This window comes from Mangrovibacillus sp. Mu-81 (genome assembly GCF_036867415.1).
Classification (GTDB): Bacteria; Bacillota; Bacilli; order Bacillales; family Bacillaceae_B; genus Rossellomorea.
Window position 1 is genome coordinate 403,700 of sequence record NZ_JBAJHU010000002.1, and the last position, 230,686, is coordinate 634,385.

Sequence of the window (230,686 nt, forward strand, 5' to 3'; positions counted from 1 at the left end):
CGTTCATTGCCCCTGGCAGCATCATTAACAGAATCACGATACTTAAGAAAACTTTCTTCATTAAGCCCTGCCTCCCTCTACTCATATATTGTCTTGTCCATTTCACCCTTTATCATACGAAAGTGAAGGCAGGAAACCAATATTATATTCAGAAAATTTAGCTAATTAATCACCCTGTCGTTCAGCAACCCTTTCCTATCGGGTTTTCGTGTACATTGTCGTAAATAAGTCTTTAAATCCACACCACCTACTCTAAGAGCCATCACTAGATAAAGACCTTCAGATATTCCTGTCCTTTTTTAAAGATCAGATGCCATACACCCACATTTTCAGTAGTAAATCCCCTTATCCGCACGATTTAACGACAGCACATACCACGTTTCCCTATGATGCTGCTGAAGATTTGAAGACCCTGAGGATACACACCTTCTTTACTATTCCACAATACCTTCCATCCCCAAGGAGCTTGCAGCAATAAGCTCAAATAAGGACCAATTTGCGCCTTTGCGGGATAGGGGTGTTGTCCCACTGATCGGAATGACTAAATTCCCCTTTAGTTCTGTTCCGCAAAATGTGCAAAAGCGTCATCGGCTTATGGCGTCACAATGTTAAACCTCGCATAAAAAATGGTTCGTTAAACAATTGTTTAATAATGTAACTCCTTTCCCCGTTGGGATCTGAAGATTAAAACAAACGTTTGTTTAAAAAGCTATAGAAGATACCAAAAGCAAAAATCACTGAATGAGCCGCCCTGCCTGCTCATATGTTACTCCTGCTAAATCTTGATTCCAGAAATCGGATACAACTACAGAGGAATGTTCATCCCCTAAATCATCTACATAAATGTTAGCCTGCAATTTCATCTTCAATAAATCACTTACTATTATCAAGCTGGTTAAATAGGGCGGTTGGAGCTATTTAGAATATTTTTTATTCTTATATACAAAAGAAAGCGAGGGAACCTTCCCCTCACTTCACATCATTACTCATATTTCAACGCCACATTTTTCAATTGCGTATAATTCCGAAGAGCCTCTAACCCTTTCTCACGGCCAAATCCGCTTTTTTTATAGCCTCCGAAAGGTTGAGCTATGCCTCCTCCTGCACCGTAATGGTTAATAAATACTTGGCCGCATTGCAACCTGTTTGCTACACGATGCGCTTTCCCAGCATTTTCAGTCCAAACGCCTGCAACAAGTCCATACTGTGTTCCATTCGCCATTTCAATCGCTTCCTCTTCTGTATCGAATGTACTAACCGTTAGAACCGGACCGAAAATCTCTTCTTGAGCCAGGTAATGATCAGGTGGAACACCATCGAAGATAGTGGGCTTAAGATAGTAACCAGCTTCACAGTTATCTATTAATATCCGCTCCCCGCCTGTTAAAACAGTAATTCCATCTTTTCTTGCCAAATCTATGAAGCTGTTAATTCTTTCAAATTGCTTCTTTGATAGAACAGGACCTAGATCATGGTTATCTATCCCTGGACCTATTGAGAGATTCTCCATCATCGTTGCTAATTTTCGCACAAAAGTTTCCTGGATTGATTTTTCTATTATTAAACGTGAGCCGGCTGAGCACGTCTGACCAGCATTTTGTACAATTGAACGAAGTACCAGTTCGAGGGCATTTTCTTCATTGCAATCTGCGAACACAATATTTGGTGACTTCCCTCCAAGTTCAAGTGTTACGGGAACGATATTTCTTGAGGCGCTCTCCATCACTTTTTTCCCCGTCTCTACTGATCCAGTGAAGGTAATGTGATTGATATCAGGGTGTTCAGAAAGAGCAGCGCCGGCTTCATGGCCATAACCCGTGACTACATTCACAACCCCCTTTGGAAGTCCAAACGGTTCTATTAATTCGACCAATTTCAACATTGATAACGGGGTATCTTCAGCAGGCTTTAATACTGTTGTATTTCCCGTCGCAATAGAGATTGCTATGCTTCTGGCACCTATTTGCAGGGGATAATTCCATGGGATTATATGCCCTACCACCCCGATTGGCTCTCGGACAGTATAATCGATGATACCCGGTTCGACCGGTATAGTCTCTCCCATAATCTTATCTGCTATTCCTGCATAGTATTCAAAATAACGGGCAGCAATCTCAACATCAGCTTTGGACTGGATGAATGGTTTACCTACATCCAAGGTCTCCAATTTGGCTAATTCTTCTTGATTTTCACGAATGATTTCTGCGGTTTTGTAAAGGAATTTCGCTCTGTAATAGGGAGTCATTCTCTTCCATTCAACCGAGGTGAATGCTTTTTTAGCTGCCTTTACAGCAATGTCTATTTCTTCTGCTCCTCCCCGTGGCACAAATCCAAGGAGAGATCCATCAGCTGGATTTAGAATTTCAATGACCCTGTTCTCACCGGTGACCGTCCATTCACCGTTAATATAACATCCCAGGTCTTTAACTTCTGCTGCCCTCACTGTCTAAATCCCCCTTCCGCCATCTACATTTAACACAGAGCCTGTTACAATAGCCGCTTCTTTCGAACACAAGTATACAAGGGAACTCGCAATATCGATGGGCTTTATTAATCTGCCTAATGGTACACTTTTTTTGAAAATACTTTCTTTTGTACTTTCAATATCTGCATCCCTGGAAGAGAACTGAGACAACATATTTGTATCAGCCGGCCCAGGGTTGACCACATTCACCCGAATACCGTGCTCTGCCAATTCAATGGCGAGAGCCTGTGAAAATGAGACACCTGCTCCTTTCGAGGCAATATACGCATTCAAACCCGGCCTTGGCCGTACCATGGAAATGGATGCGATATTTACGATAACGCCTTCTCCCTGGTTCTTCATGTATGGAACCACCTCACGGCATGTGAGGAACAGGGAAGTGGCATTTACACTGATTATTTTCTCCCAATCTTTCAGACTCACTTCTTCAATCGGCGTGGCTGATTGTGCTATACCCGCCATATTGATGAGACCGTCTATACGACCAAAGGTTTGATTCGCCTTTGTAAATACCTTTACGACGTCCTGTTCATTTGTTAAATCCGCTGCAATTGGTACAAGACGTTCGCTTTCTTCTAATTGATCTATATTCAAATCAACCGCTGCGACATAAGCACCTTCCTCTAAAAACCGTTTGCAGGTTTCTTTTCCCATGCCTCCTGTGGCACCAGTTATGACGAATACTTCATCTTGTAATCTCATAGTTTATCAACCTTCTCTCTCAGAAGTTTCTGGTGTATTGCATCGCAAATCGCTGTACCCATTTCACTGGTAGTCGAGGTACCCCCAAGATCAGGGGTGCGGACTTCTCTGCTCAAAAGCACTTGTTCAATGGACTCTACTATCAATGCCCCGAGGTCCTCTCTGCCCAAGTATTCAAGCATCAGAGCAGCTGACCAGATTTGAGCAATCGGATTTGCGATTCCCTTACCAGCAATATCAGGTGCAGATCCGTGGACAGGTTCAAACATAGAAGGAAAATCACCCTCAGGATTAATGTTGGCCGAAGGTGACAGCCCCAGGCCGCCTACAACCGCTGAACCTAGATCACTCAGAATATCCCCAAACAAATTAGAAGCCACTACCACATCGAACTCTGCAGGTTTTGAAACAAAATACGCGGCAAGAGCATCAATATAATAGCTTTCTAATGATATAGATGAATAATTTCCACTTACCTCGTCTACTACCTCATCCCAAAGTTTCATCGAATGGATGATGGCATTTGATTTAGTGGCACTCGTTACTTTCCTTTTCCCGTGTTTTTCGGCATACTCGAATGCGTAATTCGCACATTTAGCTGTTCCCAATCTCGTTATGATTGTATTTTGAACCGCGATTTCTTCTTCTGCGCCGTGATACAACCTGCCGCCGCTATTTGAATATTCACCTTCTGCATTTTCACGGATAATCACAAAATCGATATCATGACCGTTTTTCAATGGAGAGGAAACGCCCTTAAGCAGCTTTACAGGGCGGAAGTTGATGTATTGCTGAAGTTGTTTACGGATCGGCATGATCAACTGCCAAATGGTCACTTCATCCGAAACACGGTGATCCCCAATCGCCCCAAATAGAATTGCATCATATTCCTTCAGTTTTTCAAGCCCATTTGGCGGCATGATATGTCCATGTTCTAAATAATACTCACTGCTCCAGTCAAACGTTTCAAACTCAATATTTAATGAAGAATCCAACTTTTTTAGAAGTTCTAATACTTTTATTGCCTCATTGACTACCTCCGGACCGATCCCATCACCAGGCAGAACAGCAATTTGATAACCAGAATTCATTTATGATAGCCCTCCAAACGTATTTGATCTTTACCTCAATATAAGGAGCTTTCATAATGATACATGCCTATACCCTTGCACCATTGTTTGAATAGCCATTTTCAATAACCTTGATCAACTGTGTAATCATCTTGTTGCAAGGTGTTGGAATAGAAAGCATTTCACCATATTTTACAATTGCTCCGTTTATCACATCTATCTCAGTCTTTCTTTTATTTAATACATCTGTAAGCATCGAAGATTTGTTTTCCCCGATTTTAGTCAGCCCCAATTCAATGCATTCTTTTACCGGATCATCATATAAAAGGGTAATCCCTTGCGCTTTAGCGACACTCAAGGCTTCCTCCACTAAGTCTCCTACTATTTCCTGCCCATCCTTACTGAGTACAACATCACCATTTTTCAACCTGGTCACGGCTGTTAGGCCATTGTAGGCAACGTTTAGTAGTAATTTACTCCAGATGATAGATTGTACGTCATCCACTACATAGGTTTGTAACCCGCTCTGAGTAAACATATCAGCAACCTTTTCAAGCTTTAAAGATTTTGTTTGTTTGTCAGAATACCCAATGAAGGTATCTCCCCAGGCACGGTGGGCAATAACCCCATCCTCTACTACCCCCGCACCTGAATGGGTACCACCCGCCGCTATCTCATGATTGGGAAGCAGTTTTTGCAAAACCTCCAAGTTCCCTACACCGTTTTGCAGTGTCAGTACTACGGTATTTTTGGTTATTGTATGCAATACCTTTTCCATTACCTGCTCGGTTACAAATGTTTTCACTAATATGATGATAAGATCATATTCATCGTCAAGCTGTTCAGGTTCGGTTATGACAGGTAGTTTCATCTTAGAAATAGTCCCATCTCTTTCGATGATCCGCAGGCCGTTCTCCCTAATCTGGTTGATATGATTATTTGTTCTATTAAAAAGAGTAATATCGGAGTTTGATTGCTTTAACTTACCTGCAAAAAGAGAACCCATCGCCCCTGAACCTATTACCAACGTTTTCAAACGCTATCACCTGCCCTTTTCAGCTATTGTTCACTCTATTCAATCATTAATTCAGGCAGCCACGTAACTACTTCAGGAAACATCATAAGTATAAGAATGACAAAGAGTTGAAGTGCGATAAATGGCACAACTCCCTTGTAAATATGAGAGGTTTTCACCTCCGGCGGCGCCACTCCCTTTAAATAGAAGATGGACAGTGCAAATGGAGGACTTAAAAAACCTGTTTGCATGACCACCATAACAACTAAGGCAAACCATAGCGGGTCATATCCCAACCCTGCAGCAATCGGAGAAATAATTGGAACTGCTATCATGATTACCGCAATTTCGTCAAGGAACATGCCCATTAAGAAAATAATGGCGAGAATAGCCAAGATGATACCCCAATCTGGAAATGGCAGGCTTACCAGTAAATTTTCAACTACTTTGTTCCCTCCCAATCTAGTAAACACAATCGTGAAGAATCCGGCGCATATTAAGATCAGGAATGTCATAGCCGATACTGTCGCAGTCCGATATACTGATTCTTTTAAATCTTTAAATGTTAGCTTCTTATAAGCAGCTGCAAGCAATAGAGAAGCTAATGCTCCGATCCCGGCTGCTTCTGTCGGGGAAGCAATGCCGAAGAAAATGGTACCAAGTACGGCTAGCATTAATAACCCAACCGGCAACACAGATGTAGAGATAAGATAAATCTTTTTCGATAACGGAACATTCACTTCTGATTTTGGAAGGGGCGGTCCATCCTCAGGCTTTATGTAACAATGGATGATAATATAGATGGAATATACCAAAGATAGCAGCAACCCTGGAATAACCGCTCCCATGAATAGTTTTCCTACAGAAATCCCGGCTACAGGGCCATATATCAGAATAATGACGCTCGGAGGAATAAGTACCCCCAGTGTGCCCCCTGCCGTGATAGAACCTGTTGCAAGCGGGATACTATATTTATGTTTTAACATGGCGGGCAGTGCCAGGAGGCCCATCGTCACTACAGATGCATTGATCACCCCTGTTGCAGCTGCAAAAATAGTGGATGTGATGACTGTGGTAACAGCCAATCCGCCGGGCAGTCTCCCCAGAATCACATGCATGGCATCGAATAACCGTGTGGCTAAACCGGATTTTTCAATGACTACACCCATAAACACAAACAACGGAACTGCAACCAATAAATACTCACTAAAGGTTCCATACACTTTGAACATGGAGAAATTAATCGCTTCCGGACCAATGAATATCAACCCGAAGATTGTTGCAATACCACCTAGAACAAATGCCACCGGATATCCCAAGATCAGGAAACAAACCATACATACAACCATTAACATCGTTATGAAATAGGGATTTGAGAGCAGCAGACTCATATGGCATCCTCCCCCTTAACCAACCGAATAATATCATTCAAGAAATCCAATATCCCTTGTACGACCAGGAGTATGACTCCAGCTAGTATCCATGCTTTAAATGGCCAAATTAAAGGAAGCCAGCTGCCATATGAACTTCTTTCACCCGTTTCAAATGAATGAAGTACATTTGGCATCATTACTTTAATCAATAAAAACCACATCGGGAAAAAGAATACTAAGGTAAAAATAATTGAAAGAATCAACTGGGTTTTCTTTGAAAACTTATTATAAAATATGTCGATATTAACATGACTTTTTATTTGAAGGGTGTAGGCCATAGCCATCATGATCAGAAAGCTGGAAAGAAAATAAGACACTTCATAACTCCATCCGTTTGAGTGATTAAAGACGTATCGAGAGACTACTTCATAGGTGATGACCAAGATTAAGACGATTACGGCCCAAGCGGAAATTTTGGCAACTTTCTCATTGAAAGATTCAATTCCCCCACAAATTTTTTTGAAATATTCCATTGAGCTAACCCCTTTATTAAAAAGTAAGAGAGCAGGATTCTGGTATCCCCGCCGCTCTTACCCATCTTTTTTATTACTCTGTCTCTGGCATCATTAAATCTCTGAATTCAGTGTATCGTTCTCTGTATTCCTTAATAGAATCCCACGTTTCTTTATACGTTCCGCCCAATTCCTCTGATTGACTGTCTAAGTATTTAATCGTTTCTTGCTGCAGTTTCTGTTGAGTTTCTTCATCCACTTTTACTGGTTTCGCTCCTTTTTCTAAGAAGTAGTCATTCGCTTCCATACTCTCATGTTGATCTCGTGTATAGCTCCATAAAGTGGTTGCTTTTGCAGTTGTTAAGACAATTTCTTTCAAATCTTCCGGTAACTCGTTCCAGGAATCTTTGTTTATTCCTAAATAATACATTGTCGTCGGCTGGTGCATCCCCGGTCCAGTATAATACTCAGCAACCTCATCAAATCCTAAATCCTTGTCAATGTTAGGAGTAGCAAATTCCGCTGCATCAATGACCCCTCTTTCCAGACCCGAGTATACTTCTCCGGCCGGAGTGGATGTAACCGAAACTCCACTATTCTTAAGAATTTCTCCCCACCAGCCAGCCGTTCGGTATTTCACACCTTGCCAGTCTTCGAGATTGGACATTTCTTTATTGGACCATGCAAGTGTTTCAGGACCGGTAAATCCTAAAGGGACCACTTGGATGTTTAAATCTGCTTCATCATACATTTTCTGCCAAAGTTCCAATCCTCCACCTTCATATACCCAGCCGAGCCTTAGACTTTCATCCATTAACATCGGGATCGAAGTGAAGAAAGGAGCTGCCGGCATTTTCCCAAGCCACATATTTGTTGCAGCATGATAAGCATCGATAGTTTTCATATTAGCTGCATCCATTACTTCTCCTCCACCCATTAATTCACCAGCGGCATTCACTTCAATTTCGAGTCTTCCTCCTGAAGCTTTCTTTACATCTTCAGCCCACTTTTGGGGAATTTCCTGCAAAAACATGGACTCTGGCCATGCTGTAGCCAGCTGCCATTTCACTTTCTTTGCTTTCGCACCCGATTCCCCATCCAAAGACGATACATCAACTTGCTGACATGCAGCCAAACCAAGAACTAACATTACCGAAATAAGCAAAACTGAAATTCGTTTGATCATTGATATTCCCTCCGTTTTTTGAATTTCCAAGGAAAAACATCTAAATCAATCTTGGATCCATTAAACAAATCTAGTTTAAAGAATAGAGCAATGGTATTTCTAACTGATTAAAGCGCTTACAAAAGGTTATAATAAAATAAAATAATCATTTCTGATTCTAAGTAAGCTGGTTGATAGAGTTGTAGAAATATGTATCGTCTGGTTTACATAGAATCTCCTTCGGCTAACTTAGCTGAAAATACCTTTTCAGGGAGTTCGAGATGCGAATACATGCCCCCGGAAGCATCCGCTCCGTTACCATCAATAATATGATGGTAAATCATTTCATGTTCTATAAAGACTTTTTCGATCACTCCTGGAATCCGGAAAAATTTAGAAACCTCTTTACGGTAACTATCAATGAGAAGCATAATGATTTTCTGAAGTACAGGATTGTTTGAAGCTCTTGCAATCGCAATGTGAAATTCCAAATCCCACTGACCAAACGTCTCGATGTCATCAAAACTTACTTTCATACCGTCGATGGTTCTTTTTAACTCTGATACATCCTCAGGTGTTTTGCGTTTTGCTGCTAAAAAACTAGTTTCTCTTTCAATAATTTGTCTGGCTTCCACAATCGAGCGGAGATTATTAATATCATGAAAAATCAGTGATGAAAACTCAGATGAGATATCACTCCTGCCTTCTACCTTATTAAGGTACGTCCCTTTCCCTTGACGAAAACTTATAATTCCAATCGCCGACAATTTCGTAAGTGCTTCCCTTAAAGCGATCAAACTAACTTGATAATAATTTGACATCTCTTTTTGAGAGGGCAGCTTCTCACCATACGTATATTTCCCCTCTTTGACATCCTTCATAAAATCATGAACGATATGATCAACCAAAGATTTACGTTTCACTTTCATATTGTTTTTCACCCCCTTTTTAACTCTTATGTTAACTTAACATATGAAGACTTCATGGTTATTATTACATATTCGTTACTAGTTTTCAAACTATTCTTAATTATTTGTTTTCTTGGCGGAATTGTTATATAGCAAATAATTATATTAATCTAATCTTTTGAATAAGTGCTAACGTGCTCTTCTTTGACTAATAATCTAGTTGATTAGAAAATAGACCTATTAATACATGCATTTATCAATAAACACGGTAGAGTAGAGAAAAGCAGCCCTATTCTTGTAAACTGAAAACGAATATTATTTCGATATAAGTTATAAAAGTTATCCTAAGCCATAAAAACAGGAAGTCCCCATTAGTAGGAGCTTCCCGCTTTATACCCTGTAACCCATTAACCCTTTCCAACTGTGCCTGTACTCTTGAATGACTGCCCCGCCCCTCAACTTATACAATGTAATTACTTAATCTATAATTTCCTAAATGAATGCCATTATGGCAAATATACTATTAGAAATTCATTGACTACAATTTTGGGTGTACCGCCATGAAAGCATATATCAAAGTGGAAGTCGGGAATCGAATTATTTGTGGAGGATATCGGCATCGTGAGCCTGTTGTCTTTATTCCGGAGTTCACCTTTACGACTGAAGTCTTTTCCGAGCAGATCAAACATTTTTTTAAAAACCCACCGGACGATTGTGATCGATCCAAGAAGTTACGGCTGATCCAACATTACGGTTCATGGGAATGATTATTTGCGAGATGAGGTCCCTGTGCCACAACCCTTTATGTTTAAGGATCAAGTTCACAGGTACACTGTCCCGACTTCTCAAAATCAAAGTTTTAAAGAATCGTATATTCACATGGGTAATTTTTCTTATATAAAGTATAATGATCTCATATACTTGTAATCTAATTGTGGTTTTTTACTAGGAATGTTACGCGAAGTTTAATGATTCAGTGTGGCGTTTTCTTGGGACATATAACAGCAGCGTTTTCATTTTCATTTGGTTTTTTCTTTTACTTTTTGCAAGGTTTTGAGGGTTTTTACGGTCCCGAGAATACAAGAATCGTCATATCTCTGTTTTTTAATTGGCGTTATCAATTTATATAGAGAGTTTCGGGATCTAACCAAGGACAAATCTGATAATTAATTCTTTCAGGTGAAGTGTATTGGGACAGTCTCTCTAAATCTAATCATACTTATTTCCTTAGTTAAAGCCTTTCGGAAAGGAGGCATCCAGCCCTTATGAAGAACAAGATAAATGAAAAGGCATTCATTTCTTTCGTTTTAGGTGTTGTTTCATTATTCCTTATTCAAATTGGACTCCTAGTAGGAATTATAGGAGTGGTGATCGCAAAACGGAGTTTAAACGAAATCAGATCACGCCATGAAAGTGGCAGAAGTTTCGCCATAGCAGGGTTGATTATCAACATACTGGGGATTGTTATCCAGTCTATTCTACTAATAGCTGGTTTAATTGGATATACAGCATTATTCTTTTAGGGACACGGACCGTGTCCCTTAAAACTGGTTTATGAAACATTCTAGGTAAATAGACTAAAACACCCTTCGGAAACAAATCCCTACTCTCCCTCTCTCATCTAATCTCATATATCAGATCTGCCCCACCTTTGCCATTTGTCATTTATCTGGGATAACAAATACAAAAGCGCCTGTCGTGCGCGACTTGAATAAACGGAACCTGTTGATTTCAATTCAATAAACTCTCCTCCGATTTATATCAGTTAAACGATTGTTTAACCTTCTAACCGTCTTCCCCATTAGCAATAAAGGGTTTAAACCAAACGTTTGTTTATACGTCAAGTTGAAAAGATCTATTGAAAAATACAATGGAAGACTTCAGGGCCAAAATGAGGGAGTCAGTTACCCCGGCCCGGTTCCAAATGATTTACACTTCCTGTCTCCTTCTTCCAGTTGAATAATATCAACTCCTTTACGAAACACTATTCGAAAAGGAGTTGATAAAATGAATAAGTTACTGACAGTATCAATATTTATGTTGTCTTTGTGCGTATCTTCCACCCCTGTCCATGCTGAAAAACAGCATAAACACGATACAAAAGGAATGGAACAAGTTATCGACCATTATATATTGGACCAGTTTAGTGATGAATTAAAGCAAGCGGTAACAGACTTTTATAAAAAAGATTCAATCAGAATTCAATATAATTGGTGGGATGGAAATTACGATGTTGTTGAATTAGAGCAATCGGAAAAAGGGAAACAACTAAGTCATCCTTATGTAATTAGATTTACCGTTCAGACATATGACGGAAACAAAACAGGTCAATTAGGAACGGATACTGTTACATTTGGAGTATCCCCTATTCAGTTTAACAAAGAATTTGACGAGAAAAATGTAGCTGCTGCCAAAGTTGCTTTATTAGATTACTCTCACCGTGAACCTTCGAATTAAATTAATTCATACACGCTGGAAGGGACAAGGGGACAGGTTTGGTGTACCCAAATATGATCTTCCTATCTTTATTTGCGGGACAATGGACCTGTCCCCCCGCTTCTTTCCTTACCATCTGTCAATTCAAACACCGTAAACACATACCCATACTGCATCTTCTCCGCCCGGATCCATCCACACCTCTCCAGCCGCTTAATTGAACGCTGTATCCGCGACTTGGAATATTCATCTTTTTTCTTCCCGTTATAGAACCAGAGACGGTCTTTCAGCTCGCTGATCGATTGTATGTACTGCCCTTTTTCCAGATAAAAGCCGCCTTCGTATCCTGCCTCTTCCCGCGCATGGAAAAGGACCCATAGATAAATCCGCAAATCCTCTGTGTGATAAAAAATAGATCCCTGAATCAATTCCGGGTTATAAAGTACTGATTGGTTCATTGCTATCTCCTCCTTTACCTTCTATATACAACCATCCGGTTCAAAAGGATACCATCAACAAAATATTTTTCATTCAATCCTGTTTCAGAACATTTTACCTTCAGAATCTGTGTTAAATCCCCATCGATGCAGCGACCATTCACCCCTGCATCACAACTTGGGAAACACGCTCCCTGTACTCTTCCAACTCCGCCATCAGCTTCGCCTTCTCCACTTCAAATTCCTCATCCTGCTCCTGCACAGCAGCTTCTTCGGAAGTCTCCTGAGTGAACCATTCAGGCAACTTCTCCGTCCGGATCGGCTTCGTTTTCTGTCCAGTCCTCTTCTTACCCTTTGAACCTTTCTTACTCATAATCTCCAACTCTTTCGCCTCTGCATCATCCCGAACATCTTTCAGCTCCCACTTCATAAGGATCGCCTCCACGTAACTCCAATACTGCTTCCCCTGCTCGGCAGCCTTCTTCATCGCTTCCACAACAAGGCAGCTGGAAAGCTTCTCACACCAGCCCTGGATTTTCTCCTCAAGATAAGATCCCATCCTGCCGAATCCATTTTCTTTGAAAAATGTCACCGCACATTCACGCGCGCTTTGTTGTTGTTGATTGCTTTTAATTTCTGAAGAACTCTCTGAAGATCTCTCTGTATACGTCTCCCGCTCCACCGGAGGAGACCCCTCTACCTCCTGGGACAGGTCCTCCTTTGCATCGCAAGCGGTGGTCCGTTCCAACGTATCATCACGGCAAATGGAAACCAGCTCACTCACATGGCATCTTTCCCCTATCACCCTACGAACATTCTCCGCCACCGGCTGCACGTACATCACATTACTCAACACGATGCTCGACGTCGTGATCGTCCTGAACTCCCTGATCAGCAGGTGATGATCCACCAGGAAATCGATCCCTTCCTTCACCTGTCTCTTCGTAAACCCATATGTATCGGCAAACGCCTGGTAACTCTTCTGCAGCATATCCCCCTTGAATTTCGTCCTGGTCCCCACAACATTACCGCTCTCATCCCTGACAAATGTCGGACGGTACCAATACAAAATATCCGCCAGCAGCGTAATCGCTACAAAGTTCGCCTTCCCGCTCGAAAACGTTATATTCTTATACCACAAGTGAGGAACCAGATTCCCCTCGATCTTCATGTCCCCAACTTGATCGACTACGTTACAACTTGATTTCATAAAAAAATTCCACCTCTCCTATATCTATTCACTTACTAGATATTAAGAAATGCGGAAAAAGGATACCCTTGGATGAAATTTTTTTGTTAAACGTTCGTTTAATTGTCTGAATGGCTTCATGATCGGCTTTTGCGGGTTTAATCAAACGTTTGTTTAAAAAATAGTTTGGTCTTCTCTTGCCATGAGCCTCATCAGCCCATATTACTAAGTTGGTTAACCTTCTCCCATCCACAACGAAAAATCGCTGAAACAAATAAAAAAACCATTATTTTGAAACAATCATAAACCAAGGAACGTATAATCAACTACTAACAAAACAATAAGGGGCTGAAGCCATGAAGAAATGGCGAAAGAGAATGAAGGAAAAGAGACAAAGAAAACGCGATCGCGGAGAACATTATTCTACAGTGGATGGTCTTCTTGAACTGCTGTTCTGGGTACCGGAAATACTCTTTTTCCCTTTCAGGATGGTTTTTTGGCTGTTTAGGGGCATAGGTAAATTACTCGGAGATGTGTGGGATTTCATTCATTAAAACGCTGTCTCTTGTTCAATCTCTAATTTCCGATATGAAATAACATTATAGGGAATATAATATAGAAATTTACAGTCCAAGGAGGACCGCCATGAAAACATATATCGAAGTAGAACCGGGAATCGAATTATTCGTCCAGGATACCGGCAGCGGTGAGCCCATTGTCTTTATTCCTGGGTTCACCTTTACAACTGAAGTCTTTTCCGAGCAGGTCAAACACTTTTCAAAAACTCACCGTACGATTGTGATCGATCCCAGAAGTCACGGCCGATCGACCATGACGGTTCATGGGAATGACTATGTAACACACGGGATGGATCTGCAAAAAGTATTAAAGGAATTAAAAGTAGAGAATGCAACGCTTGCCGGCTGGTCATTCGGCTGCTTAACAGTTTGGGAATATATCCGCCAATTCGGTACTGATGGTATCAAATCCCTTGTTTTTATTGATATGCCGCCAAAATCCTTATCCGTGCAGCAAGACAAGGATTGGGTGGAAGGTCCTCTTGATGACATGGCTGCAGCCTACACGAACTACTTTCGGAATCCAAAAGGACAACGGGATTTCATTTCCGCTTACGCCACCGGGGTCATGGTGCAACGGGAACTGAAGGAAGAAGAATTAGACTGGATTGTCGAGCAATCACTAAAGACACCTTACTATATTGCCGCCAATCTGTTTTCTTCCGGCCTTTTCTCGGATTATCGTGACGAGGCGGCAAAAAGCAGTGAATCCGTCCCGACTCTATATTTCGTTGCGGAGCACTGGGCAGAAGCAGCTAAATTCTACCTCAGCACACTGGTTCCTAAAGCGTCGGTGGAAGTTTTGGGAGGACATCTTATGTTTTGGGAGCATGGTGAGAAGTTTAATGAGGTTGTTGAGGGATTTTTAGAACGGTACTGATAAAAAAGCATTTTCTCTACTCAATCTGCCTCAAACTAAAGCAATGAGAAGACTGCCTTTTTGGAGTTGAAGGCAGTCTTTCCTTTGACTGGATTATGTGGTTTTTTACTCTTAGGGTGGCGCAATTTCCACTTCCACTTTTATGTAGAAAGTCAATCGTAACCGTCCCTGTTTAACCTTTCCTTGCTCATATAGTAGAGCAATCAACCGAAAAAAGGGTGAATCATATGAAGAAAGTGATTTCTTTGACGTATTTATTCGGGGTAGTGTTTCTTTTGGCAAGTGCACTTTATTTTTTCGCTTCTAATTGGCAGGTGTTTTCCCGGCTGGAGAAAGTGGCTTTGGCGGGTTGTTTGATTGTGTTGTTCTATGGGGCAGCTTTTCTGTTGGACCGTGTATTGAAGGGGGTCCATTTCCTTTCAAACTGGATGCTGGTCAGCGGGGTGATCTCGTTTGGCTTATCGGTTGCTCTCCTCGGGCAGCTTTACAATTCCCACGCGGACAGTTATTTATTGTTTCTTGTCTGGTCGATTCCCGCCCTCCTCTTCAGCTTGTACACGAGGTACAGCGGTTTTTACGCATTGACCCATATCCTCATCCATTTGACGATTTACTTCTACTTATTCCCTTCGTCTTCAATCGGGGACTGGACCCTACTCCATACATGGATCGCTTTCGGAGTCGGAATCATGAACACACTCTTGTTTTTGGTCATAAAAAAAGGCTGGATCGCTTCAAAGCCTTTGCTTTATCTGAGTCTAGTCTCTGCCAACCTTCTCTTTATAATCACAGCATTCCATGACGGATATTCCGTTTTCTTCTCTCTCTTTTATATCTTCATTCTGGGGGTTGGGGTGTACCGGTACCTTCATAAAGAAACATCTATCTTCATCATCCTTTCGATTTTTGGAACGGCCTTTATCATTAGTAAAATGTTCGAGTTGATGGCACGGTTTGTGTCCAGTCTTTTCTTTGTCGGTCTCTTATTAGCCGCAATCCTGTTATTGGCGGGAAGTGTTTTCCTTGTGAACTATTTACGGAAGCATCCCTCCTCCCGTCATTGGACGAAGACGATCTTCGTTGCCAGCGTCACGACCATCGCCTCTGTTTTCATCGTGGCATCCGTTTTCGGTCTGCTTTCGTTGTTCATGGTGGACGCCTCAATGATCACTCTATTTATATTGGCGACCGTATTTCTCGTCATTCCGAGCACGGTAACCAGCTGGCCGACTCCTGTAAAATATTCACTTACGATGACCGGCATCCTCTTCGGGATGATGGCAAGTACCTTTGATGACTTTTCGTTTGCGATGTTCTTCGTTCTGGCCTTTGTGTTTTATCTTGAAAAACGGGCCGCTGCGAAGGTTGTATTCTACCTTCTTTTTCAATTGAACATGGGGATCTTCCTTGGGCAAACGCTGGAATTAGGCGCCCATCCCCTCCTGGCGGTGATGATGCTCTTAAATAGTGCCGTGTACCTTGCTATTAATAAAAGGCACGTCATCCAGTATGGAGCGTTTCTCATTGGGTTCCTTTCCTTTTTCTCGTTAACGGTCATCGATCTTTCGTTGCAGCTTCATATGATCTATACCGCTCTGTTCTTTCTTGCTACAACGTTCTGCATATATTTCTTCAGAAAGCGGGATCGCACCTTCTATTGGGTTACATCCTTTGTCTTCTGGTTCATGCTCATCATTCAGCTGTATTACGATCTTGCCTGGAAGCTCGTCCATAAATCCCTGCTCTTAGCCGTATTAGGAGTACTCTTCATGATGGCGGCTGCATACCTGGACAGAAATGCCGGCCCCGATCAGAAGTCTCGCTCGATGATTGCCGGTAAAAGGTTTGGGATCCTCCTCATCATCTGCCTCCAAGGGGGTTGGATCGGGTATAGTGTCTATTCAAACGAAACCCTTTTACAAAACGGGGAAACAATCCAATTGGAGCTTCAGCCTGTCGATCCGAGATCCCTCCTCCAGGGCGACTATGTGCAATTGAATTACACCATTTCCCAGCTCGAAGGCACCTCCATCGATGACAACGGGCCCATCACCATCGTGCTGTGGAAAAATGCACAAAGTATCCACGAATATACAGGTGTTTATAGCTTCAGCGGGGAATGGAATGCCCCTTACGAAAAGAAACCCGGTGATGTCCTCCTGAACGGGAAGGTCACAAGCTCATGGGACCAAACCGCCCAGGTCACCTACGGAAGCAAACACTTCTTCATCCCCGAAGGAACAGGACTCGATGTGGAAGGAAAAGTGAAGACGGCCGTGGTCAAAGTGAGTGAAGGGGGGAATGGGATTTTGGTGCGATTGCGGGAGTAGGTGGTGCGGGACTAGGGGACAGGTCCCTTGTCCCAGAAAACCCCAAAAAAGAAAACCAAGGGGAACAGAGGCTTTATAAACGTAGTTCCTGTCACCTTGGTTCCCTGCTTTCTTGTCTTATAGAGATATCATTCATTTCCTTTACTTCTTTAATACTACTAGTTCCTTGATTGTTTATGAAGATAGTAATATTATTTGGGGGGATGCATTTTAGAAGGGATAACACAGTATCTTCTTTATACTATATTTGATCTGCCATACACTAAATCAACACAAAAGACTGCCTCATTCTTACGAAGGCAGTCTTTTCTTTTACAGTCTATTCAGGTACGAGGCATAAATTTTCGATCCGACTTTTTAATTTTGAAACGTACGTTGTGCCTAAAGCTCGTCACCATTTGATTCAATTACCTTTTTAAACCAATAAAAGCTGCTTTTTCTGTATCTCTTTATATTTTTCAAATCTTTTTCTCCCCGATCCACAAAAATAAGGCCATAACGCTTGGACATTTCACCTTTTGAGCTAAGTATATCTGTGGATCCCCAGGTGAGGTATCCCATCACTTCTACACCTTCCTGGATTGCGATCTTCATTTGTTCAATATGCTGTTTCAGGTAATCAATTCGATAGTGATCCTGAACCACCAAATTTTCATTCAACTCTTCTTTCACACCGATCCCGTTCTCGGTAATAAAGATTGGAAATTTATATCGTGCATACATATCTTTGAGGACAATTCTTAAACCGATTGGATCAATGGCCGCTCCCCACTCGCTTAGTGTTAAATGTGGATTTCCTGTCATGCCAGCCGTAATCCCTGGTTCTTCGGTATGCTGAACAATTCTACTTTGATAATAACTAATAGATAAGTAGTCCACTGTATATTCCTTTAACAGTACCTGATCGTCCCTTTCGAATGCTGGGAGAATATTTTTCGATTCTAAGTCAGTGGTCACATAGGCAGGGTATTCTCCGCCTGTAAGAACATCAAGGTAAAAATCGTTTAATAATTCCTTCGCTTTATAATTCGCAAGGATATCTTCTGGCTTTGAAGTGGCAGGGTATGTCAGCAGGCAGGAAATCATTCCTCCCATTTTACCATCCGGAATAATCTCTCGCATGGCTTTTGTTGCCTTCGCATGCGCGACTAGAACATTGTGGCATACTTGATATTTTAATGCCTCTGAGAGGTTCGGATCCGAAACACCCCAATATTCAGGATTTAGCAAAACTAAATTAATCTCATTGAACGTTAGCCAATATTTCACTTTATCCTTATAACGTGTAAAGACCGTTTTGGCATATGTTTCGAATAAATCGACAACTTTTCTGGAAGAAAAGCCATTATATTTTTTGGCCAAGGCTAATGGTAAGTCAAAGTGATACAGCGTAATAACAGGTTCAATTCCATTTTCAATCAATTCATCTAAGAGGTCGTCATAAAATTGTAAGCCTTCTTCATTTACTTCTCCTTCACCATCGGGAAAAATTCGTGCCCAGGAGATACTTGTCCGATAGGCATTGTAGCCCATCTCCTTAAATAAAGAGATATCTTCTTTATATCGATGGTAGAAATCAATGGCCGTTTTCCAGTCTGAATAATTTTCCGGGACAGATCTGGCATCTACAATGGACAATCCTTTCCCATACTGCTCTGAAGCACCTTCTGTTTGGAAGGAAGTGACTGCTCCTCCCCACATAAAGTTTTTCGGTATAACGTTCAACTTCTCCATGAATAATGCAACTCCCTCTCCTCTTTACAATTTAAGAATAGTCTTCTGTGCTTTACTCCAAGGCAGATACATTCAATTGCATCTCATTTATTAATCCATATACTGCGCCTAGAAGATTGGCATTTTGTCGAAATTTGCATACCGCAATAGTGGGTTTTATCGTTGCATTGGGAATGGACTCCAAAATATTGTCAAGTTTTTCATAGATTCGATCAATTAAATCTTCCCTTACACTGATACCACCACTTATTAAAGTAATCTCCGGATCATAGATATACTGTATATTATAGATTCCAAGGGCTAAGAGGTGGAAAAATTGATCAATCCCCTCTATACAATCCCGGTCTCCCAATTCTGCTAAGCGAAAGATTTCTTCACCGGAAAGCGAATCTGCATCAATCCGCTTACGTCTTGCTACATTTTTCACCATAGAAACGGTTGATTCCATTCTTACCCATCCATTAGGATCCATTTCCTTATTTGGATTAAGTAACATCAAGCCAAATTCACCACCATGTAAATTGGCTCCTTTATGTAAGTTTCCTTTTTTAATGATGGCCCCTCCAATTCCTGTTCCAATTGCAATAATCACAACATCCTCTTTACCCTTTGCTGCCCCTGCCCAGACTTCGGCTAATCCCGAACAGTTGGCGTCATTTTCCAGATATACGGGCAGATGGGTTTCACTTGCAATTAAATGCTTGATATTCGGACCATGGATATAAGAAATGGCACTTGCCCCATATATAATACCTTCACTTGAGACTGCACCAGGCGAACTGATGGCAATTCCTTTTACTTCCCTATGCAAGTCAGCATATCGATGGATGAACTGTAATAATTCATCCAAGGTCTTCGGTGTTTTTACTTTGTTTTGTTCTAAAATGCTACTATCTGATCCAATTACTCCATACTTTACGAAAGTACCACCAATATCAATAGAAATGTATGTATCCATTTCATCGCCTCATTCTTTGACTTATGCTTACTGAATATAACTAATATGACAATAGACCTGTTTTCTTTGCCCTTGACACCCTCCTTATTGAAACTGAGGGAGATTTTCCTTGTGTGCCGCAAGCATTTCATCCAGGATTTGTTTGGCTAATGTGTCCGACGGAACAAGTGGATTGATTGTCATAGCCAAGAGGGCTGTGTGGTACTCCCCTGTTACTGCTGCATCGATTGTGGTTCTTTCAAATGATTTGATTTGCTGAACAAGACCTCGTACAGGAACCGGTAAATCCCCAATGGTAAGAGGTTTGGGTCCATCTTTTGTGATGACACAACTGACCTCTATGACTGAATCATCCGGGATACTTGCGATGGATCCCTTGTTAAGTGTATTCACAGTCTGAATATCACCTTTGTCATTATAAATTGAATCAATCAGGTTACACGCCACATCACTATAGTACGCGCCGCCACGTTCTTCTAATTGTTTTGGCTTTTCGTGCAAGTTTTCATCCTGATAGAGTTCAAAAAGCTCCTCTTCCAACTTTTGAACCACCATGGCACGAATCCCTTTTTCTTCATAGTCTTGTAGTTCTGACTCTAACATTTCCTTTTGTTTATAATAATACCGGTGATATGGACAGGGAAGAACCTTCAACGCTTTCAAAAAATCCGGTTCAAAGGTTAGATTCTTAATATTTTTCATATTGATTTCTCTTTCATTCATAGCCAATTTGTTGATTGCACTTTCGGTGATGTCCTCACCATCAAGGTAAATTGTTAAGCCAAATACCATATGATTTAATCCAGCGAAATCAATGCGGATTCGTTCCGGCTCTACCTTCAGTGCCTCTGCAACTCCTCTTTCCATCCCGATTGGAACATTGCAGACCCCAATAACTTTTTCCCAATTCGAATATCTGCAAATGGCTTCCACAATCATCCCTGCAGGGTTGGTAAAGTTAATAAGCCACGCATTTGGACATAGTTCTTCCATCTCATTCACAATCTCTAATATAACAGGGATAGTACGGAGTGCTTTAAACAGTCCTCCTGGTCCGTTCGTTTCCTGCCCAATCACACCATATCGCAGTGGAATTTCTTCATCTTTTGCTCTTGCTTTTAATTGTCCAACCCGAAATTGTGTGGTCACAAAATCCGCATCCTTAAGGGCGGCTTGGCGGTCCAAGGTTAAGTGAATTTCCATTGGGATATTCGCCTTTTTGATCATCCTTTTCGCAAGATTTCCTACGATATGTAATTTTGTTGCCCCTTCATCGATATCAACAAGCCACAATTCTTTAATTGGAAGAGATTCATAGCGTTTGATAAACCCTTCGATCAGTTCTGGTGTGTAACTTGATCCCCCGCCAATCGTGACAACCTTCAATCCCTTCTTGGTCATGAGATGCTCCTTTCAGCCAGCTTTGCTTGCAGCCTCTTGTTTTCCTCGGAATTTCCTATTTTCACGATGAAATATGCGGCAATACTTATCCCGAAAAAGAAGGTAATTCCAGGTATAAAGGCAATGGCAAGTAATTCTAAAACTAGAATAAAAAAATAACCTGCATTATTTTTTGGTAAAACCCAGACGAATGAAAATGCCCTTTTGACTTGTGAGACAATTGGTTGATTCGTTTCTAAGTACTGAAAAAAGTGAATCATACTTAAAAAAAGCAACCCAATCATACCCATTACTAAATATTTGAGATAGATCGATTGAAAGATCAATAGATTGGTGCTTATTAGAAGGAACATGAAATGCCATATGAGTGCCGCTCCGCTCAATTTTATGAAGGAACAGGTAAAAGCATTTCGGAATTCACGAAATGCTTCTCCAGATGATAAGTCTTTTTCCTTTAAGACCGTAATTAGAGCATGCGTGGCAGGGAAAATTCCAAATACACCTAATCCAAGTAAAGTAAATAACATCCACAGCACTTGCAAGTAGGCAAACCAATATATTTTCTGCAGAACATAAACGTATTTTGAAAGGATAACATTCATCTGCCACACCGCCTTTTACTATTACTCATTATCCTTTAACCGCTCCTGCTACCATGCCTTTCATAATCTGTTCTTGGAAAAGAACATACATGATGATGGTTGGAATGACAGCGATTGTCATCGCAGCCATCGTAAGCGCGTAATCTGTACTAAATCCATCGGAGAACACTGCTAAGCTTAATGGCAATGTCTTTAATGCACTATCATTGATAAATACCAACGCAAAGACAAACTCATTCCAATATCGTAAAAATGCCAGGATCGCAACTGTTGATAATGCCGGCACACTTAATGGAAGCATGATCTTGAAGAATATCCCCCAGTATCCACTTCCATCTATAACCGCCGCTTCTTCTAACTCCTTCGGTACTGCACTCATATAGGCAACAGTCAAAAAGATGGCGATTGGGAGTTCAAATGCAGTATAAGGTAATATAAGGGCCCAATAACTATCTAAGAGGCCAACTGAATTCATCAACGTAAATAAAGGAACCAACGTACTATGAACCGGTATCAACATACCCAGTAAAAACAAAACGACTAAAAATCCTTTTAACTTAAACGTAAATCGTGATAATACATAAGCCGTTAATGCTCCAAGGAAAACTGTCAATGCAGTTGCACTAACTGAAACAATCGAGGAATTAATCATCGCCTGTCCGAGGTTGGCTACTTCCCATGCCCTGGTAAAGTTTTCCCACGCAACGCTTGTTGGGAAAGAGTAAGGAGATGCAAAGATTTCTTCATTCGTTTTAAAAGCACTCGTAATCAACCAGTATAACGGGTATATCATTAATAAAGAAAAGAGCGTTAGAAACAAAACTTTGATTGTTTTAAATAATCCTGCTTTTAATGAGAAATCTAAAGAGGATTTCTTTTTATAAGTTTGAGTTTGAGTGATCACCTTACCGGCACCTCCCTAATCTTTTTTCCTCATTAATATTTGGCTAATCCCGATTAGAATCAAGCTTAATATAATGATTAAAGTGGATATTGCAGAACCGAAACCGTATCGATACACCATGAAGGTATTATTGTACATATAGGTTGCCAGAATTTCAGTTGACTGGGCCGGTCCGCCACCTGTCATGACAAATACTTGGTCAAAAGCTTTTAAACTCCCAGAAATACATAAGATGATGACAACCTTAATGGTTCCCCACATATTCGGTAAAATAATGTAGAATAATTTTCTCCATCCGGTAGCACCATCAAGTAACGCAGCCTCTTCAATTTCTGCAGGCATGTTTTGAATAGCAGCGATAAAGATGATCAAATAGGGGCCAATATAGTTCCATATTATCGGTACAGAAACTGCATACATATTCACAGATGGGTCAGCAAGCCATGCTCTCGTCCATTCTTCAAGTCCTACTGCGGTTAATAAATTATTCACAATCCCGAATTCCTGATCAAAAATATAACCCCAGATAAGACCTACTACAACTGTAGAGATAACCATTGGTAAAAAGACAGCCGAGCGAACAAAGCGCTGGAATAAGCTGCTCTTCCTCAGTATTAAAGCAAGTCCGAGGGCGATTGGAACTTGTCCTAACACAGATGCTGCTACAATAATAAGGTTATTTTTAAAAGCCCTCCAAAATACAGGATCTTGAATGACTTCTATATAATTCTGAAATCCAATATAGGTTGCTTCACCCAATCCAGACCAACTAAAAAAGCCATAATAGGAAGACCAGAAAATGGGTACGATGACGAAAAAGCTGTAAAGCAAAAGAGCAGGAAGTAACGTCATTACTAACAACCCTCTTAACTTTAGTCCTGATTGCATACAATCCCCTCCTCTCATTGGCTTTTTTATTTAAGCTCCATTGACTGCAGCCAGGGCACTTTCGCTCAGTGCCCTTCGCTCCAATCAACTTCGTTTGTAACTTTACGATCAATCTTTATTTGCTGCTTGTGCGTTTTGTATATTTTCCGCTACTTTTTCTACATCCCCACCAAGCATAATTTCTTGTAATCCATTATTGACTGCTTCAGCCGCTGCAGACGTTAAGTGCAAATCATATACAGGGGCGAACTCAGCACCTTTTACAAGGTTAAATGCTTCATAAAATAATGGATCTGCCGTATTTTGATCAAGTTCAACATCATACATAACCATTGAATTACTTTCTGCAATAGCCTTTTGTGCTTCTCCGTTACTTAATGTGTAAATTAACTCTAACGCGGCTTCTTTGGCAGCACCTTCTGTTTTACTGCTTAATAGGTATCCTCCACCTGGACCACCCGTAATTGTATTTCCTGCACCTTTACCGCCTTCAATTGCCGGTACTGTTGTGATCCCGATGTTTGCTAATACATCTTCTGATCCCGAAGCAGCTAAACTGCTAATTGTCCAAGAACCATTAATCATCATGGCAGCTTTTCCTTGGGCAAAATACTGTTCAGCTTGAGTATTGTCCATGCTGTTTGCGCCATCAGAATACGCTTCATGATCCACAAGTTCTTTAAATTTATCTAATGCATCAATGAATACTGGATCTGTAAATGATGCGCCATCTTGGTTAACTGCATTCATGAACCATTCTGTACCTGTTACCCGGTCCGCAATCGCACCAAATGTTGTAGATTGTGCTACCCAAGGAGCCTTATTCCCCATTGCAAGAGGTGTAATATCTTTTTCCTTAAAGAAGTCGATGGTTTCAATAAACTCGTCCCAAGTTGCCGGTACCTCCAAGTTATGTTCTTCGAATAGTGACTTGTTATAATATAGGAAAGAGGTTGAAGACATCGCAACTGGTGCTGAGTATAATTCTCCGTCATAGTTGTATGGATCTAATGCACCTTTTAAGAAGGAGTCTTTCCATTCAGGATTTTCTTCGAATAATTGAGTAATAGGTTGAATTAAATCACTTTTATGGAATTCATCTGTAAAACTGCCAGCATACGTCAAAAAGACATCAGGAAGCTCATCCGCAGCAGCAACCGTACTTACTCGTTGACGATATCCATCAACTGGAATGGCTTGTGCATCGATTTCAATATCCGGATGGTCCTTTTCAAATTGAGTAATCATATCTCTTACTTTTCTTGCACGTAAATCATCCCCGGCAAAGTTATGCCAGACTGATATTTTTGTTTTTCCAGAGTCTTTCCCAGAAGCACCTTCTTTATCTCCGGTTCCACTGCATCCAGCTAAAGCGAGAAGAAGGACTAATACCATTACGAAGAACTTTTTCAAATTGACCACTCCTTTATTATTTATATATCTAGCTTATAATAGCGCTTTCATTTTGGTAAGGTGGGCATTCCACAGATAAAGGGAGACAAATCGAAGAATATTAAAAAAATTCAGATTTTAAAAACCGAATCTATAAAAAGATTCGGCTTATCATTATTCGGGCTTTCAGAACTACTCTTTTTCTACGAACGTGAAGGTAGTCCACGGATTAATGTAATTTAATAGAAATAGATTTTCAGGGACTATTTTTGCCACAATATTTTTCCGGTCATCCTCTGGCATTTCTTTCAACACGATTTGGAGTTCCGCCTTGTATTTCCCGAATGTATCATTGCCAATTGCCACATCCCCCACTAGTTGTTTGTTCGCTCCGAGGGGAATAATTGGATGGTTTGCGTATATTTTTCTTACCTCGGTGGATCGGACTAGGTATTCCGTGATATCCCCTCTACGAACATGTTCCTCATTAAAGATGATTTGTTTTTCATAAGTGGATATTCCATCTTCCAACTCGATTTCAAGCTCTAATACATATCGGTTTAATTTACCCAGTTTGATAATTTCCTCATCACTTGCATAAGCATTTCCAATAATGACATCCTCAATCAGGCCGGTTGCCCAGAGGTGTTTTGCTTGAATGTGAATCGGCAGGTTACGATGTTCTTCCAATGTGGATAGACCATCGTTAATACTCCATGGACCCAGATTTCCGTTTGAAGATGAAACAAAGGCAGCTGTTCGGATTCCAAGTTTCTTAAATCGTTTCGAACAACTCACAAAGTAATCATATGCTAATCCTGTGTATCTTTGCGGGTAAAAATTATGACACCCGATGATCGTATGTCGGTTTGGCTGATGTGAAAAGATATTATTTACATAATCAATATCATTACTCATGTTCAATTCAATTTTTAAATCGTATGGATTATACGATAATTTGGCTTCTGTCTTCCCATCAAAGGCAACATCTAATCGCACTCCATCTGCCCCTAATTCAGCAAAGAAACTAAGATCATCATAACTAATTCCGAGGGAGTCAAATATGGATGGTGCTACATCCAGAATGACTTCCATATTTAGTTCCTTTGCATAAGAAATAATATCCTTAAATTTCTTTGCAATTTCATCCTTTGATTTTTCTGCTGAAAGCAAACAGGTAAAGACACGGGAAAATCCATTCTCTTTCGCTACTGTTAAATACCTTTTATCTTCTTCCGGAATGGATTTTTCAGGATAAATCGATACACCCAGTTTTCGCATAATACTACATCTCCCTTGTGTAATATATATTGATTTCCGTTCCAAATTGAGTAATCTTCCTTTAATTCACATCGCAAGCAGGAAATAAGCCTCCGCCTTTCACTACATTCAACTATGGAAAACGAACAGAACCTAATCAATTAATATGTGAATGCTTGTCCCGATACTGAGAAGGTGTCATGTCATAATAGCGTTTAAAAATCTTCGTAAAATATTTGCTGTCCGTATATCCTACTAAATGTGCTATTTCTTTTACACTTACCGAGGTGTATGTCAGGTAGTCTACAGCTTTTTTAATACGTAAATCTGTTAAAAGTTCAACATAGGATTTCCCCATTTTCCTCCTAATGACTTCGCTCAGATAATTGGGGTGGACTGGAATTTTATCTGCAACTTCTTTTAATGTGATCGGCTCACCAAGACACTTTTCCATATATAAAATCGATTCTTCAACATAATTCGTATTTTTTTGATAACTCCGTTTAAAATTCCTTAAGATCACCACAAAGAGAGAAAACAACTCTTCCTTCGGATGTTCAAACCACGTCTGGATAGGTGGCATTGATTCATAATTCTCTTGGCTTTTCTTCTGTCCAAACTGATTAATAAATCGAATACTTTCAATATATAAATGCTGCACATAGAATTGAATCGACTTTGGTGTGGCATCCGGGTGGTGAAATAACCATTCAACAAATGCAGAGATCCATCTTTTCAAGTTTTCTTCGTTTCCTTGTTTAATACATTCCATGAGCTCATTTTTATGTGTTGTCATGTAATCCTTATAGGAGATGCCTTTGCGATCGACAATATCTTTCTCCATCACTCTTGAACGATCTGACAATATCCATTGATATGGAATGAAAGAAGTCACTTGTTTATACAAATTGGGCAAATCGTCTAGTGAGCTTACAATCGAACCCATTATGATTGGCTTTTGATAGATTTCTTTTATTCTTCTTGAGGCAATCTGTAAAAGATAATCATCTTTTAAATATTTCTCGCGCTTCACAATAATCAATAGATGATTATGATAACCGAACCACTTCCCATTGATATAACTATTCCATAATTCCTCACGGGCTTGAATATGACCAGGGTTATCAGATGCATCAATAAGCATAAGTTGATATGGCGGTTTTTCAAAAACAGGATTGGCTCCAATTAGTATTTCATAGTCAAACTTTCGGGACTCATCTTGTATGGCTTCCCTTAGGAAATTGTTTACGGTCCGCTCTACCTCTGAAACTTTCAACAGGTCATATTCTTTCACTTTTTCTAATCTCTTCTTTGCTCTTTCTACTGCTGATATAATCTCATCGGGAGAGCTGGTTTTTAATAAATAATCACAAACATTCTGACGGATTGCTTCCTGAGTATATTCAAAATCATCATAACCAGTAAGCAATATTGACTCAATTTGGTAATTGTTTTCAGCAATGTAAGAGACCAGTTCCAGACCAGTCATCCCTTTCATTCGGATATCTGATATAAGGATATCCGGACATTCGATTTCCAGTTGTTTGATTACTTCCTCGGCAGACGACACCGGTTTTAATAAGGTATATCCTAATTCACTCCATGGGATGACCTTTGATATCCCTTCTCGAATGATAATCTCATCATCAGCTATTAAAACTTTCATTCCATCATCTTCCCTTTATTGGAACAGAAAACCTGACTACTGTTCCTTTGTTGATTTCGCTGTCGATCGTCAATCCCGAGTTTTTCCCGAAATGTAAAATGAGTCGTAAGTTTACATTTCGAAGTCCATAATTCTTCCCTATGACCATTTCATTCACTGGATCCTTCTTAAATTGTTCGTTCAGTTCTTTTAATTTCTCGTCTGGAATCCCAATTCCATTATCTTTTATTTCAAAAAGCATATAGCCGTCTTGTTCTTTTGCAGTGACATGAATCATTCCATAATAATTCTCAACCTTGAAAAAGCCATGATTAATACTGTTTTCGATTAATGGTTGAAGGACAAGTTTGAGCATTGAATGTTGTTTGATTTCATCTGGGATTGATAATTCCAACTGAAAACTATTTGGATAGCGAATCTTTAATATCTCCAAATAGTAAATTAAATTCCCTACTTCTTGTTCAACCGTGCAATATTCATTCCCTTTGTTCAGACTAAATCGTAAAAAGTTGCTTAAGTGAGAAACAACTTTAGATATATCATAAGCTTTCGTGCTTAAGGCAATCCAATGGACACTAGCCAACGTATTATATAAAAAGTGCGGATTGATTTGTGATTGTAATGCTTGCATATCCAATGTTCGTTTAAGGGATTCTTTCTTTTTCAACTCATCCAATAATTCAGCTATGCGATAGTTTAATCCATTATACGTTCGAATCAATTCACCAATTTCATTATCCGTGTAGGAATCGACTGTTTTAATCGTATCTCCGGGATTTGATTTTTGAATGGATTCCTTCAATGACGTTAAAGGTTTTAACACTTTCGAGATAAAAAAGATAACAAGACTCGTACTAAGCAGAGCTGCCAAAATAACAGAATAAATCGTTAACCAAAGAAAATAACTGTTTTGAGAACTGTATTCCTTAAATGGAATGATTTCTACCAATTCCCAATCCACAGATGGAATGTCCCTAGTGAAAACAGTTGCTTTTTCGTTCGTAGATTGATAGATGAAGCTTTCATCCTGGTTCCTGTCCTTGATATATTGGTTCAATCTTGAGATATCTAAATCAACACTCTTATTATGTGTGTTCTCGGCAAGAACTTTTCCGTCATTCATAAGCAAAACGGACCCATTCCATTCAAGATCAATGGAATTCACATATTCTGTGATCACCTTTTGATTGAGACTAATCGCTAAATATCCAATCAACTCATAATTATTCGTGCTGCGAATTGGTCTAGTTAACGTAATCATCTCTTTTTTGCCATCTAGAGTCCTGTTTTTTTCTTTCACTGACCACCATTTCCCTTTTGGCATCTTCTCGACGTCTATTTCGATATCTTCCGTTGTAAGGGTAGTGGCAATATTTGAATTTCCATTTATGGGCATAATTAAAATATTTTCAATATAACGTTTAGAAAATGCAAGATTTGATAGAAACCCGTAAATATCTCGCTGTTGAGTATAAAGGTTTCCTTTTTGACTTAAATAGTCTTGCACGGATTGATTTCCAATTAAAAATCCCGACATAGTTTCAACATCACTGACGATAAACTCGATTGCAGCATGGAGCTGATCGATGGAGCTTTTTCCTGATATATTGGCTCGTTCTTTTGAAACCTGGATTGTCGTAAAGTAAGAAAACAGGCCCAAAAGGCATATTGGGATTAAGACAACAATTAAGATAAGAACAGTCAACTGATTCTTTAAAGAACGACGAAACCATTTCTTCATTGCACTCAAATCCCTATCTTGATATTAATGAGACAAATATTCATTACTTTTCCTTGTCCCGCCTTCTACATCTATCGAAATATTCTATACTATTTACCTATATTAAAAGTTATATCTCTCAATCATTTTATCACAATTATTTTTTGTATAATCGCAATTTTCACTCATTTCCTTTGTTATTGAGTGTAATCATTATATGTCACAATATAATGATGCTTTTCGGTATGATAGAACCCTTCGCTATATTCCACTATTTTCCCATCTTCATTTTGCGACCGACGGATTCTTTTTAATACCGCTGTTCCTTTTTCAAGTTTTAAGGTTTCATGAATGTGAGAGGGTGCAAGGGCTACTGTAAATTCATCCCGAAAGGATACAAGTCGAATATTCTGCTCCTCCAAATAGCGGTACAAAGAATTAATCTGTATATCATTCAAATCTTCTTCATTTTCGTTTAGTAAAAGATAGTGATTAAAGTAAATATACGGTTCATCGTCCAAAAGAAAGACCCTCTCAATTTTCAAGCAATGATCCACAAATTGAGAATGCATAGTAGGGTCCGGAATCACTTCAACCTTCTTAATGCTTAATACTTTCTTCGTAATCCGGTGGCCTTCTTCTACTAATATCTCTGTAAAGTGCTTTCCCTTTGAAAGCTTTGCAGCCGAAACATTTGCAATGACTTTCGTTCCTTTCCCACTTTTCTTTTCAAGATAGCCTTCTTGAACAAGTTCTTTAATTGCATTTCTTACCGTAATCTTACTCACATTGAACTCTTGTTCTAATTGAGGTTCGGAGGGAATGTTTGTATGAAGTGCAAATTCACCATTTAATATCCGATCTTTCAAGACTTCTTTAATTTGTAAATACATTGGACCTTTATTTCGTTTCACATTCAATCCCAATCTCCTGCCTTACCTTTTGATATCTTCAATCGTTCCTGCCATCGCCGACAGGATTTCAGTTTCAGTTGACATTGGGGTATCGCCAACAATCGTACACGCAAGCATGCCTGCTGCTGCTGCAAACTCTACTGTCTTAACTTCAGGAAAACCCACTAATTCTCCATGCAAAATCCCACTGGTGTAAGCATCCCCGGCACCAATTCGATCATATACAGAAAATGTTTTATTTCTTGAAAATAAAAATGTGTCGTTTTTATAGATATACCCTCTAAGTGAATGGGTATTATTGCTGTTAACTGCCCGATGCGTTCCTGCAATGGTTTGAATGTCAAAGGATTTTGCCACCTTTGGAATGAGTTCTCTCAATTGTTCCTCTTTTGATGTTTTGTCTGTCTTCATTCCTAAAACAAACATTGCGTCTTTTTCATTCATCATCACAATGTCTGCTAAAGAAAGCATTTCTTCATAATGAGGTTTTGCTTGAGCATAGCCCCCATTCCATAAAGAGGGGCGATAATTACAATCAAAACAGACAACGCCACCCTTTTCTTTTACTCTTTTCGCAAGAACTTTCATTTTCTCACGGACTTGGTCTGTCATGGCAAGTGTAATCCCGCAAAAGTGAATGATATCAGCATGTTCAGCGATCAAATCCATATCATAATCAGTATCCTCTGCCGTATTAAAGCTGCTTTCCAAGCGATTTGTATAGGTCACACGGCTTGCACGCTGTCCAAAGCCATTTTCTAAGAAATACATCCCGATGTATTGCCCGCCTTTGGAAATAAATTCTCTTCCGATTCCTAATCGTTGTAAGAAACTAACCGCCGCATCGCCTAGAGGATTATCTGGTAATTTTGTGACAAGATATCCTTCATGGCCGAGCTTTGTCATGGCAGAAGCGACGTTTACTCCCGTGCCTGAGAACGAGTATTTTAATGTGTTCGCTTGTGTTAGCAATTCGTAACCGGGAACCATCAAACGAATCATCACTTCTCCAAACGCTATCACTTTTTTAGGCATATCGGCTAACCAAATCTTTTGTAATCGATAGTAATGTTCTTACATCTTCAACATTTGTTTCACCCGTATCTTTATGAATAATAGACGAATAGACATGAGGAATAATTTTAGGTACACGTGCTTTCAATGCAATTTCCAATATTTTTGAAAAATTATCCAAATCAATGCCGCCGGTTGGTTCTAAGGCAAATCCTTCTTCACCACATGCTTTTGCGACTGCACGAAATTCATCTTCATGTTTTAACCCTTTCATCGGGAAGTATTTCAATGCATTTCCTCCCATATCACGTACGAGTGCAATAGCAGATTTAATTGGAACAATCGCGCTTTCTGCTTCCTCACTAAATGAGCCAGTCGAGATATTAACATAACCGACTTGACCAGTTGGAGAAACAAGAGAGTTAATCCAGCTGCTTTTCTCCCCTACATTTGCCCGTGTCGCACCGACACTTGGGAAAACCTGATTAATGTGACTACCCTGATAGAATTTTGCAATTTCAGCCACAATCGCAGCCTGTCTATTATCTCCTCCACCTAAACCTATTGAAACAGCATCATCAATGGCTCTTCCATATTCCTTCATCGAACGTACAGCTTCTTCAACTGTTGGATAATCCTTTGAAAGCACACCTACTAATACATACCCTTCAGCAGCCTCGAACACTTTCTTAGCATTTTCAATGCCATTCGCCAACACATTCAGTGCCACTCGATCTTGATAAAAATGTTGCTCGATATTCATGATTCGTTTCCTCCCAAAATAGCTTTTAATCTTTCTTCAATTATATAAATTTCTTCATTCTGCAGTGGACGCGGGTCAATATCAAAGAATCCTTGACGAATTCCGTAGTCCCTTGTGTAAATCGCGATTTCTCCAGTTCTTAACTTGTCATTGACTTCCTTCGCGGTAGTCTTGGCAACCGTCGGGTCAATCTGAATCCGAGCTCTGAAAATAGCCCGTCCAGCCTCATCTTGGACAACTCTTACAGTTACACCTTCAATTGAATTGAGTGATTGAAGAACTTCAAGTCTTGCCTTTTCCTTCCTGCTATTATCCTTTTTGAGAAAATATTCATCTAATGCCTGTAATAGGCCAAAGGTCGTTTCTTTCCCCACCTTCATACTTCTGCCGATACCATGCATTTGTACTTTTATCCAGTCGATATATTTTTGCTTCCCAGCCACGATACCTGAGGTTGGGCCTTCAATGGCTTTAGATCCACTGTAAATCGCTAAATCTGAAATTTGCACATATTTTTTCAAATCTTCTTCAGCAGCCGCATCCACGATTAAAGGAACATGATTCGCTTGAGCAACTTCCCAAGCTTCTTTAACCGAAATCATATTTTTTTGAACGGCATGATGAGACTTGACGTAAAGAATTGCAGCTGTGTTCTCATTGATTGCATCCTCAATATGCTCTGCTGTCCCTTCATTTACATAGCCAACCTCTAGAAGTTTTCCTCCACCAAGATACACCATTGTTTCGATTGGGGCACCGTATTGGACATTATGGCCTTTTAGCATGATGATTTCGTTTTTTGGTATTCCTTCTTGGTGAAGTCTTTCACTTTTCCGGCGATTACCTTCCGTGATAATGGCCGCGACGGATAAGGCAATTCCACTTGAAGCAGAATTCGCGACAATTGCTGCTTCAGAATCTAGTAGACCGGCAATATGAGAGCCTGATTTATCTACCAAATCGAATATTTCAACATAATTTTGTCCACCAATTTTCATAGCTTCCATTACCGTATCCGTTGGAGAGGAAACACCTAAAACACTCATTCTTCCACTTGCATTAATCACTCTTTTTAATCCATATTTAGCATTCAATGTATTCTCCATCTATAACCACTCCTTTTACCACAATATTTTTGTCACAAATTCGTTCTACCCCTTCAGAATCTCTCAATACAATCGCTTGATCTTCCACAGAAAATAACGTAAGGCTCGCCATATCTCCTGCTGCAATCCTTCCAAGCTCCGGCTTTTGTAACCATTTTGCAGCATTCACGGTAACTGCATCAATCACCTCCGTAAGAGAGTAACCTAAGTACAAAAACTTTGTTAAGAGGTTTGCCATGCTATAGACCGGGCCATTCAACCTGTTTTTCCGATAAATATCTGTGCTGATGGTGTCAAATTTTATTCCATGTTCTTTTGCTCGCTCTGCAGCTAAAAAGGAAAAACTTGCATTACCATGTCCAACATCTAAATGAACGCCTCGTTCGATTGCTTCCAGGAAAGCAGGAAGAGGTTTACCAGAATCATCAAATAAATTATTCCTTTTACCATGCAAGTAATGAGTAATAATGTCATGTTCCCTAAGTAAATCAAGGACTTCATTAATATCTGGCGGCCCAGAACCAATGTGAACCATAAGCGGCAGATTGGTATCCGTTGAAAATTCACGTGCCATTTTTAAAGGTTCTATACCATTTGAACCAACTACGCTTCTGCTGATTCTAGCTTTAAGCCCAACGATAAAATCGCGATTCTCCTCAATGGATTTATGTAATTTGTCTTCATTTAGCCAAGAGAGATTTGATAATTCATCAATCCGCTCTAATCCGATATGAGAGATATTGAGGAAGACAAGCACTTTGGTTTTTGCTTTTTTCAAGTTGCGAACCAAGTCTTGTATTCTATCAGCTCCCGTACTTCCCGCATCAATAATGGTAGTGACACCTGATTTATAACCAATCTCGTCTATATCATCTCCGTAAGGATCAAATTCCGGAAAGGCGTGTACATGCATGTCAATCCATCCGCTGGAAACATACACTTGATGGTGAAAATCTATTATTCTTTCTCCGACTCCTGTACCAGGCGGAGCAATGTCTGCAATTTTCTTGTTGGATACTACAATATCTGCAGCTTTTCCATCTGTCGTTTTTACATTCCGCAATACGAATGTAGATGCCATGCCTACCAACCCTTTCTATTATTTTTAAAATGTAAGCGTTTTTGTTTACAAAAATAGATTAACATTAATATTTTGATAATTCAATATAACGTTATAATGTTTAATTTTATAAAAATATGTCTTGGTGGGGGTTTAAGCATAAAAAGCGCAGGGAGGTATCTCCCTCTTCCAATATTTAATTAAATCTAAAGTAGAAAGGTTTGAGAGGAAGATCTCAACTGTAGGGATGAGGTGGCGGAAATTATGAAACATGTTTGGATGAATGTAGAATAACGAAGTTAAGGCTCTCTTAAGATTGGTTTAAAGGGATATTGAAGGTTAATGAGGATATATTGCTGTCATTAGAGATAACATAGTTTTTACAATCTTTCAATGTAAAAGGAAGCAAGAGAACCGCCGACCCCTTGCTCCTTTACTTCCTAATCAACAACGAATGATAATAACACCCAGCAAGTTCCCTAACTTCACCTTCATCTTCTTCCCGCAATTTCACTAAAAAGCATGTCGAAGGACCACCTGACACAAACATGTCGAGGGGACATTGCACATTCTTTTCTGTCAATGAAGCATTACCCGTTAATACCCTAAGCTCTTCCAGAATACCCTTTGAACCAACAGGAATTAAATCCCGAATGACTGGATGCCTGCAGCATGTGGTGAACAGGCTTAAAGGTGCAGCCATTTCCATATTATCCAGAACCTGATTCCCTGTTAACGGGGCACCTATTACAGCATACGAATACCCATGTTCAAGTGCCTTCTCATTTTTAACAACCGGCCTTTTGCCAAGAACGGTGATTCCGAGGGCGGACTGTTTTAAAGGAAAGTTGGATTCTGTGCTGCCTGTGATCAAAACTTCTTCTAATTCAGCTTCTTTTAGAGCGGTCTCTGCTCCTTTTTTATACGCTTCCCAAACGTTATCTCCCGAAAAATTGTGGATGATGACTGAAAAAGGCTTTGCTTTGACTGCCAAAACTTCCATTACCGCTACCCGGGTTGAGTAATAGGCGGTGATTCGATCATCCACTTTGACTGCATCCTCTTCCTTTGTCCCGATCCCGCCGCTGTTATCCGTTGCGACGATGATTTCTTCATTTGAAGATGAAGGAATGATGCTGACGTCTCTCATGATGGCCTCCTGACCTTTTCTTGAAAATAACGGTTTAAAGGGGGATAAGCGAAATGAGCAATTGTCAGGTTCAGGAAAGCCCCGATGCATAGGGAAGGAAGAATTGAAAAATAAAACGCTTTGCTAATAATAAAAATAAACGGAAGCGGAGCAATAAAAGCATTGATGATAAAGAACGAACCTGCCGCAATCACTGGAGATTTTTTGAACACCACACCAAACAACCAGACTGCTCCTCCCATTTCGGCTGCAATCAACACATGGAGCGGTCCCAGCGGAAAACCTGCTAAAGTTGAGGAGATCAAGTGCCCGGACATGGCTGTGACAGCTCCAAACCCGCCGCCTATAATAGAAGCTGCAAGCAGTGCGGCAAGTGAATCCAAGGCAACGCTTCCAACAACGGCAGGGATTTTAATCATGCCTCCTGCAGCACTAAGTGAAACAAAGAGTGCGAGTAATGTAAGCTTATTCGTTCTTTTCATGGGGATTCACCTTTTTTCGAGCTGAAGAAAAGACGTTTGCACTTCTTTCATATTCAACATCCTGCAATCCCATTCTGTGATTGATCGCCCTTGCCAGAGCAAAAAAATAGTCAGATAAGCGGTTTATGTACTGCAAAGTCACTTCAGGAATTTCTGCATTTGATTTGATAAGACTGACGATTTGCCGTTCAGCCCTTCGGCTGATAGTACGGGCAATGTGGATCGTTGCCGCTGGTCCTGCCCCTCCTGGAAGGATAAATTTCTCTAGCGGCGGGGTTTCCCCAATATACTGATCAATCCTCTCCTCGAGATAATCAATCGTTTCGCTTTTAAGCTTCATCGGAATCTTATCCGTCGCATTCGCCAGATCCCCGCCACAGTCAAAGAGTTCATGCTGAATTTTCTCCAGGTCATCGAGAAGGTCCTGGAACATACCTTTGTCCAATTCAGACACAGCTTTCCCTACGAATGAATTTAACTCATCGATCGTGCCATATGCCTCTACCCTTACATCATCCTTATCGACACGACCTCCTATGATATTGGTCCTGCCTTTATCGCCTTTCCGGCTGTATATTTTCATAGATTCCTTCTCCTTTTGGTAAAATTCTTATCGTTCACGAAGGCATCCTTCGCTCATTTTAGCCTCTGCGGCAAACCAAACCAGATTTCATAGACATGATCGGAAAGCTTGACTAGATCCTGATATACCCATCCTGTAAGATCCCGCCACTTTCTTTCAGCAGGATCAACAGGTACTATTCCCCGCCCAATATCAGATCCAATCCATATCACGTTTCGGGACGCTGATGTTTCTTCCCAATTCATCCACTTTTCAAACAGTGATTGAAATTCGCTTCTGATCATTTCAATTTCTTTCTCTTTCCTGACTTCATTAAGAATAAGATATTCGAAGCCTTCCAGTACAACTGTATTCTGAAACGAATCAGGCTGAGGGAGAGTAAGTTCTTCAGATCCTTTCAGCCACGCAAGCTTTTGCTTATTGGTCTTCCTCACCCATTCAGATTTCCCGTTGAAGGCACCGCCCGTAACGAACTGCATGTTTTTCCACTCCTCCATTCATCGGCTGTCCAACTCAATTCATACCCTCCGCCAAATGGGATCTGCCATTCCCAAAAACTTCTTTCTTCTGCCGTCAATTTTGTCAATAAATGTCTAATAACGCCGCCATGAGTGACAATCGCTATCCTCTTAGTTTGGCAGTCACAAGGTAGATGACTGCCGGAATTTTTGACACATTTCGGGCCGTGCCTATCACGAATGACTATATCCTTTACCTGCAGCCAGCCCATTCTAAGTCTTTCATGGAAACCGCCGAGGCTTTCGCCGCCCGGTATTTGAATGCTTGAGTCATTAAGCCATTCCCGGTAACCTCCATTCGATTTTAGTTCCTCGTATGTTTTCGTTTCCCATTCTCCAAAATGGAGTTCCCTGAATAAATTAGATTCCAGATGAGGAACATCTTGAAACAGTGCTTCTGCGGTTTGTTTACACCGTGCTAGATCACTGGTGATGACCAATTCATATGAAGAATACAGAGGAGCTTGCTGAACCAATTCGTTGCGGCTTGCCTCCGGTAAAATGGCATCATGCCAGCCAATATACTTTTTAGCGCGATTCTCTTCCGTCAGGCCATGCCGGTATAAGCCGACAACCACACGATCATCCATAATAGTGTCTCAGCTCCTTCCACTGATGCCCCAAGTGTATCTCCGGTGATGCCTCCAAACCACTTGATTGTCTGGCGTCTGATCCACAGGTTCAGCAATACTGCAGCCAACGTGAACAGCAAGAACAAATCGGCTATATTCGGCAATAACCAAAGGAAAATGACAGCAATCAGAACATAAGGAATCGAATAAGTCAGCAGGTACACGGGACTTGTGTGCTGTTTAAAGTAATGCGCCATCCCTTCTTCCTTGGCCGTTTTTCCTGTTACCATCAGGATTCCCATGATCATTCTGCTGAAAAAAGGAATGACCCCGATCATGGATGCCAGAACTAAAGAATCTAACATCATACTTTCATAGATAAATAGGAAGCGCGCAGACAACAGAACGATGACGGATATAACAGCAAATGCTCCAGCCCGCGGATCTTTCATGATCTCCAGACGTTTCTCTTTATCCTGATAGGAAAAATAAGCGTCAGAGGTATCCATCCAGCCGTCAAGGTGTATACCTCCTGTAAGGATAATCGGCAACACCCAAACGATAAAGGCAAGTGCCAGAGAGGAAAGGTTCGTCCACTCATTCAAGCAATAAAGGAGGCTGCCCATGATACCGCCCATAATCAACCCGAGTACCGGAAACATCATGACGGTCCTTTTTATCACGTTTCGATCCATTTTTATTGAAATCGGAATTGGCAGACTTGAGAAAAATTGAAGGCTGACCAGCAATCCCAATACATAACCTTTGACATTCATTCTGCCGGTAGTCCCCTTCCTTTTTTCAACACTGGAATGCCGTTCTTAACTGAATAGGCTTCAGTTGCAATTTCAACGAGTTTTTGGTGAGCCATTCCCAGAGTTTTCGTAAAACTTTTCACAAAGTCATCAGCAGCAACCGGTTCGCAAAAAACATCGTTGCTGACAAGGATGAGCTTGCCGGCATTCTTGGATAGTTTCTTAACATCCTCAACGATCTTTTCTGTCAACTTTTGTTCATTGATCGATTCTGCTAAAAACATTTCATTAGTCAGCAAAGTCGTCACACAATCAAGCAATACGATATCTTTGGAGAAGAAGTTTTCAGACAAAGAACCAATATTCACCGGGCATTCCCAAGTCATCCAACTATGCTCCGATTTTTCTCTGTCCGCCTGATGCCTTCTTATCCTTTGACTCATCTCATCATCCAACGCCCTGCTGCAGGCAATATAATGCAGGGTTGCTTCAGGCACGGCAGATTGATAAAATTCTGCCCTGCTTTCGGCGAAAGAACTCTTTCCGCTGCGCACTCCTCCACATATAAAAATAATTTCTGCCGTCATTTGGTTATCCCTCCATCGCTAGGTACATTTTCAGCGTAAATTCGCCACGAACATCATCGCTCCGACTGAAGCACCTTAGGAACCCCCAAAAATATAAGGGTCAGCCAAAGGATTCCTCGATAAACATTGAAAAGCGGCTCCCGCAATTGCGAGAGACGCTCCAACAAGAAATGCCACCAGTGCCCGGACCAGCTTGATACGATTCACGATAATGATCTACATTTGACCTTCAGAATGCAGGACAGGGTAACGGAAAATCTTTGCACCGGGGATCGAAAGAATATGAGATACCGGGAATGAAATCGTGCCCATCTAAATACCTGTCAGCAGTGAAAATATGAAGCTCCATACGAAACTATTCCTTGAATACATCCGGATAGACCGCTTTTGCAAGCTCCTCTACTCCTTGTACCAGCCTCGGGCCGGTTCTCGTTACTAAATCCGAGTGAACATCATATACTTGTTCATTTTTGATGGCAGGTACACCCTCCCATCCCTCTCTGCTTAACACTAAGTCTTTCGCATTTTCTGTGTAATACCCATAAGTGGTGAGGATGACATCGGGATTCAGGGCGATGATGGCCTCTTCATTCATCTTCACCCAGCCTTCTTGTTCTGCAGCTGCATTATCTGCATTAATCAACGTAAGCATTTCATCCATGAAGGTATTACTTCCAGAAGTGAAAATCTCTGGTGAAGGAGACACTTCTACAAAAACGCTCTTTTTCTCTTCTTCTGGAACTTGGGCTGCTTTATCTTTCACCGCCTGAAGATCATCTTTCATTTTCCCGATGGTTTCTTCGGCCTGTTCATCAGCACCTGTGGCCTTGCCGATCATTTCAATAGTAGAGTAAACTTCTTCGAAACTTTTAGCGTCTTCTATGACCAAAACAGTGATACCAGCGTCTCTTATCTGCTGGAGAGCATCAGTTGCCGATCCCATTACCGAACCATGGGCAAGCACCAGATCAGGTGATAAGGAAAGGATTTTTTCTACATTGAACTCCATACCGCCGATCTTTTCTTTTTCAGCCGCTTCAGGAGGATAGTTATCAAATTCTGATACACCTACAATTTTATCACCCAGCCCTAATTCGAAAGCAATTTCGGTATTACTCGGGATAAGAGATACAATCTTTTCCGGTTCTTCTTCAATCGTTACCTCATTATCCAACGCATCCTTGATTGTTACAGGAAAAGCTGCTGATTCCTGGTTTTCAGCTTGCTCCTTATCTGCTGAATCAGCTCCAGCGTTTTCATTATCTGTGTTTCCGTTACTTCCGCAACCGGCAATGACGCCGATAGAAAGCAGCGATGCAAGCAATAACAAGTTAATCTTTTTCACTTTATGTTCTCCCCTTTTTCATCTTAAACTAAAAAAACATCTCTTCCTGAAGAAAGAGATGACGTGTAAAAGGCATATTTTGATTCAAATTCAAAATTGATGCGATTTACACCTTCCCTATCCTCGTAGGCTTTTGGTGCACGGTAACAGGCAGGTCTCCTGGCTTATGGTCATTGCCCGCTGTTCCTTCCCATACAAATGTACAGTGGTATTAACAGCCGGCTCCCAAATTACAGTGGCGGGACCGCGTTGGAATTTCACCAACTTCCCTATTATGACTTCAGTTCGACTAAAGTCACCTGTTTACGACAATATGTATTAAATTTTCCGCTAGCTAGATTATACACAAGAAAGGTTGTAAGGGGAATCATTTTGCAGAATATTATTTTAATAGAATGGGACTGGGACAAGGGGACAGGTCCCTTGTCCCAAACGAACGAACCAACCTACCTTTATTTATGGGACGGGGGACCTGTCCCCCTGTCCTTCGAAGCAGGGGGACGGTTTAACCGCCCCTCTGCTTCCCATTGCAACCCACAATTATATACAATATAATTCATCATATATAATCTCACGAATCTAAAACGATAAGGACGGTCGGTTAAAATGGCGAATCCAAAAAAAGTGAACACGCTTGTTTCCCTCAAAGATGAGGTGAAAGAGAAACTTAGAGAGGATATTATTATGCTTAAGCTGGAGCCTGGCGACCGCATTGTAGAGACAGAAGTGGCAAAAAGGCTCGGGATTAGTCAAGTGCCGGTAAGAGAAGCACTTAGAGGCTTGGAGGAAGAAGGGCTCATTAATACGATCAAGTATCGGGGTGCCTTTGTCTCTGATATAAACCAGGTTGAAATGTATCATATGTTTTCATTAAGAGCAAAAATTGAAACAGATGCTATTGAAGCGATTCTTCCGCATCTAACCAAAAAAAACTTCGGTGAATTATATGATATCGTGGACAAAATGAAAAACGGCGAGAACGATTATGCTGTTCAGTCGCGGTTGGATATGGAATTTCATCGTACAATCATTGAATGGGCAAATGTAGATGTATATTTAAGAATTTGGGGAATGTTAACGAATCATATTCGAAGATACATCACGTTATTGAATCCAAAGGTTCGAATCCTTCCAGAGGAAGTACATCAATATCATCAAGCCCTTGTGGAAACGCTGGAAGAAAGAGATGTAGAGAAAGCTAAAAACGTTTTTAAAGAACATATTATGAAAATGGTTGAAAAATAGACTTAAACAAAGACCCCTATCTATAGCTTTATTTAAAGATAGGGGTCTTGACGTGTCGTTTTAAATTATATATAATCACAAATATTATATATAATATTAAATCTGAATTTTCACAATTGGTTGTTGAGTCGTTAGCAAAGGGGGAAAATAAAGGATTTTTTATGAAGCCTTTTGTTAGCGGTTACATTTTTAAGAATTTCACTTCAGTATCTGCAGTATTCTCATGCTGTTTCATACAGTTACATTAAAAAAGGGGGAATAAGGATGAATAAGAAGTTCAATGTTTTTAGCTTGCTCATTGCAGCTGTCTTAATGATTGGGTTAGCAGGTTGTGGAAAAAGTGCCGGTGGATCCGGTGACTCCGATACGATTACGTTAAAGCTGGGTCACAATCAACCGATATCTTCACCATTCCATGCAGGGGCGGAAAAATTTGCGGAATTAGTATCAGAAAAATCGGATGGGAAAGTGAAAGTCGATGTCTATCATGACAGTCAACTGGGGGATGAAGGAGAACTCGCTGCAGGTACGAAGATGGGAACAGTGGATATCTCTCTTGTGGCCACTGGAAGTGTGACACAATATTATCCCCGTTATTCCATGTTTGATCTGCCTTTTCTCTTTAGGGACTACGATCATGTAGATAAAGTATTACAAGGTAAAGTTGGGGAGCAGCTTGCAAGTGAAGCGGAAGAACAAGGCGGCTTTAAAGTGATGAGCTACTGGGAGTCAGGGTTCAGGCACTTTTTAAACAGTAAACGTCCTTTGGAATCACCGGAAGATCTGGAAGGATTGAAAATCAGAACACCTGAATGGCCGGTATTAACTTCTGCCACAGAGACGCTTGGGGCAAGTGCAGTACCTATGCCATTTTCCGAGCTTTACATGGCCGCACAGCATGGGGTTGTGGATGGGCAGGAAGGACCTATATTTGCCATAAAAAGTTCGAAGATGTATGAAGTACAAGATTACATGGTCTTAGATGGTCATACGTATACAGCCATGCTGCTTATTATGAACCCTGATAAATTTAATAGTCTTCCGAAGGATGTCCAGGAGGCACTGACGGAGGCATCGAAAGAAGCCGGCGATTATGAGAGAGAGCTGATTCGTGACAATGAAAAGAAAGATATTCAATACCTTAAAGAGGAAGGTGATTTAACAATAGAAGAAAACCCGGATAAAGAAGCATGGAGAGAAGCCGTTGAACCTGTATATGACAAGTACAGCGATGAATTCGGCAAGGATCTTATTCAGCAGATCATGGATACAAAGTAGATTGAAACGGGGGGCTTCCAAGCCTCCCTTTCATGGATGATCAAGGCAAATGAATGGAGGTTGGGACGTGTGAGAACATTAAAACTCATAAGCAATGGGATAGAAAAACTGGTGATGTACACCGTTCTATTCCTAGTGGCCGTTTTGGTTTCACTTGTCTTCACTCAGGTTGTCCTCCGCTATGTTTTTTCGAGCGGGATGGTCTGGGTAGAAGAGCTTAATCGATACATTTTTGTTTGGTTAATGTTTTTAGGGATCACAATGGGAATCTATAAGCAAAAACATATTGCGATTACGGCAGTGGCCGACAGAATGAAAGGTTTAACGAAAGGCATTAAGCTTCTTGTACATATCATTACAGGATCATTTTTTGCCGTGTTATGTTGGCAGGGAATTAAATTTGTAGAGGTGAATATGTCTGGCACGGCTGCTGTACTGCCTATTAATCTGGGAATCATTTATTCTATTATACCTGTGTCAGGTTTCATTGCGCTGATCTTTGTTGTCGTATTACTTGCGACATCCAAGGAGGAGAAACGATGATTACATTACTGTTCATTGCATTTTTTGCACTGTTGATTTTGGGTGTTCCGGTGGGGATCTCTTTAGGGGTGGCCTCGATTATCACTATTTTATGGGAAGGGATAGTCCCGCTGGTATTGATTCCACAAAAAATGTTCGTTTCCATGAATAGCTTTACATTATTGGCCATCCCCTTCTTCATGCTTACCGGTGTGATCATGGATAAAAGCGGTTTAACGCAAAGACTTGTTAACTTTGCAGATTCCATTATCGGGTGGACGAAAGGCGGCATGAGTTATGTGAGTGTCACTTCCGGCATGATGATGGGAGGAATTTCCGGATCCGCTCCTGCTGATACAGCTGCACTCAGCAGCGTGATGACGCCAAGTATGGTTAAACTGGGCTATCCTGCACGATTTGCTGCCGCCTTGCAAGCAGCATCAGGATCGATTGGAATTATTATTCCTCCGAGTATTCCGATGGTCGTGTTAGGCGGGATTGCAAGTATTTCTGTCGGGAAGTTGTTTTTAGGAGGGATTATCCCCGGTATACTCATTGGTGTTCTGTTTATGGTTGCGGCCAGGATCATTTGCAGCAAAAAAAATTATGGTGTAACGAAGTCCAATTCGTTTTCATTCAACTATTTCATAGACAGTTTCAAAAAGGCGATACTTCCTTTATTCGCTCCGGTTATTATTGTCGGGGGGATTTTAACTGGCGTCTTTACACCTACAGAATCCAGTGTCATTGCTGTTGTCTATACCTTAATCCTTGGATTGTTCATTTATAGAAGCATTAAATTACGTGACTTGACATCGATTTTCATGGAAGCAATCATCAGTTCAGCAAATGTGCTGCTGATCATAGCGGCTTCCTCTTTGTTCAGCTGGATCCTTGTGAGTCACAACTTCCCACAGATCTTGAGTGGTCTCATCACAAGCGTATCTGACAGCCCGTTCTTTATTATACTCGTCATTAACTTAATCTTTATCATTGGCGGCATGTTCATTGAAGGGCTTGCCCTGCTGATCATGTTTGTTCCAATCCTATTGCCCATTGCTTTGAGTACAGGAATGGATCCCGTTGTATTTGGTGTCATGATCGTTATTAATATTGCAATTGGAACACTGACTCCTCCAGTAGGTGTCTGCCTGTTTGTTGCATGCTCCTCATCCGGCGTTAAGATTGAACATGCTATGAAGAGTGCCGTTCCATTTGTTCTTTTGCTTTGTTTTGCACTCGTTTTAATCGTGCTGTTTCCATCACTCGTTACCTTTATTCCGAATCTAATCGAATGAATACTATAAAAGGCTGTTTTCATAAACTTTGAGTGCTGATTGATTTCCACTCCAGGTGCTCGCTTTCCGCGGGGCGTGAGTTGAGCCTCCTCGGGCTTTGCCCTGTGGGGTCTCAACTTTCCCGCTATTCCCGCAGGAGTCGAGCACCTTCCGTTCCAATCAACTATTAAGTGTGAGTTATAGACTAGAATAAATCTTATACATGTATAGAAAACAGCTTTTTTCAAGTGTTCAGAGTTGAGTGCTTTTGTCACTAATGTCTCTATAGATGGTGAGGGGAACTGCGAAGGCTCCTGTGGTAAACAGCCGTACGCTAGTTGGTAGCGAGTAGTTCCCCTCACCATTTAGCACGACAGAACTTTGCAATTCGTGTAGTTAACACAACAAACTTTGCGTATAGGGCTATATAAAAAGTAAAAAAACTGCAGAAGGAGAGATACATATGGTGAAAAATTTATTTGATCTAACTGGAAAGACAGCTGCCATTACGGGGGCTACTCGCGGAATCGGTCGGTCAATGGCAGTCGCCTTGGCAGAAGCCGGGGCTGATATTGCCCTGCTACAGAGAAAACCGGAACTGACTGATGTGAAGGAACAAATTGAACAGCTTGGCAGAAAATGCTCCATTATTTCATGTGATCTTGAAAAGGAAGAAGAAGTGAAGGCTGCCATACCCAGTGTGATTTCCGCATTTGGAAAGATTGATATATTAGTAAACAATGCAGGCATTCAACGCCGGTCGCCTTCCGTTGATTTCCCTGAATCCGATTGGGATGATGTTCTTGCGATTAATTTAAAAGTAGTCTGGTTATTATGTCAGGAGGCAGGACGTCACATGGTTGCGAAAGGACAAGGCAAAATCATCAACACCGCTTCCCTCCTTTCTTACCAGGGAGGATTGACCGTTCCCGCCTATGCTGCAGCAAAAGGCGGTGTGGCACAACTAACGAAAGCCTTGTCCAACGAATGGGCAAAAGAAGGTGTCAATGTAAACGCAATCGTCCCAGGCTATATTGCAACAGACATGAATACCGCCCTAATCGACGACCCACTCAGAAGTAAACAAATTCTTGATCGAATCCCGGCAGATCGATGGGGAGAACCCGATGATTTCAAGGGAACCGTCGTCTATTTGGCTTCGGAAGCTTCCAATTATGTACATGGTCATTTAGCAGCTGTTGATGGGGGATGGCTTGGAAGATGAATTTGGGACAAGGGGTCAGGCCCCTTGTCCCAAAACAATCGTCCGATTTTAATAATATGTGGGACGAGGAACCTGTCCCCCTGTCCCCCTGTCCCTATTAAATCCCCTAAGTCATTTTCCGATGACAATCCACAAGCCGTTCATACATACCTGTAGTCAAATCTCTCAAAACCGGAAAATAAGGTCGGATTTTACCGTGATGTTCTATGTCCACATCCCCAATGGTAATACCTTCTCCTTCGTATGGAGCTTTACATATAAGTGGAGTGCCCGGCAGTTTGGTTTGTTTCTCCCCTGCTCCGACAATGCATCCACCGCCCCAATACTCTGTTTCTCCTTCTATTCCTACCAGATTGGTATAGACGAAGTTTACTGTATTTTCCATTGCTCTTACTTTGACAATAGGTTCGAAGATGTCTTTTTCGAATGATGGGGAACCTGAAATTCCAACGATTATGTCTGCTCCTTTTAGCGTGAGGAGGCGGGAAAGTTCAGGAAAGAAGATATCGTAACAGATCAGAACACCTATTTTCCCGATTTTTGTATTGAATACAGGGAGATCCTCACCTGCTTTGAAATATCTTCTATCCGGAAAGGCTCCGGGACCTGTTAAGTCCGTGGCATGTCCGGGAAGTGCGTTTTTTCTCCATTTACCTACATAGCCCTCCGGACCAACCATGGCGGCTGCGTTGTACAGAACATGATTAATGCCTTGTTCAGGCATCCCCCAAATAATATAAATATCAAGCTCAGCCGCTAGTTTTTCAAAAAAGCGAGTAGAATCGCCTGGAATCGTTTCTGCTACGTCAAAAAATCGATCTCCACAATTGTAGCCGGTTAATGCAAGTTCGGGGAAAACTGCTAACTTAGCCCCATTTTCTGCAGCTTCTATTGTAAATTGTTTCATTTTTTCTCTGTTTGAGTTTATATCTCCCGTTAATGGAGTGATTTGTCCAATAGCTATTTTAACCATTCAAACAATCTCCTTATTTAGTATTTTATAACTCTTCGAATATCTCCAGAAATCATCATTTAACTAATTGAATCAGCCGGGCAACATTATAGGAAGCTTCATAGAGTAATTGCTTCGCGTTCTCCATCGAATGTTCCAGGCTCATCGGTCTGTTTGCGATCGAATGGCAGCTAGTGAAATACGGATATAGCTGTTGATAATTGGTACCTAAAGCACCTGAAATAAGAATCGACTTCACACCATATTCTTTCGCAATATTCGCAACATGAACGGGGACTTTTCCATAAGCAGTTTGAAAGTCACTTTTCCCTTCCCCGGTGATGACCCAATCTGCTTGTTTGATATATTCATCAAGTTTCATCGCTTCTGCAACGATTGTCGCACCTGATTGAATTTCAGCGTTTAATGCCAATAATCCAAAGCCCAATCCGCCGGCGGCTCCCGACCCGGGAACGTTCCTGATTTTCTTTCCTGTCTCATTTTCTATAAGATCAGCAAAGTGACTTAAACCTTGATCAATCTCCGCTAGTCTATTTTCAGGCACTCCTTTTTGTGGACCAAAAACGTGAGTCGCACCATCCTTACCACATAGTTGATTCTTTACATCACTTGCAATAATGATTTCAGATTGGTAAACCTCTGGAATGATACCGTTAAGATCGACATTAGATATCTTATTTAAATACCCGCCTCCAAGCGGCACCGGGTTCCCATTGTTGTCGAAGAATTTACCACCCAAAGCCTGCAGCATACCTTGTCCGCCATCGTTTGTTGCACTCCCCCCGAGCCCGATAATGATCTTCCGATACCCGTCACTTAACGCATGTTTCATTAGTTCGCCGACGCCATAAGTTGATGCCGTCATAGGTTCTCGTTGAGAAATGACCTGTAATCCAGCAGCCTTTGCCATTTCAATGATGACAGTTTGGTTATCGCCCAATACCCCATAACCACTCATGATCATCTTGCCGAATGGATCTTCCGCTTCGACTTCTACAATCTTTCCATTCGTAGCATAGACAAGGGCTTCCACTGTTCCCTCTCCACCATCCGCCATCGGTAAGATATCAATTTGAGCTGCTGGAATATAAGCTGCTATTCCGTCGCTGATGCTCCTGCCTGCTTCCGGTCCAGATAGACACTCTTTAAACGAATCCGGCGCTACAACTATTCTCATAATCAATCTCCCATTTATTATTTAATTTTCTCCAATCTAGCCATTACTTCCGAAAAGCTCGACATATTACATAATTCGGCAACGAGCTTCTTATCTTGGACGATTTTCCATAGACGGGTGAAAAGAGGACTGAACTCTTCTTTATCCTTTTCATTCAATGCAAGTAATAATACAAATTGAACAGAATGTTCCCCCCACTTCACCGGCTTCTCCAATATTCCAATCGCAATACAGGAATCCAGTGCGTTCTGATTGATTGGATGGGGAATTGCGACTAAGTTTCCAATCGAAGTTGGAGATATCTTCTCACGCTCAATAACCGATTCAACATAATCTGCAGTAACAAATCCTTTGGCATATAATAAATTTGCTAAATTTGTAATGATTTCAGCGGGATCATCGTATTTCAGTTTCGGGAAAAATAAATCCTCGGTAAATAAGTTCTGTAATTTCTCACGGGATTTTTCTTTACTGTCATTTAAATAAGTACTTGTTATATACTCATTCACTTTATCGACATCTTGTTGATTCATTAATGGGTTGATTGTAAGAACAGGGATTGAATTTTCTTCTACTGGGACCGTACTTAAAATCAAGTCAATTTCTTCGTTCTCCATATTTTTTAATGAGTACGAAGGATACGTCCCGACGATTGTCAATCCAGGAAACTTACTTTCAATACTGGCAGCTAATAGTTTCGCAGTACCCATTCCCGATGCACAAACCACGGCCACTTTTCTGATTTCGCGTTTTTTTCTAGTCTTACTTCTTTCGAGCGCAGCCTCTAAGTGAACAGCTATATAACCGATTTCATCTTCATTTATAGGAATATCGTTTTTAGTTTGAATAACTTCAGAGGCAGCTATGGCCAGTTCAAAGGAAAAGGGATAGCTTTTCTTTATTTCTTGCAGCATGGGATTATGAAGATTCATTTTATATCTTAAGCGGTTCATTGCAGATCTTAAATGCAGCCCCAACCCGTAAATGAGCTCTTTGTCATCCTTTAATTCCAGTCGATATTCCCGTTCAATTTCAGCTAAAATATCGGTTACCAATTGATAATTTTCCATACCAATCATTTCAATGAAATCTTCCCTGGAAAATCCACTGTCATGAAAACGTTTGGCACCAAGTAAGTGAATCGTGATATAGGCAATCTCTTCTTTTGGAATTTCTATAAAAAAAGCTTCTTCTAAAGAAGTTACGATATGCGATGCAACATAGTACTCTTTTTGATCTTTTATATGATCCATTTCTAAAGGGTCAAGCTGAATTCTTCTTCCCTTCTTAATCCGTTGAATTCCGATTGCAATGTGCATGATCAAATTATTCAGCGGCAATTCTGCAATGTCGAAAGACAAATGCCTAATATGCTGCCTCGTAATAGCTTTGATCAAGTCAGTATCAATCCCCTTTACGAGGGAGTGATTATTCCGGCTGGTACGTTGTGATTGTTCGTTCTTGAATTCGGCCATACAGGCTGATAAGCAAAAGCGTATATTCATCTCATTTCCAAGCAGCTTAATCCCGTAATTAGGCTTCTTAAACAAAGAAACATCAAATTTACTCAATGTTTTTTCAACCTGTTTCAAATCGTTATCCACTGTCGACTTGCTAACAAACAACTCATTTGCCAAACGTTCAATCGTGATGAAGTCGTCAGCCATTATGATTTTTTTCAAGATAAACAGCATTCTTTCTTCAGGTAAAATCGGAAGATCATTGCTGGAATCTTCGTGCAGTTGGAATACTTCCTGAATCAACTCCTTGATTTCACCATCTGGCTGAGGGTTAAGAAAATAACCGACCCCTCTTTGAGCCTCTATCTTCACCCCGATTTTTTTTAATTCTTGATTAAGAAGAAGCATATCATTTCTTATCGTACGTGAAGTAACTCCCAGAAATTTAGATAAATAATCGCTGGTTATCGGCTCGTTGTTTTCAAGTAATTCAGTTATGATATCCTTCACACGGTTATTTAAGAAAGCCATTGAGATACCTCCTTTCCTGAATGACATTAGTTACACTGCTGATCATCTAATTAATTTGAAATTCAGAATTTCATTACTCGTAATGTTCTTGATTTCTATCATACCTTTACTACTACTCATTCTTTCATTCGCATTCGCCATCGGTTTTTCATTTAAATCGACTAGTTCAATGTCATTGAAAAACTGTGTGTCGAAAGATGCCTTAACAGAATGCATTTCCTGATTGGTCGTATTATAGATTCTCACAATGACACCATCATCTTCTTCACATTTTTTCACTGCACTAATGGCCATGTTTGCTTCATATAGTTTGAAGAAGCTGTTATGGTCACTGTGAACGGAAGCATCCGAATGACTGTTCACTTGGACAGCGAGTGCAGGTGTGGTGTATTCATCAGATTTCATGGCAACATGGGCATCCATTTCGTTTCCTTGATGCGGAATGATGGAGTACTCCATTTCATGCTTCCCTAATAAACTGCTGTCTGGTGTGTCCACATGCAGACCCGATCTTCTTCCTGGTCTGTTGACTAAATCCTGTTTCCCCATATAATCCGTACCACAAAGCAAAGATAAAGCAATGACAGGTTCTTCACTGTTAAGGATTTCATATTGCGGAAGTCCTTTATTCAGAATAGCAAGCCCTCTATTATCATTTGAGACATCTACAAATTTCTGTTGAGGATAGATTGGGAAATACTTTTCTTCCCAGTTATCTTTTTCCCAATACTCGACCTGAGACAAGTAATTTTCCCGGCGGATCGTACCAAACTGCTGATCAGCCACGTGAGTCTTGGACTTTATTCCAGTATTGAAAAGGGCACGAATTCTATGATTCTTAACCGTATTATGAATCACCGTCCTAATATCAATGCGATCTTCATGGCGGTTCACCTTTACAAACGTTTCAATCGTCATTATGTCCTGTTCTTCCGAACGTCTATTAACATCGGTATCCACTGGTACATCAAGAGTATGGACAATCTTTACTTCTGCAAAAAGAGGGCCGTTGTGAACGACTGAAATGTCAGGTGTAGAACTTTTCGTCGTAATAATTACATCTTCCCTCGGTGGAGAGAAATCATACTCATCCCCGGCATTTCCACCTTCCTCTAATACATTCAAGTTATCGTATACCGTATTTGTGGAGTAATCCTTAACCGTTAAGGAACCATTGTTTTCAATCTTAGCTTCAAAATATTCATTTATGAACACACCTTCATGGAAAACCAGTTCAGATTGTTCAGGGGTGTTCGTTTCATTCTCTTTTATATAGAAAGTTTTGTATCCGAGCCCTTCTATTTCTGCAAGAAACATTATTTTTGTGGTCCAGACAAACTGATCTTCATTTTTGACACCAATCTCAATCCTCTTGTCATTCAAGTTTTCTTGCTTTGTTTCCATTACTTGATAAGGGATTATGTTCCCCTCAGTATCAGTGATGATAAAATGGTCACTCTTGAACTGGATGGTTGCTTCGACATTATTCTTCCTCGTATGGCCCAATGTATTAAACACGATTAAAGGAATACCCTTATCATAATTGAACTTTACTTGATCGATTAATTCCGTCAACGCTTCACTTTGGACAGTCTCAGCGATTTGTTTCGAGAATTCATAACGCATTTCCATTTCTCTATGAGTCTCATCTTTACACACGTTGCAGATTGAATCATGAGCATGGTTTTGAAGCGTGTATTTCCATCCCTGATTAATGATTTTGTTATCGTAAGAGTTACCAAGAAGCATAGACATTGAATTAATTGGTTCCAAGTACTTTTCATATAAATTTTGGACTTCAAAGTTTACCTTTTTCAGATCAAGTCTCGTTGATGCAATGCTGACATGCACCCTCATGTTCTTTCCTTTTCTAAATTCACCGCTTAAGGACTCCAGTTTATCCGCTTCATCTTTAACGTTATTAAAATAATCCATTAGCTTGCTTAATTCAAAGGAATAGTCAGTCCCTTGATTGGAATAATGGCGATTTAACTTATCGACAATTTCCGGCAGCTCTTTAATTGCATTTCGCTGATCGAAACCGCACATTAATAACATGTTTTGCGAGGTTGTCATTTTTTCTAAATTCGTTACATTTTCTTCAATTACCTTTACATTCTCTTCAAGGTTACTGGAGAGCATCCTCGCATTTCCATATCCTAATGGCAGATGGGTGGTGAGCACCTTAGAACCGTCAGGCCCTTTCCAATAGAAATCGGTTTTCTCCGTTTCTTCCTCTGTAATGCCGCGCCAAAACAAAGCATTTCTAATTCCAAATCCATTCAGCACTTGTGGAATCTGTGCAGCTTGCCCAAATGAATCAGGAAGATAGCCTATTTGCATTGCAGTTCCATATTCACTTGAGATTTGCTGTCCAATCAATAAGTTTCTTATCAAGGATTCTCCGCTTGGAATAAACTCATCCGGCTGGATATACCAGGGACCAATCAGCAGGCGGCCGTCTTGAACCAGTTTGGAAATGGCTTCTCTTTTATCTGGTTTAACCTCCAGATAATCCTCCAGCACAATTGTCTGCCCGTCTAGCATGAAAGAAGAATAAGTTGGAGTGGATTGTAATAATTCAATTAATTCATCCATAAAACGCACAAGCCTAACCCGGTATTGCTGATAGGTTTGGTGCCACTCCCTGTCCCAGTGTGTATGTGAAATAACATGAAATTTCATTTGATTGCCTCCATTGCTTTATATAAATGGTTTGTATATTGAAGAAGAGGGAACTATTAATTAGATCCCTCCCAGTTGATGATATGATGTGTTCGTTTTACACTTCTTCTGTTATGGAAAGCTCTTCCTCAACTTTCTTCTTTAACAAAGCAGCTGTTAAGGCTGTTACAATTATACCGACAGCAAATGCAATAACGAACATGATTGGTTTAACGAAAAATGGTACAACAAACACTCCGCCACTTGGAATTGGAGCTTCTGCGCCTAATCCCAAAGCTAATGCGCCACCCACGGCTGAACCAATTACGATCGAAGGAATAACGCGAAGTGGATCACTTACTGCAAATGGGATTGCTCCCTCTGTAATACCCGTTGCTCCCATAAACGTTGTAGGCAGAGCACTTTGGCGTTCAGCTAACGTAAATTTCTTAGGTGCAATTCTTGTTGCAAGTGCTAATCCGATTGGCGGCGTCATAATTCCAATCCAGCAAGCAGCCATAGGATAGTAAATTTCTTGGTTAAGCATACCTACACAGAATGCAAAGGCCACTTTATTGACGGGACCTCCCATATCAAAGGCCATCATAGCTCCGATAATAAGGCCCAATAACAGCATGTTGCTCCCGCTCAGGGATTTCAACCAATCTTCTAAACCACTTGATAGAGCAGCGATAGGCTGTCCGATGATGTACATCAGTAAAGCCACCGCACCCGCACCCAGCAATGGTATTACAATAATCGGTTTCAATTGAACCAAATATCTGTGCATCGGCAAACTCTTAAGGGCGTTTACAATGTACCCCGCAAGAAAACCTGCCACAATTCCTCCTAAAAACCCTGCACCGATCTCGTTGGCAATGAGGCCCCCTACCATCCCGGGAGCAATACCCGGACGGTCAGATATGGAGTATGCCATATAAGCCGCCATTACAGGAACCATCAACGAGAAAATAAGGACCCCGGTTTCTACAGCCTTCTTAGCAAATCCAGACTCTTGTTCTCCTCCGCCCATTAATAAGCCAATCGTGAGGATCAAACCTCCTGCCACCACAAAAGGCAGCATATATGAAACACCTGTCATAAGATGCGTTTTTGCTTCTTCTATGACCTTCTTCATAACCTTCACCCCTTATCCTTAGGAAATAACTACTTATTAGCCAGCTCGATTGCCTGCTCAATTAATCCTTTGGCATTCTTCACTGCCTCGGATACTGAAACTTTAATCTTTGGAATGTCATTGAAGCGCTCAGATTTGGCAATAGCCGTATCCACAGCAAGGATAAGTACATCTGCTTCAGCTACTTCTTTGTCTTTAATTTTATTTTCAATCCCCATTGCTCCCTGCTTTTCTACCTTAATCTTCACCCCTGATTTTTTTGCAGAAGCTTCCAAAGCTGCTGCTGCCATATGAGTATGTGCTACACCTGCAGGACAAGCCGTAATCGCGATAATGTTCATATTTTATCTCTCCCTTATTAGATTAGTTACTTTTTTCGGTCATACTATCAGTTAATAACCTTAAAACATCTTCTTTTGCCGTGACACTCATCAAACCATCTCTAAAATCTTCATCCATCAGATTCCCGGATAACCTGGAAAGCAGCTGCAAATGTGTGGATCCACCCTCAGCGTCCGGTACAGCAAGCATGATCACAAATGAAACATCTGCATCATCCATGGCTTTCCAATCGACTCCATTTGTCAATTTACCTATGGCTATACTGGCATTATTGACCGTGCTGCTTTTGCAATGCGGAATCGCTATACCATTACCAAACCCGGTCGTGAATTGTTGTTCTCTTTCTAATACACCTTGTGTGAATGCCGACTTCGAATCAATCCGACCCTGCTCTTCAAGCAAGGAAGCCATCTGTTCAATAACTCCCAGTTGATCTGAAGCATCCAGTTCAAGGTCAATTAATCCTTCGTTTATCATCTTGGTCAATTCCAAAGTTTCACCCTCTATCTCCTCGTAGTATAACTTGATGACCCGGATTTCCTATTGCTTTAAAACACCGGGCAAGAATGTCTATTTACACTTTTCATTATAAGATTCCCACTATTAAATTAAAATTTAACAAATTTCCTAAACTCAAAGGAAACGTTTACAGACATAGATGAGTATTTTGGATTTAAGAAACGAGTGGATGATTCTCTTTTTATTCTTGGTGAGGCTGGACCAGCCATCTCGCTTCCCCGCAAGTGTTTACTCTAGCATTCCAACCAACAGCTGAAACCGGTTAGAAACACAATAAGCTTTTATTTGTAGACGTAAGTAAACCACCAGACAACAGAGAAGGAAAAGTGAAAGAATGTTTTATTTGCGGGGTGTGATAAATAGTAGTAAAACAGTAGTCAATCAGCGTGTAGAGCCTTTATGGAGGGGTGGCGGTAAAGATACAATGGGGAAGAAAATATCGGATGTGTTAAAAGGACGAGTTTAAAGGGAAGGCTTCATGATGAAACTCGCTACTTTTTCTATAAATTTACTTGATAGGTTTCGGTGCCCAATGCATATTCTAATTTAATGGACCATATATAATTTAATATCATACTGTAGGTCAGAATGGGCAAACAACAGTTATAGTTCATTTATGGGACGTTTTAATATACGGGATTTTAGTGGAGGGGGATTCCTATAGTGAATATTCTCGTTACTGGGGGATTGGGCTATATCGGCTCTCATACATGCCTCGCATTATTGGAGGAAGGTCATTCTGTTATAGTGGCCGACAATTTAATCAATAGCAAACTAAAAACATTAGATAATATTAAAAAAATAGCCAATAAAAGTTTAGATTTCCATCAGGTAGATGTATCTAATGAAAAAAGCCTGGAGACCATTTTTTCAAGTTTTCCTATTGATGGAATCATACATTTCGCAGGCTTGAAAGCAGTTGGAGAGTCAGTTGAATATCCTTTGAATTATTACTACAACAATTTAGTTAGTACAATAGTGGTTGCAAGAATGTGTGAGAGATACGATGTGAAAAAGTTAATCTTCAGCTCATCAGCTACCGTATATGGAGATAACGAGGCTCCCTTCTTTGAGACAATGAGCTCTTTGAAGACTACGAATCCATATGGGGAGTCTAAAGCAATGTGCGAAAGAATTTTAATTGACTTTGCTAGATCAAACCCATCATTTTCAGTAGGAATACTTCGTTATTTCAATCCGATTGGGGCACATGAAAGTGCATTAATTGGAGACTCACCAAACGGTATTCCCAATAACCTTATGCCTTACCTTACTCAAGTGGCTAAAGGAAAGTTGAAGAGACTCCGTATATTCGGGGACGATTATCCTACGATAGACGGAACAGGGGTTAGAGATTATATTCATGTTATGGATCTCGCTGCAGGACACGTCTCCGCCCTGTATAATCTTAAAGAAGGAATTCACATATACAACCTAGGGTCAGGAAAGGGAACTAGCGTATTAGAATTAATACAAGCTTTCGAAAAAGCTACAAAGATAAATATCCCTTACGAAATCGTTAATCGACGACCTGGTGATATTGCCTCATGTTGGGCAAACACTAATAAAGCCAATAAGGAATTAAAGTGGATTCCTAAGCGTGATTTACTAACAATGTGCAGAGATTCTTGGCGTTTCGAAAGGAACCATTGAATGCTCTTCATCAATGCTAGGCGATTCATTGCTTTATTTAACATAAATAGGAAATAAAATTGAGCGTATATCAGACGAAAAGTAAATATCTAATGGCAGAAAAAACAACAGTAATTTTTTGTCAAAGCGTATTTAAAATATTTCTCTGACAAGCTTAATCCATCCAAAAAAAGAGATCCATAAAGGAATACTTAGCAGGGTTCCCCAATACATTCCAACTATAAAATTTCCTTCTTTTTTCATTAGAAACACCCCTAACGAGTAGATTGAACAAGACCAAATAGGTACTATGATTACTATAATCAAAAATGTTAAAAAAAGTTGTCAAATAAAAGTGAAGGTTTGCAAGAGGTTTTATCAAATTATATCGAATCTACAAACATTTTATATACTTTCCCGGTATTCGTTTTTTTAAAACTAGACTGTCTTGCTAATAAAGTCCTGGAAATCAATTTTGTAGACTGGAAATATTACTAGTGAGTAGAGTAACAGCAATAAGAAGGGATCTGATGCTTCAAAACGAGGGCTTTGTTATAAAAAAAAGAATGCCGCTGCATGATGGCAGCAGCATTCTCTTACATTAATCCAAGAACTTCATAATTTCTTTCACAACAAAATCCGTTGCTTCTTCCAGAGTGTATTTACTAGTATCAATTTCGACCTCTGGATTCTTTGGTGCTTCATAAGGACTGGAAACACCTGTGAAATTAGGGATTTCTCCCGCTCTAGCTTTCTTGTATAAGCCTTTCACATCACGTTTTTCACATTCTTCAAGCGGAGTGCTGACATAGATTTCAACATACTCTTTTCCTATGACTTCTCGCGCGCTGTTACGATCGCTTTCATATGGAGAGATAAATGATGCTATTGTAATCAGCCCTGCATCATTCATTAATTTTGCCACTTCGGAAATGCGACGGATATTTTCGACCCGATCGCTTTCTTTGAAGCCCAGGTTCTTATTTAGACCATGACGAACGTTGTCACCGTCTAACAACATGGTGTGGTGCCCAAGAGACACCAAACGTTTTTCCACAGCATTTGCAAGTGTAGACTTGCCTGAACCAGAAAGACCTGTAAACCAGAGTGTTAACGGTTTTTGTCCCTTTTGCTGGGCTCTGATTTCACGAGTGATGTCCGTTTCCTGCCATACCACATTTGTTGATCTACGAAGAGAATGTTCGACTACGCCGCATGCTGATGTCATATTCGAAACACGATCGATTAATATCATTCCGCCAAGTGCTTCGTTATTTTCAAATTTATCAAATACCATATTCTCAGATAACGAGATATCACATTCAGCTAGCTCATTCTTAAAGATTTGATCTGCCGGGATTTGCTTACCGGTATTAATGTCAATCTTGTGTTTGATTGACATCACCGTCCCAGGAAGGATTTTTGTTCCTACTTTTACTAAGTAGTTTCTTCCAGGAACCAGCTTCGTATCATCCATCCATAGAATGGTTGCAGTAAACATGTCCGTTACTTGAATATTTTCTGCAGTTGTCAGGACACAGCCACGTGAAACGTCCACTTCCCGGTCTAATTGTATCGTTACAGGTTGTCCAACCGAAGCTGAATCCATTTCCTTATCTGTCACTAAGATGCTTTTTACTTTTGCCTTTTCATTACTTGGCAAAGTTATCAGTTCTTCTCCAACTGCAATGTTCCCTGCCTCAATTTGTCCTTGAAAGCCTCGGAACGTGTGATTAGGCCGGCTTACGCGTTGAACTGGCATAACAAAGTTAATTTGTTGATTGTCTTTTCGAGCATCAACACCCTCTAAATACGGTAACAATGGCAATCCGTCGTACCATAACGTGTTTTCTGATTTCTTCGTTATGTTATCTCCTTCTGTTGCAGAGACTGGAATCACTTGAACACTTTCAAGATTGAATCCATAGGTTAATTGCATAAATTCTTCTTTAATTTCATCAAAGCGCTTTTGATCAAAATCAATAAGATCCATCTTATTAACTGCTAATACTAAGTGTTTAATACCCATTAATGAACAAATCCGGGCATGTCTCTTGGTCTGGGTGATTACACCTTTTGTCGCATCAACTAAGATGATCGCCAAATCAGCAAATGAGGCACCGACCGCCATGTTACGTGTATATTCTTCATGTCCCGGAGTATCCGCTACAATGAAAGAGCGATTATCAGTTGTAAAGTAACGGTATGCAACATCAATCGTTATACCTTGCTCTCTTTCTGCCATTAAACCATCTAAAAGAAGAGAATAATCTATCTCTCCCCCGCGACTGCCAACTTTACTATCAAGTTCTAACGCTTTTTCTTGATCGGCAAACAGTAATTTTGCATCGTAAAGCATATGTCCAATCAATGTCGACTTTCCATCATCGACACTTCCGCAGGTAATAAATTTCAATAAACTCTTCATTTTAGAAATACCCCTCTCGCTTACGTCTTTCCATACTTCCGGCAGCTTCTTGGTCAATCACACGGCTTGTACGCTCTGACGAAACAGCTCCAAGCGTTTCATCGATGATTTCGTCTAACGTATCCGCCTCAGACTCGACTCCACCAGTAAGAGGGTAGCAACCTAATGTACGGAAACGAACTTTCTTCATTACGATTTCTTCATTAGGTTCTAATTGCATGCGATCGTCATCTACCATTACGATATTTCCATCGCGATAAACCACAGGTCTTTCCTTGGCAAAATATAATGGAACAATGTCGATATTTTCTCTTTTGATATATTGCCAAATGTCTTTTTCGGTCCAGTTTGAGAGTGGGAATACACGCATGCTTTCCCCTTTATTGATTCTCGTATTATAAAGCTTCCACATTTCAGGTTTTTGGTTTTTCGGATCCCAGGCATGGTTTTTATTACGGAAAGAGAAAATTCGCTCTTTCGCACGAGATTTTTCCTCGTCACGACGCCCGCCACCAAAGGCAGCTGTGAAACCATACTTATCTAATCCTTTTTTTAATGTTTGAGTTTTCATTATATCTGTGTACGCAGAACCATGGTCAAATGGGTTTATTCCTTGCTCCACAGCTTCTTCATTTATTTCTTCTATCATTTCTATCCCAAGTTCTTTTGCTTTTCGATCCCGAAATTCTATCATTTCTTTAAACTTCCATGTTGTATTCACATGCATAAAAGGAAAAGGCGGCTTCTCCGGATAAAATGCTTTCATAGCCAAATGCAACATAACAGAGCTGTCTTTCCCAATGGAATAAAGCATAACCGGGTTTTCACACTCTGCGGCTACTTCACGAATAATATATATTGCTTCAGCCTCGAGTTGGTCGAGGTGTGTTTGTTCATTCATTTATCGTTACCTCCTTTAAATGTTCGAATAAATTATATCATACTAGAGAAAGTATAAGTAATTCCTATAACAGGTAACTGCCTTCAGCCATTACTCTTCCAACTATTTATGTGTTTGACTTCTCGTTGCCTTAATAAGACTACCCCAAATATATTAGCATAATTTTGATAGGCATTAACACTTGTATGCTTCCCCATGTATTTCTTGATAATTCAGCGCCAAAGCATTGACTTGCTGTAACCTGCAATTTTTGTAATGTATATTAAGTCGGATTTCAAATTAAGTTAATTTTTGATTTGAATACTTGTTGTTAATGACGCTCTTTAATGTCCTGAAACTGACGGCTCATTTTGTCCTGAACTTGACGGGTTTATTGCCAATTAACGATACAGAAGGGAGGCTTGTAAGGCCTCCCCAGAACTTCTATAAATCTACCTCATAGGTTTCATTTTGCTTCAAATAAAAACGGACTTCATGACTGCCGGTGATGATATACCAATCTCTGCCGAGCTCAAGCCGGCATGACAATACCTTGCCATAACCGAGGTTCAGCTCGAACCATTCGCCACACCTCAGTTTGTAACCTTTTTGATCTCCCCAATTAACAATCCAACAATCAAGTGTCTCATCAAAGTACATACTCTTCCAACGGCTTTTCTTCATGCAAGTTCTCCTTCAATCACCTTCTTGACCATACGATCATCAATGATTCTTGAGCCGTTTTGAGCTGCGAACAGAAGACAATGTGTCGCCAGTTTATTGATCAGTCGTGATGCACCACTGGAATAGCTGAAAATCTCATCAAGGGCTAGACCACTAAAGATATCTCGTTCAACACCGGCATAGCTCAAATGCTTATTCATATATTGCTCTGTTTCTGCTCTGTCAAGATGATCAAGCTTAAACTGGATATCAATGCGCTGACGGATTGCTGCGAAGGACTGAAGCTGGAGGCGATCCCAAAGTTCAGTCTGTCCCACCATAATTAATGCCATGGGGCTTTGCGCATCCATACGAAAGTTTAAAAGGAAACGTACTTCCTCTAACATTTCACGATCAAGCAGATGGGCTTCATCGACCACAACCACAGGCGTTATCTTGTGAATGCCTTTCATTAATTCGATTTCACGATGTAATTGGCGCTTGGCATCACCTCTGTAGAACTTTGCTTCGAGGCCCAACTGTTCTAACATTCCTTTATAGAAGTGACGTGGTGTCAGCTTAGAATCTGATAAATAGATCAGCTTAAAATGCGATGGATCCAGTTGATCTGTAAATCTGCGAATAGCTGTCGTTTTTCCAAGCCCACACTCACCAGTCATGATAGCGAAAAGCTGACGTTCTGCGGCATAGTTCAGTCGCCCAATAATCTCTTCGAGCTGAGTAGATTCATAGAGTTCAGTCGTTGGTATACTACGGGAAAATGGCGTATGGCTCATCTCAAAGAAGGACTCAAACATGACTCGATCCCCCTTTGCTGATATGACGGAAACTCACGGCTGGGACAGAAGGTGTAATGGCTGCTGCCTTTCTTGCCTGGTTAGGTTTCTTAGCTCCCTGAAGAAGTCTTGAAGAACCGGCAGGTTCCTTTATCATCTTCTCTGGCAGAGATGGTCTCTTTCCTGTTCTCTCTGAAATCACCATTCTTTTTGCTTTCCAACTATCAAACCCTGGATAATCTACGGTTAATTCAGTAGTGTCTTGAGGGTCATAGGTAATTTCAACTTTACAACCAACGAAATTGATACCAACTTCATATTTTTCATCCTGAAAACTGATGCAGCCGGCTTTATCGACTTTCCTTGTTTCTGAATGCAGGAATGCGTGAGCGAGCTCTTCAGCAGAAACGTGACGAATGGGCGTCCCTTCACTGCGATAAGCTTCTAATGGGGTGATGTTTTTCTCTAAAGCTGAATGAGGCTTATGAAGATAACGCTCATCAAGCCATACACCTAACCATTGATTTAACGCTTCAATTGTTTGAGGGTTTTCTAGTTTCACCTCGTTTAAAAACTCTTCGAATGTGCGATTAAAACGTTCTACTTTACCTGTCGATTCAGGCGAGTAAGGACGGGCATATAGAAGCCGTGTACCTAACTTGGAACAGGTTCTGGCCATCCATTTTGTCCGGTACTGCTTACCGTTATCGAAGTAAACACTTTTAGGAACCCCATGCTTTCTGACAGCTTCACGAAAAGCTTCTTCAACACAACGTGCATCAAGCATAGGATAGAAAGCCACATGAAGAGGAAATCGAGTCGCATCGTCTAAAAAAGCTACCATATATACCTGTTTTTTCGTACCGTTCGGTCCAATCGGTAAATAAGGTCCGTATTTAATATCAGAATGCCATAAGGCATTCCGACAACGCTTCTGAAAACGTCGGACAGCTCCAGATGTTTCATGATACATCTTCATTTGTCGTGCACTATAACCACGCTTTGCGAGACGCTCCTGCAGTGTTGATCGTTTCAATACACCTTTTTCTACAAGACCATCCCACTCCAGGATTTGAATAATGGAGGCAATACTTCGACTTGGCACTTCACGTCTCAGTAAAATAGCCTGTTCAAGCACTTGATCCTCTAGCTCTTCTGGAACTGAACGATAAGGTTTTTGTTTTAAGCCCTCAAAGCCTTTTTCCTTAAACTGTGAGATATAGCGTCGTATGGTACGGTCTGAAAGTCCATGCCGAAGACAGATCTGCTTGATGAGTCTTCCTCGCTCCTGCTTATCCAATTCTTCATCTAATAACGGCGCAATCATTTGAAAGCGATTCGTTGCCATTTCTTCTGCTTTTGTTCTCCCCATTGTTAACACTCCTTTTTTCTTGATAATTGAAGTGTAAATCATGGATAAACGGACAAAAACGCAGAACGGGTATGTATCCAAAAATGATGATTTGCAACTGGATGGACAATTTTCCCCAGCCATCCACTTGCTGTGCCGAACCATTGTCCAATTCGTTTATGTACAGGCAACAGACGACTGGACAGGTCAACCGTTGGGGTCTCATTCTGCTCAAATTGAATCAGTAAGGATTGAAGAATAAACAACCAGTAATCAATCAAAGTAGAAAACCATTTCCTCCACCCGTAAATCGTAGATTCATCAGCTGCCACCGTCAGGTGGGCTGTTTGGAAAATGGTTTCCTCAATGACATCTGCAGCGTATCGTTTATATGGGATCATTAAGTCAGGAAGCTCGTGATGAATCTTGTTGCACTGCTGGCAACGCAGCCTCCTGATAATAAACGTTCTGGCCATGCCTCTTTCATCTTTTAACTTTCTCTCCCTTGAACCAATGACCTTGAAGTCCTGATGATTACAACAGGGACAAGGAACCTTTTCTGCACACTTAATAAAAAACGCCTTTATCGGCGGATTCCACTATGATATAATCATTTACAACAATCATATTGTTTGAGGGACGTCTTCCGTCGCGCCACTGGTAATGGCCGGCATCATGGAAGGCGTCTTTTCCTTTCTTTAGGGTTATTAAGGACATTATATCCGTCAACCCCTGGGCAAACAATACCGTCAACAAATGGACGTTCTTAAACAGCATTAACAACTTGTGAAGGAAAATTGAAGGAAAGATTCGAATGTATTACGTTGTTTCACACAACACAAATAAGCCAAGGGCTTTCCCCTGGCTTATTGAGAAAAAAACTATTAATAACCTGATGGATTATCTCGGTGCCAATTCCAAGCATCTTTAATAATTTTCTCCAATGAATGGAACTTCGGCTGCCACCCCAGTACACTTTGTGCCTTCTCGGAAGAAGCAATTAGAACAGCAGGATCTCCAGCTCTTCTATCTTTGACTTCAGCAGGAATAAGATGCTCAGTAATCTTTCTTGAAACTTCAATAACTTCCCTTACAGAATATCCGCTGCCATTGCCGAGGTTGAAGACGTTACTTGTATTCTCTTTCCTTAGATACTCTAAAGCTAAATAATGTGCTGATGCTAAATCAATAACGTGGATATAATCCCTTACACAAGTACCATCTTCTGTTGGATAGTCTTCACCAAACACATAGATTTTTTCTCTTTTTCCGAGTGGCACTTCAAGAATAAGCGGGATTAGGTGGGTTTCGGGATCATGGTTTTCTCCAATATTCCCACTTTCATGTGCTCCTGCGGCATTGAAGTATCTCAATGAAACAAATTTAGTACCATAGGCTTGATCGAACCACTTCATCATTTTTTCCATGGCCAGTTTTGTTTCTCCATATGTATTAGACGGGTTCGTTTCATCTTCTTCTGTAATAGGTATTTGTTTAGGTTCTCCATATACAGCAGCTGTGGATGAAAACACGATTTTATCTACACTATTTTCTTTCATAACGTCCAGAAGGCACATCATCCCATATACATTGTTATGATAATATTCATATGGTTTTTCCATGCTTTCCCCAACTAAAGAATTAGCTGCAAAGTGTATGACAGCTTCAATATTATGGCACTTAAAAACTTTATCCAGTTCATTTTTATCTCTTAAATCAATGTTATAGAAATAATCTACAGTGACGGATTCTTTGAAGCCACTTTGTAAATTATCGACGATGATAACATCTTCATTTTGATCTAAAAAATATCTAACTGTATGGGAACCAATATATCCCGCTCCACCTGTTATTAAAATTGACATTTCATCCACCTCATCTAGTTACCTGCTTGCCAAAAACCAGCCATTCAACAAATTTTCACGATTATAATAGAATCTCTCGTTATCTTCATGTCTGGATACACTTCCACCTGCCGCTTCCACAATTGCTTGTCCAGCTCCCGTATCCCATTCCATTGTAGGAGCATATCTTGGATAAAAATCCGCTTTCCCTTCGGCGACTAGACAGAACTTCAGAGAGCTTCCTGAAGAAACCACTTCTACTTCTCCATGTTTAGCCTCTAACTCTTTTATAAAGACCTGAGTATCTTCAGACATGTGAGATCTACTGGCAACAGCCCGGATCACATCATTGTCCTTCAACTCTGGCAGACGTACACTTTTCTGAAGTAACTCTTCTTCATTTGAAATCTCAGCCTTAGATGCATTTCCTAATTTATATGCACCTTCACCCACTACACCAAAATAAAAAACGTCCAGGGCAGGTGCATAAATAATTCCTATAGAAGGATACTTGTCATCAATCAAAGCAATGTTCACTGTAAACTCGCCATTTTTCTTGATAAACTCTTTTGTTCCATCTAAAGGGTCTACTAACCAGAATTGGGTCCACTCTTTACGCTCATTATAAAGAATTTCTCTTCCTTCTTCACTTAAAACCGGTATACGTGGGTCAATCCCCTTCAACCCACTCATAATTACATTATGAGCCCGCTTGTCTGCTTGTGTTAAAGGTGAATTGTCCCCTTTTATCTCCACATTAAAATCTTGTGCGTAAACATCCATGATTTCTTTTCCTGCATCAAGTGAAACATTGAATAGGTCATACAAGTCAAACTTCATTTTAATCCGACCGCCTTCATTTTTATTTATTATTTAATCGAGCACCGTTTCGATTCCTATAAACCTTTAAAACCAAACCACCTTAACAATAAATACCGTTGCGATCATGACTAAAAGACTTAAAGGAGTCCCAACCTTTACATAATCTTTGAATTTATAACCACCTGGCCCATACACAATTAAATTGGTTTGATAGCCGATTGGGGTTATAAAGCTGGCAGATGCTGCGATTGTAATAATTACAGCAAACCCCATATACGGCACTCCCAGAGATCCAGCCATTTCAATTCCTATAGGTAGCATCAATACAGCCGCTGCACTATTTGTAATCAATTCAGTAAAGATATTGGTTAAAATATAGATTAATAATAGAATCACAAATATCCCCAATGGTTCTCCCAGTGTAAGTAGACCCTCTGCCATCCAGGAAGCAAGCCCGCTCTTTGTCATCGCAGCCCCGACCCCAAAGGCACTGGCAATCAATAAAAGGACATTGAATTGCACATATTTTTTCGCTTCTTCCGGGGTAATAATCTTGGTGATAATCAATAGAAAGACAGCTAACGTCATCGCTTTAAACATACTTAACCAACCAACCGTAACGAAAAGAATCATTGCTCCAAGTACCCCGACAGAGAACCATCCCTTTTTCCTGTTTTCATTAAGATTAGTAGGGGTACCCAATGAAGAGACTACGTAAAAATCTGTTGATTGCTGGTACTTCCTGATGAAATCAGATCCAGCCAATAACAACAGGATGTCACCCGGCTTTAAGACGATGTCACCGACTTTACTTTTAATTCGTTCATTATTTCTGTGAACGGCAAGCACACCGGCATCGAACCTCGAACGGAATTGTGATTCCTTAATTGATTTTGAGATTAAAGAGGACTGATGGGAAACCACTGCTTCAACTAATTGAACCTGCCCATTTCTCAAGTCTTCCAACTCAAGATCTGAACCTGTTTCAAGTACTAACCCTTTTTTATTTTGCAAATCCGCAATGGTAGTAATCATTCCGGTAAAGATAAGACGATCCCCATGTTGGATAATCGTTGTGGATCGTACCGGAGAGATCCTTTCCTTGCCACGAATAATTTCAATCAAATAAAGACCTTTTAATTCTCTTAAACCTGCCTTCTTGACTGATTGATCTAGAAAGGGAAAGTCGTTCTGTACCGTCATTTCTGCAATATATTCCCTCGTATCAGCCGTCACTTGTTCACGAAAACCCAAGTGATTAGGCAGAAGTTTATATCCAACAGTAAATAAATAGATAAGACCGATTATTGTAATAGGTATCCCCACAATGGCTAACTGAAATAAAGAAAACCCTTCTAAGTCATAGTCTAATAACATTCCGTGAACAACTAAATTAGTAGAAGTACCCATCAGAGTGATGGTTCCACCTAAAATAGTCACATAGGATAAAGGAATCAAAAACTTTGACGGAGCGATCCCTCTCTCTTCACACCACTTTTTAATGATCGGAGTAAACGTTACAACTATGGGTGTATTGTTTAAAAAGGCTGAAAAAAGTGAAGTAGGCAAGAAGAATCGTAACATTGAACCTTTTACACTTTTGCTTCTGCTCAACCAATCCCTCATGATCTGATCAATGATCCCATGCTTCTGGACCGCTCCTGCCACAATGAATAACAACGCAATGGTAAGCATTCCTTGATTGGAAAACCCTTTTAATGCTTCTTCCGGCGTTAACAATCCTGAAAGCAAAAAGACCACCAACACAGAAAATACAACCATATCAGGGCGTGCAAGCTCTAATAGTAAGGCAGTTAACATGACTAGAATCATAAGTAGGACGAATATCATTTCATATGACATGAGGGCCCTTCCTTTCAAATCGGGTAAAATTTAATAATCAAAAAGCTACCACTATTAGAAGTAGCAGCTTTTCTTCATTAATCCAAGTAATTCATCATTTGTTTTATAACATAATCAGTTGCATCTTCCAACAAGTACTTGCTGGTATCGATTTCAATTTCCGAATTTCCAGGTGCCTCATATAGACTTGAGATACCTGTAAAGTTAGGGATTTCTCCAGCTCTAGCTTTCATATACAGGCCTTTTACATCACGGGCTTCACAAACTTCAAGAGGCGTACTTACATAGATTTCTATGTATCCTTCTCCAATGATTTCTCTTGCATTTTTTCGGTCACTCTCATATGGAGCAATAAATGAAGTTAGTGTAATCAAGCCGGCATCGTTCATTAGCTTGGCCACTTCAGAAATACGACGGATGTTTTCAACACGATCGCTTTCTTTAAAGCCCAGATTCTTATTCAAACCATGGCGTACATTGTCGCCGTCCAGTAACATTGTGTGATGACCGAGAGATACCAAACGTTTTTCAACAGCATTAGCCAGTGTTGATTTCCCTGATCCTGAAAGTCCTGTAAACCACAATGTCAGAGGCTTTTGACCTTTTTGCTGTGATCTGATTTCACGGGTTATATCGGTGTCCTGCCATACCACATTTGTAGACCTGCGAAGAGCATGCTCCACAACACCACCTGCAGAGGTCATGTTTGTCACACGATTAATTAAGATCAAACCGCCTAACGCTTCATTGTTTTCAAATGTATCGAATACCATATTTTCTGATAGAGCAATATCACATTCTACCAATTCGTTTTTAAAGATTTGGTCAGCAGGAATATGCTCTCCGGTATTAATGTCGATTTTATGTTTGATTGACATCACGGTCCCAGGGAGAACTTTTGTCCCTACTTTTACAAGATAGTTCCTACCCGGTACAAGCTTCGTATCATCCATCCAAAGAATAGTAGCTGTAAACATATCCGTCACTTGAATATTCTCTGCAGTAGTCAGGACACATCCTCTTGAAACGTCCACTTCACGATCCAGTTGAACGGTAACAGGCTGACCAACTGATGCTGATCCAGCTTCTTTGTCTGTCACTAAAATGCTCTTCACTTTTGCTTTCTCATTGCTAGGCAGCGTTATAACTTCTTCGCCAACCGCAATGTTCCCAGCTTCAACTTGGCCCTGGAAACCGCGGAACGTATGGTTAGGACGACTAACACGCTGTACAGGCAAAATAAAATTTACTTGTTGATTGTCTTTACGAACATCAACATTTTCTAAATATGGGAGAAGAGGAAGACCATCATACCATAGAGTATTTTCAGACTTTTTGGTGATGTTATCCCCTTCTGTAGCAGAAACCGGAATGACCTGAACACTCTCAAGATTAAAGCCATAAGTCAATTGTTTGAATTCTTCTTTAATCTCTTCAAATCGTTTTTGATCAAAGCCGATTAAATCCATTTTATTCACTGCTAAGACTAGGTGTTTAATCCCCATTAATGAGCAAATTCGCGCATGACGTTTCGTTTGAGTGATTACTCCTTTTGTAGCATCAACCAATATAATTGCAAGGTCTGCAAATGATGCTCCCACTGCCATATTACGTGTATATTCTTCATGTCCTGGAGTATCGGCTACGATAAATGAACGATTATCAGTTGTGAAATAACGATAAGCAACATCGATGGTAATCCCTTGTTCTCTTTCTGCCATAAGTCCATCCAGTAGAAGAGAATAATCGATTTCTCCTCCTCTGCTTCCTACTTTACTATCAAGCTCCAAAGCTTTTTCCTGATCAGCAAATAATAACTTCGCATCATAAAGCATATGTCCTATCAGTGTTGATTTACCGTCGTCAACACTTCCACAGGTGATAAATTTCAATAAGCTCTTCATTCTAGAAATACCCCTCTCTCTTACGTCTTTCCATGCTGCCGGCAGCTTCCTGGTCAATCACTCGGCTCGTACGTTCAGATGATACCGCTCCAAGTGTTTCTTCGATGATCTCGTCTAACGTATTCGCTTCTGAGTCCACACCGCCAGTAAGAGGGTAGCAACCTAATGTACGGAATCGAACTTTCTTTGTAATAATTTCCTCATTAGGCTTTAATTTCAATCGATCATCATCCACCATCACAATATTTCCATCACGGTAGACAACTTGTCTGTTTTCTGCAAAGTATAATGGGACAATATCGATATTTTCTCTTTTAATATATTGCCAAATATCCTTTTCCGTCCAGTTCGATAGAGGAAACACACGCATGCTTTCGCCTTTATTAATTCTCGTATTGTACAACTTCCACATTTCCGGCTTCTGGTTTTTCGGATCCCAAGCATGATTCATATTACGGAAAGAGAAAATACGTTCTTTCGCACGAGATTTCTCTTCGTCACGCCTTCCACCACCGAAGGCAGCTGTAAATCCATACTTATCCAAGCCTTGCTTCAAGGCTTGGGTCTTCATGATGTCAGTGTAAGCTGAACCATGATCTAATGGATTAATCCCTTGTTCCACACCTTCTTGGTTTGTGTGGACAATCATTTCTATGCCAAGTTCTTTAGCCTTGTGATTACGAAATTCAATCATCTCTTTAAACTTCCAAGTCGTGTCTATATGCATGAAAGGAAACGGCGGCTTCTCCGGATAGAATGCCTTCATTGCCAGATGAAGCATAACTGAGCTATCCTTTCCTATGGAGTAAAGCATCACTGGATTTTCACATTCTGCTGCTACTTCTCGTATTATATAAATTGCCTCTGCCTCGAGCTGGTCGAGGTGAGTTAATTCTTTCATTTAAATTCCTCCATTTAAGATTTATCCATTTTTTATTTTCCACAAAATTAACTTGACTAATTCATTACAAACTCCATTAGTGTGAAGAATTAAAAATACTTATATACTTTTACGTAAATCTTTTTTCTTAATAGAAAATAACCTATAATGTTCGTAAAGATCACAGAAATAGTGCTGGCAATAGCTGCTCCTGTAATCCCAAAGACAGGAATTAAAGTGAAATTCAAGATGATATTCATTAAGCATGCTATTAGATTTGTATACATTTGCGATTTTGTAGACCCTGTCATAGCTAACATTAACCATACGCTTCCCACAGCAGCATTAATAAATTGTCCTAGAGATCTTATCAATAAAGCTAAATCACCTTTTATAAACACTTCACCAAATAAAGACAAAATAAATTGATTAAAAACCAATATAACTACGAAAATCAAGAAAGACAATAAAGCTAGCAATCGAGTTGACTTTATATATACTTTTTTTAATGTTTTAATGTTATCTGTATAATAAAGTTTTGATATCTTAGGACCGAATACTGAGTTATATATATAGAGGATTATCGAAGTAAACGTTGCAACTTGGGTTGCGATTTGATAAACACCCACATCTGTTTTACCAATCATATTTCCAATCATTATTATATCAATCCTGTCCATGATTACACCCAGCATTGTAGCAAAAGTCAGTGGGACAGAATACTTAAAAAACTTCGAATTAAAGTTTATCTTTGAAAACATCTTTTTGTTTGTTATTAAATAAATTAGCAGTGACATGATAATAGAAATATAAAAAGCAATAACAACATTGATAGTATCGGACTTATTTGCCAGGTAAAACAATAGAATAATCACAATTCTTGATATAATGGCAATGAATCCATTAACTAAGTAATACTCCTTGAATCGACCTGAAACACTATATATAGCAAAGAAAATTTGTTCTGCAGACAATAACCATATTAGCGGAAGCATGGTTTTGACAATTGAGTCTGAAATGACGAAACTGGCAATAAAAATAATAAATAAAGAAACTATAAAGTTCACAAAAAAACTTACACTCACAAATTGATACTTATTTCTGGGAAAGTAATATAATATTCCTTGGTCAAGACCTAATTTCCCAAAAATCATTAGAATTGATATTATTGAAAAGCCATATGAAAACTCACCTAAAACGGTTGCCCCAAATAGTTTTGATATTATAAATGAAAAAGCTAATGTTAGAATTGCAAAGGAACCTTTACCAATAAAAGCTTCTATAAATTTCTTAAAAATTTTTTTTAATTCTAAATTTGAATCCATTTTTCTTTTTCATCCCTGCTATCTCTAATTACTTTTTCCATTTGTTTATATAAGTTTCGATTTCTTGTTTTGTATAAAAATGACTCATATATTTAGTATTATACAACTCATTAATGTAATCTTCTGATGGATGAAAATTTTCCATGAACTGTTTGTATAGAGGAGCATACCATTTTTCCTTAGCTTGATTAGATTTCTTAATTTCTAGATCTTTCAAACACAAGAAATCCTGAATTTCACTCTTTAGATCATTTAATTTCTCCATCTTTAAAATTAATATGGATACATTCCCTTTTGTAATAACACCATAACCTTTTTCCTTATTAAAGTCATGTTCATAAACATTAATACCAAAATTTTTACTTATTTCTTCCTCCATCCAATTTACTCCATAATAATGATTAAACTTCTTAAAATAAAAATCATGTAAGATAGTATGATTCACTTTATCCTCATGTCTATTATCATTTAAAATTGAAACATCAAATATTGGAATATGGATATCTTGAAAATACATTGAAATATTTCTGGAAATCGGTTCTCTTACCAATGTAATTATTTTTATTTTTTTCCTTTTTATAATAAACTTTTTTATAAGTGCTCCTATTTTATAAATTATTATAAATTTCAATGGAGCATAAAATTTTATAGACTTAAAATTTTTAAACATTTTAAATACTATTGGAGCTCTAAGGCTATGTGTATGTTCAGTATAATACTTATTATTATTTTCAAGTGATTTTTCTAGGCTGGTAGAGCCTACTTTACCCATTTGATAAATTAGTAACACTTCTTTTTGAAAGATATAATTAATCAATTTTTTGAATTTTTTTGTATTCACTTACTCACCTACTCTTCATCAAACTACTTCGCAAAAACACTTTCAAAATTCTTCTTATATACTTAACTACTGAAAAAAATATCGATAAACAAAAAATAACGGAACCCATAAACCCTTTATTAAACTTCTTCCAAATAGAAAACAATGTAATTAACTCATTTTTTTCTATTTGATATAAATTTGCGCTTAATCCACTCTCTCCATAGCTTTCTTTAAAAGAAGCAGCATGAAAGTCTACCAATTGAATCATTTTTTTATTATTAAAAAGGATTTCAAGCCATAACAAAAAATCTTCTGAATACCTTTTATTATTATCGAAAAAATACTCCTTATCATTTTTCATCATAACCACAGAAGTACCTGAAGGATTTTTGAATAAAGCTTTATATTTATTTACTTGATTAAGACGACTAGTGTTAAATTCAGAAGTACTGTATTTTTGTATATTACTAACATTATTATTCAACTTAATTTGATGACCAACTATTACGTGTGTATCGGGTATTTGTTCAAAGATTTTTGTTTGTATCTCTACCTTTCTTGTATGCCAAATATCATCAGAATCTAGAAACGCAATATATTTAGAAGTAGCTTTTTTAATTCCAACATTCCTACTATAAGAAGCTCCTTCATTAGTTGGATTTTTGAATATTACTAATTTTATATTTAATTTATGACATTTTTCCTTATAGGCATTCGCAACTAATAGAGTATTATCCGAACTATTGTCATCAATTATGAGAATCTCTCTTACTAACCAACTTTGATTTAAAACTGAATCCAATGCTCTCCCAATAGTTTTCTGACTATTATAGCAAGGTATTATTACAGATGTGGAAGAAAACTTTATCATATATTGGCATCCTTTACTAAATCTTATATTATAAGTCCCATGTTGAAAAAGGTACTATTCCATTGGTATTTTGAACTATTCTTAAGATATAATAGCTGAACCAAAATAACATTATGCTAATTGCAATAATATACCCAATAAATACTTCTCTTTTTGTTTTTACAAAATGTTTTAAAACATGAAATATAAACATGTCATAAAAGAAAATAATAGAAGGATAAAAGTACACTTGAAATCTATCAACAGCTTCGATTCCTGCAGCTGAATATAGCAATAAATAAATAAAATAATAATTTTCTATAATATTTGTCCCTTGGAGTTGCTTTCTATGTTTTATTATCATCCATAAAATGAAGAAACTGAATTGAATAACTACGGGCATGTATTCTATGATCCCTTTTTCTTTAGAACTTTCAAAAAAGAATTCTAGGTTGTTTGAGTATTTATTTACATAAAAATCAAAATTCATTAACAATGTAGAAATTCTTTCCTTTAGTATTGGTGTGAAATAACCAATACTCGTGAAAATAAACCCAAACCATATATAATTTATTCGAAGGTTTATTTTGTTAATAAATACAAAAAAAACACCAAGGTATGCACTAATATGAAATTGAGCTGCTACAAAAACAAAAAGTAAAAAATAGATATAACTTTTAACTTTATTGGAACGTAAAATCATTATCCCCAACCAAAGGAAACCCATAGCTAAAGCTTGCCTAATACCATTGAAACTAAAGTAATATAAATAAGAAATTACGAACAAAGTAGTAAAGGTTACCTTATCATAGGAATAGTTTTTTTGAATTAAATAAAATATAAAAAGAAACAGGAAGGATGTAATTAACGTAAAAATTCTAAATTCTTCAAAATGATGAGCTACTGAGTAAATCCAGATAACAAATGTATCGAAATTCTCATTAAATAATTTGTTATAAAAAAAGTTGTAATATAATGTATAATCTGTTCCTACCTCTACTCCCCTAGTCACTGCAATAATCAATAGAATGCAATAAAGACACCTTAAAAAAAATTCATTCAAAGTAGTCAAATAGTATTTTTTTGAATTGAACCTTCCAATATAGGGAATGTTAAATATCCAATAAAAAAATATAATTGTGCCTATAAATAAATATATGAACATATTTTACTCCTAATAATTGTCCTCTATATAAAATCTTACCCTAATACTGTGGTGTTCTCTTCATACAACCTTATATATTGGTTTAATCCTTTCTCTTTGTCAAAATGTTCTACAAGGTACTCAAAAGAGCTTTCTCCATCTAATTTTGCCTGCTTCTTATTTTCTTCATAAAAGTTTATTTTCTCAATAAAATCATTTTCCTTGGAACAAATAAAGCCGTTCTTTCCTTCGTTAACCAAATCTACATTACCAACAGTTTTTGATAAAACCAAAGGTTTTTTTAAATACATTGCTTCTAGAACAGATATTGGTAAACCTTCCCACAAAGATGTTTGGACATATACGTCTAAAGATGCTACTTTCTTTAGCACCTCTTTCCTATTTAACCACCCTGTAACCAATACATTATTAGCACTTAACACACCTTTCATTTCCCCATCACCTATCCAAATAAAGTTAACATTAGGCATGGACATTGCAATTTTATTAAATAAAGCTGGGTTTTTTTGAAAGGCTACCCTACCTACAGTTCCGACTGTAAAACTCTTTTCGTTATAATATCTGTCATTGTCTAATTGTTCTTCTGATTTCATCTTTACAATATTTATCCCATTATTTATCGAAATAACTCTTGGGGAAATTCTCTTAACTTCCTCCTTTTCTGACTCAGACACTGCGATAATTAATCCACCAAGTTTAGCCAATATTTTTTCAGATATAAAAAATAGCCACCTCAGAATTATTCCAATGTCTTTGCGTAGAAAAGAGAGTCCATGAGGATTATAGTATAATTGACCCTTATAATTTAACAATCTACTCGCAATTCTTCCTACTAGTCCTGCTTTGGAAGAATGTAAATGTATTATTTCCGGATGCTCTTCCACTATAATTTTTTTTAATTTATTTGTAGCAGATAGAGCTTTTTTTAATCCCATATCCATCTTTATAAATTTTATGTTTTCTTTAAAATCATCTCTAAAATCGCTTGGAGTTTCACTTCTCTCTGAGTAAACTACTATGATATCATGATTATCTGAAAGTTCATTACATAGATCTACCAAAAAACTATAAACCCCTGCTCCAAAAGATTCTGTTACATGAAGTATCTTCATTAATATACCCTTTCTAATAAGACGTTTTATTATTTAATAAGCACCCTTTTTTAATATTACAATTAATATTGTAAAAAAGATTATTTTCAAATCCATTAATAAGGATTGATTATATACATAATAAAGTTCTAAATCCACTCTTTCTGGATAACCCACATTACTTCTACCACTGACCTGCCAAAATCCTGTAATTCCCGGTTTAACTGCTAAGAACTGGTTTACTTTGTCTTCATATTCCTCTAATTCTACTGTAACGACCGGCCTTGGTCCAACTAAGCTCATTTCCCCTTTTAATACATTTAGTAATTGAGGAATTTCATCGAGACTTGTCTTTCTTAAGAACCTTCCCAAATTAGTAATTCGTGGATCTTCATTAGGCTCTAACTTATAGTTGTTTTCTAAATATTTTTGATACAATTGCCTATTACTCTTTAACTTTTCTTCTGCGTTAAGGACCATGGACCGGAATTTATAAATTTTAAATTCCTCACCGTTTTTTCCCACCCTGCTTTGTTTGAATATTACAGGACCTTTTGATTCTCCTGCTATATATAATATAGATATAAGTACGAATAATGGCAGTACCATTATTAAGCCAACAACTGCCCCAATAATATCTATAGTTCTTTTGAGAAACGAATATATAAAGGATTTATCTTCTTGACTAACGAAATATTCACTGCTTGTTTGATAACTTTCTATTTGAGGTTGGTTCAAGTTTTGTTCCCCCTAACCCTTTACATATTCTTTTTCAAGTAATTTTTTCATGTACTCTAGAACCTCAAATTTGATTTCCTCATGCTGCAGAGCAAAATCAATGGTTGATTTAACAAAACCAAATTTTTCTCCTACATCATGTCTGTCACCTTCAAAGTTGTAAGCATATACCTTCTGAGCTTCATTTAATCGCTGAATAGCGTCTGTTAATTGAATTTCTCCGCCGGCACCTGTTTCTTGATTTTCAAGATATTGAAAGATTTCTGGCGTTAGGATGTAACGTCCCATAATAGCAAGGTTAGATGGTGCTGTCCCTTGCTTAGGTTTTTCAACAAATTGATTAACCTGATAAAGGCGGCCTTGATTCATGAACGGGTCGATTATCCCGTATCTATGTGTTTGTTCATCAGTAACTTTTTGCACTCCAATAACAGATGACTGCGTCTCTTCGTGCTGATTAATTAACTGACGTAAACACGGTGTAACACTTTGAACAATATCGTCACCTAGTAATACTGCAAATGGTTCGTTACCAATAAAATTGCGGGCACACCATACAGCATGACCTAACCCTTTTGGCTCTTTTTGTCTTATATAATGAATGTTAGCCAAATTACTTGAGTATTGAACTTTTTCTAGTAACTCTGATTTTCCTTTTTCAAGAAGGTTTCTTTCTAGCTCAGGTGCGTGGTCAAAGTGGTCTTCAATCGCTCTTTTTCCCTTACCAGTAACGATGATAATATCCTCGATTCCAGAAGCAATTGCTTCTTCTACTATGTATTGAATCGTTGGCTTATCTACAATTGGCAACATTTCTTTCGGCATCGCTTTTGTAGCAGGCAGAAAACGGGTTCCCAGTCCCGCTGCAGGAATAATGGCTTTTCTTACTTTTTTCATCTATTAAGTCCCCCTTAGGTTTATTTTTGAAGGTTGTGTAACGACATAATAAATACCTAATGAAAAAACACAATTTCCAAATGTTTTTTCATTAGGTATTTAATTAGAATAATATCCAATCTTTACATAAAGCGTTTTCATTGTTTTTCTTTACTTAGTTCTTTTAAAATAGTAAATGTGGGCATTTAACCCTTCCTCACATCCCACCACTGACGACTAGCGTCTAAGGCAAATCTTTGTCTTCACCCACGGCGTGACCGAGTGCCTCCATTGATAATGGAAAGGAGACATTCCCAAAATATCTACTGTTGTCTTGTTTGCTTCATACATATTTCACCAACGACAATAGTACCTTAGGACCCTATTGAAAATTTAATAAACTAGAAGATTCCGAGGAATTTTTTCTTTTTAATCTGTTCTGGAATCTCTTTATAGATCGTTTTATTTCCAACGAGCAATTCAGCATTCTCTGTAAAGTAATAGACACTGTCTATTCCGTACTTTTTTTCTATGTAATTCATTGCTTCTTCCATCTTGAAAGAACGGTTGTTGATGTTATGAGCATCAGATGCGATGAAGTGTGTTAGGTTCGCTTCTATGATTTGCTGCGAGAACTTTTGAATGTTTTTCCCGAAGTAGCCTACTAGGCTGGAGGCCGTTAATTGGGTGGCAGCTCCATTTTTGACGAGTCTGTAAAGTTTCTCTGGTCGTTCAATTAGTTCTGCGTTTCGTTCTGGGTGAACGATGACAGGAATCAGCCCTTCGACTTGTATGTCATATAGTAAGCGCTCTGCATATCTAGGAACGGAATTCGAAGGAAATTCAATAAACAAGTATTGAGAATCCTGGTTTAATGTTAGAATCTCACCTTTTTGATAATCTTCAAGAATTTCGCCGTAGATTCGGCATTCTTGTCCAGGCAGGACTTCCAGACTGATATTTTCCATCTTAAGAGCCTCATTTACATGATCGACAAGTAGAAGGATGTCCGACTTTGTATTCTGGTATTTTCCATTCATATGATGAGGAGTCGCGATAATAGTATGGATACCTTCTGATACGGCTTTTCTGGCCATGTCAATGCTGTCTTGGACTGTTCTTGCCCCATCGTCGATCCCCGGCAGGATGTGGCTGTGGATATCGATCATTCGGACTCCTCCTCGATTAGGTCTTTCGACTTATTTCTACGATACATTACATTTTACCTTAAAGGGTATAAATGTAAAGAGGGGAAATTTGTCGAATTAATGGTATTATTTACCACCGTAGTAATAATAATAGTTTGTATCCTTCATCTCACGATTATTAAGGACTACCCCAAGCAGCTTCGCTTTTGCTGAGTCCAGCAATTCCTTCGATTTTACGGCTTTATCAACCTCTGTAGTACCTGAACTGATGACCAGGATTGTTCCGTTACATTGGTTTGCCAGTATTTGGGCGTCTGTGACAGCAAGAACTGGAGGAGTATCAAATATCACCATACTGTACTCCTTGTATGCTTCCTCAAAGAAATGGCTCATTGCCCTGGAGCTGAGTAGTTCTGCTGGATTAGGCGGAATCGGACCGCAAGTTAATAAGTCCAGATTCTCGACATCCGAGGTATGCGTCACTTCTGCCAATGCTTTTTGGCGTGTGAGTACACTCGTTAAGCCGTATGTATTCGTTAAGCCAAATGTATAATGTGCTGTGGGTTTCCGCATGTCTGCATCTATCAGGAGAACCTTTCTGCCTTCTTGGGCGAATACCACTGCAAGGTTTGCAGCCGTGGTTGATTTGCCCTCTCCCGGTCCAGCCGATGTGATCATTAACGAACTCATTTCTTGATCAATAGATGAAAAATTAATATTTGTTCGAATTGTTTTGTATTGTTCTGAGATCGGAGACTTAGGGTCTGTTTTGGTAATCAGCTTTCGCTTCGTATTCATCATCTGTTTCTTCATTTTTTTATTAAGAGCCAATTGTCTCACCTCTCGTTCTGGTTTTACGTTCCACGCGACTCTTCTTCGTTTCTTGTTGATCTTTTATACGCGTGATGGAGCCAAGTACTGGCAATCCTAATAGTTTCTCGACATCTTGTTCCGTCTTAACCGTGTTGTCCAGGTATTCCAATAAGAAGGCAATTCCTACTCCAGTCATTAAGCCTACTACCATTGCAATGGCGATATTCAGAAGGGGCTTGGGTTTGATTGGTGATTGTTCTTTCCCCACTTCTGCTTTAGCAAGAATGCTAACATTGTCTACATTCATGATGTTGGTGATCTCATTTTTAAATACTTCTGCTGTTTTATTCGCAATCTCAGCTGCTTTGTTTGGATCCGTGTCTTGAACAGCCAGATTTATGACCTGTGAGTCTTTTTCACTTGCCACGGTCAATTTTTCATTCAACTCTCCGGTAGTCATATTGAGATTCAAATCATCTATGACCTTTTCTAAAATTGCCGGACTTTTCATAATGACGTTATAAGTGTTGATTAATTGAAGATTCGTCTGAATTTCACCAATATTATATGCTGGCTGATCAGACTTCGATTGGTTTACCAATAATTGAGTGGATGACTGATAAATAGGTGTTAAAAGAAAAAAGCTGACTCCACCACTTACAACGATGGCCGTTAGGGTAATGAACATGATTAATTGGATTCGTTTCTTCAACGTTTCCATTAATTCTCTCAAACTAATTGTTTCTTCCATGTTTTCCTCCTGTAATATGAAAATTAGTAAAATAATATCATATATTGTTGTATTTTCTCTCATTTATTGTCATAATTTTAATGAAAATGTAATATTTCCATTCTTATCTATTAAACTACAAATATTGTTAATTTAAAAGGCATTATTTGAAATGGTAATTATTTCTTTCATAATACTGATAATAGGAGGATAAAAGATGAAAAACTTTCTACTTGTACTGTTAACGATAGTATCTGTCATTTTCTTAATCCTTGGTAATATTTATTGGAATGAGAAAGCAAACCTGACATTGAATACTTCACCTGATAATTCCGAAGAAGCAACAAATAGTGACTCTAAAGAGGAAGTAACTCAGCATTCAGATAATCACGATTATAGCTCAGCCATTTCTAACTGGCCGGAAGAAGCGCAGGATCGTTTCATGAAAGCAGTAAATAATCAAACACCTTACAAGATTGCCGTTGTTGGTTCCCAGGCTCTTGGATCTGACGTTTTTGGTTGGAGTGTTCAAGTAAAACAGTCTATTGAAGAAAATTTCAATTCTGATGTAGTGGTCCAGATTATCGAATATGAGGGTACTTCCACAGATTTCTTAGATAGTATTGAAAAAGAGGAAGTAGTGGACATGCAGCCTGACCTTGTATTATTTGAGCCGTTCTCGTTAAATGACAATTCGAATATCATTAGCCCAGAGCAAAACCATCTTAATATTGATGATTTCTATGACCAATTAAAAAAAGCGAACCAAGATGTAGAGCTTCTTTTACAGCCTACTCACCCTCTTGATGATGCCACTATTTATCCTAGACAGGTGGAAGAGCTGAGGTCTTATGCTGAAGAAAAAGGTTTCACCTATTTAAACCACTGGACAGCATGGCCTGAAGACGAGACGCTGAGAGAATATTTATCAGAAACGCAAGATACGCCTAATGAATTGGGACATCAAATCTGGGCAGAATACATCACGGATTACTTCATTTCCGACTAGCCTTTTCTACTGGTTGGTCTTTTCTATTTATTAGTAAAAACTATCTAGGCAATAGCCGGATAATCTGATATGTTAGTGGATAGGTTATGAAAAGGTGAGGGAAAAAATGAGAATTGATCAAAACAGAAAGAAAAAGAAGCGTAAGTGGTTAAAAGCACTTGGAATCGTTATGATACTCTTTATCCTCGCAGGCGGTGCATATGCTTACAGCATTTATCATTCATTAAACAATGCCGTAGAAACGATGCATACCCCTATCGATCGGGATAAATCTTCTAAGCGGGCGAAAGAAGTAGAATTCAGTGACCAAGTTCCTTTCTCTGTTCTATTACTTGGTGTTGATGAACGAAAAAATGATAAGGGACGTTCTGATTCCATGATCGTTCTGACTGTGAACCCGGAGGTAAAGTCAGTGAAAATGATCAGTATTCCACGTGACACTTTAACAGAAATAGTAGGGCATGGAACAAAGGATAAAATTAATCATGCCTATGCCTTCGGCGGCGTGGAAATGGCAATGAATACGGTGGAAGAATTGCTGGATATACCAATCGATTATTATGTACAAATCAATATGGAAGGTTTTTCAGACATCGTAAACGCTGTTGGAGGAGTGACTGTAAATAATGATTTATCATTCAACTATCAAGGCTACTCTTTTCCTGAGGGAGAACTTCAGCTAAGCGGCAAGGAAGCACTTGCCTTCTCACGAATGAGATACGAAGATCCTCGTGGCGACTTCGGCCGTCAGTTGCGCCAGCGTGAAGTAATACAGGCCGTTATTAATGAAGGAGCAAGTGTATCGAGCTTATGGAAGTTTGATGATATCTTTGATGCTTTAGGAAGCAATGTAAAGACCAACCTGAAATTCGAAGAAATGGTTGATATCCAGAAGCACTATAAGGCAGCCTCTAAAGATATTGAACAGATTCAAATTGAGAATGGATCTGGTACCAAGATTGACGGGATTTATTATTATATTATTCCTGATGAGGAACTTACTTCCATCCAGGATACGCTAAAAGAACATTTGGAATTGGATTAACATTTAAAAAAACTTCAAGTTTTTAATATGCCTATCCATAAGCAGGAAGATTAATAAATATATTAATCTTCCTGCTTCTTATTTATACCCAGAAAAAGCTTTAGAGGAACATTTTTCCAATGAATAAAGTTGCATCTTTATATAACCTGCAGTATTCAGCACTCTAGGAATGGTAACTCAAATACACTATGGATTAATCCAGATAAAAGCGTGGCGAAATATAATTGAAATGTTCCATAAAATAATACTTCTTAAGAAAATTCTAAAGCTCCAGATAAGTACATTCATTTTTTTATCATGATAGATATCAAAAACGAGTAAACGGTCAACATGTATAAAAATAAACCTACTTAAAATCTTTTTCACCTGGATTCTTTATTCTGCTTCTGGAGGAACGCTTCCTCCGCCTTTGGTGACAACACCCCGGTCGCTTCCCCAATCGTCCCGTCCTGCAGTTTCCAGACCGCATTATGCTGGGCATCGGCATCCGTGAAGCCCCCTTTTTTCCAGCTCATCAGAATTCCCTTATAAAGTTCTTCATGCTCGTACTTGTTGACTTCAAGCTGCCCCAATAAGAAATCGATCCGTTCATCCGTGATCTTAAAGAATGACCACTTCTCCTCAGCCTGTACTTTCTGATGGCTCATCGCATGGATGTACTGCTGGACAAGATTTTCACTGAGCGGGGTTTTCACCTTTTCTTCAAAAGGATTGGATGTGCCGGATTGATTGCCTGCTTCTTCTTCATTGCCGTCATTTCCAGTCTCTTCATTGATTCCCGCTTCCGAAGCGGTCTCGCTTGAACTCACCCCTTCAGAAGAATCATTAAGACTTCCCAACACTATATAAACGCCCAGCCCTGTCAAGAGCAGGACACTTCCCAGAATTCCGAAAACGAGTTTCTTGCTCATCCTCATCTCTCCCCTATTCTATCTATAACTATTCAATTCGTGATTTATCGGGCGAATCCTCTTTGTTTCTTGCAAACAGTTACTATATTACCATATTTTTCACCATTATCGGATTCTCTTGCTGAATGAATCTGAAACACTAAAAAACACCCGATTGCCGAAAGAAAGTATTGAAATCAATGGAAAATCATAGTTAAATAGACTATGTGTAATTTTACCTATTTAAGAATATTTTTACTATCATTATACATATGTTTTAAATCAATTGATAAAGCACTAAGTAAAATTACTCAACTCAACGTAAAGGAGATTAAAACATTGTCTACTAATCTACAATCCAAATTGGGGGAAGGCCTGTCCAAGTTCCAGGGCGGCATCGAACAGGGCAAGCTTAAACTGCAAACCGTACAGGAAATCAATAAGATCAAGAAAGAAATGCATGAGGCCTCTGTTAAAAAATCGAAAATCCTTCTTGAAGCCGGTCAGAAAGCGTACAAGAAAATAAGAAACCATGAATTGCAGGATGAGGAACTGGTCGAATTAACTTCAAAGTTAACCGAACTGGATCACGCCATCTATGAAGGAGCGAAAAAAATATCGGAGTTGAAAAGCAATCCCGATCAGAATGTGACCATCTGTGCCTCCTGCGAAACGCCAAACGAATCGGATGCTAAATTCTGCGGCGGCTGCGGTGCGAAAGTCGAAAAAGCTGCGGAGCCTGTAGCAGGAGCAGTCGATGCCTGCACAAGCTGCAATGAACCGTTAACACCCGATGCACACTATTGCCACTGCTGTGGAACGAAGGCTGCCCGCTAGAGGGAATAAAAGGAGGAAAAGAAACAGTGTATTGTAAACATTGCGGAACAAGGAACAGGGAAGATGCACTCTATTGTGTAAATGATGGAGAAGCATTGACCCTGCAGAATGAGCACGTCCTGCACCATGAAAACTCGAGATACTGCAGCCACTGCAGTCATGAAAATCAAGCAAATGCACTGTATTGTGTCGATTGTGGTCAAACGATGAGTAAATTAAAAGAAACACGCGAAGTCGAACCTAATCGGGTAAGTATGCAAAACAAGGCGGACAATAGCAATTCTGAAGGTATCATTACGATATTATCCAATCTGAACTCCCTGAAACAGCTGGCCATCTGGAACGTTATCTCGCTTGCCGGCCTCTTACTGCTTTCATTCATCATCAGTTCCTCCATCAACGGAGTACTGAAAGATATCATGCGCGGGGAACTCGGATCACTTGTTGATGGCATGAAGCTCATGTCGTTCACTGATGTGTTCATGATCAGCCACATGACCGGTGTCGATTATCACGCGAGTGCCGCCATATTCGAAGGCGTTCTTTCGACAACCAGCGGCTTGTACCTGCTGCTGCTCATACCGGCTGTTGTTTTCATCACGACAGGATTTCTGATGAACAGGAATCAAGCTCATAAACCGATGATCGAAAAATTGAAATGGAACCTCTCATTCTCCCTTGTTTACGGGCTGGTTACAGGCATCATCAGCTTGTTTGCCGGAGTATCTGTGGAAATCAACGATCCGACCGGATTCATCGGGACGATTACGGTCGGTTCCGAATACCCTTTTATTGAAAGTATGTTCAATGCCGCCATTATCAGCTTTATCTTTACAAGTATCGGAACGATATTCACATTGGATAGGGAACTGCGCTCATCCAACGAACGATACGGACTTTCGATTTCAAAGGCCATCCTTCATTCCATGATTGGACTTGCCGTGATGATGGCAGCAGGATACTTCATCCTGTCTTCACACGATGAATTGACTACAGAAGAAACGGCAAGTGATGTCCTCGTCGGAAGTCAAATGGGAGGGTACCTGTGGAATATCGCCCAATTCCAGGCTTTGACGTTTGAGTTGACGGCAGATGGCGAAAGCGTCAACGCCAGTTATTCATTAATCGGCGGACCGGAAGCTTCAGAAGATGAAGAGGAATTTGCCGAGCTTTTCGAAGAGATCAATTGGATCTGGATTCTTGTCCTCATCCCTGCCGCCCTTCATGTATGGGCCGGTAATCTGCTGAGAAAGGCCACTCAGGGAAATATCCTTAATGAACTCGCCGTGTATGCGGTCGCGTTCGGCATTATCAACGCCGTCATCGTATCGATTTCGAAACTGGCCATCGACACGAATTTCGAAGGAGCATTCAGTGCCTCATTCGGATTCTCTACACTCGGTACCCTGGTCATCAGCTCCATCCTTGCATTTGGCGTTTCATACCTTGGTGTGATGGTGACGAATCGCCAGGAAACCCAGCAATCATCACGCGCAGCGTAAATGATTGGCTGCTCTCCCCAAGAGGGCAGCCTCCCCTTTACCTGATATGAACATAGAGGAGAAATGAACGTGAAATTTTGTACATCCTGCGGTCAAAAAATTGATAAAAACAGCCCGTTCTGTAACGGATGCGGCGCCAAGATCGAAAAAAAGGGAACGGTTCAGGCGAAATCATCTTCACCCCTGCCTTCATTTGCTTCCCTTTCCAAAAAGACAAAGATCATCATCGGATCTGTTTTACTCGTGCTGATTCTGTGCATTTCGCTCTATAAAATTGGTGAAGCCTATACCGATAAAGCGAATCTCCTCGAAAACTTCGAGAAACAGCTGGAAAAAGGGAATACGGAAGAACTGGTCCGCTTACTTGATTCAAAGAAAGATTCCCAAAAGATCACGAAGAAAAACGTTCAGGCCATGGTTGACTTTCTAAAAGAGAACCCCGGCAGCGAAGAAACACTCCTCGCACAATTGAAGGAAAATGTGAAAGCGGACGGGGTATTGACTGTGGAGGCAAGTGCGGCCAACGACTATCCCGACCAGCTCGTCACTCTTGAAAAAAGAGGGAAGAAATTCCTCATCTATGATAATTATGACCTGGTCCTGCAGCCCTTCCCGATGAACATCTACACCAATTATCATGATCTGCGCTTTTATGTCGACGGCAAAGAAATCAAGCCTGCAGCTGCCGAAGGCGATATGATTACCATCGGATCGTTCATACCAGGTGAATACAACGTAAAAGCTGTCCTGAAATCCGATTTCGTTGAGCTGGAAAAAGAGGCGGACGTCAATCATATAGGTCCGACTGATACCGACCTGCTGTTCGAAATTGATTATGTCCAGGTTCACACCAACGTCGAGGGTGCTTCCGTATTCATCAACGACAAGGACACCGGACTGAAAGTGAACAAAGACAAAACCATTGAAATCGGCCCGCTCCTCACCGATGGTTCCATGACAGTCCAATTAAAAAAGGAATTACCGATCGGAAAGATTCAGTCTGAAGCTGTCCCGATTGACTCAAATAGGCTGACTGCCGGTTTAAACTTATCGGATAAAGACAAAGAGCACGTAAAAGAAGGATTGAAACGTCATTTCATCAACCTGTCCAAGGCACTTGCTTTTCAGGATGCAAAATTCCTAAAGGAAGAGTCCAATGACGTATCGGACTTCGTCGCATCTTCGTTCGAAGAGATGACCGGCGAAGACTGGAAGACACTCGGATATATTACTGCAATCGCAGTCGATACGGATTCTCTGCACCTTGAGGAGCTGGAAGGGACATGGTACGTCACCGTCCCTGTACGCACTGAATGGATGGAGGATTCCGTCTACTCCGGCGACCCGGTATCACTATCCGAAGAAAGCACCGAAAACAATTTTTCTCTGACTTACAAAAATGATAAATGGAGTGTCGAATCCTGGGGATCGATATGGACCTTCGAGGATGAACAGGCAGAAGAAATCAAGATCGATGCCGCCGCACTCAAGAAACAGCTGGAATCATCGCCGGCTTTCACGAGCATTGCTGAAGAACAGTCAGCAGACGAAGTCGAATCCTTCGTGGAATCATACATTTTCGATTCCGTGCAGGCCATAAACGACCGCGACTTCTCCATCGTATCCGGGGATATCGACCCTGATTCCGATTATTCAACAACCGTAGCCGACTACATTGACTACCTCGAGGGGAAAGGAATCACCGAAGAACTCGTCAATATAGACATTGAGAAGATCGAACTGCTCGACGACGGCTCGTACCACGTTTATACCTTTGAAGAATACAACATCTTCTATAAGGACGATACGGGAAAATATAAATCATTTGATGGTAAATACAAAGTAACGTCCAAAAGCAGCGGACTGAAGATGTATGATTTGGTTTCGACTGAGGAAGTGGATAGTGAGGATTTATAATGGATTAGATTGAGAAGAAGAGTGAATCTTGAACTACCGTATGACAAATTGTGAAACATTTTTCTTACTCTTCAATTAAAACAAGCCGTAGGAATGCACCGGGCATTCCTACGGCTTATTCAAATAGATCAAACCTCTCTCTTTACAAAGCTGCCAATGGAAATCGTAATGAAAAGAAGTAAATAAAAGCTTAGTACAATCACTGAAAAAGGGAATGTCATTTCATTTAAGAAAACCGAACCGTTAAAATACATATTGAGGTCCGTATTTGCAAACAGAGTATATTTAATCTCTTCAAAGAATGGCGCGATCATCCTTGTGACATTTTCACTGGTAAAGTATAAGAAGAGTGACACGGCCATGGCAATGGCTGTATTTCTAAAGATGGTGGAAAGTGTCAGTCCAATCATAGCAACCACAAACAAACTGACAGCGGACAAGAAGAAGTGTCTGATTATGACCAATGGAAAGCTTTCTTCACCAACACTTCCCTGTTGAACGGAAAGAAAAGTATGCTCTCCCCCTATGCCAAAGAAAATGGAACCCAAAAGGAGACTGACCAGCAATTGAAGACTGACTGTAAAGAAAGTAAACGTAAATAGGGTAAGGATCTTCGAGGTAATAAATGTCGACTTTCGAATCGGTTTAACCATAAGCGTCTGTATGGTTTTCCATTGATGTTCAGATGATACCAGGCGGGAGGCAATGGTTAAGACGAGAAGGCCTGCGAATGAAAGTATGATTTTGCTGAAGTATACGAAGCTCCATATATTGTCGCCAGTCATCGGCTTTACATTTTCTGATAATCGATACTCGTTTATCAACATTTCTTTTTGAGCAGAAGTACTCATTAAACTTCCTTTTGGGTACTTTTCAAGGTTTTCCTGGAGGATTACGTTTCTACCGGCCAGCTGCTCTTTCCAATTATCAGATACAGACTCTCCATCAAGGGACTTCATGTATATGACACAACCAATATTTAACGTTAGAATGGCCAATGCAACCATTAAGATAATTTTTTGACTTTTAAGCTTTTTCCATTCACCGATTAACAATCTTCCCACTATCTTTCCCCTCCCGCCATAAAGGTTTTATAATATTCATTCGTGACTCCTTCCTCCACTTCCGATATTGAAGTGATGATCAACTGGTTTGAAATAAGAAATGACACTACTTGAGTATAGAACGATCTCGGGAAGACAACTTCGATTCCCTTCCCATCTTTACGCAGCTTTACATCTTTCACTTCATGGTGGCCAGCCAGCAGATTTCTTGCTTTTTCAGGTTGATCAAGGTGAATCGTTAATGTAATGGTTTCATTTACTTGAATTGTCTTTATTTCGTTAATCGATTTAATCTTGCCTTCTGAAAGAATGGCATATCGGTGGCACACCTCTTCTATTTCCTTAAGGTTATGACTCGAAATTAATATGGTCATCCCATGTTCTTTATTTAATTGTTTAATTAAACTCCTGAATTCATAACTGGCAAGAGGATCAAGTGTACTCGTAGGTTCATCCAATATAAGAAACTCCGGATCATGAAGGAGGGCATTTGCAATCCCGAGACGCTGCTTCATTCCTAACGAGTACTTCTTAAAGGCTTTGTCCTTCTCCTCTTTCAATCCAACTAAATCCAAAACGCTGTTTATTTTATCTTGATCACAGTCTGAATGCATAAGAGAGAAGTATCGCAAATTCTCCCATCCGCTGAAAAAGTCATAAAAGGATGGAGTTTCAATGATTGCACCTATCTTTGTCAGATTGACCATACGATGTGATACCATTGAATTACCAAGTACATGTATATCCCCTGACGTGCATGAAGTCAGTCCCACGATCATCTTCATGAGGGTTGTTTTACCCGCTCCGTTTGGACCCACTAAACCAAACACTTCCCCTTTAGATAAAGTGAAGGTTATATCATCTAAAATAATGGCCTTTTTTATTTTTTTCGTCACATGTTGAACATCCACTGTCGGCTGGCTCATATCCTCACCTCTTAAATCCTTTTATTTAATATGAATAAGAATGATCCCAAGAAGAAGTTGGCTAATAGGAAGATCGTAATAATGCCGCTTCTGAACTCTTCAAAGTTTAATTCAGCGATGCGATTGAAGATGAACAGGATCAGTACACCTGCCAGTGCAAAGAAATAAGTGTATTGATAAGAGGTACTCGTAATCTTCTGTCCTCTTTCATCTTTTTCTTTCGTCGTAAAGATAATGGCATATATAGAAGGGATTAACGATAGAAACACCAGAATTGTTAGATACTGTTCAGCCAGTTGCTGTAAAATGTTTGACACTTCGCTCATTTCTCTACATCTCCTTCAGTAAATTCAAATATGTCCTGAATGCCTACACCAAATAGATTAGCTAATTTAAAGCATAAAATAATTGAAGGATTATATTTGTTAGCCTCTATTGAAATAATCGTCTGACGGCTAACGCCCACTTTTTCAGCTACCTCTTTCTGGGACCACTTTCTTTGAGCACGATAAACATGCAACTGATTGCTCAGCTTGCCGCTCGTTTTTACCATTTGTATCCTCACCTCTCATTTACAGGGTAAAGTATACACGACAAAAAGTAAAGTATTTTTTACATTAAGTAAAAAATACTTTACGAAGATGCGAATTTAATTATTTTTAGGCTTATCCAAAATAAGGACAGAAGGAATGGAACTTGAGTCCGCGAGCCTTAATAGCCCATACCCGATACTCGCTATCCCATTCAGCAGACCAACGGAATTGATATCGGCCTGTATTTGTTCTTGGGCAAACATTTCTTCAATGATTTGCTTCTTCAGCATATGTAGTTCAATGTCCGAAGAATCCACAACCTTCTCTTCCACAGCCATAAGTATGTCAATCAAACCCAAGTCACCGTGACAGAAAGAATAATTCTTACCCGTTCTTGATTTCAGAGCAGTTTTGTATGCAGCTCGAATATCCCTCAGCAATCCTTCATATTGAATTCCATTCTCCTTCAGCATGCACCTCGACAGCAAGATTCCAGGTGCCCCGTGACACCATGCGATAACGTATTTATTAAGATGTGCACTGAACCAGTTATCATGTTCCTCGCTGAAGAATGTATTTTCAAATTCAATTCCTTCCAATATTAGTTTCTCAAGTTCCAAGGAAGGCCTATACTTATATAATCTGGACAAAGCTGCTGTGATACCGGCGTTTCCATGAGAAAAACCAATATATGGTTCTTTTTTACGGTCATTATGTGGAATCCATGCGATTCCCTTGCTTTGGTGTACAGAATTTTGACTCAAATGCTCTTTAATTGCTTCCGCCTGATCGAGCATCCACTCTTCCCGGTATGTTTCGTACAGATTCATTAAGACTAGTAACGCTCCAGAACTTCCCCCTATGAGGTCATAAAGAACGTCATTTCGAATGAATTTCTCAAAATAGCGTGCGTTCATTCTTGCTTCCGAGAGAAGCTGATCATCCTGGAACACATCCCCAAGGTGATGAAGACTGTAAACGATTCCGCTCAGCCCTAAATATGCCCCGAGATTGACATTATCTGGCTCGACTAATTCCGGAAGCAGCTTTATGATCGGTTTAATGGCTGCGTAAGCCGCTTCTTTGTAACGCTCCTTCCCCGTTACTTTCCACAGATAAGCAAAGTAGAGGGCGATACCCGGATTACCGTCATATAATCCAGGACCCGTAATGGAATATACCCACGTGTTCTCGTTTCCTCCTTTTGTAACCATACTTGTCCAGCAAAGTTCTTTACCGCTTTCATCCTCGTGTTTAATCGCATTGGTCAATAATATCTCTGCAATTTCCTCTGATTTTTTCACGAGTTCATCCTGCCCATCGGGTTTTTCAACGGTATTTTTAAAACGCAGAAGCTTAATATCGGTATCACTGTATACTGCGGATATAGTAGCAGAAATGATACTAAGCTGATGCTGCAGATCTTCATGGCTTAAACGTTCTATTTTTTCAAGACTTAAGGAAAGTCCATCTTGATAATAAAATTCGGATATTTCTTTAAGACCTGAGGACCAAATACTTTTCCCTTCCGGTGTGGAAGAGAAGTACGGTATGTCACCAATCAGCATATCCGCAATTTCATGGTCCACCGCCCGTTCGATTGATTCCTCTTCCTTCACACGTAAACGGTTTAATAAGATCTCTCTATCTATCTGATTTCTCATAAAATCAGGGTGATAGCTTAAGGTAAGAAGTCTTCCATATTTCATTGTATCCCTGAAGATCTTGCGTATTTCCTTTCCTCTGAAGGCTAGGATTTTCTCCTTCAATTCGTCTCGATTGTTTACAAAGAGAGAATAAACCATGGAGAATCCATCAGTGATCTGTTCCAGGTATTGACCGATATTCAGGCTTTCCCCTTGTACCTGGGGATTGTTTAATCCTGGAGACAATTTACCGTTTTGTTTCTCTATCCTCACTTCATCTGTATATTGTCCTGAGATGACATCCATCAGAAATGGGAGTTCCTGTTCAGACTGAGTATCGCCGATTCCGCTCACATCGAAACTGCCTTCCCCTTTAATCATCCGATTCGGAATAAGTCCGGTAGACAATACGGAATCTTTAATCAAGCGCAAGGATTTATTAACAACTTCACTCTTGGTCGGCGAGTGATTCGGAGAAACCGTGTGGTGGAAGAGAGATTCTAAATCGATCAAAACAGGTTGTTTTCCGTGAGAAATAATATTTTCATAGTGAAAATCTGTGGCATTCATCACATGAAGAATAGCCAGCAATTGACCTATTTGATGATAGAAGGCGGAAATTTCCTCTTTATCACTGCATTCTTTGTAAGTAACAAATTCAGACCATCCATACAGATCCCTGCTTAGAACATCTATTATTTTTAACTTATTATCAGAAGGGTTCAATTGATTGACCCATGTAAGGAATTTCTGAAATTCTGTATCAACCGATAGGTCTCTGGGCTTATACACTAGTCGCTCTCCATCCTCGAACTCTATGATGGTAACCGTCCTGCCCATTTTATGGGAATCACCGCTACCCAGATGAAGGTGTTTTATGGAGGATGAGGAATCAATCATCAATTTTTTACTAATATCACGTTTATCCTGTTCTAAATTCGTGAATAACTCTACTAAGAAGTGTTTGAAATGGATAATCTTCGTCGAAATCAACCGGAATAATACAGGGTATTCTTCATAAAGGGATTGCTGGTAGTCTTTATTCCCATCAAGAATTTGATAGAATGACTGATATCTTTCCTCAGTGGATTCCCCTTTCAGCTTACCCATTAACCTCAATGAGTTGATTTCCAGGATAAGCGTTTTATGACTTACAGCATAAAGCATATCCAAAAAGTGTTTGATGATATCGTTTTTGCAAGTGTATGTAAGTTGGTTCTCCCATTTCTTCAATCGATTATGGAATATGTCATAATAGAATTCATTCAGGAAAGGCTGGAAGAAAGAATAAAAGGGGACAGAAGACAAATCTGTATTCTCGAACTCTTCATCTAATTCCAGGGACGTCCGATCAGGGTCGCGTTGTTGACAAAGATGAAGAAACCATTCATGATTAATGGTAAAGTCCGGTTCTTGCCCTAACTCGAAGTGAGACTCAAGCGTTTTCGTATCAATATGATAATGACGTTTTAACATTTGATCGACATATGTATGATTTTCACCTTCCAGTACATCACTCCAGAATTGTTTTGCCGGACCGAGGTCTACTTTATGTTCATTCGTATGTGGTACGTTCAATCGTTCATTGATGGATAAAGACCGATATAGATGAGCAGTAGTCATAATTTCACCTCTTTAGGATTAAAATAAGAGGGAGCAGTTAATTGATAACCACCCCCCTTATTCATTCATTAATTACATTGTTTTTGACATTCAACAGTCAGTGTACACATATGTCCAGGGTTTCCAAGGAAGTAACTTGCTGCCGCGCAAGTTAGAGTCGTGAGGATCGTTTCAGCCCAACGATCTTCAGTACCACCTTGAATTTGAAGAAGTTCTTCTTCTTTAAGCTCCATGATCGGATTTTCGATTGGAAGCTTCGTTTGGTTACCCTGCATATTTCTATAATACGGGTTCTTCCACGCTTTTAATTCGTTGCTCATGTTTTTCACCTCCTTTCAAGTCCAGGCTTTCATTGGTTTCAAACAATGATTGATAATACGGATCGCTGGCCATTAATTCCTCATGGCTGCCTTGTGCTGCTATTTGACCGTCATGCAGGACAACAATTTTATCAGCATTTTGTATTGTTGACAGTCGGTGGGCAATGACTATCCGTGTGCATTTCATGCTTGTCAATACTTCATCGATTTTCTTCTCATTGATGCTGTCCAGGGAATTGGTAGCTTCATCCAATACCAAAATCCTCGGTGAAGGTGCAAGCGCCCTTGCAATCGCAATCCGCTGCTTTTGTCCGCCTGAGAAATTCTGTCCCTGTTCTGAGATGACCGTTTCATATTTCATCGGAATCGCCATGATTTCATCGTGAATTTGAGCGATCATGGCAGCCCGGACAATATCTTCTTCTCTGAGATGCTCATTCTGTGACTTGATATTTTCGAAAATTGATTGATTGAATAGAAATGGCTCTTGATTCACAATCCCCATTTGATTACGTGTATGCGACTTATCCAGCCCGGCCAAAGACACCCCGTCATAGAGTATTTCCCCCTCAGTCGGCACATGAAGTCCGACCAACAGATTCGCAAGCGTACTCTTTCCGGATCCAGATGCCCCTATAATGGCAATCTTCTCACCTGCCTGAATATCTAGGTTGATGTTCTTGATTACGGGATCAGCATACTTTGTATAAGAAAAGCACACATCCTTGAAGGTAATGTTCCCTTCCAGTTCTTTCTTCTCGTATGAAATGCTTTCATCATATTCAGCGGGCGTGTCCACCACATCACGAATCCTTCTTAAATACACCTTCAATTGATAGAATGTCTCCACTTGGAAAATCAGGGAGTTGGATGTACTGATGAAGAAGGTGGCAATTGATTGGAATGCTACCAATTCGCCAAGTGATAAACTTCCGCTCATCACTTGAGGAGCCCCTATCCATATCACCGCCAGCGGCATGAAATAAGTCAGTCCCCCGCTAAAGGAATTGATAAATCCGAAGACCCTTTCCTTCTTGATGAATGATCCGGCGAAGTCTGAATAGAGATTGAGCCATTTCTTTGAGACAACCTTTTCTGCTCCGGCAATCTTTATATTCAGCACACCCATGATGGATTCCGTTTGATAGGAGTAAAGTTTTGTATCCTTCGTCAGTTCATCTCTGTTCATTTCGTGCATCAAGGGTCTGAAAGCAAAGATAAACAGATAAAGAATGACCGTAAACCCAATGAGATAACTGGCTAAATAAATGGATTCATAAATCATATAGCCCAGGATGACGATCAAAAGCACAAAGTCCAGTAAGCTCTTCATGATTTGATTCGACAGGATTTGCCTAATCGATCGTAAATTTGAAAATCGGTATAATAAATCTCCTGACTGGCGAACCTGAAAGAAACTATACGGAATCTTCAAGATATGGCTGAAATACTCCCATGACATCTCATAATCCAAATACTTGAACATCCTGATCGATACTTCATTCCGCAATAAATTAAATATGAAATATGATCCGAAGGTGATTAATATTCCTTGCAGAAACAAACTCAGCAGTCCGGCTTGATTATCCAGCAGCATATTATCGATGATCCGCTGCGTAAACATCGGGGTGATCAGGACGAATAACTGCAGAATCACATTGAACAGAAGCATCATGCCGAGAATTTTCGGGCGTCCAGCCAGCATTTTGAGGTATGGCTTCCACAGGCTTTTCTCCTTTTGAGGAACAAAATCCTCACCTGGAGTAAGAGATAATATATATCCTGAATAATGCTGTAAGAACTCATCCTTCATCATTTTCTTACGGCCGTGTGCAGGGTCCAAAAGGATATATCCTTTTTTAGTAATCTTCTCTAAGACAACGAAGTGTTTGGCATCCCAATACAGAATCACGGGCAATTCAGCTAATGGCAGCTGGTCCGGTGCCAATTTAAAACATTTCGCTTCGAATCCCAGATCCTGCGACACCTTGTACAAATCATAAAGGGTGTTCCCATCCCGTCCGTTTCCTACTCTGTCCCTGAGGTCAAACAGCGGAATATGTTTATCGTAATATCCTGATACCATTGCAACACAAGCTAGACCGCATTCAGTTTGACTCATTTGTTCTATAAAAGGAATTTTCTTTTTCACAATGTATTCATCCTAACTCCCGGCAATTCCAACGCAAGAACAGATGGTATATGGTCAGGGTCATGAAGCCTTAACAGGGAGTAACCGACACCTGAAACTCCTAACATCAAACCGATTATCCCTCGATCCTTTAACCCCTGAATCTTTGATTGGGTAATTTCATTTTGCAGGTATTCATCGGCAATGCCCTTAATTCTTTCAATCGTCAGCTGCTCAGGATACTTTTTCGCAAGGTCTATCAATATATCAAGATTCCCGAACAAGCCATGACAGAGACCGATCCGGTCCAGACCAATGTGATTGTTGACGAAATTTTCAATTATTTCCGGCTGAAGCACGTTCGTTAAAGCACGTTCACCTTCCAAAGACGATCTTGCAAGGAGGACCCCCGGAGCGCCATGGCACCAATAATAAGATTTCGTCTTCTCAGTGACATTCTTTCTTAAGTCCAGCCAATTCAATTTCTCATGGTCAAAATGTTCATCTTCATATATAAGAAGTCTATCTGCCATATCCATCATATCCTGATCACGAGTGATGGATCCAAGCTTCTCCAGTGCCATAATCAAACCTGAAGTTCCGTGGGCAAGTCCTAATAGCAGATTCTCTACTTCGGTGGTCTCTAAGATTTCCATTAAATCATTTCCATAATTCTTCGCAATCGTTAAAGCCTTTTCCACTTCAAATTGCTCGTATAGATTAACGGCAAAGGTTATGACCCCTGCATGTCCATCGAGAAAGTCAATTTGTGTCTCACTTTGGACAGTACCTGTTCCGTCTTTCTTGTCACTTTCTTCCTTCTTTAAATCCTCAAGCATTAGAAGGTAGTCATACCCCATCACTTCAAATTTCTTATCTTTTAATAATGAAGAAAGGGAGTACAAGCTGTAAGCAAATGAGCCAATACCGTTAAATACTGAATTGGTCATAACCCCGCTGACGTCCTTCATCGTTTCATGGAGGTATTGAACAGTATTGTATATGGCAGTCTTGTAATTTTCCTTAGGTATATATTGATATAGCTGACCCAGGAACAGTGTCATCCCCAGCATGCCATTATAAAGGGAGAAATCCAGTGCCTTAAATTGGAACTGATTATTGACATTTTCCACTCCTACCCAAGACACATACTTATTTTCAAGATCTTTGACTGCCTGATCCATTAAGAAATCCCCGATGTTTTCTGCCATGGACAGAAAGGATATGGTCTCTTCTTTAATAAAGACAGGTGTTTTCACTGATGCCATTGCTTCAACCTCATTTACGTCTGATTCAGAAACAGCATTTGCATGAATCGACAATTTCATGAGCTGTAATTGTTCTTTAAGGTTCTCTTCACTCAGCAGGTTGATTTGAGCCTCCACCATTTCCAGGCTGGTCTGATCAAATACATCCTGAATCTCCCTTCCTTTACTATCAAAGAGGTTTCTGGAATCGACTGAGTAACTGAAATAGGGGACATCATTATTCAGCAGGTCTTCAATTTCACTTTCCACAATGCCTGAGTACCGTTCTTCCGACTTCACGATATTCCATAGCATCTCAAGCAGCTCTTCCCGATCCAAACCATTTTCCAAGTAGGTTGGATGGTGAGAAGCAATTAAAAACCTGGAATACATAAAAGTCGGACGAAGAACGATCCGGCAGCGTGATTCCCCAAACAAATCAACCACTTTATCGAATAATTCTTTCTTTCTATTCATCAAAACCCGGTATACTTCCTCAAAGCCCTGTGTCAAGTCCTCAACGAACTCTACTGGTCTGATAATCTTATTATCAAGTTGAACCAAATGGCCTTCATGTGAAGTTACGAAGCTTCTATTTTCATATTTATAGTCCCCATTCTCGTCTTCAACCATTACCCACCCTTTCATATTCTGAGAAGTTTGTTCAGGTCTTCCGGCAAGGGCACTTGGATCAAAGTCGATCTTCGAATTGAATACATGGCCAGTAGGCAGGACCCCTGAACTCAGAACCGTTTTCAATAATTCTTTACGGGGATATTTTAATATCTTATCGCTGTATAAGGAATTGGAGAATAGCGTTTCTAAATCGATGACGTACGGCACAGGTCCACTTGCAATGATATTCTCATAGTGCATGTCATTGGTTCTAAGCAGATGAAAAACAGCAATAAGAGCGCCCATTCTGAAATAATATTGATGTACTTCGTCTTTGTTCAAGCAAGCTTTCGGTTCGATGAACTGCTGCCAGCCGTATTTGTCATAAGAAATACTTGTTCCATTTGTGAGTCTGTAAGACAAACCCTCTTGATTAATCCAATCTAATAATCTATTAAATGCATTATCTATTGAAAGAGACCGAGGTTTATAAACCAACTTCTCTCCATCTTCAAACATCAGTACTGCAACTGTTTGCCCATTATTGTGTGAATCACCGAGCCCGAAACTCGCTGCCTTCAAGATTACTTCCTTATGAAAGAAAGAAGTGGAAATCTCCTGGTAGTCTTTATCATATCGGGTAATCAGATTCTTTACGTTTTCAATGGTACTGACAGTAACTTCTGTTAAGATCCTTGCCATTACAGGATACGTTTCTAAAATCTTATGTATAAATTGTATGTCTGTCAGATATACTTCTTTATAGTATTGAAAATCAAATGTATGGTATTCTTTAGATAGTTGTTCTTTCAGATTGTGGAATTCCAGTACAACGGTTTTATCGCTGACTTGTTTCAATTCATGAAACAAGTATTTTTCACAACTATTAATGAAGCTGTTTAAATCGATATGGCTGACTTTATACCCTGAAAAATGTTCTTGTACTCCCTTTACGAAATAGCTGGTAAAGGGAAGGATGAATAGTCCGGTATCTGCATTGTTCACATTATCTTTCAGTGTAGCAGAATCATTTTGATACAGGATATCCTGCAGGGTTTCCAGCCAGTCTGCTTTTTTGGTAGAAGGGGAATTCTTATTTTCCAACAGTGATAAAAACTGGTCATGAGAAATGCCTTTGTTCTCAAGTCTTTTCTGAAGAGCCACTAATTGTAATCCGGATTTTTTCAGCCATTCCACAGCCAGTCGGTTCGATCTTCCCAAATCTTCACCGGCTGGCACGGGAATTCTTTCATGTAAGTATGTAGCTTTCTTCCAGTTTTCAATCTTCAAATCTGTTGTAATCATAACAATTCCCCTTCATTAATTATTTAGCAGCGTGAAGAACAAGAAGTTGTAGGACATGACTCATAAGAACGATCCACTGTGTAAATGGTAATTGCCACTGTCGCTCCAAAAGTAGCACATGCCCAAGTAGTGCGCTGCTCTACATCTGTCGCTCCGGAAAGCTCCATCAATTCTTTTTCATCAACCATTCCGATTTTCTCTAAAGAATTTTTCATTTTGTTCACCTCCTTTCAAAAGTAGAGGGGTAATGATTTCTCGATTCAATTTCCATATTTTTACTTAAATTCAATATTTTTATATTTATAGTTTTTTCTTACAATTTCTTATCTGTTAATGTTATTATACATTTGTAATCCGGATAATTAAATAGAAAAGAGGAGTGTTGAGGTTGGGAAAGTTATGGCGTATTTCGGTGATTTTTACTCTACTATTCTGTCTTGTTGGGCAACAAGATTCTGTATTGGCAAAGGAATCAAGTAATTACTATACGATATTGCTGAAAGATGAGGATAAGTTTACTACATTCATAGAGGATGCCGGCGAATTGGGCCTCGAAATCGTATATGAAGTAAAAGAAATTGGAATGGTTCAGGTTAAAGCTTCTTCTGATAAGCTGCCCTTGCTCAAGGATCATGCAAATGTTGAAGAAGCGAACTTATCCGTCCGGGCAGTAAGAGAAGACACTCTTCCCAAAGCAAGCAGTCTTGCTCTTCCTTCTCTATGGGACTTCCAATGGGATATGCAAGAAGTAACTGAAAACGGGGAAAGTTATAACGTATTCAGCGGCAGTAAGGATGTAACAGTGGGAATCATCGATTCTGGTATCACCTCTACTCATCCCGATTTAAAAAATAATATAGTTCCGGGTTCAAAGAATTTAGTTCCCCCTAATGGATTCAGAGGAGAAGAACCCAATGAAACAGGGGAATTGACAGCCATTCAGGATTTCACCGGACACGGCACGCATGTTGCATCCCAAATTGCAGCAAATGGTTTCATAAAAGGTGTTGCACCGGAAATCGGTATAAAATCTTACAGGGTGTTCGGAAGCAGTTCAGCAGATTCTATATGGGTGGTTAAAGCCATAGTCGAAGCTGCAAATGATGATGTTGATGTCATAAACCTAAGCTTGGGCAGTTACTTAATTAAAGGAAAAACGATTTCGGACGGAGAAAGCTCCAAAGAAGAATTAGCGGAAATCAAAGCTTACCAGAAAGCCATTAAATATGCTCAGCGCAAAGGTTCTGTTGTGGTAGCGGCAGCCGGTAACGATTCCCTGGACGTAAGGGATAAAAAACAAATGGATGAATTTATCAGTGAGAAGCTTGCCGAAGATGGGATCACTTTCAAAGGAAAGGTATTCGATGTGCCGGCCGCTCTCCCTGGTGTGGTAACTGTTACTTCTTCTGGTCCAACACGGGAACTCTCAGTATTCTCAAATTACGGGAAGAAATTCTCGGATATCGCTGCACCAGGCGGGGATTATCGATATTTGCTTGCCTACGGAGGGGAACGATGGGTATCTGAAGGATGGCTTCAGAAAGAACAAATCATCGGTGCAGCTCCAAATGGAGCGTATTTCTTCTCTTCCGGTACTTCCATTTCCGCACCAAAGGTCTCCGGCACCCTAGCTTTGATCATCGATAAGTATAACTATAAAGATAAGCCAAATAGGGCTGCACGTCACCTTTATAAATATGGTGTTGACGAAGACACAAAGAATAATAGAGAAGAGTTCGGCCACGGTATTCTCAATGTCTTGAACGCGGTGTCTCACTAAACAAAAGAAATGCGCCCCTTTTTTTAGGGGCGCGTTTCTTTTTATCCTATTAAGCTATCTTTTATTTTATCGAATATCGGAGCAACTTTACCGTGACCCCATGGATCTGGAAGTTCATCGATAGCAAGCATTTGCTGTTCATTACTTAGCGAAGCTGACTTCTCATTTTCAATTTTCTCACTATTCACTCCATTAAATATCAGTATCATTGCTGCGACCAGTAAAGTTGAAAGTAATTTTTTCATTGTTTTCCTCCATTAGTTATGTGAATTTTTGATTGATTTATAGATTCCTGATAATAATAGCAGGCATTTTTATACTTTCGATCTTGAAAATAATAATCTGCCAGTAGTTTATAATAACAAGCTAAATCTTTCTTCTGCCGTTTCTCTTTTAAAATCGGCAGAGCTTCTTCCAGCATAAATACTTCGAAACGTTCATCAAGAGGATTCACTAAAAAGTCATACAATTTTAAATTCATTTCAAGTATTGAATCCAGCAGATTAACGCGAGCGGATAGTTCTCTCCCCTTGTGGATCCATTGGGCAGCCTCTACTACCATTCCTTCCTGGTAGTACAGTTTGATCAACCCCAACACAGTGATCATTTTCTTGTTGGTAGACAATTCTTCTTTCATTTCAAAACTCATTAGATACTGCTCGATGGCTTTACGTATATCCCCCCTTTCAAAATGTAAACTGCCCAGATTATGATGACAGTTTGCCAGTAATGCTCTATCGGAAGTAGCCTCTGCAATGATGAACGCTTTTTTATAGCTTTCAATTGCATTATCAAGTTCTCCCATCCCTTTATATGCCACGCCGATTGTGATATGACACTGCGCACACCTAAGCAATTCATAAATATTTTGATAATGAGAAAGTGCTTTTTCTGCATAATAGATTCCTAGATGGTATTTCCATAGCTGAACAGAAGTCAAAGATAAAAGATAGTAGAGATCATTCTTTTCGTTATGGTATAAGAAAATCTTGCTATCCAAGTATTTTTCGGCATTTCGATAGTGCTCGAAGGCAGATTCATATATATGTGAAGCATAATAATAGTCTCCTACGAATTTATGCCAATAATATTTTTCCAATGGTATATAGTCAGAATAATATTGAGTTAACCGACTTATATGATCTTCTGCTTCTTCCATTTGTTGAGTAATCACATAGAAACGGACAAGGTGAATTTCATAAAGTTTAATTAAACCTGAGTTATTTACCTTACTGAATTTATCTTGGATATCAGAATAAGCATGAACCGCTTCATTCTTCTTTCCCTTTAACAGGAGTTCGAACCAGCTGTTCATTGTTTGAAATAGATCCTCTTGCTCGCTTTCTTCGTAAGGAATTTCCAGTTTCTCACATAAAAGCTCGATGATTTCCTTAGCAGGGATTGCTTGATTATTTTCAATTTTAGATAAGTAGGATTTTGAAATGATGCCCTCCGCTAAATCATCTTGAGTCATTCCTTTGTTTAATCGATGAAATTTAATCCGATTTCCTATTTCCAAATTCCCCACCCCTCCTCATTATAGCCTCTCATGGTATGAATAACCTATTATAAATTACACATTTGGATAAGTATTCAACTCGCCATAATTATCTGGATATTTTTCTAAATTATAACTATTTTTCATGAAACATTTCCAGATTATCTTCTATATTTTAGAAATATTTTGTATTATAATGTAAATAATTAAATGTATTTGTAAAAAAATGGTGAAATAAAATAACTTTAATCCGACTATTTTCCTTTGTTTTTTTTCTGATAGTTTTTGTTTATTTAGGAGAGAAAATAAATAAAAACACCCCCTATTAGGAGGTGCAGGATGAATAGCTGATCAATCATAATGTCCTTTTGAATGTTTCAGTAAGAAATCCATTAGTTTTATTGGATTATCTTTTACACTTTTATTAGAATCAATCACATGCCCCTGCTTCTTCATTACTTCTGTTTTAGACATAATCTCCCTACCTTTCAATTCAATGAATGTGTGAGATTTCCTTTATCAGGAATTAACACTTAACTCTATTTATTCTTTATTATCCAGTTTTCTCCTTTAAATTGTTTTAGTGCTATTACAGTCCCTAGACTCTCAAAAAAAATGAAGGTTGGGATATATACAGATCATATAGTTCTAAAGACGAACAAAATCACGATACCTTTTTTTGACACCGCTCTTGATTTCCTTGCAAGATTTCGCTTTCCGAGGTCAGACGGCGAGCCTCCTCAGACTAAATTAACAGCTGGGACTAGCTAATAACTACTACTTGCTTTACAAAATATCAAAAAAATCCGAACTAATTCGAATTCTAGTTAAAGAATATGAATATAGTTCGGATTTTCTAAGACTAAAACACTTTAGTCCCAGTCTCTCTGTTCCATTACACATCAATTTAAATTAAAACGTTCTATACCCCGCAAATCTAGGAGACCAATAAGAATTGCTCAGTTTCGTCACAACCACACCGCTGTCCGATGCGTGAATGAATTCCCCATTGCCGACATAGATGCCCATATGGCTGATGCCTGCCTTATATGTGTTTTTAAAGAAAACAAGATCTCCTGGCTTCGGGTTTGAGATAGCAGTTGAACGGCTGTAGTAGCCCTCTGTGTTCGTACGTGCAATGCTCATTCCTGCCTGATTGAATACATAATAGATGAACCCGCTGCAGTCAAAGCCGCTTGGAGATGTTCCGCCCCATGCATATGGCGAACCGATGTATTTCTTGGCGATATCCACAACATTGGACGATGGCGCATCTGACTGTGAAGAACCAATCTTCAGTTTCTGTCCGACATAAATCGTGTTGGACGTCAGCCCATTCCAGGACTTGATCTGGGAAACCGATGTATTGTATTTCACAGCGATATGGGACAGGGTGTCACCCGACTGGACCGTGTATGTTCCGGTTGTAGGTGCCGGCTCAGGCTGAGAAGTCGATGATGGTGCAGATACCTTCAGCACTTGTCCAGGATGGATGACATCACTCGTAAGGTTATTCCACTTTTTCAGTTCAGCTACATATACATCAAATTCCTGACCGATCTTTGATAGATAATCTCCGGATCGAACGGTATATGTTTTAGCAGAAGATGTTGTCGGGGCGGATACTTCCAGTACTTGATTTACGTAGATCATATCCGACGAAAGGTCGTTCCAATTTTTCAGGTTCGAAACGGTTGTATCATATTTATAGGCAATCACAGACAGTGAATCACCGGATTTCACGCGATAAGAAGCGGCTTCAGCAGATGTAACGGCAAGTGACGAGACTAGAGCAGCAGTTGTTACGGCAATAATCGTTTTCTTCAAAAGTAAATTCTCCTTCTTCATGTAAAATTTTCATGCTTTACCATTATGGAAGAAGGAGATTGATAGGTTAATAGTACTTTTAGGGTATTCTGGGGAAAATACCCTGGAAACCGCATGATTACAGTGTTTAGTAATTTATGGTTCTATTTCCATGTTGGGTTGGAGATTGAACGTAATTGTGGAATTATGCCCATTTGGGTAGTTTGAGTGGTGCCTGGCTCATTTGCACGAGTTTGAGCCTGGCTCGATTGACCCGGTTTGAGCCTGGCTCAATTTGTTTAAGTGTACCTGGTACAATGACCCTGATAATGTACCGGGTACACAACTGCAGATCTGTGCCAGGAACAATTCCCCCAATTTGTGTGCCTGGCACAGAAATAAAAATGAAAACGCTACCCATTTTTATTGACAACTTGTATATACATGAATAGAATAATAGTATATCTTGTATATACAACAAGACCCCTTAATGATGTAAGCGTTTATCTATTCCTTGGATTGTGTGAAAGATTACCTATTATTTACACGTGATCCAGCTGTTGATTGGAGTGCATGACGCAGACTCCTGCGGAAGAAGTGGCCAATGTGAGACTCCACAGGAGCGCAGCGACGAGAGGCTCACGGGTCACCCGCGGAAAGCGAAGTCTTGCACGGGAATCAACAGCGGTGTTCATAGTAGATCTGATATTTATCCAAAAAAGCTTGAAATAGCATATTTAGAGACGTTTTCCACAAACTATTTAAGGGAATTCCATTAATAGAAATGAAAGCGGGTACATGATTGCTTTCGACCATTAACGGGGCGGATTGGCATAGTCCAAACGATCCCCGAGAAATCAGGGAGGGAATTTCATGAGCGTGAATAAAGAATCAGTTCGCGAAATCATTGAAGCGCTTGGCGGCAAGGAGAATATCCAGACGGGCACGCACTGTGTGACGCGACTACGCTTAGTGCTGAAGGACGAAAAGAAAGTAGACAAGGAACGTTTGGAAGAGATTGATATCGTTAAAGGATCATTCTCCTCCAACGGGCAGTTCCAAGTTGTTATTGGACAAGGCCTTGTGAATAAAGCGTATCAAATTTTAGCGGAAGAAACCGGTATCGAGCAGGCATCGAAGCAGGATGTCAAAGATGCTGCGACGCAGAACCTGAACCCTCTGCAGCGTGCGATCAAGACATTGGCAGACATCTTCATCCCGATCCTGCCGGCGATCGTAACGGCCGGTTTATTGATGGGTCTGAATAATATCCTGACTGGACCCGGTATCTTCTATGATGAACAATCTGTGATCGATGTTCATCCACAATGGGCAGATTTAGCAAGCATCATCAACCTGATTGCCAACACGGCCTTCGTGTTCCTGCCCGGATTGATTGGTTGGTCGGCGGTTAAGCGTTTCGGCGGAAGTCCATTACTCGGTATCGTTTTAGGTCTTATGCTTGTACATCCGGACTTGTTGAACGCTTGGTCTTACGGCAGCGCCGAAAAGGTTCCGACTTGGAATCTGTTCGGACTGGAAGTAGACAAGATCGGGTATCAGGGACAGGTATTGCCAATCCTCTTCGCATCTTACTTGTTAGCGAAGATTGAAATGTTCCTAGATAAACGGGTCCATGACTCGATTAAATTGCTGGTCGTTGCACCGGTTGCGTTATTGATCACTGGCTTCGCATCGTTCATCCTGATCGGACCTGTTACCTTCTTCATCGGTAACTTATTGACTGACGGCGTCGTGTGGGTATTCGACTCTGTATCTTGGTTAGGCGGATTACTATACGGCGGACTATACGCAGTCATGGTTATCACGGGTATGCACCATACGTTCCTGGCAGTCGACCTGCAACTTGTCGGAAGCGAAGGCGGCACATTCTTATGGCCGATCCTGGCTCTGTCCAACATTGCTCAAGGTTCAGCCGCTCTTGCAATGATGTTCGTCGCGAAGAAAGAAAATGAAAAGCTGCGCGGTTTGGCAGGAACTTCTGCGATTTCAGCCTATCTCGGCATCACGGAACCGGCGATGTTCGGGGTTAACCTCCGCTACCGCTACCCGTTCATCAGTGCCTTGATCGGTTCTGCAATCGGCGGGGTGCTGCTCGCGATGACTGGAACCAAAGCATTCTCCATCGGTGTCGGAGGACTGCCGGGATTCTTATCCATCATCCCGGAATACTGGATTCCATTCTTCATCGGAATGGCAATCGCAATTGTCGTACCATTCGTATTGACAATGGTTTGGTCTAAGTTCAGCAAGAATAAACCGGTATAATGAAAGTTGGCCATCCAGGAGCTTAAACAGATCGATGGATCGGCATTTAGATAGAGAATAAAGATAATAGTAGACGAACTTGTATATACAAGTTAAAATGAGGGGGCGATAGTGGTCAACGGCACATTCCAATTCGGAAGTGTGTTGTTGGTCCCGCTCTCTTTTTATTTGAAAGATGCTTTAGTGCGTTAATAAAGCTAGGGGCGGACTTATATAAGCTTGGATAGAAAACGAACTGTTCAGATGTCCTTTCCTAACAATTTTTATAACTACTATTTACTAAAATGGCTATGTTATAGCTGGTTTCAGCTTTTGATTGGAGCGTAAGACGAAGACTCCTGCGGGAAACGTGGCCAAGGTGAGACCTGTCCAGCTCCAGGGCTTAGAGGCACATTTCATAAGTCAAATCGCTCAAGAAGGCAAAGAACGCCTTCGTGCTCGATTCGCCTTATGCCACCCGCCTCTGAACAAAGCCCTTCCGCTTTTCTAACCCACAGGAGCGCAGTGACGAGGAGGCTCACAGGTCACCCGCGGAAAGCGAAGTCTTACGCGGAAATCAAAAGCGCATCCAAAAGTACAAACTAATTAAAGGATGGTGTTTAGCAACATGAAGCAACCATGGTGGAAAAACTCAGTTGTCTATCAAATCTACCCGAAAAGCTTTAACGATACGACCGGAAACGGCGTTGGTGACATCAAAGGGATAACAGAAAAACTCGATTACCTGAAAAAGCTTGGCATCGACGTAGTATGGCTGACCCCAATCTACAAATCGCCTCAGCGCGATAACGGATACGACATCAGCGACTACTTCAACATCCATGAAGAATACGGCACGATGGAAGATTTCGATGAACTCCTCTCGGAAGCCCATGAACGCGGCATCAAAATCATCATGGACATCGTCATCAATCATACCTCCACTGAAAGTCAGTGGTTCATTGAATCGCGAAAATCAAAAGACAATGAATACCGAGATTTTTATATCTGGAAAGACGGCAAACCTGACGGATCGGAGCCGACGAACTGGCAGTCTAAATTCGGCGGCAATGCATGGCAGTACGATGAAGGAACCGGTCAGTACTACCTTCATCTCTTTGACGTCACACAGGCTGACCTTAACTGGGAAAACGACGAAGTCCGCAAAAAGCTGTACGATATGATGCATTTCTGGCTGAAGAAAGGCGTAGACGGCTTCCGCCTCGACGTCATCAACCTGGTTTCGAAAGACCAGGACTTCCCCGATGACGACGGTTCGGTCGCTCCCGGAGACGGACGCAAATTTTACACAGACGGGCCGAAAGTCCATGAGTACATGCAGGAAATGAATAAAGAAGTCTTCTCTCAATACGACATCATGACAGTCGGAGAAATGTCTTCAACGACAATCGACAATTGCATCAAATATTCGAACCCTGAACGCGGCGAGCTCAGCATGACGTTCAATTTCCATCACCTGAAAGTGGACTATCCAAACGGAGAAAAATGGTCGGTTGCAGACTTTGATTTTCTTACATTGAAGGATATCTTATCGACCTGGCAGCGTGAAATGCACAAAGGCGGCGGCTGGAATGCGCTCTTCTGGTGCAACCATGATCAGCCGCGAATCGTTTCCCGATACGGTAACGACGGCGAGTATCGTACCGAATCAGCGAAAATGCTCGCAACAACGATCCACATGATGCAGGGCACGCCTTACATCTATCAGGGCGAAGAAATCGGGATGACCAACCCGAAGTTCACCAGTATCGATGAATATCGGGATGTCGAATCCATCAACATCTTCAATATTTTAAAAGAAGAGGGCAAATCGGAGGAAGAAATTCTTGAGATCCTGCGTCACAAATCCCGGGACAATTCAAGAACGCCTGTCCAGTGGAGTGCTGAGGAAAACAGCGGATTCACTTCTGGTACGCCTTGGATCCCGGTTGCGAAAAACTATAAGGAAATCAACGTGGATCAAGCGCTGGCCGACGAGAACTCTGTCTTCTATCATTATCTGAAGCTGAACAGCCTCCGCAAGGAATACTCCACCATCGTTCACGGTGACTATCAATTGATCCTTGAAGATCATCCTGAGATTTTCGCCTACCTTCGTAATGGCGATGGTGAGAAACTGCTTGTTGTTAATAATTTCTATGGAAAAGACAGCGAGTTCGCACTGCCGGCAGAAGTGGAAGTTGAAGGCTGGTCAAGTGAGGTTCTGATATCGAATTATGATGACACAGCGAATCATTATCGGAACTTTACACTGCGTCCGTATGAGTCAGTTGTGTTCCGGTTGACTAAATAATAGTTGGATGGTACCCGCATTTTGCGGGTGCTTTTTTTATGGATTGGATTCGATCAGGATAAGCTTTTGACTAATTAACCTTTGAGTTTGTTCTGTGATTTTCCGACAAATGGATCATATAATTTGAGGACGGATCATAAATCTCAGGAATGGCTCATAAATTTTCACAATGGATCGCATACCTGCAGAATGGACCATAATATGTGAAAATGGACCGTAAATTGTGTAAACGGATCATAACACCCCTTTTGCTTATCACTTAACCATATAATCCTGTATTGAAGTGTACTCAAAATTATAATCTCAACTGGCGTCTCCCCCACTTAAATCAAATTCCAACTATCCTGAATGCTGTATCCCCATTATCAGCCCCAACGATTGAATCATTTTCCCAATAAAACATTCTATACAAAAAACTGTAAAGAAAATTATAGGAAATCTGACACATTTCCCGAGAAATATGTCATAATATAGACACAGATTCAAGAGGAGGGATGATATGCAATCCACAACCTTGCGTAACATACTTTATGAAATGGAAAAAAAGCGTTCAGAGCTCCAATCCTTCGCTCTTGTCAATGGGTTCACCCATCCTGTGACTATCAGGCTGAGTCAGGAACTTGATGAATTATTCAACCTATATGCTGAACAAAAAAATAATATACATAAAAAATAGACTGCGGGCGAGATACCGCAGTCTATTTTTATTATTCCTAATTCTCCTGATCTTCTTCACTTGCCAGGAAGAAGATAGCGGCAACCTTCCAGCCTTCATCTTTCTTATGGAACACGGTCACTTGCTTTCCTGAACGTGTCACTTCCTTGCCGCCGTTTGGATCCTTTGTGGTGGCAGTGATTTCGGCATATACATCCGCTTTCTTCCCTGCATAGTTAATGATCTTCATATTTTCCACCGTACGCTGTGAATCCACGGAGTCAAAGATCTGCTTCACATAACGCTTTTCATCTTCGTATTTGAAGTTAACCGGTGTGGTTGAAATGACTTCCATATAAGAGTCGAAATCCTCTTTGTTAAACGCATCGATATATTGATTAAAGGCTTCTGTAATAGCTGTCTTTTCCTCGGCAGGAATATCTTCTGCTTCTTTCAATGCAGCAGCATCTTCCACAACCTGTGTCATCTGAGTAAGTGAAGCGGCTTCATCAGTTGCCGGATCGTTCTTCGGATCCTCGCTCTCCTGAACCTCTTCTGTATCCTTCTTCTCTTCCTTTGCTTCCTCTTCTCCTCCGCAGGCAGCCAGTAACAATGTACTCATCCCGATACCGAGCATGATTTTCTTCCAATGTTGTGTCGACAATATCCTTCACCCTTTTCTTAAATTTGCACTATCTCCATTCTATTGAAAATATTCACAACACTCAAGTTCAATCTCATATTCCGGTGATATTATGGTAAAATAATTGATGGTGATACAAATGACGAAAAGCAATAAATATAAACAAATCTTTGAAGATCTGTCTAACAAAATACAAGACGGCACTTACAAAACCAATACGATTCTGCCGTCAGAGAATGAACTTGCAGTGATGTACAAGACCTCCCGTGAAACTATCAGGAAAGCGCTTACCCTCCTGGCTCAAAAAGGACTGATCCAAAAGCTCCGCGGAAAAGGTTCCCTGGTCCTTGACGTGTCGCGGATGGATTTCCCGATTTCCGGTCTCGTAAGTTTTAAAGAACTTCAGTCATCCATGGGCCGTGACGACATTGAAACGACGGTGCATGAATTCGGGCTAGTCAATGCGGATAAAACCCTCTGCTCCATTTTCGACACGGTTGGCAGCACCGAAATATGGAATGTCGTCCGCTCCCGGCAGATCCAAGGTGAAAGGATCATATTGGATACCTCATATTTCCTTAAATCGGAGGTTCCGCTGCTGACGAAAGAAACCTGCGAGAACTCGATCTATGAGTATTTGGAGAACGACTTGAAGCTTCCAATCGATTTTGCCAAAAAGGAAATCGTCGTTGAGCCGTCTACCGAGGAAGACCGCCGTTATCTCGATTTGGATGATTACGATCATGTCGTGGTCGTGAAGAATTATGTCCATTTGAAAGATGCCACGCTGTTTGAGTATACAGAGTCCCGGCACAGGCTGGATAAGTTCCGGTTTGTGGACTTTGCGCGGCGGAAGCATTGAGTGAAACCACTTTCCGTGATGGGAAGTGGTTTTTCATTGTTGATGCCCGTTGGGGGTGCCAAGCGCATAAATGGTGGTTTTTGTTTGGCATACTTTTATCGGTTTGTACCTGGTACAATAATGGTGTTTTGTACCAGGTACAATTTGAGGTTTCTGTACCTGGTACAGAAAACATGAATAGTGCCAGGCACAATCTTGCTCATCTGTGCCTGACACCAGAACAGCCCGCCACAACAAAAAAACCGGACCCCTGCAGGCCCAGCTCTAATAATTACTACTAAATTTACTCTTTACGACTCCGTTTTTTCATTCCCTTCATCTTTATCAAGGGTTGGGGAATCTTTAACGGAGGCATCCTCTACTGACTTTTCCTTTTCAGGAGACTCTTCATCAGAGATCGGCTCATCTTTTACCTTTTCTTGATCAGAATTTTCCTCTCCATCCACAGATTCTTTACCTTCTGATAGCTCATCCCCTTCTTTTGTCTCATCTGCTGGCTGCTGTTCTTCCCCTGCCGCTTCAGGCTCAGTCGGTTTCTCATTAGGCTGTTCAGGTTCGGTTCCCTCTGGATCATTGCTTTCTTGATTGCTCTTTTCTATCTTATCCGGCTTCACTTCCTGTTTTTCTTCTGGTTTTGTTCCCATGGTTTCTTTTAATTTCACCCGGTCTACAGGAACCGGATATGTTTCATCGACGTATTGGTTGAATGCCTGGATTCTGTATGTCAATGCTGCCGCGTCGCAAGTGTCTGCCGCGATGTCCGGTTTCACGGTCAAGATTTGTCCGGGTTTCAGCTTTTTGCCGCCTGCCTCTTCGTAGCCGCTCCCGGTAGAGAAGGAGACAGTGACGACCGTATTCATTTCTGAAATGTTTTTCACTTTCAGGGTGTGTGTAATGCTGCATTGTTGCTCGTAACGGACTTCTGATGATTGGATAGTCAACAGATCCTCTGTCGTGGCATTTCTGATGGTGCCGGATGCATTCGTTTCCGAGGTAAGCCAGGCATACGTTCCCGGTACAGACGTCATGGCGAAGGAAATAAGATAGATGATGGAAATGATCAGGAAGGTGGCGAAAACAGCATGAAGCTTACTTTTATCCTCGTTCTGTTGTTCATATTCGTTGTGGATCACCCTCATTTCGTTCCCCTTTCTAACGTGCAGGCAGCCTTAAGAAAGACTGCCTGTACCATTTCATGTTTATTTCTTATTTTCGAACTTCGCACCCTGGTCCGTTTGCTTCGCTTGAACGTTCAAGTTGCCGCTGTATACTGCTCCTTGATATTCGTTCCCTGCATTTTGATCAAGCTTCACATCAAATACGATGTCGATGTATTGATCTGATTTCAGCTTGAAGAACTTATCATTCCCGATTTTATATGTCTTGCTTGAACCTTCTGATGATTTGGCCATTGCAGCCATCGCCTGTGCCTCTTCGAGTGTCGCTTCTCCCGTGATCACTTCGACGCCTTCAGGTAATGACGGCGCTGCTGATTTGGCGAGGCTCATGGAAGGATTATGATTTCCGTTGAAGAAACCTCTTTCCCATTGCTGCCTGAAATTTTTCAATACGTCCCCACTAGGTTTTTCTTTATATTTGTATGCCAGGTAATAGATCTTGTAAGGATCTGCGGATGCTTTATCAACTGACCCGGTATATGTCACTTTAAGCTGCTGGTCCATGCTCCCCGTATTATCAAGAGTAACGAAATTTCCTAGAACATATTGTGAAGGTGCAAACGATTCCCCGCTGAATAATTCCGTTGAAATCGCTTCTCCGTTATTGACTGATAAGGTGCCGTTATCAATTGTACCCACCGCCTGCGTACTGGATGTGAACCATGAATATGTACCATACCCTGCGCTTACGACTAAAGCCCCCGCCAATGATGTTGCCAATAATGCTTTTTTTACGTTTTTCATATTCTATTTTCCTCCTCAAAATGGGTATCTATTTATTATTTCTGTCTTCTTTAATGGACTTTTGCAGTCTTCTCTTTATCATTTAAATGCTTGGATATGCGCTGATAGACTTCTATCAGGATATAGAGCAGGAACGGCAGCAGGACAAATATCGAGAAACCAAGTTTACTGGAAATGAGTTTCGCTATGTAACCGGCATTTGGCAGGATGAAGGCGACTTTTCCTATTACATTGGCAGGCTGCGCCTTTTCTTTGTCCTCAACATTATTATTGTCACCCTTGGTTATGAAACCTTGCTGAGTTACCTGTGCTACCCGGTGAGTGACGACTCTTTTATCAGCAGTTTGAAAGGTGAGTATATCCCCTTTCTTGATATTTCCGATTTTTGTTTCCTTCACTAAAATCATATCCCCTGCGCTGATTTCAGGTTTCATACTGTTTGTCAGCACCGTCATCGGTTTGTACCCGAAAAAGGCCGGGACCTTCATTGGATCCTTTTTCGCTTGAAATGTTGAAAATAGTAAAAACACAATACAACATAGTACAAATACCGTCAGGAGATACATCGTACCTTTTGCTAGTTTTTTACCCATCAACTCCCCTCCTCTATTCAATTTCATTGCCTGTATTCACAAATCTACTAGACTTATACGAAAGTGTCAACTTTATTGAGAACAAAAATGTTCGCTAAAAAGTGACAAGCTTCATCGCTTTCTTTGAATAATAAAAAATCGTAACTAAGCCAACAGTGTCGCGGAAATGAATGAGTTAAAAGTTGTTAGAAACGAACAAACCTGCCTCTTTGTTACACGTATTTTTGTCGTTATTTGATGAGCGACTCTTCTACCAAAGTGCATTTTAATAGAATAATATGAAAATGTACCAAAATAACAAGTAGGGGGTTGTGTATGAGCAAATTACTTAAGACAGGTCTCACATCTGTCGTGATGGCAGGAACACTGTTTGCCGGTTTTCCTGTTTCGGCGGCTGTTCAGATCGAAAGCGATGTAAAGGTGAAAGAACAGAGTCATGATTCACATTTTCAAGGAACATTGGATTTAGCTCTTATCAATGATGAAAGATTACTGGCTTCATTAATCAAGCAGGGGAAGATTTCTTCCAAGGCATCTGAAGCTTCCAAACAAAAAGCACTCGATAAGTACATTGAATTAAAAGGAAAGAAAGTTGAGGCTGCCGGAGCTAAAAAAGACCCGATTGCAGGGAAGGTAAAAGCGGCTGAAGCCGAGAAACATGAGAAATTCGAAAAGGCGACTAAAGCCGGAAGCAAAGGAAAGCTGCAGGGGAGTACGAAACATCCTAAACCAGTCGAAGAATCTGCTTCCCCCGGTGTCGTGAAAAAAGGGAAACTCCTGACTCTGATGGTTGAGTACTCAAATTTCGAACATAATAACATCCAGCCCCATGAAACAGATAACTACTATCCTGACTACAACACTGAACACTTCGAAGATATGATTTTCGGGGAAAATGGCGTAGAGGGACCGAATGGGGAAAATTTCGTTTCTCAGAAACAATTCTATGAAGAACAATCAGGCGGGACTTATACCATTGAAGGACAGGCTTATGGATGGCTCAAAGTCCCGGGAACGGCAAAATATTATGGAGCTGACAGGGCTGACGGAGGACATGATAATGTAGCACCGGGCGGTTCAAAACGATTGGTCGCCGATACTTATGCTGCAGCATTGGCAGCAGGAATCCCTCTTGAAGACTATGATTTAGAGGATCCTCATGATTTAGATTTAGACGGCAACTACTGGGAGCCGGATGGATTGGTTGATCACCTGCAAATCATCCATTCCGGGATGGGACAGGAAGCAGGCGGCGGATCATTATTTGATGATGCGATCTGGTCTCACCGCTCGGCTGCATACGTGGATGCCGACGGCCTTGGTGAGGGGAAAATTGGATTCTATGACTATACAATGATGCCGGAAGACGGGGCTACTGGAGTCTTCGCCCATGAATATGGTCATGACCTTGGCCTGCCGGATGAATACGATACGATTTATTCAGGTGCAGGAGATGCGGTTGAATACTGGTCGATCATGTCCGCAGGTTCCTGGGCAGGCAAGATCCCTGGAACTGAGCCGACAGGTTTCTCTCCATGGGCTAAGATGTACCTGCAATCAACACTCGGTGGAAAGTGGACAGATCCTCTCGTTGTTGATGTAGAAGATTTGAATAAGAAAGGGACGAACTTCTTGCTGGATCAGGCCAATTCGCCTAACGGTCAGAACAACCAGGCCATCCAGGTGAACCTGCCAAAGAAGAAGACCCCGATCAATACTCCAGCCTCGGGAAGCTACGAGTACTGGGGAGGACAAGCGGATGAAATCGATCACAATATGGTGATGGATCTTGATTTAACAGGTAAATCCACAGCCAACCTGACATTTGATGCCTGGTATGATATTGAAGAACAATGGGACTTCGGATTCGTTCAAGTATCGACGGACAACGGACAAAATTGGACGTCTTTAGGTAACGAAAATACGAGAAGCGATGCAGTGCCCGAAGCGTATCCTACCATTCTGGACTCTATGCCTGGTTTCTCTGGTACATCCGATGGCTGGGAAGCCCAATCATTCGATTTAAATGAGTATACTGGAGAAACGATCAAATTAAGACTGCGTTATGCCACAGACTGGGGCACATCCCATGTTGGATTCTTCGCAGATAACATCAAAGTTACTGCAGACGGTGCCACTCTGATCCAGGACGGAGCCGAGTCGGAAACATCATCTTTCGCCCTCAATGGATTCGAACGTTTTGACGGAAATAAATTGATGGACCATTACTATATACTTGAATGGCGCAACCATCAAGGTGTGGATGAAGGTCTTGCCCATATCGCACGCGGCAGCTCGCTGATGAAATATGACGGCGGTCTCGTCGTTTGGTACGTGGATGATTCCTTCACTGATAACTGGACCGGCATCCACCCTGGGGACGGTTTCCTCGGAGTTGTCGACGCACATGATGATACTGAATTGCTCTGGAGTGACGGTGCTCCTGCATCCAGCCGCTACCACGTAGCCGATGCCGCCTTTAACTTCATGCCTACTTCAGGGATGAATCTTGTTTATCCGGATATGTCGCTGACCCTCGCTAGCCAGCGCGGAATACCGTTATTCAATGACCGTAAGGATTATAATAACGAATTCCTTCCTGATGCAGGACGCAATCTCACAAAATACGGCTTGAAAGTCCTTGTCACCGACCAGGCAAAAGATAAATCAGTCGGGTCGGTCAGATTGTCAAAATAGAATGTAAATGTTTTTATTGCCTTGCACGCAAGATGGAGATTGCCATCTGTGTGTGAGGTTTTTTTGTCTGTTCTTATCTTGACCGAAAGGCCTGGTTGAGCCTGGCCCAAATCAACCCGATTGTGCCTGGCTCAAATCAACCCGTTTGTACCTGGAACAAAAAAACGATCTGTTCCGGCACCCCTACTTCACGCAAAAAAACAGCCCTTTCCAAAAAAGGGCTGCTTTTCTAACAACAAATCACAAATCCTGTATTCTCTTTATCGTACTTCAACCCAGCCATTCTTGATCGCTGTGACAACGGCCTGTGTACGGTCATTCACATTCATTTTCTGAAGAATGTTACTTACGTGGTTCTTAACGGTCTTTTCACTGATGTACAGTGCTTCACCGATGCCGCGGTTGCTCTTGCCGTCTGCAAGCATCTGAAGGACTTCGCATTCACGGCGGGTCAATAGATGTAACGGGCGGCGAACTTCGGACTGCTGGAATCCACCTGTGTTCTGTGCATTGGCCAAGCGCTTGTATTCAGCAACCAGGTTATGCGTTACTTTCGGATGAACGTAAGATCCGCCATCGGCAACCACTTTGACTGCATCGATCAGTGCTTCTGAATCCATTTCTTTCAGCAGGTATCCAAGAGCACCTGTCTTCAATGCGTGGTTCACGTAGTTTTCGTCATCATGGATGGACAGGATAATGACCTTTGTTTGAGGATACTTGTTCATCAATTCGCGAGTGGCTTCCACTCCGTTTGTTTCCGGCATGTTGATATCCATCAGTACGACATCTGGTTCATGGCTTTCAATCAGGTTGACGGCTTCTGAACCGTCGTCTCCTTCTGCTACTACGTTGAAAGAAGGTTCAAATTCAAGAATGCGTTTTACCCCTTCTCTGAATAACTGGTGATCGTCAATGATAACAATATTTGTTGCCATGTCATTCGCCTCCCTAATCCTTCGAAAAAATTTACTTGTTGAGCGGAACCTGTACGATTACTACGGTTCCTGCCCCAATTTTTGAGTCAATCGTGATGTCTCCTTCGAGAAGGTCGACACGTTCTTTCATCCCCATGATGCCAAAGGATCCTGTTTTCTGCAGTTCTTTATCGAATCCCTTGCCGTTGTCTTTGACGACAACTGTTATTTTGTCTTTCTTTACTTCCACTTTTACTTGGATATGTGTCGATTCAGCATGCTTCAGTGCATTCTGTACACATTCCTGAACCAAACGGAACAAGGCGACTTCATATTTCGATGGAAGCCTGATATCCAGGCCGATGTTCATAAATTGAATACTGGTTCCTTGGTTATACTCTTCGATCGTGCTCAGGTATTTTTTGAGGGTCGGAATCAGCCCGAGGTCATCGAGCGCCATCGGTCTCAGATCGTAGATGATGCGGCGGACCTCATAAAGAGCGGACCGGACCATCTTCTTCAAATCGCGGATCTCCTTGATTGCTTCTTCTGATCCTCTTTCCCTATACACCCGATCGATTAAATCAGATCGCATCAGGACGTTGGCCATCATCTGAGCCGGGCCGTCATGGATCTCACGGGATAGACGTTTCCGTTCATCCTCCTGAGCCTCAATGATCTGGAGTCCGAAATCCTGCCGCTGCTTCGCATCCTCAAGTGCTTCGTTCACCTGTCTCAAATCACTGTTGAGGTAATTAAGCACAACCGAAATTTGCGTACATAGATGCTCGGCGCGGTCAATCGTGTCGCCCAAGGACTGCAGGCGCCTTTGCAGCTCATCCCGGCGGTCCCTCAGCTGCTTTTCAAGCTGTCTGTTGATTGAAATTTTCACTTGCAGGTCATGGGCCACCTCATACGCTTCTCTTACTTGAGTCTCTGAGTAAGTTTGGAAATGCTTACTCACTTCAGAAAGCCTGATTCTGGCGTGCCTTGAATTACGGGTCAGTTCATCCCCTTCATCAATGACCTTGATCACCATTTCTTTTACTTCTGCTAATTCTTTTGTCATTTCTTCAAAATCATTTCGGCATTGCTCACCGATATGAAAGATTTCATCCTTGCTCTGGTCGACCGTATCCACCATTTTCTCAAGAATGACATCCAACAACTTGGTGTTAATTTTTTTTAGTGACACGGTACACCCCTCTTTTGGTTCCACATTCGTCTTATACCAAGAAGATTTCCATAAAGTATTATCCTGCAAAAATAATGAATCGGCTATTTTATTCTTGAACCCGAACACTGATCCGTGTCCAACTACCTATTACATCATTTATAAAATATACCTATTACAATTTCAATGCAAAATCACAAATCTCCTTTATTCATCTAGGCATATTTCGCTGCAACACTTCCATACAAGGGTTTTCACGGTCTCTCCATTGAATTCGCAAGCCTGGTCAAATAAAGAAGACCATTCACCTACGAACAGTAAATAGGAACATAAGAAGTATTACTTTCAGCGTCAATTATACCATGTCAGTTATTGTCGGAGATTAAAGTTTCGTTACATTGTATTACCATTATTTCATGTAGAACCATATATTCCCTTGCCGAATATCTGGGAATCTGTGCAATTTAGCACTATGTCCTTTATAGTAGAAAGAAGGTGAAAACTATGACCATTACCCTTTTTACATAAATCTCAAACACCACTATCGGGAGGAGAATGAAATTTGCTACATCACTATAATACTGTCAAAGGCTACGGAGAAAATGAAATCACTATCGAACGTTCACGATTCATCGCTTATGTGAATCGCGCTGAAACCGAAGAAGAGGCGCAGGCGTTCATTGCCGATATCAAGAAAAAACACGGAGACGCGAATCATAACTGTTCTGCTTATATGATCGGGGAACATAATCTGATTCAGAAAGCGAACGATGACGGGGAACCAAGCGGTACGGCAGGAGTACCGATGCTTGAAGTGTTAAAGAAGCGCAATCTCAAAGATACAGTAGTCGTCGTTACCCGGTATTTCGGCGGGATCAAGCTTGGAGCAGGCGGTCTGATCCGAGCTTATGGGAAAGCTGTATCAGAAGGACTGAACGCCACAGGGATCGTCGAAAGAAAGCTGATGCGTATCTTCAAGACGAAAATCGACTATACGTGGCTGGGGAAAGTCGAGAACGAAGTGAGGTCTTCACAGTATCAGTTGAAGGAAATCCGTTACCTTGATGCGGTGGAGGTTAAGGTATATGTAGAGGAAGGCACGAAAGAAATATTTGTAGACTGGATGACTGAACTGACAAACGGGCAGGCTAACATGTCAGAAGGAGAAGTAGAGTATTTCGAAACAATTTTCTATTAATATAGGTTATAGAATTTAATGCTATAATATATAAGTACAGATATTGTTTTTATGAATGCATCACGGGTATATGATTATTACAAAGTTCTAACATTATATCACTCTGTAACTTAATTTTCATAAAGCTTTTATTTAATTAATTGTGATATTCGCTTATAATATTTTAATGGATAAACTTTAAAGGATGATTTTAATGGAAGAGTATAACAATTCAAAGCTTCGGTATAAACGAACACTCCGAAAAAAAAGAAGGCGGAGAGTATTTTTTACGGTAATAATGTTTTTTTTAATATTAACCATTTCTGCTTTCAGTGTAATGGCTTATAAATCAATTTCTGCTTTAGATAGTACCTATCAGGAAATTTCCAGAGGGGATAAATCCAAGCTCAGGGATGAAAAAGTAGAAATTACAAACGACCCTTTTTCAATTTTAATCCTAGGAGTAGAAGATTATTCTGACAAAAATGATAAGGGTAGATCTGATACGCTTATGGTTGCCACACTAGATCCGAAAGACCAGTCAATGAAATTAGTCAGTATTCCTAGGGATACATTGGTTAGCATACCTGAATATGGTGAAGATAAAATTAATCATTCATATGCTTATGGAGGAAAAGAATTAGTCATTGAAACTGTTGAAGATTATCTAGATCTTCCTATAGACTATTATGTCACAGTGAATTTTGATGGATTTAAAGAGATTATTGATGAAGTAGGCGGAGTAGATGTGAATGTGCCTTTTGATTTCTCAGATATAAACAATAAGAGAGAAGAATTCCATTTCTATGAAGGTATGCAAAAACTTAATGGGGAAGAAGCCCTTGTTTATGCAAGAATGCGTAAACAAGATCCCCGTGGTGATTTCGGTAGAAATGAGCGTCAACGCCAAATCGTTACAGGATTACTTGATAAAGTATTATCACCTAATACATTTTTAAAAGTAGATGATATTGCAAATGTTGTTGGGGATAATATCCAAACAAACATGAAGGTAAAAGAAGGGTTGGGCCTTCTGCAAAAATTCAGTGGTTTTTCTACTTCTTCGATTCAACAAATTGAATTTACAGGAGAAGATCAATATTATGATAATGTATATTACTTTAAACCATCTGAGGAATCATTAAATGAAATAACCTCAGAATTACAAAGCCACCTAGATTATTCTAAAAACGAAACAAATTAGTTAAAAGCCCTGCGCATTGCGCAGGGCTTTTATTATATTATATTGAATCTTTCGCTAACACAGTATTAACAATCGTTTTAAACAGTATCCTAAGGTCTAATAAAAAGCTATTATTTTTAACATAGTATAGGTCGTATTCAATTTTTTCACCATGTGGAATCTCACTTCTGCCATTTACTTGAGCCCACCCTGTAATACCAGGTTTAGCAAATAGGCGCTGGAATTGATGCTCACTATAGCAGGCAGTAATTTCAACTATTTCAGGACGGGGGCCAACCATACTCATCTCCCCTTTTAATACGTTAAAAAATTGGGGAAGTTCATCAAGGCTGTATTTACGAATAATTCTACCTATATTTGTAACAGATGGATGAAACTCTTTTGTAGATTTAAATACAAAATCATCCGGAACTCCGTTTTCCCAGTCATAAGGAGACTTGCCAGGAGAGTGATTATTTGTCACTTTCATTGATCTGAATTTGTATATATAAAATGTTTCTCCATTTACACCAGATCTTTTTTGTTTAAAAAATATTGGTTTTCCATCTTCTAGAAGTATCCTAATGGACACGTATAAAAATACGGGTGAAAAAATAATAATCCCAATCAGACTAAGAATAATATCCATTATTCGCTTAATTATCAGATAAAATTCGTTGTTGGAGGATAGATAATTGCCTTTTATCTGCTGAGTTGTATTCTCCTTCATCTTTTAAACCTCCCAGTCCATTTGCTACCCCTATTACTTGGGTAGGTGAGCTAATGTTATCAAGTATTATATCTCCGTGACTGCCGATTATTCCTCCAGCTACACAATTTACCCCGTCTATTTTCTTTTCGCCAACAACATTCTGGAAGAAATCATTGTCAAAGGCATTAAGAAATGATTCTACAAAAGGTAACCCTATTCGAGTATCCAGACGTATGATTGATAAATCTTTATGATTTTTTAGTTCGATCAATTCTTCAGAGAGATTATTAATTCCACCGTCTACCACCAAAGCATCTGGAGTCAGGTACTTGAAATAATTACTGTTTAAGACACGTTCAGCACTTACAAACGATACTAATGCATCAAATTGATTTTCATCAGATTTATTATGAGTAAATGCTTTTACTGTATTATGAGAAAATTTAGGTAAAAGAATATTAATTAGATTCGCTAACTGTGATGCCTTTTGCTGGTTCCTTCCGGAAATAGTTACACTAGCGTTCCTCTCTGATAGCCTTAATGCCAGCTTTCCGGCAAGATTTCCCGTTCCAAATATGAGAATGTTTTTATTAATTAGGTCATAATTAAAATGTTTATTTAATAACACATCTGCGGCTTCTAATGTCATATCGTTAGGTTTATAGGGAATTATCCTTGAATGTCGGATGACTTTCTTTGCCGAAGCGAAGATATTCACATCTTGCTTCCCTTCAATGTCTGCAAGTATAACCGGAACTTTTCCATCTACCAATCCAAGAATATGATTACAGGTATATTGATCCGTAATAAGTATACTTGAAGCAACCATATTATTTATTGTTCTATTGGGCAGAATGCTGAATTTTTTTGACTTTCTCGCAGTTGATCCAACCAATAAATATTCTGGTTTGTTGTTAAGGATTATTTCCATTAATGCACTAGTATCTAACATTTGCTCACCACTTTATCTAACAAATTCAATTATTATCTTGGTCTTTTTCTAACTCTTTGTTCAGCTTAATTGCCAGTGTTGACCAAGAGTGGGTTTGATCGACTACCACATTGGCTTTTTCTCCTATTTGTACTGCTTTTTCAGGATTTTTATATAGCCACAAAAGTTTAGAAACAATGTCATTCTCATTTTCAGATACATATCCAATATCCTGTTTACTAATAATTGTATCTTTTAAATCTGACAGCATTACTATTGGAAGTTTTGCGGCCATGTAATCATACATTTTATTTAGACTAATCCCCCACTTGTATACTTCTGCATTTTTCATTGAGATAATGCCGACATCTGCATACTTTAGTATATCAGGTATCAATTCTTTTTGAACGGCATCCATAAAGTGAATATTCCCTACATTTTCATTATTAGCTCTTTTAATCAACTTTTGTTTATCCGGGCCGTCACCGACTAATACAAATTGTATTTTATCTGTATTAGTCTGAACTTGTTTGGCAATGTTCAATAGCGCATCAAGATTGTTAGCCAAGCTGTGAGCGCCAGTATACATGACGATAAATTTGTTTTCTGCTAATTCATCAAGTTTGGTTTGAAGATCCAAAGGAAGTTTCCCCATTCCTTTTTCACTGTATCTATTCATATCTACACCATTCGGTAAATATAACACTTTATTCTCATTTACACCTCTAGATTTAACATATTGTGGAGCTTTATCAAATAAAACTAGAATTTTGTCAGCTTTTCTATAAAGGAATAATTCTAATTTAGATAATACCTTTACAATAGGATTATTTGGTGAAACTTTCCCTAAATCAATTAATGATTGCGGCCATAAGTCTCTTTCTTCAAAATAAAACAGCGCTTCGGTTTTTTGGGCTAAACGATATGCCGAAAGAGCAGCAAGCGGATGCATTAAAGACCCAATAACTACATCCGGTTTTTCTTTAAAACTTAAAGCAATTTTATTAACTCTTTTCGAATAAGCAAGTATATTTAATACACGCTTGTGATCGTTTTTATGATAAGAAGGGGTTTTAATCCAAACAAATTCAACCCCTTCATATGATTGCACCTGGAATTGTTCTCCTGTAGAATACTGCTTTTCTTCTACTCGTTTTTGATGATTGAATGAAGCAGCAAATATTGTCACTTCATGGCCTAATTTCACTAATTCTTTTCCTAAATCAAAGTGTCTTGTAATGCCGGAAGAATTAGGGCCAACTGCATAATGATTATAGATCCAAATTTTCAATACAAAAACCTCTTCATCATTGATTTCTTAGAAGTTGATCACTTGGTACTTCACGTAGTCTTCTTGCAGGAGAGCCAACAACTATTTCTTCCTTATTGACATCCTTAGTTACTGTACTTCCTGCAGCCACAGCCCCATCCTCTTCTATTACTTTGCCTGGTAAGATTGTGGAATTTGCTCCAATTCTTCCGCCGTCTTTTATTGTCACACCTTTAAATTTGTCATACCTTTCTTTACTTCTAGCCATAAAATTATCATTGGTTGTGACTACACACGGGGCGATGAAAACATAATTTCCTATTTCTGAGTACGCTGTAATGTAACAGTTTGTTTCCAACTTACAGTTAGAGCCTACGGTACAGTCGTTCTCAACAGCTGCCCCTCTTCCAACAATCGTACGGGCTCCAATTGTAACCCTTTCTCTAACAGTTGCTAAGTCAGCAATAAAAACTTCATCACTAATAACTGCATTCGCATACACTATTGAAGAAGTTCCTATAGTAACCCCTTTTCCAATTATCGTGGGTGGTAATTCTTTCGAGTCAGGTAGTATTGAAGCTTTCGCCCTTGTCGGTTGTTTCCCAATGACTACATTATCCTGAATGATACAGTAATCCCCAACTTCTACTCCATTATATATAACAACATTGTTTCCTATAGTGACATTTTCCCCTAATTTAACATTATCACCAATGACTACATTATTGCCTTTATTTAAAGTTTGCATATAACGACTACCTTTCCCTTTATAATTGTTTAATTGGATTTAGCAATAAACCGTTATTTACTTCATCCAATTCTGAATACTTATTATTTGCAATATCTAAAAGAACTTCTCTTAGTTTCGGTTTGTCTTCTAATAAGTCACTGATAAGGAGTAAAATTTCTTGCGCATTTATATTAGTTGACTTTCCAATGTATATCTTTTCAAATACTTGTTTAGGATGTATTTCATCATGATTTAAGATTTCTTCATATAATTTTTCCCCTGGTCTCATTCCTGTGAAATTTATCTTAATTTCATCTTTAGTAAATCCAGATAATCTGATTAAATTTGTAGCAAGATCAACTATTTTTACTGGTTCACCCATATCCAGCACAAATATTTCGCCACCTCTCGCCAGGGCACTTGCTTGGATAACCAGTCTTGATGCTTCTGGAATCGTCATAAAGTATCTAGTCATATCAGGGTGAGTTATAGTAAGTGGGCCGCCATTCGCGATTTGTTTTTTAAACAGGGGTACCACACTACCTCTACTTCCCAATACATTACCAAAACGAACCGCCACAAATCTTGTGGTACTAAATTTAGCCAAGTCTTGAATAATAATTTCGGCTACTCTTTTTGAAGCACCCATTACGCTTGTCGGGTTAACCGCTTTATCAGTAGACACCATTACAAATGTGCCTACACCAGCAGCGTCTGAAGCTTCAGCTACATTTTTAGTACCGTAAATATTATTCTTAACAGCTTCTTCCGGGTTTCTTTCCATTAATGGAACATGCTTATGTGCAGCAGCATGATAAACGATGGACGGCTTGTACTTCTGCATGATTTCATACATCTTCTCACGGTCTTGGATGTCTGCAATTTCTGTCAGTAGTTCGATACTATCTTGATATTTTGACCTTAATTCCATTTCAATTGTATAAATACTGTTTTCCCCATGTCCTAAAAGAATTACCGTTCTAGGATTAAACTTACATATTTGTCTGCATAATTCTGATCCGATCGAACCGCCAGCTCCGGTAATGAGAACAACTTTATTATCAACTTTGTCTACAATTCCTTCTACATCTAACTCTACAGGTTCTCTACCAAGTAAATCTTCAATTGAAACATCTCTGATTTCATTTATTGAGACTTTTCCGGCTGCAAGATCCCCAATCATTGGAAGAATCTGCACATCATTGCAAACCTTCTTAGCTTCAGTGATAATGCTGTTCAATCTTGCTTTAGTCAAGGAAGGTATAGCAATAACAATATGGTCAATATTATAATTTTTAGCGACTACCTTCAAGTCCTCTACAGAACCGGCTACCGGTAAGTTCCCTATTTTTAAATGTTGGACCTTTGTATTGTCATCGAGAAATGCCACAGGCTGCAAATCTGTACTTGGGTGATCCCTTAATTGACCTAGCAGCATTCTTCCAGTAGAGCCTGCACCAATTATTAGTGTCCTCTTTAGTTTAACCGGCTTTTTTTCTTTTGATTTAATTGTAAATGCTACCGATTGAGTGAAGCGAACCCAGAAACGAACCCCGCCTAACAATAAAATGTGGAGCATATACGTTAATGATAGCCCTCGAAAATAAATATTATCAAAGGCGAATTTTTGCACTATTGCTGTTACAACTATGGAAGAGGTAACGACCATAAAGAGTCCTACAAGCTCATCCATACTTGCATATCTCCAAACTTTTCTATACAATCCGAACACGTAAGAAAATAGATGATGAGTAACTAGTAAGGTAATTGAGGTGATAATAATCATATCATCTACAATATATGCTGAAAAAGGGTTTAAAAAAAAGTGGGACATATATATCGAAAACAATACTATTATTGAATCAATGAAAAACAAGGAAACCATTCTTGTTTTATAATTCATTTATAATCCTCCTTGATAAAACACTTTAAAATTCCAATTTGTATTATATCACAATCCGTCAATTCATGTTGTAGTTAAAATAACTTATTATTGATTACTATTAACTCAAAAAGAACTATTGAAACTGGTTTTTTATTACATTTTTAGAATTTTCCGAAGAATATTAAAAAAGCTAATACCATAAGATAATCTTACGATATTAGCCGAAAAGTTTTTATAGTGTTTTATACAATGGAATCTCAAATCTTAATGTATAGGATTCCAATAAGCCGTACAACTTACTAATACTGAAGGTTTGCTTATAAGCCCATCCAATATCTGTCGCGTATTGATGAGTACCTGGCACGTCAGGATTCCATCTCATTTTATATAGTGTATTTTGCTGGTAGCTTCGCACATCTTCATCCGGGTTGATATAACTTTCCGAAATGAATTTTGCGCCACCTATAATCGCGGATTCAACCGAGAACCACCCTTCTTTATATGCAGTTTCTGCACCGCATCTTAACGCACAATTATCGAATGCCCCTATTCCATACATGTTATACACTACTTTAGGTTCTACTTTTTCTCCGTTTACTTCAGTAACTAGTACACCTTTTGCCAAATCAGATGTGCCGTTTCCAGTTTCCAGTAAAGCGTGAGAAATTAAGTACAGTTCATTTACACCGAAGATTTCTCCTGCATCAATAAAACTCTTACCTGTGTTTTTTAGAATACCTTTGTTATAAAGTATTTTAGAATTTATTTCTTGCGCTTCCACATCTGCGCCTTTAGATAAGTCGAGGAATTGATAATAGGCAGAACTAGTCTTATCAAAGTTATTTGGATCTAAATAATACAGGGTATCAGTTGGACTGGCGTTTACCCAATATTTATTATAAGTAATTTCATACCAAACTTCGTTTTTGTTATTAATTACCTTATCTAGAATATAGACCTTTTGACCTTTTTCTAATTCTCCAATTATCCAGCAATCATCTCCGCACGTTGTACTTGGACCGCCTCTTACTCTCCAGCCGCTTTCTTTGACTATGCCATACGTAGGATTGTTGGGATTGTCTAATTGCAATGCATCCCAACGCACATACGCAGGGTAATCATTATCCGTTTGTGGAGAAGTATTCATTTGAATGTCCAGCATTTCATCAAGAGTGTAATTGTAATTATTATTATTATACACATATCTTTTTGTTGGTATCTTTTCAACATATTGGTTTTTTATGAAGCCTTCTCTGCTTCCTATGTCTACTTTAATCCAATCGCCGATATCACCAATCACTTTATACTCTTTCCCTTTCAGTAAGGTAGCAAAGGAAACGGATGTTCCTGAGGAAACATCATATACAGCAATGTTAACTGTAGGTTTGACTATACCTGTATAATCAATGACTCCTTCTAAAGCATTACCTATTTTAGGGTTTTGAATTGGTTCTGTCTGAGGAGTGCTGACATAGGCAATTATGTTGCTGAAGTTTATTTTGTGAAAATATTTATTACTGGTATTCAGCATAGGGAATGATTCGCCTTTGTCAAGGTACCCAATGATTTCTTTTGCACTTTCTGACGAATATACTGGCTTTTTCTCAACAGTTTTAAAGTGATCTACGTTATCAAATAATAATGCTGCATAAGCATCTGATATATATCCAATTCTCCCAGCTAAATCAACCCGGAACCATGAACCTATATCACTTATCATTGGATATTCATTTCCCTTATAAATACTGCCAAACTGAACTAATTTACCAGATGTATTATCATAGACTGCTATATTTTCAGTTGGTGTAAAGTTCTTGCCTGAGTTAGTATAGCCAGTGTTTGCATTTTTAATGGTATACCCTGGAGCAGGCTTTGTATAATTCTTTTGAACATACCCTACTTCATTACCAAATTTAATCTGATGCCAGCCGCCTGTGTCACCAATTCTATGATATTCCTGTGAACTATCTACCGCTCCAACTCTTTCCAACCTGTCATTTCTCTTAACATATACAGCAGTTCGAGTTGTAGGTTCAAAATAATTGATATTGGTATTAAATTCAGCAGTAATATCTTTTTCTCTTACATAACCTATCCTGTTGAGGAAATCAATTCTATACCAATCTCCAATATCGTACACCATTGGAAAGCTGATATTGTCATAGATAGATCCAAACTGTTCTAATTTCCCAGATGATTTATCGTAAACTGCTATATTGGTATTAGGTTTGAACTTAGTAATCTTTTCCCAATTAGGATTACTTTTGTTCTGGATCGTACTTCCATCGGAGGGGATCGTATATTGTTTATTTATATATCCGATATAATTTCCAAATTCAACCTTATACCACCCACCCATGTCAGATAAGTGTTTGAATTCCTGTCCTGCATCAACAGCTCCGGATTTTACCAGCTTTGAATCAACTTTAATGTATAAAGCTGTTCTGCTTGCTACCTTAAAATAATCAGAATTACTTATACTAATTTGTTTTGAAGTATCAGCTGTTTGTGTGGATGCTGTAGTTGTCTTCAAGGAAGTCTGTGGTGTAATAGAAGATTCCACCGTATCTGAAACTGTTGTTTCTTTTGAAGTTAAATCTGTACTTTGTGTCGTATCTATTTCGGTTTCTGTCTCTTTAGAAACAGCTACTTTCCCTTCTTCTCCCAAGAAGTTTAAAATATAAAAATCGTTTTCTTTCGAAGCTTCTATAGAAACTGAAGTTTCAATACTACCAATTACTTCTTCATTTCTATCATGGATAATCGTTCCTTTTTCTAAAACTATCGTCTCAATATTATCAGTTAAAGCTATAGGCGATTCTTTTATTGTCTCTTCTGGTACATTTCCAGATACATCAGCCATATTAATATAATATAATTTATTACCTATCATGACTTCGTACCAATCATCTTTTACAGCATGAAATTTATACGTATTATCTCTGTATAAGTAGGCAATAACTTCTGCATTATTTTGTGGTGTTGCGTAAATTGGAGTTTGCTTGGTAGTAAGAAAATATTCATCTTTGATAGTCACTTCAAGGATTTTTTCTTCTTCTACACTTTCTGTCCCTGAACCGTCTCCCACTTCCGATTCATCTACAGGCTCGTCCGGATTGGGGCTATTGGTTGGCTTAACCTTTTTCACTTGAATATATACTTCCTTACCATTCATGTCCATGTAATATTTAATGAACTCCCCGTCCTCTTCTGAACGATGAGAAGCTAATAAACTATTACTTTCAATTGAGCCTATTACAATTCCATTTTCATAAAGTGCAGTAGTTTCATTTACTTGATAATCTACTAAATTACTTGAAATGAGCGAACTACTCTCCACATTATCAACCACGTTGATTAGTTGAATGGCCTCTCTATCTACCTGGTATTGTTCATTGCCTATAGAAATATAGACTTTATCTTCATCTTCTTCCGGTACGTAAACCAGTAAAGTAACTCCACTATGTAAATTACCGAAAAGTTTTCCCGCGGCATCCTTGATTGTAGTCTCTTGAACTGTTTTAGCCTCCCATATTTCTTGAGAAGAATTCAAGGCTAAGGCATTATTAGAGAAATTAAAGAAAATAAAACCAAAGAATAGTGTGAAAATGACTAGGTGAAATATTTTTTTTAGAAACATATTGTACTTTTTCCTCTCCCTTCCAAAATCATTATACAATCTACCCACCCAATAATGAACAGTTTTCTGTAAAAATGAAACAATGAAATTTTTTCCAATAAAATAAGACTGCTATTTAGTAGTATAGCAGTCTTATCTCCCTAACGTTTATTTCGATTTTTATATGCCTCTTGAGCTAACAGTAATCCAACAGCTTTATTTTCTCTCCATATAGTTGGATAATTCCTTAATGGAACTGGCCTTGGACCTACATAAGGGGATACCTCAGGTGTAAACGCCGGCCTTTTGAATTGATCGATGAACCAGTCATCATACGCTCCAATTGGTTCAGGTGACGGAGCAAGTAATCTATAACCCGTTTCATTACTTAACAAATTCGCAATATATTTATTCTTTTCCATTAATTCAGGATCATTTAGCCTATAACTCCAATAAATCATCGCTCCAGACGAGTGATAAGCGACAGCTGTTTTAAAGTCTTTTTTCATTGTGAAATTATAAAGAGCTTTACTTTCCGGTTCACTTAAAGGGCTTGGTCCCTTGTAATCTTGAGGAGAAGGTTTGGTAGCCCCTCTTTTAATTGACCAGCCTGTAGGATACTGACGATTTAGGTCTACCCCTCTTACATTCGCTTTCCAGGAAGAGAAATCTCTGCTCCCTCCATTAAGCTTTAGAACATATTCTGGATTTTTTGCACTGCCCGCCCCTAATTGATTTAATGTAACACCATCAGGATTAACCATAGGCACAAACCACAGTGATGTTGAATTCAATACATTTCTGACATTATACCCGTCAAACGTTTGATCTTTCATATAATGCATTGCATATTGGTCAATCATTTCCATCAATATGTTGGTTGTTATATGTTCTCTAGCGTGATGAGAACCATTTATCATTATTTCTGTCTTGCCTGTCCCTAGCTTCAACGCATATATATTACGTTTATCAACCGAATTCCCAATTACTTCTTTTCGTAAAATATCTGAATATTGCAGCACAAGGTTGTTAATATCTTTCTGCATTTCTTTATAAGTATATACTTGGTTTGGATTCACCAAATCTTTGATTATTCTATCTGAGTATTCTTCCTTTATATAACCAATCCTGCCCAAGAAATCTACTTTTAGCCAGCTACCTATATCCCCTACTATCGGGAAATTCTCCCCGTTATAAATTGATCCAAACTGGACAAGTTTTCCAGAAGTGTTATCATATACGGCTATATTTTTATTAACCTTTACGTTTATTATCCCTTTGGACGTATAAGGACTTTTATTTTTATAAGCTGGGGATAACGCAGGTTCAGTAAAATCTTCATTTATATAAGCAACAGTATTCCCGAAATCTACTTGATGCCAATCACCATAATCCTGAATTCTTGAATAAACCTGATTTTCATCTACCGCTCCAGCTCTTATTAACTTGCCATCCTGTTTGATATACAGTGCAGTTCTGGTTGTTGGTTGAAAATATTTAATATCATCTGTGAATACTTTCTTAACATCTGATTCTCTTATATATCCTATTCTTCCTAATACATCTACTCTCAGCCAAGCTCCAATGTCGCTAATAATCGGATACTTAATTCCTGCGTATAAACTACCAAATTGAATTAGTTTACCAGAGGTATTATCATACACTGCAATATTTTTATCAGGAGTAACGTTTAACACAGAATTTTTCAAGTTGCTATTAAGATTTTTTACTGAGCCTGCATTAAAAATAGCTTGTGTGTATTTCTCTTTAACATAACCAAAATCATCACCGAATCTCACTTGATGCCAATCACCGTAATCAACTACTCTAGGGTAGATTTCTCCCGTCTCAACAGCTCCAGCTCTTTCTAAGCTTCCATTTACTTTTATATAAATAGCTGTGCGTTCAACTGGACTAAAAAATTTAGTCTGTTCATTCAATATTTGTTTTACGTCAGATTCCCTTATGTACCCTACTCTTCCTGATAAATCGATTCTAAACCAATCACCTATATCAGATATAATAGAATACTCAATACCTTCATATATCGAAGCATATTGTTTTAATTTCCCACTACTATTATCGTAAACAGCTATGTTTTTATTCGGAATTACTCTATTAATTGAATCTGAGTAATTTTTATTCAGATTATTTATCTCTGATGAATCAAGTATAGGTATGGTATATTTTTCTTTTACAAAGCCTGTTATACCGCCAAACTTAATCTGATGCCAATCCCCATAGTCACTTATTCGAGGGTATACTTCTCCTTCTTCTACAGCACCTGCCCTAACTAATTTTCCATTTTCTTTAATATAAATGGCTGTCCTGGTTGTTGGTTTGAAGAAGTTAATATGTGATGGAAAAGACACTTCTACATCCGACTTTTCAACGTAGCCCATTCTTCCTGCAAAATTTATTAATAGCCATCCATTAGTTTCTGAGTCTATCATATATTTTGTGTTTTCTAAAATTCTTCCTAATACTTCAGAAGAGGTGCTTGCCTCACCATATACTCTAATATTTTGTGGTGTAGAAAAAGTTCTTTTCTGTCCATTATATGAATCATTAATCTTAGACTTTTCTACCTCTTCAAATGTAGCAGGAACAGTATAACTCTTATTAATATAAGCGGTGGTGCTTCCAAATCTTACTTCGTGCCAATCCCCATAATCAGATAATCTCTTAAAGATTTTTCCTTTTTCTAATGATCCTTTGTTTAATAGTTTCCCATCTACTTTTATGTAAACAGCTGTTCTTGTCGATACTTTAAATAAGTTATTTGAGAAATCATACGCTTTCTGAGTTTTACTGATCTCTGCATCCTGACTTGCATCCGAGCCAGTGTCTGGTACATTTTCCTCTTGGATAGTATCATTCTTTACACCTTCACCAGCGGTTTCATCCACTTCTTCACTGTTGCTATCTACTAAAATCTCACTATTTCCTGTTGATTCTTCAGGGGAATGGTCACCTAAAGGGTTGGTATTATTAGCAGGTTCATCTAAATCAGTGGAAGTCGTTTGTTCTCCAGGGGTATCATTGTTATCCCCAGCAGCATCTGTTTCTTTAGAGATCGTTTCTTGTTGTTCATCAATAGTATTCCTATTAATACTATCTTTTTCTAAATAAAATCTCTTATTACCGATAATTGTGGAATAAGTTGTTTCATTTATACTTTTTAGATAGTATGCGTTCTTGTATATAACCCCTGATAGTTTAGAAGTTTCCTTGTCAGAATAAATATTCAACGATCCATCTTTCGGCAGAAAGATAATTGATTCCCCTATTTCTTCCGAAGTTCCAAGAATGTCGTTGTTTTCTTCTCGTTCTAGATTTTCAATAGAAATAAAAGCTGTTGAATGATTAAATTGGATTTCTGCTCTTTGGTCATTTATGTTTTTCACTTCTACAACAGTACCAGTATACAATTGACCCAATTCTTCTCCGTTTAGATTCTCTATGATTGAATCTGTAACTAAGCGATAGTTTTTGTTACTACTAACGTTTTCTTGCGAGTAAGCACTGGTAGAATAAAGAAGTATAAACAATAATGCCATAAACATTGTTGTGACTTTTCTCATTTAAGTTTAAATCTTTCCTTTCTATTTTTGTGATTTCTTATATGTCAATATTCCTCGTGACTTCTATATTATAACAAATTTTTACAAATTCCGGACAAAAAAATGGCAAGTAAAGAAATTAATACCTCTTTACTTGCCATAAGCTAAATTTCATTTAAATAATCAACCATAGTTCTAACCATTTTCTTCCCTGCTTGGCCATCTCCATACAAATTATCTATATAATTTTCAGGAGAGAAAGTTTTAATCACTTTCTTTAAATCCGTCTTAATGGGATCAACCAATACATTCCATCCCGCTTCGACAGTCTCTACCCATTCTGTTTCATTTCTTAATGTTATGCAAGGCACTTGCATGAAGTAAGCTTCTTTCTGAACTCCACCTGAATCAGTTACTATATAATTCGCATTTTTCTCAAGATAAAGCATCTCCAAATATGACAATGGGTCTAATAATAAAATGTTTTGGGCTTCTTCAACTTCCCTCAGCAGCCCGATGTCTGTCAACTTCTTTTTAGTTCTTGGGTGTAATGGCAGAAGAACTTTTTGCTCAATAGACATTAGCGCTTTAAAAATTGCAGCCAGCCTCTCATTGTCGTCAGTGTTCTCAGCCCTATGAATAGTAGATAATATAAATTCTTTCGGCTTAAGTCCATGTTCTTCTAAGTTAAAACTATCTTTTGATAGTTTTCCATTGAATAGAACTGCATCATACATAATATCCCCTACATTGTACACTCCACGAGTGATTCCTTCTTTACGCAAATTTCCCACAGAAAGGGTAGTCGGGGAGAAGAGCAAACTAGATAAGTGATCTGTTAATACTCTATTGATCTCTTCGGGCATTAAACGATTAAAGCTTCTTAATCCTGCTTCGACGTGAAAAATAGGTATATGAAGTTTTGAGGCCGCTAAAGCACCCGCCGTCGTGGAGTTTGTGTCTCCATACACTAAAACACCATCCGGTTTTTCTTTCATTAACACTTCTTCAATAAGGGCTAACATTTCACCGGTCTGCTTACCATGACTTCCAGATCCAACTTCCAGGTTATAATCTGGAAGTGGAATCTTCAGCTCTTCAAAGAAAACCGAAGACATATTGTGGTCATAGTGCTGCCCTGTATTTATTAGAATTTCATTAAATTGATTTCTTAATTCTCTTGAAACTGCGGCTGCCTTAACAAACTGAGGTCGAGTTCCAATAACTGTGACAATTTTTTTCACCATTTATCAACCTTTAGCATAAAATTCTTTTATTTTATTTACTACATATTCTTGTTGTTCTCTCTTTAATTCAGGGAACATTGGTAAAGATAAAGCTTCTTTACAAGCTTCTTCCGTAACAGGTAAATCCCCTTCTTTATATCCCAGTTCACCAAAGACTGGTTGAAGGTGTAATGGCATTGGGTAATAAATCATTGTAGCAATTCCGTTTTCCTTAAGAAACTCCTGTAGTTCATCTCTTTTATTCACTCTAAGTGTATATTGATGGAAAACATGGTAACTATTCTCAGCAATATACGGTGTTTTCACTTCATCTACTGTCTTAAGTAGTTCAGAGTAATAATTAGCATTTTCTCTTCTCATTTCTGTCCATTCGCTTAAGTATTTCACTTTAATGTTTAAGACAGCCGCATGTAATTCATCCAATCGACTGTTATATCCTAATACATGATGGTAGTATTTCGGTTTACTTCCATGAACTCTCAGGACTTTTAATTTTTCTGCGATTCCTTCATCATTCGTGACTACCATTCCGCCGTCACCATAAGCACCTAGGTTTTTAGTAGGAAAGAAGCTATATGTAGCTGTCGTACCAAATTGCCCTACACCTATATTATTAAGTTTTGATCCGATAGCTTGAGCAGCATCTTCCACTACAGCCAAGTTTTTCTCTTTTGCAATGGCACTGATTTCTTCCATATCTGCCATTTGACCGTATAAATGGACTGGAATAATTGCTTTTGTTTTTTCGGTAATAGCTTTTCTGATCGAATCCGGATCAATATTGAACGTTTTAGGGTCAATATCCGCAAAAACCGGAACAGCACCAATTCGAGCTACTGCCCCTCCTGTTGCGAAGAAAGTGAATGCCGGTACAATAACCTCATCTCCAGGTTCTACACCACAAGCCAATAAAGATAGATGTAACGCATCACTACCATTTGCCACTCCTACACCAAAACCAATATCACTCATATTTGAAACCGTTTCTTCAAGTTGTTTTACATTGCTTCCTAAGATGAAATGTGCATTACTCATTACATCTTCCATAGATGCGTTTACTTCTTCCTTAATACTTTGATATTGTTCAGTTAAATCTAACATAGGTACTTTCATGTGACATCCTCTTTTCTAATAATATTTATCTCAATTTATTGTTTTAGTTTCAAAGAATATAATAACTTCTTGTTATTTAATGTTCAACTTAGTGAGCTCCTAGCTGATTCTTATAAGTTCTCGTAAGCTTGAAATAATATTTGCTCTTCAATATTCCAATTATATTTGGTTTCAATTGCTTTTCTGGCATTTCTTCCAAATTCTTCAGAAACATTTGGATTGATCAAAATTTCATCCATTGCAGCAGCAATCTCTTGTGGCTTTAAAGGGTCTACACAGATACCACAGTCATTGGTTTCTATTATTTCCCTCCACAAGGGGAAATTTGAGGCAATTACCGGAATACCAGCTGACATATATTCAAACATCTTATTCGGTTGAGCATTAATATGATTTGGTTCTGGGTGATATAAAACTAACCCGGCATAACTGCTTGCTAATAAGTTGCTTACTTCCTGTCTGTTCATAAATCCATTATATTGTATTTTACTCCAACCTTTTAAACATTTCATATTCTCCAATACACTTTGTTTGGAGAATTTCCCAGCTAGAGTTAGTTTGCCTGCAGATGAAACTTCGATTGCTTCAACCATTTGTTGAATACCTCTAATTTCATTTATCCCACCAACAAATGAGAAGGTATCTTTGGCGATTTTGTTATTTGATGGGGAATGTAACTCATTTAAAAGTGGATAATTATTGACATTGTATACACGTGCATGGACAGTATCAAAACGCTTCTTTATATGCGATGTAGCTGTTATCAAAGTATCAAATCTTTTTGCACAGTAATCTTCAAAGACCTCAAATGCTTTAGATACCAATGACCTTATATAATTTGGGATCCACTTTTTAGATAATATTTGCCTAGGTACATCTTCATGTATGTCGTATATCACTTTTTTTCCTTTCCGTTTAAGGAGCAATCCAAATAATAACATTTCCGGATCGTGTAAGTGATATACATCAGCATCGATCTCTAGAGCTTTTTTATAAACTAGTGGTGGTACCTTTAATAAACGTTCGAATCGAGAGCTTGGTATGAAGTCTAACCCGACTAACTGCACACCCTCGATATTAGCAAATGGAGCATTAGGCGCTATCAATGTGGCATCATATTTCTTTGCTAAGGAGGTGCATTCCTTCAGAAATATCCTTGTGTCATTATGTTGATGTGACGAGCTAATGTGACATACTTTCATAGTAGTAGTATTCCCCTTATATTGAAAAACTTGATTATCTTTTTAGTGAAATAACTCTCAACGTGACAAAAGCAAATAAGATGATTGCAAAAGTAGAGATTGCTGCGATAATAGCACTATTTTTAGAAGATGGATATACTTCAGTAATGGTTACATCTCCTAATACACTGGCTTTTTCCCAAAGTGCTACATCCTGTTTCAAGTCAAATAAGAACTTTTCAACCTCGTATTGATCTTCCGCGGCTGCCGTATCTTTCATTTCTAATCTTTCAATTGTTTCATAATTGATTTTCAGTAGATCTTCTGAAATAACATTACTTTCCTTTACATACTCACTTACTAATGAATTCAGTGTGTTACTAAGCTCATTTTTGTTTTCATGAGTTAATGTAAGAAGAACATATTCATTTTTGGGTTGGAATGATAATTCTGAAGTTAATTTCTCCTCTTCAATTTTAACTCCACTCTTCTGTAAAAATTCCGGATTAAGAATTCTATTTTTAAAGTACGCTGTTGAAGAGTATTGATCGTCATTAAAATTCCCCAGATTTACCTTGATTGTTCCTTTGTAAGTAATTGGTTTGCTTTCTTCTTGAAAAAATGCAAAGGTTGCCACAATAATCGGCAGTACTATTAGAGTGATTAAGAAAATAATAGTGCTCTTCTTTGAAATCTTCATCATTTCACACCTTGCTTCTTTTAGTTAAATGGTTATAAACTTTCATAAGTTTTCGTTCTTGCAATTCCCAATTGTAATCACGCGAAATTTTTTTCGAATTACTAGAAAGCTCAGCAAGATCAGAAGAAGATATTCTTTTAAGTCCTTCAACAATATCTTCCTCTTTAAAGCTTTCAACTACAATTCCCGCATTATATTTCGTAACTATCTTTTTCATTTCAGGAAGGTTACTCACTAGCAATGGCACCCCGGCCATTGCATACTCAAACATCTTATTTGGTAGACAGTAATAATAATTCAAACAGCTATCTTCAATAAGAGATATTCCTATATCAGCTGAACTCGTATATTCCATGATTTGATTGGGGGGCACTGCATCCAAATAATATATACCCTGATTTTCTAACATTTCATGTTTTACTTTCTCTACCATTGCACCCATACCCATAAACACTATTACTAAATCCTCAGGTGCTATTTTCTTATAGGCACTAATTAATATATCAATACCTCTTCCTTCCGAAATAGCTCCTTGATACAGGGCAATTTTACTACTTTCAGATATATTAAATATCTCTCTAAACTTATTTGTCTTCTCTACTTCCTTTAAGTTTGGAGTATTTAAAACTAAAACTGGCTGTGGAATACTATATATACGACTATACTCTTTAGCTATACCCTCACTAACAGTAATTACACTATCTACTTTTTTTATTAAAGATTTCTCTGTAATAAACGTCAAATATTTTCTAATTTTTTTCCCTTTTAATTTCTGGGTTTCAATTTGGTATTCATGCGCATCATAAACGATTTTTATATTTTTTTTAGGATATACCTTTTTTAAAAGGACCGCTACAGGTAATGGTGAAATGTCATTACAATGAACAATATCTATGTCTTTATACCTTTTAATGATCTGGTAAACCAATTCAAAATATTTTATCACTTGAAAAGGTAACGACTTTGGTAATTTTCTCGAAGCTAGTTTTACCCTGTGAACGGAAATATTTGTTGAATATTCTTCGTACTCTTCTAATCCACTTTCATGGAGAGCTACAACTTTTACGTTATAACCTGACTTCTCCAATGTAAAACACTCTTTAAGAACACGCGAGTCATTTTTGAAATTATTAAATACAAGCATCAAAACTGTCTTATTCATGTTTTAATTCCTTTTCAAAAAAGTTTCTTACTTTAAAATCCATATTAAATATGATTGTCCTAATTGATTGCCTATTTAGAGTAAGGATATACCCTGCCCCAAATAACATCGTAATTAGAACCAAATCTATATCAAGAAAGATTGTACTAAAACTAGTAAATACCAGGTCTTTAAAATATAAAATTATCCAAGTTGAATAAGCAATTGTTAAAGCATTGAGTTCAAGTTTCGACAATACAATATGGCAGAGATATAATATCATTCCTAAAGCCAATGAAGAGATTATTACGCCCCCTAATCCAAAGTTAGCATACATTTCTCCCCAATACACAGTAGGCGCTGATGCTACAACCCCGGTATTTTCAACCGTGGGGTTCATATACTTTGCTACTTCCCTCGTAATACTTACTGGCTCCCAAGGGAATATACCCATTGGATTTGGGAATGACTGTCCCAACATGAATTCTCTTTTTTCCGGGAATAACTCAAGGTAAAAATAAGCTGGTGAAATTTGTCCGGTAAATGCTCTGCTTAAAAAAGCTTGTACCACATCTCCTATTGGTCTATTGCTTAGTCCCATTATATATTTATACATTAATATTAATGTTACGAAAACAAAGCTAAATATTCCCAATATATATTTTAAATTCAGTGTTTTTCTTGTCATAATCAAATATACAATGATCATGCCTATGATATACCATATTAAAGGACCCTTTTGTGTAGTCATTATAGAAGTAAAAAGTCTTACACTAAAAGTAGCAGCAAAAAATAGTATATTATATAACGACCTGTTTTTATAAACCATTACAAATGCATAGTAACTGATTAATGTTAATACCTCGGCATACACTAATCTATACCAATGAAGTTTACCATCAAACCCGTTTGTAGCGAGACTTCTATATTTGGCGACATCACTCGCACTTGCCCCTAATAATTCCTCTATAATCGGTATTCGTGGTATTTTAGATAAGTAAACAGCAAGAACCAGAATAACACCGATAAAAAGAATTCCCATAAAAATTTTCAAACGAAGATTTTCTTTAGTGTCTGGAGTTACCTCTTCATCTTCTACTTTAAAAAACTGTATCTTTGATAATAAAAAAATAATGAAAACAATTATAAGCAATCCTAAACTTGATAGTATCCATAAATAAAATATTTTCTCTTGATTATTGATACCTATGGTATATCGATAATCATTCCAAAAAAAGAACAACGGGAGGATCCCAATATACGCAAAGCATAAATAAGCCCATAAAAAAATACTTGGGATTGATGGCTTAAGAAGTTTTATATTGCTTTTGTACAATAAAAATAAGCAGAAAGAAGGGATTATTAAAAATCCAATGACAAAGACTAACGAATACATACTTACCCCCCGTTACTTCGAGTATTCTTAGATTTACTTAAGATTACTTTATAGATTCTAGTGAAATTCAAAACTTGGTTATGGAAGATCGAATTGTGAAAAAGAACTGTAAAATCCATATTATATTTTTGGGAAACTGAAATTAAACTTTCTATTTTTTCAATCGACAGATTTGTATCAATATCAGGCTGGTAAGAAGGAAGGTGATTTGCGTCCATAAATATTAATGGTCGTTCTTTTAAATTAAGCTTTTTCCTATTAATTACGTCAAAAAGTGTATACTCGTCTCCTGTTCCACACCGAAAACCTTCTTTTTCAGCATAATTCAAAGTCGAGTCTACTTTCATCTCATTTTTTTCCAAAATTGCCCAAGTGTTTTTCACAGAAAACCTTAGATAATGCTGTCTTCCTTCGTCTATCGATAAACTTGTAGAATCTTTCAGTCTTTTCAGTTCTAAAGACCATGTTTCCAAATCATTGAAAGTATTATAACTTGGGTGAAAACCAACAATATGTTTTCTTTTAACAATTTCATGTATGATTTTTTTAAATTTTTCAGTTCTTATATTATAATTAGTATCAAAATTTGTATTACCACCAGACATAAAGTAAAAATGAGATTTCTCGCCAATATCCTCTGCCAATCCCATAATCCATGAAAAATTATTATAGGGATCTTTTTTTACTTTTAGCTTCGTCAAAAAGTAATCGAGTAGATTAACTACTCCATTTTGATACTGCTTTTTTTTCAATATTAATGATAAAGAAGACACAATAGCTTTTTTGGGAGAACCCCATTTTTCAATGTGATCAATATCATGAGTTAGGTACAGCTTATAAGATTTATCTTTTCTCCCAATTGCTGGATTTAAACTTTTTAACACGTTAAATAAAAATTCTACATATTCATTAACTACAGGTCTGTGAAGGAAATTGTTTTTATATGAAACACTATTAGCAGCCTTTACTCTTCCATGTTTATCTAAATCTTCATCAAATATTTCTTCCCACCTGGTTAACATAAAAAATATGGAGGAAAAAACATCCACATGACACACTATTTTTTGTTCATTTTCTTTAATTACTTTAGGTTCACCGTAAAGTACAGGTAAATCATCCTCCGGAATATATTGCAAATGGGCAAAATTCACTTGTGGTAAATATTTTTCATTAATATAATTATCATTTTCATTAAGTTTCGTAAAGAAACCATCTTTAATAACTAGCGTTTTATTCCCATCTAGTGTTATTTTATAGTCGACTTCTTTGGAAATCTCAACTTCATAGGGAATGCCTAAAAAATCATTAAATACTACATCTACTGCATACTTTCTTTCAGGAATGAAATTATTGGGTATTGATATCTTTAACATATGTTCACCTTCTAAGGTTACAGATAAAGATGCGATAAGTTAAAATCGCATCTTTTTCTAATCTGCCAATTATTTATAGCTTGTAGTATTTGCCAGTAACTTCGTTAAGGTGTTTACTAAGGGCATTCCGTGTGTCAAAGATCACAGGTGCTTTTTTAGCGATAAGACTGTAATCAAAATCGGAATGATCTGTAGTCAATACAACAATATCTGCTTCTTCTAATAAATCTTGAGAAAGGCTATATGTCTCCACAACACTATTTGAGTGTTTAAAAGTAGTTACATAAGGATCAGAAACTTTCCAATCAGCACCTGCTTTATCAAGTTCTTTCATTATTTCAAGAACAGGAGATTCTCTGACATCATCAATGTCTTTTTTATATGCAACTCCTAATAATAATACTTTCGAGCCATTAAGAGACTTTTTCTCTGTATTCAAAATCTTCATCATGCGTTCAACTACAAACTCAGGCATGGTGTTGTTAATTTCCCCGGCCAATTCAATTAGACGAGTATGATAATTAAATTCTCTTGCTTTCCACGTTAAATAAAATGGATCGATTGGAATGCAATGACCGCCTAAGCCTGGACCAGGGTAGAAAGCCATAAATCCATAAGGCTTAGTCTTAGCTGCATCAATCACTTCCCATACATCTATCCCCATCTTATTGCATAAGATGGCCATTTCATTTGCAAGAGCAATATTAATATGTCTGAACGTGTTTTCGTATATTTTTTCCATTTCAGCTATAGCTGGACTACTTACTTCATGTACATCACCTTCTAGTACTTTTCTATAAAGTGCAGCTGCTATTTCAGTACATTCTTCTGTAATACCACCCACTACTTTGGGTGTGTTTTTTGTATTGAACTGCTTGTTTCCTGGATCTACTCTTTCAGGAGAATAAGCAACAAAGAATTCCTTACCGCATGATAAACCTGACTTCTCTAATAAAGGCTTAACTATTTCTTCTGTAGTACCTGGGTATGTTGTACTCTCTAAAACAACTAACATCCCCTCATGGAGATATTTGGAAATTTCAGCAGTTGATTTTTCCACATACGATGTATCAGGCTGCATATATGAATCTAATGGTGTAGGGACACAAATAGCAACTGCGTCCACTTCTGAAATTTTCGCATAATCTGTAGTGGCAGTCAGTTGTCCCTTTTTCACCATTTCTGTTAATTCTTCATCGATTATATCGCCAATATAGTTTTCACCATTATTGACTTGATTAACTCTTTCCTTTTGAACGTCAAACCCTATAACTTTATATCCTGATTTCGCTTTTTCTACTGCCAGAGGGAGGCCTACATACCCTAACCCTACAACAGCGATTACTGCTTCTTTATCGTTTATTTTATTATATAATTCATTAAAGATTGGACTATTTTTTTCCATGTTTACACCTCTATGTTAGCCTAACAGGCTTATTTAATTCCGCAGAATTGTATAAAGATATTACTAATTCTAATGCTTTTTTACCATCTTCTCCGGTGACAACAGGAGCTCTATCGTTTTGAACTGCCTCAATCATATCCTCAATAATACACTGGTGACCAGGTTTTCCGATAGGATCTTGTTCAATTTCACCAATTAGTTGTTTTACATCGTCTTCAGAGTAACCCTCTACATTTAAGTGCTGGATTAAACTGGCAGTAGTACCGCCAATTTTTATTGTTCCAGATTCCCCAAATATACTTAGTGTTTCTTCCAAATTCTTAGGGTAAACAGTTGTCGCAGCTTCTACCACTCCTAAGGAGCCATCTTTAAATTTCACTACGCCCGTAGAAACATCCTCCGCTTCAATATTTCTAAATCTTGTAGCTGCCATACTAAATACTTCTTCAGCATCACCCATCATCCATAACAAGAGATCCAGGTTATGAATCGCTTGATTCATTAATACACCACCGTCTAGAGACTTAGTTCCTCTCCAAGGTGCCTGATCATAGTATGCTTGATTTCGATTCCATCTCACTGTAGCGTTCCCGTGGCTTAACTTACCAAAGAAACCATTGTTAATTAAATGCTTTAGTTTGACCATAGCAGGTCTAAATCGATTAGGGTGAACTACAGATAATTTGACATTATTTTGTTTACAAGCATCAATCATTTTATCTGTATCCTCAATTGTTAATGCAATAGGCTTTTCAACTATTATATGTTTTTTTGCCTCTGCAATCTTTATTGTCAAGTTTGCGTGAAAACCGCTTGGTGTACAAATATTTACGACGTCTATATCATTATTCAGTAAAAGATCATCTAAATTTATATAAGGAACTGCTTTGTATTTATCAATAAAATCAGTCATTTTGGACTCGTCTGTATCACACACAGCTACTAAATTTGCTCCTGCAGCGTTTAAAATTGCTTCTGCATGTTTATGTGCTATATGTCCACAACCTACAATAGCAAAATTCATATTTGATGCTCCCTTGTTTTGTTTTTTACCATTTAAATGCTAACCTTGTCGACACAATTTGTCAATAAAACTTAAGAGTACAAATTTGTTACTTTTTCAATACACTCTGTAACGATTCTTTCATTTTTAAAACTTTAGAGTTTTTTTTGGTTATTTGATGAAAAGGAACCTGTGCTGCACCCATGGAAGCAAAGAACCTTTCTATGGGTTCGATCATGCTTCCTTCAAAATCAAAACTATTTGAAACTGAAGCTGAGAATTGTATTGCCTCCCAAATTAATAAAGACATCGCGTTGCTGCTCCTTAATTCTGGATCACTCCCACTCATTATATAGTAAGCACTATTTTCGTCCCAAACTAAATATAATGCACTGTGAATCCTTCCATCATTATCCTTTGCGATTAAAATTTTTCTACTATTCTTTTCTTTGCAAGCTGAATCAAGTCTCTTTAGATAGTCAAGGTTATATGGGATGTTAATATTTTGCCTTTCAAAGGTTAATTTATTTATACTATAGAAAAGCTCGATATCTTCTGTCTCTTCTACTCTAACTAGTTCATTCGCCTTTTTAATATCACGTCTCATACTATCTTTAAAATATTTAAAGACAGCATCTAAATCACTTAAATCCTCAATTCTATAAGTATACCTTGTCGTTTGCTCAAACTCCTCCCAATAAAAAGGGAGCCAATTTGTTATTGAGTGATGGAAGTTTTGTTTGAAATAGTCGAATTTAGGGAGCTGTTTAATTAGTTTTTTCATAACCTCTCTTTCAAAAGAAAGTTTTTTTACATATTTTTGCTTAGGTGGGTATTTCATCCACACTCCTAAAGTTTGAGTCAATTTAGGCATCATAATATAAGTCATATTTTTACGTTTTTCTAAATAATAAGGAAGAGAGGCAACAATTTGGCCTCCTTTTTCAACAAGAACTACATCCCAATTATCACCACATACCGCATCTAACCACCAACTCCGGGAAAATAACGGAATGGTTTTATCTTCTAAACATAACTTTTTATAGCGTTCTTTATTAGTCATTTTCAAAACTCCAATCCAACTCATTGATATAATTCTTTAGTAATTGTATGTCTTTTTCAGAAATTGTTTGCTTTTCACTAAAGTTAATATCATTATTCAAAGCATTTTCACGAAACTTGGCATTATTTCCCAATAGAGTTCGCGCTTCACTAATAATTTGATCAGGACTTTGACAAAGATCTCTGTACTTAACTATCAAAATATTCTCTTTTTTGAATAACTTTAAATCATTATAAATCTGTTTTTCAAGGTAATAAATTTGTTTAACTATTTGCTCATGTATACATAGATTTTGTAATTCCTGGTAATTACGAGGTTTAACTGACCACCAAGTGTTTTCATCAATATTAAGTTTTTTTCTTGCTTTGAAAATAGATTGAGCTGTATATAAAGGATCTCTTCTAACAAAAATAAACTTTGCATTAGGAGCAACTTCTTTCAATAGTCTTAGTCTTTGGCCAGCATTAAGATTTTTAAATACAATAGGTTTTTTATATTTATTGATAACTGAATAAATTTCGTTTCTTATGTTATTTACCACTTCTTGATTAACCTCATCGGTGTCAACAAAGTGTTTCTCTTTCGGTAAATACCTATACCAAAATCCTCCTGATTCACTCGGTGCATTCAACCCACAATTAAAAGTGTTTCCGAAATTGGATTTAAAACAGTTATGCGGAAGATCTTTATGCAATTTATTACTAAGCCAAAAACCAAAATAAGGTGAATCGTTAAATAAATCAACCAAGTTACTTATATATTTTACGTCCAGCTGATTAGTAATCGTCTGATATAAAACTGTAGAACCAGTTCGTGGTGCACCAATAATAAAAAGAGGGTGTAAATGTTTCTCCTCTTTTGATATTCTTTTTATAAAAGTCTTTTCCAAAATCGATGTAATTGGGGATGTTAGCCTGCTGATCCGACTAATTAGTTTTATTTTCTCGATATTATCCATTTATTTCACCCTCTAAATCTTTCCCATAGCTGTGTTTTTTTATTTTATAAAAAAAGTAAATATAATAAAACGATAACACTATAGAATAAGTAAGAAATAATACTTCCGGTTCTAATCTGAAATATTTTGCTAGTCCGAATATCACTAAAGTCAATGCAAGTAGTCCAACTTGCCACAAAAGCCCAAATTTATTCTTTTTAAACAAGGGATTTGTTATTGATAATGGAGTTACAACGAACCTCAAAAAGAATAATGGCATTAATAATTGAGCATAGTTCCCAGCTTTCGCCCATTCGGTCCCAAATATTAGAGTAACGATATCATCAATGAAGAAAAACAGAAATGTAAAGGAAGGAAGCGAAATAATCAATAACTTTTTTAAAGTGGAATTGAAAGTGAGTTTCGCATTCCCTGTTTTTCTTTTTTCTTCTGCCGCTTTCTGAAAATAAACTTGTCCAATGGAGCTCCCGACCAATCTGATAGGTGTCCCAAGTATCCTCTGTATTAAGGAAAAATACCCTAGTATTGTTAGAGAATAGAGAGAGGAAATAAAAATGCTTGTAATGTTTTGGGACAGCGTGTTTGAAAGTCCTCCCCACATAGTAAATGTTGGGTATTCTTTGTACTCTTTAGCAAGTCTTTTCATCTCTTTAATGTTGACTACCTTCAATATATTATTCTTCCTGAGAATATTTTTAAGTAATCTTGTATTCCCTGTAATATTGGATAGTATTTGGCCTAAAATAAGACCAAGTTCACCTGGCTTTAAGAAACCAATTGAAAGTTGAACAACCCCTGTTACAACTGACTTATAAATATTTGCTCTTGAAATATCTTTATAGTTTTTAAAACGGGTATTTAAATAATTTAGCATATTAAACAGGCCTACTAACAAAACCACTCCAGGAGCAACATACAACCAAGTAGAAATTTGCTCGTTTCCTAATATATAGACTAAATAGTCATGCAAAAACAGTACTATTAAAAGTAATGAAAAACTGAATAATGCCGCTATTATTAATGAAAGTGATGCAATGTTTATTGCATCCTCGTCTTCTGCTGGCAAAACAATCGCTAACTCATACTTGGCATTTGCAATGCTCCCGAAAATTGTGATGATTGAGACAAACAGAGCATAAACACCAAAATCCTCAGGTGAATAGATTCTGGTAAGGATAGGTGAAATGATAAGGGGTATCGCTTGAGCAATCGTAGTGCCTGATAGCAAAGTTATTACGTTTTTATTAAAATCATTTGAAAGAATCCGTTTCCACATATTTTTCTCCTTGCTTTTAGCGTGTAGATAGTTTTTGCATCCTATATATCTTAGCATATTGGTTTTTATAGTGTATTTTACTCAAGTTTATCTCTCGCAAGAGAACTTATTAAAATCCTTATAACCATACGAAGTAGATAATAAATAGACTAACCAACATCACAATTATATTCAACGGAATCCCTACCCTTAAATAATCTATAAACTTGTATCCTCCGGGTCCATACACTATTAGGTTTGTTTGATATCCTATAGGGGTAGAAAACCCAGCTGACGCAGCAATAGTAATTGCCACAGCAAAAGCCATCGGTTCCACCTGATTCTGTTGAGAAATTTCAATAGCTATTGGAAACATTAATACAGCCGCAGCGCTATTTGAGATGATCTCAGTAAATATATTGGTGATAACATAAATAATCACCAATAGTCCGAAAGTACCTAGTGGTTTCGCCATAGAAGTAAGTAATCCCGCAAGCCACGAAGCTGTACCACTCTCAATTAAAGCTGCGCCGATTCCAAACGCACTCGCTATCAAGAGGAGAACGTTGAATTGAATAGAATGCTTTGCCTCCTCAGGTGTTATAATTTTTGTTAAAAACAGAATTAGAACCATTAATACCATTGCTTTAAACATTGAGATTACATTGAAAGTCACTAGAGTAACCATTGCTAACAAAGTGAAAATAGAGAACCACCCCTTTGCTTGGTTCTCTAATTGGGGGGGGTTGTTTATTAAGGTGACGACAAAGAAATCAGTTGTTGCATCAGCACGTTTTCTAAAGTCGCTACCTCCCAAAATAAGTAAGTGATCCCCTGGTTTTAATATTATTTCACCTATTTTACTTTCAATTCTTTCATTTTTTCTATGGACTGCAATAATACTGGCATCATAGTTACTCCGGAAATTTGAGTCGTTAATTCTTTTGTGTAATAGGCTGGATTGATCCGAAATCACAGCCTCTACAAGTTTGATATTTCTATCTTTTAAGTTGTTAAGGTTCAGTTCTGACCCTGTTTCTATATGGAGACCTTTCATTGTCTGTAATTCAGCAATAGTAGTTAACAACCCAGTAAAAATTAATTTATCACCTTGAAGTATTTTAGTCGATGATTTAACAGGTGAAATTACTTCATTGTTTCTTATAATTTGGACTAAGAATAGACCTTTTAAGTTTCTTAGGCCCGCCACTTCAATTGATTGGTTTTCAAACGGAAAATCTTCTAATACGATAACTTCAGCTAAATATTCTTTTGCTCTCTCCTGTACGGTTTCAGTTAAGTTTTTATAATCAGGTAACAATTTATACCCTATGGTGGTGATATACAAAATCCCTATCATAGTGATCGGTATTCCAATTATACAAAGTTCGAAAAAAGAATAACCTTTAAAACCCGCATCTTTTAAAAGACCATGAACTACTAAATTTGTGGACGTTCCAATCAATGTAATCGTCCCACCCAAGATGGTGGCATATGATAGAGGGATTAACACCTTTGATGCTGAAACTCCATTATCTTGACACCACTTTCTTAAAATTGGTGTTAACGTAACTACAATAGGAGTATTATTCATAAAACCTGAAAAAATAGCTATGGGTGTTAATATTTTGGCCAATAACCATTTACTACCAGTTTGTCGGTCCAAAAGATTGATTATTAATCTTTCTGCAATACCACTTTTCTGAATTGCGCCAGCAACTATAAATAACAATGCAATTGTTAGCATACCTTCATTTGAAAAGCCACTTAGAGCGTCTTCGACGGAAATTACATTAGTAATTAAAAACATAGCCAGTGTTATAAAAACTAATATATCTGGTCGTATCCATTCTCTTATTAATCCTATCATCATAATAATAATAGAAATCAAAACAAATCCAATTTCTATAGTCACGAGATTCTTTGTCCCCTTACTCCAGAGTTCATAATATTTGTTAAAAGTGAGCCAGATAGATCCTTAACTAAAACAATGTCTAAAAGATGCTTATAGACACGATTAACCTGTTTTTACGTAATAGATTTAACAATATATCTACATTTATTAATAATTGTCTTATATAACCCTTATTAACACAAAGTCTTGCAAAGTTGATTTTCTCTTTATATTTAACACTTAAGTTTTTCGAAAGTTTAAACTTTGTCTCGTTTATTCCCTTTACAAGGATAATAATAACTATTCATACATTCAAGTTAAATTAGTGTTACATCACCACAATAACTTTTCTAAGGATTTAATTAAACAGTTTGGTAGTCTATTTGATTATAATAAATAGTAGATTGTCTCATTAATATTGATTTGGTTTTATTCAAAAGCTGTTCCTTATAAATAAGGACTAGTAATTAATATAATTATAGTTTCATACCAAAATTTCGACCCTTTCAGGATAAAAGACCTGCAATATACCCGAAAATTCTCCCGCTTTACACGTAATATATGGTAAAATGACAGGAAAATATACCAAAAAAGTACATAAAAGGAGAAAACTCGTGAAAAAAACAATTGTGTCTTTTGCAACTACTGCTGTCCTGTCGACCACTTTCGTCTCAACTGTTGCCGCGAATACTTATAAGGTTGAATCTGGTGACTCTCTTTGGTCTATTGCTAAGAAATACGAATTAACCGTTGCCAATTTAAAACAGGTAAACAAGCTAAAGTCTGATGTGATATATCCAAATCAAGTGCTGAAGTTAGCAGCTGTATCGGATAACTCTCCTTCAGCACCTCCTAAGACCGGATCAGTTAAATCCTACACAGTGAAGTCCGGGGATACTCTTATCGCCATAGCTAATGCACATTCTATCACTTTGGGAGAATTGAAAAATTGGAATAATATAAACAGTTATTTAATTTATCCAGGTCAGAAATTAACGGTTTCTAATGGCGCAACGGAAGCACCGCAGGAAGAGGCAGCTCCTAATCCGGCTCCCGTCAAACCGCCGGCAAATCCAGGGATTGGTTCATACACTGTCAATTCAGGTGATACCCTCTCGCATATAAGCCTTAAACATAAGGTCAGCGTAGCAGAAATCAAGAAACTCAATAACCTTAAAAGTGATATGATCTATGTTGGACAAAGTTTGAAGCTGGAAACGTCACAAGCCGTTCAGCCATCCCAACCTTCTACGCCAGCAAAGCCGGCTCCAGAAGCAGACAACAGTGTCTCTTTCAATGCAGACCAGCTCATTTCTCAGGCTAAAGCTCAGCTTGGCAAGCCTTATGTGTGGGGAGGCTCAACTACTGCAGGATTCGACTGCAGCGGATTCATCCACTATGCATTCAATAAATCCGGGGTCAGTATCCTCCGAACTTCAAGCGAAGGATATTATAACCGTTCATTCTATGTTAACAAACCATCCGTTGGCGATCTTGTCTTTTTTGAAAATACATACAAAAAGGGTATTTCGCATTTAGGAATCTATGTTGGTGATAATAAATTCATCCACGCAGGCGATAACGGTGTAGAGATCACCAGCCTGGACAATTCTTATTGGAAATCAAAGTTTGATGGATTTAAAAGATTTTATGAATTGTAATAGAATATTACTGCCGAGAAAACATATAGATAGTTCTGGTCATGTCAGAGGCCACAAAAGTTTATATAACTAAGTAAAAGTCAGGTACTCGCTTAATTGGGAGTACCTGACTTTTTAAGTTAAAGCGCTCAATTCTATAATTCTATTTTTTATAAACCCTATATGCATATTGTCCTGTTGAAGTTCGAATACTATGATAGCCTTTTCCATATACTCTTTTGCTAGTTGTGGTTTATTCAGAAGCTCCAGGTTATATCCAGTGTGGTAATGAAGTTCTCCTAAAAGATAAATGCTATCTTTATGAAGACACCATTTAATAGCATCTTCACAATACTTATTTGATTCATCAATTCTATTTAGCCGGGTTAATACTCTGGCAATATTATAGTAAAGACGGGTTTTAATAGTATAGTCATTAAGGTGAGGCAACAGCTCCATGTGACCTTTTATTTCCTCAAAGACTTCGAGAGCTTTTCCTATGTCTTCTTTAAAATAAATTGTTCCGAGCGCAAGAAGGATTTCCAATTCTCTTTCCAACATTATTTTTCCCTTAAGATGAGTTAAATGAATTGCTTTTTTTAGGGTCTCAACCGATTTCTCCAAATCTCTTTGTACTTCATATAAATATATTCCTTTATGCCAAAGCAACAGCTGTAGATTTTTATTATTCTGCATAAATAAAGGATTATTAATTTCAGCTCTTACAATATCCATCATTTCTTCGTATCGAACACTTCTTCTTAAGATCTGAAGTTGCTGAAACACTTCCTGAACATAATCCAGGCGCGGGGTCATCCCGATATCGAAAAAGTAATTAACATCCACTCCAAGCTTCTGAGAAATTTGATACAATGTAGATGCATAGGGGAAAACATCGCCTTTTTCAATTTTACTTATCTGTGCTTGAGTACATATACCATGGGCAAGCTCTTCCTGAGAAAGACCACTGGTTTTTCTCAGTTCTTTAATTTTTTTTCCCACTGCTGTAAAATCCATAAAAACCTCTCCTAAATATGCCTAGAGTTATATTTTTTAAAGAAATCAGATGAAAAAACTATCAATAGTCTTGAAAATTAGGTAATTTGGCATCATACACCAAATGTATCTTACTTGCATTTGTGTTTTAATAATTATAACAGATATTTCTTTAATTTTATCGAATATTCACTTGAAGAAGAAAGGGAGGAAAGTCCTATGAAAAGACGTTTTCTTACAGTTCTGACCGCTTCAGTGCTACTTCTTGGTGTTGCAGGATTTGCTACTAGCAATAAGGAAACTGCAAGTGTACAAATTCAAAAAGTAGAACTACCTACAAACGTATATTAATGCATAATTTAAAAGCTTCCAACAGTTGGTTGGAAAGCTTTTTTTATTGTAGTCAATTATTCTTACAGGAATATGCCTATAATTATGAAAAACAAGAAAAGAAAACGTTTTGCTGCTTATTTTGATTTATTTAGCTCTTAAAACATAAATAAGCCAAAATACACTGTAAAAAGAACTGTGATAGTATAAAAGTACAATAACAGAAAGGGGGCTTCATGATGAAAGAACTCAACATGAAAGTAAATCCTCTATATTCCGAGGTAGATTTGTCGATCCAGTTCCATTTCGAATTTGTTCAAGGTGAAAGCAAGGTCGGGGAAGCACTGGTTTCTACCTACTCGATCCAGGAAAGTAATGAAGCATCGCGTCAATCGAAATCTGCAAGCTTTGCGAAACCCCAAAAATGTGCGGTGATTGATCGCTTCGAAGTGATCAATGATACGGAAAAGGCATGCATGAAGAAACTCCGTCACTTCCTCCAAGTTATCGGCATGAAAGAAGTACACTCAGGCTACAACTTATATAGAGAAGCATAAATTAAAATGCCCGTCCCGCAGCTTAAATTACTGCGGGACGGGCATTGTTTAATTGATCAGGCTGTTGATGACGAGCAGACTGGCAATCCTGCTCGTCATATCCCTGATATCGAGTGTAGGGTCGATCTCAACGATATCCATTGTTTGAACTTTCTGGTGCCGGATGGCTGTTTGCACCGCTTCGGCGAGCGTGTCAGGGTCCATCCCGCCTGGTCCGATCGCTGGGCAGCCCGGTGCGAACGCCTGGTCAAGCACATCCATGTCGACGGATAAGTAGATGGTGTCCACTTTATTATCTTCCAGCTGTATGAGGGCTGATTGAATCAGTTCTGTGATTTCGCGTTGTCTGACGTCCTTCATGGTATAGACGGTCACACCATTTTCGATGGCGTAATCGTGATAGGCTTTGGCATTGGCATAGTTGCGGATGCCGATCTGGATCAGATGCTCTCCTTTCAAATGCCCTTCTTCAATCAATCTCCTGAATGGTGTGCCGTTGGTCGGACCGCCATCTTCAGTGTTTCTGAGGTCATGGTGGGCGTCAAGCTGGATGATGCCGACTGTTCCCTTGGTTTCTTTGATCGCTTTCACGGTTGATGTGGTGATGGAGTGATCGCCGCCCAGAATGACGGTGAATGGCGCTGCTTGGGTTTCTGTGACTTCTTTAGTAGCTTGATAGATTCGCTGGTGACATTCTTCTATTGATGTTGGGTGCATCGTAATATCACCGAAATCGATCATTCTTTTGCTGCTGATGTCGGTTTCTTCTTCGATATTGTACGTTGTGAGGGAGCTCAGGCATCTTCTGATCGCGTCGGGCGCAAAGCTCGCCCCGGAGTGTGAGATCGATGGCTTTGAAAGGGGAGCGCCCAGGATGGCGATGTCCCCTTTCATGCCTTCGGTGTACGGCGTCAACAGTTCGGCCGCTTTGGTCGTATACCGGTCCTTGAACTGGGCTTTCCCTGCCGGCTTAATGTGTTGAAATGTGCTCATGCAGCTTCTCCTTGCGGTAGATGATCCGTCCGTTTTTGAAGACGGTATTCGTGTGATTCACTCCGTAATGATATGGGACATAATGATAGTTCGGTGCATCCCAGAGGACGATGTCGGCTTTGCGGCCTTTCGCCAGTTTCCCTGCCTGTTCTCCCCGGTTGATGGCGTATGCAGAGTTGACCGTGACGGCATTCCAGATTTCTTCCGGTGTCATCTTTAATTGCAGGGATGCAAGGTTCATGATGAACTGCAGATTCTCGGTCGGCGAGCTTCCCGGGTTGAAGTCGGTTGAAAGTGCGACTGCCGCTCCCGCTTCGAGCATTCCCCTGGCGTTTGCAAATTTTCCTTTGTTCAAGTAGAAAGATGTGCCCGGCAGGAGGACTGCGATGGTATCTGTTGCTCCAAGTGCCTGGATACCTTTATCAGATGCACCCACGAGGTGGTCTCCGCTCGTCGCTCCGATCTCAGTGGCCATTTCCGTTCCGCCGAGCGGATCGATTTCATCCGCATGGATTTTTACGGAGAAGCCCTTTTCTTTTGCTGCTTTTAAAAATTGTCGGGACTGCTCGACAGTGAAAACCCCGGTTTCACAGAAAATGTCGACGAATTCTGCCAGATTTTCTTTTTCGATGTCTGTCAGCAGGTCGAGCATTTCATCCAGGAATTCGCCAGAGCGCTCCTTGAATTCCGGCGGGATCGCGTGCGCTCCCAGGAATGTGGAAACAAGGTCCGCTGCGTGTTCTTCATTCAGTCTCTTCGCCACCCTTAGCTGCTTCAGTTCCGTTTCTTTATCTAATCCGTAACCGCTTTTCGCTTCGACGGTTGTGGCTCCGTACGAAATCATTCTGTCTAAGTGGAAACGGGCTTTGTTGAAGAGTTCACTTTCTGATGCTTCACGGGTAGCCCCAACTGTCGAAAGGATCCCGCCGCCGCGCTTCAGGATTTCGAGGTATGGAACTCCCTGCTGCTTCAGCGCCATTTCGTGTTCACGCGAGCCGCCGAATACAAGGTGGGTATGCGGGTCGACGAGACCTGGCGTCACAAGCTTCCCTTCGGCGTCGATCCGTTCGGTTGATTTATGTGCCTGTGCTTCTTCATGCGTGCCGATCCACTCAATGAGGCCGTCCTTGATGCCGATGGCGGCATTACCGTGGACAGGCAGTTCACTCATTTCTTTTCCTTTCAGCGGTCCGCTTCCGTGATCCATGGTGAGAAGCTGGCCGATGTTTTCAATGATTGTGTCGAATTGTTTGGTCATCTCTTATTCTCCTCCTTTATTCATCGGGATTTGAATGTTGTGTTTTTCAGCTGTTTTTTCAGCGATGTCGTAGCCTGCGTCGACGTGACGGATGACGCCCATGCCAGGGTCGGTGTTGAGTACGCGTTCGAGACGTTCCTGTGCCAGGTCTGTACCGTCCGCGACCACGACCATTCCGGCATGCAGGGAGTACCCCATGCCCACGCCGCCTCCGTGGTGGAATGAGATCCAGGAGCCGCCTGCCGCCGTATTGATGAGGGCGTTCAAGATTGCCCAGTCCCCCACTGCGTCGCTTCCGTCCTTCATGCTTTCGGTTTCACGGTTCGGCGATGCGACGGATCCACAGTCAAGGTGATCCCGGCCGATGACGATCGGTGCTTTCAACTCGCCTTTACGGACCAATTCGTTGATGGCAAGACCCATCTTCACACGCTCGCCGTACCCAAGCCAGCAGATCCGTGAAGGCAGCCCCTGGAAGGCCACCTGCTCCTGCGCCATGTCGATCCAGCGGTTGAGTGCTTCGTTTTCAGGGAAAAGCTCTTTGATCAAGCTGTCTGTCCGGTAGATATCTTCAGGGTCGCCGGAAAGCGCAGCCCATCTGAAAGGTCCTTTTCCTTCACAGAACAACGGGCGGATATAGGCAGGAACGAATCCAGGGAAGTTGAATGCGTTTTCGACTCCTTCATCTTTTGCCACCTGGCGGATATTGTTGCCGTAGTCGAATACGATCGAGCCTCTTCTTTGGAATTCGAGCATCGCTTCCACATGTTTGGCCATGCTTTTTTGTGAAAGCTGGTTGTATTGGGATGGATTTTCCTTTCTCAATCGTGCAGCATCTCCAATCGAGAATCCTTCAGGAACATAGCCGTTGAGAGGATCGTGGGCTGAAGTCTGGTCTGTCACAATATCGATCTTTACGCCTTTATTCAAGAATTCGTGATGAACTTCAGCTGCGTTTCCTAATAGTGCGATGGACAATGCTTTCCCCTGGTCTCTTGCTTCGTATGCCATCGCGATCGCTTCGTCGAGGGAATCAGTCTTTACGTCACAGTATTTCGTATCGAGGCGCTTCTGGATGCGTTCTGCATCGACGTCGACCGCGATGACCACTCCGCCGTTCATTGTAACGGCCAATGGCTGGGCACCTCCCATTCCTCCCAAGCCGGCAGTCAGGGTGATCGTGCCTTTGAGTGAGTTATTGAAATGCTTTTTGGCCAATGCTGCAAATGTTTCGTATGTGCCTTGAAGGATCCCTTGCGTCCCGATATAAATCCAGCTGCCTGCCGTCATCTGGCCGTACATCATGAGGCCTTTCTGATCAAGTTCGTGGAAGTGCTCCCAGTTCGCCCATTTCGGAACGAGGACAGAGTTTGATAGAAGAACCCTTGGCGCCGCTTTATGCGTTTTGAAAACGCCGACCGGCTTTCCTGATTGAACCAGCATCGTTTCGTCATTCTCCAAGTTGCGGAGCGTGTGGACGATTGCGTCAAACGACTCCCAGTTTCGTGCCGCTTTCCCGATGCCGCCGTATACGACGAGCTCTTCCGGAATCTCTGCCACTTCGGGATCGAGATTGTTGTACAGCATACGGAGGACCGCTTCCTGCTCCCAGCCTTTACACTCGATTTCCGTTCCTGTTTTCACCTGTACGATTCGTTTGTTTGCATTAACCATTTGTTGTTTCCTCCTTTGTTTTCGTGATCGATTTCAATTGGAATTCCTTCAGCCAGCTGTTCACTTTCTCTATGTCTTTCGAGAAAATCCGGTCCTTTGTAATCGAAGGGACGATTTTTCTCGCTTCTTCATAAAATTTGCGGGTCGTGCTTGCGAGAAGATCCGTACCGCGGTGCTCGACTGCCTGCAGGCTGCAGATCAGTTCGACCGCCAGGACCCTTCTTGTGTTCTGCAAAATTTGATACGCATGCCGCGAGCCGATCGTTCCCATGCTCACATGGTCTTCCTGGTTCGCTGATGACGGAATGGAATCGACGCTTGCCGGATGGGCGAGTGTCTTGTTTTCTGAAACAAGTGATGCCGCACAGTATTGCATGATCATTGCCCCCGATTGAAGTCCGGGCTGCGGACTAAGGAACGCCGGCAGATCATTCAGCTGCGGATTGACGAGCCGTTCGATTCTGCGTTCCGAGATGTTCGCCAGTTCCGCAACGGCGATTTTCATGAAATCCATCGCAAACGCAATCGGCTGGCCATGAAAGTTGCCTCCCGAGATGATTTTCTCCCCATCATTGAAAATCAGCGGATTATCCGTCGCTGCGTTCATTTCGATCTCAAGTTTTTCTTTCACATAATCGAGTGACTGCCAGGATGCCCCGTGGACTTGCGGGATGCATCTCAGTGAGTAGGCATCCTGCACGCGGATATCACCCTGCTTGGTTGTGAGCTTGCTGTCATGCAGGTAATCCCTGATTCGCTTTGCCGTTGCAACCTGCTGAGGGTAACCTCTTACGATATGAATATCTTCGTCAAACGCATCCATGATTCCTTGCAGTCCTTCCAAAGTCAGAGAGGCGATCATCTCGCTTTGATATGCCAGATCCTCCGCTTCGAGGTAGCCGATGATCCCCATCGCCGTCATCGCCTGGGTTCCATTGATGAGCGCCAAGCCTTCCTTTGCCTGCAGTTGGATCGGGAAAATATTTTCTTTGGAAAGCACCGGGAGTGTTTGATGGACCTGCCCCTGGTATTGGACCTCCCCTTCTCCCATGAGTGCCAGTGCCAGATGGGAAAGCGGCGCGAGGTCGCCGCTCGCTCCGAGTGAACCCTGTTGAGGGATGACCGGATGGATTTCTTTGTTCAAAAACTCTACCAATCTTTCCACGATGACCGGCCTGACTCCCGAATAGCCCTTAAGGAGGGCATTGGCTCTCAGGAGAAGCATCGCTCTTGAAACCGTTTCAGGGAACGGATCCCCGACTCCGCACGCATGCGAATGGATGAGGTTGAGCTGCAGCTCCTCTACATCATCCGAATCGATCAGCACGTCACTGAACTTCCCGAAGCCCGTCGTAATCCCGTATACCACGCGTTTTTCCTTGACGATCTTTTCAACCGCTTCCCGGCTCTTTTTCACCCGCTCCATACTCTCCGGGGAGATGACAACGTCTTCCCCTTCATAAATGATCTTTCTTGCATCTTCCAAACTTAACGAACATCCTGTTAATACAACCATCTATCATCACCTCATTTAATTATTTTTTGTGCTTTAAAACACTTTGAAGCAAATCTTGGATCCCAGCACACTAGAAAAGGAGGCCCGACCTCATAGACAGACTTCTGCCTGGGGTCGAGCCTCCTATTGACTGGTTTCTATAGGCTCTTTCTTTATTAAATATGATTAATGCCTAAACCGATTGTTTCATGTTCCAATCCTTTAATGGGCGCGCCAATCGTGCCATACAGCGCGACTGCAATCCATTCGCCTTCTTCTTCGTTCTCGTAAGGGGTTCCCCTCACGACGGAGAAGCGGAGGCCGACCGTTCGGAGAACTTCCCCGATCTGGGTGTGTCCCCTGGTCACCCCGGTCAGGGCTTCCATGGTCGCATGGTACAGCGCATGCATTTCACGATAAAGATCTTCTCGTACAAGATCACTTCGTTTTGCTGCCGTTTCGATGGCAGCAACGATCTTCTGACTATCCATGGAACCGATCCTGCCGGTGCAGTAGCTCCAGTTTAACTCGTTGAAATGCCGGTTCCACTCTTCCTCTTCCTGATCGAGAAGCAGGAGCAGCATCGCATTCTTTCCAATTTTGGTATGATCTCGTTTTTCCAAGCGGCATTCGCACCTTAACTAGAAAATTCTAAAAATACTAATAACTACTTATATTGTATGGTGTACTTTTCTCAGGGTCAACGGAAAATGTCATGATTTTAGAAACTTAGAGAGGCAGTTTGGTAGCGTGGTAAAGGGGTTGCGGATAGGCGGCGGTGAATTAATCAAGGTAAAAATCAAAAAAGACGTCCCTAGATAGCAGGTTCGCCCTTCGGCTCATTACTGTTAATCTTTTTGTTTCCTTCCCTTCCCTTTATACACGTCGGGATTTTTCAGAAAGTACGTTATACGCCCTTCATCGTTTTTATGAAAGAGGTAGGAAAGGATATCTTCCCTGTCTTCATGGTTTAACGTGTCATCCTGTGGATAGCGGACACGTATGTCCAACTTATATTCTCCATTTTGGTTTTCAAGTATAACTTTGCAGTCCAGCGGTTTCTGATCCCTGTCATCAACCCGCACGAACTTAAACGGTATGGAATGCTTCAAGTCGATCGGCACCGCAAAAATTGTGCTGAATCCCACTGTTTCAAGTATCTTGTCGGAATACATGATTCCTTCCAATGCTTGCGAGAAACCCGGCGGCCTGCTCACCACAACAAACCGGTTGCGGTATTGCTGACCCTGGAATAAAACGAGGTGTTTTTTAGATGTAGTCTCAATCTTTTTTGCTACGTGGATATTTTCGAAAACCAAAATGAATTCTTTGTTCATTACTTCCTCCTTTTGGACTCTTATTTTCGACATTCTTCTCTAGGAATATTTTCCTTTAAATTTACAATTCGACACTGTTTTCCATTTTCCTGTAAAAAATTTAATTTTTTTGTGGTTTTTGTGAGAAGTCATTTTATTGACTTTACTTAGTTTATTGCATGAAGAATCGTGCGGATTTGGAAGAGGGATTTGATGGGACCTCACTGCATGAAGCAGTGAGGCGGCGGACTATTGAACCTGAGAAAGAATCTCTATTTAACTCTTCTTTCCCGTGTAGATGATTCGTTCATTTTCCTTTATGAAGCATATGAGTTTGTTGGTGTGCGTCATTTCTGGAGGTGTTTGGTCGTTGTATAATTCGATGAAATGTTTGTCGTTTTCTGGTGATTGGCAGAAGAAGTGCACCCGCTTCTTTCCATAGTCCCCAGCCCGGAAGTACCTTTTCGTATGACTGGATATCAGAAAACTCAGCTTTGTTGATGCAAAGTCTTTTTGATGCCAAGTTTGATTATCAGTTGTTGCGTCATTTCTTTCAATTTCTGAACTTAGCTTTTTCATACTTTTTCCACCCTTCACGCTAATTCAACAACAAATGACAATTATTTACTTTTATATCATACTATCAATTTATGGATAATGGTATAGCTTCTCGAATAATTCACAATATGAAAAGTTTATTAACTTTTCATATTGTGTAATAATCTTTTTCCCCACATCAAAACGATTATCTTGAAGGAAAAGAGATGGTCGGTGAGAAAATGGAACTAAAACTGCACGAAGAATTACAGCGATATCGGAAAGAAGTGATTGAACTAACTCAAACGGAAGCAGCAGAAAGATTGAATATTGGCTCAACCACCCTTTCCAACTACGAGCGCGGTGATAGGGAGATTTCCTTGAAGATGCTAAAGTTATTCAAGGAAGCTTACAAAATTCCGACAGAAGAAACGAACAGGATATTATTCGGAGAAAAAGCGGAAGGATATACTTCGGATCCAATGGTGTTGAGAGAATCCTTTGAAGATGAGGAAACAGCTGCAATTATCACCATGCTGAATGACCACCCAAAATTAAAACGTACACTAGCGACTCTCACTTATCAAACAGAAAAACGAAAAGAGAAATTCGCCAATCAGGTGAATCAGACTTATAACTTCGCCCAAGACTGGTAAAGCACCGTAGTATGTACAAGAAGTGAAAAAACACTCTTTAACCAAATGTGGTTTTAGAGTGCTTTTTCGTTTTGGAATGTATATTCACTTTGAAGTTCCTGTTTCAGCCAGCTTAACATTTTGTTCGCATCCATGTTCCCCTGCTGCCCTTTGTCGAATGCTTTTTGCATGACAGAGAGAACATGTTGGTCTTTTCTTGCGTTCTTTTTCAAAAAAGACAACCTCCTATATATTCAAACAGTTTCTATTACTTTATTACACTAGTTGTCGAAATTACAAACCTCAATTTATAGGTATATTACCATATTTATACACAAATTGACATATTTTTTATTATATTTTTTAAAAGTTACCTTTTTCCTATAAATGAATTCATATCCCTGCCGATAATATATGTTGGTGTGGTTTTGAAAAGACAAAATTAAGTGGCTGATGAGCCACTCAAACCAAGAATAAAGGGGGATATTCACTTGGCATTTTTAACACCTGAAGAAGCAATGAAGAAAAAGAAAACACAGAAAATCATCATGTACATAAGCTTTTTTATTATAACAATCCTGCTAATTGCCGGGACTACATACCTAACATATCAAGCATAATGGAAGGGCGTCTATGGACGCTTTTTTATTTTCTCTACAATTTCATTCTACAATTTATGGAAAAGTTCGATGATTTTCGATAGAATAAGAGAAGGAATCAATTCAAGTTGGAGGACAACCATTTATGCATAGAGAAGTCAGGCTCTTCAAGGGTTTAACACAACCATCACTTTTCTTTTATCAACTTACTGAAGCAGAGAAACTAGAAAGGTATCGCAAAAAAGTTTTTCTTTTATTCTTTTTTTCTTTAGTTAGTTTCGGTTTCATTGCTTTTTTTGGTATCGGAATGGATTCACTGTCAATGGAGTTAACTGAAATATCACCGACCACTTATGAACTTGAGAAATTTCTGTTCTTTCTTGGGAAATTACTGGCCGGACTGTTATATGCAGCAATAATTCTATTTGTGCCTTCATTGATTTTCTGGACGATTTCTGAAGAGGGAGAATACAAAAAGCTTGTTATGACCCAAGGGATTGTTCTAATCATATTGATGTTGGAAAAGCTTACCTACATACCCTTATCCCTCTTTTTATCACTAGATTGGCATTCGTCACCCTTTTCCCTTGGAGTGCTTGCACAATACATAATTTCACATTCCTGGGTTGTATATTTTCTAGGCAGCATTTCCTTATTTAAAGTGTGGATCTTCTATATTCAATTCAAAGGTTTGAAGTCTCTGACTAAGCAGAAGAATTGGCTAATCTGGTTAGTCATTCTTTTAACCAATCTATTCTTTTGGGCGATTACAGCTTTACTCGCATACATTAATTTCTCTTCTCTCATCTAACTAACTAAAGGCTGGGATAAAATGAATAAAAAAAGAGTATTTTACATTATTTTAACTTTAATCATCCTATTCACGGGAACGAACATATATTTCATTGAAAAAGCAAACAGTAAAGTTGAACGTGAAGTTAGAGTGAGTAATTGGAATATGTTCAAACAGGACGATTTAGAAAAAAATCTTACAAAATCTGGCGTTGTCACTTCAGCAGAGGAAACCTACCTTTACTTCAACGATGAATTCGGATCCTTCACCAAATTCCTTGTGAAAGAAGGCGACGAAGTAAAAGCGGGAACCCCTCTTTATGAGTATGAGGTAACCGATTTCACAGGGCAAAAAGATGTCCTCGAATCAGAAGTCGACCAGCTAGAAGATGAGATCGACAGCATTGAAGACAACATTTCTGATCTGGAAGGACTTGAAGGCTCCCTTCCTTCTACATATGATGAAGAAGAGATGCCGCTTGAAGCAAGTGCCCTTGAAACAGAATATGATATCAAGAAGGAAATTGCCTCTCGGGAACTCGAAATGGACCGTCTCGAAAATCAGGTCGACAGTCTCGAGCGCCAGATTTCCGACTTGGAATCGTATGAAACAACACTGACAGTCGAAAGCAGCGGAGAAGGGATCATCAAGGAACTTTCCCACGCCGTCCAGAACCCGTTGATTACCATTGCTTCAAACTCGACACTTGTCACGACGGACCTGACGGAAAAAGAGATCATGGAAGTAGAAGAAAACATGAATGTCAACGTCCAATCCGAGGTTGAAAAGAAAACCCAAAAAGGACTGGTCACAGGCGTTTCTTCCCTTCCTAAAAGGGATCCCCATCTGGAAACGGACAGCATGTATCCGATCGAAATCAAGCTGCAGGATGAAGAAAACAAACTTCTCCCCGGCCACCACGTTTTCGTCTCCATCATTACGGATGAAGTGAAGAACGCCTTGGCCGTACCGGTGACAGCTATCGAGAAATCCGGTTCGAAAAAGCACATCTGGGTGTTGACGGAAAAAGGCACTGTCAAAAAGCGGGCCGTTGAAACCGGGCTGCAGGTCGATGGCATGATCCAGATTAAATCAGGAGTGAAAGCCGGCGAATATTACATCGTCAATCCCGGTCTGGTTCCGGCATTGAGAAATAATGCTTCATTCATCACCGCGCTTGATTGGGATAAAATCAAACTGAGGGACTTAAAAAAAATGGAACAGCCCGATGTCCTTGAGAATCTGCTGTTAGGCATTTTAGAAAGAAAATAATTGTTTGTAGACCCGCTCAACTTCGGAGCGGGTCTTTTTCATACATAGTCTCTTTGCTGGTGTTGATACTAAGGGTAAATCACGTCATGAAAAGGAGACGAAATCATGAAAACAATCCAGCCGATACTCATCGTCATCATCCTTCTATCCCTTCTCGCCTTCTCTTTCCCCGGCTCCTGCGGGTTTGCCGCCAACCCTCCCAGGAAAAATGTGATCTTCATGATCATGGACGGAACGAATTCAGACATTGTCACCCTTTCACGCTGGTATAAAGGATCAGCATTGAATTTGGATAAGATTCTCGCCGGCGGCGTACGGACGTATTCGGGGGAATCCGCAATTACGGACTCAGCAGCAGCCGGGTCGGCCATGGCCACCGGGAGGAAGACGCGCGCAGACTATATCGGCATGAACGCGAAAGGTAAGCCCGTGCTGACCGTTTTGGAAGCAGCCAGGCTATCGGGTTATGGCACAGGAATCGTCGCCACCTCTCCCGTCCAGCATGCAACTCCGGCTGCTTTCACCTCCCATGTCCTGAACCGCGATGATTTCGGCGACATCGGGGAGCAGCAGGTCTACCAGGAACTCGACGTCATCCTCGGCGGCGGGGCAGCCTGGCTCAAACCGAAACCTAAAAACGCCGTCAAAAATGATGACGGCATGCTCAAAACCAAACAAATTTCCCGCGAAGACGGAGAGAATCATATCGCAACGATTAAATCCGGTTCGAGCTACTCCTTCATTACAAAGAAAGAGGGGCTTTCAAAAAGGAACTCCGGCGAAAGACTGTGGGGAGCTTTTGCAGAAGAAGATCTCGCCTATGATTTTGACCGGAAAGCGTTGAAACCGGATGAACCGACGCTAGCCGAGATGACCCGGGCGGCAATTGGCCGGCTTTCTGATAAGGATAAGGGCTTCTTTCTCATGGTCGAAGGAAGCAAGGTCGATTGGGCGGCCCACAAGAATGACCCCGTCGGTATGATCAGTGAGGTGCTTAGCTTCGATCAGGCTGTCGGGGAAGCATTGAAGTTTGCAGAGAAAGATGGGAACACGATGGTCATCGCCGTAACCGATCACGGGAACAGCGGGCTGACCCTTGGAAATGCCGATACGGATAAAACATATAAAAGTCAGCCCCGTGAAAACTTCATCGAGCCATTGAAGAAAGCGAAGTATACGGTCAAGGGAGCAACCTCCCAATTGAAAAAAGATCGCTCCAATTTGAAAGAAGTGCTAAAAGCCTATGGACTGACCGGGTTAAGTAAAAAAGAATACTGTCTCATGGATGAAGCCAAGAGTGTGGGAGACCTCGAGAATGAGATGGTCAAGCTGATGGCCAAGCGTTCGAATCTGGGATTCTCCACACATGGGCATACCGGAGAGGATGTTTTCTTATATGCTTATGGCCCAGGCAAGCCTGCGGGATTGATTGAGAACACAGAGCTCCCTCAAGTCATGGCCGGCTATCTTGGGTTTGCATTGGATTCAGGCCCGTTTTCTGACTGGTATTTGGATGGCAAGGAATTTTTCAGAGAACGCGGTTACCGGGTGCTGATCGATAAACGGGATAACAAGAATCCTGAATTGGTCGTGACCCGGGGCGATGAGGAGCTTCGGTTTCCGGAAAATAAGAATTTTTATTTTAGAAATGGCGAGGCTGTTAAGCTGAAAAGTGTGAATGTTCATAGTGGGGGGAGATTTTATATTCATTGGGAAGAGTAGGATTTTTGGCGGCAGCTGAATTTGGGGTTCATTGGGGCGGGGTGCCAGGCTCAAATTCGTTGTTTTGAGCCTGGCTCAGAATTCTATTAGCAATTTTGTACCTGGTACAATTTGAAGTTTATGTACCAGGTACAATTCCCCCGATTTGTACCTGGTACACAACTAAACACCCCATCACCACACTCCCCAACCATTCGACATTTCCCGAGAAATATTTCACCTCCCTTTCCCCAACTTCTGCACATTTCCCCTCTGTTATTCCATTCCACACTCCTTTTGCGTTATAATTATAGAATGCGATTTTATAGATGGGAGAGATTGTTGGATGGCGATTCGGATTGAGGAATTGAAGGATAAATTGATTCCGATGAGTCGGTCGATTCAGGGTGAGCTGAATCCCGGGACTGACGATGGGCGTAATATTGTCTCAAAAGGGCTTCTTTTGTTTCGCCAGAACCTGGTGTCGAATGTGAAGGTACGCGATGAGGAAGCCAGTGCCGATGTTCAGGATGTCACACCTGTTTCCGTGCGCCTCGATTTGCAGTTTCCAATGCTGAGCAAGTGCTCATGCCCATATTCGGGCTGGTGCCGGCATCAGATGGCCGTTTTTTTCATGCTTTACAATAAAGTGGCCAGGGTCAGTGAGTGGATTCAGGATTGGCGCAGCCAGGAAAGCTCTCCCGCTTCGGCTGTAGATGACAATGACAATTCATCTCTAAGCGAGTTATTGAAGAAACACGGCAGTACCGGTGCCCTCCGGAAGGCCAGTGATTTATTGCAGGAACGGAAAACACGGGGAAATACACCCCATGAATGGTGGCAGTTCTTCGAGACGCTCTTACAGAAAGAGGATCTTCAGCTTCTCGAACGACAGCCCTATTTGATGGACGTCATTATTCAGAATATTTATAAACGATTCAATAAGGAAGCACCGTTTGAGCGTGAATGGAAGCCTCTTTATCAGCTTTTTGCTACGTTCTTCCTGACGTTAAAAGTCGATGGTTTTTTACAAAAGAGGGACATTGAACTGAACCGCGAACAGTATGCCCTCTTCGATTATCTTTTGGACCAGATGGAAGATGCGGTCGAGAAGCTTTCGGTACATGCGATGCCGTTCAGCTTTGATCCGTTCATTGCATTTTTAAAAGAAAGATCCGCCGAAATGAGTGAAGATCTGGATCACAGTATAACTGTCAAAGCCGAGGTGTATCGTTTTATTTGGTACTATCTGTTCAAACAAAAGGCTTGGCGGCGAGATGAAGTGAATCGGCTTGAAGCCTCCGGAACGCCCCAGGACCCATTCACCCAGATTGCCCTCCTTCATCAATATCTGCTTCTTGAAGAGTTTGAAAAGGCGGATGAAATGGTGGAAGCGATCGGTACCGAGCTTGTTGTCTATTCAGAGTTCTGGCTGGTGAAATTCGTGCTTTCGAAACGGTATGAGGCGCTGCTTCTTTTGCTGAAGGCGATTTTGAAAAGGCTGCCGGTTTACATCGAAGAACGGGATCATTATGAAGCATCAAGCTTCGTTCGCTGGTTCGTCCGGAAGCTGCCGACGGAGTGGCTGATGGAAAGGGATCCTCACTTCTTAAGGGAGCTCCTGCTGTCTATGCTGCCATTCAGCTATTACAGCTACACTGAATTCCTGCTTAACACAAAATCTTACCGTGAATGGGTGGAGCTGCAGAAGTATATGGGCTATTCGATCCCTGAGATGGAGAATCTCGGTCTCCCGCAGGTGTATAAGGAGTCACCGGAGCTAGCCCTCCCCCTCTATTATAATGGCGTGGTTGATGCGATCGAACAGAAGAACCGCGACAGCTACAGGCAGGCGGTCCGGTACATGAAAAAGATCCGGACGATTTATAAAAAGCTGAAGCAAACGGATAAATGGGATGCTTATTTAACGTACAATTTGGAAAAATACAAGCGATTACGTGCGTTTCAAGAAGAATGCAGAAAGGGAAAGTTGATTGATGCTTAAACTGTCTTCCGTGAAAATCAATGTAGATGCAACTAAATATGAAGACCGTTTCTTTCTGACCGCTGAAAATAGGGATGGTGTCCTGCTTCCGCCTTCAGAGTGGAAAAGTCAGCTGTTTCTTTGGCATGAGGAGTCCAAATACGGGACCCTTTTGAACGATACGATCGTGAGTGACGGGATTGTCGTGTCTAAGTGGCAGCTTCTCACCCTCCTTGCTCAGGAACATTTCAGCGGGATGGTGGATTGGGACTGGGATGAAACCGGTCAGGCATGCAACGCGATTGCCCCAGTCATTTATGAAGCGATCGAAGCCGGACGCTGGCTGCCGCGCTTTCAGGAATGGCAGGAATCAGGTCTCCAATTCCATATACCCGATGAAGTCTGGAAGAATTTCAACGAAGAATTTTGGCAGCAGGACCTTCCTGACGGCCCTTCCCTCAGCACTTTAACACAGCAGTGGTTTGAAGGGTCGCTGAATGAAGCGATGGCTGCAGGCGGCTCTGAAGCGATGAAGAGAATTCAGAAGCTGAAGGAAAGTACGCTGACTTCCGAAGAGCTTCATGCGTATTTTGACGAGAAACGCTGGAGTGAGTGGATCAGCGGTGAAGAGGATGAGGAATTGCCGTTTTCGGTCGGACTCAGGATTTCGGAACCGCTTGATGAGGATGAAACATGGCAGCTCGAAACGATTCTGCGCGACCGGAAAAAGGAAAAGCGTGTGATTTCGCTGGCGGAGGATACGGTTCCGACATCTTGGAAACGATACCTCCCCCAGGTTCGGGAAGAGCAGGAACGCTGGCTGAAGATGATGCCGATTTTGCGTAATCAAGACGGATCATTAACCGATTCCCTCAGTGAGCAGGATGCATGGGATTTCTTATCGGTCCTCAGTGTAAAGCTGATCGACCTTGATATCGAAATTCTCCTACCATCCTGGTGGGAAGCGATGAAGGATGCCCAGGTATTGGTGAAGGCGAAGTTGAAAAATACCGACACCAGTTACCGGCCATCTTTTGTAGGATTGAACGCCATGCTTGATTTCGACTGGCGCCTGTCCATGAACGGGGTCAATTTATCAGAAGAAGATTTTAATAAACTGGTAGACGATCAGCGGAGGCTGGTAAAGATCCGCGGCCAATGGATGAAGCTGGACCCGGCGATGATCCGCCGCATTCAGCAGATGATGACGAAAGCAAAGCAGGAAGGCATCTCCATTCAGGATATGCTCGAGCAAGAACTGGTACCGAGAGATGAAGAAGATGACGCGGTTGAGCCTGATGACGAGTATGATCCATATACATATGCCCGTATTCAGCTGGAGCTGAATCGTTCTCTGAAGAAACTTGTCAGTCAGTTGACGAATGTCTCTTCGATTCCGCTGGTTGAAACTCCTGAAGACTTCCACGGTGAACTTCGTCCTTATCAGCAGCTGGGGATGAGTTGGATGTTATTTCTGCGGAAATTCGGCTTTGGAGCGTGTCTTGCCGATGATATGGGACTTGGAAAAACGGTTCAGCTCATCACGTATTTGCTTCACGTGAAAACGACCGAAAAACCGGAGACTCCGGCTTTGATCATTGCGCCTACCTCAGTTCTCGGGAACTGGCAGCGTGAGCTCAAGAAATTCGCACCGGATTTAAAGGTTCATCTTCATTACGGTCCTTCTCGTGCAAAAGAAGAGAAGTTTTCTGAACGGACAGCCGATATGGACATCGTCCTCACTTCTTACGGCTTGTCACATATTGATTTTGAAGAGCTGTCATTAGTGGATTGGAGCTCCATCTCACTGGATGAAGCCCAGAACATCAAGAATGCGAACACGAAACAGTCACGTGCCATCCGCAAGCTGACCGGGAAACACCATATTGCACTCACCGGTACACCGATGGAAAACCGGCTGTCAGAACTGTGGTCCATCTTTGACTTCCTGAACCATGGCTATCTCGGCGGCTTCACACAATACCAGAAGAATTATATTGCACCGATTGAAAAGGACGAATCACAGGAAAAAGTCCGAGAGCTTCAGGCTAAAATCAAACCGTTCCTGCTCCGCAGGACGAAGAAGGACCCTGAAGTCGAGCTCAACCTTCCTGAAAAAATCGAGCAGAAAGAATACTGCAGTCTGACTGCTGAACAGGCAGCCCTGTATGAGCAGCTTGTTCAGGAAACACTAAGCAAGATCGAGACATTGAGCGGGTTCGAACGCAAGGGATTGATTCTGCAGATGCTGAATCAATTGAAGCAGCTCTGCAACCACCCGGCTCTTTATCTGAAAGAACCGGATCCGAAAATGATCCTGACGCGCTCCGAAAAAATGCAGAAGTTGAAAGACATTGTGGAAACAGCACTTGAATCCGGAGAGGCTGTACTGATCTTCACCCAGTATATTTCTATGGGGGAAATGATCCAGGAGGTCATCAAAGAGGAATTCGCCGTCGATGTCCCCTTCCTGAATGGAAGCATGGCCAAAGGCAAGCGCGATGAACTGGTGGAGCGGTTCCAAAACGGGGATTTCCCTGTATTCCTGCTTTCCTTGAAGGCCGGCGGAACGGGATTGAACCTGACTGCCGCCAACCACGTCATCCACTACGACCGCTGGTGGAACCCGGCCGTCGAAAACCAGGCCACCGACCGGGCATACCGGATCGGCCAGCAGCGGTTTGTTCATGTTCATAAAATGGTGGCATCAGGAACACTTGAGGAAAAAATCGACGCGATGCTCGAAAAGAAACAGGCATTGAATGACGAGATCATCAGAAGCGACCAGTGGGTTACCGAGTTGTCCGATCAGGATCTGCAGTCGTTGTTGGTGCTGGAATAGAATAGCTAGGCAGGACCTCACCCGTTTAGGGAGGGGTTTTTTGCCGTTGGCGGCGGCAGAATTGGTCGCTTAGAAGATAGGTATCAATGGGACTTTCTAACGGATCTGAGGAGCGGGGACAGTTTAGAATAATTCTCAGGGGATCATATATTTCTGAAATGGATCGTATATTTGTCGAATGGATTATTTAATTGGAAAATGGATCGTAAATCCCTGGGAACGGCTCATAAATTTTAAAAATGGATCATATCTCAACGTTAGTCCTTGTTTTGACTCTGCACAACCATTGATAAACCACTCCACATATCCAATTCCAACAAAAAAACAGCCGGTTCCACAGGAAACCGACCCTACACGAAGACATATTGGGGAATTGCATTGCTACTTCACTACTTACTTACGATATTCTATGTCTAACGAGGCATGTTAGAGGGATGACGCGGTGACATGATGACAATTGGACTTGAGACAAATACGAATAGGTTGGACAGAAATTATATTTGTAATTGGATATGCGTTCTGAAGAGTTCTAAGGTGGAGCTATTATGCGAAGGATTCCTTAAGATGTGGTTTGCAGGACGGCTTTCGGATAATCATAGCCTTGTTCAAGTGCCGTGACCCGTTGTGACAGGTAGAAATTCTCGACGTTTGCCCTTGCTACTTTTTTGATCAGTTCTTCATTCAATTTTTCCAATCGGTCGATTCGCTGTTCCAGCGTTTGCAGGGTTGCCACGTGTTCCCCTCCTTTCCTTTTAGAATGGCAGCTCGACTGGTTCTTTTTCCGGGGCCGGATCTTTTTCAGACTGCGGCTTCGGATCAAGGAATCTGATCAATTCGGCGACGACTTCGGTGACATAGATTCGCTTGCCTTGATCATTTTCATAATTGCGGGTCTGAATCCGGCCCGTAATCCCGACGACCGAGCCTTTGCGGCAATATTTCTCGGTATTATCGGCAGCCTTGTTCCATAGCTTGCACAGGACGAAATCCGCATCCACTTGACCTTGCTGGTTTTTGAACTGGCGGTTCACGGCAACTGTCACATTGAGGACCGACCTTCCTTCCGCCGTTTTCCTCGCTTCAGGATCCTTGGTGAGTCTGCCCACCAGGGTTACTTGATTGATCACCTTCATTCAACACTCCTTTCTCTTTGGAATGTTTTCATCTTACACTCCCTCTTTCAAGCTTGTAAAATTGTAGATTTATCGAATCCGAAGCCTGATCACCCTTCAATTCGACAAATTGCCCTAGGGAGATTTCCCATTTTTAAACCCAAAAAAGGCCAAATATCAGAAATTGGACTTTTTTAACACAATTACATATTAGGGATTCCATTCCCTCTGTGATATAATTTTTTTAACTAGGCTTTTTACGATTTTTTTACCCGTAATCAGCAAGTGCACACGGACCTGCAACACGAACGAAGAGCTACAATCTTTTTGGGTACTGCCTTTCACTATAACCTTTTATGGGAGATGTTCGTTCATGAAAACCTTTAAAGTGATTTCACTCCAGGTAGTGGATAAAGAGGAACTCCATGATTTCGACATTGAGGACGGTCTGATCATCAATAAAGAGGATGGAAACAGCACTTGGCTTGTGGAAACGTATATGTCCCAGAAGCACCTCGAGTTTTTCCAAAAGGTCCAGCAGCAGAAGGATGATTTGGAAATCCAGGTCGTTATCTCGAACAAAGCCAATGACCCTGCCGCGTTCTTGACATCCATCCGCGGCATCAAAAAGATAAATGACCAGATGAGTATTTTATTTGAAGGAAAATTAAAGAAGCAGCGTAACGAATATGCAGAACTTCTATTGGACGACTTGGTTCAAAAGGGATATTCCGGTGATGAACTGGTGAAAGAATTCCGAGAAAAGATGGTGTCTAAGCCTCGCATACCGGCTACCTCAAAACCGAGTGTCTAATTTTGCGACAATATGTAAACTTCTTATAGAGCAGATGTTGACGGTTTGATATAATAAGATTATCGAAACGATTTTATAGGCAGGTGTCCACTATGATCGGAGCACGAGTGAAACGATATAGGCAGGAAAAAAGAATGTCAATGACAGAGCTGGCAGAAAAAGCCGGGGTTGCCAAGTCATATCTGAGCTCCATTGAACGAAACATCCAGCAAAACCCATCCATACAATTCCTGGAAAAGGTTTCTGCCGCTTTAGGCATTCCGATGGACGCATTATTGCATGATGATTCCGGGGATAATCCAGTCGATCGCGAGTGGATTAAGATCGCTGAAGAAGCGTCGGATTCAGGGATAACAAAGGAACAATTCCGCGAGTTTATCGAATTCAATAAATGGAAACTAGGTAATAAATAAAGTCTTGCAAGTGGATTGCAAGACTTTTTCTATTTATACGATTTTGTATCCAGTCGCTTCCATTTTTTTATGGCTTTGCAGATACTCTCTAATTTCTTTTTTTGAAATTCCCGCATCCAGTGCTTGTTTGACTAGTTCGATCCATTCTAAATCCAGTTCACGCTTCTCCAATTCCATTCCTCCCAAAATACAAGTATGTATTTCAGGCAATCCAGCCATCCTAGTCGCCTGATGAGTACTTTCTTATGTAAACCACTATCAAACTGCACTCATTTTCTTACCTTAGATCTGTGACTTTGCGTCCCTACCTTTCAATAGGTTTGCCTTTGTCTGACTAGCCCCTTTGAACTAAACTCATTATACTAATAAAAAACGGCTCAAACTGTTGTTTTTTGTCTTTTCTAATAATTAATTTTAAACATTTTTCCAACATGATTAGATGTTTATTGACAAAAGTTTAGGGAATTTCTTGTTATTGGTTGGATAATAGAAAAAAATGGAAGGTCTTATGTCGAAACATTACGAAAGCTTTTCATTTTTTTGATTGCGATATGCTTCCAATTTCTTCTTTAATGGAAGGACTTTATCATTAATATTCTGGAAAGTGTTGGAGTCGTAAAAAGAATGCTCCGTCAAATCATATCCACAGGATGGACAACTCCATTTTCCGCTTTCCGAACTGCTGAATGATGCTCTTGTACAGCGGGTGCATATTTTTTTATACATTTATGCCTCTTTCCTTTCTTTGAGTGGAAATTGTGGTAGTTTAATTTTCTTTGATGCAAATTTTCTACCTGTAACCATGTATAAGCTGAACCCGCTGATAAATAGAACCATTCCCATCAATAAAAACTTATAATAATCCGTCCCTGTATCAGGCAGGATACCCCCACCATTATCAACTGGAGTTACTGCACCATTCGAGCCTTCCACAAGGAAATTGAACTGAAATTCGGTTGAGAGACCCTGAAATTCATTCCCCAGTTCATATGGAATTTCGATTGAAATTTGCAGTGTTTCTGATGAGCTGCTTTCTAAAGCCCGGAGATCCAGCTTTTTAAAATCCTTTACCTTCCCCTCTGCCAGGATTGCTTTTCCATCACTGATTTCCAGAATTAATTCATTATAAAATTTCTCTGATCCCTTTAAAAATGTGTTAGAAAATAGATAACGAAAATCCTGTTTCCCTTTATTTGATATGGTGATTTCCCTGGATATTTTATCTCCCGGTTTAACATTCGTAAGATGGAACAAAACCGGAGATGGACTAATCGATATATCTACTTCCTTTTGTTCTTTGCTATTCTCTTCTGCTTGATAAGTATCAGGAGAAAACATAAACATTGAAATGATAAGAATGCAAAAGATTTTATTATATTTCTTCATTTAACGATCTCCTTTAGTTAGAATTTCAGCTTATCTCCTGTCTTATGTCTTATGTTCGTTTTAAAGAACTGTTAACTTCAGTATATTAGACTCGATATTTTTTTAAAAGTGGGAAATTTCTTTAAATAACAGGCAAACTCATGCATTTTCGTTCTTTATATCGAAAAAACTCTGCATTACTCACGTTTACGTTTTTTATAAAATACTATTTGTTCTATATAATGAAATTACCAATACTGTGAAGGGACTGAGTTATTTGGTAGGTGAAGTATTGAAACATTATCGCGATGAAAGGGGGATGACCATCAATGAACTGTCTAATCTTGCAGGAATCTCCAAGTCTTATATAAGTTCCATAGAAAGAGGATTGCAAAAAAACCCAAGCATCCAGGTCCTTCAGAAACTGGCAGATACGTTGAATATCTCACTCAGTCAATTACTTGAATGTAAATCAGAAGGATTTACGATTGATGAAGAATGGCTCCAGTTAGTTAATAAAGCGATTGAACAGGGACTGACTAAACAAGAGTTTCTCGAATACATTCATTTCATCCAATTTAAAAGGGAGCAGCGCATGTGAAGATCAATTTTATTAAGTTCTTGAGTATTGTCTTACTGGTCGGCGGCGGGTCCTTACTTGGATATTCCGGATATCATTTGACAGATCAAAAGGTACAAGAAAAGAAAGCATTGCAAGACGCACAAAATATTGTGAAAGCTTCCGGAAACGAGGAAGAAACATCAGAAAGTATTTCCTATTCCTTTTCGCAAGGTGATGTAGTGGGAATCCTCAATATACCCAAACTAAATAAAGAACTGCCGATTATTGAAGGGACGGACGGAGCAGAATTGGAAAAAGGGGTTGGTCACTATTCAGATACCAAACTGCCCGGTCAAAAAGACCGCATTTTTTTAGCCGGACACAGAGATACTGTATTTAAACGCATGGGGGAAATTGAAAGAGGGGATATACTTGAGGTTCAATTAAAATCCGGTTTTCATCAGTATGAAGTGTTTGAAACATTTATTGTAGAAGAAACCGATCTATCTGTCCTGAAGACCACGGCCCCTGATGAAATTTTGACACTTTCCACTTGCTACCCCTTTGAATACCTCTCAAGCACCGAAGAACGATACATAATCAACGCCCGCAAAATGAATTAAGCGTAGAAGCAATAAGCCTCTACGCTAATTTCTTACTGGTCCTTATTATCCTCATCCTTCATATCGAGGTCATCTTCCACTGCATCTTCTTCAGGCGTGTTCTGATCTTGTCCTGCGTCTTTGTCATTTTGCTGGTTCTGATCTTGTTCCGGATTCATGTTGTCATTTTCATCCTGATTATCTTCAGGCATTTCTTCTTCAACTGGTGCATCATCCTCCGGAGGCGGCTCCTGATCGTTCATGTTACACCCCACAAGAAGCATCGCTGCCAATGCTGATCCACTAAGGATCGATACTAACTTTTTACTCATGATGTATGACTCCTTTCACCTATTAGATTGTTGATGTAAGACCGCTATTAGTGGTCTTTCGTGGTTAGCTTTCCCTTAAAATTAATTTAGTTGCATGGATTTTTGAGTTTTTTTGGATTGGGTTGGATTGATTTTTGGTGAGAGGGTAGTATGTGTGTCCGTGGTATGTAGTATGAGCCTGCTCATTTGAACTGATCTGTGGCCTGGCTCAAATTCAAGTATTTCTAAACACCAGGCACAACCTTCCCAAAAACAAAAAAAGCCCCGCAGCAACCAAAAAGTCACCGCAGAACCGATTATCAAAAAAACCTTATTCTTCCTTCTCCCCAAGTGCAAACATCATTTCCAGTTCACACACTACTTCACCATCAACCGTCGCGACGCCTTTTCCTTTACCGATCGGACCTTTGAAACGGATCATCTCCACTTCCAGTCTCAGCTGGTCACCAGGCTTCACCTGACGCTTGAACCGGCATTTATCGATGCCGGTAAAGAATGCCAGACGCCCGCGGTTCTCTTCTTTCTTCAGCATGGCCACTGCACCGACCTGCGCAAGCGCCTCTACGATGAGAACGCCGGGCATGACAGGATAATCAGGGAAGTGTCCGTTAAAGAATTCTTCGTTTGCCGTTACATTTTTGATACCGATCGCTTTCTTGCCTTCTTCTACTTCCAGGATTCGGTCCACCAGCAAGAACGGATAGCGATGTGGAATGATGTCTTTGATTTCGTTAATATCAAGCATTGATTATGTACCTCCTGTAATATCTAACCTTTCTCCATTGTACATAATTCGACTGGAGAATGGAATAGCTGACAAAGGCCCGCCACGGAGTGCGTGAACACACTTCAGGACGGGCCTTTACAGTTTATTTTTTCACGACGATGTCGATGATGTGCTGCCAGGTTTCTTTTTTGAATACATCAGTCGGATTGCCGTCTCCAATGACGCCGTAGCCGACCATAGCCCCCAGTATAAGACTGGCAGCAAGAAGGAGAATGACGAGAAGGATCCGGAGCCAGATCGGAAGCATCCGGACGCGCACCCAGCGCTGCTGGTTGGCTTCATTTTTCTGGTTTACCTTTTTCTCGGCTTTGACTGTTTCTCTTGTTTTCGCTTCTTGTACCAGTTCTTTTTCACTCATCGCTTACTACTCCTTTTACCGTATACCATTCACGAGGCCCATCATCTGGTCCGCAAGCGAGATTGAACGCGCCTGGAACTGATAGGATCGTTGAACATTCAGCATATCTGTCATTTCTTTTCCAATATCGACGTTAGAGGCTTCAAGAGAATTCTGTACCATGGAAATGCCGGTTCTGGCACCGCCGGTCACATTGGTCAGCACTTCATCCGCTCCGACTCCCAATTCATCCAAATTCTCGGGAAGACCTACTAGGTTACTTCCATATTGACTTAAGAATTGTGGTTTTTCAATGGAAACTATTCCTAGATTCACTTGTTCCGCTTCACCATTCGCACCGTTGATCGTGAGCACTCCATTATCCCCCAATTCAAAATTAGAGGCTTCTTCTGAAAATGTGATGAAATTATCATTCTCATCCAGGACGGGGAAGCCGCTTCCATTCACAAGCATCGATTCACCGTTCCCCATCGGACTGGCAAAGAACGCACCGTCCCTCGTGTAGCGGACAGCGTTCGTTTCGCCGTCCTGTGCAAGCACCTTAAAGAACTGCCTGTCGCTTGTCATTGCGAAGTCCAATGAACGTCCTGTCGGCTTCAGGGATCCCTGGGACAGGATCAACTGAGCCTGGGACAGCTTGGCTCCCGTTCCCAATCTGATTCCAAGCGGGGTCAGCCTGCCGGTCTCCATACCGGTCCGCTCCTGATTGCGTACATTCTGCACCATTAACTCTGCGAAAGACGCTTCTCTCCGCTTGAAGCCGGTCGTTTCCGCATTCGACAGGTTTTGACCGATCATATCCATTTGTCTTTGCAATTGGCCCAGCGTATTCGTCGCTGTGATCATTGTCCGGTTCATGTCAATTCCCCTTTATTATAAGGTATTTCTCTGTGAATTTCTAACTCAACATTTAATTGAAAAGAACTGTTGCTTATCAATTCACCCGTCCGATCTCATTCGCTGCTTTTTCCATGCTTCGGTCGTAAGCTTGAAGTACTTTCTGGTTGGCTTCAAAGGCACGGTAAGCCGTCATCATATCGGTCATCGTGCGGGAAGCATCCACATTCGAACGCTCAAGATACCCTTGCTTTGTTGAAAAAACAACACCGTCAGCTTCATAAGCATTTTGCAGCGGCACATTGCCATCTGTTGCAAATAAACCGTCACCCTGCTTGATCATCGTGTTCGGGTTTTCAGAAAATCCGATTGCCAGCCGGGCAACCGCCGTGTCATCAACGAGAATTTCTCCGGTTTCGCCAACCTTGAAATCATCGGTTTCCAACTGGATCCGTCCGCCATTTTCATTCAATACATAGTGTCCGCTGTTTGTGGTCAAAAAGCCATTTCCGTTCACGGTCAAATTCCCGTTACGGGTATATCTCGGGCCGTCTGCGCCTTCCACCGTGAGAAATACTGATCCCGGCATGCCGGATTCTTCATCAGCCGGCATATTTCCATTCACGAGTGCAATGTCAGCTTTGCGTCCTGTTTCCCGAATGTCCCCCTGCAAAAACTTCGGAACCGTCTCCTGCATATATACGCCGGTATTCAACGTACCGACCGTTTGATTAAAAGGAAGAGAAAGCTTTCTCTCTGTCGGAACCTGTGCCGAATCCAGCCTCTCCAAAAGCATCTCTGGAAACGCCCGCATCGAAGCCTGGTCAGCTTTATAACCAGGAGTATTCGCGTTCGCCATATTATTGGTCAACATTTCTGTTTTGCGCTGCTGCGCGATCATTCCGGATGCTACTGTATAAAAACCACGAAACATACTTCCACCTCTTTACGTTCTAGCTTTCCATCCTGTTATCGGACAAATTGAACGGATTTACATGGCTATATCTTTTATTCCAAAAAGTACCTGAAAATCAGCCGATTTTTCTGCGTGAAATTTTATCGATATTTTCAAGCATTAGTCCTGTACCGACTGCCACACAGTCCATTGGATTTTCCGCTTTGAAGACAGGAACCTTCAATTCTTCTGCAAGTAGCTGATCCATGCCATGAAGAAGGGCTCCTCCCCCTGTGATGATCACACCACGGTCAATGATGTCTGCAGAAAGCTCAGGCGGAGTTTTCTCAAGGACGTTTTTCGCAGCTTGTACAATGACAGCCACAGACTCGCGAAGTGCCCCTTCGATTTCCTTGGAAGTCACAGTGATCGTGCGCGGAAGTCCTGATACCATATCACGCCCGCGGATATTCATTTCATTCATATACTCTTCTTCATCTTCACGGTTGCTTGAAAAGACCGTCCCGATATTCACTTTGATATCTTCTGCCGTCCGCTCACCAATCAGCAGCTTGTACTCTTTCTTGATGTAGTTCAGGATTTCCTGGTCGAATTTATCCCCGGCCATTTTGATTGACTGTGCCGTTACAATGTCACCCATTGAGAGGACCGCAACATCCGTCGTTCCGCCGCCGATATCGACAACCATATTCCCTGTCGGATTGAAGATATCCATGCCAGCACCGATCGCTGCCACCTTAGGTTCTTCTTCCAAATAAATCTTCTTACCGCCGCTCTTCTCAGCCGCTTCCCTGATCGCTTTCTGTTCAACGCTTGTAATATTCGTCGGACAGCAGATCAGAATCCTTGGCTTCGATAAGAAACCCTTTACATTCAATTTATTGATGAAATGCTTCAGCATCGCTTCGGTTACGTCAAAGTCTGCGATGACCCCATCTTTTAAAGGGCGGATCGCTACGATATTTCCAGGAGTACGCCCTACCATGCGTCGTGCCTCTTCACCCACTGCCAATACTTTATTTGTGTTCTTATCCAGAGCCACAACCGACGGCTCATTTAAAACGATTCCTTTTCCTTTAACGTGAATGAGGACATTCGCTGTCCCAAGATCTATACCGATATCTTTCGCAAACATTTCATGTTACTCCCTTCTTCATTTACAGTTCATTTATATGTCAGTTATTTTCTGTATGTAATTACGGTAAACCGATAAGGTAAAACTTTCACCCAATATATTATTTTACCACAAATATGTCGAAAGAACGTATTCTTTGTCAAAAAAATGTATTAAAATTGTTATTTATTTGAAAAATTATGTTGTGTTGGTGTGTTTTGTTGCAGGGAGGTTAAATTAGAGGAGCATTGAATGCAGCAGTTGATTTCCGTGCAGGACTTCGCTTTCCGCGGGCGGTTGGTGAGCCCCCTCGTCGCTAAAAGCTCCTGCGGGGTCTCACCTAACTTGCTTTTCCCGCAGGAGTTTTCGTCCTGTCCTCCAACCAACCGCTGGAGAAGATCAATAACACCAACATTCCCTTTTACTTCTATTGGTCACGACTGAGCGCTCGGTCGAACCATCTTCCCATTTAAAAGCGGTGCCAGGCACAAATCGGCTGTTGTGTGCCTGGCACCGCTTCTATCCCTCTGCAAAATAAAAATACACCAAGCGCAACAATGCGTAGCTTGGCGTATTATGATCAGCTGTGGAGCTCTTCTTTTTTGTACTTTTGTTTTGTGGCTTCTCCACCTCGTAGATGACGGATTGATTTATGATAATCAAGTATCGTTTTCACTTCATTTGCAAGTTCCGGGTTAATTTCCGGCAGGCGTTCTGTTAGATCCTTATGAACAGTACTTTTGGACACGCCAAACTCCTTCGCTATGACACGAACGGTTTTCTTCGTCTCCACGATATACTTGCCAATCTTGATTGTTCTCTCTTTGATGTAATCGTGCACACCACTCGACCTCCCTAAATTGGATGTGAGAAGCGTGAAATGAGACTCGCTATATCAACAATGAATAGTACAGACCGCTCACAGCGGCAGAAAGCTTTATTTAATGCGGCGGCTTTCTGATCTTACAACGTATGAACAAATTTTTCGGCTTTATGAAGTAGTAAAGAAACGATTCCTCACCTCGAACACTCTCTGTTTTGATAGGTTTGTATCATTTTATTAGCCGAGGTCCCCATATATGCACAAAAAAGACAATAAGGACAAGGTTCGAAGCGAATTTTCTGAAAATAAATCAGGCATATGATGGTTGAACCGATTGAGGAGGGCAGATTATTGAAGTTCCCTCCCTACTATTTTGAGCCAGGCTCGGTTAATGTAACTGGTACGGTGGAGTTGATTTGTGCTGGTACAGGGGTGAGGTTTTGTACCAAGTACAACAGATCAGCTTTGTACCAGGTACACCGTTTTGTCAGGTGCCTGGCTCGATTCAATCACTTCGAGCCTGGCTCATACCACCGATATTGAGCCAGGCACCCTCGGTACACATTACTACAGCAAAAAAAGGCCAAAGGGACTGCCCCCTTGACCTTTTACCTGCCTCAGGATTTGAAGTTGACATCATCATCAACCCAGATTTCCCCGTTTTTGAAGGTCATTTGTTCAGGATAGCGGAGATCGGTCACTTCATCCTGAAGCTTTTGATCCGGAGCTTTCGTCATTAAGGACACGACGATATTGGCAATGAATCCTGCCGCTGCACCGAAGACCCCTGCGCCTGTATCGATGATCCCGAATACATTGACTCCCGCTCTCGCAATGAAGATGTAGGAAAGGGTCACTGCCAACCCGACGAGGAGACCCGCTATGACTCCTTGCGCGTTGGAACGTTTCCACCAGACTCCGAGTATGAGTGCCGGGAAGAAGGTACCGGATGCGAGCGCAAATGCCCATGCTACGATCTGGGTGATGACTCCCGGAGGATTCAGCGCAACGAGACCGGCTGCCAGTGTGGCGAGAACGATTGTCCAGCGAGCTACTGCGAGACGATTTTTCTCAGATGCATTTGGCCTGAATACGCGGTAATAGATATCATGTGCGAAGGAAGACGAAATTGCGATCATCAAGCCGCCGGCAGTCGATAATGCCGCTGCCATGGCGCCTGCTGCAACAAGACCAATGACAAACACACCAAGGTTTGCGATTTCTGGCGTTGCCATGACGACGATATCATTCGAGATGACAATTTCCTTCCATTGTAAGATGCCGTCAGTATTCGTATCCGCTACCTGAAGCTTGCCTGTGTCGACCCAGGAAGCCGTCCATGCAGGCAGTTCACTGATCTTGCTGCCTGCCACCTTCGTCATCAGGATGAACCGGGAGAACGCTGCATAAGCAGGTGCAGACAGATAAAGAAGTCCGATGAATAGAAGTGCCCAAGCCCCTGACCAGCGAGCCGCTTTCATCGTAGAAACTGTATAGAAGCGGACGATTACGTGCGGAAGTCCCGCCGTACCGGCCATCAATGTAAACATAAGTGCCATGAACTGCCACTTCGTCCCGTTCGTAAACGGTGCAAAGTATTCAGAGATTCCCAGTTCGCGGTCGAGTTCCCCGATCTTCCCGACAAGTTCACCATATGAAATCCATGGTGCCGGATTTCCGGTGATTTGCAGGGACATGAAAATGACCGGAATTAAATAGGCAATGATTAGGACAATGTACTGTGCCACCTGCGTCCACGTAATCCCCTTCATCCCGCCGAATGCGGAATAAAAGGCGATCAGCATGACCCCGATGAGCGTCCCGACTTTGGCATCGATCTCGAATAGACGTCCGATTACGACTCCGGAACCTGAAAGCTGTCCGATGGAGTAGGTGAAACTGATGATGATCGTACAGATCGCCGCGATAACGCGGGCTGTATGGCTGTTATAACGGTCTCCGATAAACTCCGGGACCGTGTAGCGCCCATATTTTCGGAGCTGCGGAGCCAGCAGGAAGGTCAGCAATAAGTAACCGCCTGTCCACCCCATTATGTAGGCAAGCCCGTCATAGCCTAGAATCATGACCGTACCGGCCAGTCCAATGAATGAAGCTGCACTCATCCAGTCGGCCCCGATGGCCATCCCGTTGAAGATCGGCGGTACTCCGCGGCCGGCAACGTAGAAATCCGACGTCGCTTTCGCTTTGTTATAAACCGCTATACCGATATATAATGCGAATGTTGCAAGTATGATAGCCGTTGATACAATAAACTGAACATCCATTAACCGATTTCCCCCTTATGTCTGCTAGTGGCTTTCTCTATTTTATTTAAATAGAAGGTTTTTTTAATGATCCAGCGTTTTCCCGACGCTTACCTGCACATTCTTGCTTTCATCAATTCCATATTTACGGTCGATCCGGTCGGATACAATCGCATTCACATAAAGCAGGATGATGAAGATCAGAATCGAGCCTTGCGCCCCCATGAAATAATGGACCGGGAATCCATTTATCGTAATCGCCGACAGACTTTCTGCGAAAAACACAACGACAAACGAGCTGATAAACCAGATAACTAGATATAAGGCCATAAAACGGTTTTTCTCTTTGAAATACTGATCCGCCATTGCACGGTCAATTTTCTTCATATATATCCCCCTTTTTTATCTTAGACTAAAGATGAATTTCACTGTTTCAAAAAACGGCATAGGGACGAGAGCGATTTGAACGATAAAATATACGAACATGGATAAGAACGGCAGGACTAAAAAAACAGCCCTTTTCTTCTTTACAGCGAAGACGATGCTGGCTCCTGTGATCAGGAGAAACAGGATGAAATAAAGCAATCTTTCACCTCCCATTTTGTAAACGCTATCATAAATAAAAATTAAATATTCTGAAATTTTATTCGTGACCTCATTATCATTTATGTGGAAAAGCTTTTTCAATAAAGATTTTCCGACAAATGTCGTCTAGTTATTTTTCGTTTATTCTATAAGTATAAGAATTTTTATATAAATAATTACTAGAATATGCTTGGTCTCAAGTTAAACTATTCTTCTGACATAATATAGTCATGTCGAAAGCACTCGAAACTTTTTTACAAACTAAAAAACTGACCAGCATCAGCCGGTCAGTCCGTTTATTATTCTTGTTCTTCTTTACTTGTATCAGCGTTTGATTCTGCATCTTGGTCATCCGCGTCTGCATTAGACTCGGCATCGCCAGCGTCTTTTTGCTCTGCGTCAGACGGGTTCGCTTCCTGATTTTCATCAGCTGCTTCCCCTTCAGCACCTTCTTCAGCTGCTGCGTCTTCTTTCGCTGCATCTTCTTGTACAGCATCCTCTTGAGCTGCTTCCGGCTGATCGCCTGAAACCTTCTGCTCATCAAGCTTCGCTTCTTGAAGAGTGGCAAGAGACTTATTGAAATAGTTGATTGGATTGACTGCTACATTGTCTTTACGAATTTCAAAGTGTACATGTACACCGGCATCTTCATTGAATAAAGATTTTCCGGCTTTTGCAATCGATTGACCTTGATCCACGACATCCCCGACAGCTACTTCAAAATCTTTGACTGATTGGTAACGAGTGACAATACCCTTACTGTGTTCGATTTCGATTGTGTTGCCCAGTAATGAATCTTCCTGAACCTTTGTTACTGTACCGCTCATCGCAGCCAGAACGTCGAATTCTTTCCCATCCTTCGAGATATCGACACCTTGGTTCGGATAGTACATATTGCCATACACGACTAAAGCAGCTTCCTGTTCTTCGGCAGAAGCTTCAGCATCGTAGAAGTTTTTTTCGATGACTGTGTCTTCCGGTTTTGAAACAGGCATTACGAAGTTTTCCAGTGAACGATTGACTTCTTCTGCAGGCTGATTGAACTCGTTATCAGTAGGAACATCATAGCTGTAATCTTCGGCATTCTCGTTCACATCATTGCCTGCCTGGTACCACAGAATCCCTGTGATAATGATTGCTGCACTTGCCAGATAGATTGCTGGGTATGCCCAACGTCTTTTCAAAAATTTTGGAGAAGTGTATTTCTTTTCTTCCTCTCTCATTTTCATCACCTCAGCAATCATTCTGAACAGAATTCTGAAAATATATACACAAGTCCAAAAAAATTTTTTAATTCTTATCTTTCGACAAAACGAAATGAATTATGTATGATAGCTGTAACTTTTTCTGGAAACTTCATAGATCTGCAATATTTACCCGATGGCTGAACCGTTTTCACATGATACAATGGACGAGGTTTTTTACTATTACACTTCCCGAAAGGACGATAGCCTGTGAAACCCATGCTTAAAATCGCACTTACAGCTGCGCCTTTTCTATATATGATGCTGATCTGGATCCTGTCCAGCAACCCGGATGATGCGGTCATCCGCTTCCCCGATAATTTCTGGGACCGGTTCATAAAGGAGTCGCTCCATTTAATCGAATTTGCAATTCTCTATGGTTTGTTTGTGCTGGCACTGCTTGCGAACGGCAAACTCGGCTATTCGATAAATTTCACTGCAGCCTTGATCGCGATCTTCTACGGATTTGTCGATGAGATCCACCAATCATTCGTGCCGTACCGTTCAGCGACGATGATCGATGCAGCAAAGGACCTGATCGGTGTCACCGTTCTGTTCTGGATCGTGAATCGGACGTATTTCAGGAATCCGGACCACGTCATGACGAAATATATGAAGAAGGTTGAGCGGTATTTTGGTTAATAGAAAAGGATGGACTCTCCTGAGCCGATTTGGCTTTGGGAGGGTCCATCCTTTTTTGTTTTGGGGTTGGGGTGTGGGGTTGGGGTTTGGGGAGTGTACCTGGTACATTAGTGCTTAATTGTGCCTGGTACAATTCACTATAATTGTGCCTGGCACAATAACCCCTATTTGTTCCTGGCACAGATGACTCAATCCGTGCCAGGCACATTTCATTCAATTTGTGCCAGGCACAAAACCACTTATTTGTGCCTGGCACCAGCAACTCGGCAACACCGCAACCCCGAACACAGCTTCCCGCTCAATAACCCCTACCGCTGCGCCGTCACCTTCTGCAGCAGTTTCCCGGAATCGGTGATATCCACACCTTTATAGTAATGGGTCACGATTTCTTTGTAGTCCTTGCCTTCCTTGGCCATGCCGTTTGCTCCGTATTGGCTCATGCCGACTCCATGGCCGTAGCCTTTGGTGGAGATGACGATGTGATTGTCTTTCAGGTACCAGGTGAAATCGGAGGATTTGAGACCGAGCTTATCCCTGATTTCGCGGCCGGAGAATGACTTGCCGTTGATGTCCACGTTGGCGACGCGTTTTCCTTCCGTTCTGGAAGTGATCGTACCGACGGAGCCATCTTTTGTTAGCGTTACCCCGAGCTTTTGTTCGAATTCGGAAATGGGAATGACCTTTTGATCGGTGAACTTCGGAGATTTGGCATCCCATGGACTTTTCACGCTTCGTAAATAAGGGATCTCATTTTGCCAGTAGGCTTCTGAGTTTTCCGTGTATCCGTTGCTTGTCGAGAAGAATGCCGCCGTGATCGGCTTGCCGTCGAATGTCAGCACCTGCCCTTTCGTTTCGAGTACCGCTTCGGATATCTTTTTCAGCTTCCACTCTGAATCGGCACCCCAAAGTCCGGCGAGCTCTGATGGATTTTTAAATACCTGGTGATCAATCGTATCGGTGACATCCGCTCCCTTTGGAATGGACGGGTCCTCTGACATCATTTTGTTCACTATGAAAGTCCTTGCTGCAAGTGCCTGTGCTTTCAACGCTTCTTTTTCAAAATCTGCAGGCATTTCACCAGCGAGCACCCCTACTACGTACTGCTCTAATGGCAGCTTCTCGATCACTTCCTTCTCTGACCGGTAGACAGCCACCTCAACTGAATCTGCGAGCTCCCCGGCTCCTGGCGCGCTTTCCAGTTTCTCGTTTAAGTTGGTTTTTTCTTTGTCCGATGAAAACGGAAGCACAAGCAGAGTGGGTACGATAAAGATGATGCAAATGAAGATTGAGAAGACGATCAGTACTGGTTTTAAATGCGTCATGTTCGCTGCCTCCAATGAAAGATTAAATAGGAGAGTGCCTTTCGCACACTTCTCCACTCTTTTTCATATGTATGGCAGTGGACAGGCTTTTATGATTGAAAGTTGTTTAGGATTTTCCCGGTTCTGCCTTGGTTGCGGAGTTGAAAATAAACTGGTGAAAGTTAATCGTAAAATACGGAAAGTTGAAAATAAACCGGTAAAAGTTGATCGTATAGTATCCAAAGTTGAAAATAAACGCTCTTAGATTGATTAATGTGCAGTCCCAATCTGTATTCCACCTTAGCTCATGGGCTATTTAGACAGCATTTTTCCGAAAATCACGTTTTTTGGATTAAAATCAGTGCATTTTTATATAAAATTGTTACAAAGCAGCCTCTAGATGCAATCATTAGCTGAATTTGAAGCTGAATCCCCGACAATATAACAGACAAACTTGCACTGCGATTAACTATATTATCGAAATTGAAGGATTTATTATCGGAAAATCGACATTTATTATCGTAAATCCACTTTTTATTATCGATATGATTTTTACTATAATTGAATCTTCACCGATATGAGTGAAAATAAACGTATTGAACAAATTCGTTATCAATATGCTCAATCAAACAGGTTTATTATCAAAGACAGCGGGCATAGATCAGATCGCACACCAACCACTGCATACCACTACAAACCCATCACGGTCTATCCCCCAACACTGCATACTACCAGCACAAACCATCATGGTCTATCAAACAACGCTGCATACTACCACACCCTTCACCACAACACTCCAAACAAAAAAGGCAAGCTCTCCCATAAAAGAAAGCTTACCTTTTTCAAATCATCCTATATATTATGCATCTTTCAGCATGCTTTGTTCTGATACTGCTGCGTCTGTTTCTTCCATTTCCTTCACGCGCTCGATGTCAGCACCGATGCCTGCGAGTTTCTGGTGGAAGTTTACATAGCCGCGGTCAAGGTGCTTCAGTTCGGTTACACGTGTGTAGCCGTCAGCAACCAGGCCGGCGATGGAAAGTGCTGCTGCTGCGCGCAGGTCTGTCGCAGCTACTTCTGCTCCTTGAAGCGCAGTTGGGCCCTGCATGATGACAGAACGGCCTTCGATCTTGATGTCAGCTCCCATGCGGCGGAATTCTTCCACGTGCATGAAGCGGTTTTCGAAGACAGTCTCCGTTAACACACTTGTACCTTCAGCTGCTAGAAGAAGCGCCATCATTTGTGACTGCATATCAGTTGGGAATCCAGGGTGAGGCATGGTTTTGATATCGACGGATTTTAATTTATCCGGACCGATGACACGCAGGCCTTCTCCTTCGTCAATGATGGTGACGCCCATTTCTTCCATTTTTGCCACTAAGGAAGATAAATGTTCTGGAATCGCACCTTTTACGAGTACGTTTCCTTTTGTGATGGCCGCAGCCACCATGAATGTTCCCGCTTCGACACGGTCAGGAATGATGCTGTGCTCGACACCGTAAAGGCGTTCGACACCCTCGATGCGGATCGTTCCGGTTCCTGCGCCTACTACGCTTCCACCCATTTTATTGATAAAGTTTGCCAAGTCGACGATTTCAGGTTCTTTTGCGACGTTCTCAAGGACTGTCGTTCCGTCAGCAAGGGCTGCTGCCATCATGATGTTCTCAGTGGCACCCACGCTAGGGAAATCCAGGTACACTTTCGCCCCTTTTAATCTTCCGTCAACTTCTGCTTCGATAAATCCGTTACCGACTTTCACTTTGGCTCCCATTGCTTCGAAACCTTTCAAGTGCTGGTCAATTGGTCTTGAACCGATGGCACATCCGCCTGGCAGTGCCACACGTGCTTTACCCATACGACCGAGAAGTGATCCCATGACTAGAACGGATGCACGCATTTTGCGAACATATTCGAATGGGGCTTCTACAAATAACTCCCTTGATGCATTAACGACAACTTCATCATTATGAAACTCAACATCTGTATTTAAATGACGTAATACTTCATTAATCGTATATACATCGGAGAGTGGTGGTACGTTTGTAATTTTGCTTTTTCCTTCACTTGCTAACAATGTAGCAGCGAGAACAGGTAAAACGGCATTCTTTGCTCCTTCAACTTGCACAGTACCGCTTAAACGCTGACCGCCGCGGACGATAATTTTATCCAAGAGTATTCCCCTCCGCGTCCAATTTCTCTATATTAATATTCAATCGTCAGGATGGGTGTGCCAATGACAAAGGTTGTCTTGGTGCCCATTCCACTTTTCCTTAGACCTAGTTGTATATTCATTTCGTTATCTTTTGTTGGTATAGACCGTGACATTTGCTTCGAGTAGGCGGAAACGGAATGAAAGTCTTCTTCTTCCAGTGATTCCGTTTCGGTTGCGTCAAGAATCGACATCATTTCGACGGCCTGATTCGACAAAACTTCATTAAGCGTAGCATTGAATTCGCCTTTTATACAAGAGAAAATCAAAGGTTTAGTAGTAAAAATGATTTCCATGTTTGGGATAAACTGTTTCTTCAGATATCTTGATGTCTTTTCTCCCATCGATTCCTGATTTCCACGGATTTCATACATAATGTACGAAATCGAATGCTCGTTTCCGGGGGTATGCTGCAGCTTAATTGTTTCTTCCCCGTGAGAAGTCTTGCGAGTCCCCACAACAATTACCTCTTCAGCATGGTCTTCCGTCGCCCATTCGAAATCAGAAAAAGTTTCTTGCATATTCTTACTATATTGGGCAAATCCTTTATTCGTGAAGCTTTTTATGTTTTCTCTTGCATATAGAGACCATTCAGTAACTTCACCGCTCGTCTGAGTCAGGGCGTGATCAAGCTTTTCGATGTCCAATAATTGATTGGCTTCGATAGTGTTCTTCCCATTAATGATCGGCAGGAAACCTATTCCAACAAAAAATATTAATAAAATGTAAAAATACCGTCCCATTTTGCATTCCTCCCCTTAGGTAAAAGTCTTTCCTTTACGGAGGAGAACATACTTCCAAAATGTCGTCATCTTTTTACAATTTTTTGTTGTGGCATGATCCTATTTTGATTGTGTCATGTGAAGAATTTTCAGATGATTTACGTTAAAGCCTTCTTGTTGAACAAGCGATGTCAGAGATGAAAACGATGCTCTTTAGGTCTTCTGCACAGCTTCTGGGCAAATCAATGAAAACGAATTCATCTTGAAACTTTTTCACAAACATTCAAACACAAAATTAATCTTACTCAAAACAGGCCCTAAAGAAAACATGCAGGAAGTCCTATTTTTTGTAAACAAATTGTCTTGCTTTTTTAATTTGTTTCGTTCCTGACCATCTTTCTTCATAAAAGGACTGCCGGAATGGCTTCGCACTGCGAAAAAAGCCTCATTGAAAGAACGCCGGCAGCTGCTGTGACCACAGATAATAATCGAGCAGGAATCGGCTGACGGCTGACCCGATCGCAATCGTCAACAGGATGAATAACAATCTCCCTTGAGCGACCCGGTTTTTTTTCAGCAATTTATCAAGCTGGATGGCCTGCAGCGACCAGAATGTCACCCCGAACACAAATAAATGCACGAGCATGCTGATCAATGCCTGTTGGCTGAAGCTTTCTACCATGACGTTTCTCTCCATTCGATAAAATTCGACGCACATAGACCATTTTACCACATCACCCACTGCGTTAGAATGAAATTTCTCCGTTATGCTGATTTTTTTCTGATGTCCACACCATTCACTTCACCTTTTTTCATATGAATGCCCCCTTTACACGAGTTCAGACTTATCACCCGTCTCCAGTCTGCTTTAATTCACTAAAATCCTTCCCGTTTCCGTTAAAGACTTTAATCCTTCAATGAAGGTCCTGAATCGACCTTTAATGATAGGCATTTGATTTAATAGATTCACCCATACACGTTTGCCCAATCTAGCTTTTGGTGTGTTTTTGCCTATTTCTTAGAGGAATTCAGGCGTACTTTTTCAATGAAATCACTGTTTTCCCCCAAACAAATCTATTAAAACGGGCTATCTTCTTAGTACCTTGTCACGGCATGACACATATACATGTAGTGTAAATGCTTATTAAATTCAGGAGGGAAATAGTATGAATAAAGTGTTAATATCAAGTATGGTTGGCAAGGTTGTCAAGATCAACCGTGGCGGCCCGGAAGCACGGACAGGTTTATTATTGTCAACCGGGGAAGATTATTTTGTCCTTCAGACAAAAGAGGAAGGCGTACTTTATTTCACATCGCGCCACGTGAAGAGCATCACTGAAAACACGAAGCAGGGAATCGACTTTGAAAGCGAAGAATCTGAGTCACTGGTTTGGAGCAGCGCAGCTGATTTCACTTCCATGCTTGGAGATCTTAAACATCAGTGGGTGACCGTCAACCGCGGAGGTCCAGAGAAAATCGAAGGTGTACTGGATGACGCAAATGATGATTATATCACGCTCATCCTTAACGAAGAAGTCATCCGCCTGGCCTCTTACCATGTGAAGAGTGTAGCGATTCTTGTCAAAAAAAAGGAAGAGGAGAAAGCTGAAGATAACTCTGAAAATAATCAGAGCAGCAATTCAAATCAATCTTCATCTGAAAACAAATCAAACAACAGCTCTCAAAACTCAAACTCTAAGAACTCCAACAAGAAGAACGCCAGAAACCAGAACAGATACTATTACGAAATCGAATCAATGGATTTCTAATAGCGAACAGGTTGTACTAAACATGTATTCAAAGGATAACAAAGGGCTGTATGCATCCCGGCGCTCTTTCTGCTTAGAGTAAAGACTGCCGGGAATACCCTTTGTTTATCGAATTTCAGAGAGGAGGACAAATGTTGTTGATGACCATCTATTTTATTTTATTAGGAAGCTTGTTTTATTTCTTATTTCTACCCGCTTCTGTTGAAAAAGAGGACAAACAATATGCAGATCATCCAATCGACTCACAACCCCTGCCTTATATAAAAGAGGCGAACCAGCATGCCAGGTAGTACTATCTTGTGGATGACACTCATCTTTTCCATCACCATCATCGTGATGCTGTGGCGTCCTTTCGGCTTGAATGAAACGATTCCGACTACAATCGGCGCAGGGCTTGTCTTACTGATTGGGATTGTTCCGTTATCTGATGTCCTGAACATTTTCTCCATCGTCAGCGGAGCCTCCCTTACCATTTTGTCCACGATCATGATGTCGATCGTATTGGAAAGCATAGGCTTCTTTAAAATCGTTGCCACCAATATCGTCAATCGTTCGAGGGGCTCGGGAAGGAAGCTTTATCTTTACGTTATTCTTTTATGCTTTATGATGACCATGTTCTTTAACAATGATGGCAGCATATTGATCACCACACCCATCATCATTCACATCACCTCATTGCTGAAGTTGAAAAACCGCCAGAGAATCCCCTACCTATTATCAGGTGCCCTGATCGCAACCGCAGCAAGCGCACCGATTGCCGTCAGTAACATCTCAAACCTGATCGCCCTTAAAATCGTCGGTCTCACCTTGCAGGACTATATTCAAATGATGTTCGTTCCATCCATGATTGGAATTTTCCTCATTGCCTTTCTGCTCTTCCTCTATTTCAAAAAAGACATCCCCAAAAGAGTCCTGGAAGTCTCCGTCAAATGGAAGTCCGAAGCTCAGAAATATTCCTACACCCATCCGCTGTCTTCTTCCAAAAAGGAGAAAGAAGTCGATTGGGGTCTGATCAAAGCCTGTCTAGTGATTGTCGTCCTCACCCGCGCAGCATTCTTTGCTTTGACGCCGTTCGGGATTTCTCTCGAGGTCATCGGCATGGCCGGGGCGGCCATCTTGATTCTGGTACGATGGTTCCGGACGCAGATGGGAATCACAGATATTTTCAAAAAGACCCCGTGGCATATCCTATTGTTCGCATTCAATATGTATGTACTGGTTTATGGGTTGAAGAATGTCGGTCTCAATCAATTCATCGTCGATCACTTCAGGGATTTAATCGTGGGACAGCCCCTTAATGCCAGTCTCATCATGGGACTTTTCCTGACCGTCGCCTCGAACCTGTTCAATAACCTGCCGGCCGTGATGATCGGAACGCTTTCGATCACCGAGATGGGGCTCGACCCTCATATTCTTCAGATCGCGTACCTGGCGAATGTCCTAGGCAGTGACATCGGAGCGCTGTTGACACCAGTTGGAACGCTCGCTACATTGATCTGGATGTATATTTTAAAATCGAACGGCATTAAAATTTCCTGGGCCAAATACATCAGGGTCACCATCGTCGTGATTCCGATCGGCCTGATCGTCAGCCTGCTGAGCCTTTACCTTTGGTTTGAGCTGCTATTTTAAAATGGAAGGAGTGTAGAAATTCTTGAAAAAAGCATATTCATCATTTATCGGAAAGGCAGTGATCGTCGAGCTTACCGGAAAAAAACAAATCAGCGGTTACCTCATCGATGTGGGAAGTGAGGTACTGATCATCTTCAATGGAGAAGACTATATCTATATCTCGAGTATTCACATAAGATCATTGCGAGTGGTGTCGATTGAAGAACTTGATATTGCAGAGCCCACAACCGGACCGATGCTGGAACAGGAGGACGAACTTGCGTTAAGGAAAATCCTGACTTCAGCTAAAGGGGTGTTCACCGAGATCTACCTGACGGGAAATCAATCCATTCACGGCTATATCACAAGCATCATGAACAATTACTTTACCTTCTACTCACCTGTTTATAAAACCATGTACATTTCCCTGCATCACTTGAAATGGATCACCCCCTACTCAGGTTCACTCTCCCCTTACGCACTTGGGAAGGATAAGCTGCCGGTCAATCCCAGTCAGCTATCCCTTGCCAGAAGCTATGAAATACAGCTGGAGAAACTGACCGGACAACTCGTCGTCTTCAACCTCGGTCTGCAGCAGGACTCCATCGGAAAAATTGAAAAAGTCGAAAACAACATCATCCAGCTCATTACTGCCAGAGGCAGCTCCATCTACATCAATCTCCAGCACATCCAAACCGTCCACCAGCCTTGACTGTAAGAGCCTTTTGAACAGCCCGTTCCGCGATGCTTTGACACAACCGCGGGACGGGCTTTCAATGTTAAACACATCTGGGACGAGATTGGTTCTTGAACAACAGAATATTTTTCAGTTGAAAAAAATCCTATTTTCAATGAAAGAATGGCTTTTTCTGTCTGTTCCAGAGATTTTGAAGTAAAAACACGTCGATACCAGCCTTTACCCGGCCCAATTCGCCTCTCATATCGTCCAGCCAACGGATATATTATCAAAAATCACTAATATATTATCAAAAATCACTAATATATTATCAAATCCATAAAAATGTTTGAATCAAAGGCCTCCAAACCACACTTAAACAAAAAACCCGCACCCAACATAACAAAGAAACACCCTTTCCACATCAGGAAAGGGTGTTTCTCCATAATATTAGAAATTACGTTCGGAAACGTTAATTCTGTTCATGGCACGCTTAAGGGCGAGCTCGGCACGTCGGAAATCGACGTCATCCTGCTGTACTTGCATACGGCTTTCTGCACGGCCTTTCGCTTCTTTCGCGCGTTGTACATCGATAGCTTCTGCTGTTTCAGCAGACTGTGCTAGAATTGTCACCTGTTCAGGGCGGATTTCCAAGAATCCTCCGCTGACAGCTACAAGCTCAGTGTTACTGCCTTTTTTCAGGCGTACCGCACCGATCTGTAGTGGAGCAACCATCGGAATGTGTCCAGGTAAGATTCCAAGCTCACCGCTTTGAGCTTTCGTGCTCACCATTTCCACTTCTGAATCGTACACTGGGCCATCGGGAGTGACAATATTGACTTTTAATGTCTTCATTTTCTTCCCTCCTGGTCCCTAATTATACCTCTACGCCCATTTCTTTAGCTGCTTTCAGTACGTCCTCGATTGGACCTACAAGACGGAAAGCATCTTCTGGAATGTGGTCGTATTTACCTTCAAGGATATCTTTGAATCCTTTGACAGTATCTTTCACTTCTACGTAAGATCCTTTTTGTCCAGTGAACTGTTCAGCAACGTGGAAGTTCTGAGATAAGAAGAATTGTACGCGGCGAGCACGTGCAACGGTCAGCTTATCATCATCTGAAAGCTCATCCATCCCAAGGATCGCGATGATATCTTGAAGTTCTCTGTAACGCTGCAATGTCTGCTGAACGTTACGAGCGATTGAGTAGTGTTCTTCTCCAACGATTTCCGGAGATAGAGCACGTGAAGTCGATGCGAGTGGATCCACCGCAGGGTAGATACCCATCTCGGAAAGCTTACGCTCAAGGTTCGTTGTTGCATCCAAGTGAGCGAATGTTGTTGCAGGAGCCGGATCCGTGTAGTCATCGGCAGGTACATAGATCGCTTGGATCGATGTAACGGAACCAACGTTTGTAGACGTGATACGCTCTTGCAGTTGACCCATTTCAGTCGCAAGTGTCGGCTGGTAACCAACGGCAGAAGGCATACGGCCAAGAAGGGCAGAAACCTCAGAACCTGCTTGCGTGAAACGGAAGATGTTATCGATGAACAGAAGTACGTCCTGTCCTTGCTCATCACGGAAGTATTCAGCCATTGTAAGACCCGTCAAGGCAACACGCATACGCGCACCAGGCGGTTCGTTCATTTGTCCGAATACCATCGCTGTTTTCTTGATAACGCCAGAGTCGCTCATCTCGTGGTAAAGATCATTTCCTTCACGCGTACGCTCACCGACACCTGCGAATACTGAGATACCGCCGTGTTCTTGAGCGATGTTGTTGATAAGCTCCTGGATTAATACGGTTTTACCTACACCGGCACCACCGAATAGACCGATCTTACCACCCTTGATGTAAGGAGCAAGTAAGTCTACTACTTTGATACCCGTTTCAAGAATCTCCACTTCAGTGGAAAGTTGATCGAATGTAGGTGCCTGTCTGTGAATCGGATCGCGACGGAAGCCTTCTGTAAGCGGCTCGTCTAAATCGATTGATTCACCAAGAACGTTGAATACACGACCTAAAGTTACATCCCCAACTGGTACAGAGATTGGTGCTCCTGTATCAAGTACGTCAGCTCCACGTTGTAAACCGTCCGTAGAAGCCATCGCAATCGTACGTACAGAATCATCACCTAGGTGAAGGGCAACCTCTAATGTAAGTTCAGCTCTATCTGCAATTTGGACCTTTAAAGAGTTGTAGATATCTGGAAGTTGGCCGCTGGCGAACTTGACATCAACAACTGGACCCATTACTTGAAGAACGTGTCCTTTGTTCATCTCTTTCCCTCCTAACTAGCTTTTGACAAAAGCTTTATGAAAAATTGACGGTCATCAGTGACCGGTTTATTTCTATTCGAGTGCCGCAGCTCCGCCGACGATCTCAGTGATTTCCTGAGTGATCGCAGCCTGACGGGCACGGTTGTATTTAAGTGTAAGGTTATTGATGATTTCCTTCGCATTATCTGTTGCATTTCTCATCGCTGTCATACGAGCGGCATGCTCACTTGCTTTACCGTCAAGAAGTGCACCGTAAATCAAGCTTTCAGCGTATTGAGGAAGCAATACTTCAAGAATTTCTTCCGCAGACGGCTCGAATTCATACGAAACCAGTTTGCCGGAAGTATTCAGGTCTGTTAATGGAAGAACCTTTTTCTCGGTAACATCCTGCTGGATGGCACTTACATAGTGGTTGTAGAACAAGAATAGTTCATCGTATGCCTCAGCCGAGAACATACCAACCGCCTTGTTAGCGATGTCTTTAACGTCAGCGAAACTAGGCTGATCCGGAAGACCGACGACCGTTTCGATTACGTTAAAGCCTTTTTTTCGGAAAAAGTCAGCTCCAACACGACCCAGAGCGATAATGGCAAATTCATCATTAGAGCTGTGACGCTCTTTAATACGATTGCTGACAGCACGTATTACGTTACTGTTATATGCCCCCGCCAAACCGCGATCTGAAGTAATCAAGAGATACCCGGTTTTTTTAACGGGGCGGGAGACTAGCATCGGATTCGTTACACCCTGACTACCTGCAGCAACAGATGTCACCACTTCCTGAATCTTGTTCATGTAAGGGACGAATGATTTCGCATTCGTCTCAGCACGGTTTAATTTGGAAGCAGATACCATTTCCATTGCTTTTGTGATTTGACTTGTCTTTTTGGTAGAAGTAATACGAGTTTGTATATCGCGTAACGATGCCACTGGTTCTCACCACCCTTTACATATTGTTAGACATAGGGAGCCCGGCAATAACCGCGCTGTTCCTATGATTTTGCCGAAAGATCGGCTCAGTATCCTTATTCGGACTTGATGAATGTCTTCTTGAATTCGTTGATCGCTGCAACCATTGCATCGTCTTCAGGAAGACCTTTTGTCGTACGGATCTGGTCTAACAGTTCTGTATGGTTGTGATCTAGCCAGCTTAGGAATTCACCTTCGAAACGACGAATGTCTGTTACTGGAATATCATCTAAATGTCCTTTAGTCAATGAATAAAGGATCATGACTTGTTTTTCAACTTTAAGCGGTTTGTTAAGATCCTGCTTCAGTACTTCTACTGTACGCGCACCGCGATTCAGTTTCGCTTGTGTCGCTGCATCAAGATCTGATCCGAACTGAGCAAATGCTTCCAGCTCACGATATGCCGCCAAGTCAAGACGCAGTGTACCGGATACTTTCTTCATCGCTTTGATTTGTGCGGATCCACCAACACGGGATACGGATAAACCTGCGTTGATCGCCGGACGTACACCGGAGAAGAACAGGTCAGATTGTAAGAAGATCTGTCCGTCGGTGATGGAGATAACGTTTGTCGGGATATAAGCGGAGATATCTCCTGCCTGTGTTTCAACGAATGGCAATGCAGTGATCGAACCGCCGCCTTTTGCATCACTCAATTTCGCTGCACGCTCCAATAAACGGGAGTGCAAGTAGAATACATCACCAGGGAATGCTTCACGACCTGGAGGACGGCGTAATAATAGGGAAAGCTCACGGTAAGCAGAAGCCTGCTTGGAAAGGTCATCATATACAACAAGAACGTGCTTGCCGTTATGCATGAATTCTTCACCCATCGTGATACCTGCATAAGGTGCCAGGAATAACATAGGTGCCGGTGAAGCAGCAGATGCCGTTACAACGATTGTGTAATCAAGTGCACCGTGCTTACGCAGAGTTTCCACTGCGTTACGTACTGTTGATTCTTTTTGACCGATCGCAACATAGATACAGATCATGTCTTGATCTTTTTGGTTAAGGATCGAGTCGATCGCAACAGATGTTTTACCTGTTTGACGGTCACCGATGATCAATTCACGTTGACCACGGCCGATCGGTACTAAAGCATCGATCGCTTTGATACCGGTTTGAAGCGGCTCGTGTACAGATTTACGATCCATAACACCAGGTGCTCCGCTTTCAATTGGACGAGTTTTAGTTGTAGCAATCGGGCCTAAGCCGTCTACAGGCTGTCCAAGTGAGTTTACTACACGACCTACCAGTTCTTCTCCTACTGGAACTTCCATGATACGTCCAGTACGACGAACCTCATCGCCTTCACGAATGTCAGTAAATGGTCCGAGAATGATGATACCAACGTTGTTTTCTTCTAAGTTCTGTGCCATACCCATGACACCGTTAGAAAATTCAACAAGCTCTCCAGCCATGACATTGTCGAGGCCATGAGCACGAGCGATACCGTCACCGATTTGGATAACTGTACCTACGTCGCTTACTTTCATCTCAGACTGATAGTTTTCAATTTGCTTTTTTATCAGCGCGCTGATTTCTTCCGCCTTGATGCTCATGAATTTCACCCCTCATTTATACGAAAGTTAACGAATTAGTTCACGCTCAAGACGAGTCAATTTACCTTTAAGGCTGCCATCATAAATGCGGGTTCCGATTTGGACCTTGATGCCGCCGAGTAAATGTTCGTCTGTCACATTGGTAATTCTTAAAGATTGTTTTCCGACTTTTTTAGCAAAAGAAGACGATAGTGCTGTCTTTTCATCTTCCGTCAACGGACGTACAGAATACACAGTCGCATCTGCAATTCCGCGTGCTTCATTGGTTAATTCGATGTATCCCTCAACCAGTCCAGTGATCTCGGACGTACGGTGACGGTCCGTCATGATCATGAGCGTGTTAAGGACAAACGGTGAAGCTGTTTGAAATGCTTCCTGGATGATTGACTTCTTTTTCGCCAGCGTAAGTTTCGGATTTTCAAAAAGAGCACTTAATTCCCTGTTCTCCAAGAAAACCGCTCTTACTGTACGCAGCTCCTCTTCGATTGCTTCAAGCTGATTATGTTCTTTGGCAATTTCGAAAAGAGCTAACGCATAGCGTTTTGCAACTGTAGAGTAGCTCATCGCTCTTCCCCTACCTCTTGAATATAATCGTTAATTAACTTCTGTTGATCTTCAGCAGAAAGTTCTTTCTCGATAACCTTAGAAGCAATAAGTACGGATAGTGATGCAACCTGTTTCTGCAGTGCTGCAACCGCTTGTTCCTTCTGCGTTTCGATTTCGCGTTTCGCAGATTCTTTCAGACGTTCTGCTTCCTGACGTGCAACCGTGATGATTTCTTCACGCTGCTCCACGCCTTGTTTCTTAGAGTTCTCGATCATAGCCTGAGCTTCTGTTCGGGCTTCTTTAAGAAGCTGACGCTGCTCTTCCAGAACCTTGTTTGCTTCCACACGGCTTTGTTCAGCCGCAGATATCTCACCGGCGATATGGTCTTCACGCTGCTGCATGATCCCCATTAATGGACCCCAGGCAAATTTCTTAAGAAGTGCCATAAGGACAAGGAACATAACAAGTTGGAAAAGGATATCCCCGCTATTGAATTCGCCGCCACTTGCACCTAAAACGAATGCGTTAGTTAACATACTCGATTCACTCCCTTCAAGAATCGATTGGATCTTATTTTTGATAAATTGAACAATCTATACTTGCAAGAATTCTTTCAGTACACAGGAATGGCGAAGATAATCGTCAAGACGAACTTCGCCATTAATTGATTGTGTCAGTTCTATTAGCTTCCAAGAGCGATGAAGGCAATAACTACACCGATGATTGGAAGTGCCTCAACTAGTGCGATACCGATGAACATTGTAGTTTGAAGAGTACCTCTTAATTCCGGTTGACGTGCAATTCCTTCTACTGTACGGCCAACGATCAGACCGTTACCAATACCTGCTCCAAGTGCTGCTAAACCAACTGCGATTGCTGCTGCGATAAGACTCATTCTAAAGTTCCTCCTTTAATGTATAAGAAAAATATTTTTTACTATATATGTTTGTCCACCGTAATGAACAGGTATATATTAATGGTCATGACTTACTTTGTGAGCCATATAAACCATTGTTAACATACAGAAAATGAATGCCTGGATTGCCCCGATAAAGATCGAGAACCCTTGCCAAGCAAGCATTGGTGCGATGGCTCCAAGAACGCCGCCGATACCGCCGTGTACGGCCATGCCCGCGATCAGCGCCAGCAGGATTTCCCCGGCATAAATGTTCCCGTAAAGTCGAAGACCCAATGTAAGAGTGTTTGCAAACTCCTCAATGACTTTCAGCGGGAATAACCACCACATAGGTGATAAAAAGGTGTCCTTTCCGTATGCACCGAACCCCTTTAATCTGATTCCATAATAATGGGACAGTGCCACGACCATTACCGCCAGAGTCAATGTGACCGCCGGATCGGCTGTAGGTGATTTCCACCATAATTCGTGATCATACACAACTGAGAACGGAAGACCCAGCATGTTCGATACGAAGATATACATAATGATGGTGAGACCCAGGATGTGAAAACGTCCTCCCGTTTTCCAATCCATGTTACTCTTGATGATGCCCTTGACAAAGTCCATGACCCACTCGAAAAAGTTCTGCATTCCGGTAGGATTAAGGGCTAAGCGTCGTGTAGACAAGACCGCGATTAGAAACACAATGGCAGATGCAATCGTGATCATCATCACGTTGGCCAGGTTGAAAGTCAGGCCCATAAAATCGGCTAAAGGTGCTTCATGATTCAAAATACTTCACCTCTCTTCCCCGCTATTTATTAGTTTTAATAGTGCTGAAAAAATAATCTATCATAATGACTATATAAGTCGTCATTAATCCAATAATAAGACTTAGGAGATGAAAAGTTTCGGGAAAGCGGGTTACAATGATAACGCCCAAGGCTGCCGCAGCCATCCGCGAAGTCGTTCCGAGGGATCTCACTTTCTTCCCTGCCACAACGGCCTCTCCGAACTTGTCGACTCGCTTCGTCATGCCCCAGTGCATATAAAGGCTTAAAGCCGTTCCTAATGCTAACCCTAAGAATACTGATTTGTGGTCGGTAAATCCCCAACCCAGGACGTAAACAGCCAGCAGGTACAATATGTATTTCCGCTGTCTATTAAACATTTGATGGAGTTCCGGCATATCTTATTATTCTCCTAAGATAAATGTCGTAAAGTACGAAGCATCGCATAAATCCCGGCTGCTAAACCAAGAAGTAATCCGATGATTAAAAAGAGTGGTGCAGAGTCTGCTTGCTGGTCAATCCACCTGCCCAGAAAAATCCCCAGAAGAATGGAACCGACAAGTTGCGACAGAATCGCTGTATAAATCGCCATCGCTTTATACGGGCTTTGGTTTTTTTGACCCATTTAAACCCTTCCTATTCAAACGAAATTTGAACGTGAGGCAAGCTGTGTAAAATGAGTGGACAACCGATTTCACAAGCTTTTTACAATTGTGAAAACCTTATCATTTTACATCCTTTGTAAGCATACAATAGGGTAATATCTATGTCAATGAGTTCAAGTTAAAAAGTTCACAACCTCTCCAGGTGTTTGTCGAAAGTTCACACTTTTTACATATTTACATGAAATGCGGAGGCGGCTCGTTCAGAGGCGGGTGGCATAAGCCAAACCGGCCTGAAAGGCGTTTTTTGCCTTTTGGGACGGTTTGACTTATGACATGTGCCTCTAGCCGCCGGAGCTGGACATCTAGAAAAGCGGATGCGGCTTGGTCATAAGGATGTTAGCATAAGCACTGTTGCCGGATATTTCTGAAGTGCGCACGCTACTTCATCTGGACCGAACTTCCAAGAAGTCCGTTGTATTTTTATCGATCATTTACTCGTTCTTTGAAAGATATACTTCCATTAACCCTATTCAGACTCTTTCATTATAAAGAAGTTTCTTTTTACTAGAAACCCTTCAATTTTATGTAAATATATCCAATGGGTCTATTTTTATTTAAGAAAAGAACCAAGCCATTTTTTAATGACTTGGTTCTTATTTTCGATTATTTTGTACCAAACAAACGGTCGCCCGCGTCACCGAGACCAGGAACGATGTAACCTTTTTCATTTAACTTCTCATCAAGTGCTGCGATGTAGATGTCGACATCAGGGTGCTCTGCCTGAATCGCTTCCACTCCTTCAGGGCAAGCCACCAGACACATGAACGTGATGTTTTTCGCACCGCGTTTTTTCAGTGAGTTGATCGCTTCGACAGCGGAACCTCCTGTTGCAAGCATCGGGTCGACTAAAATGAAGTCGCGTTCTTCCACATCACTTGGAAGCTTTACGTAGTATTCGATCGGTTTAAGAGTCTCCGGGTCACGGTATAACCCTACGTGTCCGACTTTTGCTGCCGGAATCAGTTTAAGGATTCCGTCGACCATCCCGAGACCTGCACGTAAGATTGGAACGATCCCCAGTTTTTTACCTGTAAGTGTTTTCGCATTCGCTTTGCTTACCGGTGTGTCGACTTCGATGTCTTCAAGCGGCAGTTCACGCGTGATTTCAAATGCCATGAGTGTTGACACTTCATCGACAAGCTCGCGGAATTCCTTCGTTCCAGTGTTTTTATCACGGATGAATGTTAATTTGTGCTGGATTAATGGATGATCAAATACATATACTTTGCCCATTCGATTCTCTCCTTTTGAATTCGGTTTATGTAAAAAAATGATAGATACTGTTTTACATCTCTAGCTATTGTACATAAAAGAGGTTTTGAGAGCAATAAAAGTTGGGAGGTGTAATGAAATCGTTATGTTTATGGTTAGTTTTGTATGGATTTCGTGGATATAGATAGACAGGATGCTGAATGCCGCTTTTGATTTCTGTGTAAGACGCTTTCCGCGGGTGACACGTGAGCCTCCTCGTCGCTCCTGTGGGGTCTCACATTTGTCACTTTACCGCAGGAGTATTCGCCTTCCACTCCAATCAACGCTGGATCCAACTCAATCATAGTGTTCAATTCTATTTAGATCTGTAAACAACTCGACCCGTTTAATTTTAATAGTTATTCAACCTATCTTATCAACTACAACCATCTGCTATTCCTATCAATCTATTTCCTCAAAAAAAACCTCCCCAAAAGAATCCATTCTTCTGAGGAGGTTTCTGCTGTCTATTTTTATCTCTCTGGATATAAAGCAAATCTGCTTGTGAGATCGGTTACGCGTTTGCGCGCTTCTTCCAGCTTTGTTTCGTCTTCGTGGTTTTTGAGGGTAAGGGCCATGATGGACGCGATTTCGTCCATGTCTTCTTTTCCAAAACCGCGGGACGTAACTGCCGCTGTTCCGATGCGGACGCCGCTTGTGACGAACGGGCTTTCCGGATCGAATGGGATTGTGTTTTTGTTGACTGTGATGCCGATTTCGTCCAGTACTTTTTCTGCAATTTTGCCCGTCAATCCGAGTGAACGAAGGTCGATCAATAATAGGTGGTTATCCGAACCGCCTGATACGAGGTCGATGCCTTCTTTTCCTAAGCTTTCTCCAAGACGCGCTGCGTTGTCGATGATGTTCTGCGCGTAGTCTTTAAAAGAATCCTGAAGCGCTTCGCCGAACGAAACAGCTTTCGCGGAAATGACGTGCATCAAAGGTCCGCCTTGAAGGCCAGGGAAAATGGACTTGTCTATCTTCTTGCCGAACTCTTCCTTACAAAGGATCATCCCGCCGCGGGGACCGCGCAGTGTCTTATGAGTCGTTGTCGTCACGAAGTCTGCGTAAGGAACCGGATTCTGGTGAAGTCCGGCTGCTACAAGTCCTGCGATATGAGCCATATCGACCATCAGGTATGCTCCCACTTCATCGGCGATTTCACGGAATTTTGCGAAATCGATCTTTCTTGGATACGCGCTCGCACCTGCTACGATCAGCTTCGGCTTGTTTTCCAATGCCTTTTGACGAACATCTTCGTAATTGATCAGGTGGGTGTCCTTGTCGACTCCGTACTCGACGAAGTTGTACTGGATTCCGCTAAAGTTGACTGGGCTTCCGTGCGTCAAGTGCCCGCCGTGGGATAAGTTCATTCCAAGAACTGTGTCCCCCTGCTCAAGGATGGTGAAGTAGACTGCCATATTGGCTTGCGCTCCAGAGTGAGGCTGTACGTTCACATGTTCTGCCCCGAACAACTCTTTCGCACGGTCGCGAGCTAAGTTCTCTGCTACATCGACATGCTCACATCCGCCATAATAGCGACGACCTGGGTACCCTTCTGCATACTTGTTCGTGAGGACCGAACCTTGTGCTTCCATAACGGCTTCACTGACAAAATTCTCAGATGCAATTAACTCGATTTTCGTACGTTGACGCTCTAATTCATCTTGAATTGCTGCATAAATTTCCGGATCTTGCTTGGCAATCTTACTCATACATATCCCCCTTTTATTCATCGGCCCATTCTAAGCTGCGCCATCTTGATTCATTCAATCTCATTCTAACACGATTCTGCAGAACGCGAAATAAGAACGTGTGGGTAAATTGGAATGTTCGGATTTGGGAGATTGGCAGGGAATAAAAATGGTGTCGCGAGCTGGAGTTGTACCTGGTACAAGAAGGGGTTTTTGTACCAGGTACACGCAGGTTAGAATGTACCTGGTACAATCAGTTAATAATGTACCTGGTACATCAAAACGTTCTTGTACCAGGTACACAAACAATAAGCCCATCCTTCAATGCATCAAGCATTGAAAGACGGGCTTTATTCTTTACTCCTCATTCATAAACAGCCCGCACACCGCCGATCAGCTTTGGGCGGGTGACAGCGAGCGTTACGTGTGCACCGCCGAGACTCTTCTGGGATACTCTCACCGGTATGGCAACGTGTTTCAGCTGCATGCCGATGAATGTGTCGCCGATGTCGATTCCGGCGTCCGCTTTTATGAATTCCACCATGACGGGATCCTCAAACGAACGGTAAGCATGGGTCGCCATTGCGCCGCCCGCCGATCGTGCAGGCACAACGGTCACTTCTTCCAAATTCTTTCGTTCTGCCGTTTCGCGCTCCAAAACGATTGCCCGGTTCAGATGCTCACAGCATTGGAACGCAAGCGATACTCTGGCAGAATCGGCAAATTCTTTTATCTCTTTGTAAATCATCTCGGCTACTTCAAATGTACCGGCTGTTCCAATCCGCTCACCAATGACTTCAGAGGTGGAACACCCGACCACAAACACCTGTCCAGTTTTCAGCGAAACTTTTTCCTTGAATTCTGTCAGTATGCTGTGAAGCTGCTCTTGCAATTGAGTGATTTCCATGAAACCCACTTCCTATTGTTTGTCTTCGTATGCCGTGATTTTTCCGATTCGATTCGCGTGGCGTCCGCCTTCAAAACCAGTACCTAACCAGGTCTTAACGATTTCGCGTGCGAGTCCCACTCCGATGACGCGTTCACCCATCGCGAGAATGTTGCTGTCGTTATGTTCACGGGTCACTTTTGCACTGAACACATCGTGAACAAGCGCACAGCGAATCCCTTTTACTTTATTTGCAGAAATGCTCATGCCGATACCTGTTCCGCAGATCAGGATGCCGCGGTCGAACTCGCCGCCTGCTACCTTTTCCGCCACTGGCACCGCGTAATCCGGATAGTCCACAGAAGTGCCGCACTCACAGCCAAAATCTTCATATTCAAGTCCAAGCTCATCCATTAATGATTTGATTTCTTCACGAATATTTACCCCGCCGTGATCTGATGCAATTGCGATTTTCATCCATCGTCACTCCCATTTTTGACTAGTGTTTGTTTCCTTTTATTTTGACATACCCAACAGGATAGATAAAGTTTTTAATCTTAGGAAAAAAGTTGTTTTTGTGCAGGATTAAGATAAACTGCGAGCTGCACTGTAAAAAAGAGCACGTGCCCAATAAGCCCGTGCTCTCTGCCATTATAAATGAAAACGACTGATCGTTCCCTTCAGCGATTCTGCCTGCTTCTTGAGGTTCAATGCCAATTCTTCGACATTTTCCATGACAGCCGCCTGTTCGCGGGTCGATTCTGACACTTCTTCCGCTCCTGCTGAGGTTTCTTCTGCGATCGCCGCTACTTCCTGGGATTGCTGGGAAGTAAGTCTGATGCTCTCCATTTGCCTGTCGACCAGGCCGGAAATTTTTTGAACAGAGTCTGCGACTTCGTGAATCGTGCTCGTCATCGTTTCAATGACTTCATTTGTTTTGGAACCTTTTTCCGCTTCCTTGTTGGCCGTCGTCACCTGGTTGGAAATCTGACCGACCACGTTCCCGACTTCGGTTTGGATATTTTTAATCAAATCGGAAATTCCCTGGACCGCTTTGCCGCTTTCATCTGCCAGCTTGCGAACTTCCTCGGCTACAACGGCAAAGCCTTTACCGTGTTCACCTGCGCGAGCCGCTTCAATAGAAGCATTCAATGCGAGCAGGTTTGTCTGGTTCGCAATACTCCCGACCAATTGAATGATCTGCTCGACCTTTTTCGCGTTATCTTCCAATCTGCGCACCACTTCGAGTGAGTCTTCATTCCCTTTGGCTAGCGTCGTGATTCCTTCCACTAATGAGTGGATCACGTCCTTGCTGCCTTGAAGCTCGGTGACCATATTTTTAGAAAGCTGCTCGGAAGACTTTGAGTGATTCTGCACTTCCTGGGCGATCTGAATGACGTCCTCGACCGATTCAGCCGTCGTCTGGATCGACATGGCCGAGCTTTCAGCGCCGGCGGATATTTCACTGATTGTCCTTGAAATCGAATCCGCCTGGTGTGAAGCCATTTCGGAAGCCTTCGATAAATCCACTACATTTGAATTTGTTTTCGTAAAATTCTCCTCAATACTGGACACCATGTCCCTGAGGTTATGCAGCATGCGATTGAACGCAAGTCCGAGCGAACGGATTTCATCATCCGACTTCGGCACTTCGACTTCGACCGCGATGTCTCCCTCAGCCGCCTTAAGCGCAGCCTGCTCCAGACGCTGAAGCGGTTTGACGATGAATCCTGCCGCAAAGAAAGCCAGCACTCCCGACCAGAAGACACCCATGCCTAACGTAATACTTGTAAATAAGAACTCATTCATATCCGGTGCAAATGTCGGCTTGATAAAATAAATGAAAAATGCCGAGGTCGAATACGTGACCAATGCCAAAATCGTCATAAAGAAAACCAGTTTCTTCCTAAGCCCGGACTTATACCTTCTCTCTTTCCCCATCCTTTTCTCTCCTCAAAAATCAATCTGTTGCAAGCTTCATGATCAATTGCTCGATCAGCGAATCCAGCTCCGAATATGTATGTCTGTAAAGTTCGACGCTGCCTCCAAACGGATCGGACACATCCATGTCTTCAGGATCTTCAAGCACATATTCCTTTAAAGTAAACACTTTATCGGAAGCTCCCGGATACTGATCCATGATCGCCCATTTATGATGTGCGGTCATCGTAAACACATAGTCCGCCCAATCGATATCCTTTTCTCTCAGCGTGCTGGATTGGTGCTTATGGTTTATATCGTTCTCTTTCAGAACTTCTTTAGCCTGAAATGAAGCATCACTGCCATCCATTGCAAAAACACCGCACGATTTCACTTCGAACCGGTCGGCTCCCCTATGCCTCAACACCGCTTCCGCCATCGGACTGCGGCACGTATTACCCGTACAAACAAACAAGATCTTCATCATCTCATCCTCCTTACCTCTATTATAAAATATTTTCCAATTCCGTTATAGGACATTCACAAAGAATACAAAAAGAAAAGCGGAAGTGGGCGTTTTGCTCCCTTTGAAAAATGTTCTTAGGCTTTAGAGGCGCTTTTTGCCTCAAAAGCCTAAGGTTAATTTTCAAACGGGAGCAGACCACTGCAGCTGGACAATAGAAAAGCGGAAGGGCTTTGCTCAGAGGCGTGTGGCATAAGCCAAACCGGCCGGGAAGGCGCTTTTTGCCTTCTTGGACGGTTTGGCTTATGACATGTGCCTCTAAGCCCTGGAGCTGGACAATAGAAAAGCGGAGGCGGCTATTGAAAAACACAAAAAAACCCCACCGCATTAGTGCAGTGAGGGACCAATCTTCCATTCTACCAATCTACAACGGCAGCAGCAGTTTGATTCCAAAGGCGAAGAGGATGCTGCCTCCGAGGGCTTCGCTGTAGGTGCCGAGTACGCCTTGAAATTTTCTTCCGAGCAAGAGGCCGATCCAGGTCAGGAGTGTGGCTGCCACCCCGAAACAGACGAGCGCCACCGCTGTCCTCGCTCCGAATATCCCGAGGGTCAGGCCCACTGAAAAGCTGTCCAGGCTTACACTAAGCGCAAATAACAGAAGACCGAATCCTACCGGGGAAATCAGCGATGTTTCTTCTTCTTTGAAACTGGACATAAACATCTGAATGCCAAGTACAATCAGGAGGATGCCCCCGGCGTACGTAGCAAACGATCCGAACGTGTCGGATAAAAACTTTCCCGTGATCATCCCAAGGAGCGGCATCCACACGTGAAAAATTCCGACCGTCAATCCTATGTAAAAAATCTGCTTCAGCCTGAGCTGGAACATCCCCATTCCGATCCCGATCGAAAAGGCATCCATCCCGAGAGCAAATGCCATTAACAGTAAGGTAATCAATTCCCCGATAAGCGTAGTCATTCCTTTTCCTCCTCTGGACGTGCCTTCAAGACCAATTTATGCACGTCCAATGAGAAATAGAATGAGAAATATGGACAGGATTATTTGCATTTCCGCTTCCCTAAAATAAATAACTTTTTAAATAAAAAATACCTCTGCAAGGCGCCGTCCAGGGACACCAACAGAGGTATTTATTTAAGAAAAACTTAGAGAACTGCTTATGCCGTATCGAACATTACCCGCTCGTTCTCCATCGATCAAACCTTTATCACTCGATATCCCGCAGCCTTCTGAAGCCGGTTCATAATCGCAAGTCCGACTCCTTCTTCGGGGAACATCTCGGAAAAGATGACATCCACTCCGCTGTTATTAAATGCCCGAAGCGTATCATACAGCCCGTGGGCGACCGAATTCAAATCGTCTCTCCGGCCGACGGGTAGAACAACATCGGCCCGATAGTCATCCACATATTCATCCGTGGTCAGCACACCGGCCTTCAGCCCTTCGCTTCTTTTTTCATCCACAAGCTTTTGCACGTCGGCACGCGTCCCATCGACCAGATAAACGGGTGCATCCGGTGCGTAATGTGTGTATTTCATCCCTGGTGACTTCGGCGCACCCTTCCCTTCTTTCAATGAAGGATCGACGCCCACTTCCCCTACGATTTCCTGAAGCTGCTCTTTCGTCACCCCGCCAGGCCGTAAAATGACCGGGACCGGTCCTGTACAATCGACAACGGTCGATTCCACGCCGACACCCGTTTCCCCGCCGTCCACAACGCCGATGATCCGGTCTTCCAGGTCATCGATCACGTGCTGGGCAGTCGTCGGACTCGGTTTCCCGGAACGATTCGCACTTGGCGCTGCAATCGGCAGTCCCGACTCCTCAATAATCGCAAGCGCTACCGGATGGTCCGGCATTCGGATCGCGACGGTATCGAGTCCGGCAGTCACCTTTTCGGAAAGCACCCCATCTTTTTTATGAAAAATAAGGGTCAACGGGCCCGGCCAGTAGGCAGAAATCAACTCAACTGCCGCTTCCGGAATCTCTTCGACCAACTCTTTTAATTGATTTTTATTTGAAATGTGGACAATCAGTGGATTATCTGACGGCCTTCCCTTCGCTTTGAAAATTTTATCGACGGCTTCGTCACTTTTTGCGTTTGCTCCAAGTCCGTAAACCGTTTCAGTTGGAAAGGCAACGACTTCATTTTCCTGCAAAATCCGAGCTGCATCCACAATTTGTGGATAACTTTGTTTATTATCCACATTTTTTTCCACAATCCAACGCTTTATCATACCATTCGTCCACCTTTTTCAATCAAGCATACATCTATTCACACAAATGTGGATAAACACTGAATTACCAGGTGTTCCACAATCATACCCATTTGAAAGTATAAAAGAAACAATTAAAATTCTCAAGTATTATCCACAAAACGTGTATAAACGCTCACCTCCTGTGGATAACCCTGTGGACGAGTGTGAATAATTCTGAAAAAAGTGACTTTTCGACAAACACGTGGTTTTATAGAGTTTATTGTCGAATCTGGTCATAAAAATACCGGACCATTTTGTTGAAAAGTGATCCGGTTCACGGAAGCCAGCACCTTGCCCTTCAATTTCAGTTTTGTCGAATTTTCGGGGATTCCTTACAATTGCAAGCTCATCGTCAGCAGGTTATCCACTGTGGATAACTGTTTGGCGTGGACGAAATCTTTCAGTTCATCCACAAACGTGTCGGGTTCCTGTTGAAAACCCAATACTTCAAAGAAATGTAATGATGCTCTTCGATTTGTAATCAAGTAAAGATTGGCTAGCTCTTTTTCTTTTGCCAGCTTAAAAATCTCCTGAAAGAGGGTGAAGATTTCTTCACTGTCAAACGCAGGGGTCACGACCAGCGAACGAAGAAGTCCGGTTCTGCCCCTCATCTCGATCCCGAGCGTCCCAATCAGATTCTGTTCCTCATCCTCCACCACCAGAAAGCAGTCGATCGTGCTTTTTACACCTTCTGTACTCAGTCCAGCTTTCACGAGAAATCCTATCACCTTATAAATATCCTCATGTGTTGCCTGCCTGATCATCTTCGCCATTCTTTCTTCCTCCCTTTATCTAGCATCCTTACTTCTAATTTATGAGAGGGAGGAAAGATTAGAACTAGTTATTGATAGATTTGTTTTTTTAGTAGAAAATCAGGGCAACTCTTTTCTTCTCAAGTGCCGCGTCATTCAGATCTAGTCCTATCTTTATTTCGAACACCTAATATATCGTGAAAAAAATTTTTAATCGCCGCTAATGATTTCCGTGCAAGACTTCGCTTTCCGCGGGTGACCCGTGAGCCTCCTCGTCGCTGCGCTCCTGCGGGATAGAAAAGCGGAGGGGCTTTGCACAGAGGCGGGTGGCATAAGGCGAATCGGCCAAGAAGGCGTTCTTTGCCTTCTTGGCCGATTCGACTTATGACATGTGCCTCTAAGCCCCGGAGCTGGACAGGTCTCACATTGGCCACTTCTCCCGCAGGAGTCTGCGTCTTGCACTCCAATCAACCGCTGGAACCGGTAAATAGCGATAATCATACTCATCTCGTTAAGTAGCCTAACTCATTAGTTAAACAAACCTTTTACCAGATCGACCACAAAGAACCTTACCTTCACTTCTTCCTGTTCGCCTTCTTCTGCAAAAACCTTTTCTTGGATAGGCTGCTTATCCGATGCCCTTTCTTCGTTCGTGTTGAGATCTTTCATTAGTTTGTTTTCTTTGACGGTGGTTGCTTGGGGTTTTGCTTGTTCAGTGTTTCCCTCAACAGCAACTTGCTCTTTTGCTGTATCAGTATTCACTTTGTCTTGCACTACTTCACTCTCAACTTCAGTCGCCAATTCATCAGAAGAGACATCTGCAGCCGCTACATCTTCCACATCCACTTCCGTCACTGTTTCACCGCTTGCTTCAACCGTGGTTTCAAAACCCGGGCTTCTTACCGCGTTTCCAGTTGAGAAATCCAGGAAGCACAATGGCGGGTACAGCACGCACCACCAATTCGCTCCTTGACCTTTTCCAAGGGTGATCAATACTGCTTCGTACTCACCTGCCGGATACAGGTACTGTCCGTAAAGCTTTGTGGGAAAGTCGACTTTGCCGAAGTCGATTTGCACGTTTTGATCCAAACCTTCTGATGCCACCACTTCTTCCGCAATCTGCTGAAGCTCCGGAAGTCCCGCTTTAATGACGTTCTTCGCTTCTTCTTGTGATGTCAGGCTGCCGACCCATTCCGTAATTTCTTTATTCACTTCATCACGGACTAACCGTTTCACGTTCTGGTCCTTGTCCAAATCGCTGTTTGCCAGGATGCGGAGCCGGATTGCCTCCTCCGGGATCACCATCGGTTCCTGAGCAATGCTTTCCTGTTTCGGAATATATAAACTTAAGATCGTCCCTAAAGTAAGAATCAGAATATACAATACTACCGTATGTTTTGTTTTCATTTTCTCTCCACCTTCCCCTCAGTAAAACAGTTTGGACAAGGCGTGGGAATCTTAAACTAGTAAATTGATATTTTTTTGAATTTTGAAATGAGATTTACTTTCAGAAAAACTTATAGACCTGTATTGCCGTTTTTGATTTCCGTGTAAGACCTCGTTTTTCACAGAGGCAACCTTTCCCGCATTAGCATTAGCCTTAGCATTAGCCTTCGTCCTGCACTACAATCAACGCTGGAATCATTCTAACAAACTCATAAATAAAGTTGGTTAATCAACTACAAAAGGAGGATATTGATAATTATTATTTGCTTTCGATAATATAAAATCCAAGCTGAAAAATTTGATAATAAATTCATCTTTTTCAATAATAAATCTTTTGTTTTCGATAATAAAATTAGACATTTCGATAATAACTATCCATGGTACGATAACTTGCTTTCTATTATTCTATGAAAACACGGTTAAAACACCTATTTTTCACTTATACCAGTTGTCCTTAAAAGATTTCATTAAAAAACATTTGAAATATCACAAAAAAGACCCCTTTTTCATCAAAAAGGAGCCTCCCAGCCAATTCCTATTTCATGCTGCAAAAAACCATCCGGTCCTTGCCGTTAATATCAAATACCACTTCCGTTTCGGCATCTGGAAATACAACCCGAAGCATGTCTGCGACAGTCTCGCCCTGGCCTGCCCCGACTTCGAACCCGATCAAAAATGTTTCGTTCATGACAGCCGGCAGCTCGTCCATAAACTGCCGATACAGATCATAACCGTCTTCACCTCCAAATAAAGCGAGCTGCGGTTCATGATCGACAACCACTTCCGACATTGTTACGCGGTCACCCAAAGGGATGTATGGCGGATTTGAAAGCATAATATCGAGCTTTACTCCCTTATCCACCAGTGGCTTCAGAAGATCTCCCTGGTAAAAAGCCACCTCCGCTCCTAGCCTCTGACTGTTTTCTTTTGCAACAGCGAGTGCTTCATCAGAGATATCCACCGCTATCATGTCAAGCGGCCAGTCCGGGCTTTCAAGCTTCAGCGTCACCGCAATCGCCCCGCTGCCGGTCCCGATATCAGCCGCGTTCAAAGATTGCCCTTTTGCAAACAGACTCTTCATCTTCTCAAGACCATAATAGATCAATTCTTCCGTTTCCGGTCTCGGGATCAGCACATGCTCATTCACCTTGAATAGGCGGCCGTAAAATTCTTCAAACCCGATGATATGCTGAATCGGCACGCCGTCCGCATGGTCCCGGATCCCTTTCTCAAACTCTTCCCATTTGCCGAGGGGGATCTCCATGCGCTGGTCAGCCAATAATTGTGACCTGGAAAGATTCAACACATGACGCAGATAGATTTCTCCTGCATTTTCATCCCGTTTATGTTCGTTTAAAAAAGAAGAAGCCCACTTCAGGGCTTCAAATACGGTCATGGTCATGTTACATTTCTTCCATTCTTTCAAGAAGTTTGGATTGATCTTCGATGATCAATGCATCGATGACGTCATCCATCTTTCCTTCAAGAATTTGATCAAGCTTTTGGATCGTCAGGCCGATACGGTGGTCGGTTACACGATTCTGCGGGAAGTTGTACGTACGGATTCGCTCGGAACGGTCACCGGTCCCGACGGCAGACTTACGGTTTGCATCGTATTCAGCCTGGACTTCACGCTGGAATTTATCGTATACGCGGGCACGCAATACTTTCATCGCCTTTTCTTTGTTCTTGATCTGGGATTTTTCATCCTGACAGGAAACCACGACGCCGGTCGGCATGTGAGTCAAACGGACAGCCGACATCGTCGTATTGACCGATTGTCCTCCTGGGCCGCTGGATGCGAATGTATCGACGCGGATATCTTTTTCATGGATATCCACTTCCACTTCTTCCGCTTCCGGAAGGCATGCAACTGTTGCAGTCGACGTATGGATACGGCCGCCTGACTCGGTTTCAGGAACACGCTGAACGCGGTGTGCCCCGTTTTCGTATTTCATCTTGGAATAGGCTCCGTTACCGGTGATCATAAAGATGATCTCTTTATAACCGCCGACGCCTGTAGACGTCGCTTCCATCACTTCGATTTTCCAGCCTTGGGTTTCCGCGTAACGGCTGTACATGCGGTACAGGTCGCCCGCGAATAGAGCGGCTTCGTCTCCGCCGGCTGCTCCGCGCACCTCCATGATGACGTTCTTGTCATCATTCGGGTCTTTCGGAATCAATAATATTTTCAATCGCTCTTCCAGTGCATCAATCTGCTCTTCAAGCTCGGATACTTCTTCTCTAACCATCTCACGCATTTCAGCATCAAGCTTCTCATCCAGCATCGCCTTCGCATCTTTATGCTGCTCATTGATGTCTTTATATTCACGGTAAGCTTCTACCGTCGCTTGAATGTCTGACTGCTCTTTTGAATATTCTCTTAGCTTCTTTGGGTCATTCACAATTTCCGGATCACTCAACAGTTCATTTAACCTGTCATAACGATCTTCCACTGCTTGTAAACGATCGAACACAGCTATTCACCTCAATTTTAATCCATAACAGTCTAATTATATTATATGGCGGAGGTAAAAACAAGAAGGTTCAATCGCAGTGGTGACCGAGTCCTATCAGCTATTCAGGTATGTAATAATAAAAAGGCAAGCAGAATCCACTTCATCCACTCGCCTGTTATTGATCATCTCATCGTTCTGTAATCTTTACATTCACATTGTAACGAGGCAGTGCCCGTTCAAGCTTTTTCTTTAATTTCGCTTCTTCTTTATCCGTCTGTTCAGCGGTCATTTCATTCTTCGTATGGGCAGTCACCCACATCTGCTCCCCATTGATCCAGACCTCATCCGCTTTAAAATGGGAATACTCGTTCACAACCTCGCGCGCCTTATCTTCAAAAACGCCGATCGTCGTAGAAGTCGTACCCTCGCTGTTCGTCAGATTCGGCAGATTTGGATTCTGATTCATATTCTCTCCGCTTGTTACATTGTTCGGATCGTTATCCATATGAGGATTGCGGTTATCAATAAACCGAGTGCCGCCGTCATCATTATGCATTCCATACTCCGACTCCTGATTCACATTGCCGCAAGCCGCCGCGATCATGAATAGCACAGTAAAGAATAGTGCAAACATCATCCTTTTCATTGTCAAAACACCTCCTGATGTTACTTTTTCCTTCAGGAGAGTGGTTATGCGAGGGGAATTTTGGCTTTTTAAGGGGATGGAATGGGTCTTTTCACTCGATTTGGATTTACGACAGTCGATATTTCAACTCATCAAATACGTTACAAGTAGCACGCTAATTATTCTTGCTGGTTTTCTCATTAATCTTGCCGGAATCAACTTATTCTTGCCAATCCAAGCCAATTCTAGCCGAAGTCACCAATATTTTTGCCAAAACCACATTTAATTTTGCCAAATAACAAACATTACCAAACCGACACCCCCGCCATTACGGAAGAATTTCTCCGCAAAAAAGCCGCCATCCCATCCGGATAGCGGCTTTCATACTTATACTTCCTTCACCATATCAGGCGACACGCTAAGACCCTTTGGGACCTCATGATGGTGGCGGCATCTTGGTTCGTAGGCTTCGGATGCGCCGACTAGGATGACCGGGTCATCGTAGCCGGCCGGTTCACCGTTGATCAGACGCTGGGTCCGACTCGCAGGAGAGCCGCAGACGGCACAAACCGCTTGAAGCTTGGTCACTTGTTCGGCAATGGACATGAGCGCAGGCATCGGACCGAATGGTTCTCCGCGGAAATCCTGATCGAGTCCGGCAATGATCACGCGGTAGCCGCTGTTCGCAAGCTTCTGCACGACTTCCACAATGCCTTCATCAAAGAATTGAACCTCGTCGATCGCGACGACATCCACTTGCGGATTCAGGTCCTCAAGGATGACAGCCGATCCCTCAACTGCTTTTGCAATGACCGAGGTACCATTGTGAGATACGACGGATTCATCGCTGTAGCGATTATCTAATTTTGGCTTATACACGGCAATTTCCTGTTTTGCAAATTGAGTGCGTCTGACCCGGCGAATGAGTTCTTCTGATTTCCCAGAGAACATGCTGCCGCAAATGACTTCCACCCAACCGGTTTGCTTCATGACATACACGAAAGCGCCTCCCCTTTCTAACCCCTTATTATGAAAAAGCGGCTTTTCACTGCGTCCTTTTTCCGAAAAAATGTATAAGAATAATGGCTGTTTTCTTTGAAAAAGGACACCGCCGCTGATGATCTATTGTTATAAAGCATTCCATTATGTACGGAAAAAATGCTTATTCACCGCGAATTTGACAGAAAAAAAGAGGCACAGCTCTTATCAAAAAAACCGCCTCAATCTTGTCTTTACGTAATAAAAAACAGGCAAGCAGAATTTCCTTGCCTGTTTTTATACAGTGAAGAGAAGAATCAAACACCCTTCAACGCTTTGATCTTATGCTAGGCACATCGTTCAAAGGTCAGAAAATGTCTTTGATCTTCCAGCTCTTCATTATTGTTGTTGATTTTTAAGACCGTATTTTTTGTTGAAACGGTCAACACGTCCACCAGCGTCAGCGAATTTCTGACGGCCTGTGTAGAATGGATGGCATTCAGAACATACCTCAACGCGCATTTCTTCTGCTACAGAACCAGTTTCAAATTCGTTACCGCAAGCACAATTAACTTTGATCGTGTTGTACTTAGGATGAATTCCTGATTTCATTACTTTCATCTCCTTCCGCCCTGAATCATCTGAGACAGAGTAATTTATTACGAAGATATATGCGATATGAGCATAAGCATGGTAGTAATAGCCAGCCCCTTACCGCATCCATTTTTTAAAAACACATTGACTATATTATAACAAGGACATGACCGTTTTGCAACCTAATAAAATGGAAGCCTCGGACATGAAAATCATTCGACTATCAGATTAACGCTTCTTCGCTTCCTCTGTCAACACTTCGAAGAATTCATGATTCGTCTTCGATTGTTTCAGCTTTCGCATAAGTTTTTCGGCGAAGTCATGCTGATCGGACATCGCTTTGCGAATCGCCCATAATTTATCAAGATGATCCTGCTGGATAAGAAGTTCTTCTTTACGCGTACCGGAACGGCGGATATCGATTGCAGGGAAGATGCGGCGTTCTGCAAGTGCGCGGTCAAGATGAAGTTCCATATTACCTGTTCCTTTGAATTCTTCATAAATGACGTCATCCATACGGGAACCTGTGTCAACAAGCGCCGTTGCAAGAACCGTCAAGCTTCCGCCTTCTTCAATGTTACGCGCCGCCCCGAAGAAACGCTTCGGACGGTGGAAGGCAGCCGGGTCGATACCGCCGGACAGCGTACGTCCGCTTGGCGGGATCACAAGGTTGTATGCACGCGCAAGACGGGTGATGCTGTCCATCAGGATCACGACGTCGCGCTTATGCTCAACAAGACGCATGGCACGTTCAAGAACGAGCTCCGCCACTTTAATGTGATTCTCCGGAACCTCATCAAACGTCGAGGAAACAACTTCCGCTTCAACCGAACGCTCGATGTCGGTCACTTCTTCCGGGCGTTCATCGATTAAAAGAATGATCAATTCGGCTTCCGGATGATTCGTTGTGATCGAGTTCGCGATTTCTTTTAACAGCATGGTTTTACCGGCTTTAGGCGGTGCCACGATCAGACCGCGCTGACCGAAACCGACCGGCGCAATCAAGTCCATCACACGGGTTGAAATCTTATTCGGTGTGGTTTCGAGCATCATTTGGCGATCAGGGTATAAAGGCGTCAGACCAGGGAAATGAACACGTTCCTTGGCTGATTCAGGCTCTTCCCCGTTGACCATTTCTACATGCAGAAGGCCGAAATAGCGTTCATTTTCCTTCGGAGGACGCACCTTGCCGGACACTTTGTCGCCGTTACGAAGATCGAACCTTCTGATCTGGGAAGCAGAAATATAAATATCCTCCGAGCTTGGAGAATAATTGATCGGTCTTAAGAAACCGAATCCTTCTGACTGGATGATTTCAAGGACACCTTCCATGAAGAAGAAGCCTTCCTGTTCCGCTCGCACTTTCAGAATGGCAAAGATGAGTTCTTTTTTTGTTAATTTGCTATAATAAGAAACTTTATATTTTTTTGCCAGCTCATAAAGCTCTTTCAGCTTCATATTTTCTAAGCTGGAGATTGTTAATTCTTCCATTATGACACCACGCTTTATTAATTTGGTTGCTGCTTTGAGAGTTGAATTGAATCAGGTGATTTGCATGTTGTCTTGTTTACCCTCCTGAAGGACAAAACAATCCATGTAAAATGACCCTATTAAAAAATTGAAGAAATTCGTTGAAGCACAAAAAGAGATTGCTGAAGAAAAAACCTTATCTATTTTAACCATACTTATCGTAAAAGCGCAAGGGACCCCATTCATCTGTTGCCAACTGTTCAATTCTTTTCGCTTTTTCCGTGAATAATTTGTTTGTTTGAGAAAAAATAGGAAGGTAAGTGTAGCCTTTATCACCTGTGAAGGGTAGATGTGGGTGATAAGATGCTGAGGGAGAAAGGCAGGCCCTTCTCCTCAGTTATCTTTTTAGAAGATCTCTCTTTTATCTTGCTAGGCTTTATTATGCCGCTATTGATTTCCGTGGAAGACTTCGCTTTACGCAGGCGGTTGGTGAGCCTCCACGCAAGTTTGAGCGGAAACTGTCCAGCTCCAGGGCTTAGAGGCACATGTCATAGCCAAACCGACCAAGAAGGCAAAGAACTCCTTCGTGGCCGATTCGTCTTATGCCACACACCTCTGAGCAAAGCCCTTCCGCTTTTCTAGTTGGAGTCTACGTCTTCCACTCCCATCAACAGCTGGAACGTTTAGTTCACAACGAGTCTCCCGAAAACAGCACTTTTAGTGCAAAATTTAATGTATTATCTCATGACCAGGTTCGGCTTTTTCTGCAGGCTGTGGCGGCCGTCGATGAAGCGGACTGTTCCGGATTTGGCACGCATGACGATGGAGTGGGTCAATCCGTATGATCCTTTCAGTTGGACACCTTTTAACAGTTCCCCGTCGGTTACGCCTGTTGCAGCGAAGATTGCGTCATCCCCGGTTACAAGGTCTTCCATGCGTAAAATTTTATCTACATCAAGACCCATGCCGATGCAGCGCTGAAGTTCTGCGTCGTTTTGGGGGAGCAGTTTTCCTTGGATCTCCCCGCCGAGGCATTTGAGTGCCACGGCTGCCAGTACGCCTTCAGGAGCTCCGCCTGAACCGAATAAAATGTCGACTCCCGTGTGGTCGAATGCAGTATTCATTGCACCGGCGACATCTCCGTCATTGATCAGCTTGATGCGTGCACCCGCTTCTCTCAATTGCTCGACGATGTGCTGGTGACGTTCGCGATTCAGCACGGTTGCCACTACGTCTTCGATATCTTTGTTCTTTGCTTTTGCTACGGCTTTCAGATTATCGATAACGGAAGCATTGATATCAATCTTACCGACTGCTTCCGGACCTACCGCAATTTTATCCATATACATATCCGGAGCGTTCAGCAGGTTTCCATGATCGGCAACCGCCAGGACAGCAAGTGCGTTCCAGCCTCCGGATGCGACGATATTTGTGCCTTCCAACGGGTCCACTGCTACATCGACGCGGGGGCCGTAGCCTGTCCCGAGCTTTTCACCGATATACAGCATTGGCGCTTCGTCCATTTCCCCTTCGCCAATCACGACAGTTCCCTTCATTGGTACGGTATCAAATACGTCACGCATTGCAGAAGTCGCAGCATCATCCGCTTCGTCCTTCTTTCCGCGCCCCATCCATCTAGCCGATGCAAGAGCGGCTCCTTCCGTTACTCGAACCAGTTCCATTGATAAACTTCTTTCCATGTATACAGCCTCCCGAATTCCCTTTTGTAAAGCTCTTTTTACTTGCTTTTCAGCATTAAAAAGAAGCCTGTGAGTACAATAAATTTAAATTGTATAACATATTAACAGATTTATTGTAACACATTTAACGGGTCAGAGAGACTTTTTTTCGAAAAAATCGGGGCCAATCCTTTTCAAACCTGAGAATTTTTTCAAACGGCCATTAGGATTTTAATTGTTCAAGCTCTTCTGCAGACATTTTCTCACGCCAGATGGTTGCGCCTAGTCCTTCTAGCTTTTCGACGAGGTCACTGTAGCCGCGGTCGATGTGTTCGAGTCCTGTGACTTCTGTGATTCCTTCTGCCATCAGGCCGGCAATGACGAGGGCCGCTCCTGCGCGGAGGTCGCTCGCTTTCACTTTGGCACCCTGAAGCTGAACAGGACCGTTTATGATGGCTGAACGTCCTTCGACTTTAATCGTGGCATTCATGCGTCTCAGTTCATCGATATGCTTGAAGCGCGCGGAATAAATCGTATCCGTTACGACAGCAGACCCTTCCGCCCTGTTCAGCAGTGCTGTGAATGGCTGCTGGAGGTCGGTCGGGAAGCCGGGATAAACCAGCGTCTTGATATCAACGGACTTTAGCTTGTCCGCTCTGCCGATAAAGATCTGGTCGTCGTTCGTTTCAACGGGAACACCCATTTCACGAAGCTTTGCAATCACGGATTCCATATGTAACGGAATGACATTGTCGATCAGGACACCTTTACCTGCAGCAGCCGCAAGGATCATGAACGTTCCGGCTTCGATGCGGTCAGGGATGATCGTGTGGCGGCATCCGTGCAGCTCATCGACACCGTCAATGCGGATGACATCCGTTCCCGCTCCTTTGATCTTCGCTCCCATATTGCTGAGAAGTGTCGCCACATCAATGATTTCAGGCTCTTTCGCTGCGTTTTCGATGATGGTTCGTCCTTTGGCGCGAACAGCAGCCAGCATGATATTGATGGTAGCGCCTACACTTACGACATCGAGGTAGATGCGCGCACCTTTCAATTCATCAGCACGGAGATAAATCGCTCCCTGTTCATTCGTCACCTCGGCACCGAGTGCTTCGAATCCCTTGATATGCTGGTCGATCGGGCGGGGTCCAAGATGACAGCCTCCCGGAAGACCGATGACTGCTTTTTTGAAACGGCCGAGCATCGCCCCCATCAGATAGTAGGAAGCACGAAGTTTTTTCACTTTTCCGCTCGGCAGCGGCATGGAGACCATTTCACTCGGATCCACGCTCATTTCTCCATCTTCGAAATTGACTGTTCCGCCGATTTCCTCGAGCAAGTCCTTCAGTGTGCGAACGTCCGAAATCTCCGGCAATCCTTCAATCGTCACCTGAGAGTCAGCCAGGATCGTGGCCGGGATAAGCGCGACAGCACTGTTTTTCGCACCACTGACTTTTATGGTTCCTTCAAGTGGATACCCACCTGCAATCTTAAGCTTTTCCATTTTAATCTCCCTTCCACTGTTCAGTGGTGGAAAGTGGTTCTCGTTCAGTTCGGGAACCCGTTCTCCAGCACGTCACAAAAAGGATTATTTTTCCATATGAAGACGGTCTAAGAAGTCTATTGTCTACTAGTTTATACATATTTCGTCAAAACATGTATAGGATTAAGGATTTTTTTCACATCGGACTGTTTTCCTGCGTGACCTCTAAAGTCTATCTGTTGTTCCAGTCATTCAAGAAAGCTTCGATCCCTTTATCCGTAAGCGGGTGATGGAATAACTGCTTCAACACTTTAAGGGGCACGGTTGCAATATGAGCACCTCTTAGAGCAGCTTCTGTAATATGCTGCGGATGGCGGGTCGATGCTGCGATGATTTCTGTTTCGAGTCCGTGGATCGCGAAGATTTCAGCGATTTTAGAAACGAGTTCAAGACCGTCATGACCGATGTCATCCAGTCTTCCCAAGAACGGCGAAACATACGTGGCGCCAGCGCGGGCAGCCAGCAGCGCCTGATTGGCACTGAATATCAACGTGACATTGGTCTTGATTCCTTCTTTGGAAAAAGTGGATGCCGCTGTAAGGCCGTCCGGTGTCATCGGAAGCTTGATCGTGATGTTCGGAGCGATTTTCGCAAGCTCACGGCCTTCCCTGATCATCCCTTCCGCGTCTGTTGCGATCACTTCTGCACTTACAGAACCCGGAACGAGTTCGGTGATTTCTTTCAAGCGCTCTTCAAATGTGACTCCCTTTTCCTTTGCGACTAGTGACGGGTTGGTCGTGACACCTGAAACGATTCCCCATCCGAATGCTTCTCTGATTTCGTCCATGTTTGCTGTATCAATAAAAAATTTCACGTTTCCTACCCCTTTTCGACAAAATTTTCAATCTTTTTATAATGAACGGAGAGGACTGACCCAAAAAGGCATTACCCTCCCCTGGTGCCAGTCCTCTCCTACTGCTTCATTCTTTTTCTACCACGCTGGGAAAGCACTTAATCTGATAAGTTTAACTTTCCAGACATTACCTCTGTCTATCAGGCTTGGTTAGAAGAACCGAATTCACGCATTTTACCGATAACCGTTGCTTTGATCGCTTCACGTGCAGGACCCATGTATTTACGTGGATCGTACACTTCAGAGTCAGCTGCAAGCACTTCGCGTACTTTCTTCGCAGAAGCAATTTGGTTTTCAGTATTTACGTTGATTTTAGCTGTCCCGTAAGAGATCGCTTTTTGGATATCTTTGGTCGGGATGCCTGTTCCGCCGTGAAGTACTAGTGGTACCCCCGTAGCTGCGCCGATTTCTTCCATTTCCTTGAATCCAAGGTTTGGTTCACCTTTATAAGGACCGTGCACGGAACCTAATGCAGGAGCAAGAGTGTCGATGCCTGTACGTTCAACAAGCTCTTGACATTCTTTAGGATCTGCATAGATTACGCCGTCTGCCACTACGTCATCTTCCTGTCCGCCGACTGTACCAAGCTCAGCTTCAACAGAAACGCCTTTAGAGTGAGCATACTCAACCACTTTGGAAGTGATTTCGATGTTCTCTTCGAAAGGTCCGTGAGATGCATCGATCATAACAGATGTGAAGCCTGCATCGATCGCTTCTTTACATTTGTCATAGCTTGAACCGTGGTCAAGGTGAATCGCAACAGGTACTGTGATGTTCAAGTCTTCCATAAGACCTTCCACAATCTTCACAACTGTTTTGAAACCGCTCATGTAACGTGCAGCACCTTCAGAAACACCAAGGATGACAGGTGATTTCTCTTCTTCAGCAGCTTGAAGGATCGCTTGAGTGAACTCAAGGTTGTTCAAGTTGAACTGACCGACAGCATAGCTGTTTTCTTTTGCATTGATAAGCATGTCTTTCATTGAAACTAAAGGCAAATTGATTTCCTCCTTTTATTCAGTCAGTGTGCCATTTTCGGTAAGGATAATGGAAGTTTGTCACACCGATTAACATTGTTAACAATTTCACTTGTATCATACCAAAACATAATTGATTTTACCAACTGATGAGGCTATTTATAAAAAATACTACTATTTTCACTATTCTAACTATGTAATCAAACCGGTATATACTGCCTTACCGCCTGCCTGATATCATCAATATCAAACGGCTTCGCAAAATGCGTCAATGCGCCCAGATCCTTCGCTTCCTGAATCATGTCGAGCTCTCCGTAAGCGGTCATGATGATCACACGGATATCCTGATTCTTTTTCTTCATCCGCTTCAGGATTTCAATTCCATCCATCCCGGGAATTTTCATATCCAGAAGGACGAGGTCAGGGGAATGCTTATCTGCGATTTCAAGTGCCTGCACACCGTTTGCTGCTTGAAAGGTTTGGTAGCCTTCCTTCTGCAGCACTTCATTTAATAGAATACGAATACCAAACTGATCATCTACAATAAGTATCTTTTCATTCATATGGTTAAATCCCCTTTTTAAATAAAATGAAATATGTAACAACAGTAAGCTAGTTATCAGCTTATAGGTTTATCCAGTCCGTACGCCTTCTATCTTTTCCCCGGCTTAAAGTACCACGTTTCTATTACTTCTACCAATACAACGTGAATTCCTGCTTTTTCTCCATTATTTTACTTACACCCGTCCTCCCCTTTATAATAATCGATACAGCATACGTTGTCTAAGCCGGATCGGCCGATTGATAAGGAGTGGAATGATGATTAAAATGTTTACGACCCAATTGTCCGGGTTATTTAAACGCATCTCTGAAAAACAGGAGTTTGAAATTGAAGACGCTGCGAGGCTGCTTGCCCAGGCTGCTGTCGGACAGGGATCGATCTATATCAAAGCATTTGGTGAAATGGAAGCTGTGACCGCTGAAGCTTTATACGGGGCAGAGCCGCTTCCTTCTGTGAAAAAATTCGATGAGTCTGCAGTTTTGACCGAAGCGGACCGCGTCCTGATGGTTACCCGCTTTTCAACGGATGATGAAGCTGTCGGACTCGCGGAGAGGCTGGCGGCTGATGGTGTCTCATTCATAGGGATATCCGGCGTGGCGGCTGAAAGTGATGGAGGGTTGGACAAGCTTGCCGACCTCCACCTCGATACGAAAGTGATCAAAGGAATGCTACCGGGAGAGGAAATCGGCGAGCGGGTTTGTATGCCGACAAGTATGGCCGCGCTCTATATCTACTTCGCCCTTGGGTTTGTGATACGGGAGATGCTGGAGGAATACGAGGATTGATGCTGAGTTGGAGGAAGGTCCTTCCCCCGTTGCTGTAAAGCAATGCGGGGCGGGTCTTTTTTTATCCCCCGTTCTTTTTTTATCCCCCGTATAGTACGGGTTCGGATTTCGAATACAAAAAATAAATTAGCACACAAATTAGCAGTCCTATTCGCAACTGAATTAGACTGCTTCTTTTTGATGATATATGCAGGGGTTAAAAAATATACGATAAATCTGCCCTGAATTTCGAACCCCTTTTACCATGGTGTCATAAGTTTTTGTCAGCATGAAAATTCATATACCAATTGGTGTGCTCTGAATGACATTTATCTAGCAGGGGTGGGTGTTGACTCTTTTAGAGGCAGATAAATACATTTTTTTCATCCTTCATTGTGAGTAACCTCTGAATGTTTAAATAAGGGGAGTTTTTTCCTTTATCCTGCAGATTAGGGCTAGGTTCGAGGGATATAAGGGGAGTTTTTCCCGCTAAGGCAAAGCAGAATGTCCATTTTCATGCTTTTGGAGTAAATAGGGGGAATTTTTCCCTCTATTCATTCTATTTTTCGTGCTATTTCCTCAATAAGAGGAGTTTCTCCCCTTATTTTAGTGTAGCTTATTTTCTGGATATTCTTATAGATTTGATAATCGATAACCAGTGCTTATCTTGGGATGAAAAAATGCTTGGAGCATATGTCTCCAAGCATTTTTCTTATTATTTTCTTGCCAAATTGCTTTTTAATTTTGGTTTGAATTACTATACGAAAGCAATGTTAATTCATATTTTGCACTTCAAAACTAAACCGCTCCCCCTTAAAGGAGAGCGGCTTCAAAATATATTGCTTATTTCCCGCCAAATGCCAGACTTGCTTCAACAAAATCTCTGAACAGCGGCTGTGGACGTGTCGGGCGTGATGTGAATTCCGGGTGGAATTGGGATGCCACGAACCATGGGTGATCTTCAAGTTCGATGATCTCAACAAGGCGTCCGTCAGGGCTTGTTCCTGAGAAGATGAATCCTGCGTTTTCCATTTGCTCACGGTAGTGATTATTGAATTCGAAGCGGTGGCGGTGACGCTCGTATACCACTTCTCCATCATAGGCTGCATACGCTTTTGAACCTTTCGTCAATTTACATGGATATAAACCAAGACGCAGTGTTCCCCCGAGATCTTCGATGTCCTTTTGTTCAGGAAGCAGGTCGATGACCGGGTATGGCGTATCCGGGTTCAGCTCAGCAGAGTGTGCTCCATCAAGTTCAAGGACATTGCGCGCATACTCCACAGACGCCAGCTGCATTCCAAGGCAGATTCCAAGGAACGGCACCTTGTTTTCACGTGCATATTGAGTCGCGGCGATCTTCCCTTCAACCCCGCGGTCACCGAAGCCTCCAGGCACAAGGATTCCGTCAACGTCCCCAAGTTTTTCAGCAACGTTTTCAGCGTCGACAAGTTCAGAGTTCAGCCATTTCACTTCGATGTCACTATCGAACTGATAGCCGGCATGACGAAGTGCTTCGACGACAGAGATGTACGCATCCTGAAGTTCAACATATTTCCCGACCAGTGCAATCTTCGTTTTGCGGGAAAGATTCGTTACGCGGTCCACCAGCTCATTCCACTCTGTCATATCCGCTTCACGGCAATTCAGCTTTAGGTGCTGGCAAGTAATCTCATCCAGCTTCTGATCCTGCAGGGAAAGCGGTACTGAATAAAGCGTCTCTGCATCCATTGCTTCGATGACTGCGTTCTTGTCAATGTCACAGAACAACGCGATTTTATCTTTCATGTCCTGGGTCATCGGCATTTCGGTACGAACAACGATGACATTCGGCTGGATTCCCAGGCTGCGAAGCTCTTTAACGCTGTGCTGGGTCGGCTTTGTTTTCATTTCGCCGGCAGCTTTAAGATATGGGACAAGTGTACAGTGGATGTACATCACGTTTTCACGGCCAACATCACTCTTAATCTGGCGGATCGCTTCAAGGAATGGAAGAGACTCGATGTCCCCTACCGTTCCGCCGATTTCAGTGATGACGACATCTGAATTCGTTTCACGTCCTGCACGGTATACGCGATCTTTGATTTCATTCGTGATATGAGGGATGACCTGAACCGTCCCGCCTAAATAATCACCGCGGCGTTCCTTTTTCAGAACAGTAGAATAAATTTTACCAGTCGTCACAGAGCTGTACTTCGTTAAGTTGATGTCAACGAAACGCTCGTAGTGACCGAGGTCAAGATCCGTCTCGGCACCGTCATCGGTTACGAATACTTCACCATGCTGATACGGGCTCATCGTCCCTGGATCCACATTGATGTACGGATCGAATTTCTGGATCGTCACGGTAACCCCGCGGTTTTTTAATAATCTGCCAAGGGACGCTGCTGTGATCCCTTTTCCAAGTGACGACACAACGCCGCCTGTTACGAAAATATACTTAGTCATGTATATGTCCCCCTTTTAATATGATTTAGTTCAAAAAAAGTAGAGGGTGTCTCATATGTATCCTTGTCATGAAGTTATCTTGTTCAAAGAATGAGTAGTCCATTCCATCAAAATAAAATCATGGGCAAAAAACAGCTAAAAGACAGCCTCTTATTTATCATTAAGTGGTTATTGTAAGGGGAAGAGATAACGGTAATCAGCCTGCATTCATCAGTCAGATTGTCCTGTAAAAAATAAAAAACGCCCCGCTTACCAATTGGTAAGGGGAGCGTTGAATACTCTATTCGTCCTTTTTTAAGGAGCCCAAATAAAATACTACCTTCCTAAAAGAAAGAAGTCAAGCATAGAATGAGGTTCGGAAAATGTCCTAATTAACAGAAAAATTAACTCTTTTCTTCCTTATCTTCCTCATCAGATTCTTCTTCCTCGTCATCCAGCTCATCGATCTCAAGTTCTTCCTCGTCATCATCGACATCGATATCTTCTAGATCATCGTCCGTATCATCCACATCGCTGTCATCGTCATCATCATCTGTCAGATCATCATCATCGTCATCTGTATCGTCCAGATCATCATAATCAAGATCGTCATCAAGGTCTTCCTCATCAAGATCATCGAATTCGTCCAGGTCAAGATCTTCCTCGACTTTCTTCTTCGCTTTTTTCTTTTTAGTAGATTTCATTGTCGGAACGGTTTCCTCTTCGATTTGATCAACCGGATACCATTCGCGGAGTCCCCAGCGGTTCTCGCCAAGCGCAATGAAACGACCGTCGATGTTCAGGTCTGTATAAAATTGAACCAAGCGGCTTTTGACCTCTGATTCAGAGATTTCAAGTAAACGTTTAATTTCTTTCAACAATTCTTGAAACGTCACGGCTTGCTTCTTATCTGTCATAATCTCATGTGCCAATTCAATAAAAGATGTCTGGCGCAATTCTTCTTTCGATAACTGTTTTAGACTCACTTTACGCACTTCCTTTCTCTATTTCACACTCTACTAAGAGAGTCACTAAAGCTCATGCATCGCCCGGATCCATCATCCGGAAGCATCTGCCGCTGATCATACTATACAGCGGACCGCTGCAAGTCTGCAAACACTATGTAAGCATCCCGGCAAGACGCAGATATGCCCCACTGTTTAGATGCAGGGACAGAAAAAATGGCATAATACCGCCATTATCATCTAAAGCATATTTATCATTATAAACAATAGAAGAGACTTTATGCTATATTAAACTGGCTTTTCTCTTATTTTTTTATTTTTGTGAATTCAGTAGGCTGCTGTTTTCTTCACTTTCCTCCGTGTCACCGTGCCGGATCGCCTTATATGCTTCATAAAAAAGATAGAAGGACAGGAGAAAGAATGGTATGGCCCCGAGCTGAAAGTGGTATAGAAGGGCAGCCGCATAAATACCGGCCGCAATAAGTGCATAACGCAATAATGTTTTCACAATGTCACATCCAGTATCTATCGTTCTCTAGTCTATTCACCCAATACCCATTATATAGCAAAACCTTTCTCACATCTATTACCGCAGTGTAAAGTATTGTACTTTTCTGTATATTAAGCATGGACTGATTTTCAAAAGTTTAATCATGCTTAACCCGAAAATCCTTTAGACTGGTGAGGGACGAGCCATCGCTTTCTTTGTTCCCGGGTTTTCATTTTTGAAAAAGAGACTGCTGTCCCCGGTAACAGCAGTCTCCTTTCTTCCTATCTATTACATATTCCTGCGGTATTGTCCGCCGACTTCGTATAAGGCCCGGGTGATTTGACCGAGGCTTGACGATTTGACGGTTTCCATCAGTTCTTCGAAGATGTTGCCTCCGTCGACTGCCGCTTTCTTCAGGCGTACGAGTGCTTCTTCTGCTTCATTTTCGTTGCGTCCCTGGAAGTTGCGGAGATTCGTGATTTGCGTCTCTTTCTCTTCCTTCGTTGCACGTGCAAGTTCCATGCTGTCCATCTCTTCTTCAGAAGGAGGATTCGGGTTGAGGTATGTGTTCACCCCTACAATCGGAAGATCCCCGTTATGCTTCTTCATTTCGTAGTACATGGACTCTTCCTGGATCTTGCCGCGCTGATACTGGGTTTCCATCGAACCGAGCACGCCACCGCGGTCATTCAGGCGGTCGAATTCGGTCAGCACCATTTCTTCCACTAAATCGGTCAATTCTTCGGCGATGAACGATCCCTGGAGCGGATTTTCATTTTTGGAAAGACCGTGTTCTTTCGTGATGATCATCTGGATCGCCATCGCGCGGCGGACGGATTCTTCCGTTGGTGTCGTGATGGCCTCGTCATACGCATTCGTGTGTAGCGAATTACAGTTATCCTGCAGTGCCATCAATGCTTGAAGCGTAGTGCGGATATCGTTGAAATCGATCTCCTGCGCGTGCAGCGAACGGCCTGACGTCTGGATGTGATACTTCAGCTTCTGACTGCGCTCATCCGCTCCGTACTTATCTCTCATGACCGTCGACCATATGCGGCGGGCAACGCGGCCGATCACCGTGTACTCGGGATCCAGTCCGTTCGAGAAGAAGAATGACAGATTCGGTGCGAACTTATTGATGTCCATTCCGCGGCTCAAATAGTACTCGACATACGTGAAGCCGTTTGCGAGTGTGAATGCAAGCTGCGAAATCGGATTCGCTCCCGCTTCTGCGATATGATAGCCCGAAATCGATACAGAATAGTAGTTTCTTACTTTATGATCGATGAAGTACTGCTGGATGTCACCCATCATACGTAGAGCGAATTCAGTGGAGAAGATGCATGTGTTCTGACCCTGATCTTCTTTTAAAATATCGGCCTGAACGGTTCCGCGTACGACTCCAAGCGTCTTTTCCTTCACCTCGACGTATTCTTCCACTGTCAGCACACGGCCCAGTTCTTCTTCCTTCGCCCGGATCTGCTGATCGACCGCTGTGTTCATGAACATGGCGAGAATGATCGGCGCCGGTCCGTTGATCGTCATCGACACCGACGTAGACGGGGCACAAAGATCAAAGCCTGCATACAGCTTCTTCATATCATCAAGCGTACAAATGCTCACGCCGCTTTCCCCGACTTTCCCGTAAATATCAGGGCGGTGATCCGGATCTTCGCCGTACAGCGTCACCGAGTCGAACGCTGTACTCAGACGCTTCGCATCATCATCCTTCGACAGATAATGGAAGCGGCGGTTCGTCCGTTCCGGAGTCCCTTCACCGGCGAACTGACGCTTCGGATCTTCCCCTTTGCGTTTAAAAGGAAACACGCCTGCCGTGTACGGGAACGAACCTGGTACATTCTCCTTGTACACCCATTTCAAGATTTCCCCATAATCCTTATACTTCGGAAGGGAAACTTTCGGAATATCGAGACCTGACAGACTCTTCGTCTTCAGCTCGGTCACGATTTCCTTATCACGGATCTTCGTGACGAACTGATCCTTGCTGTACATATCCTTCAAGTTCTCCCATTTTGCTAAAATCCCTTTGGATTCAGCAGTCAGCTTGTTCTCTACCTCTTCTTTCAAGGTGTTGAGCGAAGTCAGAAGTTCGTCATTATGTTCTTTCTCGCGAAGAGCTTCCATTGCCCCTTCCAATTGGAACAGACGACGCGCAAGCTTTACTTGCTCTTCGGCTTTCTTATGATAGTTGCGGACAGTATCTGCAATTTCACGCAAATAATAGCGGCGGCTGTTCGGAATGATCACGTTCTGTTTTTCGACATCGGCCGTTTTCGTGAAGTTCGTTTCCCAATCAAGCTGCATCTTCTCATTCACGGTTTCAACAATCGCGGCAAATAAAGCGTTCGTGCCCGGATCGTTGAACTGGCTTGCGATCGTCCCGTAAACCGGCATGTCATCAAGATCCTTATCAAAGAGCATGTGACTGCGCTGATATTGCTTCTGAACCTGACGGCGTGCGTCTTCCGAGCCTTTCCGTTCAAACTTGTTGATGACGATCAAGTCGGCAAAATCAATCATGTCGATCTTCTCAAGCTGTGAAGGCGCACCGAATTCACTTGTCATGACGTACATGGACATGTCACAGATTTCAGCGATTTCCGCATCTCCCTGCCCGATTCCGCTCGTTTCAATGACAACGAGATCATAACCGGCTGCTTTCACCACATTGATTGCATCCTTGATGGCAAGTGAAAGCTCCGTCTTCGAACCGCGGGTAGCAAGGCTGCGCATGTAAACACGCGGATTGAAGATCGCATTCATGCGGATACGGTCACCAAGCAGCGCTCCGCCCGTCTTCTGCTTTGTAGGATCGATGGATAGAATTGCAATCTTCTTCTCCGGAAGCTCGTTGATGAAACGGCGGATCAATTCGTCCGTCAGGGAACTTTTCCCTGCGCCGCCTGTACCTGTAATCCCGAGTACCGGCACCTTTTTCACAAGATTTTTAATTTCCGAGAAAACCGTCTGGGCCGCAGCTGCGACTTCTTCATTCGCCCCGACCTGATACTCAGCGAGTGAGATCAGTTTCGAAACGGCATTCACGTCACCGCCGGCAAGCTTCTCCACTTCGGAATTGACGCTTCCTTCAATCGTCGGGAAATCACACTCTTCAATCATTTTATTGATCATGCCTTGAAGTCCGTGCTGGCGTCCGTCCTCAGGTGAAAAGATGCGTGCGATCCCGTACTCATGGAGCTCCTTGATTTCTCGAGGGATGATGACCCCTCCGCCCCCGCCGTAGATGCGGATGTGGGAAGCCCCTTTTTCTTTTAACAAATCATACATGTATTTAAAATATTCAACGTGCCCGCCTTGATAGGAGGAAATCGCAATCCCCTGTACGTCCTCCTGGATCGCAGCGTTTACCACTTCTTCCACGGAGCGGTTATGACCTAAGTGAATAACCTCTGATCCGCTTGCCTGAATAATCCGTCTCATTATGTTGATCGATGCATCATGTCCGTCGAAAAGGCTCGATGCCGTGACAAATCGGACATGGTGCTTTGGTTTATAAACGTCAACCGTGCTCATAGTACTCCCCCTGTTCTCTTCTGTTTTTCAAAACCCGTGACACCTTCAAAAAGCAGTTCGATTTGAAGGTCAATGTAGTCTTGCAGTGAATACCTCTTCTGCAGAGCCCAGCGGCGGAATCCCCACATCTGCCCCTGGACGAATACATTTTGCGCGAGCATATGGATCTGATTGTCACTAAGCTCAAGCTCCCCAGTCTCGACGCAGCGGACGATCAGCTTCTCAACCATCCCCACCATTTCAAGTTCTTTCCTCAGAACGTACGGAAGCGCATCCTTGGACAATGATTTCGCTTCCTGGTACATAACCAGCACCTCATCCTGCATACGGTGCATCACTTGGAAATAATGGGCGATGCCGAGCCTCAGGCTGTCAATCGTGCCTTGATCGATATCCAGTTCCTCAAGCTCCAATCGAACCTGCTCATAAATGCTGTCACAGACCAGGTACAAAACGTCTTCCTTTGTCCGTATATATTCATAAAGCGTTCCGATGCTGAAACCGGCGGCCTTGGCAATCTCTCTCGTCGTGGTGCGGTGAAACCCCTTCTGTTTAAATAGAGAGACGGCTCCCCGGATCATCTGATCGCGGCGCTTTTCCACTAAACGTTCATCTTTAACAGAAGCGTGCACTTCTCTTTTTTTATCCAATGTAACCGACCGCCTTTATCTCATTCTCCCATTGACCCCTCT

The 230,686-nt window shown here is 41.2% G+C and carries 213 protein-coding genes and 2 riboswitches (1 of these 215 only partly in view); of the genes, 45 read left to right on the top strand and 168 right to left on the bottom strand.

All coding sequences use genetic code 11. The features are described from left to right. The 9 genes from V6B33_RS05615 to V6B33_RS05655 all read right to left on the bottom strand — a co-directional run. On the bottom strand, positions 1–61 hold the 5' portion of the coding sequence (locus V6B33_RS05615) for a WD40 repeat domain-containing protein (RefSeq protein ID WP_334216762.1). 2,432 nt of this gene lie to the left of the window's left edge; only the first 61 of its 2,493 coding nucleotides appear in the window; the start codon lies at positions 59–61; its stop codon lies off the left edge, out of view. A 921-nt stretch (positions 62–982) separates the two neighbouring features. Then, a complete protein-coding gene (locus V6B33_RS05620) occupies positions 983–2,443 on the bottom strand; it encodes an aldehyde dehydrogenase family protein (RefSeq protein ID WP_334216763.1) in 1,461 nt (486 codons plus the stop codon). 3 nt (positions 2,444–2,446) lie between these two features. Continuing rightward, a complete protein-coding gene (locus tag V6B33_RS05625) occupies positions 2,447–3,187 on the bottom strand; it encodes an SDR family NAD(P)-dependent oxidoreductase (protein ID WP_334216764.1) in 741 nt (246 codons plus the stop codon). Beyond that, positions 3,184–4,278, bottom strand: a complete 1,095-nt coding sequence (locus V6B33_RS05630; protein ID WP_334216765.1) for a tartrate dehydrogenase — start codon at positions 4,276–4,278, stop codon at positions 3,184–3,186. The genes V6B33_RS05625 and V6B33_RS05630 overlap by 4 nt, the downstream gene beginning before the upstream one ends. 67 nt (positions 4,279–4,345) lie before the next feature. Continuing rightward, on the bottom strand, positions 4,346–5,293 hold the full coding sequence (locus V6B33_RS05635) for a ketopantoate reductase family protein (protein ID WP_334216766.1): 948 nt from the start codon (positions 5,291–5,293) through the stop codon (positions 4,346–4,348). A gap of 35 nt (positions 5,294–5,328) precedes the next feature. Beyond that, positions 5,329–6,663 (bottom strand): TRAP transporter large permease, encoded by a 1,335-nt coding sequence (locus V6B33_RS05640; RefSeq protein ID WP_334216767.1) that lies wholly within the window; start codon positions 6,661–6,663, stop codon positions 5,329–5,331. Next, positions 6,660–7,178: a TRAP transporter small permease subunit gene (locus tag V6B33_RS05645; protein WP_334216768.1), complete on the bottom strand. Its 519-nt coding sequence runs from the start codon at positions 7,176–7,178 to the stop codon at positions 6,660–6,662. Before V6B33_RS05645 ends, V6B33_RS05640 begins: the two co-directional genes overlap by 4 nt. Positions 7,179–7,251: 73 nt before the next feature. After that, positions 7,252–8,343, bottom strand: a complete 1,092-nt coding sequence (dctP, locus tag V6B33_RS05650) for a TRAP transporter substrate-binding protein DctP (protein ID WP_334216769.1) — start codon at positions 8,341–8,343, stop codon at positions 7,252–7,254. A 203-nt stretch (positions 8,344–8,546) separates the two neighbouring features. Further along, complete coding sequence (locus tag V6B33_RS05655) at positions 8,547–9,251, bottom strand: FadR/GntR family transcriptional regulator (protein WP_334216770.1); 705 nt, start codon at positions 9,249–9,251, stop codon at positions 8,547–8,549. Positions 9,252–9,790: 539 nt separating this feature from the next. Between V6B33_RS05655 and V6B33_RS05660 the strand changes: the two genes are divergently transcribed. From V6B33_RS05660 to V6B33_RS05670, 3 genes are all read left to right on the top strand, one after another. Further along, a complete protein-coding gene (locus tag V6B33_RS05660; RefSeq protein WP_334216771.1) occupies positions 9,791–9,997 on the top strand; it encodes a hypothetical protein in 207 nt (68 codons plus the stop codon). A 498-nt stretch (positions 9,998–10,495) separates the two neighbouring features. Beyond that, complete coding sequence (locus V6B33_RS05665; RefSeq protein ID WP_334216772.1) at positions 10,496–10,753, top strand: DUF4190 domain-containing protein; 258 nt, start codon at positions 10,496–10,498, stop codon at positions 10,751–10,753. A gap of 484 nt (positions 10,754–11,237) precedes the next feature. Then, positions 11,238–11,687 carry a DUF3888 domain-containing protein gene (locus tag V6B33_RS05670; protein ID WP_334216773.1) on the top strand — a complete coding sequence of 150 codons (450 nt, stop codon included), beginning with the start codon at positions 11,238–11,240 and terminating at the stop codon, positions 11,685–11,687. A 68-nt stretch (positions 11,688–11,755) separates the two neighbouring features. Here the strand turns inward: V6B33_RS05670 and V6B33_RS05675 are convergent, their stop codons facing one another. Then, the gene (locus tag V6B33_RS05675) at positions 11,756–12,124 is read right to left on the bottom strand and encodes a hypothetical protein (RefSeq protein ID WP_334216774.1); all 369 of its coding nucleotides are present in this window, start codon (positions 12,122–12,124) and stop codon (positions 11,756–11,758) included. A 139-nt stretch (positions 12,125–12,263) separates the two neighbouring features. After that, a complete protein-coding gene (locus V6B33_RS05680; RefSeq protein WP_334216775.1) occupies positions 12,264–13,313 on the bottom strand; it encodes a DnaD domain-containing protein in 1,050 nt (349 codons plus the stop codon). A gap of 335 nt (positions 13,314–13,648) precedes the next feature. On the opposite strand from V6B33_RS05680, the gene V6B33_RS05685 reads away from it, so the two are divergent. The 3 genes from V6B33_RS05685 to V6B33_RS05695 all read left to right on the top strand — a co-directional run bounded on the left by V6B33_RS05685 (position 13,649) and on the right by V6B33_RS05695 (position 17,080). Further along, a complete protein-coding gene (locus tag V6B33_RS05685; protein ID WP_334216776.1) occupies positions 13,649–13,846 on the top strand; it encodes a hypothetical protein in 198 nt (65 codons plus the stop codon). 91 nt (positions 13,847–13,937) lie between these two features. Further along, positions 13,938–14,750, top strand: a complete 813-nt coding sequence (locus V6B33_RS05690; protein WP_334216777.1) for an alpha/beta fold hydrolase — start codon at positions 13,938–13,940, stop codon at positions 14,748–14,750. 227 nt (positions 14,751–14,977) lie between these two features. Continuing rightward, positions 14,978–17,080, top strand: a complete 2,103-nt coding sequence (locus tag V6B33_RS05695; protein WP_334216778.1) for a GDYXXLXY domain-containing protein — start codon at positions 14,978–14,980, stop codon at positions 17,078–17,080. Positions 17,081–17,461: 381 nt separating this feature from the next. Here V6B33_RS05695 and V6B33_RS05700 read toward each other — a convergent pair whose 3' ends face one another. The 24 genes from V6B33_RS05700 to V6B33_RS05815 form a co-directional block, all read right to left on the bottom strand. Next, entirely contained in the window at positions 17,462–18,814 is a 1,353-nt protein-coding gene (locus V6B33_RS05700; protein WP_334216779.1) for a glycoside hydrolase family 1 protein, read from the bottom strand. Between the two features lie 52 nt (positions 18,815–18,866). After that, positions 18,867–19,772: an ROK family protein gene (locus V6B33_RS05705; RefSeq protein ID WP_334216780.1), complete on the bottom strand. Its 906-nt coding sequence runs from the start codon at positions 19,770–19,772 to the stop codon at positions 18,867–18,869. Positions 19,773–19,856: 84 nt separating this feature from the next. Next, positions 19,857–21,173 carry a 6-phospho-beta-glucosidase gene (locus V6B33_RS05710; RefSeq protein WP_334216781.1) on the bottom strand — a complete coding sequence of 439 codons (1,317 nt, stop codon included), beginning with the start codon at positions 21,171–21,173 and terminating at the stop codon, positions 19,857–19,859. After that, positions 21,170–21,775: a DUF624 domain-containing protein gene (locus V6B33_RS05715; RefSeq protein ID WP_334216782.1), complete on the bottom strand. Its 606-nt coding sequence runs from the start codon at positions 21,773–21,775 to the stop codon at positions 21,170–21,172. The genes V6B33_RS05710 and V6B33_RS05715 overlap by 4 nt, the downstream gene beginning before the upstream one ends. A gap of 28 nt (positions 21,776–21,803) precedes the next feature. Continuing rightward, positions 21,804–22,676: a carbohydrate ABC transporter permease gene (locus tag V6B33_RS05720; RefSeq protein ID WP_334217065.1), complete on the bottom strand. Its 873-nt coding sequence runs from the start codon at positions 22,674–22,676 to the stop codon at positions 21,804–21,806. A gap of 18 nt (positions 22,677–22,694) precedes the next feature. Then, the gene (locus V6B33_RS05725) at positions 22,695–23,567 is read right to left on the bottom strand and encodes a carbohydrate ABC transporter permease (RefSeq protein WP_334216783.1); all 873 of its coding nucleotides are present in this window, start codon (positions 23,565–23,567) and stop codon (positions 22,695–22,697) included. Between the two features lie 108 nt (positions 23,568–23,675). Continuing rightward, positions 23,676–24,989 (bottom strand): extracellular solute-binding protein, encoded by a 1,314-nt coding sequence (locus V6B33_RS05730; protein ID WP_334216784.1) that lies wholly within the window; start codon positions 24,987–24,989, stop codon positions 23,676–23,678. Positions 24,990–25,151: 162 nt separating this feature from the next. Then, positions 25,152–26,243 carry a DUF871 domain-containing protein gene (locus tag V6B33_RS05735; protein ID WP_334217066.1) on the bottom strand — a complete coding sequence of 364 codons (1,092 nt, stop codon included), beginning with the start codon at positions 26,241–26,243 and terminating at the stop codon, positions 25,152–25,154. A 133-nt stretch (positions 26,244–26,376) separates the two neighbouring features. Continuing rightward, positions 26,377–27,885, bottom strand: coding sequence for a response regulator transcription factor (locus V6B33_RS05740; protein WP_334216785.1), 1,509 nt, complete (start codon positions 27,883–27,885; stop codon positions 26,377–26,379). 4 nt (positions 27,886–27,889) lie between these two features. Further along, positions 27,890–29,626, bottom strand: coding sequence for a cache domain-containing sensor histidine kinase (locus tag V6B33_RS05745; protein ID WP_334216786.1), 1,737 nt, complete (start codon positions 29,624–29,626; stop codon positions 27,890–27,892). A gap of 176 nt (positions 29,627–29,802) precedes the next feature. Continuing rightward, on the bottom strand, positions 29,803–30,498 hold the full coding sequence (locus V6B33_RS05750; protein ID WP_334217067.1) for a GntR family transcriptional regulator: 696 nt from the start codon (positions 30,496–30,498) through the stop codon (positions 29,803–29,805). A 42-nt stretch (positions 30,499–30,540) separates the two neighbouring features. Next, positions 30,541–31,554, bottom strand: coding sequence for a sugar kinase (locus V6B33_RS05755; RefSeq protein WP_334216787.1), 1,014 nt, complete (start codon positions 31,552–31,554; stop codon positions 30,541–30,543). Then, on the bottom strand, positions 31,547–32,296 hold the full coding sequence (gene dagF / locus V6B33_RS05760; protein ID WP_442915476.1) for a 2-dehydro-3-deoxy-phosphogluconate aldolase: 750 nt from the start codon (positions 32,294–32,296) through the stop codon (positions 31,547–31,549). The genes V6B33_RS05755 and dagF overlap by 8 nt, the downstream gene beginning before the upstream one ends. Next, complete coding sequence (locus V6B33_RS05765) at positions 32,293–33,402, bottom strand: DgaE family pyridoxal phosphate-dependent ammonia lyase (RefSeq protein WP_334216788.1); 1,110 nt, start codon at positions 33,400–33,402, stop codon at positions 32,293–32,295. Before V6B33_RS05765 ends, dagF begins: the two co-directional genes overlap by 4 nt. Then, positions 33,380–34,483, bottom strand: coding sequence for an amidohydrolase/deacetylase family metallohydrolase (locus V6B33_RS05770; protein ID WP_334216789.1), 1,104 nt, complete (start codon positions 34,481–34,483; stop codon positions 33,380–33,382). The genes V6B33_RS05765 and V6B33_RS05770 overlap by 23 nt, the downstream gene beginning before the upstream one ends. A gap of 412 nt (positions 34,484–34,895) precedes the next feature. Next, positions 34,896–35,612 carry an ATP-binding protein gene (locus V6B33_RS05775; protein WP_334216790.1) on the bottom strand — a complete coding sequence of 239 codons (717 nt, stop codon included), beginning with the start codon at positions 35,610–35,612 and terminating at the stop codon, positions 34,896–34,898. Then, positions 35,609–36,094, bottom strand: coding sequence for an ECF transporter S component (locus V6B33_RS05780; protein WP_334216791.1), 486 nt, complete (start codon positions 36,092–36,094; stop codon positions 35,609–35,611). The genes V6B33_RS05775 and V6B33_RS05780 overlap by 4 nt, the downstream gene beginning before the upstream one ends. Beyond that, positions 36,078–36,677 (bottom strand): cob(I)yrinic acid a,c-diamide adenosyltransferase, encoded by a 600-nt coding sequence (locus V6B33_RS05785; protein WP_334216792.1) that lies wholly within the window; start codon positions 36,675–36,677, stop codon positions 36,078–36,080. The genes V6B33_RS05780 and V6B33_RS05785 overlap by 17 nt, the downstream gene beginning before the upstream one ends. A 53-nt stretch (positions 36,678–36,730) precedes the next feature. After that, the gene (locus V6B33_RS05790) at positions 36,731–37,156 is read right to left on the bottom strand and encodes a bifunctional adenosylcobinamide kinase/adenosylcobinamide-phosphate guanylyltransferase (protein WP_334216793.1); all 426 of its coding nucleotides are present in this window, start codon (positions 37,154–37,156) and stop codon (positions 36,731–36,733) included. Next, entirely contained in the window at positions 37,108–37,785 is a 678-nt protein-coding gene (locus V6B33_RS05795; protein WP_334216794.1) for a histidine phosphatase family protein, read from the bottom strand. The genes V6B33_RS05790 and V6B33_RS05795 overlap by 49 nt, the downstream gene beginning before the upstream one ends. After that, positions 37,743–38,543: an adenosylcobinamide-GDP ribazoletransferase gene (gene cobS / locus V6B33_RS05800; protein WP_334216795.1), complete on the bottom strand. Its 801-nt coding sequence runs from the start codon at positions 38,541–38,543 to the stop codon at positions 37,743–37,745. Before cobS ends, V6B33_RS05795 begins: the two co-directional genes overlap by 43 nt. Beyond that, entirely contained in the window at positions 38,540–39,109 is a 570-nt protein-coding gene (locus V6B33_RS05805) for a bifunctional adenosylcobinamide kinase/adenosylcobinamide-phosphate guanylyltransferase (RefSeq protein ID WP_334216796.1), read from the bottom strand. The genes cobS and V6B33_RS05805 overlap by 4 nt, the downstream gene beginning before the upstream one ends. A gap of 75 nt (positions 39,110–39,184) precedes the next feature. After that, positions 39,185–39,316, bottom strand: coding sequence for an iron chelate uptake ABC transporter family permease subunit (locus V6B33_RS05810; protein WP_334216797.1), 132 nt, complete (start codon positions 39,314–39,316; stop codon positions 39,185–39,187). Between the two features lie 148 nt (positions 39,317–39,464). Beyond that, positions 39,465–40,454, bottom strand: a complete 990-nt coding sequence (locus V6B33_RS05815; RefSeq protein WP_334216798.1) for an ABC transporter substrate-binding protein — start codon at positions 40,452–40,454, stop codon at positions 39,465–39,467. 132 nt (positions 40,455–40,586) lie between these two features. Further along, positions 40,587–40,772, bottom strand: a riboswitch (cobalamin riboswitch). Between the two features lie 288 nt (positions 40,773–41,060). On the opposite strand from V6B33_RS05815, the gene V6B33_RS05820 reads away from it, so the two are divergent. From V6B33_RS05820 to V6B33_RS05840, 5 genes are all read left to right on the top strand, one after another. Further along, entirely contained in the window at positions 41,061–41,699 is a 639-nt protein-coding gene (locus V6B33_RS05820) for a GntR family transcriptional regulator (RefSeq protein ID WP_334216799.1), read from the top strand. 264 nt (positions 41,700–41,963) lie between these two features. Then, entirely contained in the window at positions 41,964–42,977 is a 1,014-nt protein-coding gene (locus V6B33_RS05825; protein WP_334216800.1) for a TRAP transporter substrate-binding protein, read from the top strand. 69 nt (positions 42,978–43,046) lie between these two features. Then, complete coding sequence (locus V6B33_RS05830; protein WP_334216801.1) at positions 43,047–43,520, top strand: TRAP transporter small permease; 474 nt, start codon at positions 43,047–43,049, stop codon at positions 43,518–43,520. Then, positions 43,517–44,797: a TRAP transporter large permease gene (locus V6B33_RS05835; RefSeq protein ID WP_334216802.1), complete on the top strand. Its 1,281-nt coding sequence runs from the start codon at positions 43,517–43,519 to the stop codon at positions 44,795–44,797. Before V6B33_RS05830 ends, V6B33_RS05835 begins: the two co-directional genes overlap by 4 nt. Before the next feature lie 442 nt (positions 44,798–45,239). After that, positions 45,240–46,001, top strand: coding sequence for an SDR family oxidoreductase (locus tag V6B33_RS05840; protein ID WP_334216803.1), 762 nt, complete (start codon positions 45,240–45,242; stop codon positions 45,999–46,001). Between the two features lie 106 nt (positions 46,002–46,107). Here V6B33_RS05840 and V6B33_RS05845 read toward each other — a convergent pair whose 3' ends face one another. From V6B33_RS05845 to V6B33_RS05875, 7 genes are all read right to left on the bottom strand, one after another. Continuing rightward, positions 46,108–46,974: a carbon-nitrogen hydrolase family protein gene (locus tag V6B33_RS05845; protein WP_334216804.1), complete on the bottom strand. Its 867-nt coding sequence runs from the start codon at positions 46,972–46,974 to the stop codon at positions 46,108–46,110. A gap of 55 nt (positions 46,975–47,029) precedes the next feature. Continuing rightward, complete coding sequence (locus V6B33_RS05850) at positions 47,030–48,151, bottom strand: glycerate kinase (protein WP_334216805.1); 1,122 nt, start codon at positions 48,149–48,151, stop codon at positions 47,030–47,032. A 17-nt stretch (positions 48,152–48,168) separates the two neighbouring features. Next, positions 48,169–50,142, bottom strand: coding sequence for a BglG family transcription antiterminator (locus V6B33_RS05855; protein WP_334216806.1), 1,974 nt, complete (start codon positions 50,140–50,142; stop codon positions 48,169–48,171). 42 nt (positions 50,143–50,184) lie between these two features. Then, complete coding sequence (locus V6B33_RS05860) at positions 50,185–52,827, bottom strand: glycoside hydrolase family 38 C-terminal domain-containing protein (RefSeq protein ID WP_334216807.1); 2,643 nt, start codon at positions 52,825–52,827, stop codon at positions 50,185–50,187. Positions 52,828–52,924: 97 nt separating this feature from the next. After that, positions 52,925–53,944 (bottom strand): PTS fructose transporter subunit IIC, encoded by a 1,020-nt coding sequence (locus V6B33_RS05865; RefSeq protein WP_334216808.1) that lies wholly within the window; start codon positions 53,942–53,944, stop codon positions 52,925–52,927. A gap of 29 nt (positions 53,945–53,973) precedes the next feature. Next, positions 53,974–54,285 (bottom strand): PTS fructose transporter subunit IIB, encoded by a 312-nt coding sequence (locus V6B33_RS05870; protein WP_334216809.1) that lies wholly within the window; start codon positions 54,283–54,285, stop codon positions 53,974–53,976. Between the two features lie 22 nt (positions 54,286–54,307). Continuing rightward, the gene (locus V6B33_RS05875) at positions 54,308–54,778 is read right to left on the bottom strand and encodes a PTS sugar transporter subunit IIA (RefSeq protein WP_334216810.1); all 471 of its coding nucleotides are present in this window, start codon (positions 54,776–54,778) and stop codon (positions 54,308–54,310) included. Between the two features lie 690 nt (positions 54,779–55,468). On the opposite strand from V6B33_RS05875, the gene galE (V6B33_RS05880) reads away from it, so the two are divergent. Next, positions 55,469–56,458, top strand: coding sequence for a UDP-glucose 4-epimerase GalE (galE, locus tag V6B33_RS05880; protein WP_334216811.1), 990 nt, complete (start codon positions 55,469–55,471; stop codon positions 56,456–56,458). Positions 56,459–57,038: 580 nt separating this feature from the next. Here the strand turns inward: galE (V6B33_RS05880) and cysC (V6B33_RS05885) are convergent. The 21 genes from cysC (V6B33_RS05885) to V6B33_RS05985 form a co-directional block, all read right to left on the bottom strand. Next, positions 57,039–58,865 carry an adenylyl-sulfate kinase gene (gene cysC / locus V6B33_RS05885; protein WP_334216812.1) on the bottom strand — a complete coding sequence of 609 codons (1,827 nt, stop codon included), beginning with the start codon at positions 58,863–58,865 and terminating at the stop codon, positions 57,039–57,041. Position 58,866: 1 nt separating this feature from the next. Beyond that, positions 58,867–59,766 (bottom strand): sulfate adenylyltransferase subunit CysD, encoded by a 900-nt coding sequence (cysD, locus tag V6B33_RS05890; RefSeq protein ID WP_334216813.1) that lies wholly within the window; start codon positions 59,764–59,766, stop codon positions 58,867–58,869. Between the two features lie 423 nt (positions 59,767–60,189). Continuing rightward, positions 60,190–60,429 (bottom strand): DUF5348 domain-containing protein, encoded by a 240-nt coding sequence (locus tag V6B33_RS05895; protein ID WP_113928799.1) that lies wholly within the window; start codon positions 60,427–60,429, stop codon positions 60,190–60,192. Next, entirely contained in the window at positions 60,426–61,226 is an 801-nt protein-coding gene (locus V6B33_RS05900) for an ExeA family protein (RefSeq protein WP_334216814.1), read from the bottom strand. Before V6B33_RS05900 ends, V6B33_RS05895 begins: the two co-directional genes overlap by 4 nt. Next, on the bottom strand, positions 61,219–62,577 hold the full coding sequence (locus V6B33_RS05905) for a DDE-type integrase/transposase/recombinase (RefSeq protein WP_334216815.1): 1,359 nt from the start codon (positions 62,575–62,577) through the stop codon (positions 61,219–61,221). Before V6B33_RS05905 ends, V6B33_RS05900 begins: the two co-directional genes overlap by 8 nt. A gap of 38 nt (positions 62,578–62,615) precedes the next feature. Next, a complete protein-coding gene (locus V6B33_RS05910) occupies positions 62,616–63,143 on the bottom strand; it encodes a DUF6431 domain-containing protein (RefSeq protein ID WP_334217069.1) in 528 nt (175 codons plus the stop codon). A gap of 297 nt (positions 63,144–63,440) precedes the next feature. Further along, on the bottom strand, positions 63,441–64,421 hold the full coding sequence (gene galE, locus V6B33_RS05915) for a UDP-glucose 4-epimerase GalE (RefSeq protein WP_334216816.1): 981 nt from the start codon (positions 64,419–64,421) through the stop codon (positions 63,441–63,443). A gap of 18 nt (positions 64,422–64,439) precedes the next feature. Continuing rightward, positions 64,440–65,240 carry a 3'(2'),5'-bisphosphate nucleotidase CysQ gene (gene cysQ / locus V6B33_RS05920; RefSeq protein WP_334216817.1) on the bottom strand — a complete coding sequence of 267 codons (801 nt, stop codon included), beginning with the start codon at positions 65,238–65,240 and terminating at the stop codon, positions 64,440–64,442. Positions 65,241–65,306: 66 nt separating this feature from the next. Further along, positions 65,307–67,085 (bottom strand): SLC13 family permease, encoded by a 1,779-nt coding sequence (locus tag V6B33_RS05925; protein WP_334216818.1) that lies wholly within the window; start codon positions 67,083–67,085, stop codon positions 65,307–65,309. Positions 67,086–67,162: 77 nt separating this feature from the next. Beyond that, positions 67,163–68,989, bottom strand: a complete 1,827-nt coding sequence (gene cysC / locus V6B33_RS05930; protein WP_334216819.1) for an adenylyl-sulfate kinase — start codon at positions 68,987–68,989, stop codon at positions 67,163–67,165. 1 nt (position 68,990) lies between these two features. Next, positions 68,991–69,890, bottom strand: coding sequence for a sulfate adenylyltransferase subunit CysD (gene cysD, locus V6B33_RS05935; protein WP_334216820.1), 900 nt, complete (start codon positions 69,888–69,890; stop codon positions 68,991–68,993). Between the two features lie 89 nt (positions 69,891–69,979). Further along, complete coding sequence (locus V6B33_RS05940; protein WP_334216821.1) at positions 69,980–71,194, bottom strand: MATE family efflux transporter; 1,215 nt, start codon at positions 71,192–71,194, stop codon at positions 69,980–69,982. 28 nt (positions 71,195–71,222) lie between these two features. Further along, positions 71,223–72,035, bottom strand: coding sequence for a putative capsular polysaccharide synthesis family protein (locus tag V6B33_RS05945; protein ID WP_334216822.1), 813 nt, complete (start codon positions 72,033–72,035; stop codon positions 71,223–71,225). 4 nt (positions 72,036–72,039) lie between these two features. After that, positions 72,040–72,888 carry a glycosyltransferase family 2 protein gene (locus V6B33_RS05950; protein ID WP_334216823.1) on the bottom strand — a complete coding sequence of 283 codons (849 nt, stop codon included), beginning with the start codon at positions 72,886–72,888 and terminating at the stop codon, positions 72,040–72,042. Between the two features lie 28 nt (positions 72,889–72,916). Next, positions 72,917–74,032, bottom strand: a complete 1,116-nt coding sequence (locus V6B33_RS05955) for an EpsG family protein (RefSeq protein ID WP_334216824.1) — start codon at positions 74,030–74,032, stop codon at positions 72,917–72,919. 35 nt (positions 74,033–74,067) lie between these two features. Then, positions 74,068–75,144, bottom strand: a complete 1,077-nt coding sequence (locus V6B33_RS05960; protein ID WP_334216825.1) for a glycosyltransferase — start codon at positions 75,142–75,144, stop codon at positions 74,068–74,070. 33 nt (positions 75,145–75,177) lie between these two features. Next, positions 75,178–75,789, bottom strand: coding sequence for a sugar transferase (locus V6B33_RS05965; protein WP_442915486.1), 612 nt, complete (start codon positions 75,787–75,789; stop codon positions 75,178–75,180). 84 nt (positions 75,790–75,873) lie between these two features. Further along, positions 75,874–76,758 carry a UTP--glucose-1-phosphate uridylyltransferase GalU gene (gene galU, locus V6B33_RS05970; protein WP_334216826.1) on the bottom strand — a complete coding sequence of 295 codons (885 nt, stop codon included), beginning with the start codon at positions 76,756–76,758 and terminating at the stop codon, positions 75,874–75,876. 380 nt (positions 76,759–77,138) lie between these two features. Beyond that, a complete protein-coding gene (locus V6B33_RS05975; RefSeq protein WP_334216827.1) occupies positions 77,139–77,906 on the bottom strand; it encodes a tyrosine-protein phosphatase in 768 nt (255 codons plus the stop codon). A 105-nt stretch (positions 77,907–78,011) separates the two neighbouring features. Further along, positions 78,012–78,683, bottom strand: coding sequence for a CpsD/CapB family tyrosine-protein kinase (locus V6B33_RS05980; RefSeq protein ID WP_334217071.1), 672 nt, complete (start codon positions 78,681–78,683; stop codon positions 78,012–78,014). A gap of 22 nt (positions 78,684–78,705) precedes the next feature. After that, entirely contained in the window at positions 78,706–79,449 is a 744-nt protein-coding gene (locus V6B33_RS05985; RefSeq protein ID WP_334216828.1) for a YveK family protein, read from the bottom strand. Positions 79,450–79,645: 196 nt separating this feature from the next. Here V6B33_RS05985 and V6B33_RS05990 point away from each other — a divergent pair, with 196 nt between their 5' ends. Beyond that, positions 79,646–80,437, top strand: a complete 792-nt coding sequence (locus V6B33_RS05990) for an SGNH/GDSL hydrolase family protein (RefSeq protein ID WP_334216829.1) — start codon at positions 79,646–79,648, stop codon at positions 80,435–80,437. A 106-nt stretch (positions 80,438–80,543) separates the two neighbouring features. Beyond that, a complete protein-coding gene (gene tagU / locus V6B33_RS05995; RefSeq protein WP_334216830.1) occupies positions 80,544–81,482 on the top strand; it encodes a polyisoprenyl-teichoic acid--peptidoglycan teichoic acid transferase TagU in 939 nt (312 codons plus the stop codon). Between the two features lie 362 nt (positions 81,483–81,844). Here tagU and V6B33_RS06000 read toward each other — a convergent pair whose 3' ends face one another. Further along, the gene (locus V6B33_RS06000; protein ID WP_334216831.1) at positions 81,845–82,393 is read right to left on the bottom strand and encodes a DUF6241 domain-containing protein; all 549 of its coding nucleotides are present in this window, start codon (positions 82,391–82,393) and stop codon (positions 81,845–81,847) included. Positions 82,394–82,711: 318 nt separating this feature from the next. Here V6B33_RS06000 and V6B33_RS06005 point away from each other — a divergent pair, with 318 nt between their 5' ends. From V6B33_RS06005 to V6B33_RS06015, 3 genes are all read left to right on the top strand, one after another. Next, positions 82,712–83,209, top strand: a complete 498-nt coding sequence (locus tag V6B33_RS06005) for a zinc ribbon domain-containing protein (RefSeq protein WP_334216832.1) — start codon at positions 82,712–82,714, stop codon at positions 83,207–83,209. 26 nt (positions 83,210–83,235) lie between these two features. Beyond that, positions 83,236–84,711, top strand: coding sequence for a zinc ribbon domain-containing protein (locus tag V6B33_RS06010; RefSeq protein WP_334216833.1), 1,476 nt, complete (start codon positions 83,236–83,238; stop codon positions 84,709–84,711). Between the two features lie 69 nt (positions 84,712–84,780). Then, positions 84,781–86,628: a zinc ribbon domain-containing protein gene (locus tag V6B33_RS06015; RefSeq protein ID WP_334216834.1), complete on the top strand. Its 1,848-nt coding sequence runs from the start codon at positions 84,781–84,783 to the stop codon at positions 86,626–86,628. 128 nt (positions 86,629–86,756) lie between these two features. Here V6B33_RS06015 and V6B33_RS06020 read toward each other — a convergent pair whose 3' ends face one another. The 9 genes from V6B33_RS06020 to V6B33_RS06060 all read right to left on the bottom strand — a co-directional run bounded on the left by V6B33_RS06020 (position 86,757) and on the right by V6B33_RS06060 (position 98,253). Beyond that, positions 86,757–87,692: an ABC transporter permease gene (locus V6B33_RS06020; RefSeq protein ID WP_334216835.1), complete on the bottom strand. Its 936-nt coding sequence runs from the start codon at positions 87,690–87,692 to the stop codon at positions 86,757–86,759. Beyond that, on the bottom strand, positions 87,692–88,618 hold the full coding sequence (locus V6B33_RS06025; protein WP_334216836.1) for an ABC transporter ATP-binding protein: 927 nt from the start codon (positions 88,616–88,618) through the stop codon (positions 87,692–87,694). The genes V6B33_RS06020 and V6B33_RS06025 overlap by 1 nt, the downstream gene beginning before the upstream one ends. An 11-nt stretch (positions 88,619–88,629) precedes the next feature. After that, positions 88,630–88,944, bottom strand: a complete 315-nt coding sequence (locus V6B33_RS06030; protein ID WP_334216837.1) for a hypothetical protein — start codon at positions 88,942–88,944, stop codon at positions 88,630–88,632. Continuing rightward, complete coding sequence (locus V6B33_RS06035; RefSeq protein WP_334216838.1) at positions 88,941–89,171, bottom strand: helix-turn-helix transcriptional regulator; 231 nt, start codon at positions 89,169–89,171, stop codon at positions 88,941–88,943. Before V6B33_RS06035 ends, V6B33_RS06030 begins: the two co-directional genes overlap by 4 nt. A gap of 96 nt (positions 89,172–89,267) precedes the next feature. Continuing rightward, entirely contained in the window at positions 89,268–92,420 is a 3,153-nt protein-coding gene (locus V6B33_RS06040; protein WP_334216839.1) for a type 2 lanthipeptide synthetase LanM family protein, read from the bottom strand. Positions 92,421–92,488: 68 nt separating this feature from the next. After that, entirely contained in the window at positions 92,489–92,740 is a 252-nt protein-coding gene (locus V6B33_RS06045) for a plantaricin C family lantibiotic (RefSeq protein ID WP_334216840.1), read from the bottom strand. Further along, positions 92,700–94,892, bottom strand: a complete 2,193-nt coding sequence (locus tag V6B33_RS06050) for a peptidase domain-containing ABC transporter (RefSeq protein ID WP_334216841.1) — start codon at positions 94,890–94,892, stop codon at positions 92,700–92,702. The genes V6B33_RS06045 and V6B33_RS06050 overlap by 41 nt, the downstream gene beginning before the upstream one ends. Further along, positions 94,889–98,038 (bottom strand): type 2 lanthipeptide synthetase LanM family protein, encoded by a 3,150-nt coding sequence (locus V6B33_RS06055; protein ID WP_334216842.1) that lies wholly within the window; start codon positions 98,036–98,038, stop codon positions 94,889–94,891. The genes V6B33_RS06050 and V6B33_RS06055 overlap by 4 nt, the downstream gene beginning before the upstream one ends. A 23-nt stretch (positions 98,039–98,061) precedes the next feature. After that, positions 98,062–98,253, bottom strand: a complete 192-nt coding sequence (locus V6B33_RS06060; RefSeq protein ID WP_334216843.1) for a class II lanthipeptide, LchA2/BrtA2 family — start codon at positions 98,251–98,253, stop codon at positions 98,062–98,064. Between the two features lie 164 nt (positions 98,254–98,417). Between V6B33_RS06060 and V6B33_RS06065 the strand changes: the two genes are divergently transcribed. Next, positions 98,418–99,818, top strand: coding sequence for a S8 family peptidase (locus V6B33_RS06065; RefSeq protein ID WP_442915478.1), 1,401 nt, complete (start codon positions 98,418–98,420; stop codon positions 99,816–99,818). A 41-nt stretch (positions 99,819–99,859) separates the two neighbouring features. Here V6B33_RS06065 and V6B33_RS06070 read toward each other — a convergent pair whose 3' ends face one another. The 5 genes from V6B33_RS06070 to V6B33_RS06090 form a co-directional block, all read right to left on the bottom strand. After that, entirely contained in the window at positions 99,860–100,063 is a 204-nt protein-coding gene (locus V6B33_RS06070; protein WP_334216845.1) for a hypothetical protein, read from the bottom strand. Then, complete coding sequence (locus tag V6B33_RS06075; protein ID WP_334216846.1) at positions 100,060–101,337, bottom strand: tetratricopeptide repeat protein; 1,278 nt, start codon at positions 101,335–101,337, stop codon at positions 100,060–100,062. The genes V6B33_RS06070 and V6B33_RS06075 overlap by 4 nt, the downstream gene beginning before the upstream one ends. Before the next feature lie 330 nt (positions 101,338–101,667). Next, the gene (locus V6B33_RS06080) at positions 101,668–101,790 is read right to left on the bottom strand and encodes a hypothetical protein (protein WP_334216847.1); all 123 of its coding nucleotides are present in this window, start codon (positions 101,788–101,790) and stop codon (positions 101,668–101,670) included. A 438-nt stretch (positions 101,791–102,228) separates the two neighbouring features. Next, a complete protein-coding gene (locus V6B33_RS06085) occupies positions 102,229–103,143 on the bottom strand; it encodes a C40 family peptidase (protein ID WP_334216848.1) in 915 nt (304 codons plus the stop codon). 521 nt (positions 103,144–103,664) lie between these two features. Then, entirely contained in the window at positions 103,665–103,817 is a 153-nt protein-coding gene (locus V6B33_RS06090) for a hypothetical protein (RefSeq protein WP_334216849.1), read from the bottom strand. 178 nt (positions 103,818–103,995) lie between these two features. On the opposite strand from V6B33_RS06090, the gene treP reads away from it, so the two are divergent. From treP to V6B33_RS06105, 3 genes are all read left to right on the top strand, one after another. Further along, the gene (gene treP, locus V6B33_RS06095) at positions 103,996–105,411 is read left to right on the top strand and encodes a PTS system trehalose-specific EIIBC component (protein ID WP_334216850.1); all 1,416 of its coding nucleotides are present in this window, start codon (positions 103,996–103,998) and stop codon (positions 105,409–105,411) included. Between the two features lie 607 nt (positions 105,412–106,018). Then, positions 106,019–107,704, top strand: a complete 1,686-nt coding sequence (gene treC, locus V6B33_RS06100; RefSeq protein ID WP_334216851.1) for an alpha,alpha-phosphotrehalase — start codon at positions 106,019–106,021, stop codon at positions 107,702–107,704. Positions 107,705–108,203: 499 nt separating this feature from the next. Beyond that, positions 108,204–108,380, top strand: coding sequence for an aspartyl-phosphate phosphatase Spo0E family protein (locus V6B33_RS06105; protein ID WP_334216852.1), 177 nt, complete (start codon positions 108,204–108,206; stop codon positions 108,378–108,380). 37 nt (positions 108,381–108,417) lie between these two features. On the opposite strand, the gene V6B33_RS06110 is transcribed toward V6B33_RS06105, so the two are convergent. Then, positions 108,418–109,023, bottom strand: a complete 606-nt coding sequence (locus V6B33_RS06110; RefSeq protein ID WP_334216853.1) for a DUF4440 domain-containing protein — start codon at positions 109,021–109,023, stop codon at positions 108,418–108,420. Between the two features lie 118 nt (positions 109,024–109,141). On the opposite strand from V6B33_RS06110, the gene treR reads away from it, so the two are divergent. Further along, entirely contained in the window at positions 109,142–109,864 is a 723-nt protein-coding gene (gene treR / locus V6B33_RS06115) for a trehalose operon repressor (RefSeq protein WP_334216854.1), read from the top strand. A 290-nt stretch (positions 109,865–110,154) separates the two neighbouring features. On the opposite strand, the gene V6B33_RS06120 is transcribed toward treR, so the two are convergent. Genes V6B33_RS06120 through V6B33_RS06130 form a run of 3 tightly spaced genes read right to left on the bottom strand, consistent with a single transcriptional unit; the run spans position 110,155 to position 112,379 of the window. Beyond that, entirely contained in the window at positions 110,155–111,003 is an 849-nt protein-coding gene (locus V6B33_RS06120) for a hypothetical protein (RefSeq protein WP_334216855.1), read from the bottom strand. A gap of 60 nt (positions 111,004–111,063) precedes the next feature. Beyond that, positions 111,064–111,786 (bottom strand): hypothetical protein, encoded by a 723-nt coding sequence (locus tag V6B33_RS06125; protein ID WP_334216856.1) that lies wholly within the window; start codon positions 111,784–111,786, stop codon positions 111,064–111,066. Between the two features lie 50 nt (positions 111,787–111,836). Further along, on the bottom strand, positions 111,837–112,379 hold the full coding sequence (locus tag V6B33_RS06130; protein WP_334216857.1) for a signal peptidase I: 543 nt from the start codon (positions 112,377–112,379) through the stop codon (positions 111,837–111,839). Positions 112,380–112,694: 315 nt separating this feature from the next. Here V6B33_RS06130 and V6B33_RS06135 point away from each other — a divergent pair, with 315 nt between their 5' ends. Beyond that, a complete protein-coding gene (locus V6B33_RS06135; RefSeq protein WP_334216858.1) occupies positions 112,695–115,076 on the top strand; it encodes an immune inhibitor A domain-containing protein in 2,382 nt (793 codons plus the stop codon). 260 nt (positions 115,077–115,336) lie between these two features. On the opposite strand, the gene V6B33_RS06140 is transcribed toward V6B33_RS06135, so the two are convergent. Both V6B33_RS06140 and V6B33_RS06145 read right to left on the bottom strand, forming a co-directional pair. Further along, entirely contained in the window at positions 115,337–116,014 is a 678-nt protein-coding gene (locus tag V6B33_RS06140; protein WP_334216859.1) for a response regulator transcription factor, read from the bottom strand. 31 nt (positions 116,015–116,045) lie between these two features. Then, positions 116,046–117,188, bottom strand: a complete 1,143-nt coding sequence (locus tag V6B33_RS06145; protein WP_334216860.1) for a sensor histidine kinase — start codon at positions 117,186–117,188, stop codon at positions 116,046–116,048. A gap of 541 nt (positions 117,189–117,729) precedes the next feature. Between V6B33_RS06145 and V6B33_RS06150 the strand changes: the two genes are divergently transcribed. Together V6B33_RS06150 and V6B33_RS06155 are read left to right on the top strand one after the other, a co-directional pair. After that, entirely contained in the window at positions 117,730–118,365 is a 636-nt protein-coding gene (locus tag V6B33_RS06150) for a YigZ family protein (protein ID WP_334216861.1), read from the top strand. A 193-nt stretch (positions 118,366–118,558) separates the two neighbouring features. Further along, on the top strand, positions 118,559–119,548 hold the full coding sequence (locus tag V6B33_RS06155) for an LCP family protein (protein WP_334216862.1): 990 nt from the start codon (positions 118,559–118,561) through the stop codon (positions 119,546–119,548). A gap of 37 nt (positions 119,549–119,585) precedes the next feature. Here the strand turns inward: V6B33_RS06155 and V6B33_RS06160 are convergent, their stop codons facing one another. The 20 genes from V6B33_RS06160 to V6B33_RS06255 form a co-directional block, all read right to left on the bottom strand. Beyond that, positions 119,586–120,257 (bottom strand): sugar transferase, encoded by a 672-nt coding sequence (locus V6B33_RS06160; protein WP_334216863.1) that lies wholly within the window; start codon positions 120,255–120,257, stop codon positions 119,586–119,588. After that, positions 120,184–121,191 carry an NAD(P)-binding domain-containing protein gene (locus tag V6B33_RS06165; RefSeq protein ID WP_334216864.1) on the bottom strand — a complete coding sequence of 336 codons (1,008 nt, stop codon included), beginning with the start codon at positions 121,189–121,191 and terminating at the stop codon, positions 120,184–120,186. Before V6B33_RS06165 ends, V6B33_RS06160 begins: the two co-directional genes overlap by 74 nt. A 25-nt stretch (positions 121,192–121,216) precedes the next feature. After that, a complete protein-coding gene (locus tag V6B33_RS06170; RefSeq protein ID WP_334216865.1) occupies positions 121,217–122,461 on the bottom strand; it encodes a glycosyltransferase family 4 protein in 1,245 nt (414 codons plus the stop codon). A 16-nt stretch (positions 122,462–122,477) separates the two neighbouring features. After that, positions 122,478–123,188, bottom strand: a complete 711-nt coding sequence (locus V6B33_RS06175; protein WP_334216866.1) for an acyltransferase — start codon at positions 123,186–123,188, stop codon at positions 122,478–122,480. Between the two features lie 19 nt (positions 123,189–123,207). Continuing rightward, positions 123,208–125,073 (bottom strand): polysaccharide biosynthesis protein, encoded by a 1,866-nt coding sequence (locus V6B33_RS06180; RefSeq protein WP_334216867.1) that lies wholly within the window; start codon positions 125,071–125,073, stop codon positions 123,208–123,210. A 214-nt stretch (positions 125,074–125,287) separates the two neighbouring features. Further along, entirely contained in the window at positions 125,288–128,734 is a 3,447-nt protein-coding gene (locus V6B33_RS06185) for an N-acetylglucosaminidase (protein WP_334216868.1), read from the bottom strand. 101 nt (positions 128,735–128,835) lie between these two features. Further along, on the bottom strand, positions 128,836–132,258 hold the full coding sequence (locus tag V6B33_RS06190) for a M14 family zinc carboxypeptidase (RefSeq protein ID WP_334216869.1): 3,423 nt from the start codon (positions 132,256–132,258) through the stop codon (positions 128,836–128,838). A 143-nt stretch (positions 132,259–132,401) separates the two neighbouring features. After that, entirely contained in the window at positions 132,402–133,484 is a 1,083-nt protein-coding gene (gene wecB, locus V6B33_RS06195; RefSeq protein ID WP_334216870.1) for a non-hydrolyzing UDP-N-acetylglucosamine 2-epimerase, read from the bottom strand. Between the two features lie 3 nt (positions 133,485–133,487). Continuing rightward, entirely contained in the window at positions 133,488–134,597 is a 1,110-nt protein-coding gene (locus V6B33_RS06200; RefSeq protein ID WP_334216871.1) for a DegT/DnrJ/EryC1/StrS family aminotransferase, read from the bottom strand. A gap of 110 nt (positions 134,598–134,707) precedes the next feature. Beyond that, positions 134,708–135,799 (bottom strand): glycosyltransferase family 4 protein, encoded by a 1,092-nt coding sequence (locus V6B33_RS06205; RefSeq protein ID WP_334216872.1) that lies wholly within the window; start codon positions 135,797–135,799, stop codon positions 134,708–134,710. Between the two features lie 34 nt (positions 135,800–135,833). Continuing rightward, positions 135,834–136,481, bottom strand: coding sequence for a hypothetical protein (locus V6B33_RS06210; protein WP_334216873.1), 648 nt, complete (start codon positions 136,479–136,481; stop codon positions 135,834–135,836). 1 nt (position 136,482) lies between these two features. Continuing rightward, positions 136,483–137,640, bottom strand: coding sequence for a glycosyltransferase family 4 protein (locus tag V6B33_RS06215; protein WP_334216874.1), 1,158 nt, complete (start codon positions 137,638–137,640; stop codon positions 136,483–136,485). Further along, a complete protein-coding gene (locus tag V6B33_RS06220) occupies positions 137,633–139,015 on the bottom strand; it encodes an O-antigen polymerase (protein ID WP_334216875.1) in 1,383 nt (460 codons plus the stop codon). The genes V6B33_RS06215 and V6B33_RS06220 overlap by 8 nt, the downstream gene beginning before the upstream one ends. Before the next feature lie 2 nt (positions 139,016–139,017). Beyond that, a complete protein-coding gene (locus tag V6B33_RS06225; protein WP_334216876.1) occupies positions 139,018–140,388 on the bottom strand; it encodes a polysaccharide deacetylase family protein in 1,371 nt (456 codons plus the stop codon). A gap of 73 nt (positions 140,389–140,461) precedes the next feature. After that, positions 140,462–141,793, bottom strand: a complete 1,332-nt coding sequence (locus V6B33_RS06230) for a nucleotide sugar dehydrogenase (protein WP_334216877.1) — start codon at positions 141,791–141,793, stop codon at positions 140,462–140,464. Between the two features lie 10 nt (positions 141,794–141,803). Then, a complete protein-coding gene (locus V6B33_RS06235) occupies positions 141,804–142,817 on the bottom strand; it encodes a Gfo/Idh/MocA family protein (RefSeq protein ID WP_334216878.1) in 1,014 nt (337 codons plus the stop codon). A gap of 88 nt (positions 142,818–142,905) precedes the next feature. Continuing rightward, entirely contained in the window at positions 142,906–143,859 is a 954-nt protein-coding gene (locus tag V6B33_RS06240; protein ID WP_334216879.1) for a GNAT family N-acetyltransferase, read from the bottom strand. Further along, positions 143,852–144,817, bottom strand: coding sequence for a sulfotransferase family protein (locus V6B33_RS06245; RefSeq protein WP_334216880.1), 966 nt, complete (start codon positions 144,815–144,817; stop codon positions 143,852–143,854). Before V6B33_RS06245 ends, V6B33_RS06240 begins: the two co-directional genes overlap by 8 nt. Then, positions 144,810–146,093, bottom strand: a complete 1,284-nt coding sequence (locus V6B33_RS06250) for a lipopolysaccharide biosynthesis protein (protein ID WP_334216881.1) — start codon at positions 146,091–146,093, stop codon at positions 144,810–144,812. The genes V6B33_RS06245 and V6B33_RS06250 overlap by 8 nt, the downstream gene beginning before the upstream one ends. Positions 146,094–146,211: 118 nt before the next feature. Then, positions 146,212–147,987, bottom strand: coding sequence for an SLC13 family permease (locus tag V6B33_RS06255; protein WP_334216882.1), 1,776 nt, complete (start codon positions 147,985–147,987; stop codon positions 146,212–146,214). 593 nt (positions 147,988–148,580) lie between these two features. Between V6B33_RS06255 and V6B33_RS06260 the strand changes: the two genes are divergently transcribed. Further along, complete coding sequence (locus tag V6B33_RS06260; RefSeq protein ID WP_334216883.1) at positions 148,581–149,627, top strand: C40 family peptidase; 1,047 nt, start codon at positions 148,581–148,583, stop codon at positions 149,625–149,627. 114 nt (positions 149,628–149,741) lie between these two features. On the opposite strand, the gene V6B33_RS06265 is transcribed toward V6B33_RS06260, so the two are convergent. After that, positions 149,742–150,623: a helix-turn-helix domain-containing protein gene (locus tag V6B33_RS06265; RefSeq protein WP_334216884.1), complete on the bottom strand. Its 882-nt coding sequence runs from the start codon at positions 150,621–150,623 to the stop codon at positions 149,742–149,744. A gap of 198 nt (positions 150,624–150,821) precedes the next feature. Between V6B33_RS06265 and V6B33_RS06270 the strand changes: the two genes are divergently transcribed. Both V6B33_RS06270 and V6B33_RS06275 read left to right on the top strand, forming a co-directional pair. Then, entirely contained in the window at positions 150,822–150,953 is a 132-nt protein-coding gene (locus V6B33_RS06270; RefSeq protein ID WP_334216885.1) for a hypothetical protein, read from the top strand. A gap of 215 nt (positions 150,954–151,168) precedes the next feature. Next, a complete protein-coding gene (locus V6B33_RS06275; protein ID WP_334216886.1) occupies positions 151,169–151,489 on the top strand; it encodes a hypothetical protein in 321 nt (106 codons plus the stop codon). Positions 151,490–151,537: 48 nt separating this feature from the next. Here the strand turns inward: V6B33_RS06275 and hutG are convergent, their stop codons facing one another. From hutG to V6B33_RS06310, 7 genes are all read right to left on the bottom strand, one after another. Continuing rightward, complete coding sequence (gene hutG / locus V6B33_RS06280) at positions 151,538–152,482, bottom strand: formimidoylglutamase (protein ID WP_334216887.1); 945 nt, start codon at positions 152,480–152,482, stop codon at positions 151,538–151,540. Beyond that, positions 152,460–153,740: an imidazolonepropionase gene (hutI, locus tag V6B33_RS06285; protein ID WP_334216888.1), complete on the bottom strand. Its 1,281-nt coding sequence runs from the start codon at positions 153,738–153,740 to the stop codon at positions 152,460–152,462. The genes hutG and hutI overlap by 23 nt, the downstream gene beginning before the upstream one ends. A gap of 3 nt (positions 153,741–153,743) precedes the next feature. Then, a complete protein-coding gene (hutU, locus tag V6B33_RS06290) occupies positions 153,744–155,414 on the bottom strand; it encodes a urocanate hydratase (protein WP_334216889.1) in 1,671 nt (556 codons plus the stop codon). Further along, complete coding sequence (gene hutH, locus V6B33_RS06295) at positions 155,407–156,930, bottom strand: histidine ammonia-lyase (protein ID WP_334216890.1); 1,524 nt, start codon at positions 156,928–156,930, stop codon at positions 155,407–155,409. Before hutH ends, hutU begins: the two co-directional genes overlap by 8 nt. 155 nt (positions 156,931–157,085) lie before the next feature. After that, positions 157,086–157,532: a hut operon transcriptional regulator HutP gene (hutP, locus tag V6B33_RS06300; protein WP_334216891.1), complete on the bottom strand. Its 447-nt coding sequence runs from the start codon at positions 157,530–157,532 to the stop codon at positions 157,086–157,088. Between the two features lie 225 nt (positions 157,533–157,757). Continuing rightward, a complete protein-coding gene (locus tag V6B33_RS06305) occupies positions 157,758–158,246 on the bottom strand; it encodes a hypothetical protein (protein WP_334216892.1) in 489 nt (162 codons plus the stop codon). 255 nt (positions 158,247–158,501) lie between these two features. Beyond that, positions 158,502–158,804 carry a hypothetical protein gene (locus V6B33_RS06310; RefSeq protein WP_334216893.1) on the bottom strand — a complete coding sequence of 101 codons (303 nt, stop codon included), beginning with the start codon at positions 158,802–158,804 and terminating at the stop codon, positions 158,502–158,504. Positions 158,805–158,989: 185 nt separating this feature from the next. Between V6B33_RS06310 and V6B33_RS06315 the strand changes: the two genes are divergently transcribed. Continuing rightward, on the top strand, positions 158,990–159,418 hold the full coding sequence (locus V6B33_RS06315) for a helix-turn-helix domain-containing protein (RefSeq protein ID WP_334216894.1): 429 nt from the start codon (positions 158,990–158,992) through the stop codon (positions 159,416–159,418). Between the two features lie 53 nt (positions 159,419–159,471). Here the strand turns inward: V6B33_RS06315 and V6B33_RS06320 are convergent, their stop codons facing one another. Further along, positions 159,472–159,630, bottom strand: a complete 159-nt coding sequence (locus tag V6B33_RS06320; RefSeq protein WP_334216895.1) for a hypothetical protein — start codon at positions 159,628–159,630, stop codon at positions 159,472–159,474. Positions 159,631–159,888: 258 nt separating this feature from the next. Here V6B33_RS06320 and V6B33_RS06325 point away from each other — a divergent pair, with 258 nt between their 5' ends. The 6 genes from V6B33_RS06325 (at position 159,889) to V6B33_RS06350 (ending at position 168,588) form a co-directional block, all read left to right on the top strand. After that, positions 159,889–160,017: a hypothetical protein gene (locus V6B33_RS06325; RefSeq protein ID WP_334216896.1), complete on the top strand. Its 129-nt coding sequence runs from the start codon at positions 159,889–159,891 to the stop codon at positions 160,015–160,017. A gap of 301 nt (positions 160,018–160,318) precedes the next feature. Beyond that, positions 160,319–160,807, top strand: a complete 489-nt coding sequence (locus V6B33_RS06330; protein WP_334216897.1) for a hypothetical protein — start codon at positions 160,319–160,321, stop codon at positions 160,805–160,807. 21 nt (positions 160,808–160,828) lie between these two features. Next, positions 160,829–162,061 (top strand): efflux RND transporter periplasmic adaptor subunit, encoded by a 1,233-nt coding sequence (locus V6B33_RS06335; protein WP_334216898.1) that lies wholly within the window; start codon positions 160,829–160,831, stop codon positions 162,059–162,061. 105 nt (positions 162,062–162,166) lie between these two features. After that, entirely contained in the window at positions 162,167–163,783 is a 1,617-nt protein-coding gene (locus V6B33_RS06340; protein ID WP_334216899.1) for an alkaline phosphatase, read from the top strand. Between the two features lie 325 nt (positions 163,784–164,108). Continuing rightward, positions 164,109–165,767, top strand: coding sequence for an SWIM zinc finger family protein (locus V6B33_RS06345; protein ID WP_334216900.1), 1,659 nt, complete (start codon positions 164,109–164,111; stop codon positions 165,765–165,767). Next, positions 165,760–168,588, top strand: coding sequence for a DEAD/DEAH box helicase (locus V6B33_RS06350; protein WP_334217072.1), 2,829 nt, complete (start codon positions 165,760–165,762; stop codon positions 168,586–168,588). Before V6B33_RS06345 ends, V6B33_RS06350 begins: the two co-directional genes overlap by 8 nt. Before the next feature lie 559 nt (positions 168,589–169,147). On the opposite strand, the gene V6B33_RS06355 is transcribed toward V6B33_RS06350, so the two are convergent. Both V6B33_RS06355 and V6B33_RS06360 read right to left on the bottom strand, forming a co-directional pair. Further along, positions 169,148–169,321 (bottom strand): hypothetical protein, encoded by a 174-nt coding sequence (locus tag V6B33_RS06355; protein WP_172250483.1) that lies wholly within the window; start codon positions 169,319–169,321, stop codon positions 169,148–169,150. A gap of 19 nt (positions 169,322–169,340) precedes the next feature. Continuing rightward, positions 169,341–169,715, bottom strand: a complete 375-nt coding sequence (locus V6B33_RS06360; RefSeq protein ID WP_334217073.1) for a single-stranded DNA-binding protein — start codon at positions 169,713–169,715, stop codon at positions 169,341–169,343. Positions 169,716–170,073: 358 nt separating this feature from the next. On the opposite strand from V6B33_RS06360, the gene V6B33_RS06365 reads away from it, so the two are divergent. Beyond that, positions 170,074–170,514: a YwpF-like family protein gene (locus V6B33_RS06365; protein WP_334216901.1), complete on the top strand. Its 441-nt coding sequence runs from the start codon at positions 170,074–170,076 to the stop codon at positions 170,512–170,514. A gap of 92 nt (positions 170,515–170,606) precedes the next feature. Beyond that, positions 170,607–170,927, top strand: a complete 321-nt coding sequence (locus tag V6B33_RS06370; protein WP_334216902.1) for a helix-turn-helix domain-containing protein — start codon at positions 170,607–170,609, stop codon at positions 170,925–170,927. 33 nt (positions 170,928–170,960) lie between these two features. Here the strand turns inward: V6B33_RS06370 and V6B33_RS06375 are convergent, their stop codons facing one another. Together V6B33_RS06375 and V6B33_RS06380 are read right to left on the bottom strand one after the other, a co-directional pair. Then, a complete protein-coding gene (locus tag V6B33_RS06375) occupies positions 170,961–171,104 on the bottom strand; it encodes an anti-repressor SinI family protein (RefSeq protein WP_334216903.1) in 144 nt (47 codons plus the stop codon). 25 nt (positions 171,105–171,129) lie between these two features. Next, a riboswitch (cyclic di-GMP riboswitch) is annotated at positions 171,130–171,262 on the bottom strand. A 391-nt stretch (positions 171,263–171,653) separates the two neighbouring features. Next, entirely contained in the window at positions 171,654–172,313 is a 660-nt protein-coding gene (locus tag V6B33_RS06380) for a TasA family protein (RefSeq protein WP_334216904.1), read from the bottom strand. Between the two features lie 271 nt (positions 172,314–172,584). Here V6B33_RS06380 and V6B33_RS06385 point away from each other — a divergent pair, with 271 nt between their 5' ends. Both V6B33_RS06385 and V6B33_RS06390 read left to right on the top strand, forming a co-directional pair. Then, positions 172,585–172,893 carry a helix-turn-helix domain-containing protein gene (locus V6B33_RS06385; protein WP_334216905.1) on the top strand — a complete coding sequence of 103 codons (309 nt, stop codon included), beginning with the start codon at positions 172,585–172,587 and terminating at the stop codon, positions 172,891–172,893. Continuing rightward, entirely contained in the window at positions 172,890–173,477 is a 588-nt protein-coding gene (locus V6B33_RS06390) for a class D sortase (protein WP_334216906.1), read from the top strand. The genes V6B33_RS06385 and V6B33_RS06390 overlap by 4 nt, the downstream gene beginning before the upstream one ends. A 32-nt stretch (positions 173,478–173,509) precedes the next feature. Here the strand turns inward: V6B33_RS06390 and V6B33_RS06395 are convergent, their stop codons facing one another. The 11 genes from V6B33_RS06395 to V6B33_RS06445 all read right to left on the bottom strand — a co-directional run bounded on the left by V6B33_RS06395 (position 173,510) and on the right by V6B33_RS06445 (position 182,695). Beyond that, positions 173,510–173,788, bottom strand: coding sequence for a hypothetical protein (locus V6B33_RS06395; RefSeq protein ID WP_334216907.1), 279 nt, complete (start codon positions 173,786–173,788; stop codon positions 173,510–173,512). A gap of 310 nt (positions 173,789–174,098) precedes the next feature. After that, positions 174,099–174,533, bottom strand: a complete 435-nt coding sequence (fabZ, locus tag V6B33_RS06400) for a 3-hydroxyacyl-ACP dehydratase FabZ (protein ID WP_334216908.1) — start codon at positions 174,531–174,533, stop codon at positions 174,099–174,101. A gap of 124 nt (positions 174,534–174,657) precedes the next feature. Beyond that, on the bottom strand, positions 174,658–174,933 hold the full coding sequence (locus V6B33_RS06405) for a DNA-directed RNA polymerase subunit beta (RefSeq protein ID WP_334216909.1): 276 nt from the start codon (positions 174,931–174,933) through the stop codon (positions 174,658–174,660). A gap of 15 nt (positions 174,934–174,948) precedes the next feature. Next, the gene (locus V6B33_RS06410; protein ID WP_334216910.1) at positions 174,949–175,791 is read right to left on the bottom strand and encodes a flagellar hook-basal body protein; all 843 of its coding nucleotides are present in this window, start codon (positions 175,789–175,791) and stop codon (positions 174,949–174,951) included. Between the two features lie 76 nt (positions 175,792–175,867). Next, the gene (locus tag V6B33_RS06415) at positions 175,868–176,704 is read right to left on the bottom strand and encodes a flagellar hook-basal body protein (RefSeq protein ID WP_334216911.1); all 837 of its coding nucleotides are present in this window, start codon (positions 176,702–176,704) and stop codon (positions 175,868–175,870) included. A 97-nt stretch (positions 176,705–176,801) separates the two neighbouring features. Then, positions 176,802–177,821, bottom strand: coding sequence for a rod shape-determining protein (locus V6B33_RS06420; RefSeq protein WP_334216912.1), 1,020 nt, complete (start codon positions 177,819–177,821; stop codon positions 176,802–176,804). A gap of 559 nt (positions 177,822–178,380) precedes the next feature. Continuing rightward, the gene (gene spoIIID, locus V6B33_RS06425; protein WP_032086905.1) at positions 178,381–178,641 is read right to left on the bottom strand and encodes a sporulation transcriptional regulator SpoIIID; all 261 of its coding nucleotides are present in this window, start codon (positions 178,639–178,641) and stop codon (positions 178,381–178,383) included. 599 nt (positions 178,642–179,240) lie between these two features. After that, positions 179,241–180,908, bottom strand: a complete 1,668-nt coding sequence (locus V6B33_RS06430; protein WP_334216913.1) for a sodium:solute symporter family protein — start codon at positions 180,906–180,908, stop codon at positions 179,241–179,243. Between the two features lie 63 nt (positions 180,909–180,971). Continuing rightward, a complete protein-coding gene (locus tag V6B33_RS06435) occupies positions 180,972–181,274 on the bottom strand; it encodes a DUF4212 domain-containing protein (RefSeq protein ID WP_334216914.1) in 303 nt (100 codons plus the stop codon). 15 nt (positions 181,275–181,289) lie between these two features. After that, positions 181,290–181,472: a hypothetical protein gene (locus V6B33_RS06440; protein ID WP_334216915.1), complete on the bottom strand. Its 183-nt coding sequence runs from the start codon at positions 181,470–181,472 to the stop codon at positions 181,290–181,292. 299 nt (positions 181,473–181,771) lie between these two features. Next, positions 181,772–182,695 carry a M23 family metallopeptidase gene (locus V6B33_RS06445; RefSeq protein WP_334216916.1) on the bottom strand — a complete coding sequence of 308 codons (924 nt, stop codon included), beginning with the start codon at positions 182,693–182,695 and terminating at the stop codon, positions 181,772–181,774. A 240-nt stretch (positions 182,696–182,935) separates the two neighbouring features. Here V6B33_RS06445 and V6B33_RS06450 point away from each other — a divergent pair, with 240 nt between their 5' ends. Further along, on the top strand, positions 182,936–183,358 hold the full coding sequence (locus V6B33_RS06450) for a VanZ family protein (RefSeq protein ID WP_334217074.1): 423 nt from the start codon (positions 182,936–182,938) through the stop codon (positions 183,356–183,358). Between the two features lie 308 nt (positions 183,359–183,666). Here V6B33_RS06450 and spoIID read toward each other — a convergent pair whose 3' ends face one another. The 4 genes from spoIID to V6B33_RS06470 all read right to left on the bottom strand — a co-directional run bounded on the left by spoIID (position 183,667) and on the right by V6B33_RS06470 (position 188,272). Beyond that, the gene (spoIID, locus tag V6B33_RS06455) at positions 183,667–184,680 is read right to left on the bottom strand and encodes a stage II sporulation protein D (RefSeq protein WP_334216917.1); all 1,014 of its coding nucleotides are present in this window, start codon (positions 184,678–184,680) and stop codon (positions 183,667–183,669) included. Between the two features lie 838 nt (positions 184,681–185,518). Next, complete coding sequence (gene murA / locus V6B33_RS06460) at positions 185,519–186,829, bottom strand: UDP-N-acetylglucosamine 1-carboxyvinyltransferase (RefSeq protein WP_334216918.1); 1,311 nt, start codon at positions 186,827–186,829, stop codon at positions 185,519–185,521. A 32-nt stretch (positions 186,830–186,861) separates the two neighbouring features. Then, on the bottom strand, positions 186,862–187,611 hold the full coding sequence (locus tag V6B33_RS06465) for a YwmB family TATA-box binding protein (protein ID WP_334216919.1): 750 nt from the start codon (positions 187,609–187,611) through the stop codon (positions 186,862–186,864). A gap of 424 nt (positions 187,612–188,035) precedes the next feature. After that, positions 188,036–188,272, bottom strand: a complete 237-nt coding sequence (locus V6B33_RS06470; protein WP_172251469.1) for a DUF1146 family protein — start codon at positions 188,270–188,272, stop codon at positions 188,036–188,038. Between the two features lie 484 nt (positions 188,273–188,756). Between V6B33_RS06470 and V6B33_RS06475 the strand changes: the two genes are divergently transcribed. The 4 genes from V6B33_RS06475 to V6B33_RS06490 all read left to right on the top strand — a co-directional run bounded on the left by V6B33_RS06475 (position 188,757) and on the right by V6B33_RS06490 (position 191,682). Next, the gene (locus tag V6B33_RS06475) at positions 188,757–189,359 is read left to right on the top strand and encodes a hypothetical protein (RefSeq protein WP_334216920.1); all 603 of its coding nucleotides are present in this window, start codon (positions 188,757–188,759) and stop codon (positions 189,357–189,359) included. A gap of 137 nt (positions 189,360–189,496) precedes the next feature. Then, the gene (locus tag V6B33_RS06480) at positions 189,497–189,649 is read left to right on the top strand and encodes a hypothetical protein (protein WP_334216921.1); all 153 of its coding nucleotides are present in this window, start codon (positions 189,497–189,499) and stop codon (positions 189,647–189,649) included. Further along, a complete protein-coding gene (locus V6B33_RS06485; RefSeq protein WP_334216922.1) occupies positions 189,639–190,991 on the top strand; it encodes an arsenic transporter in 1,353 nt (450 codons plus the stop codon). The genes V6B33_RS06480 and V6B33_RS06485 overlap by 11 nt, the downstream gene beginning before the upstream one ends. Before the next feature lie 22 nt (positions 190,992–191,013). Then, complete coding sequence (locus V6B33_RS06490) at positions 191,014–191,682, top strand: DUF2642 domain-containing protein (RefSeq protein ID WP_334216923.1); 669 nt, start codon at positions 191,014–191,016, stop codon at positions 191,680–191,682. A 414-nt stretch (positions 191,683–192,096) separates the two neighbouring features. Here the strand turns inward: V6B33_RS06490 and V6B33_RS06495 are convergent, their stop codons facing one another. From V6B33_RS06495 to V6B33_RS06645, 31 genes are all read right to left on the bottom strand, one after another. Continuing rightward, complete coding sequence (locus V6B33_RS06495) at positions 192,097–192,501, bottom strand: F0F1 ATP synthase subunit epsilon (RefSeq protein WP_334216924.1); 405 nt, start codon at positions 192,499–192,501, stop codon at positions 192,097–192,099. Between the two features lie 22 nt (positions 192,502–192,523). Further along, on the bottom strand, positions 192,524–193,927 hold the full coding sequence (gene atpD / locus V6B33_RS06500) for a F0F1 ATP synthase subunit beta (protein WP_334216925.1): 1,404 nt from the start codon (positions 193,925–193,927) through the stop codon (positions 192,524–192,526). Between the two features lie 72 nt (positions 193,928–193,999). Continuing rightward, positions 194,000–194,857, bottom strand: a complete 858-nt coding sequence (locus V6B33_RS06505; RefSeq protein ID WP_334216926.1) for a F0F1 ATP synthase subunit gamma — start codon at positions 194,855–194,857, stop codon at positions 194,000–194,002. Between the two features lie 95 nt (positions 194,858–194,952). After that, positions 194,953–196,461 (bottom strand): F0F1 ATP synthase subunit alpha, encoded by a 1,509-nt coding sequence (gene atpA, locus V6B33_RS06510; RefSeq protein WP_334216927.1) that lies wholly within the window; start codon positions 196,459–196,461, stop codon positions 194,953–194,955. Between the two features lie 27 nt (positions 196,462–196,488). Next, positions 196,489–197,025 carry a F0F1 ATP synthase subunit delta gene (locus V6B33_RS06515; protein ID WP_334216928.1) on the bottom strand — a complete coding sequence of 179 codons (537 nt, stop codon included), beginning with the start codon at positions 197,023–197,025 and terminating at the stop codon, positions 196,489–196,491. Continuing rightward, the gene (locus V6B33_RS06520; protein WP_334216929.1) at positions 197,022–197,543 is read right to left on the bottom strand and encodes a F0F1 ATP synthase subunit B; all 522 of its coding nucleotides are present in this window, start codon (positions 197,541–197,543) and stop codon (positions 197,022–197,024) included. Before V6B33_RS06520 ends, V6B33_RS06515 begins: the two co-directional genes overlap by 4 nt. Positions 197,544–197,689: 146 nt before the next feature. Continuing rightward, positions 197,690–197,902, bottom strand: coding sequence for a F0F1 ATP synthase subunit C (atpE, locus tag V6B33_RS06525; RefSeq protein WP_032086923.1), 213 nt, complete (start codon positions 197,900–197,902; stop codon positions 197,690–197,692). A gap of 78 nt (positions 197,903–197,980) precedes the next feature. Beyond that, entirely contained in the window at positions 197,981–198,697 is a 717-nt protein-coding gene (gene atpB, locus V6B33_RS06530; RefSeq protein ID WP_334216930.1) for a F0F1 ATP synthase subunit A, read from the bottom strand. Between the two features lie 22 nt (positions 198,698–198,719). Then, positions 198,720–199,094, bottom strand: a complete 375-nt coding sequence (locus V6B33_RS06535) for an ATP synthase subunit I (RefSeq protein WP_172253781.1) — start codon at positions 199,092–199,094, stop codon at positions 198,720–198,722. Positions 199,095–199,108: 14 nt separating this feature from the next. Next, positions 199,109–199,321, bottom strand: coding sequence for an AtpZ/AtpI family protein (locus V6B33_RS06540; RefSeq protein ID WP_334216931.1), 213 nt, complete (start codon positions 199,319–199,321; stop codon positions 199,109–199,111). 643 nt (positions 199,322–199,964) lie between these two features. Continuing rightward, on the bottom strand, positions 199,965–200,594 hold the full coding sequence (gene upp / locus V6B33_RS06545; RefSeq protein ID WP_334216932.1) for a uracil phosphoribosyltransferase: 630 nt from the start codon (positions 200,592–200,594) through the stop codon (positions 199,965–199,967). Between the two features lie 491 nt (positions 200,595–201,085). Continuing rightward, positions 201,086–202,327: a serine hydroxymethyltransferase gene (glyA, locus tag V6B33_RS06550; protein WP_334216933.1), complete on the bottom strand. Its 1,242-nt coding sequence runs from the start codon at positions 202,325–202,327 to the stop codon at positions 201,086–201,088. Positions 202,328–202,670: 343 nt separating this feature from the next. Then, entirely contained in the window at positions 202,671–203,213 is a 543-nt protein-coding gene (locus V6B33_RS06555; protein WP_334216934.1) for a TIGR01440 family protein, read from the bottom strand. 12 nt (positions 203,214–203,225) lie between these two features. Next, positions 203,226–203,669: a ribose 5-phosphate isomerase B gene (gene rpiB / locus V6B33_RS06560; protein WP_334216935.1), complete on the bottom strand. Its 444-nt coding sequence runs from the start codon at positions 203,667–203,669 to the stop codon at positions 203,226–203,228. 174 nt (positions 203,670–203,843) lie between these two features. Further along, positions 203,844–205,133 (bottom strand): methyl-accepting chemotaxis protein, encoded by a 1,290-nt coding sequence (locus tag V6B33_RS06565; RefSeq protein ID WP_334216936.1) that lies wholly within the window; start codon positions 205,131–205,133, stop codon positions 203,844–203,846. A gap of 19 nt (positions 205,134–205,152) precedes the next feature. Continuing rightward, positions 205,153–205,599: a low molecular weight protein arginine phosphatase gene (locus V6B33_RS06570; RefSeq protein WP_334216937.1), complete on the bottom strand. Its 447-nt coding sequence runs from the start codon at positions 205,597–205,599 to the stop codon at positions 205,153–205,155. A 400-nt stretch (positions 205,600–205,999) separates the two neighbouring features. Next, a complete protein-coding gene (locus V6B33_RS06575; RefSeq protein WP_334216938.1) occupies positions 206,000–206,554 on the bottom strand; it encodes a manganese efflux pump MntP in 555 nt (184 codons plus the stop codon). 236 nt (positions 206,555–206,790) lie between these two features. Beyond that, positions 206,791–207,831, bottom strand: a complete 1,041-nt coding sequence (locus tag V6B33_RS06580; RefSeq protein ID WP_334216939.1) for an L-threonylcarbamoyladenylate synthase — start codon at positions 207,829–207,831, stop codon at positions 206,791–206,793. A gap of 353 nt (positions 207,832–208,184) precedes the next feature. Further along, positions 208,185–208,625, bottom strand: a complete 441-nt coding sequence (locus V6B33_RS06585; RefSeq protein ID WP_334216940.1) for a GNAT family N-acetyltransferase — start codon at positions 208,623–208,625, stop codon at positions 208,185–208,187. Positions 208,626–209,132: 507 nt separating this feature from the next. Further along, positions 209,133–210,011: a stage II sporulation protein R gene (gene spoIIR, locus V6B33_RS06590; protein ID WP_334216941.1), complete on the bottom strand. Its 879-nt coding sequence runs from the start codon at positions 210,009–210,011 to the stop codon at positions 209,133–209,135. 574 nt (positions 210,012–210,585) lie between these two features. Then, positions 210,586–211,446 carry a peptide chain release factor N(5)-glutamine methyltransferase gene (gene prmC / locus V6B33_RS06595; RefSeq protein WP_334217075.1) on the bottom strand — a complete coding sequence of 287 codons (861 nt, stop codon included), beginning with the start codon at positions 211,444–211,446 and terminating at the stop codon, positions 210,586–210,588. A 7-nt stretch (positions 211,447–211,453) separates the two neighbouring features. Continuing rightward, positions 211,454–212,527, bottom strand: coding sequence for a peptide chain release factor 1 (gene prfA / locus V6B33_RS06600; RefSeq protein WP_334216942.1), 1,074 nt, complete (start codon positions 212,525–212,527; stop codon positions 211,454–211,456). A gap of 169 nt (positions 212,528–212,696) precedes the next feature. Beyond that, positions 212,697–213,155 (bottom strand): hypothetical protein, encoded by a 459-nt coding sequence (locus tag V6B33_RS06605; RefSeq protein ID WP_334216943.1) that lies wholly within the window; start codon positions 213,153–213,155, stop codon positions 212,697–212,699. 366 nt (positions 213,156–213,521) lie between these two features. Then, positions 213,522–214,133 (bottom strand): thymidine kinase, encoded by a 612-nt coding sequence (locus V6B33_RS06610; protein WP_334216944.1) that lies wholly within the window; start codon positions 214,131–214,133, stop codon positions 213,522–213,524. A 378-nt stretch (positions 214,134–214,511) separates the two neighbouring features. Next, positions 214,512–214,724 carry a 50S ribosomal protein L31 gene (rpmE, locus tag V6B33_RS06615; RefSeq protein ID WP_334216945.1) on the bottom strand — a complete coding sequence of 71 codons (213 nt, stop codon included), beginning with the start codon at positions 214,722–214,724 and terminating at the stop codon, positions 214,512–214,514. Between the two features lie 210 nt (positions 214,725–214,934). Then, a complete protein-coding gene (rho, locus tag V6B33_RS06620) occupies positions 214,935–216,197 on the bottom strand; it encodes a transcription termination factor Rho (RefSeq protein ID WP_334216946.1) in 1,263 nt (420 codons plus the stop codon). A gap of 716 nt (positions 216,198–216,913) precedes the next feature. Next, positions 216,914–217,876 carry a class II fructose-bisphosphatase gene (gene glpX / locus V6B33_RS06625; protein WP_334216947.1) on the bottom strand — a complete coding sequence of 321 codons (963 nt, stop codon included), beginning with the start codon at positions 217,874–217,876 and terminating at the stop codon, positions 216,914–216,916. A gap of 202 nt (positions 217,877–218,078) precedes the next feature. Beyond that, complete coding sequence (locus tag V6B33_RS06630; protein WP_334216948.1) at positions 218,079–219,362, bottom strand: UDP-N-acetylglucosamine 1-carboxyvinyltransferase; 1,284 nt, start codon at positions 219,360–219,362, stop codon at positions 218,079–218,081. 211 nt (positions 219,363–219,573) lie between these two features. Further along, positions 219,574–220,215 carry a fructose-6-phosphate aldolase gene (fsa, locus tag V6B33_RS06635; protein ID WP_334216949.1) on the bottom strand — a complete coding sequence of 214 codons (642 nt, stop codon included), beginning with the start codon at positions 220,213–220,215 and terminating at the stop codon, positions 219,574–219,576. A gap of 179 nt (positions 220,216–220,394) precedes the next feature. Next, entirely contained in the window at positions 220,395–221,252 is an 858-nt protein-coding gene (locus tag V6B33_RS06640) for a class II fructose-bisphosphate aldolase (protein ID WP_334216950.1), read from the bottom strand. Positions 221,253–221,431: 179 nt separating this feature from the next. Beyond that, a complete protein-coding gene (locus tag V6B33_RS06645) occupies positions 221,432–221,794 on the bottom strand; it encodes a response regulator (RefSeq protein ID WP_032086947.1) in 363 nt (120 codons plus the stop codon). Between the two features lie 253 nt (positions 221,795–222,047). On the opposite strand from V6B33_RS06645, the gene V6B33_RS06650 reads away from it, so the two are divergent. Continuing rightward, a complete protein-coding gene (locus V6B33_RS06650; RefSeq protein WP_334216951.1) occupies positions 222,048–222,578 on the top strand; it encodes a DUF2529 domain-containing protein in 531 nt (176 codons plus the stop codon). 822 nt (positions 222,579–223,400) lie between these two features. On the opposite strand, the gene V6B33_RS06655 is transcribed toward V6B33_RS06650, so the two are convergent. The 5 genes from V6B33_RS06655 to V6B33_RS06675 all read right to left on the bottom strand — a co-directional run bounded on the left by V6B33_RS06655 (position 223,401) and on the right by V6B33_RS06675 (position 230,644). Next, entirely contained in the window at positions 223,401–225,005 is a 1,605-nt protein-coding gene (locus V6B33_RS06655) for a CTP synthase (RefSeq protein ID WP_334216952.1), read from the bottom strand. A 383-nt stretch (positions 225,006–225,388) separates the two neighbouring features. After that, a complete protein-coding gene (gene rpoE, locus V6B33_RS06660) occupies positions 225,389–225,970 on the bottom strand; it encodes a DNA-directed RNA polymerase subunit delta (protein ID WP_334216953.1) in 582 nt (193 codons plus the stop codon). Positions 225,971–226,262: 292 nt separating this feature from the next. Next, on the bottom strand, positions 226,263–226,457 hold the full coding sequence (locus V6B33_RS06665; RefSeq protein ID WP_334216954.1) for a hypothetical protein: 195 nt from the start codon (positions 226,455–226,457) through the stop codon (positions 226,263–226,265). A gap of 270 nt (positions 226,458–226,727) precedes the next feature. Beyond that, positions 226,728–229,994, bottom strand: coding sequence for a fused isobutyryl-CoA mutase/GTPase IcmF (gene icmF / locus V6B33_RS06670; protein WP_334216955.1), 3,267 nt, complete (start codon positions 229,992–229,994; stop codon positions 226,728–226,730). Further along, the gene (locus tag V6B33_RS06675; protein WP_334216956.1) at positions 229,991–230,644 is read right to left on the bottom strand and encodes a TetR/AcrR family transcriptional regulator; all 654 of its coding nucleotides are present in this window, start codon (positions 230,642–230,644) and stop codon (positions 229,991–229,993) included. Before V6B33_RS06675 ends, icmF begins: the two co-directional genes overlap by 4 nt. Positions 230,645–230,686: the final 42 nt, after the last annotated feature.

Bases quoted from the DNA above. Each gene is read 5' to 3' on its own strand.
- V6B33_RS06450 (WP_334217074.1), top strand. From the start codon at position 182,936: ATGCTTAAAATCGCACTTACAGCTGCGCCTTTTCTATATATGATGCTG.
- V6B33_RS06120 (WP_334216855.1), bottom strand. From the start codon at position 111,003: ATGAGGGTGATCCACAACGAATATGAACAACAGAACGAGGATAAAAGT.
- atpA (WP_334216927.1), bottom strand. From the start codon at position 196,461: ATGAGCATCAAGGCGGAAGAAATCAGCGCGCTGATAAAAAAGCAAATT.
- V6B33_RS06315 (WP_334216894.1), top strand. From the start codon at position 158,990: ATGGTCGGTGAGAAAATGGAACTAAAACTGCACGAAGAATTACAGCGA.
- V6B33_RS05895 (WP_113928799.1), bottom strand. From the start codon at position 60,429: ATGAAGAAAAGCCGTTGGAAGAGTATGTACTTTGATGAGACACTTGAT.
- V6B33_RS05900 (WP_334216814.1), bottom strand. From the start codon at position 61,226: ATGTTTGAGTCCTTCTTTGAGATGAGCCATACGCCATTTTCCCGTAGT.
- V6B33_RS05685 (WP_334216776.1), top strand. From the start codon at position 13,649: ATGAAGAAATGGCGAAAGAGAATGAAGGAAAAGAGACAAAGAAAACGC.
- V6B33_RS06515 (WP_334216928.1), bottom strand. From the start codon at position 197,025: ATGAGCTACTCTACAGTTGCAAAACGCTATGCGTTAGCTCTTTTCGAA.
- V6B33_RS05775 (WP_334216790.1), bottom strand. From the start codon at position 35,612: ATGAGAGACGTCAGCATCATTCCTTCATCTTCAAATGAAGAAATCATC.
- V6B33_RS06080 (WP_334216847.1), bottom strand. From the start codon at position 101,790: ATGTCTAAAACAGAAGTAATGAAGAAGCAGGGGCATGTGATTGATTCT.
- V6B33_RS05645 (WP_334216768.1), bottom strand. From the start codon at position 7,178: ATGGAATATTTCAAAAAAATTTGTGGGGGAATTGAATCTTTCAATGAG.
- cobS (WP_334216795.1), bottom strand. From the start codon at position 38,543: ATGAATGTCAAAGGTTATGTATTGGGATTGCTGGTCAGCCTTCAATTT.
- V6B33_RS05950 (WP_334216823.1), bottom strand. From the start codon at position 72,888: ATGATAAAGTTTTCTTCCACATCTGTAATAATACCTTGCTATAATAGT.
- V6B33_RS06605 (WP_334216943.1), bottom strand. From the start codon at position 213,155: ATGAAAAGGATGATGTTTGCACTATTCTTTACTGTGCTATTCATGATC.
- V6B33_RS06215 (WP_334216874.1), bottom strand. From the start codon at position 137,640: ATGAATAAGACAGTTTTGATGCTTGTATTTAATAATTTCAAAAATGAC.
- hutU (WP_334216889.1), bottom strand. From the start codon at position 155,414: ATGGTTAATGCAAACAAACGAATCGTACAGGTGAAAACAGGAACGGAA.
- V6B33_RS05840 (WP_334216803.1), top strand. From the start codon at position 45,240: ATGGTGAAAAATTTATTTGATCTAACTGGAAAGACAGCTGCCATTACG.
- V6B33_RS05670 (WP_334216773.1), top strand. From the start codon at position 11,238: ATGAATAAGTTACTGACAGTATCAATATTTATGTTGTCTTTGTGCGTA.
- V6B33_RS06375 (WP_334216903.1), bottom strand. From the start codon at position 171,104: ATGGAATTGGAGAAGCGTGAACTGGATTTAGAATGGATCGAACTAGTC.
- V6B33_RS06225 (WP_334216876.1), bottom strand. From the start codon at position 140,388: ATGTTAAAGATATCAATACCCAATAATTTCATTCCTGAAAGAAAGTAT.
- V6B33_RS05665 (WP_334216772.1), top strand. From the start codon at position 10,496: ATGAAGAACAAGATAAATGAAAAGGCATTCATTTCTTTCGTTTTAGGT.
- treR (WP_334216854.1), top strand. From the start codon at position 109,142: ATGACGAAAAGCAATAAATATAAACAAATCTTTGAAGATCTGTCTAAC.
- V6B33_RS06265 (WP_334216884.1), bottom strand. From the start codon at position 150,623: ATGGATTTTACAGCAGTGGGAAAAAAAATTAAAGAACTGAGAAAAACC.
- V6B33_RS06055 (WP_334216842.1), bottom strand. From the start codon at position 98,038: ATGATTACAACAGATTTGAAGATTGAAAACTGGAAGAAAGCTACATAC.
- V6B33_RS06090 (WP_334216849.1), bottom strand. From the start codon at position 103,817: ATGAACACCGCTGTTGATTCCCGTGCAAGACTTCGCTTTCCGCGGGTG.
- fabZ (WP_334216908.1), bottom strand. From the start codon at position 174,533: ATGCTTGATATTAACGAAATCAAAGACATCATTCCACATCGCTATCCG.
- V6B33_RS05640 (WP_334216767.1), bottom strand. From the start codon at position 6,663: ATGAGTCTGCTGCTCTCAAATCCCTATTTCATAACGATGTTAATGGTT.
- V6B33_RS06370 (WP_334216902.1), top strand. From the start codon at position 170,607: ATGATCGGAGCACGAGTGAAACGATATAGGCAGGAAAAAAGAATGTCA.
- V6B33_RS06155 (WP_334216862.1), top strand. From the start codon at position 118,559: ATGGAAGAGTATAACAATTCAAAGCTTCGGTATAAACGAACACTCCGA.
- V6B33_RS06030 (WP_334216837.1), bottom strand. From the start codon at position 88,944: ATGAGCGAAGTGTCAAACATTTTACAGCAACTGGCTGAACAGTATCTA.
- V6B33_RS06130 (WP_334216857.1), bottom strand. From the start codon at position 112,379: ATGGGTAAAAAACTAGCAAAAGGTACGATGTATCTCCTGACGGTATTT.
- V6B33_RS05820 (WP_334216799.1), top strand. From the start codon at position 41,061: ATGGCGAATCCAAAAAAAGTGAACACGCTTGTTTCCCTCAAAGATGAG.
- glyA (WP_334216933.1), bottom strand. From the start codon at position 202,327: ATGAGTAAGATTGCCAAGCAAGATCCGGAAATTTATGCAGCAATTCAA.
- cysD (WP_334216820.1), bottom strand. From the start codon at position 69,890: ATGAAAGAATTAACTCACCTCGACCAGCTCGAGGCAGAGGCAATTTAT.
- glpX (WP_334216947.1), bottom strand. From the start codon at position 217,876: ATGGAAAGAAGTTTATCAATGGAACTGGTTCGAGTAACGGAAGGAGCC.
- V6B33_RS05870 (WP_334216809.1), bottom strand. From the start codon at position 54,285: ATGAACATTATCGCGATTACGGCTTGTCCTGCAGGTGTAGCACATACT.
- V6B33_RS06470 (WP_172251469.1), bottom strand. From the start codon at position 188,272: ATGGTAGAAAGCTTCAGCCAACAGGCATTGATCAGCATGCTCGTGCAT.
- V6B33_RS06535 (WP_172253781.1), bottom strand. From the start codon at position 199,094: ATGCCGGAACTCCATCAAATGTTTAATAGACAGCGGAAATACATATTG.
- V6B33_RS05795 (WP_334216794.1), bottom strand. From the start codon at position 37,785: ATGGATGATCGTGTGGTTGTCGGCTTATACCGGCATGGCCTGACGGAA.
- V6B33_RS06250 (WP_334216881.1), bottom strand. From the start codon at position 146,093: ATGTGGAAACGGATTCTTTCAAATGATTTTAATAAAAACGTAATAACT.
- V6B33_RS05740 (WP_334216785.1), bottom strand. From the start codon at position 27,885: ATGAAAGTTTTAATAGCTGATGATGAGATTATCATTCGAGAAGGGATA.
- V6B33_RS06485 (WP_334216922.1), top strand. From the start codon at position 189,639: ATGCCAGGTAGTACTATCTTGTGGATGACACTCATCTTTTCCATCACC.
- wecB (WP_334216870.1), bottom strand. From the start codon at position 133,484: ATGGTGAAAAAAATTGTCACAGTTATTGGAACTCGACCTCAGTTTGTT.
- spoIID (WP_334216917.1), bottom strand. From the start codon at position 184,680: ATGACGCATTTAAAACCAGTACTGATCGTCTTCTCAATCTTCATTTGC.
- V6B33_RS05850 (WP_334216805.1), bottom strand. From the start codon at position 48,151: ATGAGAATAGTTGTAGCGCCGGATTCGTTTAAAGAGTGTCTATCTGGA.
- V6B33_RS06335 (WP_334216898.1), top strand. From the start codon at position 160,829: ATGAATAAAAAAAGAGTATTTTACATTATTTTAACTTTAATCATCCTA.
- V6B33_RS06275 (WP_334216886.1), top strand. From the start codon at position 151,169: ATGATGAAAGAACTCAACATGAAAGTAAATCCTCTATATTCCGAGGTA.
- V6B33_RS05975 (WP_334216827.1), bottom strand. From the start codon at position 77,906: ATGATCGATATCCACAGCCACATCCTGCCGGGGATCGACGATGGGGCA.
- V6B33_RS05695 (WP_334216778.1), top strand. From the start codon at position 14,978: ATGAAGAAAGTGATTTCTTTGACGTATTTATTCGGGGTAGTGTTTCTT.
- V6B33_RS06245 (WP_334216880.1), bottom strand. From the start codon at position 144,817: ATGGATAATATCGAGAAAATAAAACTAATTAGTCGGATCAGCAGGCTA.
- V6B33_RS05905 (WP_334216815.1), bottom strand. From the start codon at position 62,577: ATGGGGAGAACAAAAGCAGAAGAAATGGCAACGAATCGCTTTCAAATG.
- V6B33_RS06465 (WP_334216919.1), bottom strand. From the start codon at position 187,611: ATGGGACGGTATTTTTACATTTTATTAATATTTTTTGTTGGAATAGGT.
- V6B33_RS05770 (WP_334216789.1), bottom strand. From the start codon at position 34,483: ATGGCATCTACATTCGTATTGCGGAATGTAAAAACGACAGATGGAAAA.
- V6B33_RS06520 (WP_334216929.1), bottom strand. From the start codon at position 197,543: ATGTTAACTAACGCATTCGTTTTAGGTGCAAGTGGCGGCGAATTCAAT.
- V6B33_RS06025 (WP_334216836.1), bottom strand. From the start codon at position 88,618: ATGAGCCAGCCGACAGTGGATGTTCAACATGTGACGAAAAAAATAAAA.
- V6B33_RS06125 (WP_334216856.1), bottom strand. From the start codon at position 111,786: ATGAAAAACGTAAAAAAAGCATTATTGGCAACATCATTGGCGGGGGCT.
- dctP (WP_334216769.1), bottom strand. From the start codon at position 8,343: ATGATCAAACGAATTTCAGTTTTGCTTATTTCGGTAATGTTAGTTCTT.
- atpD (WP_334216925.1), bottom strand. From the start codon at position 193,927: ATGAACAAAGGACACGTTCTTCAAGTAATGGGTCCAGTTGTTGATGTC.
- V6B33_RS06235 (WP_334216878.1), bottom strand. From the start codon at position 142,817: ATGAATTTTGCTATTGTAGGTTGTGGACATATAGCACATAAACATGCA.
- V6B33_RS06585 (WP_334216940.1), bottom strand. From the start codon at position 208,625: ATGGCGAAGATGATCAGGCAGGCAACACATGAGGATATTTATAAGGTG.
- V6B33_RS06000 (WP_334216831.1), bottom strand. From the start codon at position 82,393: ATGAGCAAGAAACTCGTTTTCGGAATTCTGGGAAGTGTCCTGCTCTTG.
- V6B33_RS05765 (WP_334216788.1), bottom strand. From the start codon at position 33,402: ATGGAGAATACATTGAATGCTAAATATGGATTAAAAAGAGTGATTAAT.
- V6B33_RS06575 (WP_334216938.1), bottom strand. From the start codon at position 206,554: ATGACTACGCTTATCGGGGAATTGATTACCTTACTGTTAATGGCATTT.
- V6B33_RS06495 (WP_334216924.1), bottom strand. From the start codon at position 192,501: ATGAAGACATTAAAAGTCAATATTGTCACTCCCGATGGCCCAGTGTAC.
- treC (WP_334216851.1), top strand. From the start codon at position 106,019: ATGAAGCAACCATGGTGGAAAAACTCAGTTGTCTATCAAATCTACCCG.
- V6B33_RS05960 (WP_334216825.1), bottom strand. From the start codon at position 75,144: ATGAAGATACTTCATGTAACAGAATCTTTTGGAGCAGGGGTTTATAGT.
- dagF (WP_442915476.1), bottom strand. From the start codon at position 32,296: ATGAATATCGAGCAACATTTTTATCAAGATCGAGTGGCACTGAATGTG.
- V6B33_RS06140 (WP_334216859.1), bottom strand. From the start codon at position 116,014: ATGGCAACAAATATTGTTATCATTGACGATCACCAGTTATTCAGAGAA.
- V6B33_RS06310 (WP_334216893.1), bottom strand. From the start codon at position 158,804: ATGAAAAAGCTAAGTTCAGAAATTGAAAGAAATGACGCAACAACTGAT.
- V6B33_RS06220 (WP_334216875.1), bottom strand. From the start codon at position 139,015: ATGTATTCGTTAGTCTTTGTCATTGGATTTTTAATAATCCCTTCTTTC.
- V6B33_RS06035 (WP_334216838.1), bottom strand. From the start codon at position 89,171: ATGGTAAAAACGAGCGGCAAGCTGAGCAATCAGTTGCATGTTTATCGT.
- V6B33_RS06070 (WP_334216845.1), bottom strand. From the start codon at position 100,063: ATGAAAAAATTACTTTCAACTTTACTGGTCGCAGCAATGATACTGATA.
- V6B33_RS06340 (WP_334216899.1), top strand. From the start codon at position 162,167: ATGAAAACAATCCAGCCGATACTCATCGTCATCATCCTTCTATCCCTT.
- treP (WP_334216850.1), top strand. From the start codon at position 103,996: ATGAGCGTGAATAAAGAATCAGTTCGCGAAATCATTGAAGCGCTTGGC.
- V6B33_RS06180 (WP_334216867.1), bottom strand. From the start codon at position 125,073: ATGAATTATAAAACAAGAATGGTTTCCTTGTTTTTCATTGATTCAATA.
- V6B33_RS06105 (WP_334216852.1), top strand. From the start codon at position 108,204: ATGCAATCCACAACCTTGCGTAACATACTTTATGAAATGGAAAAAAAG.
- rpiB (WP_334216935.1), bottom strand. From the start codon at position 203,669: ATGAAAATCGCAATTGCATCAGATCACGGCGGGGTAAATATTCGTGAA.
- V6B33_RS05630 (WP_334216765.1), bottom strand. From the start codon at position 4,278: ATGAATTCTGGTTATCAAATTGCTGTTCTGCCTGGTGATGGGATCGGT.
- V6B33_RS06395 (WP_334216907.1), bottom strand. From the start codon at position 173,788: ATGAGTAAAAAGTTAGTATCGATCCTTAGTGGATCAGCATTGGCAGCG.
- V6B33_RS06420 (WP_334216912.1), bottom strand. From the start codon at position 177,821: ATGTTTGCGAAAGATATCGGTATAGATCTTGGGACAGCGAATGTCCTC.
- V6B33_RS06160 (WP_334216863.1), bottom strand. From the start codon at position 120,257: ATGAAGGAGAATACAACTCAGCAGATAAAAGGCAATTATCTATCCTCC.
- V6B33_RS05715 (WP_334216782.1), bottom strand. From the start codon at position 21,775: ATGAATGTTATCCTTTCAAAATACGTTTATGTTCTGCAGAAAATATAT.
- V6B33_RS06365 (WP_334216901.1), top strand. From the start codon at position 170,074: ATGAAAACCTTTAAAGTGATTTCACTCCAGGTAGTGGATAAAGAGGAA.
- upp (WP_334216932.1), bottom strand. From the start codon at position 200,594: ATGGGCAAAGTATATGTATTTGATCATCCATTAATCCAGCACAAATTA.
- V6B33_RS06645 (WP_032086947.1), bottom strand. From the start codon at position 221,794: ATGAATGAAAAGATACTTATTGTAGATGATCAGTTTGGTATTCGTATT.
- V6B33_RS05860 (WP_334216807.1), bottom strand. From the start codon at position 52,827: ATGAAATTTCATGTTATTTCACATACACACTGGGACAGGGAGTGGCAC.
- V6B33_RS05980 (WP_334217071.1), bottom strand. From the start codon at position 78,683: ATGAATACGAAGCGAAAGCTGATTACCAAAACAGACCCTAAGTCTCCG.
- V6B33_RS05845 (WP_334216804.1), bottom strand. From the start codon at position 46,974: ATGGTTAAAATAGCTATTGGACAAATCACTCCATTAACGGGAGATATA.
- V6B33_RS05750 (WP_334217067.1), bottom strand. From the start codon at position 30,498: ATGTATTTACAAATTAAAGAAGTCTTGAAAGATCGGATATTAAATGGT.
- V6B33_RS06430 (WP_334216913.1), bottom strand. From the start codon at position 180,908: ATGGATGTTCAGTTTATTGTATCAACGGCTATCATACTTGCAACATTC.
- V6B33_RS05925 (WP_334216818.1), bottom strand. From the start codon at position 67,085: ATGTCATATGAAATGATATTCGTCCTACTTATGATTCTAGTCATGTTA.
- V6B33_RS05940 (WP_334216821.1), bottom strand. From the start codon at position 71,194: ATGGATTCAAATTTAGAATTAAAAAAAATTTTTAAGAAATTTATAGAA.
- V6B33_RS06200 (WP_334216871.1), bottom strand. From the start codon at position 134,597: ATGAAAGTACCTATGTTAGATTTAACTGAACAATATCAAAGTATTAAG.
- V6B33_RS05790 (WP_334216793.1), bottom strand. From the start codon at position 37,156: ATGCAGTTCGTTACGGGCGGTGCCTTCAACGGGAAATCTGAATGGGTG.
- V6B33_RS05985 (WP_334216828.1), bottom strand. From the start codon at position 79,449: ATGGAAGAAACAATTAGTTTGAGAGAATTAATGGAAACGTTGAAGAAA.
- V6B33_RS06240 (WP_334216879.1), bottom strand. From the start codon at position 143,859: ATGACTAATAAAGAACGCTATAAAAAGTTATGTTTAGAAGATAAAACC.
- V6B33_RS06580 (WP_334216939.1), bottom strand. From the start codon at position 207,831: ATGATAAAGCGTTGGATTGTGGAAAAAAATGTGGATAATAAACAAAGT.
- V6B33_RS06405 (WP_334216909.1), bottom strand. From the start codon at position 174,933: ATGAGTGAAAAAGAACTGGTACAAGAAGCGAAAACAAGAGAAACAGTC.
- V6B33_RS06410 (WP_334216910.1), bottom strand. From the start codon at position 175,791: ATGAACCGGACAATGATCACAGCGACGAATACGCTGGGCCAATTGCAA.
- V6B33_RS06305 (WP_334216892.1), bottom strand. From the start codon at position 158,246: ATGAACAAAGAATTCATTTTGGTTTTCGAAAATATCCACGTAGCAAAA.
- hutH (WP_334216890.1), bottom strand. From the start codon at position 156,930: ATGGTTGTATTAACAGGATGTTCGTTAAGTTTGGAAGATGCAAGAAAG.
- V6B33_RS06475 (WP_334216920.1), top strand. From the start codon at position 188,757: ATGAATAAAGTGTTAATATCAAGTATGGTTGGCAAGGTTGTCAAGATC.
- V6B33_RS05990 (WP_334216829.1), top strand. From the start codon at position 79,646: ATGAAAAACTTTCTACTTGTACTGTTAACGATAGTATCTGTCATTTTC.
- hutG (WP_334216887.1), bottom strand. From the start codon at position 152,482: ATGAGCACATTTCAACACATTAAGCCGGCAGGGAAAGCCCAGTTCAAG.
- V6B33_RS06165 (WP_334216864.1), bottom strand. From the start codon at position 121,191: ATGTTAGATACTAGTGCATTAATGGAAATAATCCTTAACAACAAACCA.
- V6B33_RS06230 (WP_334216877.1), bottom strand. From the start codon at position 141,793: ATGGAAAAAAATAGTCCAATCTTTAATGAATTATATAATAAAATAAAC.
- galU (WP_334216826.1), bottom strand. From the start codon at position 76,758: ATGAAAAAAGTAAGAAAAGCCATTATTCCTGCAGCGGGACTGGGAACC.
- rpmE (WP_334216945.1), bottom strand. From the start codon at position 214,724: ATGAAATCAGGAATTCATCCTAAGTACAACACGATCAAAGTTAATTGT.
- V6B33_RS05745 (WP_334216786.1), bottom strand. From the start codon at position 29,626: ATGAAGAAATGGTTTCGTCGTTCTTTAAAGAATCAGTTGACTGTTCTT.
- V6B33_RS05700 (WP_334216779.1), bottom strand. From the start codon at position 18,814: ATGGAGAAGTTGAACGTTATACCGAAAAACTTTATGTGGGGAGGAGCA.
- V6B33_RS06135 (WP_334216858.1), top strand. From the start codon at position 112,695: ATGAGCAAATTACTTAAGACAGGTCTCACATCTGTCGTGATGGCAGGA.
- V6B33_RS05710 (WP_334216781.1), bottom strand. From the start codon at position 21,173: ATGACCAAGAAGGGATTGAAGGTTGTCACGATTGGCGGGGGATCAAGT.
- cysC (WP_334216812.1), bottom strand. From the start codon at position 58,865: ATGAAGAGTTTATTGAAATTTATTACCTGCGGAAGTGTCGATGATGGA.
- V6B33_RS05725 (WP_334216783.1), bottom strand. From the start codon at position 23,567: ATGCAATCAGGACTAAAGTTAAGAGGGTTGTTAGTAATGACGTTACTT.
- V6B33_RS05625 (WP_334216764.1), bottom strand. From the start codon at position 3,187: ATGAGATTACAAGATGAAGTATTCGTCATAACTGGTGCCACAGGAGGC.
- V6B33_RS06380 (WP_334216904.1), bottom strand. From the start codon at position 172,313: ATGAAGAAATATAATAAAATCTTTTGCATTCTTATCATTTCAATGTTT.
- spoIIR (WP_334216941.1), bottom strand. From the start codon at position 210,011: ATGAAAACAAAACATACGGTAGTATTGTATATTCTGATTCTTACTTTA.
- V6B33_RS06555 (WP_334216934.1), bottom strand. From the start codon at position 203,213: ATGGAAATCACTCAATTGCAAGAGCAGCTTCACAGCATACTGACAGAA.
- V6B33_RS06630 (WP_334216948.1), bottom strand. From the start codon at position 219,362: ATGGAAAAGCTTAAGATTGCAGGTGGGTATCCACTTGAAGGAACCATA.
- V6B33_RS06570 (WP_334216937.1), bottom strand. From the start codon at position 205,599: ATGATGAAGATCTTGTTTGTTTGTACGGGTAATACGTGCCGCAGTCCG.
- V6B33_RS05805 (WP_334216796.1), bottom strand. From the start codon at position 39,109: ATGACGGCAGAAATTATTTTTATATGTGGAGGAGTGCGCAGCGGAAAG.
- V6B33_RS06205 (WP_334216872.1), bottom strand. From the start codon at position 135,799: ATGAAAGTATGTCACATTAGCTCGTCACATCAACATAATGACACAAGG.
- V6B33_RS06330 (WP_334216897.1), top strand. From the start codon at position 160,319: ATGGAGTTAACTGAAATATCACCGACCACTTATGAACTTGAGAAATTT.
- hutI (WP_334216888.1), bottom strand. From the start codon at position 153,740: ATGACCAAACAATTCGACACAATCATTGAAAACATCGGCCAGCTTCTC.
- V6B33_RS06345 (WP_334216900.1), top strand. From the start codon at position 164,109: ATGGCGATTCGGATTGAGGAATTGAAGGATAAATTGATTCCGATGAGT.
- icmF (WP_334216955.1), bottom strand. From the start codon at position 229,994: ATGAGCACGGTTGACGTTTATAAACCAAAGCACCATGTCCGATTTGTC.
- galE (WP_334216816.1), bottom strand. From the start codon at position 64,421: ATGTCAATTTTAATAACAGGTGGAGCGGGATATATTGGTTCCCATACA.
- V6B33_RS06435 (WP_334216914.1), bottom strand. From the start codon at position 181,274: ATGAAGAAAATTGACCGTGCAATGGCGGATCAGTATTTCAAAGAGAAA.
- V6B33_RS05780 (WP_334216791.1), bottom strand. From the start codon at position 36,094: ATGAAAAGAACGAATAAGCTTACATTACTCGCACTCTTTGTTTCACTT.
- V6B33_RS06270 (WP_334216885.1), top strand. From the start codon at position 150,822: ATGAAAAGACGTTTTCTTACAGTTCTGACCGCTTCAGTGCTACTTCTT.
- cysD (WP_334216813.1), bottom strand. From the start codon at position 59,766: ATGAATGAACAAACACACCTCGACCAACTCGAGGCTGAAGCAATATAT.
- prmC (WP_334217075.1), bottom strand. From the start codon at position 211,446: ATGACCGTATTTGAAGCCCTGAAGTGGGCTTCTTCTTTTTTAAACGAA.
- V6B33_RS06350 (WP_334217072.1), top strand. From the start codon at position 165,760: ATGCTTAAACTGTCTTCCGTGAAAATCAATGTAGATGCAACTAAATAT.
- V6B33_RS06045 (WP_334216840.1), bottom strand. From the start codon at position 92,740: ATGAGCAACGAATTAAAAGCGTGGAAGAACCCGTATTATAGAAATATG.
- cysC (WP_334216819.1), bottom strand. From the start codon at position 68,989: ATGAAGAGCTTATTGAAATTTATCACCTGTGGAAGTGTTGACGACGGT.
- V6B33_RS05865 (WP_334216808.1), bottom strand. From the start codon at position 53,944: ATGAAGAAGGTCATAGAAGAAGCAAAAACGCATCTTATGACAGGTGTT.
- rho (WP_334216946.1), bottom strand. From the start codon at position 216,197: ATGGAAGAATTAACAATCTCCAGCTTAGAAAATATGAAGCTGAAAGAG.
- V6B33_RS06655 (WP_334216952.1), bottom strand. From the start codon at position 225,005: ATGACTAAGTATATTTTCGTAACAGGCGGCGTTGTGTCGTCACTTGGA.
- V6B33_RS05825 (WP_334216800.1), top strand. From the start codon at position 41,964: ATGAATAAGAAGTTCAATGTTTTTAGCTTGCTCATTGCAGCTGTCTTA.
- V6B33_RS06060 (WP_334216843.1), bottom strand. From the start codon at position 98,253: ATGAAAAATTCTTTAGAGAAAATCGGAATGGTTGATGAAAAAGAATTG.
- V6B33_RS06210 (WP_334216873.1), bottom strand. From the start codon at position 136,481: ATGATGAAGATTTCAAAGAAGAGCACTATTATTTTCTTAATCACTCTA.
- atpE (WP_032086923.1), bottom strand. From the start codon at position 197,902: ATGAGTCTTATCGCAGCAGCAATCGCAGTTGGTTTAGCAGCACTTGGA.
- V6B33_RS05705 (WP_334216780.1), bottom strand. From the start codon at position 19,772: ATGGATACATACATTTCTATTGATATTGGTGGTACTTTCGTAAAGTAT.
- V6B33_RS06415 (WP_334216911.1), bottom strand. From the start codon at position 176,704: ATGTTTCGTGGTTTTTATACAGTAGCATCCGGAATGATCGCGCAGCAG.
- V6B33_RS06175 (WP_334216866.1), bottom strand. From the start codon at position 123,188: ATGCAAACTTTAAATAAAGGCAATAATGTAGTCATTGGTGATAATGTT.
- V6B33_RS05680 (WP_334216775.1), bottom strand. From the start codon at position 13,313: ATGAAATCAAGTTGTAACGTAGTCGATCAAGTTGGGGACATGAAGATC.
- V6B33_RS05835 (WP_334216802.1), top strand. From the start codon at position 43,517: ATGATTACATTACTGTTCATTGCATTTTTTGCACTGTTGATTTTGGGT.
- V6B33_RS06650 (WP_334216951.1), top strand. From the start codon at position 222,048: ATGATGATTAAAATGTTTACGACCCAATTGTCCGGGTTATTTAAACGC.
- V6B33_RS06540 (WP_334216931.1), bottom strand. From the start codon at position 199,321: ATGGGTCAAAAAAACCAAAGCCCGTATAAAGCGATGGCGATTTATACA.
- V6B33_RS05855 (WP_334216806.1), bottom strand. From the start codon at position 50,142: ATGGCTTTCTTAAATAACCGTGTGAAGGATATCATAACTGAATTACTT.
- V6B33_RS06565 (WP_334216936.1), bottom strand. From the start codon at position 205,133: ATGGGGAAAGAGAGAAGGTATAAGTCCGGGCTTAGGAAGAAACTGGTT.
- V6B33_RS05655 (WP_334216770.1), bottom strand. From the start codon at position 9,251: ATGAAAGTGAAACGTAAATCTTTGGTTGATCATATCGTTCATGATTTT.
- V6B33_RS05755 (WP_334216787.1), bottom strand. From the start codon at position 31,554: ATGCCTAAAAAAGTGATAGCGTTTGGAGAAGTGATGATTCGTTTGATG.
- V6B33_RS05675 (WP_334216774.1), bottom strand. From the start codon at position 12,124: ATGAACCAATCAGTACTTTATAACCCGGAATTGATTCAGGGATCTATT.
- V6B33_RS06040 (WP_334216839.1), bottom strand. From the start codon at position 92,420: ATGACTACTGCTCATCTATATCGGTCTTTATCCATCAATGAACGATTG.
- V6B33_RS06190 (WP_334216869.1), bottom strand. From the start codon at position 132,258: ATGAGAAAAGTCACAACAATGTTTATGGCATTATTGTTTATACTTCTT.
- V6B33_RS05785 (WP_334216792.1), bottom strand. From the start codon at position 36,677: ATGAAAATATACAGCCGGAAAGGCGATAAAGGCAGGACCAATATCATA.
- cysQ (WP_334216817.1), bottom strand. From the start codon at position 65,240: ATGAAGTTTGACTTGTATGACCTATTCAATGTTTCACTTGATGCAGGA.
- V6B33_RS06445 (WP_334216916.1), bottom strand. From the start codon at position 182,695: ATGAGAGAGGAAGAAAAGAAATACACTTCTCCAAAATTTTTGAAAAGA.
- V6B33_RS05955 (WP_334216824.1), bottom strand. From the start codon at position 74,032: ATGTTCATATATTTATTTATAGGCACAATTATATTTTTTTATTGGATA.
- tagU (WP_334216830.1), top strand. From the start codon at position 80,544: ATGAGAATTGATCAAAACAGAAAGAAAAAGAAGCGTAAGTGGTTAAAA.
- V6B33_RS05660 (WP_334216771.1), top strand. From the start codon at position 9,791: ATGAAAGCATATATCAAAGTGGAAGTCGGGAATCGAATTATTTGTGGA.
- V6B33_RS05690 (WP_334216777.1), top strand. From the start codon at position 13,938: ATGAAAACATATATCGAAGTAGAACCGGGAATCGAATTATTCGTCCAG.